This is a genomic window from Halosolutus amylolyticus (genome assembly GCF_023566055.1).
GTDB lineage: Archaea > Halobacteriota > Halobacteria > Halobacteriales > Natrialbaceae > Halosolutus > Halosolutus amylolyticus.
Map to the genome: position 1 here is coordinate 953908 of NZ_JALIQP010000002.1, position 219270 is coordinate 1173177.

The following is a 219270-nucleotide window of genomic DNA, read 5'->3' on the forward strand; positions in this document are numbered from 1 at the left end:
ATCCGGTGTCATATCCCATACAATTTCCGGGTCGTCGGCACCGTCTCGCCACCGCGCTCGCCGGCGACGAACGGGTCGACTCACGATGACAGGGAACACGGTGTGTCAAAGGATACTTACACGCAGCACTGTTTTGTACGGCCAATGAGCCAGGAGGGCGAGCAGGAGCAATCCGACCGGAAAAAATACGAGTTCCGGAAGGTTATCGAGGATCTCAAGGACTACGACGGTTCCGGTACGCAGCTCGTGACGATCTACGTTCCCGACGACAGACAGATCAGCGACGTCGTCACCCACGTCACTCAGGAACACAGCGAAGCGGCCAACATCAAATCCAAGCAGACCCGAACGGCCGTCCAGGACGCGTTGACGAGCATCAAGGATCGGCTCCGGTACTACGACACCTACCCGCCGGAGAACGGACTGGTGCTGTTTTCGGGTGCCGTCGACACCAGCGGCGGCCGCACCGAGATGGTCACCAGAGTCCTCGAGAGTCCGCCCCAGCCCGTCGAATCGTTCCGCTATCACTGCGACTCGGACTTCCTGACCGAGCCCTTAGAGGAGATGCTCGCCGACAAGGGGCTGTACGGCCTGATCGTCCTCGATCGGCGCGAGGCCAACGTCGGCTGGCTGAAAGGGAAACGCATCGAGCCCGTCAAGTCCGCGTCCTCGCTCGTCCCCGGCAAGCAGCGCAAAGGTGGCCAGTCCGCACAGCGGTTCGCCCGCCTGCGCCTCGAGGCGATCGACAACTTCTACCAGGAGGTCGCGGGGATGGCGAACGACCTGTTCGTCCCCAAGCGTCACGAACTCGACGGCATCCTCGTCGGCGGACCCTCGCCCACCAAGGACGAGTTCCTCGACGGCGACTACCTCCACCACGAGATCCAGGACAACGTCATCGGGAAGTTCGACGTCGCCTACACCGACGAGTCCGGCCTGAAAGACCTCGTCGACAACGCCGAGGACGCGTTGGCCGACGCCGAGGTGATGAAGGACAAACAGCAGATGGAGGAGTTCTTCAAGGAACTCAACGCCGGCGACCTCGCGACCTACGGGTTCGAACAGACCCGCAAGAACCTGATGATGGGTGCGGTCGACCGTCTGCTGATCAGCGAGGACCTCCGGAAGGACGTCGTCACCTACGAGTGTCCCGACTGCGGCAACACCGATCGCGAGGTGTTCGATCGCCGGAAGTCGACGCCCACTCACGAGTGTACCGAGTGTGGCACCGAGGTCGAGGCGACCGAGGACGATCGGGAGGACGCGATCGACCACCTCATCACGATCGCCGAACAGCGCGGCACCGAGACCAAGTTCATCTCGACCGACTTCGAGAAGGGCGAACAGCTCTACAACGCGTTCGGCGGGTTCGCAGGCATTCTGCGGTACAGTACCGGCGTCTAGACGGTCCCGTAGGAGAGAGACGGGTGCCAACGGGCGACGGTGGGACCATCCACGCCAGCGCGATCGGACCGCGACGGCGACGGCGGATCGGGCGAGACGCCGCCCTCGCGTCCCGGGTTCAGGAGGTAGTACGAACCGGTGATATGTTCCGCCGATCGGCCGCTGATCGTCGCGAGCGGTCGGCTGGCCGCCGAACTTTTATTCGAGCAGGGATAGTGTAGGGAAGTAGTTTCGATGCGTTCCCCGAGTCCCAGCCTGGACGTGCTCGAAACCGTCACGCGCCGACAGGACCTCCTCTCGTCGCTCGCGGACGGGCCGCGTGGCAAGCGAGAACTCGTCGACCACCTCGAGTGTTCGCGGTCGACGATCGATCGGGCGGTCCGCGAACTCGAGTGGCTCGAGTTCATCCGGCGGGACGACGGCGTCTATCGACTGACGGCAGCGGGTCGACTGGCACTCTCGGAGCATCGCCGCAGCGTCAGCGTCTTCGAATCGATCGGCGAGGTCAGTCCCCTCCTGCGGGAGATTCCCCGGGACGCGCCGATGTCGACGTCGTTCCTCGAAGACGCCGACGTGACGGAGCCGCCCCAACACGCGCCCAACGAGCCGCTCCAGCAACTCGCCTGGTACCTCGACCGGGCCGATCGGATACGTGTCAGTACCACCGCGGAACGCCTCCCGCAGCTTCGACAGCGACTGTACGAGCGGACGATCGACGGCACCCTCGACGCGGAGTTGCTGGTGACCGGCGACCTCGCGGAGTTCATCTGTACGGAGTATCCCGGCCAGGTACGCGACGTGGTCCTCGACGGGGGCGTCGATTTCTACGTGGTCGACTCGCTTCCCTACGAACTCACGATCGTCGACCTCCCGACCGAGTCGCGAGTCTTCCTGTTCGTGCTCCAGGAGTCCGAGATCAAGGCGGTCATCGAGAACGACACCCGGGACGCGATCGAGTGGGCCGACGAGGTCTATCGCCGATTCCGTGCGCGGGCCACCGATCTGTCGCCGCCCGGGTGATCCCCGATTCGACGGCCACAATGGCTTTACGGCCGGAATCGGCGGCCACAATGGCTTTACGGCCGGAATCGGCGGCCATAACCATCAAGAGGCGACCGCGACATGTGAGACGTGGCGACGACGGCCACGATCGGTCGGGGTGGACGGTTCGGGCGAAGGATGGTGTAAGAGGGGGCAATCAGCGTTGCCCGTCTCCCACGCGGGTGACGCCGACGGACGCGTGAGTCGAGACAGCGAGGGCACCGCACGCTCGAACTCACTGTCGCATCCGTTCCAACGCTTTTCCCACGACGAGTCGAGGAGTTCACAACGAGTCGACGACTCCGCCATCCCGGACCCGTTCACGGAGATCTCCGAACCGCTCAGAGCGTTCCCCTGAGGTATATTTCGTCGTCGGTGATCTCCTGAATGCTCCCTTCGTCGAGCGGATGCGCGTCGTCACCGGCCTCCCCCCACCCGAGTTTGGCCCTGATCGTGTCCACGATCGTCGGGTCGGGATCGACGTACCCCCGTCCCTCCTCGACCGCGACGATGCGACCGATCTCGGTCCCGTCCGTGTTCAGGACGCGTTTTCCTTCGTCCGCTTTCGTGAGGCGCTCTCGTGTCATGCTGTTCCCGGTCGATCGTAGGGCCCCGCGGGGGCTCTGCACCCACGTCGGGCGGCGCCGGATCGGCCGACCGCCGATCGAGGGGCGTGACCGGTCTGGCGGGAACAGGGATTTCGAGCCAATAAACGGCCAAAATCGTTTCCGTGGGACAGGGTCTCGTTTCCGCCGACGCGGCCAGTAACATGTGATTAGCGCACGCGCCCTCGTCAGGTCACGGGTCAACGCGATCCTGTCCCAGCACAACAGAAGGGTTATGCCGCTAGTCGCGTATTACTATTCGATCAATGGGCGAGTCCCAGTCCATCCCCGCTTCGATCGACGATCCGCGGGTCACCCCGCAGTTCTATCGACGGGTCCCCGGATCGACCGACCTCCACCTCGTCGGCGTCGTCCACGACCACCCCGCGAGCATCGCCCGGGTCGAACGCGTCCTCGAGACGGTCGATCCCGACCTCCTCGCGCTCGAGTTGCCACCCGCGGCGCTCCCGCTGTACCGCGCCTACGCCCGCGACGGCGACGGCGGCGATCCGCCCCGCTTCGGCGGCGAGATGAGCGCAGCGATCCGTGCGACCGACGCCGAAGTGGTCGGCATCGACGCGCCCAACTGGTCGTTCCTGCGACGACTCGTCGCGCGCCTCGTCGCCGATCGCGTCCCGGCGTCGACGGCCCGACGGGTCATCTCGAGCGTCGGCGGGGCGACCCGATCGGCGCTGACCTGCCGGATCGCGGCGTCGTTGACCCACGCGACCTCGATGACCATCGCCTGCGACGACCCGATCGAGTACGAGTGTGCGCACACCGATCCGCCGGCCGAGCAGGCGGCCCACGAGCGATCGCACGTCGCCGGCATCCAGGCACTGCTCGGGAGCGTCGACACCGACGGCAGCGCACTCGCCTACCGGGACGAGACGCGCGAACGCTGTATGATCGATCGGCTCGCGGACGTCCGTTCGACCGGCGAGGTCGTCGCGGTCGTCGGCGTCGACCACCTCGAGACGCTCGAGGCGGCGCTCGACGGCACGAACGCGTAGACGGCAAAACCGAAGTATCTACTCAACGAGGCGCGTATCGGTCCGTTTCCGGCGGTTCGATCAGGATTTCTCCCTCGCTCGTGACCGTGACGTAGTGGTCGTCGACGACGAACGAGAGTCGGCCGCCGGTTCGTTGCCGGCCGTCGTGGCGCGGCCGGAAGAGCGCGTCGAGCGCGTCGGGATCGACGGCGTCGTACAGCGAGAACCGGCAGTCGGTGACGTCGACGCCCATGCAGTCGGCCAGTGCGTGAATCACGGTCGTGCTGAGCGCGGCGGAGCCGTCGGGGTCGTGAACGGCGCGATACACCGATGGAGAGCGAGAGTGGGGTGCGGGGGGTCTATGTCCGGACATACCTGGTCGTCTTCGCCACCCAGTCGTTCCTCGAGAGGTAAAAGCGTAATCGTCGATTACCTGCCAGAACGACGGCCCTACTCCCGTATTTAGGATAGTTTTCGAGACGGTCACCGCTTTCGATCGGTCCCGACAGCGCACTGTCTGGCGTTGCGGACCGATCACTGGCGAAGCGCCGAGATGCAGTTCCAGCAGTACGTGAAGGTCTGGTCGGCCGCGTTCCGTGCGCCGCAGTGTGGACACCGGATCGTCTCGCCATCGAACTCGTGGGTCCGCGCCGCATCGTCCGGATCGCTGGTGTCCTCCGGCGCACGTGGGTACCGATCGGCCCCGGGCGAAGAGCGCGAACTCGCCCGATTGGGGTCGGCGAACGACGGCGACCCGGCGTTCTCACCGTCCGCACGGCGGACGTACACGTAGTACAGTAACAGGTGAAGCAGGGCGAACAGCACCACGTAACCGACGAGCCAGCCCCAGAGCTCCATCGGCGTGATATACGTTCTCAACCCACTTGGGTATTCCCCGCCTCATCGGGCGATGACAGTCGATCGAAGGAGAACGACAGTCGTTCCGGACGGTCCGTCGACACCCGTTCGAACCCGGGCGTCCCGGTCCAGGCGAGCGCTATCGGGGCGGTTCCAGGTCGCGCTGGAACTCGTCGAACACGTCGAGGCCGTTCGGCAGGTCGTACTCGAGATGTCGTTGTTCCTGCCGGTTGATGCCGGCGTCTTCGACGGGCGTCGCGACCGACTCCCAGCCGGGCTTGATCTTGACGCTCTTGGCGGGCATCCCGACCGCGATGTGGTGGGCTGGGATGTCGTGCTGAACGACGCCGCGTGCGCCGACGATGGCGTTCTCGCCGACCCTGTTGCCCGCGCGCACCATCGAGTCGTAGGTGAGGCGCACGTCGTCCTCGACGATCGTGTGGTAGTTGCGCACCTCGGTCTGGTCGACGACGTCGTGGTCGTGGCTGTAGACGTGGACGCCGTCGGAGATCGACACCCGGTCGCCGATCGTCAGCTTCCCGCGGTCGTCGAGGTGGACGTCGTCGTGGACGACCGCGTTGTCGCCGATCGTGATGTTGTGGCCGTAGGTGAAGGTGATTCCCTTGAAGAAGCGGCAGTCGTCGCCACACTCCTCGAAGAGGTGATCCGCGAGCATCCGCCGAAATCGGAGCGCGAACTCGACGTTGTCCGCGATCGGCAGACTGTCGAACTGCCGCCAGAGCCACTGGAGGTGCTTGGAGCGGCGGAACCGTTCTTCGTCCTTCTCGGCGTAGTACTCGCTCTCGAGGGTCGTGTTACACGGGTCGTAGCTCTGCAGTCGGACGCGCTCTGCCGTCGAGACGTCCTCGCCTGCCTGCCAGCGCTCGTAAGCCTCCCGATCGCCCGAGAGGTCGATCAGCACGTCCTCGACGACGGCGCAGGTGTCCTCGTCGCTCGACAGTCGCTCGTCGACCTCGTCGATGAACTCGCGCATGCCCGCCTCCGCCTCGTCGGGCAGCGAGACGTACCGCTTTGTCATATCCCGAGGTATTGCTCGCGGCACTCATAGGGGTTCGGTTGTGCGTTCGCCTTGCCGATCCCGGTCGGTGGCGCACGGGTATCGCGAGCGGAAGTAGCGATCGGTTAGAGAACGTCATTTTCGTCAATATTTTGTGCATTAGAATCAAGTAGGGTAGAGTAGTCATATTGAGTGCCAGCTTATGGCCAACAACGATCGCGATTACATCCCCGTGTTTGACGAGGAAACCGGCGTCGACATCGCCTACCGTGACGAGATGGGTACGCTTCGGCGGATCTCGTACGAACCGACGGACAACGGACACAAGCGCGTCGAACAGCGGTGGACTGGCGCAGCTTGGGACGTCGTCGACCGGGAACCGGTGAACGACCTCGTCGTCGAACGGCCGGTCGGAACGGACTGACCCCCCTCGACGGAGACGGTTGACCACTCGTATTACCACACGAACAGGGTAGGGGAGACGGGCGACCTATTCTTCGGGAGGCGGTGAAGACCGGATCAGAACCGACCGCTAGCAGGTCCCACACAGGAGAGGGTGCCGACAGATCGGCCAGAGAGGATTGCCGCCACGAACGTGATCACCGAGCCGAGAACGATTCGATCGAATCTTCGGTGGAGAGCGGCTTCCATCACCGGTCGGTATCGAACGGCGACTCGAAAACCGACGATCACGGGCCTTCGGGATCGCAACGTACAGGACGGGTGCTGTGATCAGCGGCGTTCCGCACGCCATAAGTTCTCTCGCTCTAAAGGACCGTGTATGCAGTACCAGGAACTCGGTGACTCCGGCGTCGAGGTCAGCGAAGTCGGCTTCGGCGCGTGGGTCGTCGGCACCGACTGGTGGGGCGATCGGTCCGAGGACGACGCGATCGAGATGGTCCAGTACGCCGTCGACCAGGGGATCACGTACTTCGACACGGGCGACGTCTACGGCCACGGCCGGAGTGAGGAGTTGATCGGCCAGGCCCTCGCCGACGTCCGCGACGAGGTCACGATCGCGACCAAGGTCGGCTACGACTTCTACAACAACCCGCAGGCCGGCCACGGCGAACTCCCCAAGGAGATGGCCCCCGAGTACCTGCGCGAGGCCGTCGAGAAGAGCCTCGATCGGCTCGCAATGGACTCGATCGACGTCCTCCAGTTGCACAACGCGAACGTCGACGAGATCACCCCCGACGTGCTCGAACTGTTCGACGAACTCGAGGAGGAGGGCGTAATCGAGGCGACGGGACTCGCGCTCGGCCCCTCGATCGGCTGGCTCGCCGAGGGCGACCTCGCGATCGAGGAGGAGTTCGACTCCGTCCAGCTGGTCTGGAACGTGCTCGAACAGGAGGTCGGCAACCACTTCCTCGAGACGATCGAGGAGACGGGGTCCTCGACCAGCCTCATCCCCCGCGTTCCCCACTCCTCGGGGATCCTCAACGAGCAGGTCACACCCGAAACGGAACTCGGGGAGGGCGACCACCGCGGCTTCCGGCCCGACGAGTGGTACGAGACGGGCTGGGAGAAACTCGAGAAGCTGCGCTTCTTGGAGCGCGACGGCGAACGGACGATGGGCCAGGCCTCGATCGCGTGGCTCCTCTCGCACGACCCGGTCGCGTCCGTGACGCCGACGTTCCGCACCAAAGCGGACGTCGACGAGTGGGCGGCGGCCAGCGACGTCCCCAAACTCTCCGACGAGGAACTGGCCCGCGTCGACGACCTCTACGAGAACGACTTCGGGATCGATCGCGACGACGGCATGGACGCGCTGCGATCGTCCGTCGACGGCGAGGACATCCAGTCGGCCGGGCTGGACAAGCTCGCGGCCGACTGAGTCAGCCTGTCGCGACGGACGCCGACCGATACCCCTTCACGTCGGCATCCGGAGCGCGTACAGGATCGCGACCAGTCCCGTCAGCTGACTGAGTTGCGAGAGCAACGCGACGATCGTCTCCGTGAGAAACGGCACCGCGAGGAACAGCACTAGAAGCAGGAACGGGACGGCGAGGACGAGGACGAACCCGATCGAGATGAACAGCATCGGCCGACTGTCGTTGCGCCGATAGCCGCGGTACGCGTGGTAGGCGATGAACAGCCCGAGAAGGACGCTCAGGACTTCTGACGCCTGAATCACCGTAATAGCCCACTCCGGTGGCATCTCCGTCCCCCAGACCTGTACCGGCTGGAACCAGTCCTGGGGCAGGGTCCAGTCCACGTCACATCCCCTCGATTAACCGGGTGAATCGATCGGCTATGTCCTCGCGGCGATCGATGCGGACCTGGAGCGTGCCGTCTTCCAGCTCGACCGTGATCCGCTCCAGGTTCGTCGAGTAGATCGATCGGTGGTGGCCGCCGTCGGGATCCAGCTGTGTCCGCTCGACGAGCAGGCCACACTCGCGGAGGTCCTCCAGCCGGCGGTAGACGGTCGGTTGCGATGCGTCACAGCGGTCACTCAGGGTGGTCGCTGACATGGGTTCCTGACTCGTCTCGGTGAGGATCGTTCGGACCGTGGAATCTTCCAGCAGGGTCCCGATCCGTTCGACGTCCGGCTCCTCACTCACAGTACCGGAGTGTACCGAGAACACACATAAATGGATTTTCACGACTGCGGGCGCTGAAGTCGTGCGCACCCATCCTTCGTGACGGGACTCGTTCGATCGCACACGATGGCTTCGACTCGACCGAGCGGTAGTCGACCCGCACAGGAACCGATTCCCCACCGCGTCGCGAACTGGCTGTGGACGCGCCTTTCGCGCCCGGGCCCGCTCCGTCCCACGGCGGGCGGCGGACTGCTGACCGTCCTCGCGAGCGTCGCGGTGAGCATCGCCGCCGTCGGGCCACTCGGCTCCGAGATACGGATCCGGTGGTCCGTCGGCACCTCCTACGGGCCGGAGCACGCGCCGACGCTCCTCGTCCTCGCAACGTTTCCGGCCCTCGTCGCGATCGCACTCGTCGGATTCCGTGGACTGTCACTCCTCCTCGAACGGACCGACGAGTTCGACGCTGCGCGTGGCTACTACGAACTGGCGGCGCTGCTGGTCCTCCTGGCACTCGTCCTGACGCAGGTGGCGACCGTCACGGCGAACCTCCTGTGATCGACGGCGAGGGTCGAACGGGACGGTGTGAGAGGCGATCGGCGTCACCGGGACCGCACCGACTCGACTTCGCTGTCGGCCAGCCACTCTGCCCACGTCCGCGTCCCGACGGTGCGTTCCGGACACAGCGCCGCTCCCGATCGAAACCCGTCTGCGATCGAGCCGGGAATCGGCAGGCGGACGATCGGCCGACGGAGGTCCCTCGCCTCGCGGTAGGTGCGGGCGAGCTCGCGGACGGTTCGCACCTCGGGGCCGCCGACGGCCGGGACGCGGCCGGACGGATCGGCCGTCGCGTACTCGACGATCGCGTCCGCGGCCTCGCCCGCGTCGATCGGCTGGAGTCGAAATTCGGTCGGGAGCGGCCACACCGGCAGGCGCGAGACGGCGTCGAGCAGGTCACGAACGAACGGGTGGAACTGCGTCGCGCGGACGATCGTCGACGGGACAGTGCTTGCCTCGACGGCCCGCTCCGCGGCGAGTTTGTGTTCGTAGTACGAGAGCAGGATCTCGTCCACGCCGACGATCGAGACGTACAGGACGTTGTCGACGCCGGCGTCGGCCGCCGCCGCGAGCAGCCGTTCGGTGCCGCGAACGTCGACCGCCTCGCTGTCGCCCCGCGGTGCGGTAGCCGCGTGGACGACGACGTCCGCGTCCTCGACGGCCGATCGGAGCCCCGTTCCGTCGACGAGATCCAGTTCGACCCACTCGAGATTGCCACCGTCGCTCTCCGGTGGTGGCGATCGACTGGCCGCACGAACCGCGTGGCCCGCTTCGCGCAATCGAGGTCGCAGGGCCCGTCCGAGCGTCCTGGTGGCACCCGTGAGGAGCGTTCGGTTCGTCATCTCGATCGTTCGTTCGCGCGCCAGTGTCAAATTACCAAGGACTCGATCGACGTCACGGACTACCGTCGGTCTGTCCCGGTACAACCGCAGGCCGATCGCGGTTGCACCGGGACAGCGGCACAGCAGACCGTACGAATCGATCGCGGGCGTGACGCCGGAGAAGCGATCGACAAAATGTCAGGTAGAAGTAGAGGTGATGTTCGCCAGTAAAGTCAGTATTACGTGATGTCCACCGACGAGTGACCGTGTATACCGTAGCTAAGTGATAGCGAATGAGTATATCAACGAAACTAGAACGGATCGGACAGGTTACGAGCAAGTACTTCGTCGTCTGGGTGCTGGTCGTCTCGGGAGTCGCGCTCTACACGCCCGACGCGTTCACCCCGATCGCGGACTACATCACGCCGCTTCTGGGGATCATCATGCTCGGGATGGGGTTGACGCTGACGCCAGCGGACTTTCGACGGATCATTGAACGACCTCGAGACGTCCTGATCGGTGCGATGGCCCAGTGGCTCGTCATGCCGTTGCTTGCCTACGTGCTCGTCGCCGCGCTCGGGCTCCCCTGGGAAATCGGCGTCGGACTCATCCTCGTCGGCGCGGCGCCGGGCGGTACCGCGTCGAACGTGATGACCTACCTCGGTCGGGGCGACGTCGCCCTGTCGGTGACGATCACGTCGCTGACGACGGTCGCCGCGCCGCTCGTGATGCCCGCCTGGGTCGTCCTGCTGGCGGGCGAATCGATCACCGTCACGTTCGCGGAGATGGCCGGTTCGATCGTCCAGATCGTGCTGGTGCCCGTCGTCGCAGGTCTGGTCCTTCGCTACGTGCTCGACAGGAAGGCCCCGTCGGTCGCCGAACTCGGGCTATCGATCTTCCCGGCGATCAGCGTGATCGCCATCGTCGCCATCGTCGCGGCGGTCGTGGGGCTCAACGTCGAGAACATCCGCACCGCGAGCGCAATCGTCTTCCTCGCCGTCGTCCTGCACAACGGACTCGGACTGGGCGCGGGCTACGGCATCGGACAGCTCGCGGGAATGCGCGAAGACCGGGCCCGGGCCTGCGCGTTCGAGGTCGGACTCCAGAACAGCGGGCTGGCCGTGGCGCTCGCGGTGTCGTTCTTCGAGCCGGCCGCCGCGTTGATTCCGGCGCTGTTCAGCGTCTGGCACAACGTGTCCGGACCGGCGCTCGCGACGCTTTTCACCCGGATCGACGGCGAACCCGTCACCGAGTACGAACCGGCCATCGCCTCGGACTGACGGTCTCGCCTCCCGGAGATCGTCGCAACTCGTTTCGCGTCCCGGAGACCATCGCGGCGCTCCGTCGTCCCCTGTAGCTCCTTAGTTTCCTCTAGGCCACCCGCAGATACGCTTTTGTACCGCGATAGTGTGCTACGAGTTATCATGACTGACGTAACGTACGTCCAGAAAGCCTGCGCGTACATCACCCGCGCCCCGGGCGAACTCCTGGTGTTCGAGGGGCCGGGTCACGACGGGCTACAGATCCCAAAAGGGACCCTCGAATCCGGCGAGTCGCCGCGGGAGGCCCTGTTTCGGGAAGTGATGGAGGAGAGCGGCCTCGGAACCCTGAGCGGAACGCGGCACCTCGCGACGGACGTCTGGACCCGCCGTCGATCGCCACCCAGGCGGTACGTCCGCCACTTCTTCCACGCGCGAGTTCACGAACCCCGCGATCGGTGGACCCACACCGTCACGGACGGCGGTGGGGAACACGGGGCCGAGTTCGACCTGTACTGGGTGGACCCGACGACCGCCCGCGAGTTCGCGCTCGATCTGGACGACTACGTCTCTCTCCTCCCGAGCGCCGATCGAGCGGGCGAGACGCCGCAGGCCGCGGACTGATACGGATTGCTGTAACTATTTACCGCCGATCGTCGATCCCGTCCTGGTGATCGGCGGTAATTGACTACAGCAGTCCGTATGACGCCGTCAGGTTTCGCCGACGGCGTACCGAAGTTCGACGATACCGTTCTCGTGAGCGATCGACTCGATGAGTGCCAGTTCCCGATCGACCCCGGAGCCGTCGGACGAGGACCCGTCGAACAGAGCGATGCCGTCCCCGAGCAGGACCGGGATCACGGACAGCCAGAGTTCGTCGATCCCGCCCGATCGGAGGAAGGCCTGCACTACCTGCGCGCCGCCGACGAGCCACGCGCGATCGTGTCCGTCGACAGCGCCGGATTCACTTCGACAGCGCCCGCTCGACTGCCGTCGCGACGGTCGTTGCCTTCTCGGCCAGGTCCTCGGATACCAGTCCGTCGGCGACTGCCGATTCGAGTTCGTCCTCGTCGACGATCGCGACCGACCCGTCGGGTTTGCGGATCACGTCGACGTAGAGGTCGACGTACCGGGCGCAGTCGGGGAACAACTCGACCGGCGTGCAGATGTTGACGTAGGTTCCCTTCGCAGTGCCCTCGGCGTCCCGATAGGTCGTCGGATACCACCACCGGCCCTCGCGGAACTTCGTCACGGCGACGTCGCCGCTCTCCTTCGGCACGCCGAGCGCGTCGTAGGTCCCGCCGCCGCGCATCGATCGCTCGACGGTCACCGAGCCGTCGCCCGCCCAGTCGGTCACCTCGCCGCGGCCGAGCGAGATGCGTCGGCCGTCGGGCTTGCCGTGGCCGATCTCGATCCGATCGCCCGTCGTCGGGCCGAACTGGCCGGTGACGGCGGCGAACGGGAATCCGTCGGAGTCGTCGCCGTCGCCGTCGTCTTCGGTTCCTGACCTCGCAGAGCCACAGACGGCCTCCGCGAAGTCCACCGCCGCGCTCGCGGCCCGATCGGCCGCCTTCGTCCGGTGGTGGCCGGCCATCGTCGCGGTCACCGCCCGGCGCGCGTCGTCGAGCGCGAACCGCGACTCGCGGCCGAACCAGAACCAGACGGTTCGTTGCGGTGCGGCCAGCCGTCCCGGATCGCCGGGGTCGTCCGGGGCGTCGGCGAGCGCGTCTTCGAGCGCCGCGGCGCGATCGACGGCCCGATCGAGCGCGGTCCCCATCGCATCGAGGTCCGCGTCGGCCGCGCTCGGCTGCCAGCGCAGTCCCCACCCCTCGGGGATGTCGGTCGAGAGGAGGTCGGTCATCCCGACGAGTTCGTCCGCCCGCTCGCCGCGGAGGGCCGCCGAGACGCCGTGACGATCGCGCGAGAGAGTACAGAGGCCACCCTGGACCTCGAGCGAGGGGGCGACCCGCGGCCGATCGTCGTCCCAGGGGGGCGCTGGCTCGCGGACCTGCAGGCGGTAACGGTTCCCGGTGTCGACGTAGCCGTCGACGTCGTCGTAGTCGAGGTAGCCGCGACGGCCGTCGCCGAGGTCGACGACGGCACCGCCACCGCCGTCCGCCTCGATCACGTCGCCGTCGAAGACCGCGCCGCGAGGGGCCGCGGCGTCCCAGTGAAACGTATCGATCGCGAGGTCGTCGAACTGGTCGACGACCGCCGCGACGGCGTCGGGAGCCCCCGAAACAGCGAGCCCCTGCCTGTCGCGGCTCGTCTCGATCGACACGTCCGCGGGGACGGCCTCGAACGACGAGTCGAACCGCTCCTCGATCGGGTCGGAAGCCTGGACGACCTCGAACCCGTTCTCGTCCAGCAGGTGGGTCACCGCGGTGGTGTAGATGCCGCGGACGCGAACGGTAGTCACGCTCGTCCCTCCGCCCGCGGTCGACTGGCTCCCTGCACGGGGATCACCGGAGCGTCTCCCGATCGGCCGCGAACCGGACCCGATCGTGGATCGTCGGCCCGAGCGTCAGTTCGACGGAGCCGTCGTCCAGGAGCCGTCCGTCCTCGACGTACACGCCCCACGTGTCGAACCGGAGCCAGCCGCGCATCTCGTCGGCGTGAGTCGTGAGATCCAGGGACTCGACGGCGTGTTCGGGAAACTCGGCCCGCGAGTGGGCCATGTCCATGTCCGAGTAGACCGTCCCGTGCTCGTCGAAAAACGCCTCGAGCGCCGCCGCGTCCTCGGCGACGGCCTCGACGATCGCCTCGGAGGCGGCCTGCAGGTCGTCGGTCTCCAGGCCGACGTCCCGAAGCGCCCGCTGTGTACGCTGATCGAAGTGCATACCGGCGGCTTCGCACGGGAGGCCTTTGTGGATTCCGAGTCCGGATCGCGACCGAACCCGTCGGCCCCAAACCGACCCGTCGACCGTCGATCAGTCGTCGGCGGGCGAACGCTCGGTCGTCTCCGTCGGGGTCGCGGCGTGGGTCCCCGCTTCAGCCGGGGTCTCCGCTTCAGCCGTCGATTCGGCGTCGGTCCCGTCGTCTGTCTCGTCGGTCGGTGCCGGCGGTGCGGTGTAGAGAATCCCACGGCTGCCACTGTACATGATTGTCGGTCATCACGAGCGACGGAGCATAAGCGTCGTCCTTATACGCATCACGAGAGTCAATATCATACTAGGGTCGGGACGATCGCCGTTCGGAGGACCCGATCGTCTCGAACGGGGCTCGATGAGGGACCCGCTCGCCTCGACCGGCGGTCGATCGGGGGTGATCACGCCGAACGCTTACCGGATCCGCCGCCGTAGGGGCCACCATGCAGCGCAGGCGCGACCCGGTCGAACGAGCGAGCGACGGATCGACAGACCTCTACGACGTCTCGACGTGGGAGCCGCGATCGGCGGTCGACGGTCTCGCGTACTCGATCTACGGCGCGATCAGCTACGGCTTGCGGGCGATCGTTCTCGGTGTAGCGATCGCGATCACGCTCGCACTGCTCGTCCAGCCGGTCAGGCTCGCGATCGAGGACCCGTGGCTCGGTGCGTTCTTCGGCCTCTCGATCGTCCCGGCGGCGTTGCTCGCCGGCTTCATCTGGTACACCGACATCACGACGAGCGAACCGCTCGGCTTGCTGGTCGCGACGTTCCTCCTGGCCGTGCTCTTCGCGACGTTCGCCGCCGTCGTGAACTCGGTGATGGCCCCGATCCTGCAGCCGATCGCGTACGTCGGCCCGATTCTCTTTTTCTACCTGATCGTCGGCCCCGTCGAGGAGGCGGTGAAACTGCTCGCGGTCCGCGTGTTCGCCTACCGGAGCGACTCCTTCAGGGCGGTCGTCGACGGCGCGGTCTACGGCGCGGTCGCCGGCCTCGGCTTCGCCGCCATCGAGAACGCGATCTACATCGCGGGCACGGTGGAGGCGGCACAGGTCGGGACGGTCACCGCCGCGACCGGCATCGCGACCGTCCGCGCGCTGGTCGGTCCCGGCCACGTGATCTACTCCGCGATCGCGGGCTACTACCTCGGGCTGGCGAAGTTCAACCCCCGGTACGCCGGCCCCCTCGTCGTCAAGGGGCTTCTCATCGCCGCGTTCGTCCACGCCACCTACAACGTCACCGTCGGCATCGTACCCGGAGCGATCGCCGCGACCTACCCGATCGGCGACGGCCTCGCGTTCGTCGGCTACGTGATCGTCTACGACGCCGTGATCGGCTACTACCTCTACCGGAAACTCGCCCGCTACCGTCGCACGTACCGCGAGACCCGGGACGACACCGGCGAACCGCCGTCGTCGGAACTCACCGAGTTCGAACCCTCACAGCGGTGACAACGGTCGTATCGAGCGTGATCGGATCGTCGGATACTTCTAGCCGGACGGGAAATACGGGCCAATGGTTCCGGTTGTCGGTTCGCTCGTCGCGTTCCTCGTCGCGTTGCTCGTCGGTGGGGCAGCGATACACATCAGCGCGACCGTCGTCGCCGACGTCGACGATTACTCGCACGCGATCGTCACGGCGCTCGTCGGTGCGATCGCGTGGGCGCTGACGTCCTGGATCCCGCTCGTCGGGCCGATCATCGCGCTGGTGGCCTGGATCTGGGTCATCAACTGGCGATATCCGGGAGGCTGGGCGAACGCTGCGGCCATCGGGTTCGTCGCCTGGCTCTCCGCGCTCGCGATCCTGTTCGTTCTCAACTCGGTACTGCGGTTCGGGGTCGGTGCGTTCGGGATTCCAGGTGCCTGACGGTTACGCGTCGAACCGGGCCTCGAGGAGCCGCTCGACGTACTTCGCGAGCACGTCGACCTCGAGGTGGACGGGATCGCCGACGGTCTTCTCGGACAGCGTCGTCAGGTCGTAGGTCGTCGGAACGATCGCCACGGTTACGCGGGCGTTCGCGTCGGCGGTGTCGCCGCCCTCCGCTCGGTTCGTCGACGACGAATCCCCGTCGTCCAAATCGGCGACGGTGAGGCTGATTCCGTCGAGGGTGATCGACCCCTTCTCGACGACGTAGCGATCGTACCCCGCGGGCAGTTCGAACTCGAAGTACCAGTCCTCCTCGACCGATTCGATCGCTGAGACCGTGGCGACCGCGTCGACGTGCCCCTGCACGACGTGGCCGTCGAACCGACCCTCGGCGGGCATGGCCCGCTCGAGATTCACCGCGTCACCCTCGTCGAGGTCACCGAGGTAGGTCCGCTCGACCGTCTCGGTCGCGAGGAAAACCTCGAACCACTCTCCCTCTTCGTACCGCTCGACGGTGAGACAGACACCGCTGACGCTGATGCTCTGGCCGTGTTCGAGGCCCGTCGCGACCTCGTCGGCCCCGATCCGAAGGCGCAGGCCGTCCGCGGTTCGATCGCGGGCGACGACCTCGCCGGTCTCCTCGACGATTCCCGTAAACATACTCGGAGGTGAGAGCCGACGAATAAAGACGTTCCGGATTCGGAACGCGTAACGATTCCGTGACGTGATGCGCCCGGTCGATCGGTCGTCGATCAGTCGCCGCGCTTTTGACCGGACTCCCCGTATCGGGTGCCAATGGGAGGCATCATCGACACGATCAAACTCGCGGGCGTTCTCGTGCTGGCGCTCCCCGCGGCGCTGGCCGGCCTCGATCTCCTGTTGCTCCAGGGCGAGACGCTGGTCGGCGGCGCGCTGATCGCGCTCGCGATCCTGCTCGTTCTCGTCGAGCAACGGCTCACGACGCCGGGTGACGTTCCGGGGCTCGTCGCGAAGCGGCTCTTCGGGTCAGTGGTGAAAGAGCCGGAATCGGACCCCGAGTCCGACGAGTGATACGGTTTACTGTACGTCAGTTCCGGCGCAACCGCGATCCGGGCGGCGGTTGCGCCGGGAAATCGGTACAGCAATCCGTATGAGGAATCCCCGATCCCTACGATGGGGCGGCCACCGGCGTGGAAGGGATCACGTACCGCGAGGACGTACTGGAAGCTATGGAAGAGCGAATCCCGGTACGGGTCATCGACGGCGACGAAGAAACGATCGTCGAGGTCGAACGCGGCGCGAACCTCCGGGAGGCCCTGCTCGACCGCGGATTTCCGGTCTACGGGACGCTGTCGCGGTACGCCAACTGCGGCGGCCGGGGACTGTGTTCGACCTGCACCGTCGAGGTCGATCCCGCACCGGAACCGACCCACTGGCACGACGCCGCGGCCGTCCGGTTCGGCTACCCGCGCCTCTCCTGTTGCATCGCGGTCGAGGAACCGATGACGGTGGGGCTCCTCGACAAGCACGTCTGGGGACAGGTCCTTCCGCGACAGCTATCCCCTGACTGACGACGCACTGCGGCTACTCGAGCACCGCCGTCGGTTCGATCGATCGCGAGGGTGCGTCGAGCCACGCGACCTCGCGCTCGCGAACGGCGAGTACGTCGGCGAGTCGAATCCACCGATCGGGGTCGAACTCGACGGCGGCCTCGATGCGGACCAGCGAGCCAGGGCCGACCTCGTCGCCGCCGCCACGGGGGCGTTCGGCGGGTTCGAGGCCGACGCCGGCTACCCGCGTCTCGACCGGTTCGTCAGGAAAGCCGAACCCGCGTATTTCGGCCTCGAGATCCGCCTCGACCGCGGTCACGGACTCGGTAGCGGCGGTGAGCATCGACTGAACGGACCGGAACGCCTGCGTCACGGCGACGTGTGCCCGCCGCTCCGTTCCGCCCTCGCTATCGACGACGAGCGTGCGAACGAGGCCGCCATGATAGCCCGATCGTCCTCGCGGCGCGGTCGCGACGACGATCGGCGAACCCGGTTCGAGCGCCGCGTCGCCCTCCGGAGCCGCGATCGACGTGTTCGCACCGGGAACGCCGCCCGCCGCGACGATCGCCTCGTCGACCGCGCGCCGGAGTCGACCGGGCGTCACTGCCGCGTCGTCGGCCACGAGGCGGCCGTCCGCGATCGTCGCGTCGGCGAGCACCGCTGCGGCGCGACGGATTCCCGCGCCCGCGGCCGTCTGCGAATCGGCGACGGCCTCGCGCTCGGTGTCCATCTTCGTCGCCCGCGTTCGCTCGACCACGTCGGTCGACGTAAGCGAGAACCCAGCCTGTTCGAGGTAGAGCGCCGCGTCGTGCGGGATCCGGGCCGGAGTATGGACGGTTCCCGGACCGAGCCGATCGGCCAGTCTGGACGCGAGGGTCGCAGCGGCCCGGCCGGCCGATCGATCGCTCCACTCTACGACCCAGTCGGTTCCGTCGAACGCGAGGGCGACGCTCCCGACCGATCGCAACTGATCGCCGAGAGCCGACGGCTCGGCAGACGACAGGCAGTACCGGATCGCGGGGTCCCGGACGGAGCCGGCGTGGACGAACGCGACTGTCTCGCGGGAGTCGAGTGCCGTCGCCAGCGCCGCCTCGAGCGTGTCGTCGCCGCCAGTCACGGCGCTTCGGCTTCGACCTCGTCGCCCTCGGGATCGGCCGGCTGCTGGGCCTCCTCGACCAGTTCCTCGAGGGTCATGTCGGACAGGCGGTTCTTCAGCAGGACGTCGATCGGGAGCGTCGGCGCGCCGTCGACGAGGTTCTCGAGGAGCACGAGGCGTTCCCGGGCGCGAGACATGCCGACGTAGAAGACGCGCCGTTCGTTGTCCGTCAGCACGGGAACGGGCGAGGTGGTCTTGGTGAACTCCTCGCAGCCGGGGACGGCCTCGGGATCGTCCACCGTCGCGACCATCTGCTCGACGACCTTCTCGGTGAGATCGGTGCCGACGAAGACGTGGTCGGCCTCGCGACCCTTCGCGGAGTGGATGGTACCGACGCGGACGCGATCGGTGTCCATGTTCCGGTACTCGCCGATCGCGAAGTACGAGCGGACGCTCTTCTTCTGGAAGTTGGTCACCTTGCGGACCATGTCGGCCGCCGAGGCGGGACCCGGCATGAACGGGGCGTGGTCCTGAACGACGTCTGCGGGGATCGTGAGGTCCTCGAGGTCCTCGACGTCAGCCTCCTCCTGGAGGTCGTCGATCGTATCGAAGAACTCGTCGCGTTCGTTGGTGCCGAACGCGGAGTCCTGGAGCATGTCCGCGAGACGGCGAGCCTGCAGGCCGGTGACGTCCTCGCCTTCGTCGAGCGCCTCGACGGCCCGGACGTACTGGGTGAGTCGATCGGTCCACATGCGCTGGTCGGTCAGCGACGTGAACGGCACCCCTTCGGTGATGAACTCGTCGATGAACTGGAACATCTGGTAGCGCGCGCGGAACAGCACCATGATCGTCCCGTCGCCCTCAACGAGGGTTCGCCGGACGTTGCGGACGACGTCGAGCATCGACGCGTTCGCGCGGGCCTCGACGGCCCCGCCCTCCTTGCGGGGTTTGAGGTCCTTGTCCTGTCGCTGCTCGATGTGGCGGATTTCCTTGTTGACCGCGTTGAGCACGTTCGAGGGGAGTCGATAGGAGTTCGGCAGAATGATATCCTCGTCGACCTCCTCGTCGAGCAACAGCGCGGGGTCGGCACCCTGCCAGGAGTAGACGACCTGGTCGTCGTCGCCGGCGATCAACACCTGGTCCATGTGGGGTTTCCACTCCTCGTAGACGTCGTACTGGAGGGTGGTGATGTCCTGGAACTCGTCGATCACGAGGTAGTCGACGCTCGGGAGCAGGGAGCGCTGTTTGACGCGCTCTAACATGTCCGCGAAGCCGATCTTTCCCTGTTCGCCCTTGTAGGCGCGCCAGCCGCGGATCGCTTCGGGGACGTCGATCCGATCGTCGTCGCTGGGCCAGGTCGGCGTGTACTTGTTGCCCTCCTGGGCGTGGGGGTCGATCTCCGGCGGGAGGCGAACTTCCTCTTCGTCCCACTGGAAGGGGACGTCGTACCAGTCGGAGACGTCCCGACTGGTCCGCTGGAGCCACTGGCTGGTGGCGATGATCTTGTTCCCGATCGTGGTCGAGCGGGCGGTGCGGCGACCGGCACCGCTGTACTCGTCCTCGAACTCGAGTCCGAAGTCCTCACAGAACTCCTCCTTGTCGGATTCGCCGATCACGTCGCTACGAGAGAGATCGAGGAGTTCGTAGGCCTTCGCGTGCATCGTACAGACGTTCCCCTGCAGGGCGCGGGGACTCTCGTCGAGCCGTTCGGCCAGTCGTTCGCGAACCTCCTGTGCAGCCGCTCGCGTGTACGAGACGACGAGGATGTCCCGAAAGGTAACGCCGTCCTCCTCGAGGATCTCTTCGACGTGGTCGAGCAGGGCGGTCGTCTTCCCGCTGCCCGGACCTCCGAACAGCCGGGTCACCTTCGTCTCCGTGGTAGCCATTATCCCTGTTCAGGGTCGCAACACCCATAAGTCACGTGGGTTGACGACGATAGAAACGTACGGCGCGTCGTTCGACGCGTGGTGGTCGACCGGGAACGGTGCGTCGTACGGACTGCTGGACGCCAGTTCCGGCACACCTACGACCCGTCCGATTGGGCCGGGACCTCGGTACAGCAGTCCGTATCAGGGATTCCGGGATGAACGGGCGGTTCGGACGTCGGCACCGTCACGGATCTTGTCCTGACAGTCCGGACAGACGCGGGGATCGTCGACGCCTCGCGGCGTGAAGACGCGCGCGTAGGCCTCGGTCACGAACGCACCACAGTTCTGGCATTCCGGCATTGTCCTGTACGTAACATATAGTAACCAAACAAGTTTTGAGCTACCCACGGCTAAAGCCGTGGGATTCAGCGTGGACTCCCGCTCTGGCCGATTCCTCGGCAGGAGAATAGCCTCCGTTCGCGTTCAACGTCCCGCTGTTCAAGCGCACGCTCAAGGGTGCGCCTCCGTCGCCGCTAGTTTGGTTGCGACGGAGATACCGCAAGCCGATGTTCTTCGCGGCGTTGTAGTCCGCGTGATTCTCGTAGCCGCATTTGAGGCACTCGAAGTCTTTGTCCTCGCGGTTGTCTGGGTGTGTGAATCCGCAGTGCGAGCAACGCCGACTCGTGTTCGCAGGGTCAACCTGCTCAACCGTGATGCCGTGTTCTTCGGCTTTGTACTCAACGTAGTCGTACAAGCGGTCGAACGCCCACTTGTGCCCCCACGACGCGCCAGTTCGCTCGCGAATGCCGGTCAAGTCCTCGAATGCGATGACCGAACACTCGTTCTCACGGGCTTCCGTGACGAGTTCGTTGCTGATGCGGTGGAGCATCTGCTTGAACCGTCCGTCTTCTTTCCGTGCGACGGATTGGATGTTCTCGTGTGCCCAGCGTGTACCACATTGCTGGAGGTCACCACGGCGTTTCTCGTATTCTCTGCGCCAGTGGTCGAACTCGTCGCCCGTCCAGAACGTACCCGTTGAGGTGACGGCGAGGGTGTTTACGCCGAGGTCAACCCCGAGAACCGTTCCGTTCTCGGTGGTTGCCTGTTCCGACGTGTCAGACTTCACGTCCGCCTTGCAATGGATGTGAAGCACCCAGTTACTATCCCGATAGTGCAGTTCCGCACCCGTTGTTTCGTACTTGTCTGAAAATAGGTATTCCGAGTGCGGGGTGCCTCTATCCTCGTCGGGGAGGACGTAGTCGGCTTCGATACGACCGTCAGTGGTGGCGAGGGATACGTAGTCGTCGTGGAACGTCGCGGTTCGCTTGTCGTAGACGACGTGTGGGCTGGTGAACACGGGTTTCGAGGCTTTCTTGCCTTGCTTCCAGCGGGCGACGACGCTCTTGCAGGCTTCAGCGGCCTTGTTCCGAGCGGCTTGCACAAGGCCACCGTTGAAGCCGTCTGTTTTCTCGCGCACGTCGTCGTAAGTTTCGTCGTCCAGTGTGGTTTTGCTGGTGGTGACGTACTCGCCTTTGAAGGCGTGGTCTACGACGTATTGTGCCGACCAGAGGAAGGTGTCTACGGTGTCTTCGAGGAGTGCGGCGTCGTCACTATCCACGTCGAGTGCAACGGGGACGGTACGCCGCACGTCCATATCTTATATGTAGGCGTGTGGTTACTTATTGATTGGGAGTCGGCCTGCCATAGTCGGTGGATTGCGGCACGGGGCTTACGGATTCATCCCACGGCTAAAGCCGTGGGTTTTCTCCTGCATTCCGTATAATTGTGTCGCCTGCTGGTAGCTGAAAATAGTCGAGGGTCGACCGGCATTCGGACGACCGACACGCTATCCGGGACGACATCGGGTTGGGTCGAAACCGGCGCCGACACCGGCAGACCCTGGCGAAAACGGAGTCGATCGGTTCGCGCGGTTACCGGGTCGGCTCCCACCCACAGACGGTACAGGTGGACGCGGACGGGTCGTGGAGCCCGCCACACTCGGGACACTGTTTCTTGTTATACTCTTGCTCCCACCCGATTCGTTCTACCGTGTGACCGCGATCCGAGAGGAATTGATCGAGGACATCGTCACCGGCATCGTTGGGTGAGGTTGCCATAGGTGTGTCAAAGCACACCACGCTATTAAATGATTGGGAAGGCCGAGAAACCTTCCTCATGGTTCCGGACAGGTCACCCAGTCGATCAATCGATCGCCGCGACCGAGCGGCCGACGAGCCGTGACGGATCGGGGAGTGACCCGCGGGTTTTTGCCCGACTCGGCCCAACGGAGACGCATGAGCGACCTGCGCCTCGATGCGACCCAACTCGATCGCTACTCGAGACACGTGATCATGGACGAGATCGGTCCCGAGGGCCAGCAACGGCTCCTCGAGGGGAGCGTCCTCGTCGTGGGAGCGGGGGGACTTGGCTCGCCAGCGATCCAGTACCTCGCCGCGGCCGGGGTCGGCCAGCTGGGGATCGTCGACGACGACGCCGTCGAGCGATCGAACCTCCAGCGACAGATCGTCCACGGCGACGCCGACGTCGGCAGACCCAAGGTGGAGAGCGCGGCGGACTACGTGGCCGCGCTCAACCCGGACGTGGACGTCGAGACCTACGACACTCGTCTCACCGCCGAGAACGTGGCCGACCTGGTCCGCGACTACGACGTCGTCCTCGACGCCAGCGACAACTTCGCAACCCGGTACCTGCTCAACGATCACTGCGTGCTCACCGAGACACCGCTGGCCCACGGTGCGATCTACCGGTTCGAGGGGCAGGTGACCACGTTCACGAACGATCGCGGCGGGGACGACGATCCGCCCTGCTACCGCTGTATCTTCCCCGAGGCCCCCGAACCCGGCACCGTCCCCGACTGCGCCACGACGGGCGTGCTCGGCGTCCTCCCCGGGACCGTCGGCTGCATCCAGGCCACCGAGGTGGTGAAGTACCTGCTCGAGAAGGGCGATCTCCTCGAGGGCCGCCTCCTCATGTACGACGCGATGGCCATGACGTTCGAGACGGTCCCGGTGCAGCCGAACCCGGCCTGTCCGGTCTGTGGCGACGACCCCGAGATCGAATCGATCGAGGACGTGGCCTACGAGGGGACCTGCGAGATTTCGGCCGACTGAGCGCGTTCGAGGCCGCGTCGATCGGGCCAGCATCTTCGCGCACACGACACTCCAGGTGGTGGGGGTCGGCCTCGTCTGTGGCGGGGTCTCGTTTCTCCGGCCCTGGCTCGCCGCCGTGGATCCGTTCGACTAGCTCCGCAACAGGCCGCCGTCGATCGGCAGTTCGACACCGGTGACGAAACTGGCGCGTGGGCTCGAGAGGACGGCGACGATCTCGCCGAGTTCGCGTGGCTCGCCGATGCGGCCCATCGGAATGTCGCTCGCCATGTCGGCGAGACCTTCCTCGTAGTCGTCGTAGGTGCCGCGCTCGACGCGGGCCTCGATCAGTTCCTCGATGCGTGGCGTCTCGATCGTCCCCGGAAGCACTGCATTGGCCCGGATTTCGGGCGCGAACTCCCGTGAGATCGTCTTGACGAGGCCGATCACGCCCCGGCGTACCGAGTTCGAGAGGAGCAGGCCGTCCGCGACCTCCTGCACCGTCCGCGAGGTGATACAGGTGATCGTCCCGTGCGCCGAGTCGAGCAGGTGCGGGTGGGCCTCCTCGATCGTCCAGACGACGCTCATCACCAGCAGGTCGTAGGCCTGATACCAGTCCTGTTCGTCGGTCTCGAGGAAGGTCGTGCTCGGCGGGCCGCCCGAGGACGTGACGAGGTGATCGATCCCGCCGAAGGCGTCGACCGTCTCGCTCACGAGGTGGGAGACGTCGTCGGGGTCGGTGAGGTCGGTCTGGACGGCGAGCACGTCGCCTTCCGCCGTTTCTTCGAGTTCGTCGCGCGCCGCCTCGAGTCGATCGGCGTCGCGACCGCAGATCGTCACGTTCGCACCCTCTTCGGCGATCGCCTGCGCGCTCGCGAAGCCGAGGCCGCTCGACGACGCCGTCACCAGTGCCGCGTTCCCGTCCAGTTCGAGATCCATGTCGGGATCCACAGCGGCGGCGTACTAATCTCTCCGGGACCTGGCAATCGACATCGAAGCCGAGAAACCGACACTGTGGTACCGTCTCGTCGATCTACCCCTATAAATATCCGATAGTACTTCGAACCGGCCGGTATGGCTGGCTACCAGCTGTACACGCTCGTCCCGTCCGACTCGAACGGGGTCGCCGGGCCGAGGGCGATCATCGAGGCCTGGCCCGTCCCAGCGGGCGAGCCCGATAGCTACGGACGGAAGGCGGGTGAGATCCGGTGCTGTGGCGTCGAGGGTAACGCGGCCGGCGTCGTCGTGAATCCCCTACCCGATCCCCGATCGGAAGCTGTTCTTCGCCGACTTTTCGACGGGTACACGATCGATCGTCTCGTCGTCGCCGTCTGTAACGATACGACTGATACCGGCATCGCGTATTTGTACGACGACACGGACCAGGTTCGCGACCGGTACGACGAGTACGAGAACGACGAGCACTGCGGCCGCGGCATTCGCGAGCACTTCGCTACCGAGTGGGGACTCCAGCCGTGGACGATCTGGGATTTCTGGAACGAACGAGGAACCCAGTACACCGTCCGTGGATAGCGAAAATCAGATTTCCGGTCCGATCCGTCCCATCGGTACCGCTCGTGTGACGATCGGTGCGGCTACTCTTGATGACGAACCCGAACCATCCCCTCCGACGTCACGCCGACGATCAGCGGCGTCGATATCTTCCGGCCGGAGACGGCGTTGCCGGCGGCGTCGCTGACGACCTTCATCAGGTCCGGCGCGGTGTGATCGACCTTGACGCCGGCCTCGTCGCAGGCGTCGTAGACCATCTGCGGCACGTTGTAGAGGTCGGTCCCGGCGGGGACGCGGACGCGAACCGGCGCGCGGAGCGCCTCCGCGAAGGCGACGGTCTCCCTGGCCTTCGCCAGGTTCTCGCGGGCGCTGGCCTCGATCGAGGAGACGTTCGCCCGCGACGTGCCGAGTTCGTCGGCGATGTCGGCCTGCGAGACGTCGCGCTCGCGGAGCGCGAGGACCTGGGCCTGCCGGTGGGTCAACACGCTCGTCTCGGGGTCGAAGCCGATGTCCTCGAGCAACGCCTCGACGTCGTCCATCACGGCGACCGCCTCCGGGGAACTCCCACGCTCATACGTCAGGCTAGACGACGGCGAGACCAAAGTTTCCACGGTCCCCCGTCCCCGAAATCGATCCGACGGGTCCCGGGAACCAGGCACCGAAACCGACCCGTTCGGGCGTGCCGCGAGTCCCGGAAGCGTCGGCGATCCGCTCGCGATCGTCGAGTGTTGAGTAGCGTCGAGGTCCCCGGACTGGACGACCGGGAGAGGTCAGTACTGGAGCGGCCAGCGTTCGTCGTCGATCGCCGCGAGTTCCTCCGCGACGCCCTCGGCGAGTCGGTACTCGTCGCCCTCGCGAACGACCGTTCCGGCCCGTTCGAGGTGCTCGAGGTGGGCGTAGGACTCGCCGGGGCCGTGGAGGATATGAATGTCCTCCAGGTCGCCGAACAGGTCGGCACTGACGGTCCAGGTGTCACACGGGCCCAGCCGATCGAGCGCGTCGAGCACCCGGTAGGACCGCTCCTCGTGGTGGTCGATGATGTAGGCGGCCCGATCGGCCGGCTCGTCGATCGGGTCGCGGTGGCCGGGCCAGGCGCGATCGTAGTCGGCGTCGACGATCCCCTGCAGGGCGCGAAGGTACTTCGGGAGCGGGTTCTCCACGCGGACGTCCGCGCCGCCGACGTTTGGCGTGTAGACGGGGAGCAGGGCGTCGCCAGTGAAGGCCTCGCGCCGGCCGTCGAGTTCCGTCTCGAAGAGACACAGCCCCGCCGCGTGGCCCGACGTGTGGACGACGCGGAGTTCGTGACCGTTGACCGAGAACGTCTCGCCGTCTTCGATCGGCGTCACGGTCGGGTTCTCGGTCGACACCTCCGGACCGGCCATCAGGTCCCGGAGCGTCTCGCGGCCGGCCTCGGGCATCCCCCACTGCTCGAAGTAGGCCTCCTGCTGGTCGAACATCTCCTCCCAGGCGTCCGCCTCGCCCGCGACGAGGGGCGCGTCACGCTCGTGGACGTAGACCTCGGCGCCGCTCTCGGCCTGGATCTCGCCCGCCAGGCCGACGTGATCGTGGTGCCAGTGGGTGAGAAAGATCCGATCGACGTCGGCGAACTCGAGGCCGCGGTCCGCGAAGGCGGCCTCGAGTTGTTCCCGGGTCGTCGCCATCCAGTCGCCGGTGTCGATCAGTACCGTCTCGTCGCCGTCCGCGAAGAGGTACGCGTTGTTGTCGCCCTCGAACGCGGAGTTCGACAGCGGAATCCGATCCATGCCTCCCTGTGGCGTAGGGACCGAGAAAATCCTTGCGAGTGCCCCGTCGGCTCCCCGCGGAGGGTCGATCGAACTGTCGTTCGGTACGGACACTGACGGTAACTGAGACGGACGAGATACTGCAAAAACGGCGCGTCACGGCCCTGTCCAGTGACTGTCCACCTGGACGAGTTACGAGCCCCAGAAGTTCTCGCGACTGCCGAGCCGTTCGCGACGGGTTGCCGGGTCGGACTCGTCCTCGTCGGCCTCCGCCTCGGATTCGTCGACCTCGTCCGACGCTTCGTCGTCTTCGGCGTCCGCGAGGTCGTCGGAATCGTCCGACTCCTCCTCGTCCATCGGCAGGAGTTCGAGTTCCTCCGCGCGGGCGTGATTGCTGTGGACGCGGGTGATCTGGACGCGAGCGCGCGCTTCCGGGAGGACGCCGTCGACCATCACGATGAACCCGTCCTCGGTTCGCCCGACGCCGGCACCGCTCTCGTGCATGTCGACGACGTCGACGACGACCTCTTCGCCCGGTTTGACCGGCTGCGTCTTCAGGTCCTCGATCGGCTGGCTGTAGTGATTACACCACTCCTTGCCACCCCGATCGCCGTAGTGTTGACAGCCCATTCCGGAGATCCGTTCGGAAAAGCTCGGACAGTCGTCGGCAAGTGGACAGTCTGCCATGCCCAGTACTACCGGTGGCGACGTTAAACCGTTTCCGTCTTGAGAACGGCAGGCAGTCTCTGCAGCGACTGGTGTGGACGCCGACGAAGCGACGCCGGAAATCCGACATCGAGCGACCAGTGTCGTGTTCTGTCAAGTGAACGCCGAATGCGGAACGGGGCGTTTCGAAAACGTTTACGGGGGGGAAGACAGAGTGATAGATGATGAAAATCCTCGTTACGGTCAAAGAGGTTGCGACCGTCGAAGACGAGTTCGAGATCGAGGGAACCGAAATCGCCGACCAGTACCTCGGTGCCGATCTCAACGAGTGGGACGACTACGCCATCGAAGAGGCCGTCCAGCTCCAGGAAGACGGCATCGCTGACGAGGTGGTCACGGTGACGATCGGTCCCGAAGACTGCGAACAGACCATTCGCCAGGCGCTCGCGAAGGGTGCCGATCGCGCCGTTCGCGTCTGGGACGACGCCCTCGAGGACGTCGACCTGCTCGACGTCGGCGCGAAGACCGAGATCCTCCGCGCCGTCGTCGAGGAGGAGGACCCCGATCTCGTGCTGACGGGCGTCCAGGCCGGCGACGACAGCTTCGCCGCGACCGGCGTCTCGCTGGCCGAGGACCTCGACTTCGAGTGGGGTGCGGTCGTCAACCACCTGGAACACGATTTCGACGACGACACCGCTTCGGTCCGCCGCGAACTCGAAGGCGGCGTCGAGGAACTCACCGAGATCGAACTCCCCGCCGTGCTGACGATCCAGACGGGGATCAACGAGCCGCGCTACGCCAGCCTGCGCGGCATCCGTCAGGCACAGCGCAAGGAACTCGACGTCCAGAGCCTCGCCGATCTCGGCGTCGACGAGAGCGCGATCGAGTCCGAACTCGAACTGACGGACATGTACGAACCCGAGAGCGAGAGCGACGTCACCGTCTGGGAAGGCAGCGCGGAGGACACGGCGTCGGAGCTCGGTGAACTGCTCCGCGAGAAGGGGGTGGCACCATGACGGACGTCCTCGCAATCACCGACCACCGCCGTGGCGACCTGCGCGACGTCAGCTACGAGATCATCACCGCGGGCCGCCAGCTCGCCGACGAAACGGGCGGCGACCTCCACCTCGCCGTCATCAGCGGCACCGTCGACGAGTTCGCCGACAAACTCGATCGCGAGGGTGTCGACGTCATCCACACCGTCGACGTGGGCGAGGAGTTCAACCACAACGTCTACACGCAGGTCGTCACCCAGCTGTACGACGAACTCGCCCCGCAGTACGTCCTCACGCCCAACAGCGTCAACGGCCTCGACTACGCGCCGGCCGTCGCCAACCGCCTCGGCCTGCCGATCGTCACCGACACCGTCGACCTCGATACCGACGGCGAGACGCTGATCGCGACCCGCGAGATGTACGGCGGCAAGGTCGAGACGACGTCCGAACTCGCCGACAACGCCGTCGTCACCATCCGCAGTGCCGAGTGGCCCGTCGCGGAGGGCACCGGTGACGCCGCGATCGAGGCCTTCGACGCCGACATCGACGAGAGTCAGCAGGGCTCGACCGTCACCGGCTTCGAGGAAGTCGGCGGCGGCGACGTCGACATCAGCGAGGCCGACGTGCTCGTCTCCGTCGGCCGCGGGATCGAAGAGGAGGACAACATCCCGATCATCGAGGACCTCGCCGACGCGCTCGACGCGACGGTCTCCTCGTCGCGCCCGATCGTCGACAACGGCTGGCTCCCCAAGAACCGCCAGGTCGGCCAGTCCGGGAAGGTCGTCACGCCCGACGTCTACATCGCGATCGGCATTTCGGGTGCGGTCCAGCACGTCGCTGGCATGAAGGGCTCCGACACGATCGTCGCGATCAACACGGACCCCAACGCGCCGATCATGGACATCGCCGACTACGCGATCCACGACGACCTCTTCGACGTCGTCCCCGCGCTCACCGAAGAATTCCAGTAACACGACTCCACGCATCGTGCGGGTCTCGAGAGCGCGAACGGAGTGAGCGGCCTTTTTTGATCGAGTGTTGTGCGAGGAGCGAGCGCGGTTCGGAGCGAGCGCGGTTCGGAGGCCGAAGGCCGAGAACCGCGACGTAGCGAACGGGGAACGGACGTGACCCGTGAGCCCCGACGGCCGAGAACCGCGACGTAGCGAACGGGGAACGGACGTGACCCGTGAGCCCCGACGGCCGAGAACCGCGGCGTGGCGACTCGGCCCACGGTTTAGACGTAGAATCGTCATCGGCGATTTTCTATTCTAGTTCCGATCGGTAATCCGGTGCGGGAGTAAACGAGCGGACGAGACTGTGCGATAGCCGATATGGCAACTGGAATATGAATATTGCAGCGAGTGCCCAGAACAAATATATACCCGTGATTGGATATCGCACCTATGTCGTTCCGATCGAGTCGGCGGGAGTTAGTGACGGCGATCGGGGTTGCCGGATGCGGCGGCCTCGCTGGCTGTCTCAGTTCGATTCCCGGTCCGAACGTCGATGACGGAGACGGTAGTGGTACCGATCGTACGCTCAAACTAGGGGTGATGCAGCCGATCAGTGGGGATCTGGGTTCTGTGGGGGAACCGATTCGAGACGCCGCGTTGCTGCCGATCGAACAGGTCGACGGCGAGATCGATCTCGAGATCGATTACGAGGTCGTGGACACGGAGACGTCCCCGACGGCCGGCGTCCAGAAGGCGGCGCAACTCGTCGACGCCGGCTATCCGATGGTCAACGGGCCGGCGGCCTCCGACGTGACGCTACAGGCGACCCAGCAGGTGCTCATTCCGTACCGTGCGGTGAGCTGTTCGCCAGGAGCGACGTCGCCGACGATCACGGCACTGAACGACGCCGGACTCGTCTTTCGAACGGCGCTGTCGGACTCGTTGCAGGCGGTCGTCCTCGCCGAGCAGGCGGCGACCGATCTCGGCCACGAGACGGCGGCGACACTGTACATGAACAGCGACTACGGCTGGCAGTTGAGCCAGTCGTTTACCCAGGCCTTCCGGACGGCTCACGACGGGACGGTGTCAGCGCAGGTCCCCCTGAACGAGGGCAAAGATTCCTACGCTGCGGAGATCGAGGAAGCCATGGCGGACGATCCGGGGCTGTTGATCGTGGTCGGCTACCCCGACACGGGTGCCCAGTTGTTCACCGATCTCGGCGACGACCTCGACGACGTCGACGTCCTCGTCACTGACGGCCTCCGGGACGGGAACCTTCACGAAGACGTCGAACGCCCGATCGACGGGATTCGCGGGACCGCGCCGCTCGTCGGCGGACCCGGCGAGGAGTTCTTCACCGAACTGTACGGAGACACGTACGACGCCGAACCGGGGATCTTCACCGCCCACGCCTACGATTCGACGGCCGTTCTCTTGCTCGCCAACGCCTACGCCGGGCAGAACGACGGGACGGCGATCAGGAACGCCATGCAGACGGTCACGAACGAACCCGGCGAGGTGATCGAACCGGACTCGCTCGCCGACGGGCTCGAACTGGCGGCAGCGGGAGAGAACGTCGAGTACCGGGGTGCGTCGAGTCAGCTGTCGTTCGACGAGAACGGGGACGTGATGGACGCGACCTTCGAGTACTGGGAGTTCGATCGGGACGCGGACGGCGGAATTGCCGAACTCGACAGGGTGAGTACGTAATGTCGGTACTCGCAAAGCTAGTGCCGTCGTTCATCAGACGGCGATACCTCGCGAAGTTCGTGATCTCGATTCTGGCGGTCGTCGTGGTTATCGGTGCGGTCGGTGCCGTCAGTTACGCCGAGATCGACGAGACGGTCAGGGCCGACTCGAACGAGCAACTCGAAGCGACCGCCGAGTTGCAGGCGGACGGCATCGGTGACTGGGTCGAATCGATGCGGGTCCAGACGCGGACGGCATCGGCCTCGCCGGTGTTACAGGAGGGCGATCCACAGGAAGTCCAGGGTGAGATCGTCGAGGCGCAGGCGCGGATGTCCGTCGACGTCCGAGCGATCCACTACGTCGACACCGGGAGCGGCGAGGTCGTCACGAGCACTGACGCGAGACTCCGCGGCGAATCGCTCGACAACGTCGAGGATCCGTGGACGGCGACCGATTTCGGCAGCGAACTCGCGTTCGACGACGCGGTCTGGAACTCGGAGGCGGCCTACGAGTCGCCGTCGCTCGGCGACCAGGTGATGGCCTTCGCCAGTCCGGTCACCGAACGCGACGATCGCGTCGTCGTCGTCATCGGGACGCTCGAGTACCGCGTCCAGCAGCTGCAACAGGAAGGGGCGTCGTCGTCGACCGCGATCGTCGACGCGGACGGCTCACCGGTCCTGCAGGCGTCGGACGCGTCGCTGGACGAAACGTCGATCGACGAGACGGCACTCGAGGCCGCCCTCGGCGGTCGGTTGACGCGCGTCGAGGACGAGGACTTCGTCCGGGCGTACACGCCGGTCGGGGACACGCAGTGGGTCGCCGTCACGAGCGTGCCGACCGAACAGGCCTACGGGGTCGCGACCGACGTTGGTACCAACGTCGCGGTGATGCTGCTCGTCAGTCTGCTCGCGCTCGGACTCGTGGGAGTCGTCCTGGGTCGACAGACCGTCGTTCCGCTGACCACGTTGCGCGATCGGACCGAAGCGATGGAGGCCGGGAACCTCGACGTCGACCTCGAGACGTCCCGGACCGACGAGATCGGCCGACTGTTCGACGGCTTCGACAGCATGCGCACGTCGCTTCGCGAACAGATCGAAGAAGCCGAAGCCGCGCGGGAGGACGCCGAACGGGCGCGCGCCGAGACCGAGGCGATCAACCGGCATCTCGAGGCGAAAGCCGACGAGTACCGCGACGTGATGGCGGAGTGTGCCGCCGGCGACCTGACCCAGCGACTCGATCCCGAAAGCGAGAGCGAGGCGATGACCGACATCGCGCGCTCGTTCAACTCGATGGTCGACGAGCTCGAGGAGACGACCGCACACGTCAAGACGTTCGCCACCGAGGTCGCGACGGCGAGCGAGGAAGTGACGACGAGCGCGGAAGAGGTCCGATCGGCCTCCGAGCAGGTGACCGAGTCGATCCAGGAGATCTCCGACGGGTCGGATCAACAGAACCAGCACCTGCAGGCGGTCTCGAACGAGATGAGTGGGTTATCGACGACGACCGAGCAGATCGCGGCGTCCTCGAACGAGGTCGCGGATCTGTCCGAACGGACCGCCGAGACCGGCCGGTACGGCCGGGAAGCGGCCCAGGAGGCGATCGACGGGATGCACGAGATCGAGTCGGAGTCGGCCGAGACCGTCGAGGCAATCGAGGCGCTCGAGCGGGAGATGGAGCAGATCGACGAACTGGTCGAGTTCATCTCGGAGGTCGCCCAGCAGACGAACATGCTCGCGCTGAACGCCAACATCGAGGCCTCGCGCGGTAACGCCGGTGATGCGGGCGAGAACGGGTTCTCCGTCGTCGCGTCCCAGGTCAAAGAACTCGCGAAGGACACGAAAGAGACGGCCGAAGACATCGAGAAGCGACTCGAGCGGATCAACGAGCGGACCGAACACACGGCGACCGAGGTCCAGAAGACCGCCGATCGCATCTCGACGCACGTCGACTCCGTCGAGAACGCGGCGGCGGCGCTCGACGAAATCGCGGACTACGCGAGCCAGACCAACGACGGCGTCCAGGAGATCTCTGCGGCGACCGAAGAGCAGGCCGCCTCGACCCAGGAAGTCGTCGCGATGACCTCGGCAGCGACCGACATCTCCGAGACGACGGCACAGGAGGCCCAGCACGTCGCGGCCGCGGCGGAAGAGCAGACGTCGTCGCTCGCCGAAGTGTCGGACAGCGCGAACTCGCTCGCCGGACAGGCGGCCCGCCTGAGCGAGGCGCTCGATCGGTTCGAGACCGATCGGCGGCCCCAGTCCCCGTCGACGGAGGGCGGTACCGAACTGGCCTTCGAGGAGGGGACGGCGGTCGACGCCGACGACGCGAATTCCACGACGGCCGATACGGACGACGCGGGCGACGATCCGGGCGACGCGGACCCCACGACGGGGTCCGAAACCGACGCGTCGGGATCCGCACCGACCGACGACCCGTTCTCGTTCGACCAGGTGGACGAGTCGTAGGTTCGTCGGAACCGTCACGTACTTTGTAACCCCGTCCTAAGCGCTGGCAATGGAACTTCTGGAGCGCCGTCGGGCGCTGATCGAGGAGCGTCTCGTCGACGTCGTCGACGCCGTCGATCCCGAGACGCTCGGCGAAGAAGTTCGGCACGTCACGCTCTCCGGCGGAAAGCGCGTTCGACCGATGGTCACCATCCTCGCCTGTGAGACGGTCGGCGGGACGGCCGAGGACGCCGTCGACTTCGGCGTCGGAATCGAACTCGTCCACAACGCTTCGCTGGTCGTCGACGATATCATCGATCGCTCCGAGTTACGACGCGGGACGACCAGTGCGTGGGCCGAGTTCGGTCACGGACCGGCGATCATCGCCAGCGACGGACTGCTCGGCGAGGCGTTCGCGCTGTTTTCCGCGGATCCGAACGCGACACAGGTGGTCGCCGAGGCGATGGTGGAACTCGGGATCGGCGAGGCGACCGAACTGTCGGCCAAGCCGGCGAACGAGGAGGAGTACATGACCCTCGCGAGACGCAAGACCGGCGCACTGTTCCGTGCGGCGGCCGAACTCGGCGCGATCGCCGCCGATTCGGATCCGTTTACGGTGGAGGCAGTCGGCGAGTACGCCGAGCGCGTCGGGGTCGCCTTCCAGATCAGGGACGACGTGCTCGACGCGGTCGCCGACGCGGACGACCTCGGCAAACCGACCGGCCACGACGCCGCGCTCGAGCGGCCCTCGGTCGTCCAGGTGACCGACCTCACTCCCGAGGAGGCGAACGAGCGGGCACAGACGGAGGCCGATCGCGCCATCGACGCGCTCGACCGGGTGGACGTCGTCGATCGAGAGGCGCGGGGCTACCTGCAGGAACTGGCGGAGTACGTGGTCGAGCGGGAGCGCTGAGCGGCGCTCATCGCGACGCGCGGTCGGGCTGTCGACCGCCCTCGGAGAACCGGGATTCGGCGACGGCGAAGGCGAGCGTGCTCACGATACCCAGCAGCGTGCCGGCCGTCAACGCCGCCGCGAGGTACGTGATCCCAACCACGTCGAGGAAGAACGCGCTCACCGCGTGGAGCACGATCGCCATCGCGAGGACGTAAAACGGCGCGTTGAGGTAGCGCCACTCGAGCGAGCCCGCGATGTACTCGTCGGTGATCTGGCCGAGGCTCGTGGTGATCCCGGCGGCGGCGAACCACTGGATCGACCCGAACACGAACGCCGCGAGCTGGACGAAGACGTCCGTCTCGCCGGTCGTCGCCGCCTGTTCGGCCTCGAGGGCGTCCAGCCCACTGACGCTGCCGATGACCAGCAAGGTGGCCGCGACGACGTACGCGAGGAGCGTGGTCCGGCCGGCATAGAGCGATCGCCGGGCCCGTTCGACGGTCGCGTCGAGTCGGTCCCCCAGTCCGAGCCCTCGCGATATGAGATAGAGCCCGAGCAGTGCCGAGGTCGTCCCGAGAAAGAAGCCGGGCATGTCGAGCAGGGTGCCGATCAGGGCAAGCGGATAGATGAGCAGGAGGATTCCCAGCGGAATCAGTACCGTCCCCCGCGTTTCGGGGTCGTTCAGCACCTGTTTGATCGTGTAGTACATCGATTCCAGGTTCTGGGCCTGCCTGACGACGACCCGGCGCACGCCGTCGATCGGAACCCGCGAGCGGATGATCGGGATGACGGATTCGTCCTGTGCGCCGTCGGTGACCACGAGCGCGGTGACGTCCTCGGCGGTCGAGAGGCTCGCGAGGACGGTGTCGACTTCCTCGCCGACCTCACGGTTGGCCTGGACGTCACCGTCGTCGTTGCCGGTGACGACGGCGACCTCGACGCTCTCGTCGCGCGCGTCCAGATCGTCGTAGATGTGCAACCCCTGGAAGATGACGTTGGCGTCGGAGTCCTCGGGGTCCGCTGTCGCGAGTGCGACGGCTGCCTCCTCGACCGGGTCGCGGCCGATAACCGGCGTCGAGAAGCCAGTCTTTCGGCCGAGGTCGTCGTCGAGGTCGACACACAGGACCAGCAGCATCTGGTCGTGGTTGAACGCCGCAGTATTTCTCTCTTCTGGGAGGACGGAATCGATCGCGGCCGACGTGGCCGGAACACGGACGTTCGGCGGTCGTCACGCGTCCGGCGATTCGATCACCATCTCGGTCTCGTCGGTCCTGACGCCCTCGATCTCGAACCGCGCACCGCCCGCCCGCGCGTCACGCGCCGCGATCGACCAGCCGTGCGCCGTGACGATCTCCTCGACGATCGCCAGGCCAAGCCCGGTGCCGTCCGCGGCCGTCGTGTGCCCGAACTCGAAGATCGACTCCCGATCGGGCGGGAGCCCGGCCCCGGTGTCCGCGACGTAGAATCCGGCGTCCGTGGCCGGGGCGTCGGATCCCGAATCGACCTCGCCTCGATCGTCTCGCGGCCCCGGCAACGGTCCCACGGAGACGATCATGTGATCGGCGTCAGCGGCGTCGGGGTGGCCCCCGTCCTGACTGCCCGTCGAGCCGTGCTCGATCGCGTTCCGAAAGAGGTTCTCGAACAGTTCCCGGAGACAGGACTCGTCGGCGTAGAGGTCGCGATCGGTCTCGATTTCGAGCCGCGCGTCGCCCGTCTCGACCGTCGCCCACGCGTCGGCGGCGACGTCGGCGAGGGACACCCACTCCTGCTCGCTGACGGCGGTTCCGTGCCTGGCGAGTCCCAGCAGGTCGTCGACGAGTTCCGCCATCCGCGACAGCGACCACCGGAGGTCCTCGAGGTGTGAGCCGTCGGCCCCCTCTTCGAGCAACGCGAGCGATCCCTGGGCGACGTTGAGCGGATTTCTGAGATCGTGGCTGACGAAACCGGCGAACTCCTCGAGGCGCTCGTTCTGGCGCTCGAGTTCGCGCTGGTAGCGCCGGCGCCGGGTGATGTCCCGCATCGCGTGGATCGTCCCCGCGAACTCGCCGTCCTCGAACGGCAGGAGTTTCGTGTGGACGTCGTACACCCGCTCGTCGCCGTCCGCCGTCCGGAACTGGACGTCGTACTTGGCCCGATCGAGATCGACCTCCGAGGAGAGGAGTTTCCGGACCTCCTCGACGTACTGTGTCGTCACCTGCTCGTCGAAGTAGCCGCGATCGATCAGCGTCGGGAATCGCGTTCCGAGCAGATCTGTCCTCGACTCCTCGAACCCGGCCGCGAACTTCGCGTTCATCCAGACGATCCTCGCGTCCGCGTCGAGTACGAACAGTTTGGTGGGAGCCGTCTCGACGATCGTCTCGTACTCGGAGAGGTCCCGCTCTCGCTCCCGGTGGCGGGTGATATCCCGCACGACGCCCACGGAGCCGACGTACGTCCCGTCGTCCGAGCGCAGGGGCGACAGGTTCGCCTCACCCGTCCGACGATCGCCATCGCGCGTTTCGAACGTGAACTCGAATCGGGCGCGATCCCGATCGTCGGATTCGAGCAACCCGTACAGCGTCTTGCGGCCGCGCTCGACCATCTCCTCGTCGAACACCGCCGAGATGTGCCTGCCCAGCAGCCAGTCGCGCTCGTAGCCGAGCAACGCGACCATCGCGTCGTTGACCATCGTGATCGTCCCCCCGTCGTCGAGCATGTACATCGGATCGGCGACCGTCTGGACGAGCGTCCGGTACCGATCGAGCTCCCGCTCGGACCGCGTGCGAATCGCGGACCGCTCCTCGCACTCCGGGACGGCACTGGTGATCCGGGTCGCCAGTTCGTCCGGCCGGTCTCGCCCCTCCTGTTTCGGGACGTAGTCGGTCACTCCCGCACCGATCGCGTCGCTGGCGATCGTCTCGGATCCCGATCCGGGACACAGGATGAACGCCACCCCGGGGTGGCGCTCGCGGACGGTCTCGAAGAAATCGAGGCCGTTCGTTTCGGGCAGGTCGTACCCGCTGACGACGCAGTCGACGTCGTCGGCCCGCTCGTCCAACTGGGAGCGTGCGTCGGAAACGGTAGCCGCGACGGTCACGGTGACGTCGTCGCTGGCCCGCTCGAGGGCCGGTGCCGCGGCGTCACGAACCGCTGGATCGTCGTCGACCCAGAGGACGTTAGTCCCAGTTGCCATTGGATACGCACTGGTATAATATCCTGATATATGAAGATGTGGTCTCGTTGACGTTCGGACCGATCGGGAATGGAGCCGCGATCGAGTGTCCTTTCGGTCTCCCCGGTGTCGCGTCGCGACCATCGGACCCTCATCCGGTGTCGCGTCGCGGACGTCGATCGCCGCGAAACCGGATTCGACGGTTTCGACGGAGGGAGACGTTCTGGCGCGACCCGTTTCGCACGGCTTTTGAGTCTCGGCCCAGTAGCTAGCGTCGAATGATCTCGAAGGGCTGTGAGCAGTGCGCGAAAGGCGGCAAGATGGTGCTGTTCGTCTACGGCTACTGCGACCAGCGCGACTGCTTTTACTGCCCGCTCGGCGAGAACCGCAAGAACGTCACGGACGTCTACGCCAACGAGCGACTCGTCGAGAGCGACGCGGACGTCCTCACGGAGGCAAAACGGATGGACGCCCTCGGTACCTCGATCACCGGCGGCGAACCGCAGGAGGCCCTCGACCGGACCTGTCACTACCTCGAACTACTGAAAGACGAGTTCGGCGAGGACCACCACACCCACCTCTACACCGGCATCACGGGCGGCCGCGAGAACATGCGCCGCCTCTCGGAGGCCGGCCTCGACGAGATCCGCTTTCACCCGCCGTACGAACAGTGGGGCGACCTCCACGGCACGGAGTGGGAAGACATCCTCTATATCGCCCGTGAGGAGGGACTCACCCCCGCGTTCGAGATTCCCGGTATCCGCGCCGAGGAGGAGTTCCTCGACTTTCTGGACGAGGGGGCCGCGGACTTTTGCAACGTCAACGAGTTCGAGATGAGCGACGGCAACTACCGCCGGATGCAGGAACAGGGGTTCGAACTCAAGGAGGACCACATGAGCGCGGTGGACGGCGATCGGGAGGAGATCCTCGACGTGATGGGCGATCACGAGAAGGTCTACTTCTGTACGTCGGTGTTCAAGGACGCCGCCCAGCACCGCCGTCGCCTGAAGCGGATGGCCCGCAACATCCGCCGCGAGTTCGACGACATCACGGACGACGGCACGCTCGTCTACGGGAAGACGACGGCCGCGCCGGAGCGATTCGAGGACCTCGGCGTTCCCGAGGAGTTCTACACGGTCAAGACGAACCACGTCGAGGTCGCGTGGTGGCTCTTGGAGGAGATGATCGACGAAGGCGATCTCGAGGACGGCGAGATCGTCGAGCAGTACCCGACCTACGACGGGCAGGTCGTCGAGCGGACGCCGCTGGCGTAACGACCGCGAGAGCGCGAAGCGATCGAGCGGCTTTTTCATCGAAGTTTTTGCGTGAGTGGTGCGCCCTGGCGCACCCGAACGGAAAAAGTTCGCGACGCGGTACCCGACCGACGACGGGCAGGTCGTCGAGCGGACGCCGCTGGCGTAACGACCGCGAGAGCGCGAAGCGATCGAGCGGGCTGGTGTCGGTTTCGCGAATGAAACGATCGACGACCAGCCAGCGCCGCGTTCGCATCGCATGGTTTGGAAAGAGGCGTGAAACAGCGTGAACTGACGCGTATCGTCTTGGGCACTCCATAGGCGTCTTCCGTCTCGTTCAACGGCGAGCAAACGGACGTGTAGGTACCTATACGACCAATTCATCGTCGAATCGGGGGCGATCGCTTATCGAGCGTGTAATAATGGGGATCGTTCCGGAACGGGTGTCTACAATGCAATTCCGAACCGTCGCCACCGTCGCGGTGGCACTGCTCGTGGCGCTCTCGGGGTGTAGCGCCCTCGGAGGATCGTTCGCGGACGGACCGTCGAACGAGACCGAAACCGAATCAAACGTGAGCGAGGACCTGAACGACAGCGCGTCGGTGGACGGCGAGGACGAAGACGACGACGCGAACGAGACCGACGAAGGGACGGAATCAGACGAGGACGATACGGCTGATAAAGAGTGGTACCCGCCAGCGGAACCGAACCGGCCGCTGGAGGACAAACGCGAGGATCGGATCGAGAGCGTCGAGTTCGTCGACACGGAACCGGCGGCGGACGGCGAGGGCTACTCGAACTTCAACCTCGAAGTCGTCGCCAACACCAGCATGGAGAACGTCGACCCGCCGGAACACGGTGACGTGGTCGGCGAGCCGTACTTCTTCGTCAAGATCAACGAGGACACGCAGAAAATCGTCGAGCGCACGCGGGAAGTCCGGATGGACGAAAACGGCACGTTCCACATCGACGTCCGGCCGGCCGGGATCGAAGAGTTCGGCGAGGGCCCGCTGACGGTCGAAGTCTTCCTGATGGACGAGGACAAGGACTGGGACGACATCTACGCCTCGGTGGGCAAAGAGATCTACTTCAACCCGGATACTGACGATGCAGACGAGGACACCGACGACACGGACGAGAGCACCGACGACACGGATGCTGACTCCGGGACGGACGACTCGAACGCGGACGAAGACACCGACGGCACAGGGGACGACACTGACGAAGAGACCGACACCGAGGATTCGGATTCAGAAGCCGGTGATTCGGGAGGCGACGAGAGCTGAGTGGAACGACGAGAGCTGAGTGGAACGACGAGAACCGAGTGGCAACTCGAACCAACGATCGGCCGATCAATCGATCTCGGTCGGATCGACCTCCGGAAGCGTGATCAGGTTCTCGCGGCCGATCCGGAGTTTCTCGATCTCGCCGTCGTCGTCCATCTGTGAGAGCAGTTGGGAGACCTTGGCGTTCGACCAGCCGGTTTCAGTCACGATCGAGCCCTGTTTCATCCGGCCACCGTTTCGCTTTAACAGCCGGTGAACGCGTTCCTCGTCGCTCAGCAGTTCCGGATCGACGTCGTCTGGTTCCTCGAACGACAACTGCTCTCCACCGTCCGATTCGGCGGCTGCGGGACCGACGTCCGGCGTCCGGCGATCGCCTCCGGGCCCGGCGCCGGGGTCCGTGGCTGGCGCGTCGGGGTCGCGAGAGCCGATCACGGGCAGGCGATCGCGGATCGCCGGCGGGACGTCGATTTCGACGTTCGATCGGCGCCGTACGATGAAGTAGGCGGCCGCCGCGGCGACGACGATCACGAGGAGTGCGACACCGGGGTAGAGCCACGAGTTCTGCGGGCTACCGGCGACGCGAACGAAGACGATATCGAGGTCGCCGTTTTCGAACTGCTGTGGGCCGTTCCAGATGAACGCTCCGTCGTTCGTCGTGGTCGGCGGCGTGTTGAACTCCTCGAAGCTGTAGCCGGGTGGCGACTGGATGACGAGCCGTTGCTCGGACCCGAGATTCGCGAGCCAGGGTCCCTGTGACGTCTCGAACGCGTCCCCGAAGTAAACGTGATCCCCGTCGGTGGTCGCGAAGTTGGTCCAGGTAAACGAGTACGAGATGACGCCGACGCGGTAGTCCTCGTCGGCCGCGTCGGGATCGTCGATCGATTCGACCCGCGGGTCGTCCCAGCCCATCCCTTCGATCGACATGGTACGGCCTGTCGACTGCTCGGCGGTGGCGAGCTGGTTTTCGAACAGCTGTCGATCGTAGTCGACGTCCCGGTTGCCGGCGGTGACTTCTCCGGCGTACGACTCGAACGTCTCGACGTCCTCGTCGTCGGTCAGGAGAAACCGGCTCTCGATCGACCATTCCGCGTCACCGGTTTCGGTCACGTTGATCCGGATCACCTGCGCCGGGTCGGCAGCCTGGAGGGATAACTGCTGATCGTCCTGGATCGACGACGAGGAGGCCGAACCGGAGACAGATATCACTTGTGACTGCTGCACCGCAGGGTCGTGGAGGGACGCCTCGGACGGGGACCGATCGGCTACCGTCGGCGTCCGCGCCGACGGTGCGGCGGCCACCGCCCCCAGCATTGACGTGGCGAGGAGGACTGTGAGGGCGAGTGTAACGGCGGTGGATAACCGCATGCGTATCAACCGGTGGTCCCCCATAGGAAAAAACACTTTCCATCGAAAAAATCCGCCATTACGTTCGTCCCCGGATCGGATCCGCAACCGGGAACGGCAGGAACAGGCACATTACCGGTGCGACCAGCTTTTATATCAGGAGCCCATACAGTGGCTCGATGAAGAGCGCGACGCCCGCCCTCCTCGCGTTTCTCCTCGTCTGTTCGCTCCCCGCGATGACGGTCGTCGCAGTGGGGCCGGCGGCCGAGGGGATTGGCGACGCGAACGACAACCAGCCCCTTCGTTTGCTTCCCCACCAGCAAGGGGATTTACTCCACGCCGAAGGCACGACGAACCGGCTCACGCTGAGCCACGAGGCCACCGACGTTACCAGTAGCCACGCTGAGTACCAGCACGATCTCGGAACGGAGCTCGCGATTACTGATGACGAGCTCAGAATCGACCAGAGCAAGTACGCAATCCTCGATCGAGAGTTCGACGACGCGACCGACGAAGAGCGATCGGAGAAGGCCGAGGCGACGTATAGTCATCTCAAAGACCGGATGGACGCGATAGAAGCCCGCGAAAAACGAGCCGTCCGCGAACACGCTAGCGGCGACATATCTGACGCCGAGTTGCTCCAGACGCTGGTACGAAATTACAGGGAAGCGCTCGTAATTCACGATACGCTCTCCGAACTAGACGACCGGACGGACAGAATTTCGGGTTATTCGGTACCGCGAGAGCAACTCCGAGCAGATCGTACGATCCTCGACTTTCATCAAACGCAGATTCGATCCTCCCTGGAAGCATCGTCGAGAACGCAACAAAAAGTTCTGCTCGAAACCTCACAAAACGGATACAGTCTCGCGATGATACGCGGCGGGACGTACATCGTCGAAACGACACGGTTCGATAACCGGGATACGAACTCCCCAAATCAGTTCGAAGAGTTCGAAGGAATGATAGAACGGACGAGCGAACTGTACCCGTGGGCGGGAAGTGACGAATACGGCTCGCCCCACTACCAGGACAATAGCTACGAGAACCTCTACTGGATAGATATTCTTCACCAGCAGGGCTCCCTCGAGGTGTATCTCGACGCTGGGTCCGGTGACGTGCATCGCGAAGTGCAGGAACTATCGATGGCGAAACTGCCCCAGTCTGAAACCGAGACCTGGTCCAACGACGGCCTCGAACTCACGCTCAACCGGACGCCGGCGAACGGTCCGGCACAGGTGAAGGTGGTCGACGCAGTCTCGGGCGAACCCCAGGCGGCGACGATCACGATCGACGGCTACGAATTCGGCGAGACCGACGGCGACGACGGGACGCTCTGGATCCTCCCGCCATCCGGGGAGTACGAACTGGGTGCCGAGACGGAAACCGGGAGCATCAACACGACCGTCTCGGGCTAACGAATTGCGTTCGATCGCGTCCGGCAGGGCCTCGCCCGTCGGATGCCGGCGTTTATAACTGAAGGAGAGGCCATGCTGGCTCGTGATCGGACGGTCGGAGAGTTGGGCCGACGAGCCCCCGCATCGGGAGCGTGGCGTCAGCCCGATCGTCGGCCTGCTGGCACTCCTCGCGGTTACCGTCGCGCTCGCGACGATCGTCGCCGTCGGAGCCAGCACGGTGTCGATCGGGTCGACCGGGCCGACGGCCGCGTTCGACCTCGCCGTCGACGGATCGACGATCACGATCGACCACCTGGCCGGTGACGCGATCGACGTGGCGGCGCTCTCGGTGACGATTGCAGTGGACGGAACCGAACTGGACAGTCAGCCGCCGGTCCCGTTCGTCGGGGCCGAAGGGTTCGACGGCGCGCCGTCGGGGCCGTTCAACGCGAAATCGGATCGGACGTGGCGATCGGGGACGACTGCCGGGGTCACCGTCGCCGACACGAACGCGCCCGAGATAGAGCGCGGCGATTCGGTGGCGGTCACGCTGGTCGTCGACGGGGAGGCGGTCGCGACGCTCGAGACGACGAGTCGGTGAGATCCGCACGAAAAACGGGCAGGGCGGCGGCGTCGTGGAGACCAGCGTTCGAGTTCTGAGATCCGTTACTCGGGTGCCCGGCCGATCGTCGTGATCGCGACGTCGGGATCGTACGACGGCCCCTGGAACAGGTGTTGCACGTCCTCGAAGCCGGCGGTCTTGAACATCCGATCGGCCTCGTACTCGTCGTAAAAGAGCATTATCGAGTCGGCGAGTCGCTGTGCGAGGAAATTGTCGGGATAGTTGGGGCCGACGACGAGCACCTGCCCGCCGGGTTTCAGCACGCGGCGGAACTCACGGAGCGCGAGGATCGGGGTGGGCCAGTACTCGATCGAGCCGGAGGACCAGACGACGTCAAACGTGTCCGTCGCGAACGGGAGCCGTTCGGCGTCCCCACGGTGGAAGTGTACCGGTGGGGCGCGTTTCCCGAACTTCGCGTAGGCCTGTTCGAGTTGGTGTCGACTCTGGTCGAGCGCGTACACTTCGTCGACGTGCTCGAGGAGACCCTCGGTCGCGAACCCGGTGCCACAGCCGACGTCGAGAACCGTCATGTCGTCCTCGAGGTCGAGCAACGAGAGGGCCTCGGCTCGCATGTCCTCGGTCCAGACGAACGGGTTGACCTGGTCGTACACCTTCGAGAGGTACTTGTAGAACAGTCGAGCACGGGCCTTGTTCTCGAGAACTCCCATTGTGCGGGAGTTTCGGTCCGAGGAAAATATGTCTGCCGTTCCCGGTGGAACGGTGGCCTGGTAATCCTGAACTACTCCCCGACGAACGCCGAGCGCGGCGAGGTGCTTTCGCAACTACCATATACGCGCTCTGGCAAACATCCGTTTGCTTAGAGTATGCCGAGGCCAGAGGTTCTCGAACGAATTAAGTCGGCGGAAGAAGAGGCCGACGAGATCGTCGCATTGGCAGACAACGACCGCGACGAGCGAATAGCCGAGGCCCGGGAACGTGCCGAGGAGATTCGCACGGAAGCGGAACAGGAGGCGCAGGAGTTGAAAGAGCGCCGCCTGGAGGAGGCTCGCGAAGAGATCGACGCGGAGTGCGAGCGCGTCCTCGAAGACGGCGAACAGGAGCGCGAGGAACTCGCCGAGCGCGCCCGGACCCGGGTCGACGAAGTGACCGACCACGTCGTCGAACTGTTCCAGGAGGACGTCCATGCTCAGACCTGAGCAAATGAGCAAGGTCTCGGTGACCGGCTCCAAGGGCATCATGCCCACGGTCATCGAGACGATCCACGGACTGAACCTGGTGCACCTCTCGGACTACGACGGCTCCTGGGAGGGGTTCGACAACGGCAACCCGATCGAGGGTGCCGACGACGCCTCCGAGAAGCTGGTAACCGTCCGCGCCCTCGAGAGCACGCTCGGACTGTCCGACGCGGACGTCGCGCCGGGCACGATCGAGGACGACTGGGAGGAGCGACTCGAGGAGATCCGCACGCGGGTCAACGACCTCGACGATCGGCGAACGGAGGTCCGCGAGCAACTGCGCCGGGTCAAAGAGCGGATCGACCGCGTCGCCCCGTTCGCGGAACTCGGGATCGACCTCGATCTGCTGTCGGGGTACGACTCCGTCGAAGTGCTCGTCGGGGAAGGCCCACAGGAGGCGATCGAGGGAGCGCTCGACGCGTCGGACGATATCCGGGCGTTCGAGACGTTCACCGGTGGCGACGTCGTGGCGATCGTCGCCGCGCCCACCGACGACGCAGAACCGGGCGTCATCGACGACGCCCTCGTCGGCGTGGAGTTCGCCCGCCACGAGGTGCCCGACACCGAGAAGAGTCCCGAAGCGTACGTCGACGAACTCGAGTCGCGCAGAGCCGACCTCGAGTCGAAACTCGAGGACGTCGACGCTGATCTCGAACAGATCCGCGGGACGGAGGGGTCGTTCCTCCTGCGCGTCGAGGAGGAGCTCACGATCGAGGTCCAGCGCGCGGAAGCGCCGCTGCAGTTCGCGACGAGCAAGCACGCGTTCATCGCCGAGGGCTGGATCCCGACCGACGAGTACGACACCCTCGTCGCGGCGCTGAACGACGCCGTCGGTGACAGCATCGAGATCGAAGAGCTAGAGCGCGCGGACTACGATCGCCACGGCGCGCATACCCACACCGAAGACGTCCAGAAAGGGGCGCCGGCAGCGGCCGACGACGACGAAAGCGCCGCCGAAGCGGACGACGAGCCGCAGAAGGCCGTCACGGACGGCGGCTCTGCGGTCACGATGGGCGACGAACCGCCGACGGTACAGGACAATCCGGGACCCGCCAAACCGTTCGAGGTCCTGGTACAGGCGGTCAACCGACCGAAGTACAGCGAGCTCGACCCGACGATCTTCCTGTTCCTGACGTTCCCGGCGTTCTTCGGGTTCATGATCGGCGACGTCGGGTACGGGATCCTGTACGTGGCGATCGGCGCGTACATGGCGACCCAGTTCGACAGCAAAGGCATCACCAGTCTCGGCGGCGTCGCCATCTGGGCCGGCATCTTTACGATCCTCTTCGGGATCGTCTACGGCGAAATCTTCGGGCTGCACGTGCTTGGAGAGGTCATCTGGCACGACACGCTGAACGTCGAACTGCTCCCACTCAACAAGGGACTCGAGCCGGCAGCCGCGGACTTCGCGCTCGGCTGGATGGTCATCAGCGTGCTCGCCGGAATCGTCCACCTCAACATCGGGTACATCGTGGACTTCTACGAGAACCTGAGCCACGGCGTCAAGGACGCGCTCCTCCACAGCGGGTCGTGGATCCTGATGCTCAACGGCATCTGGATCTGGATCTTCTCGACGCACGGAGAAGGTTCGAAGCCGGACTTCCTGTTCACGACGTTCGCCAGTGACGGACCGTTCCCGATCGGGTTCGCCGGGTTCCCGGAGTGGGGACTCGTGACGATCCCGCTAGGATTCACCGAGTTCCTGCTGACGGCTCCGTTGCTCGTCTTCCTCGTCGGGCTCGCCATGCTCGCGATCAGCGAACCCGTCGAGATCGTCGAGTCGCTCGACGTCGTCGTCAACGTCTTCTCGTACACCCGGATGGGAGCCGTGTTGCTCGCGAAGGCCGGCATGGCCTTCGTGGTCAACCTCCTGTTCTTCGGCGGGTACGAGGACCCAGACGGCGCGTTCCACTTCCTGGGCTCGGCCGGACACGAACCGGCCTACGTCGCCGAACACTACGGCGGCGAAGCCACCCTCATCTTCGACGGCCTCATGCACATGGGAGGCATCGCCGGACTGCTCGGCGGGCTCGTCATCCTCGTCCTCGGGCACGTCGTCGTGCTAGTGCTTGGCGTGACAAGCGCCGGCTTACAGGGTGTGCGCCTCGAGTACGTCGAATTCTTTAACAAGTTTTATGAGGGCGGTGGGGCGAACTACGAACCGTTCGGACACGATCGAAATCACAGTGCGGAGTAACTGATAACTGATACCAATGGCACTTGAACTTGGACCTGAACTGGCGGATGTTGTACTGCAAGCAGAAGGCGGCCCGACGCTCAACGACGCGGGCGCCGCGGCAATCGCTGTCGGCCTCGCCGCGCTCGCGGCGGGCTACGCCGAGCGCGGTATCGGCGCCGCAGCCGTCGGCGCGATCGCCGAAGACGACGACATGTTCGTTCCCGGCCTGATCATGACCGTCCTTCCGGAGACGCTCGTGATCCTGGCCCTGGTCGTCGTCTTCATCGTCGGATAACCACGCCCCCCTTCTCTCACCAATGAGTTTGGACACAGTCGTAGAAGACATTCGAGAAGAGGCCCACGCGCGTGCGGAGGACATCCGCAGTGAGGGCGAAACGCGCGCCGAAGAGATCGAATCGGCCGCCGAGGAGGACGCCGAGGAGATCGTCGCGACTGCAGAGCGGGAAGTCGAACGCGAGATCGAGCAGCTTCGCGAACAGCGTCTCTCCAGTGCCAAGCTGGAGGCGAAACAGAAACGCCTGGAGGCACGCCGTGACGTCCTCGGCGAGGTTCGCGAGCAGGTCGAAGACGAACTTGCCGCGCTCGAGGGAGAGACCCGCGAAGAACTCACTCGAGATCTGCTCGAGGCCGCGAGCGACGAGTTCGACGCCGACGACGACGTCAGCGTCTACGGCCGTCCCGACGACCAGGAGCTGATCGAGTCGATCCTCGCGGACTACGACGGCTACGAGTACGCCGGCGAGTACGACTGTCTCGGCGGGGTCGTCGTCGAGAGCGAGCAGTCCCGTGTTCGAGTCAACAACACGTTCGACTCGGTGCTCGAGGACGTCTGGGAGGACAACCTCCGGGAGATCAGCAACCGACTCTTCGAGCAATGACTACGAGAGGGTCAAATCCGGAGTCCGGAACGCTCGGTGCCTCGAACCCCGAGTACGTGATCGGGCGCGTTCGATCGCGCCGCGCGTCGCTGTTCGCGGACGAGGATTATCGGAAACTGGTCCGGATGGGGCCGAGCGAGATCGCACGGTTCATGGAAGAATCGGAGTACGAACGCGAGATCAACGAACTCGGCGCGCGCTTCTCGGGCGTCGACCTGATCGAGTACGCGCTGAACCGGAACCTCGCGAAGCACTTCCAGGACCTGCTGGACTGGTCCGAAGGTCGGCTGTACGACCTCATCTCCCGGTACCTCCGAAAGTTCGACGTCTGGAACATCAAGACGATCATCCGCGGGATCTACACCGACACCGATCCCGAGGAGATCCGGACCGACCTCATCCGCGCCGGCGAACTGGACGATCGGACCGTCGATCGCCTGCTCGAGGTCGACGAGATCGAGGACGCGATCGAGGTGCTCGATCGGACGGTCTACTACGAGCCCCTCACCGAGGCCTTCGAGGAGTTCGAGGAGACGGGTGCGCTCGTCCCGCTCGAGAACGCCCTCGACCGGGAGTTCTACGAGCACCTGCTCGAGGACGTCTCCCGCGGACCGGGCGCCGAGCCCCAGGAGGGACCGAAAGCGAAGTACGTCGAGTTCCTGCAGGCCGAGATCGACTTCCGGAACGCCCGGAACGCGTTGCGCCTCTCGCGAAGCGGTGCCGACCTCGATCCGGCGTCCTACTACATCGAGGGCGGCGTCCTGTTCGACCAGTCGGAACTGAGCCGCCTCGTCGGCGACTACGACGCGCTCGTCGATCACATCGCCGAGAACAAGCGGTACGGCGATCGGCTCTCGGGAGCCCTCGATCGGCTCCGCGGGGCTGACAGCCTTATTCAGTTCGAGCACGCACTAGACGCTGCGTTGCTCGAGTACTCGGATACGCTCTCGAGTATCTATCCGGTCTCCGTCTCGGCCGTGCTGGCGTACATCCTCGCGAAGGAGCGCGAGGTCGAGAACATCCGCGCGATCGCGCGGGGTCGGGAGGTCGGCCTCTCGGAGAACGAAATCGAAGACGAGCTGGTGATCCTATGAGCCAGGAAATCGCAGTCGTCGGCAGTCCGGAGTTCACGACCGGCTTCCGCCTCGCTGGCGTGCGCCGGTTCGAAAACGTGCCGGACGACGACAAGGACGCGGCACTCGACGCCGCCGTCACGGACGTCCTCGAGGACGAGGGCGTCGGCATCGTCGTCATGCACGACGACGATCTCGACTACCTGTCGCGGAACGTACGCCAGACCGTCGAGACGAGCGTCGAGCCAGTCGTCGTCACCATCGGTAGCGGCACCGGTGGCGGCGGCCTGCGCGAACAGATCAAACGTGCGATCGGTATCGACCTGATGGACGAGGACGAGAGTTAAACTATGAGCCAGGCAGAAGACATCGAAACCGTCGACGAAGACGGTGTAATCGAAAGCGTGAGCGGTCCAGTCGTGACCGCCGCGGACCTCGACGCCCGGATGAACGACGTCGTCTACGTCGGCGACGAAGGGCTGATGGGCGAGGTCATCGAGATCGAAGGGAACCTGACCACGATTCAGGTGTACGAGGAGACCTCCGGGGTCGGCCCGGGCGAACCCGTCGAGAACACGGGCGAACCCCTGAGCGTCGACCTCGGCCCGGGCATGATGGACTCCATCTACGACGGCGTCCAGCGCCCGCTCGACGTCCTCGAGGACAAGATGGGGACCGCGTTTCTCGACCGCGGGGTCGACGCCCCGGGGATCGACCTCGAGAAAAAGTGGGAGTTCGAACCCACGGTCGAGGAAGGCGACACGGTCGAACCCGGCGACGTCGTCGGGGTCGTCGAGGAGACCGTCACCATCGATCACAAGGTGATGGTCCCACCGGACTACGAGGGCGGCGAGGTCACGTCGGTCGAGAGCGGCGAGTTCACGGTCGAGGAGACCGTCGTCGAACTCGACAACGGCGAAGAGATCCAGATGCACCAGGAGTGGCCGGTCCGTGAGGCCCGGCCCGCCGGTGACAAGGAGACGCCGACCGAACCCCTCGTCACTGGACAGCGCGTCCAGGACGGGCTGTTCCCGCTCGCGAAGGGTGGGACGGCGGCGATTCCCGGCCCCTTCGGCTCCGGGAAGACCGTCACCCAGCAGCAACTCGCAAAGTGGTCCGACGCGGACATCGTCGTCTACATCGGCTGTGGCGAGCGCGGCAACGAGATGACCGAGGTCATCGAGGACTTCCCGGAACTGCCGGACCCGCAGACCGGGAACCCGCTGATGGCCCGAACCTGCCTCATCGCCAACACGTCGAACATGCCCGTCGCGGCCCGCGAATCCTGTATCTACACCGGGATCACGATCGCGGAGTACTACCGCGACATGGGGTACGACGTCGCGCTGATGGCCGACTCCACCTCGCGGTGGGCAGAGGCCATGCGGGAAATTTCGAGTCGACTCGAGGAGATGCCCGGCGAGGAGGGGTATCCCGCGTATCTCGCGGCCGCGCTCTCGGAGTTCTACGAGCGCGCCGGCAAATTCCAGCTGATCAATGGTGGCGAAGGCTCGATCTCGGTCGTCGGCGCGGTCTCGCCGCCCGGCGGGGACTTCTCCGAGCCGGTCACCCAGAACACGCTGCGTATCGTCAAGACGTTCTGGGCACTGGACGCCGACCTCGCGGAGCGTCGGCACTTCCCCTCGATCAACTGGGACGAGTCCTACTCGCTGTACAAGGACCAGCTCGACCCGTGGTGGGAGGGCAACGTCGCGGACGACTGGGCGGAGACCCGCCAGTGGGCCGTCGACGTCTTAGACGAGGAGGGCGAACTCCAGGAAATCGTCCAGCTCGTCGGCAAGGACGCGCTGCCGGAGGACCAGCGGCTCACGCTCGAGGTCGCACGCTACCTGCGCGAGGCGTGGCTCCAGCAGAACGCGCTCCACGACGTCGACACCTACTGTGAGCCCGAGAAGACCTACCGGATGCTCGGGGCGATCAAGACGTTCAACGACGAGGCCTTCGACGCGCTCGAGGCTGGCGTCCCGGTCGAAGAGATCACGGACGTCGACGCGACCCCGCGGCTCAACCGTATGGGGACCGCCGAGGAGTGGAACGAGTTCATCGACGAGATCGAATCGGACCTCAAAGACCAGATCAGAGCGCTGTACTAACAATGAAAGAGTACCAGACAATCACCGAAATCAGCGGTCCGCTGGTGTTCGCCGAGGTCGACGAACCCGTCGGGTACGACGAGATCGTCGAGATCGAAACCGAAGACGGGCGAACGCTCCGTGGACAGGTACTGGAATCGAGCGAGGGCGTCGTCGCGATCCAGGTGTTCGAAGGCACCGGCGGGATCGACCGCAACGCCTCCGTTCGCTTCATCGGCGAAACGATGAAGATGCCCGTCACCGAGGACCTCCTCGGCCGGGTGCTGGACGGATCGGGGAACCCGATCGACGGCGGCCCCGAGATCGTCCCGGACGAACGACAGGATATCGTCGGTGAGGCGATCAACCCCTTCTCGCGGGAGTATCCCGAGGAGTTCATCCAGACCGGCGTGTCGGCGATCGACGGCATGAACACCCTCGTTCGTGGGCAGAAACTGCCGATCTTCTCCGGATCGGGACTGCCCCACAACGAACTCGCCCTGCAGATCGCCCGGCAGGCGACCGTGCCGGAAGAGGAAGGCGGCGAGGACGACGAGGGCACCGAGTTCGCAGTCATCTTCGGTGCCATGGGGATCACCCAGGAGGAGGCAAACGAGTTCATGCAGGACTTCGAGCGCACCGGCGCGCTCGAGCGATCGGTCGTCTTCATGAACCTCGCGGACGACCCCGCAGTCGAGCGGACGGTCACGCCGCGACTCGCCCTGACCACCGCGGAGTACCTCGCCTTCGAGAAGGGGTACCACGTGCTGGTCATCCTGACCGACATCACCAACTACTGCGAGGCGCTTCGCGAGATCGGTGCCGCACGCGAGGAGGTCCCGGGTCGCCGTGGCTACCCCGGGTACATGTACACCGACCTGGCGACGCTGTACGAGCGCGCCGGCCGTATCGAGGGCCGCGAGGGCTCGGTCACGCAGCTGCCGATCCTGACGATGCCCGGCGACGACGACACCCACCCGATCCCCGACCTCACCGGTTACATCACGGAGGGCCAGATCGTGATGGACCGGGACCTGAACAGCCAGGGGATCGAACCGCCGATCAACGTCCTGCCCAGCCTCTCGCGGCTGATGGACGACGGGATCGGCGAGGGCCTCACCCGCGAAGACCACGGCGACGTCTCCGACCAGATGTACGCCGCGTACGCGGAGGGTGAGGACCTGCGCGACCTCGTGAACATCGTCGGTCGCGAGGCGCTCTCCGAGCGGGACAACAAGTTCCTCGACTTCGCCGATCGCTTCGAGGAGGAGTTCGTCCAGCAGGGGTACGACACCAACCGTTCGATCGACGAGACGCTCGAACTCGGCTGGGACCTGCTCTCGATGCTCCCGAAGGAGGCGCTCAACCGCATCGACGAGGACCTCATCGCGGAGCACTACCGCGAGGACGAGTCCGAAGTTGCGGAAGCGACGGCCGACGACTGAGCAGGGAGCGCGGTTTATCGCCGACCCGCAGTCTCGGCCGTCCGGGCCGACGACTGAGCAGGGAGCGCGGTCCACTGGACCGCGGAAAAGCGAGCGGGGAGGAAGACCCGCGAGCAGGGAGCGCGGTTTCTTTTTCCGATACCCACGAGAGCCGTCAGTTCGTCGATCGAGGCCCGACGAATCCCGAACACGAAGCGATCGACAGCCGCGAGTCGATCGGGTTCGGTCGAGAATCGAGCGGCCACGGGCCGCTAGGGTCGATCGTCGCTGTCGTCCCGGTCGGTCCGGTGTCCCCACCCCGACTCCGCGTGTCGATCGCCGCCCCGGTCGTCGCGACCGGTCCGGTCGGTGGCGGACGCATCCGGACCGCCGCCCGATTGGGAGGGGGACCGGCCCCCGCGCTCTTTCGCGATCCGTTCCGCTTCCGATCGATCGACGACGGCGGGATCCGACGTCTCGTTCTCGATCGCCAGCCAGAGCAAGAGCGGGATCGCGAGGGCGAACAGGAGGAAGACGAAGACGAACGCGGCGGACATCGGTAGGCGACGACTCGCGTTCCGAGCACAAAGAATTTATCGTATGACACGAAGGAGCAGGTATGAAAGACGACGATCGCGGCTGTCCGAAGTGCGACCACACGGAGACGGAGGTCGACGAGATTTCGACGACCGGAACGGGACTGTCGAAGTTCTTCGACATCCAGAACCGGCGATTCATGGTGATCAGTTGCACCAACTGCGGCTACTCGGAACTCTACCGCGGCCAGTCGTCCGGGGCAATGGCCGACCTCTTCCTGGGGTGAGACGGATCGCTGTACCGTTGCACCGGGCCACCGCGGACAGGTCGCGGTTGCACCGGAACTGACGTACAGCAGTCCGGAGAGTCCATCCGCGTCTCGCCGCCGATCGGTCCTTGGCCGAGTCCGGCCGGGAAGCCGGCCGGACGGCCGGCAAAACTGTAAACAGTTATCCGACTGGGAGCGCAAGCCCTCCACAAGATGGCCAAGGACGTCAAACCCACCCGCAAGAACCTGATGGAGATCGAGGATCGGATCGAACTCTCCGAGCGCGGGCACGGGACCCTGGAAAAGAAGCGGGACGGGCTGATCATGGAGTTCATGGACATCCTGGACAAGGCCCAGGACGTCCGCGGTGACCTCGCCGACGACTACGAGCAGGCCCAGAAGAAGATCAACATGGCCCGGGCCATGGAGGGCGACGTCGCGGTTCGCGGCGCCGCCGCGGCCCTGCAGGAACACCCCGAGATCACGACCGAGTCGAAGAACATCATGGGCGTCGTCGTCCCCCAGATCGAGTCCTCGCGGGTCTCCAAGAGTCTCGACCAGCGCGGCTACGGGATCATGGGCACCTCCGCCCGCATCGACGAGGCCGCCGAGGCCTACGAGGATCTCCTCGAGAGCATCATCCTCGCCGCGGAGGTCGAGACGGCGATGAAGAAGATGCTCCGCGAGATCGAGACGACCAAGCGCCGCGTCAACGCGCTCGAGTTCAAACTCCTGCCCGACCTCTACGAGAGCCAGGAGTACATCGAGCAGAAACTCGAGGAACAGGAGCGCGAGGAGACGTTCCGGCTGAAGAAGATCAAGGACAAGAAAGAACAGGAGGAAAAAGAAGAGCGAGCGGCCGATGCGGCCGCCGAAGCGGAAGCGGAAGCCGAAGACGACGCGGAACGGGAGGACCTCGAGGACACCCAGCCGAGTACCGCCGCTCGATCGCCGACGGCCGACCAGTAAGCTCTGGACCCGAACGCTCCGAACCGGCGCGATCGACCACGGGACCACGTCGACGACGTCCCGGTGGCAACTGACACCCGATGGCCTGTTCACACTGCGGCACCGAATCGACGATCGCCACGGCCGTCCCCGACGACTACCGGGAATACGCGCCCGACTCCGCGGCCGCGGTGACGATCTGTCCCACCTGTCTCACCGTCGACCCTGCGCCGTCAGCCGCCGCCAACGACGACGGTGACGGAGAGGACCCCGACTTCTCACGCCTCAGCGACGCGTTTCCGAGGCGGCCCGACCGAGCGGTCCCGCTCGCGCTGGCGATCGAGCGATGTGACTCGCTGGCGACCAACCGCGAGGCGATCGAAACCCTGCTCCGGGCCGTCGAGCGCGCGGGAACGGACCCGTTGCTGGTCGTCGATCGACTCGTCGCCGATCCGTCGATCGAACCGGCAATCGACCTCGATCGTCGTCGACACCAGCTCGAGCAGTTGCTGTACTGAGTCGGGACCGAAGTCGACGAAAACGCGGCGAGTGAACTTACTTCCCGGTCGGCGTCACGTTGTCGCTGACGGCCTGTTTCACCTGCAACGCGGCGCTGGCGGCGAGACCACGGGCAACTTCGTCTCGCTCGTCGGCCGTGATGACCTCCTCCGGAGCGTCCTCGAGTTCGGGTGTGAAGCCGGCGCTGACGGCGTGGCCGATCGGCGGCCGGACGGCGACGGTCACCTCGGGGCCGGAGATACCACGGGAAACCTCGGCGTCGACGACGTACTCGCTGGGGAGGAACTCGCGAGTTCGGGCGGCGATCCGTGAGACGTCACGGTTGAGCACTCGCTTCTGGGCGCTCGAGAGATCCGGAACGTCCGCCGCTGCACGCTGACCAGCACCCGTTTCCCCCGGCAGCCCTGCGTACGGCGTGTTTCCGTTCATGAGAAGTGTGTAGCGCTACCAAAGGTCCGGGAGCTAAAAAGGGTTCGCCTTCGGGAAGGTTACAGGAGTGGAGTGCTCTCGCCGTAGACCGCGAGCACGAGCGCTGTCGTGTGGGTGCCCGACTCGGCCGGCGCGCTCTCGACGGCGATGCGGGGATCGCCGAACTGCCAGTCCCGGAGGTCCTGTCCCGCGGCCAGCCCCTCGCGAACGCGCCGTTCGACGTCGTCGCTGTCCATCTCACCGGCCGTCTCGTAGAACAGCCCCGGCCCGTGGTCGATCGACTGGGCCCACGCCAGCGCCGCGCTGACCCGTCCCGGTTCTGCGGTCGTGGCCCGGGCTTCGACCACCGTCAGGCGCTCGCCCGCGGGGCCGAGATCGGGTGCGGTGCCGACGGCCTCGACCTCTACACCTGCAGGAATAACCGAGGAGACGGAGACGAGATTGTAGTTCTCGACGCCGGCCTCGGCGAGGGCGGCGTCGTAGGAGGCCATCGCCGTGGGTCCCGAGGCAGAACCCCAGACGACTCGGATCATACTCATGTCTACGGATCGGGGACGGACGGCGTAAGGACTTGCGATCCGCGATCGACGACGATCCGAAACGCTACCAGTGGCCGCGAGCGACGCCCGACGAACTGAGGGCATCGCGAGCCGGGGGAAGGCAGGAAGCAGTTGTGGGGTTACTCACCGCGAGCGAGCCGTGAGGCGAGTGAGCGGGCCGACGACCGATGTGAAGGGGCGCGAAGCGTCCCGAAACGGAGGGAGGAGTGCTTTTGATCAACCTGTTACCGAGCGAACGAGCGAAGCGAGTGAGCGCAGTGTAAAAGGTTGTTATTGGTAGAAGTAGCCGGGCGAGGAGATCACGTCGCTCGAATCGTCCTGCTCCATCTTCTCGTGGGCGTCTACGAAGTCCTGGTGGTGGACCTCGTCCCGATCGTTCCGGATCGCGAACATGCCGGCCTCGGTCGCGAGGCTCTCGATGTCGGCCCCGGAGTAGCCCTCGGTCTCGTCGGCCAGCACGTCGAAGTCGACGTCGGCATCGACGTTCATGCCGCGGGTGTGGATCTCGAGGATCTGCTCGCGGCCGTCCCGATCGGGTTCGGGAACTTCGATGAGGCGATCGAAGCGGCCGGGGCGGAGGATGGCCCGATCGAGCATGTCGAAGCGGTTGGTGGCGGCGATGATACGGATCTCGCCGCGGGCCTCGAAGCCGTCCATCTCGGAGAGCAACTGCATCATCGTCCGCTGGACCTCGGCATCGCCCGACGTCTTCGACTCCGTGCGGGTGGTCGCGATCGCGTCGATCTCGTCGATGAAGATGATGGCGGGTTCGCGCTCGCGGGCCATCTCGAACAGGTCGCGGACGAGCCGCGAGCCCTCGCCGATGAACTTGCGGACGAGTTCGGAGCCGGCCATCTTGATGAAGGTGGCGTCGGTCTCGTTGGCAACGGCCTTCGCGAGCATCGTCTTGCCCGTCCCTGGCGGCCCGTAGAGGAGGACGCCGCTTGGCGGATCGATGCCGACCTCCTGGAACATCTCGGGCTGGGTGAGCGGCTGTTCGACGGCCTCGCGGACCTCGCGGACCTGTTCGTCGATGCCGCCGATGTCCGCGTAGCTGACGGCGGGCCGCTCGGTGATCTCCATCGACTGGGCGCGCGCGTCGGTTTCGGCCGAGAGCACCGTCTGGATCGCAAAGGAGTCGTTGACGGCGACGCGATCGCCGGCCTCGACGCGGTCGACGATCCGGGGCGAGACGTCGGTGAGCACTTCCTGGTTGTTGCCGTGCTGTTTGACGATGACCTCGTCGTCGTCCATCACGTCCTCGACGGTCGCGATGTACAGCGACGAACTCTTGAGCGTCTCGTTCTCGCGTTCGACGCGGTCGACTTTCTCGCGGAGGCGCTGGCGGCGGTCATCGGCGTCGTCGAGCTGGTCGGACAGCTGTTCGTTGACCTCGACGAGATCCTCGTAGTGGCCGCGAAGCGCCTCGAGCCGTTCGTCGTCCGGCAAATCGGGATCGATATCGCGGTGGGGTCGATCGGGGATAGACGGGCTTCGAGACATCCTAACGTACGTCGGTAAGTCCCCGGCGATAAATGTGCCTTTGGGTCCCGGTTGGATTTCCGACGCCGATCGGTCAGGGAATGGCTACCGACGGTAGCCAGTCGCTACGCGACCGCGGGTAGGAGCATCTGAACGGCCGTCTACGCCGCCGTACTGCGACGGCGAGACGGCGAAATTGCGATCGAGGCCCGCGCGCCGAACCGGCCGGAGTGCTACGACAGGAGCGTCTCCATCTCGTCGAGTCGATCGCCGTAGGTCGCGAGCGCGCGATCGATCGGGTCGGACGTGCTCATGTCGACGCCGGCGATCCGCAGGAGGTCGAGCGGGTACTCCCGGGAGCCGCGGCGAAGGAATTCGAGGTAGTCCTCCGCGGCGGCCTGGCCCTCCTCGAGGACGGTGTCGACGATCGCGAGCGCTGCCGAGATGCCGGTGGCGTACTGGTAGACGTAGAACGCGCGGTAGAAGTGCGGGATGCGCATCCACTCGCGGGCGATCCGGTCGTCGATCGCGGCCGGCTCGTAGTAGTCGGCCTTGAGGTCGCGGTAGAGGTCGTCCAGCCGATCGGCGGTCAGCGGTTCGCCGGCCTCCTCGAGTCGATGCGCCTCGTGTTCGAACTCGGCGAACAGCGTCTGGCGATAGAGTGTCGATCGGACGCGCTCTAAGAACTCGTTGAGGACGTGCTTGCGGAACTCGGGATCCTCGACGGTCTCGAGCAGGTGGTTCGTCAGCAGGGCCTCGTTGACCGTACTGGCAACCTCGGCCACGAAGATCTCGTACCCCGAGTAGACGTAGGGCTGTTCCTCTTTCGTGAGTTGGGAGTGCATCGAGTGGCCCAGTTCGTGGGCCAGCGTGTACATCGAGGAGATGTCGTCCTGGTAGTTCATCAGGATGAACGGCTGGGTGTCGTAGGTGCCCCCCGAGTAGGCACCGGACTGTTTCCCCTCGTTCTCGTAGACGTCGACCCACTGCGAGTCGAGGCCGTCGGCGACCCGGGACTGGTACTCCTCGCCGAGCGGTTCGAGCGCGGCGACGACGTGGTCTGTGGCCTCGTCGTACTCGACGTCAGGTCCCTCGTCACCGGTCAGGGGCATGTAGACGTCCCACATCCGGAGTTCGTCGACGTCGAGCGCGTCCCGCTTGAGTTCGGCGTGGCGGTGAAGTTTGTCGAGATTGTCGTGGACCGATTCGACGAGCGTATCGTAGACGTCGACGGGAACGTTGGGACCGTCGAGCGCCGCCTCGCGAGCGGTGTCGTAGTTGCGCGCCTGGGCCGTCTTGACGTCGGCCTTGACGCTGTTCTTGTAGGACGCGGCTACCGTGTTCCGGACCGACGCCCACTCGTCGAAGTAGTTCTCGTAGACCCGCTTGCGGAAGTCACGATCGGGCCGCTTGAGCAGGTTGACGAAGTTGCTCTGTGAGATTTCGACGGCATCGCCGTCCGGGTCTTCCACGGTCGGGAACGTCATGTCCGCGTTCGAGAGCATGTTGTACACCTCGCCGGTCGCCCCCGTGACCTCGCTCAGGTCCGCGAGCAGGGCCTCCACCTCGGCCGATCGCGTGTGGGGCTTCATGCGGAGCACGTCGTCGACGTAGTGGTCGTAGGTCTCGAGATCGGGTTCGGCCGCGACCATCTCGTCGAACTCCTCGCGGGTCAGGTCCTGGAGTTCCGGTTCGATGAACGACGCGGCGGACTGGGCGTCGGCCGCCAGCGACTGTGCGCGGGCGGTCAGCCCCTGGTAGTGCTGGTTCGTCGTGTCCTCGTCGCGGCGCATCCGGGCGTAGGCGGCCACCGTCGACACCTCGCGCATGATCTCGTCGCGCAACCCGAGGACGGCGAGCAGCGTCTCGGCGTCGTCGACGGTCTGGCCCTCGTAGGCGGCGAGGTCGTCGATCCGATCGGCGACCGACTCGTAGGCCGCCTCCCAGTCGTCGTCGGTGGTGTAGATGCTCTCGAGATCCCAGGTATAGGCCTCGTCGATCTCGGAGCGCTCCGGAACTGAACTCATAGCGGGAGGTTTGCAACGGCAGTGGTAAAGCGTGTCGGACTATTGCGATCGGTGATCGTGCCGACGGCTTTTGTCGGTGGCCGAGCAAAAACGGGGTATGACGGATCGTGAACCAGTTCCCGCCGACGTCGAGCGTGCACTCGGGCGCACGTGGACCGACGATCGGCCATGGGATCTGTTGACGCGACTGACCGAACTGCCGGACCGGATGGGTGGCTCCCCGGGTGAACGGCGCGCAGCCGAACTCGTCCGGACGGCGTTTACCGACGCCGGCCTCGCGGACGTCCGGATCGACGAGTTCCCGATGCAGTACTGGGAGCGCGGAGAGACCGAGTTCGCCGTCGTCGGCGACGAGACGACGCGCGGAAGCGAGCGCCTGGGGACCGGCCCGATCGATCGGTCCTTCGGGGCGATCGCGCTGCCCTACTCCCCGCCGGGCGACGTCGAGGGGCCGCTGGTCGACGTCGGCTACGGCACGCCCGAGGAGTTCGAGGCGGCGGGATCGGCCGTTCAGGACGGCATCGTCGTCGCGAGCACGACGACGCCACCCGATCGGCGGTTCGTCCACCGGATGGAGAAGTTCGGACACGCGGTCGCCGCCGGAGCGTCCGCGTTCGTCTTCGTCAACCACGTCCCCGGGCAGTTACCGCCGACCGGGGCACTGCGATTCGACGCCGAGGCCGCCGTCCCCGGCGTCGGCGTCAGTGCCGAGACGGGCGACTGGCTACGCGAGTACGCCGATCAGGGCGCGAGCGCGCGGATCCGCGTCGATGCGACGACGCGACGGGGATCGAGCCAGAACGTCCACGGGGTTCTCGGCGATTCGAGTGTCCCGGGGGAAACCGCGGACGATGGCGAGGACACCCCGGACGAGGCGGTGCTCGTTCTCGCCCACTACGACGCCCACGACGTCGGCGAGGGTGCGCTCGACAACGGCTGCGGGATCGCCACCGTCGTCGGTGCCGCGAGGATCCTCGCGACGATCGAGGACGACCTCGCCTGCCCGGTACAGATTGCCGGCGTCGGTTGCGAGGAGATCGGTCTGCTCGGTGCCGAAGCGCTGGCGGACGACCTCGATCTCGACGCGATCCGGGCGGTCGTCAACGTCGACGGCGCAGGCCGGTTCCGGAACCTGCGGGCGCTCACGCACGGGTCGGAGACGATGGCAGCGGTCGCCGAGCGCGTCGCCGACGAGGCCGGCCAGCCGATCGGCCGGGAGCCAGATCCGCACCCGTTCAGCGACCACTGGCCGTTCCTGCGGGCGGGCGTCCCGGCGTTGCAACTGCACAGCGAACCGCCCGAGGGGAGCGAGCGCGGTCGTGGCTGGGGCCACACGGCGGCGGACACGCGGGACAAGGTCGATCCGCGGACCCTGCGTGAACACGCGATGCTGACGGCGCTGCTGGTGCGGGAACTCACCCGAGTCGACGTCCCGCGAATCGACGAGGCCGACCTCCGCGATCGGCTCCGCGATCAGGAGTACGAACCGGGGATGCGTGCGGCCGACGTCTGGCCGGCCGCGTGGGAATCGGCCGAGTGACGGCTAGAACGGGACGTCTTCCGGCACGTCGCGCGGAGTCCCCTCGCCGGCCATCCCGTCGAAGCCGAGGGTGACGGAGACGCGATCGATCGCGTCGATCTCGCCGGGGAGCCGTTGCTGGATCGCCTGCGTCGTCATCGGGCTGACGCCACAGCCGTCGCAGGCGCCGCTGAGCGTGATCGAGACGTGGCGCTCCTCGCGATCGACGCCGGTGATCGCGAAGTCGCCGCCGTGGGCCTCGATCTGCGGGAAGTTCCGCCTGAGGAACAGCGAGACGGCGTCTCTGATCTCGTCCTCCGACTGGGCCGACGGGGAATCACTCATACGAACCCGTAGGGGACCGAAGAGAGATAATCCTGTCCACGATGGGGTTCGGCCGACGGCCGGGTTCGGTTCCCAATCGTCTCCAGTCTCCGAACGGCTTCGGTCCACGACCGGCTTCCGTCCCCGGACTACCCGCGCATCTCGGCGTCGACTGCGGTCCGGACGACCCGGGCGACCCCGAGCATCGCGACGAACGTCCCCGCGGCGACCAGCGCGGCGAACAGGAAGACCCCGAGCGCGATCGCGCCGGCGTTTCCGTACGCCAACAGCCCCGCGACGAGAAACCGGTAGCTGAGGAAGACGACGAGGATGCCGGCCGCGACCCGGATCGACGCCCGCCAGTATGCTCCGTACTCCTCCGGCGACAGCTCCATGCTCCGGCGTGTGTGTTCGGCCATCAAAAGTGTACCCGAGTGCGGTCCAGCGCGGGATCGATCGCTCCCGTCGTGGGCCGATCGACGAAGGCTCAGACGGTTTACTGTAAGTCAGTTCCGGCGCAACCGCCGCCCGGATCGCGGTTGCGCCGGTAAATCGGTACAGCAATCCGTATCAGTCGATCCCGTCGACGACCTGGCCGGCCACCCGCGCCCCCGTCCGCCGATCGATCCGCCGGCGATCGAACACGGCCCGCGCGCTCTCGACCGCCCGCTCGTCGACCGTGAACGCGACGTCGGGGTACGTGACGCCGGTCAGGATCAGCGGATCGGGCGGCGCTGGCGCGATTCCCTCGTGACCCGGAAGCGGGCCGTCTCCGAGAACCCGATCGATCGTCTCGAGACTCGCCTCGCCGGTCCCGACGGCGTGTGCGAGCGAGACCAGCCGCCGGACGAGTTCGCGGGCGAACCCGCCCGCGGCGACGGTGAGCACGAGGAAGTCAGCGTCCCGCGTCGCCTCGATCGTCGGCGCTCGCTCGGTGTTGCGATCGTCCGGCGTGAGATTGTGGAAGTCGTGCCGGCCCGAGAGTGCCTCGCAGGCCGCGCGGAACCGATCGTCGTCGACGGGGGAGCCGAGACCGTCCTGGACCGGGTCGTCGGACGAGGGATCGTCGCTCCGGTCGCCGTCGGCGGGCGGCGCGTACAGGTGGTACGTGTACGTCCGTTGGGTGGCGTCGTGCGTGGCGTGGAACGTGGGGGACACGTCGGCGGCCGCCCACGCCCGGACGTCGGCCGGGAGGTCGGCGTTGAACGCCCGCGGCGTGAGCCAGTCCGGAACCTCGAGCGCGATCGTCTGGGCGAGCGCCGTCACCCCGGCGTCGGTTCGGCCGGCGGCGGCGTAGCCGGCCGGCCGATCGGGTCCCTCGCGATCGGCGTTGGGGTCGTACGCGTCGAGCGATCGGAGCGCGCGAAAGATGGCGTCCTCGACCGTCGAAACGTCGGGCTGGCGCTGGAACCCGTGGTAGCCGGTGCCGTCGTAGGCGATCCGGAACGCTCGCTTGGGCATCGGTTCGATCGAGGGGTGCCAGCGTGTTAGGCGCGTCGACCGCCGACCGTGCCGAACCGCGCCACGAGAGCGCGGCGAATCGCGGGAATCGGCGCACGTCGCGGACCCCGCGACGAGGGCGCGTCTTAAACGACCCTGATATCGAGGCTACCAAGCCACCCCGCCGGCCGGCGTCTAGTCGGGTAGAGGAGGAACGTCTATGGCGAGATACGAATTTACCTGTCCGGACTGCACGGCGCAACTCGAGTTCGACGACCGACAGCGATCGGTGGCGATACGGAGCGGGTGTCCGCTCTGTGGCCGCCCGATCGCCGACACCGACTTCGCGACGAGGGAAGGAGGATCCGCCTGATCGACCCCCGAGAGCGACCGGCGAGGGGCACGGGCGAGTATCCGCGAGCGCGGTACCCACCGTGCGAATAGCGAAACGAGCGGCGTTCGGACGCGTCCCGATATCGTGAATCGCCTGCATACTCCGGGCGGGTGACCTTCCCCACGAGTGGCGGAGACACCACCACACATGGGCGAGTCCAACGAGCGTGACCCGGAGTCACACACTACTGTGCGGAACGTCGTTCTCGTGATCCTCGATACGGCACGATCGAAGAGCGTCGGTTCGTTTCCCGGCGACCCGGGCCGGGCTGGGCCTGGCGACGACGACGGTGACGCGTCTCGGATCGGAGAGCGATCGAGCGATCGCGGATGCGACGGGCCGCAACCCACCCCAGCGCTATCGCGTCTCGCGGCCGAGGGGACCGCGTTCGAGAACGCCTTCGCGACCGCACCGTGGACGCTTCCCTCCCACGCGTCGCTGTTTACGGGTCTGTACCCCTCCGAACACGGCACGCACGGCGGTCACACCTACCTCGACGACGACCTGCGGACGCTGCCCGAGGCCTTTTCCGACGCGGGTTACCAGTCGATCGGCGTCTCGAACAATACCTGGATCACCGAGGAGTTCGGCTTCGATCGGGGCTTCGAGGACCTCCGCAAGGGCTGGCAGTACGTCCAGTCCGACGCGGACATGGGCGCGGTGGTCCGCGGCGAGGACCTGAACGAGAAGCTCCAGGCGACCCGGAACCGCCTCTTCGACGGCAATCCGCTCGTCAACGCCGCCAACATCCTCTACAGCGAACTGCTCCAGCCCGCCGGCGACGACGGCGCAAGCCGATCGGTCGACTGGATCGAGAACTGGCTCGCCGGCCGCACCGACGAGCGGCCGTTCTTCCTGTTCTGTAACTTCATCGAACCACACGTCGAGTACGATCCGCCCCGAGAGTACGCCGAGGAGTTCCTCCCGGCCGGCGCGACGTACGAGGAGGCGACCGCGATCAGGCAGGATCCCCGGGCCTACGACTGTGACGATTACGACCTGTCCGATCGGGACTTCGCCCTCCTCCGGGGACTCTACCGGGCCGAACTCGCCTACGTCGACGACCAGCTCGCCCGGCTCCGGACGGCCCTCGAAGACGCCGGCGAGTGGGACGACACCCTGTTCGTCGTCTGCGGCGACCACGGCGAACACATCGGCGAACACGGCTTCTTCGGTCACCAGTATAACCTGTACGACACGCTGCTGAACGTCCCGCTGGCGATCCACGGCGGCCCGTTCACCGGCGGCGGCCGACGGTCCGACCTCGTCCAGTTGCTCGATCTGCCCGCGACCCTGCTGGAGACGGCCGGGGTCGACGACCCCGCCCTGCTCGGCCAGGGCTCGAGCCGGTCGATCCACCCGACGTCGGACGCCGAGCCGCGGGACGCGGTCTTCGCCGAGTACGTCGCCCCACAGCCCTCGATCGATCGGCTCGTGGCGCGCTTCGGCGAGATTCCCGATCGGGTTCACGCGTTCGATCGCCGCCTGCGGGCCGTCCGGACGACCGAGTACAAGTACGTCCGCGGCGACGACGGGTTCGAACGGCTCCACTACGTCCCGACCGATCCGGCCGAGCACGACGACGTCGCACCCAGCGAGCCAGCACGGGTACGGGCGCTCCGGGACCGACTCGAGGATCGGTTCGACCCGATCGCGGACGTCGACGATTCCGCGGCCGTCGAGATGCGAGCGGGAACGAAAGAGCGACTGGCGGACCTGGGCTACCTCTGAAACGGGCTCTGGATCGGGCCGTCGTCGAACCGGCCGCGTCGGCCCCGCCGACATGAAGCGGCCACGTGTACACGCTGACTCGTTTCCGTTACCCGTCGGTACGTGGCTCCGTGTCACCCGCTACGTCCGCCGACACGCACCCACACCCCGCCCGCGGCCTGTACGATCGATCCGCCCGGCAGTTGACGATCGTCGTCGACGCAGCCCCTGCCGACGTCGACGACGTCACGGTCGAAGCGAGTCCGACCCGCGTTCGGATCACGGTCTCCCGCGCGGAGCGCGACGAAGTCTGGACCGTCGCGCCGCCGACCCGAGGACACGACTTTACCGGGGAGCGCGAGGCTCGCTACAACAACGGCGTCCTCACCGTCTCGATCGGGACGGAACCCCGGTGGCGGCACTGAGATCGGTCACGTAGTCGACTTCTGAGATCGGTCACGTGGTCGATCGGCGATCCCCGTCGGTGATCCGCGGATCGCTATCGAACACTCGAGATGCTCACGAGACCGTCGTCGTCTTCCTCGTCGGTCTCGTTGTCGTCGGTTGCGTCGTCGCCGGATCCGTCATCGTCCCCCTCCTCGTCGTTGTCGCCGTCGTCCGCTCCGCCGGTGCTGGCGGATTCGTCCGCATCCTCGACGACGCCGGCCGCGAGATCCTTCACGTTCGACTCCTCTACGGTCCGGACTCGTTGCGGGTAGACCCCGATCGCGACCAGCAGGTCCGACTCGGTCTCGACGGCCTCGGTGGCGTGCAGGCTGACGTCGACGGGGTGACCCTCGAACTCGGCGCTGGCAGTGAACCGGGACATCGTCGTCTCCTGGTCGAGGATCGTGACCGTCTCGTCCTCCTCGTGAGAGATGTCGTCGATCCCATCGTAGTTGTCCTCGACCAGTTCGACGAGTTCCGTGGTCGTCATCTCCTCGACCGGGTTGAACTCCCGGCCGGCGATCGAGACCTGCGGGGTCGTCAGGAGCATGAAGACGGCTCCCCGAGCGTCGCCGATCGGGCCCATGTCGACCGCCTTCTCGTGTTCGGTCAGGTAGTTCGTCACCGTGATCGTCTCCGAGTAGGGACCCACCTCGAACGATTCCGTGATCTCGATCGGTTCGATCCCGGTCTGCTCGTACCCGGTGTCCTCTCGAACGCCAGCTTCGACGCCTGCAGGCGCGGATTCGTGCGTATCGAGGCCAGCCAGGCCGAGACAGCCAGCGAGACTCGCGAGTCCGATGCTACCGGCACCGGCCAGGACCGTTCTGCGGTTCATCTTGCCGGCTCTTTCGGTTCGGGGACCATGAATATAGTGGGTTTAGAACCGTTCCGATGGTTGAAACGCGTCGATCGACTCCGAGAGCAGGACCGTCCCCGGGGCCGATCATCAGCCGAGAGTCCCGCGTTCCGATCGGCCATCGATTTACTCGAGATTCAGTTCGGCGCCGCAGTCCGGACAGACGAACTCCGACTCGCCGTCCGAGATTCGCACGCTGTCGCGTCCGCAGTCGGGACACTGGACCTCCCGATCGTCGAGCACGGGAATCCGATCGATCCGGACGTCCTCGGTCTCCCTGGGCGCGCCGATCGCGAGCGCGACCAGGGCCGCCTCACCGTCGTTGAACCCCGACTGAAACTCCCCCGGGGCGAACCGGATCGCCTCGTCTTCCTCGACCGTGATCTCGCCGTCTCTCGTCTCGAACGACGCCGTCCCCTCGAGGACGACGAACACTTCCTCCTGGTCCGCGTGGGCATGCACCGACCCGCTGAACCGCTCGCCCGGTTCGAGGGCGTAGCGCGTGATCGCGACGGACGTCGCGTTCAGCGGGTCCGAAAGCGGCCGTCGATCGGACTGCCAGGCGTCCTCGTACGGGTCGGGATCGATCTCGTCGATCGAAACGTGCTCCATGGACGGCCTTCGTGTCACTGGCCCAAAATTACAGTGGTTCGATCGGCGCGACCAGGGGAGCGAGCGCGGCGGTCGATCGATAGGGGCGAGTGCCGGAACAGGCCCCGCGAAGGTTTATCCGGTCACCGATGGTCCGTCACGAGCGTGACTCCAGCCGCCCCACCACGATCGAACGACCTTCGCGAGACCCTCGAGAGCGACGCGGTCGCACTCGGCGTCCTCGAGAGCGCATACAGTCCGGATCTCGTCGAGTTCTACGGCGACCTCGGCCTGGACTTCGTCTGGATCGACCTCGAACACGCCGGTCCGAGCCCCTGGGACGGCGAGCGAATGGCCGATCTCCTGCGGGCGGCGGACGTCTCCGGCACCGAACTTCTCGTCCGACTGCCGGAACCCGATCCCGGGATGGTCCGGAAGGCGCTGGACGCCGGCGTCCGGAACCTCTTCGTCTCGCGGATCGAGACCGCGGACGACGTTCGACGGGCCGTCGAAGCCGCCCGGTTCCGGTACGACGGCGAGCCAGGGAAACGCGGCTTCGCCAATCCCCGCGCGAGTCGGTGGGGGACCGCCGACGACTACGTCGACACCGAGGACGAGGAAATCGTCGTCGGCGTCACGATCGAGTCCCCCGCGGCGATCGACAATCTCGACGAAATCCTGGCCGTCCCGGACCTCGGGTTCGTGTTCGCCGGCCCGCTCGATCTGGCCGTCTCCCTCGGCCACCCCGGCGAGCCGACCCACGACGAGGTCCAGGCCGCGGTCGAAGAAATTCGGGAGCAGGCGATCGACGCCGACGTCCCCCTCGGCGGACTGGGGTTCGGAATGGACGACGTCAACGAGAAAGCCGACGCGGGGTACCAGCTCCTGAACCTCGGGAGCACGACCGGCGCGCTCGGGAGTACGGTGCGATCGTGGCTCGAGGAGTACGAGGGATAACGAAAGAAGGGAACCGATCGAAGCCGGCGGGCACAGCCGATCGAACCCGACGACCACGGTCGATCGGGCTCAGCGCTCGTCCCGCGAACGCCGCGCCGGCGGGGTCCGGGAGAGGACCTTGCCGAACAGGTCGCGGTTGTCCGCGACGAACCGGTAGGCCCCCTCGCGGAAGCGCCTGTAGTCCTCGAAGTGTCGGAGGAAGTCGACGGCGTCGTCGACGGGGCCACCCCTGTCGACGCGGCGGAGCGCCTCCTCGATCGAGGCCCCGCAGGAGTACACCCGGTCGTCGGTCACGAGGTGGGCACACTCCTCGTAGTACTCCGGCAGTCGATCGCGCAGGTCGGGCGTCAGGTCGCTGAAGCCGACGACGCGGAGGTCCGATAGCTCGTCGACGTACTCGGCCCACCACGTACAGAACCCGCAGTCGTCGTCGTAGACGAGGGTCGGCTCGGGCATACTAGCGACGTCGTGCCGGAGGCACTAACCTCTGGCTCCGCTCCGCGATCGAGCGCGGGGCAGAACATTATTGACGGTTCTGGTCAATCGAAGGGCATGAGCAGTGCGGCCCGATCGCTCTCGGAACCGCAGGTTCTGGCCCACGCGAAGCGGCGGCTCTTTCCGACCAACGAGAAGCGCCGATCGTACGCCGTCGCCGACACGCAGTTCGCACGGGACGAGTGGCTCCCCGGCCGGCCCATCCGGCCCGACGTGCGCGATCGGCTGGCCCCGTTCAACCACGTCCAGATCGGCGGCGGCTATCCCGACCTCGTGGGCGTGGGCCGCCTCGAGTCCGACCTGCTGGCCGTCGATCGGCTGGGCGAGGAGCCGCCGCTGATCGCCATCGAGGCGAAAGGCGAGACCAGCAACGGCGTCGACACCCACCTCGGGATCGCCCAGGCCCACGATCGACTCCACGAGGCGAACGTGGCGTACGTCGCCGCGCCGGCGGCCGCGATTTCCGCGACCGATCGGACGCTCGCCAGAGAACTCAACGTCGGCGTCCTCGGCGTCGATTCGACGGGCGACGTGGCGGTGCTCGAGCGCCCGCGGGTCGTCGGCAACCGGACCTCGACGGAGGCGACCGCGTTGCGCTTCCAGGCCAGCGCACAGGGCGTCGCGGACGCCTCGTTCGGACTGAACCACCCGAAGAACTACCTCGGCTATCCGCTCGCACACTACGCCGACGGCGATACCGCGTCCCTGCTGTCCGAGTACGACGTCGTCGGCGCGGTTCGGGACGCGAAACGCGGGGCGCGGTTCCTCGGACTGATCGACGACGGACCGAACGGCCCGGAACTGACCTCGCTCGGTCAGGAGGTCGTCCGGTTCGCGCTGGCCCGCAACGGCACCGTCGAGGCCGCCCTCGCGGAGTTCCAGGACTGGTACCGATCGCGTAAACGGTTCGTCGACCTCGCGCCCGCGTGGGGCCGGCTCGCACGGCGGGTCGTCTTCGACTACGAGGCCACGGAGCTGCTCGTCACGGAACTGCAGTGCATGCACGACGACGGGATCACGGACCCGTCGCTCGTGGACCTGGTCGAGTACCTGCACGAACTCCACCCCTCGTTCACGATCGAGCTGTTCGTTCGCGGCGACGAGGCCGTCCGGAGCCGGGTCCTGACCGACGACGGGGCGTTGCGATCGGCCCCGCTCGAGGACGGCACCGTCTACCACTCGCCGACCGTCTTCCAGCTGAAGGCGATGCTGTATCACACCGGCATCCTGGCCGAACGGGGCGCGGAGCCCCACCGGCTGGAGCCGATCGAGGATCGCTGGGCGCTTCGGGAGGCCGTCTAAGACCGTCCCGGCTAGCGCTCGAAGACCAGCCCGTAGTGGTACGGCGGCAGGTCGATCCGCCGACCCCGATCGAAGTCGCCGGCGTCGGTGACGAGAGACCGGGTTTCTGCAGGCGAGAGCCGGAGTTCGGTCGGGGGACCTCGCGGATCGCCTGCGATCGTCGTCTCCGCTCTCGGGAGCGGGAGCCAGTTGACGACGACGAACGTTCCGTCCGGGTCGAGTGCCGCACCGACTTGCTCGACGAACGCCGTCGGGTCCTCGATCCCGTGAAACGCGTTCGCGCACAGGCAGACGTCGACGGGCTCCGGCAGGTGGGAGGTGAGCGATCGGGCGTCGCCGCGGACGGGGACGACGTTCTCGACGCCCTGTTGGTCAGCGATCGTCTCGAGTTCTCCGAGCAACGTCTCGTCGAGGTCGAGGGCGTAGACCGGGGCCGGATCGGTGATCCGGGCGGCCGGAAGCGCGAAGTAGCCGTTTCCACACCCGATCTCGACGAGGGAGTCGCCGGCCGCGACCCCGAGCCGCCGGAGCGTCTCTCCGGGCGTCGGCCAGAGTCGTCCCCACCAGTCCCAGTCCGGCTGTCCGGTGTTCCGGAAGCGGTCCATGGCGGAACGTTCGAATTCCGATCGTATAATCGATCGGCCACTGCTAACGGGCCGGGAATTTCCGCGGTCGCGATCGAGCGCGGTCCCTCACGAGTTCGATCCGGGGCGATGCGCCACGCGAGGCTTCGATTCGAAACGGCTTTTTCACCGTCTTCGAAATGAGCGGTGTGAACGACGATCGACTCCAGTTCTGGGCGCTCTATCTCGCCCGCTTCGCGGAAGGGTTCGGGTTCATCACGTTGATCACGCTCCTGCCGTACTACATCAACGCGCTCGATCCCTCCGGCACGACGATCCTCGGCGTGACGATCGGGGCCGGCCTCGTCGTCGGGCTGTACACGACCGGCTTTACCCTCGCCCAGACCGTCGCCGTCGTTCCGGTCGCGTGGGCCGGCGATCGCTTCGACAAGCGAACCGTCCTGCTCGTCGTCCTCGGGATCGGGATCGGCGTCTACGGGCTGTTCCCGATCGTCGACTCGAGCGCGTCGTTCATCGCGATCCGGGCGCTACAGGGGGTCGCCGTCACCGGTGCCGGGCTGATGTCGCTGTCACTGGTCGGCCAGCTCGCCGGGGGTGACACGCGAGCGAACTACATCGGGAAAGCGAACGCGGCGAGCTTCGCCGCGTCGATCGCCGGAAGTCTCGGTGCGGGGACGCTCTACGAGGCGTTCGGCTTCGGCCCGATCTTCGCGATCATCGTCGCGCTCATGCTCGTCGCGTGGCTCGGCACGGTCCGGTTCCTCGAGGGCGACGAGACGCGCATCCACGGCTTTCCGTTCGCCGACCTGGCGCTCAACCGACGCATTCTCACCCTCTCGAGCTTTCGGTTCCAGTACGCGTTTTCGGTCACGCTGGTTCGAACGTGGGTGCCGATCTTCGCGGGCGTCGCCGCCGCCCAGGGCGGACTGGCCTACGGCGGTCTCGCCGTCGCGCTCACGGTCGTCGCCGAGAAGTTCACCAACATGTGCTGTCAGCCGTTCACGGGCCGGCTCTCGGACGGCTACGGGCGAGCACTGTTCGTCTTCGCGGGCGGCGGCGCGTACGGCCTCATCGCGCTGTTCGTCCCCCTGTCGCCGGCGATCGGCACTGCGATCGGCGCACCGTCCGAACTCGTCGTGGCGATCCCGACGGTGCTCGCCGGCGCCGCGCTGCCGATCGGAACGGTCCCGACGCAGGTCACGCTGTTCGGCGAGGTTTCGCCGGCGTTCCTGCCGCTCGTCGCACTCTCGGGACTGCTGGGCGTCGCGGACAGTTTCCGCGAACCGGCGAGCATGGCCCTGTTCGCCGACGAGGGGACCGCCGACGGAGGTGTCGCCTCGAGTTTCGGCATCCGCGAACTCGTCTGGCGACCGGGAAGCGTGATCGCACCATTGCTCGGCGGGTGGCTCATGTACGAGGTGAGCATGGCGTCGGTCTTCTACGTCGGCGGCGCGTTCGCGCTGACCGGCGTCGGTTCGTTCCTCCTCATTCTGGTGTGGGTCCACGGGGCGAACGCCCTCACCGAGTGGTAGCGGGCGGCAGGGGCTCGGCCCGATCGACGACACCGAACAGAACCTGACCGCCAGAATACGGGCGCGACGGGATTTGAACCACGCGAACGGCTCGTTTCACTCGCCGTTCTCTACTTCGAATCCCTCTACCGTCGCTGCCGCTCACGTCGTTGTTCGCGGCAGAACGACGGGCGCGGAGGGATTTGAACCCCCGACATCTTGGTCCGGAACCAAGAACTCTGTCCACTGAGCTACGCGCCCTCGAAAAAACCTAGTGCGATCGACGACATAACGGTTCCCCTTCCGATCGCCCGTCGACGACTTATACGGATTGCTGTAACGATGTACCGGCGCAACCGCCGCCCAGATCGTGGTTGCGCCGGAAATGACGTACAGTAAACCGTATTACAGCGACGAGGTGTCCGCCGCCCCGCACCCGGACGGGTCCCCGACCGGGGACGGGCCTCGATCGATCGTGATCTCGAGTTCGCCGTCGGTCGCCGCGACGGTGACGGCGTGGTCACCGTAGGTGAACTCGATCGAGTCGAACCCGGATCCCGACTGGCAGAGGGCATCGAGTGCGTCGGGATCGATCGCGGAGTAGAGAGGCTCGAGGTCGAGCGGGTCCACCCCTTCGACGCGAGCCAGCAGATCGATGACGGCCGTACTGGGTCGTCGATCGTCCGCCGGGCCAACTCTCGTAGACGTGCTCGAGGTGTTCATCACTACTGGTGAGGTGATCGGAGGTAAAGAGAATGACTCAATATTCCGCTCGCGTTCGGGAAGATAGAAAAATCGTTCGGGCGGCGATGAGCGAATATCCCGCGGACGGCGTCGATCCGTGATCGCGTTTCGGGAACGGAGACGGAGATTCCGGTACCGGACGACGGTTCGACGGTCGGTCACTCGACGATAGCCGAAACGCCGTCGAGATTCGTCGGACGGGGAGCCCGTTCGATTCCGCACCACCCGTCGGGGAGCACCATTCAAAAATATTCGTCGGTGGTCGGAACACGGCGGTACCCCACAGCACCACGGGAGCGACACGGCGGTGCTACCGACTCACTCCCGTCGTGGGACCTCGTGCCGGCCGAACCCGTACCGGAGTCGGTTCGCCAGCCGACGCGAGAACCGGCCGTCGTCGGCCCGCGAGCCGAACCGTTCGGCGAGCGAGGTGTAGATCAGCGGCAGCGGCACCTCCTGTTCGAGGGCCTCCTGGACCGTCCACGTCCCGGTCGATCCGCCCTCGACCCGATCGGCGACGTCGCCGAGGTCGGTCCCCTCCTCGCGGAACGCCTCCTCACAGAGTTCGAGCAGCCACGAGCGGATGACCGCGCCGTTGTTCCAGACCGACGCCACGGATTCGAGATCGAGGTCGTACCGGCCCTCGTGGAGGAGTTCGAACCCCTCGCCGTAGGCCTGCATCAGCGCGTACTCGACGCCGTTGTGGACCATCTTGACGTAGTGACCCGATCCCGCGGACCCCATCCGCTCGTGGCCGTCGGGGCCGGTCGCGACGGCGTCGAAGACGGGCGTCAGTTCGTCGTATGCCCACTCGGGACCGCCGACCATCAGGGAGAAGCCGAGTTCCGCCCCGGCGGGGCCGCCGGAGGTGCCACAGTCCAGGTACGCCGCGGGGCAAGACTCCGCGCGGCGGACGGAGTCCTCGAAGTAGGAGTTGCCGCCGTCGACCACCACGTCGTCGCCGTCGAGGTGGGGTTCGAGTTCCTCGAGCGTGACGTCGACCGCCTCGCCCGCCGGGACCATCAGCCAGATGCGCTTGTCCGCCCCGAGCCGATCGACGAGGTCGTCGATCGAGTCCGCCGGTTCCGCACCCGCGTCGGCGGCCGTCGCGATGGCCTCGGCGTCGAGGTCGAAGGCGACGATGTCGTGGCCCGCCGCCAGCGTGCGATCGACGACGGTCTGTCCCATGCGTCCGAGTCCGATTACGCCCAGTTGCATGGTCGATGCTGGGCGATGCTACGAGGTAGTGGTTGTGATTCGGCGGCCGCTCGCTCGACCGGGCGGGCCACCGAACGTGCCGGGGGAGGGTTCTGGAGGCGACGACGCGTCGCAGGCGAGAAGAGCGCGGCGTAGACGGTGCGGCGGCGATCGATAGCCGGGGCTCCCGGTTCGTGACCCTGGACCGGTCGAGCGGCGTCAGTAGACCGGGTCCTCCAGGCGGGCCCAGCCGATCGCATCGAGGACGACGATCCGGTCCTCGTAGCGAACGTAGACGCCGTTGTACTCGCAGCCGGCGGCGTCGTAGTACGGGAGCGAACTCCGGACGGCGTCGACGACCGACCACGCGCCGTCGCGGTCGAGGGTGACGTGTTCCCACTCCTCGCGCGCGTCGTTGCGGACCGCCCGATCGATCGCGCGTCGCGCGCCGGGGATGCGATCCAGCTGGTTGGACGTCGCGTCGACGACGGTCGCGCCGGTCGGCACGTCCTCGACGATTCGCGCGCCGAGATCCGCCTTCGATCGTGCCGACGACGTGCGCGAACGGCCCGATCGAAGCACGTAGCCGGCAGCAGCGGCCGTTCCGACCGCGAGAAGTGAGAGCCCGATCTCTTTGCCCCTGATCATTATGCGAGTACGTAACAGTAACCGATTAAGTATCTTTCGGCGGAATGTCTGACGTCGATGATTGCCATCGAGTCGCAGTCGACGCGCCGCCCCTAGAGGGCCGCCGACAGGTTCGTCGTGATCGCGCCGGCTACGACGAGCAGGGCGAGGCCGACGACCGCCGCCGCCCGGTAGAACGGCAACGCGTCGGCGGCGGGTTCGCGGAGTTTCTTCCCGTTGAGACCGGCTTCGAACCGCTTGGAGCCGACCTCGACGAGGCCGGCGAACGCGAGCCAGAGCACGACCATGGCGATCACCAGCTGGCCGTTCGTGGACCCAACGAGCCTGTCGGCAGTGTATCGGGTCCCCGCGAGGTGGCCGCCGGTGAGTAACAGGACCAGCGCGCTCACCCGCGAAATCGTCGTAAGTCGACCCGCGATCCGTTCGAGCGGCTTCGTCGTGTTGAACGCTCCATCTCGAGCGAGCGGAACCACGACGAACGCGACGTAGAAGACGCTGCCGGCCCAGATCGCGGCAAAGAGCAGGTGCGTCGTCTGGGCGAGAAACGTATCGATCATACAGGGTGACTCGAAGCACGATGGTATCAGCGTTCCGACTCGCGGACGGGATCGGCCGCGAGCGCCCGCTCACTCGAGCCACTCGGGCGTCCACGCGACCAACCGTCGCCGGACGCCGGCGTAGACGAGCGAGACTGCGATCCCGCCGAGGACGACCGCAGGGAACCAGCCGTCGAAGACGAACAGGGCAGGCACCGCGAGCGCGACGGCGACCGCGGCGTCTTCGGGTGCGCCGTCGTACCGAATCCATCGGCGCGGGCGCAGCCACCGACCGCGAACGTGATCGTAGACCGCCCGATCGCTCGGGTTCGTCCAGGGATCCATCTCCGGCCCGCCGCCGAGGGCGTCGCTCGCCGCGTGAAGCCACGCGGCCACCGCGACCGCCGCGAGAGCGACGGTGAGCGCGGTCGGAACGAGCGCGGCGAGCGTCGCCGCGAGCACCGCCGGCACGACGCCGGCGACGGGAAAGTGGAAGCTCCGCCGGTGCTCGAGGACGAGATCGAGGTCGGGCGCGAGGCCGCCGAGGATCGCGCCGACGGCGAGCGGACCGGCGAACTCCGGCGCGGCGTAGGCGACGGGGGCGACGGCTGCGAGCCCCGCGAACGCGTGCGTCGTCGCCATCATGGCTCGGCGTAGGCGGCCGATCGCCAAAACGCTACGCGAAACGGCAGGGGAAACGGCGCCGATCGGGTCCTCGCCCCTCGAGTGCGATCCCGGAGCGGAACGATCGCCGGGAGAGAGCGATCGCGTCGAGCCCGCTTCGACCGTGCGAGTGCTTGCGTCCGGCTTATCGGCGCGGCAGTGGAATCACGATCATGGATCAGTCCGAGCGATCGCGAGAAGTCGAGACGCGAACGCGCCGACGTTTCATCGGGACGGCGACGGCGGCCGCGACGACCGCCCTCCTAGCGGGCTGTGGCGGCCCCGGCGAAGAGGGAGGCGGAGAAGAGGACGACGGCGAACCGGAGGCCGAAGAGGGGACGGGCAACGGTCAGGAGCGGGACGAGGACGAGGACATGGGGAACGAGTCGGACAACGAGTCGGACGACGCCGAGAACGAGACTGACAACGAAACTGACGACGGAGGGTAGGCGGGCGGAGCCCGATCGAATCGCGTCACTCGATATGTTCGCCCTGGTAGCTGCCGTCGTAGACGTCCTCGTGGTTCGCCTCGGCGAACACCAGCTGGGCGATCCGGGCCCCGCGTTCGATCTCGACGTCGTGGTGGACCTGCAACAGACCCTCGCCGCGGCCCTCGTAGCCGGCGTCCCAGACCGCCGTGTTGAGCATACAGGAGTTGCGCATGAGCGACGATCGCGGGTAGACGAAGCCGACGTGACCCTCCGGGATCGCGATCCGCTCGCCGTAGCGGGCGACGTAGGCTCCCTCGGGGAGGTAGTAGGTGTCGGGATCCTTCTGCTCGAGTTCCTCGAGCGGGCGGGCGATCCGATCGCCGATCTGCTTGTCGTCCCGGCCGATCCGACCGGGTTCCAGTTGCTCGAAGACGACGTCGACGGTGAGATCGACGCCGTTGGGCTGGACCTGCTCCTCGTCGATCGGCGAGACGTGGTCGGCGACGAACGCACCTGAACGGAACATATCCACGCAACGCCCCGGAAGTGAGATAAGCCGTTCGTTCGCCGACGGTCCTCGCGAACCGCCGACGGACAGCGGCCAGCCGACAGGGGGATCCGATCGGCGACGCCGGCGAACGACGAATCTCGGTCGGCGACGACGGCGGACGGAGGTTTCGATCGATCGCGTCCCGTTCGACGGGCGTCCAGTGAGCTGGCAAAAATTACTCGAAAACTGCTATACTGGCGGGGAATTCACACGGTCGATCCCTACAGAAACACGCTGGTTTTATCAGGACGGACAGCCGAGATTCGGGTGCTATGGGACAGACTCTTACCGAAAAGGTTCTCGACGACCACCTCGTCGAGGGCGAACTCGAGACCGGCGAGGAGATCGGGATCGAGATCGACCAGGTACTCACCCAGGACACGACAGGCACGATGGTCTGGCTCCAGTTCGAGGCGATGGGGCTGGACGAGGTCCAGACCGAAATCGCCGCCCAGTACTGCGACCACCAGACCTACCAGTTCGACTTCAAGAACACCGACGACCACCGTTTCCTGCGTTCTGCGGCCGGCAAATACGGCGCTCACTTCTCTCGCCCCGGTAACGGTATCTGTCACAACGTCCACCGCGAGAACTTCGCGGCCCCCGGCAAGACGCTGCTGGGTTCGGACTCTCACACCCCGACCCCCGGCGGCCTCGGCCAGCTCGCGATCGGTGCCGGCGGGATCGACGTCACCGTCGCGATGGGTGGCGCACCCTACTACATCGAGATGCCCGAGATCGTCAACGTCCGACTCGAGGGCGAACTCCCCGAGTGGGCCACCGCGAAGGACATCATCCTCGAGATGCTGCGACGTCTCTCCGTGAAGGGCGGCGTCGGCAAGATCCTCGAGTACACCGGGCCCGGCGTCGAGACGCTCACCGCGCCCGAGCGGATGACCATTACCAACATGGGCACGGAACTCGGCGCGACCACGTCGATCTTCCCGACCGACGAGCAGACCCAGGACTACCTGGAACGCGTCGGCCGCGGCGACGAGTACGTCGAACTCCAGCCCGACGAGGACGCCGAGTACGACGACGAGATCGTCGTCGACCTCTCGGATCTCGAACCGCTGATCGCCCAGCCGTCGATGCCGGACAACGTCGTCCCCGTCAGCGAGGCGGCCGGCCAGTCCGTCGAGCAGGTCATCGTCGGCTCCTGTACCAACGGCGGCTACGAGGACATCCTCCCCGTCGCGAAGATGCTCGAGGGCCGCGAAGTCTCGATGGAGACCGAGACGATCGTCGCCCCCGGATCCAAACAGGCCTCCGAGATGCTCGCCCGCGAGGGGTGGGTCGCGGAGATGATGGCCGCCGGCGTCAACTTCTCCGAGGCCACCTGCGGTGCGTGTATCGGGATCGGTCACGTGCCGTCCTCCGACTCCGTCTCGCTGCGGACCTTCAACCGCAACTTCGAGGGTCGCTCCGGCATCGAGGACGACAACGTCTACCTCTGTTCGCCGGAGGTCGCGGCCGCCGCCGCGATCAAGGGCGAAATCGTCGATCCGCGGGACCTGGCGGACGAACTCGGCGACCTCGAGGCCCCCGGCGTCGAACTCCCCGACGAGTACACCGGCTCCAAGACCGACCTCATCAGCCCCGACGAGGCCGTCGACGACGAACTCATCAAGGGCCCGAACATCGGTGACGTCCCGCTGAAGGATCAGTTGGGCTCCGACATCGAAGGCGAGGCGCTGCTCAAGATGGAGGACAACATCACGACCGACCACATCATCCCTGCGACCCAGGACATCCTGATGTACCGGTCGAACGTCCCCAAACTGAGCGAGTTCACGCTCTCGCGCGTCGACGACACCTTCGCCGAGCGCGCGCTCGAGGCCGACGGCGGCTTCCTCGTCGCCGGCGAGAACTACGGGCAGGGCTCCTCGCGCGAACACGCCGCCCTCTGTCCGATGTACCTCGGCATCGAGGGCGTCCTCGCACAGAGCTTCGCGCGCATCCACCGCGCGAACCTCTTCAACTTCGGCATCGTCCCGCTGACGATCGACGAGGAGACCTACGAGTCGATCGACCAGGGCGACGAGATCGAGATCGTCGACGACGTCTACGACGCCGTCACCTCCGGCCAGGAGGAGTTCACGGTCCGCGTCGGCGACGAGGAGTTCACCGCGACGCTCGACGCCTCCGAGCGCGAACGCGACATCCTCGCCGCCGGTGGCAAACTCGCCTGGACGAAAGAACAGGCCGAGGGAAGCGGCGCCGCACCCGCCGACGACTGATCGCGCCACGACGCTTCGATTCTCCCTTTTTTGACGGCGCCGACGGACAGTCGCTACTGGGCCCGAAAAGAACGGCTGGACGTTCGGTGAGCTATTCAACAGCGGGTCCGTACGATCCGGATATGGACTCGACATCGCAGGACGTTCTCGTCGAACTGCTCGAGACGCCCTCGCCATCGGGCTTCGAAACCCGCGGACAGCGCGTCTGGATGGACTACGTCGAACAGTTCGCGGACGACGTCCGGACGGACGCCTACGGGAACGCCATCGCCGTCCACGAGGGCGACCCCGACGCACCGGAAGTAGTTCTCACCGGCCACGCCGACGAGATCGGCTTCATCGTCAGATCGATCGACGAGGACGGGTTCGTCAGGCCGGGTCGAATCGGCGGCAGCGATCCGTCGGTTTCCCAGGGCCAGCACGTGACGATTCACGCCGCGGACGGTCCCGTCGAGGGTGTCGTCGGGCAGACGGCGATCCACCTTCGCGAGGAGGACGACGACACCGAAATCTCGGACCTCTGGATCGACATCGGGGCCGAGAGCGAGGACGAAGCGACCGAGCGCCTCGATATCGGCGACCCGATCACGTTCTCGTCGACGGTTTCCTGGCTTTCGGAGACGCGTCTCGCCGCCCGCGGGCTCGACAATCGCGTCGGGACGTGGGCCGCCGCCGAGGGCTTCCGGCAGGCCGTCAATGCCGGCACCGAAGCAACCGTCTACGCCGTCTCCACCGTCCAGGAGGAAGTCGGCGTCAAGGGGGCGCAGATGGTCGGGTTCGACCTCGAGCCGGACGCCGTCGTCGCCGTCGACGTCGGCCACGCCGTCGACTACCCCTCCGCGCCGAGCGAGAAGACGAGCCGGATGGAACTCGGCGAGGGGCCGGCGCTGGGACGGGGGAGTACGAATCATCCGGTGCTGTTCGAGGCCCTGCGATCGATCGCCGACGACCGCGACGTCGAGGTGCAAGTCGAGGCACTCGGCCTCGGAACGGGGACGGACGCCGACGGCTTCTTCACCGCGGCCGGCGGGATTCCCTCACAAGTCGTCAGCGTCCCCAACCGGTACATGCACACTCCCGTCGAGGTGATCGATACCGACGATCTCGAGGCCGTGGCGACGCTTCTCGGGGCGTTCGCGAGCAACGCACACGAGTTCGCTCCGTTCGCCGTCGACATCTGAGCACCAGGGCTCGAGAATCGGACCCGGTGTCGGAACCGGTACCGACATCCGATCGGAGCCGATAGCTCGACCGAATGCCGACCCGCGGACACGAAAACGAGGGGTATCGACGGCTGTTCGACGACGACGGACTCACCTTCGGCACCGGCTTCCCCCTCACGGGGACGAGCCGATCGACGCCCCCGATCGACGAGGAACTGCGCCTCGCTGCCCACGCGGAAGCCGTCGGCTTCGGCGGCCTCTGGGCACGCGACGTTCCGACCTACTGGCCGAAGTTCGGCGACGCGGGCCAGACCGTCGATACGTGGCCGTGGCTCTCGCAGGTCGCCGCCCACACCGACGAGGTCGCGCTCGGCACCGCGAGCATCGTCCTCACGTTGCGCCACCCACTGCACGTCGCGAAGGCGGCCGCGACCGTCGATCGACTCTCGGACGGCCGGCTCGTCCTGGGCGTCGCGAGCGGCGATCGCGATCCCGAGTTTCCCGCGTTCGACGTCGACCCCGACGACCGCGGCGATCGGTTCCGGGAGGCCGTCGAGGTCCTCCGGACGGTCTGGCGGGAGGAGTATCCCGAACTCGAGGGCGACTGGGGCGCGCTCGAGGGAGACCTCGACGTCGTCCCGAAGCCGACGTCCGAGACGCTCCCCCTGTTGCCCACGGGCCACGCCCGCCAGTCCCGCGAGTGGATCGCCGCGCACGGCGACGGCTGGCTGTTCTACCACCTCCCGGAGGAAACGCTCGCGAGCTATCTCACCGACTGGCGCGCCGACGCGGGCGCAAAGCCGTTCACGATGGTCGTCTGCGTCGAATTCGCGGACGATCCGACGGCGGACCCCGAACCGCTGCACCAGGGATACCGCGCCGGCGTCGAGTGGTTCCGGGACTACTTCCGGCGGCTCGACAACCTGGGCGTCGATCACGCGATCGTTTCGATCGAGAACGAGGATTCCGAGCAGGGGCTCACGCAGTTTGGAGAGGAGATCATCGACGAACTGTAGTCACTGCAGTTTCGGAAGCGGATCAGGGTCCGAATCCCTCGAGAGAGCGGATCAACTCGAGATATACCCGATCTCTGAACCGTCTGTCGCCTGTTGACCGGCATACTGCAGACCGGTAACGTGGTCAACGAGAATAATACAATACGCCCATCGTGGGTACGTTCTCGTGTGTTCCTCACCACGGGAACACATCACCGGTTGGGGGATGTCTCCACGCCCTTGGGGGGGTACGACATTCCCGTTTTTCAACGATCGCCACCGATCGACCGGTAGCTGAGCTAGCACTGCTCCCGTTTTCTGGACACATCACTGCCGCTCGACGAGAGGATCGCGGTCGACGAGAGCGACGCGACAAAAAGAAGTCGTAGTTCATCGAGCCGACACTATCGGCGTTCGTATCCGTCCAGTTCCGGATTCAGCTCTTGCACTCGACGGATACCTTACGAGGGGAGGTCGTGTCGACATCCACACTGTCTCCGTCCGCCTCGACCTCGAACGTGAGCGACTCCGTTCCAGAATCCAGTTCGACGTCCGCATCGGCACTGGAAGCGTTGCACGCGGCCTCGATCGAGACGGTTTCGTTGCTTCCGACCGATTGGTACTGGACGGTTTCATCGGCGTTCCCGCTTTCATCGTATTCACCCACGTAAATCGACACCTCGAGCGGATCGAGTTCGTTCTCGAAGTTGTTGGTGACGTTGAATACTCCCTTCGTCTCGCCCGACTCGAACGTGACGGTCGAACTATTCTCGTAGTCGAACGCCAGGTACGCATCGTCGTCTCCGACCACCGAAACCGCCGACGAACGATCGGCTTCCGTAGAGCTAAACGCGCCGCTGCCTCCGAGCAGGAGGAGAAGGACGGCGACGATCAGCAACGCCGTGCTGGCGAGTTTGAGTCGGTTCATGGATCAGTGTCGATCGGAAACGTGTTCGACTTCGGGTGGTTCGCTGTCGATTCCGAGCCGGTTTCGCCTCGAGTAGAACCGGTGTGCGAGCGCCGAGACGGCGAACGCGACGACCACGAAGACCCCCCACGTGAACTGATCGATCACCGAGAACGGGAATATCTCGAGCGTTGAAACCGCGAAGGAGGCCGCCGCGACGGCCGTCAATCCGAGGTAGTAATCGCTCCACGGGATCTCCCGCCCGCGAACGACGTCCATGTAAATCTCGACGTCCTCGAGCGCCTCGGTCGGCTCGACGACGCCGTGGTTGTGGTCGTACTCGAGGACGCCAGCCTTGTCCATCTTCGGGAGGTGGGTCTGCTGGAGCGCCGTGTAGACGCGCTTGCGATCGGTACTCGAGACCTTCTCGATCGGCGTCCCGTCCTCCCAGGCCGCGATCTCCTGGGAGATCTGCCCGACGTCGACCGGGCCGTCCTCGCGCATGAGCGCGTGGAGGATGTGTCGTCGTCGCTGGTTCGAGAGGAGCGTAAAGAGCTCGTCCTCCGAAATCGATCCACTATCGTCCGTCGTCTGTTCCCCCCCAAGGGAACTCGCCCCCGCTGTCGCCATCGACTGAAGCTAATTATGTCGACCTATTAATCCTATTGGTAATTCAGACATTAATCGAGAGAAACAGTTCTGGTGGGGTCGAGAACCCGACAGTGGACCTGGTGGCGACGCGGTCATTTCGAAGACGATGCGTTTCGGTTCCGGGTCGATCGAAAACTGACGATAGCGGACCGGCACCGGGAGGTCAACGACCCCAATCCGCCGGTTCGGGGTGCCGAAAGCACCCGTTGACCGGTGTTCAACACCGTCGATACGGGTCACCCGGACGAGTCGATACGGCGTTGACCGACGGTCAACAGGGAGTGGTGATCGGTCAACTCGCGTACTACAATGGGCCTTCCACCGGGAGTATGGAGCGAGTCCCTTCGAGGGACTGGCGACAGAACCATGCAACGACGCAAGTTCGTAATCGGAATGGGGGCATTGGCATCAGGTACTGCGGCTGCGGTCGGCTCAGGCGCGTTCACGACTTCGAAGGCAGACCGTTCACTCGAAGTGTCCGTTGCGGCCGATGACAGCCAAGCCTTCCTCGCAATGGATCCACAAGACGAGGATAGAGTTAGAACCAACGGCGACGGTGCGATCGAAATTGACCTAGCTCAGGACAACACTGGAAACAGTGAAACTGCTGACACGGGGGTGAATCCGAACGGGTTTACTGATTTCCTGAATCTCTTCACAATCACGAACCAGAGTACGAACGATCTCGTCGTGATGATCGACGGTGCAACGGACGTTCAATCATACGAGGGGATTTCGATTTTCAGCGCTTACGACACGAGTCGGGAACACGAACCTGGAATTTCCGATAACGCCGGCAGCCCGCCGCCGCTCGAATACGACGAGACGGAAGGCGGTGCTAATTATAAGATCCCCAGCAACTTCGATCCGACTGACTACTTCGGTGAAGGAAACGACTACCCAGTTCTCAGTCCAGGTGAAACACTCGATGTCGGGTTCTACTTCGTGACGGAAAGTGCACCCAGTACGCGTCTATACAAGGATACCAGCCTGACGGTCGCTGCCGTTGCAGTCGACAGTGAGCGGGACAAGAGGTCGTAACACCACCTCTACGCCCCGAGTCATCCACTACAATGAAACGACGACGATTCGTCATTGGAACGGGCGTATTCGCCGCTTCCACGAGTATCGTGCTCGGCTCGGGAGCATTCACGACGACGACAGCCGACCGGTCTGTCTCGATCAGCGTGGCAGATGAAGACCCGAATGCGTTTCTCGCGATAACCGCTGAATCGGAAATTGCCGAAGTCGGTGAGGATGGAACGATCGAGATAACGATCGACGAGCAGCTCGGAACCAACGACGGCAAAGGCGTCGGTGTAGACTCGTCATACACGTTCTGGAACGTCTTCTCGGTGCAGAACTATGGCACAAATCCAGTGAACGTGTATGGAGAGCCAGGTCATCTAGAAGATCACGAAGGTGGTGCTGGAACACCAGAGATAGTCGAACCGACTGATAACGAGATAACAGTTACTCTGCTTGACGGGAACGGTAACGAACTCGATATTCAAGAACTCCAACCCGGTGATCCAAAAGAAACCGTATCTGTGAAAATAGATACCACGGATGTCGAGCCGGGTGCTGAACCTCATCAGGCAGAGTACGTGCTCGTCGCCGAAGCAGTAGAGTAACGAACAGCCAGAGGGTACGAGCGCCCCTCACTGACGAAATCCAATCGATGAAAACGTCTCACGCCACACTGGTGTTCGCTCTCGTTCTCGTAGTGGCAATACCGACTGCTGCAGTAACTGTATTCGACACCAACTCCCAGGATCGGATCACCGACGACATCGTCGCCGAGCCATCTGACGGCCCGAACGGCGCGTACGCGTTCGTCGACAACGACACCGACGAGCTGGTGGTCGATCTGACCGCGAGTAACGACGAGGTCGAGGGTGACGGCGTCTCACCGGACGCGCTCACCGGAGTTTCGGACGTCTTCACCCTCACGTACGAGGGCGACGAGTACGCCGAAGTCTGGCTCGAGGACGACACTGACGACGTCACCTTCTACGACGGTGCAGGGAATTCGATCGAAGGCCAGGCCAATAACGTCACGCTCCACCAGAACCAGACGGTTCACGTCGGCTTCTCGGTCGATACCCGCGATCTCGAGACGATCGATCCGATTATCGACTCGATCGAGATCAACGCGCGAGTGCCCGACGACGACGGCGATGGCGGTGGCGGAGGCGGTGGCGGCGGCGCCCCGTCGCCGGGACAGCCCGCGCCGCCCGACCCGGCACCGCCGGATCCGACCGTCATCGTCCAGACGCCGGCGGACGACGTCCGCAACGTGCAGGTCCTGAACGCGCAGGGCGGCACCGCGGTGACGGTCGACCTCGAGGAACTGCGGATCGGCCCGCACGTGACGCTCGATCGGACCGACGTCACGATGGTCGACGATCGCAACGCGATCTACAGCATCGACGCGTCCCAGAAGGGGCCGAAGTTCGAGCCCCTCGACACCCTGCCCGCACAGGCGGGCGCGGAACCGATCGGGAGTTACAAGATCGAGGATCCGCCGGCGGCCGACGCCGTGAAGTCGGTCGAGTACGGCTTCAGCGTCGATCGAAACTACCTCGAGAACGAGGAGATCGAACCCGACGAGGTGACGCTCTACCGGTACGACGACGACAAAGGCACGTGGACCACGCTCGAGACGAAGGTCCTCGAGACGAGCGACGACCGGGTCGCGTACACCGCGACAATCGATCGATTCTCGCTGTACGCCGTCGGCGTCGACACCGCGGCGATCACGGTCACCGACGCGACCGTCGAACCCGATACCGTCTCGATCGACGAGAACGTGACCGTCACCGGGATGATCGCCAACGACGGGCAGGACGAAGGTGAGTACGACGCGGTGCTCACGGTCGACGGCGAGGTCGTCGATCGGCAGACCGTCACCGTCCCCGCAGGCAAGTCCGTCGAGGTGTCGTTCGAGCGCTCGTTCGACGAGGCCGGCGAATACGACCTCGGGATCGGTACCGTCCCCGCGGGCACGGTCACCGTCGAGGCCGCGGAGGAACCGAAGGAACCGATCGAAGAACCCGGCGGGTTCGGAGTCACGGAAACGGGACTCGTCCTCGTCCTGCTCGCGCTCGCGCTGACCGCGCTGTGGTTTGTCCGTCGGCGACTCGACGACGAGAGCCCGTTCGATCGACGGTAGCCGACCCCACTTCGATCGGTTCGGACATCCACGGCCGAACTGGGGAGCCTATTTCTTCGCAATCGCTCCGCAAGAGCCGTCCCTGTCTCGTATCGAGTCGTGAGTCGAGCGTCGAAACGCGTGTTGAAACGGTGCCGAGGTTAAGGTGCGTTCAAGCCTACTCCGTTACACGTCGCCTGCTCTCGACCGAGTGTGGCGCGGCGGCGAGGACTCCCCCAAGGGACGACCCCGACACACTTCCCCCCAAGGAATCGCCGCGAACCGACCCGGACGTGAGTGCGGCGAGAGGCATTGCTGGCGCTGCCAGCAACTGCACTCGTTTCACGAACGCTATGCTGGACCAGAACCGGCGATCGGACCACGACACAGCACCGATAGCCGATCGAGTCGAGAACGCCGCCACCGCGACCGATGGATCTGTGTCGACCGTTCGACGGGACCTCGTTCTTCTCGGATGCGTTCCGTTCCTGCTAGTGATCGGGTTTTTGCTCCCGGCAGAACTGCAGCGACGACTCGCGTTCCGGTACACCGATCCGTCAGTTCTCACCGCGTACACGGCACCTTCGTGCACATCGAACCGGCGCACCTCGTCGCGAATCTGATCGGATACGGACTGCTCGCGGGGACGTGTTACCTGCTCGCGGTCGAATCCGACCATCGTTCGTTCTTCGTGATCGCGTTTTCCGGAATCGTGCTGTCGTTTCCACTGACGCTGTCCGCGCTGAACCTGGCGACGCCGAGAAATGGGATCCTGTACGGGTTTTCGGGCGTAAATATGGCACTTCTCGGTCTGTTGCCGCTGTGCCTCGTCGAGTTCGCCCGTGTTCGGTTCTGGATCGGGTTCGAACGCCGTGACGGCGGGATGCTCTTCTTCCTCTCGCTGGCAGCGATCGCGATGCTGGCCGTACCGCTCTCGCTGATGACGAGTGCACTCTCGCTCAGCGCAGTCGTGATTTCCGGATGGTACGTCCACGATCTCACCGATCGAGGCTTTCGATTGGCTGGATTTCTACGGCTGGTACTCGAACGGAGGCACGACGGCAATCAGTTCGTTCTCGGAAGCGTTCTCTTCGTGTCGTACCTGTTCGTCGGATTTCCGACCGACATCGTCACCGACGGTTCCGTCCTGAACCTCTACGTGCATTTCCTCGGGTATAGTATGGGCTTCGTCGGATCGTACGTTCTGCTCGAAGCGCAGGTCTTCGGTCCACCCGCCCCGGCTGAGGCGAGGGATTCCCAACTCGAAACACGGTCTCGATGACTGGGCGAACTCGGGTGGAGTCAAGATCGGCCCGTACCCGAAACACTGGACAAAAGACCACTGAATCACACGGGTATCGAGGCCGTGAACCGCCCCGATTGCAATCAGTTCGAGAGAGCGACTCTCACGAGTCATCACGGCGGATCTTCCGTCTTCCGAGCGACCCCGAGGCATCCGGCCTGCTCCGCCTGTAGATTACCGCCCCAAACATCTCGCAGAAAACATGTATCTGAACCAGAAATATAATGTAAGTAGCCAATAATTCACGATAGTGAATGAGTCGGGTATGGATCGGGAGACTGATACAGGGAGTGATACTCCTCACCATTATTTCACTGGTGATAGGTCAACTACTTGGACAACCGGTCCTACTTGGCTTCGTCAAAACGGGCAGTATGGAACCGACGATCGAGACCGGTGACGGATTTATTGCGATTCCGAGCGCGCTTGCCGGGGATCCTGAGACAGGGGACGTCGTCGTCTTCGAAGCCGAAGAGATCGACGGCGGCGGGCTAACGACACACCGTATCGTCGACGAGACGGACCAGGGCTACGTGACTCGCGGTGACGCCAACCCCTTCACCGATCAGGACGGGGGTGAACCACCGGTACAGGACGCACAGGTCGTGGCGACGACGGTACAGGTCGGGGACTCGGTCGTCACGATTCCACATCTCGGAACGCTCGTGATGGGACTCGACGACGGGCGCGAGTCCGTTCAGACCTGGCTCGCGGCCACCGTCGGCGTTCGATCGCTGCTCGGGACGACGGGTCTCGCCTACCTGTTACTCGGCCTCTCGGCCGTCGCGTACACGCTCGAAACAGTCCGTGAACGTCGTGACCAGGATCGTGAGTCGCGTCTCGGACGCGACCGGAAACGGGTCCTCGATCCGCGGGTAGTCTGCGGGACGTTCGCGGTACTGGTCGTCGTCGCGGCGACTGCCGCAATGATCGTCCCTGCGGGAAGCCACTCTTACGATGTCGTCAGTTCGGAGTCGCCCTCGGAACGCCCGCTCGTGATCGAGCACGGAACGACCACGGACCTGCCATACACCGTCGCCAACACCGGCGCGGTTCCCGTCGTCTCGTATTTCGAATCCGACAGTGATCGCGTCGCCGTCGATCGTGAGCGCGTGACGGTCGGGAGCCGAGCGGAAACCGACGTCACCGTTTCCCTCACTGCACCGGCAGATACGGGATACTACCAGCTGTACGTCACCGAACGCCGGTATCTGCACGTGCTCCCGCTACCGGTGCTCGATTTCCTCTACGGCGTTCATCCCTGGATTCCGATCGCCGTTATCGACGCCCTGTTCGGTGGGACGACCTACGCGGTCGGACGAACGACGATCGACACGGGCCGGTATCGAGGACAGTATCGAAGTCTCCGAAGCGATCGTCCGAGAACAAGCCGTCGAGAACGTTACCGTGACCGATAACTATGGGTAAGCATCCAGTTCGAACGGAGACGTGGTCGAACCGATGACCGAGACGCAACTACGACTGCGAGCGACATTCGCCGAGTACCGACCGATTATCGTCGTCGCACTCGTCGTGCTGCTGGCAGTCGGTGGATGGGTGACGTACGGGACGTACGTCGATCCGGGCGAAGAGACCGAACGACAGCGCGTCGATTCGTGGATAGTCACCGGCGACGTCTCACACGGCGCAGAAATCACACGGGAGAACGCTGTCTTCGAGAACGGATCCGAGTTCAACGACGAACCGGTCTACTACACCGAACTCTCGCCGACGGCCACTGGCGAATTCAGCGTCAGGTATCATGCGACGTCGGGAGAGAACGTCACGATCACGATCGTTCCGGAACTCGTCTATCGATCCGCGGACGAGGACGTAGTGTACTGGGAGCAATCCAGCGAACTGTCGTCGGTCACCGAATCGAACGTCGCTCCCGACGAAGCGGTAACTGCGAGTTTCGACGTCAATACGACCGCCGTCGAAGACGAGGTTGGAGAAATCGAGGACGACCTGGGAGCCAGTCCCGGGGAGACTGCAGTGTTTGTCCGCGCCACCATCGCCGTTGACGGCCAGATCAACGGTCAACAGCGGTCGGTGAGTCAAACGGAGCGCGTCACACTCTCGATCGATGGCGGGACCTACCGTTTCGAGAACGACGACGCGTTCGAGGAGTCGTTCGACGAGTACGAAACCGTATCTGTCACGCAGTCGCACGGGCCGATTCGAACCATCGGCGGACCGCTCTTGCTAGTACTCGGGGGAGCCGGACTGATCGCGAGTGTGATCGCCGATCGGCGCGTTCTCGACCTTACGGACGGCGAGCGACGCTGGCTCGAATACGCCGCCGATCGATCCGAGTTCGAAGACCTCGTCACGACCGCAGCGCTTCCAGCCGACGTTCTCGATCGGCCCCGCGCCGAAGTCGCGTCGTTCGAAGACCTCGCTCAACTCGCGATCGACCTCGAAACTCCACTGATCGACGAGCGAACGGAAGAGTGCTACGTCGTTCCCGGTGAGGACGTCTGCTACGTCTACGACCCACCAGAACCACCGTCTGCGAATCACGCTCCCAAATCGACGCCGGGAGACGGATCGAACTCGATCCTCGAATTCGCATCAGTCGACGACGAAGAAACTGACAACGAGGACAGCGTCGTTGAAGCGGAAACGATCCCTGACGAAGCGACTGACGAGACCGCAAAATAGTGATCGGTTCGAATGGACGGAACCGCCCCGACCACGCGCGACGAGCGGACCGTCGCGGGGTATCCAACTGGAGGGAAGGGGGGTCGTTGCAGTCAGTTGACGTCTGAAACCGAGCCAATCGCACCCTCAGAACCGATCGAGCGAGAACATCCCGATCGGGTGGTCGGTCTCGCCCTCGAGCGCGAGGTCGGCCATGATCTCGCCGATCACGCTGGCGAATTTGAAGCCGTGGCCGGAGAAACCGGCGGCGACGGCGACCTGCGGGTGGTCGGGAAGCGTGTCGAGGACGAAGTGGTCATCGGGCGTGTTCGTAAAGAGACAGGTCTTCAGGCGCATCGTCGGCCCCGCGCCGTCGGGGAAGTACGTCTCCGCGAACTCCCGCAGCAATCGCTCGTCCGCCTGCGTCGGTTCGCGCTCGAATGCGTCGGGGTCGACCGTCTCCTCGCGGTGGTGATAGCGGCCGAACTTGAATCCCGGGACGCCGTGAACCGGGAACCCGTAGAAGCGCCCCTCCGGAACCTGCAGGTTCCAGACCGGGAACCGATCGGGCGCGAACCGATCGGGCTCGCGGGGCTGGAGCCAGGCGAGCACCTGTCGCTCGGGAACGGCGATCCCGTCGAGCGCGTCGACGAACCGCGCCGCCCACGCCCCCGCGGTGATCACGAGCCTGTCGGCCTCGTACTCGTCGTGATCCGTCTCGACGCGAACGCCGTCGGCGGTCGGCCGCCAGTCGACGACGCGCTCGCGAGCCCGGATCGTCGCCCCGGCGCGGTGGGCGCGCTCGACGTGGGCGACGATACACTGCTCGGGGACGAGAAAGCCCCCATCGGGCTGGTAGATCGCCTCGTAGTCCTCAGGTAGCCCGTACCCGGGATAGCGATCCGAGAGTTCGGCACTCGAGAGGTGCTCGTACTCCAGGTCGTGTTCCTCACAGGACCGCTTCGAACCCTCGACGAGCGGGTCGCCGGCCGGCCCGGCGTCGATCGACCCGGTCCGGTACAGCAACTGGCGATCGTGGTCGGCCTCGAGATCCGTCCACAGGTCGTCCGCCCGCCGGAGCAGGGGCACGTAGTCGGCTCCCTCGTAGTAGGCGAGCCGAATGATCCGGGTGATGCCGTGCGAGGACCCGTAGCCGTGGGGCACGTCGTAGCGTTCGAGGCCGAGGACGTCCGCGCCGCGATCGGCGAGGTGGGCGACCGTCGCGCTCCCCATCCCGCCGACGCCGACGACGATGGCGTCGTACCGATCGGTCATGGGAAGCGGTGCAACGGCGAGGACGAAAACAGTTAACACTCGCACGGACTACTGGAAGCCAGTTCCGGAACAACCGCGGTCGCCCTTGCGGTTGCATCGGCAACTCGGTACAGCAACCGTATCAGTCGTCGACGTCGTCGCTGCGTTCGCGAAGGTGCCGTTTCTGCCGGCGCTCGGTCACGTGATCGACGCCGTCGGCCAGTTCGTCCCTGACGTCGGTCTCGAAGGCGTCGACCTGTTCGAGGAACTCCGTCGAGAACTCCTCGACGAGTTCGAACGTCCACTGGTCGCTGATCGCACCTGACGGGAGGTGATCGTCGCGAAGCTCGTCGGCCCACTCGTCGTGGCCGGCCTCGCGAAGGTGCTCCTCGGCGTCGCTCATCCGGTCCATCGCGTGGCCGAGCTGGTGGTGGAACTCGAGCAGGCTCCCGTAGGCGCGGTAGACGTACTCCAGGCCGAGTTGCATGTCGTGGAGCGCGTCCCGTTCGGCGTCGGTCAGCTCGAGGTCGTCGGGATCTGTGGTCATCCGACCCCATCGACCACGAAGCTCTCAAAAGAGGTTTCAGGCCCGGCAACGGGTTCCGCTTCTCGAGAGCGATCGGTCACGCCGTCACTCGAGACCCGACGGCCGCCTCTGTGTCCTCCTCGTGGCGTTCCGCGCGCCGTTTGAGTTCGCGAAGCATCCGTTGCTCCATGACGAAGTGAGCCGGTTCCCAGCCGAGGTACTCGATCGCGGCCTCGAGTCGCGACGACGATTCTGGCGATCGCATCCGGACCACGAGCCGCGTCGTCCCCTCGTCGGTCTCCCGGAGCACGAAAGCCCAGGTCCACGTCGGCCCGTCGACGGGCGGCCGGAGGACGATCGCTCGTTCCGCCTCGAGGTGGACGACCTCGGGTGCGGATTCGGGCGTTTGGACCCGGTAGTCCTCGGGTGCCAGCCGGACGGTGTCGCCCTCGGCTAGCTGCTGGTACTCGGGGACGATTCGATCGACGGTGTGGATGTCCGCGCCGACCAGGTTCTCGAGCACGTCGTAGCTGTAGAACCCGCCCCGGTTCTGGCCGATCTGGACGAGCCACTGCCAGACCGCGTCGGGCGACGCGTCGATCTCGATCGCGTGTGTCACCTGATCCGCGGGCTCGGAGCAGAATTCGTCGCCGGGGAGCGCGCCGACTGCCTCCCGCGGGGTCGTCCCCCACGTGCGATGCCACGGTCGAACGCGCGTGTGGTACGCGGCGGCGACGGCGATCGAGAGGGCGGCGAAGAGCCACGATCGTCGGCGGCGCGGCCGGGCGCTCGACTGCCGATCGGACGTGCCGGGCGTCCCGTCCATCCTGTCGGTCGCGGCCGGCTGTTCCATCGCGTCCCGATCGCGGGCACGTTCCTCGGCGTCGATTCGCATCCGCTCCAGCGCCCGGCTCATCAGGTAGCCGGCGAACGGGCCAATCAGTCGCCAGTACCGCCGGAATTTCCGTCGTGACGCCGCGTCGGTCGTCGCCGTCCGTGCCTCGTAGGTGAGAAGCGTTCGCTCCGCTCCGTAGGGTCGAACCGACAGACTCACTGCGAGTTTCGCGTACCCCGACTCGTCGAACGCCGCGAACGCGTCGGGGTCGACCTCGCGCCACTCGATCGACGGTCGCCAGAACGTCCCGACGGAGCCGAAGACGAGTTCCTCGCCCGGACGCTCGCCGATCAGGAGCCACTCGTCGGACTCGCCGAGGCGAGCGATCGTCAACTCGCCGGGAAACTGTGCGGGTTCCGTCCCCCGAATCCGGTGGGCGAGTCGGGCGGGCAGATCCCGGAGGCGACCCAGCGCGCGAACGGCCGGGCCGGTGTCCATCATATCGGCTTCGAGCATCGCCGCGTAGGTCGTCTCCGGATCGGCGTCGACGACGGCGTGGCGGTGCTGGGTGACGTCGTACGCCGGAAGGTGGCGATCGATCAGGAGTGGCGGGTCGGCAGACGACGCGGCGGCATCGAATCGGGCTCCGTCGTCGGATCGAGGTCGGGTCAGCGTGTGTCCGAGCGGTCCAGGCATACCGACCGTACTACACTGGCAGGGGTCATAGAGTCGCCGTCGCCGGCCGAGCGGTCCGGTTCAGAGTAGCGTCCCGAACTCGGCCGCGAACGTCTCGACCGCGTCCCAGTCGGTGTACTCGTGATCCCGCGAGGTATCGGTATCACCGCCCGACTTGCGGGCGATGCGGCGCATCACGAATCGCTTGAGCAGGCCGTACTCGCTGTACTTCAGCGCTCCCGCGACCGCCAGCGTGCTGTCCGGATCCCAGCCCGTGTCTTCGAGAAACTCCTCGACGAGATCATCGGCCGCCGATCGGGCCTCGGGATCGTCCGACGCACTCGAGAGGCTGACGGAGAAGAACGCCGACGGCAGCCGGTTCAGCGTCGATCGCTGCTCCCGGACGAAGTCGGTGACGTACGCCTGGTGTGATCCCACGTGGATCGATCCGCCGACGATCACGCCGCCGTACGCCCCCGGATCGAGTCCGGTGGGCGGATGGTTCAGGTTGACGAGCGTCGCGTCGTGACCCTCGTCCCCGAGCACGTCGCCGATCCGGTCGGCGATCGTCGCCGTCTGCCCCTCGCTGGATCCGTAGGCGACGAGGACTCGGGTCACTGGCGGCCACCTCGTCCCGGGCCGCCGAATGCGAAGGTGACCGCTGGACGCGGGAGCGAACCGGATCGATCGTGTCTCATACCCACACGTTCGGGCTGGAAGACGATCAACGCACCTCCACGAAACGACGACCACGAGAAAATACGTGGGTGTTCGGGACGATCGGTTCGGATCGCCGACACAGCGGGACGCGACGGACGTGGCATCGAGGGAAGACACCGCCCGATCGAATCAGTCACGGCGACCGGGGTGGATCGGAACGCGCTCAGTCGATCCCGGTCGTCACCGTCGCGCCGAGGTCCGGCGCGCTCGCGTCGAAGCCGTCGTCACGCAGTTCCGCGGCGAATCCCTCGCACCGATCGCCGTGATCGACGAGCACCGCGGTGTCCCGGTAGGACTCGAGAAACGACAGGAGTCCCGATCGATCGGCGTGGGCGGAGAAGTCGTACTGTTCGACCTGCGCGCTGACGGGCATCACGCGGCCGTCGATTTCGGCGGTCCCGGTCTCGACGAGGTCGCGTCCGGGGGTCCCCTCGACCTGGTAGCCAGTCATGGTGATCTTGTTCATCGGATTCGCCCGAATTTCGGGAATATAGGTCATGGCGGGGCCACCAGACAGCATTCCGCTAGTGGTGATGATCGCTGCCTTCTGTTCAGTAATCCGCTTTCGCTGACCGTTACGTCCGGTGACGAACCGGGCGTGGGATTTCGCTCGCCGGAACGCATCCGCGTCGCGGAGGAACTCGGGATCCTGCTGAAGCATCTCGGTTACTCGCTTCCCCATCCCGTCGACGTAACAGGGGATGTCGTAGGCGTCACAGATGAGCATCATCTCCTGCGTTCGTCCGATCGCGAACGCGGGGACGACGACCGTGCCGCCCTCCCAGAGCGTCGTCTCGACGCTCTCGGCGAATCGTCCCTCCACCACGGATCGGTCCTCGTGCTCGACGTCGGAGTAGGTGCTCTCGCAAATGACGACGTCAGCCTCGGGTCGCGCAGTCGTCCCTGAAACCAGACGCTGGTCGTCAGTGTGGAAGTCTCCCGTGTAGAGCAGCCGCGTATCCCCGTCGTCGACGAGCACGTGGGCGCTTCCCGGAATGTGTCCCGCGTTGTAGAACGTCACCTCGTGGCCGGCCGCCGCGAACGTCTCGCGGTAGCCGTGGGTTTCGGAGACCTGCGTGACGCGCCTGAGGTCGGTCTCGGTGAACGGGCAGTTGTACGTGCCGCCGTGCAGTTTGAGCGTGTCCCGTGCGAGCGTCAGGGTCAACTCGTACGTGGGCGGCGTCCAGTGAATCGGCGGGCGTGAGTCGCCGGAGAGCAACGCAGGGACCGTTCCGACGTGATCCAGGTGGCCGTGCGAGATGACGACCGCATCGGGATCCGGCGTCTCGATCGGGAACTGCGGGGGATTGTCCGTCAGCATCCCGAAATCGAGGAGGAGAGCGTCGTTCACCAGAACGGCGCTCCGCCCGATCTCGCGAGCGCCGCCGAGAAACTGAACGTCCATTGTCGGCGATAGCTCCCGGACCCGTTTTTCTTCGTCGGTTTGCGTCGATGGATGCCGACGCGCCGATCGACCCTCGAAACGGCGACGATCGGGAGCGTCCGGCCAGCCGAATCGCCGCTTCGAAACTACCGCCCTCTGACTGGGGACCACCTCCCCCTGACGGGGGCTTCGTCGTCGACGTTCCGTAAGCAAGCCACACACCCTTCGTCCGTCGTCGCGTAGTCGTCCCGACGAGGAGAGTTCATGGACGAACACGGGGACGGGAATTCGCCCGACCGGCACGCGAGTCACGACGGGCACGACGACCCCGCGGGCGATCGGGGATCGACCCCCGACGAGGGGGACGAACCGCGCGTCGAACAGTCGATGCTGGAGGAAGAGGCCGACGTCGCCGACGAGGGCGAACGCGAGGTCGGCGAGCAGTACGGCCACGAGCATCACGGTGGTGGAGACCACGACGGACGCGGCGAGGGTCACGAAGATCACGGTGGTGGCCACGACGGACACGGCCGGATGCACGAGGGCCACGAACAGCTGTTCCGCCGGCGATTTTTCGTCTCGACCCTGCTCTCGATCCCCGTCCTGCTGTACAGCGAGACGCTCCAGGCGTGGCTCGGCTTCTCGGTCCCGCCGTTCCCGGGTAGCGAGTGGATCAACCCGGTCTTCGCGGTGATCGTCTTCGCCTACGGTGGCGTCCCGTTCCTTCGCATGGCCGTTCCCGAACTGCGCGATCGGTCACCGGGGATGATGACGCTCATCTCGATGGCGATCACCGTCGCGTTCGTCTACAGCCTGGCGAGCGTCGTCTTGCCGACCGAATCGGCGTTCTTCTGGGAACTCGTGACGCTGATCGACGTCATGTTGCTGGGCCACTGGATCGAGATGCGATCGGTCCGCAGAGCCTCCAGCGCGCTCGACGAACTCGCGGAACTCCTCCCGGACACCGCAGAGCGCATCACCGACGACGGTGACACCGAGGAAGTTCCCGTGAGCGACCTGAACGAGGGCGATCGCGTGCTCGTCCGGCCCGGGGCGAGCGTTCCCGCCGACGGCGTCGTCGAGGAGGGGGACTCCGACGTCAACGAGTCGATGATCACCGGCGAGTCGAAACCGGTATCGAAGGAGCCGGGCGACGAGGTGATCGGCGGGACCATCAACAGCGACGGGAGCCTCCGCGTACGGATCAGCGCGACGGGGGAGGAAACGACGCTGGCGGGAATCATGCGCCTCGTCGAGGAGGCACAGGAGAGCAAGTCCCAGACCCAGATGCTCGCCGATAGAGCGGCTGGATGGCTCTTCTACGTCGCGCTCGCTGCGGCGATCGTGACCGCGATCGCGTGGACCGTCGCCGTCTCGTTCGACGCCACGGTCATCGAACGGGTCGTGACCGTGCTGGTGATCGCCTGTCCGCACGCGCTCGGCCTCGCCATCCCGCTGGTCGTCGCGATCAATACGTCGCTCGCGGCGCGAAACGGGATGCTGATCCGCGATCGGATCGCGATGGAAGAGGCCCGCGACCTCGATACGATCGTGTTCGACAAGACGGGGACGCTCACGAAGGGCGAACAGGGCGTCGTCGACGTCGAAACGGTCGGCAACGTCGACGCGGAGGAGGCGCTCGCGCTCGCTGCGACCGTCGAGGGCGATTCGGAACACATGATCGCACAGGCAGTTCGCGACGCCGCCGCCGAGCGGGGCGTCACGACGAGAACGGCGACGAACTTCGAGGCGCTCAAGGGCCGGGGCGTGCGTGCGACCGTCGACGGCGACACAGTGTACGTCGGCGGTCCGAACCTCCTGTCGCACCTGGACGCCGACGTCCCGTCCGCGTTGGCGTCGTTCGCAGAGCGGGCCGGTGAAAACGCGCAGACGGTCGTGTATCTCGTTCGCGAGCCCTCGAATGGGCGAGCGGGAGCGACGCGACACGCGAGCCGCGAGGGCGAACTCGTCGCCGCGTTCGCGCTCGCCGACGTCGTCCGCGAGGAGAGTTACCAGGTCGTCGACGCGCTCCACGAACTCGGAATCGAGGTGGCCATGCTGACCGGCGACTCCGAAGACGTGGCCCACGCCGTCGCCGACGATCTCGGGATCGACACGGTCTTCGCGGAGGTACTGCCCGAGGACAAGGACGAGAAGGTATCCGAACTCCAGGAGGAGGGCAAGTCCGTCGCGATGGTCGGCGACGGCGTAAACGACGCGCCCGCACTGACCCGCGCCGACATCGGCATCGCGATCGGGTCCGGAACCGACGTCGCCGTCCAGTCGGCGGACATCATCCTCGTCCAGAACAACCCGCTGGACGTCGTTCGCCTGGTGAAACTGAGCAGGGCCAGTTATCGGAAGATGCAGGAGAATCTCGTCTGGGCCGCCGGCTACAACGTGTTCGCGCTACCGCTCGCGGCGGGGATCCTCGCGCCGATCGGCATCCTGCTCTCGCCCGCCGTCGGCGCCCTGCTGATGTCGCTCAGCACGGTGATCGTCGCGATCAACGCCCAGTTCCTCCGCCGGGTCGATCTCGACCTCCCGAGTCTGTCGGGGGTATCCGCACCGCAGAAACCACAGCCAGCGGACTAACGAAGTTACGTCGGGAATTGAGACGCGCTCCCGACCCGGTTCGTTCGGGCGGGGTTCCACCTCGGTCGCGACCGAAAGCGGACGAACCATTGGATCGAAAGCAGGCAGATGATTGGCGCCGAGGACGAGTACATCGCCGTGAACCGGTCGCGGAACGCGAACGCGGGTGGCGAACGCAGACCACGGCGGACGAACGATACCGCAGAAACGCCCGGACGGTACTGACCCGATACGCAGTATGAACGTCTGGTATCTCCTTCTCGGCGTCGTTCTGCTCGGCGGTGTTACCGTCGACCTCCTCTGGACGACGCTCTGGATCTCGGAAGGTGCCGGCCCACTGACGTCCCTGCTGATGGCGTGGACGTGGCGGGCGCTACGGACGGTCGGGCCTGAGAATAATCGACTTCTCAGTCTCTCGGGACCGCTAATTCTCGCGCTCGGCCTCTCGACGTGGATCGTCCTCCTCTGGAGCGGCTGGACGCTCGTCTTTGCCAGTGCCGAGCACGTCCTCGTGGATACGCTTCGCCGGGGGCCGATCACGTGGACCGATCGGGTCTACTTCACGGGGTACGCGATATTCACGCTGGGAAACGGCGATTTCGCTCCGCGAGAGGGGTCGTGGCAGGTACTGACCGTCCTCGCGTCCGCGAGCGGGCTGCTCTTCATCACGTTGAGTATCACGTACATGCTGTCGCTCCTCGACGCCGTCACGCAGAAGCGTTCGTTCGCCAGTACCGTGCGCACACTGGGCCCGTCGAGCGAGGAGATCCTTCGAACGAGCTGGGACGAGGACGGATTTCGCGGACTCGATCTGCCACTGAACGCGATCACGACGCAGCTCAACACCCTCACGACGAACCACAAGGCGTACCCGATCCTCCACTATTTCTACAGCCAACAACCGAACGAGGCGGCGGTACTCGGGATCGTGATTCTGGACGAACTGCTGACGCTCCTCCGGTGTGGCGTCCCGGAAGCGGTCCGCCCCGACGCGATTCTCGTTCGGAGCGCTCGGACGAGCGTACAGAACTATCTCCGAACGCTCCAGCACACGTTCGTCGAACCCGCAGATCGGACGCCACCGCCGCCCGACCTCGGGCGTCTCCGTGAGGGAAACGTTCCGACGGTCTCCGACGACGAGTTCGCCTCGTCCCTCGACGAACTGAGCGATCGGCGACGAGTACTGCTCGGCCTCGTCGACTCCGACGAGCGTGACTGGCCCTCTCCAGACGAGTCGGATGACACCATTGCGTGAGGAGTGCGGTAACTCCCGGCGGCGAGTTCGACGCGGGACCGCATCGGCGTCGCCCTCGAGCGCGCAGTTACACCGTGTCGTCGGGATCACGTTCGGCCGCCATTCGTGCGGCTTCGTCGGCGTACCGGTTCTGCACGGCCGTCTCGTCGACGGGTTCGAGGTCGTCTTCGGAGACGTCTTTCGCGGCAGTCACCGTGTCCATGTCGACGACCTGCGATGCGAGTTCCTTCCGAAAGAATCGATCGCCCTCCGGGGTCGCGTACTTGAGAACGATGAGGTTGCGATTGTTGTACCCGCGCTCGACGAGCCACACACGGACGTCGTCAGACTCCGGTGACATGGCTGAACGAACGAGATCCGCGAGTGTATTCGTTGGCCTTGACGCCGATTGATAATGAAAGCCGAAATACTCGCGGGTGCAGCGACGGTCACGGTACCGCGAGCAGATCGAAGCCGTGATCCTCGCTTCCCGGGCCGGGCGGGTACCGTCAGTGATCGTCCTCGTGATCGCCGTGGCCGCTTTCGCCACCGTTCCGAACCTGTTCGTTCAGTCCACGGATCTTCTCGTGGGAACCGTCAGGCAGTTCGGACTGCGGCGCAGCCATGCCGGGCTGGTCATCGAGGTGAGGATCGCCGACGACGACGCTCCCGAGCATTCCCCCGTTCTCGTGTGGGCTACAGAAGTAGTCGTAGACCCCCGCAGTTTCGAACGTGTGTTCGAAGGTCGCGCCCGCTTCGGTGAGCGTTCCGCTGTCCCACGCGTCTGCGTCGTCGGGAATCCGCCGGGGCCTGTCGTTCGTCGGCGCGTAGGCGGTCGTCGTGTGAGAACCCCTCTCTAGGACCCACGAGACCGTCTCGCCTGGCTCGATTCGGACGACGTGCGGTTCGAAGTGAGTCCCGGAGTCGTTGGTCACCATCGTCACCTCGGACCCGCTCGCGGATGTGCTTTCGTGGTCGCTCTCCTCCCCCGACTGGGTGTCCTCCTCACCGCTCCGGTCGTCGGATTCGTCGCTGGAGCCATCGGTGCTCCCGTCCTGACTGGTGTCGGTCTCTGGACCGTCGTTATCGGTCAGACAACCGGCAAGACCGCCCACGATCGTTCCGCTAGCTACACCGAGTACGCGCCGTCGGGATGACTGATCACTCATCGTGGTCGCCAGACTGTCGAAACGCCCGCTACGAGTTCCTTATTTGGAGTATAATGTCAGCAGACGTGTTCGTACTCTCGGCGGACCGTCCAACCGAGTGCCCTGCCGTGAGAGGACGTCAGATTCCACTCTCGGAAGCGTATTCCCACGAGTCCGTATAGGAGTCGTAGAGCCGCCGGATCATTCCGCCGTCGGAGAGGAGTCTGGCCGCGATCGTCGGCCGTCTCACGACGCGCCGAATCACCGTTGCAGGTCGCCGTGTAATGTCGTCGATCGTCAGCCCGTCGAGGGCCTCTGCGACGGCTGCCAGCAACTCGGGATTTTCGTGTTCGACCCACGCACCACGCATCAGGTGGGCGAGCCGGTACTCCGACTGCATCAGTTCGTGCAGTGCTCGTGGATACGCCGACTCGTTCCCAGCCCTGATCAGGTCGGTGAGGAGAGACGCCGATCTGATCCCCTGGCAGATTCCCTCCCCCTGATACCGATTGGCGATTCCGGCCGCATCACCGACGAGAAACACGTTCTCCTCGGGATAGTACGCGCTGGCAGGGTCGAGGCTCGGACCTTTCGGGATCGTGTAGATGTTGACGCGGTCCCGGTCCGGTATCGGGAAGCCGTTCCGCTCGGCAGCAGCCTCGAGCGCGGCGACATAATCGTCCGGACGCTGGTCACCCGCCCACCCGATTCCGACGTTCGCGTGACGCTCGGACTTCGGGAACGCCCAGGCGTAGCCGACGTAGCCCTCGAAAAAGATGCGCGGCCGGTTCACGTACGCCGAGAAGTCGCCCTCGACCGTCGCATTGAGAGCGACCATATCACCCGTGTAGTCTCGCGTTTTCCCCTTCGATTTGAGCGTCAGGGAGGGCTGGCCCGACGCGTCGACGACGTAGTCGTACGTCTCCACGATGTCCGCGTACTCGTCCGGCGAGACCGATCGTCCGGTGCGGAATTCGACGCCCCGGGAGGCGAGGCGATCCGCCCACTGTCGTTCGACCACGTCTCGCTCACAGATGTAGCCGGGGTCACAGCGCAGGTTCGACGTCGCCAGCGGGGGCGCTTCTGGCGGGCGATCGGTGCCGGTATAGATCCGGAGCTGGAACCCGTCGACGTCGTTGACGAATCCGTTCTCGGGCGTCTTTTCGAGTGGTACCAGCGTTGCATCGTTTATCGCCTCGCCACAATCGACCCGCTTCTCGTCGTACTCCTGGCGTTCGTAGACGGTCACGCTAGCGATCGCTGGTAACTGGTTCAGGCCCGTCGCCGCGGCGAGCCCGGACACGGAGCCGCCGATAACTGCTGCTGTGGACTGACTCTCGTTCATCGCTGTTTGCGTCCTCGATCGAACCATCTCCGTGCAGAGTAATGAGAATGGTCGACAGCCTGTCGGGATCGATGCGCATCTACGCGGCCCCGGCCACCGGTCGTCCGGAGTCAGGCAGCGGCTACCGGTCCCGGAGTCGCGTCCGATCGGACTCGTGGCCGTTCGAGGAATCGCGGTCCAGCCGTGGCGCCGACTCCTCCGTCTCGAGCAACAGGTCGAGTTGCCGTTCGAACTCGTCGTCGTCGATCTCGCCCGCGACGTACCGCTCCCGGAGTCGTGCTTCGGGGTCTCGATCGGCCGTCTCGGTTCCCGTGTGAGGGGCCGCGATCGTCGACTCGGCTCGCTCGTCTCCGTCGTCGCGGACGAGCGACCACAGGCCGACGAGTGCCAGCAGGACGACCCCGAGAACGACGAGAGTCACGACGAGCGAGACGACGGTCGCCACGACGCTCATGGCGAGGCCGACGATCGTCGCGATCGCGGACAGGACGAGGATCGCGAGCACGAGCACGCCGACCCCCTTGAGGACGGTGGTCGTGAACCGGCTCATACGCTGGTGTAGCACGGTCAGGTTCAAAAACCACACCCCAGGGAGGCGATCGGACCCGGCCCCGGATCGGGATCAGGAGGTCCCGTCCGATCGGACCGGCGTGCCGTTCGAACGCTCGGAGCGGAACTCGGCGAGTCCGATGAGATAGACGTCGAGCAGGCAGACGACCAGGACGGCAAGCGGGAAGGCGACGTCGGTGTAGCTCACGGCATCGAACTGCAACGCCGAAATGACGAACGGAGCGCCCGGTTCGAGCGCACTCGAGAGTGTCCGCGCACTGAGGAACGCGAGCGCAAGGACGTAGCTGCCGAACCAGGCACCCCCTCGCTTCCACTGGCCGAGATAACAGTGCCCGAGGCCGGCGACGAGTACCGTCAGCAGGTACGCCGGCCAGAGCGGACGGATCGAGTCACTCATCGACTCCACGTTCGTCGTCCAGCACAATCCCTGTTACTCTCGAGAGCGCCACCGGACGCTGTCGAACCGGGGTCGTCCCCACCCGCTACGGACGGTACCGCCGGATCCCGAACCGGCCGTAGCCACCGTACGCGAGCTCCAGCGAGCCGATCCACCAGTTCCAGCGCTCCGGCGGGCCCCCGTCCGGGGCGTCGGCCAGTTCGTCGACGACGACGTCGTTCGTGAGAGCGACGCCCACGTCCTCGCGGTACTGCCCGGAGTCCGCGAGGTCGACGGCCTGCCGAACGACGACGCGGGACTGGCCCATCGTCCCGCCGAACTCGTCGCGCAGACGAAGCTCCAGTCGCCCCGGATCGAGGGTCATACCTCCAGGAAGGGGTCGTGCGGCCTAAATCCCACTGCCCGGCTCGTCGCCGGTCCGCCCGTGGCCGTCGGATGGAGCGATCGAGTCGGATCCTGGACTATCGATCGGTCCGACGACACCGCGACGAGAGCGATCGACGGGCCCCGAACGCGGACCGACGGCCGCGTCGGGACCTGGCGTGGCCCGTGTTTCGATGTGTTTTTGGGTACCGACCGTTTTCTCCCGTGCATGGCAAGTTTCACTGTCGTCGTCGGCGACCCCGATTCCGGGTCGTCCTACCAACTCGAGGCGGAGGAACAGGACGCGAACCGGTTCATCGGCAAGTCGATCGGCGAGGAAGTCGACGGCGGAGCGGTCGGACTCGACGGCTACACGCTCGAGATCACGGGCGGCTCTGACGAGGCCGGCCGACCACTCACTCCCGAGGTCGCCGGAGCGAACCTGAAGGAAGTCATGATGAAAGAGCGCAAGACGGGCTACCACCCCAACCGTGACGGCGAGCGCCGCCGGATCACGGTTCGCGGTCGCGAGATCTCCGACGCCGTCGCACAGATCAACGCCTCGATCGTCGATCGCGGGAGCACCGAGGTCGACGAGTTGCTGGGCGGCGACGACGAGTAACGTCCAACCGGGTTCTCTTTCACCACACATGGCAGACCGCGTTTCGAGCGACCATCCGTCAGTGCGAACGATTCGAGCGACGTGTGCGGAGACGCCCTCCGGCCGCCGTCTGGAGATCCCGTCGGACGAGCGCGACGCGTTCCCGACCGACGAGGTCGTCCGCATCGTCCTCGACGGCGACGAACTGTTCGCTCGCGTCGAGCGGGCGCTCACGGGAGACGACCTGTCGATCCCCGGCGTCTACGAGACGCCGGACGGGGCACGCGATCCCGGCGGCGGTTCCGATCGGCTGTCGGCGTGGATCGACGACCACGACGTCACGGCGGGTGGCTCGATCCTCGTCGACATCGTCGAACCAGAGTTCCTCTACGGCCTCCGTGGACCGGGCGAGTCGGTCTACTACGACGCACGCGAACCGCCGAGCGATAGCCTGTCGTCGATCGCAAAGGACATCGAGGAGTAGCGAGACGGCGATCGGGTCAGCCACGCTTGACACCCGTGAGCGCCGGCTGGTCTGCTCCGTCGATCCGCTGGAGACGGCGGGTGCTCGTCGGGATCGAACGCGACGAAACCCGTTCTTCGACCGGATCAGAGCCGGGGCAAGAACGCGTACAGCAAGAGACCGAAGGCCAGGTGCTGGACCATCGTTCGCTCGACGGTCGTCCGGACGTTCGCCTCGTCCGCTATCGAGTACTCCTTGGTTCGCACTTTGGCGTGCATCGACAGGACGTCCTCTTCCTCGAGCCTGTGGAGGCTCGGGTAGACGGTTCCCGGACTGAGCTGGGCACCGAAGAGGTGGGTCAGGTCCGAGAGCAGCTCCTTGCCGTGGGTCTCCTCGTGCAGTGTGATCAGCATCAGGAGGATCTCGTCCAGGTTCTCCTTGATGATGGCCTCGTCGAACTGGACCTCGTCGGTCGGGAGCGCACTGTTGACCTGCTCCATCAGTTCGTCGAGTTCGCGTTCGACGTCTCTGGTCGTCTCCTCGGTCGTTCCGAGGGAAATATCGTACGATTCCGACTGTGTGTCCGCAGTCGCCGCCCTCGACAGTTCGTCGAGCACGGACTCGGTATCGGATGTGTCCTCACGCATTGACGATCACCGGTTGGGGGGTTCGCGACTGACACCGCCTCACGCAGCCGTCGATCACGCACAGTCGACGACCAGTTGCCACGCGGTCCCACTCACGACTACTGATTCACTGGAACTGATACATATTAAACGACAGGGAACCGACCGAAATACAGCGTAATAAATCAACTATCGTTACTTACACAAAAATTGTCCTGTTCCGGCGTTACGTGAGAGCTGACAGTAAATAAATATTGGGGTTGAATAACGACACCATATGCCGGCATTATACGACTATATTCATTATTCTATCCACATCAAGTGTCCTTTGAAAAGTATTGTGGCCACGTGCCAGATATTTGGTCAGTGCGGCGACGGCCCGTCCCGAATGATGCTCACCATCTCGTCCGTCCCGTCCGATTCGTCTTCCTCGTCGATCTGTCGTTCGACTCGGCGTTCGGCCATCCTGGCGATCATGACGTGTTCCTCCAGGTCGTCGCCCCTGATCCGGGCGATGTACTCGAGGCTCTGTGCGTGTGCGCTAAAGAGCGTCCCGCTCAAGGACTCGAGCGGATAGTCGAGCGTCGTGGGTTCGTCGTACCGTTTGTTGTGGATCTCGCCGAGGGAGAGTCCGCGCAGGTACGAGGTCATCTGTTCGCGAACGAGCGGACTGATCCAGTCGAGGTCCTCGTAGTAGCGAAGACAGTTCAGCGCACCCGTCGTCCCGAACGTCTCGCCGAGAAAGCGAGCCCACTGGATCGTCGCGTCGGTTCGTCCGGCCGTCTGTTCGAGCGTGTCGAGATAGGGCTTCGTGTCTGGCATGAGTGGACGCCGGCTGGTCCGGTCTAGTACCTGTCACTGCTCCGGCCACCAAGAAGGCTCGCGTCATTACGAACCGTGAGTCGTCTTCTCCGGGCCGCGGAACGACCCGAAGCCGGCGTCACTAGACGCTGATGACGAAGTCGACGACGTACTGTGTGACCACGGCGACGGTAGCCCCGAGCCAGGTCAGGAACACGAAGTGAACCAGGCTACTGATCATGTGCCCGCGATCGGTGAGCCGGATCATAATCGAGGAGAGCATCGCGTTGATGAGAATCGTGATGATCAGCAGGTACTCGATCGCCTGGAGGTTGTACTGTTCGGTGCTCAGGAACTGGCTTCCCATTCCCGCGTTGGCCTGATCGAAGTCCATCTCTGCCGTCACGGTCATCATGACGTCGACGATCTCGAGACCGATGAAGAACGCGAAGACCGAGGACGCCGTGATGCCGTAGAGGACACCGATCAGCGTCGTCGTCGCCTGCTGGCGTTTCTCGCGGACCTTGAGCACCTCGTTCTGGTTCTTGCTGATGACCTGCCCGAGCACTTTCGGATCGCCGCCCATCTGCCGGCCGACGACGTACATGTCGCCGAACTTCTGGATGAGGTACGATCCCGTCTCGGCGGCGAACAGGCGCCACGATCGGACGTTGTCGATCCGCATGTTGAGCCGTCTGTAGAGGAAGTCGACGTTCTCGGTCAGGGCCCCGAAGTCCTTCCGGCGCAGGCTCTCGAGAACGCTTCCCGTCGACGTCTGTTTGACGCTCTCGACGGAGCCGAGTGCGCGGATAAAACTCGGAAACTCGCTGTCGCGAACCTTGACCCGCTTCTCTTCCTGGCGCATCCGCCAGCCCGGGAGCAACAGCGGAGTGACCGGAATCGCAGCGAGGACCGGCAGCGGAACGCGATCGGGCGCGATCGGCAGGAAGCCGAGCAGGACGAGCAAGACGGCGACCCCGAGCACGAGGCTCGTCCCACAGCCGATCGCCAGCGCTCGCGGGATCCGCGAGAGCGGCCCGGGGCCCGCGGTCTCTTCGATGTACCAGAGCGGATCGTACGGCGAGACGACGTGGATCGCGTAGACGAACCCCGCCTGGGCGATCGCGAACAGGACGATCGTCCCGCCGATCAACAGCGTCGGACTGGTCCCGATCAGGATCGGCAGGACGATCGCGAACACGAGCACGAACGCCACCGACAGCATCATCGACATGTACAGTTCCTTCATCACGTCGAGTTTCGCCAGGTCGGACTCGTAACGGGTGACGAACTGCTGGATGATCGTGTCCTGTTCGTCCATCAGGAACTCGTCGATCTGCTGGCCGCCGCCGACGGTGTACGCGAGGCGCTCGAGGAAGTCCGACAGGAGCGGACTCGTCGACTGTCTGGCCCGCATTCGGCAGGCGTCGTCCAGGCTCTGGTTCCAGGTGTCGACCATCGCCACGAGGTGCCCCATCTCCTCGGCCAGCGCGTCGTACTCGTCTTCTTCCGCCAGCGTCCGAAAGATCTCGACCCGGTTGATGTTCGTCATCGAGAGCACCGTGATGTGGGTCAGAAAGAGGTGGAATCGCTGGCGGACCTGCTTTCGCTTGCGATCCTGCGCGAGTTTCGGGTAGATGACGGCGATGACGATCGCCAGGAGCCCCAGCAGCACGGCCGGGCCGACGACCATCAACGGGAGTCCCAGCGCGATCGGAATCGCGATCGCCGCGAAGAAGAACCCGATCGACGGGGCGATCACGAGCAAGAGATAGCGCCCGACGGGCATCTCCATGTTCGCGTACGCCCTGGCGAGCGCTTTCAGTACCGATCGGGCGCTCGTGTCGGGCGCGGACTGGGACTGTGTCGACATGGTCAGGCGAACTGGTCGAGACCGCGGATCTGGATCGGGAGACCCTGCAGCCCGTCGCGCTGGAAGTCGGCGATCGCCCTGTTGACCTCGTGGTACCCCAGCACGTCGGCGTCGATGAGCTGGCGGATGATCTCCGCCCGGCGATCGAGTTCGTCGTAGATCTCCCGGGTGTCCTGGTAGCCGAGCAGGGTCGCGATCTGCTCTTCGAGGACGTAGGAGTTGTTCCGGCCGGTGAAGACGACCTCGTCGTCTCGCGGGTCCCACTTGAACGCCTGCCGGGTGACGACGCCGCCCTCGTAGTCGGAGTAGCCCTCGATCTCCTGGACCGAGGTCACCCGACGGAGGACGTCGTCACCCTGCTTGACCCGGTTCTGGAACAGCGCAACGTCGCAGTTGTCCATGAACGTCTCCGGAACGTTGATCGGGTTCCCCGTAAAGCGCTGGATCATCGAGACGATGTCGCTGGCGTGGAACGTCAACATCACGGGGTGGCCCGTCTGGGCCGCCTGGAACGCCATCTGTCCCTCTTCCCCGCGAACCTCGCCCACGATGATGTAGTCCGGGCGCGATCGGAGCGCCGCCGCGACCAGGTCGAACATGTCGACGTCGGCGCTCTCGTCGCCCGAGCCCTCGCGCGTCAGGAGTTGTTGCCAGGTGTCGTGCGGCGGCACGACCTCCGCGGTGTCCTCCGCGGTGTAGATCTTCGCGTCCCGCGGGATGAACGACAGCGCGGCGTTCAGCGTTGTCGTCTTCCCCGAGGCCGTCTCTCCGACGACGAACACCGTCTGCTCGTTCTCGAGACACAGCCAGAGGTAGGCCGCGAGTTCGGGGCTCAGGGTCCCCCACTTCGTGATCTGGAACACCGACAGCGGGATCTCCTCGCCCTGACGGATCGTCAGCGACGGCCCCTGCACGGAGACGTCGTCGGAGTAGATGATGTTGATACGCGAGCCGTCGGGTAACGTCGCGTCGATCACCGGGTCCGAGTCGCTCACCGGGTGGTTCATCCGCTCGCCCATGTTGCGCAGCCACTGTTCGAACTCCTCCGGCGTCCCGAAGTCGACCGTCGCCGCGATCATCCCGTAGGTGCCGTGATCGAGGTAACACTGCTTGGGACCGATTACGTGGATGTCCTCGTTGGCCGTATCGGTCATCACGGGTTCCAGCGGTCCCAGCCCGACGATGTCCCGCTGCAGCTGGTAGCGGAGCCGATCGAACTGGTCCCGGGACAGCGAAATTCTGGACGTGCCGAACGACTTCAGGCGACCGATCGACTGCCCCGTAATGCCAGAGGTGACCTCGACGACCTCGTCCAGCAGTTCGTCGAGGTGCTCCTCGAACTCCTCGCTGTTGCCGGGCGCGGGCCGGGTGACGCTCTTGTCCAGGATGCGCTGGCGGATCCTGTTGTACAGTTGTTTGTCCTGATCTTCGAGCGTCGGTTCGACGCAGTAGTAGGTGGTGCTGATCCCGAGATCACCGTGCACGTGACAGAAGATGGGCGATTCGGCCTCGTAGATGACGTTCGGCCGATCGGATTCCCACTCGCTCGAGGGTTCGTCGATGAGCTTCGGGTACTCGTTGTGCTCCTCGTAGAACCACTCGAGGTGTTCGTCGAGGTGTGGGTGCTCGTCCGCCAGTGCCGCGAGATCGTTCTCGAGGGAGGAAGTGCCGAAGTCAGACATTCAGGCCACCGTCCTGCTCACGATCGAGACGCCGCGTCCCTGCTGGACGCTGAACCCGATCGAGTCGTCGACCGGGGTCTTCATGTTCTGGAAGCGCCGCACGAGGATGTTCCGCCTGATTTCCTGGCCGACCTGGCTCGTTTCGAGCTGGAAGTAGACGTCGGCGACGTTGCGAAGCGGGCGCAACGCGTCGTCGCGGACGCTCGTTGGGTCGACCGTCAGGACGACCGTCTTGTCCTGCATCGTTACCTGCCGCAGGAAGGTGACGAGCCGCTGGATGACGTGATCCCCGTCCTCGTCGGAGACGGCCTCGTAGTTGGGGTCGTTCCGCAGGAGTGCAGAGAGCGTGTCGACGAAGACCGCGTCCGCGTTCCAGAGGGTCTCGGCCCCCGCAAAGCGTGCCAGCAGCTGGCGTTTGGCCCCCTCGTTGTGCGTGTCGACGTCCGCGTGCAGGAACAGCAGCTGTTCCCCCAGGAGCAGGTCGACCACGTCGTAGGACAGCGAGTGCATCTGCTGGACGAACTCCCACGACTCCAGTTCCGTGGAGATGTAGGCGACGTACGCGTCCTCGGTGGCCATCCCGTAGGAGAACCGCTGGCTGAGGGCGCTCTTGCCCGCGCCGTCCTCGCCCTCGATGAGGACGATACTCCCCTCGGGAAGGCCGCCGCCGATAGCGTTGTTCACGCGATCCCGTCCGCTCAGTCCGATTGATAGGTACTCCGTCATGGGACGTAGAATTCGAACACCTCCCTGTCGCCGTTCGCGTCGATGACGATCCGGTGTGCGCCGATTTCCAGCGCTCGATCGATCTCGAGTTCGGCGACCACGCCGCGTCGCCACGGGTCGTTGCCGCCGCCGACCGGGACCGTCGTCGTCAGTACGTCGGTCGCGACGTACTCGCCGTCGAGCAGGATATCGAGGTCGGATCCGTCACCGGCAAGTGTCTTCTGGCCGGTGTTTTTCACCAGGAGCGTGACGTTCTCGTCGCCGCTCGCGTTGTACACCGCGTCGCTCCCCGGATCGCTGATGATCTCGACGTCGGTGTCGATCTTGTCGGCGACGTCACCGCTGTAGGCGTCGATCGAGTTGCTGATGTCGTTGACGTTCGTCACCAGCACGCCCGCGACGCTGGCGGCCACGAGCATCGCCGCGATGAACAGGATCAGACTCGAGATGGATTCACTCGCCACGCGTCACACCTCCTCGATTTCGGTCACCGTCGCCGCGATCCCGTGCTCGGTAACGAGTTTGACCCGCGCGGGTTCGTCCGCGACGCTCTCGACCTCGATCGTCAGCCGTTCGCCGGGTTGCCACAGGTCGCGGTCCGCGGTCCCGTCGATCGTGGCGGTCCAGTCGTCGGTCGATCGGTAGACGCCGTCGATCAACAGGTCCGTCTCCGAGACCGACAGCGTCGTCGAACCGGTGTTTGTCACGTTCACGGTCAGTTCGTCCGCGGTTCCGTCGTAGGTCACGTTGCCGGCGTCGATCGCGGTGTTCCTGATCTCGAGCGCGCGATCGTCCCGGTCGTCGATCGACGCCGATCGCTCCTCGTGTGCCGTCTGGACCGCCGGGTAGGCGATCCCGACGGCGACGAGCATGCCGACGAAGACGATCGCGACCGCGCCGCTCGTGCTGAATCCCACGATCGATCACCGTCAGGGGTCGACTTCCTGTCTGGTCTCGTGGATCTCGTTCAGTTTCATGATGTACGTGTAACTGTCGGCGTGATCTTCGGCGGTCAGCTCGTCGGGTACCTGTCCCGGATCGACGTGGATATCCAGGTCCGGACCGCTGAGCACGGCCTCGAGCTGTGCTCTGACCTCCTCGTCGATCCAGCCGATCTCGGCGTAGTACGAGATCGCACGCAACGTGGCCGCGGGCCCGGCCGTCCGGACCAGGTCGGTGAGCCACTCGAAGACGATGATGTCGGTCGCGTACGTGTCCGCGAGCGTCGTGAGCGTCACGTCGCCGTCGTCGCTGGCTCCGTCGCTCTCGCCAGCCCCGTCGTCGACCGGCTCCTCGGCGTCGACGTCAGCCTCGGGACCGGGATCATCGACGCTCTCGGTCGCCTGAACCTCGACGCGGGTGTCGTCGTCCGCCTCGTCTTCGAACGCGATCGGTTCCCCGCCGTCCTGGCGGGCCGCCTGCGCTTCGGCCGCGTCTTCGATCACGCCCTTCAGGTCGTCGAACGAGACCGTCTCGTCACGTCCCGTGTCCGGCCCGTCGGATTCGAGGCCGAAGCCGGTCTCGGCGGGTTCGGTCCGGTCCTCGCCGAAGACGCCGAACCCGCCCTCCGCTTCGCCCTCGCCGGTGAATGGGTTGACGTCGTCGGTCAGCTGGTCGTAGACGCCCAGCAACTGCCGCACCGTGTCGTTCATCTCCTCGACCTGGCTCGAGACCTGCTCCTGGGAGTCCCGGAGCGCACCGAGTTCCGACTGCTTGTCCTCGAGTTCCTCCTCGAGCTCGTCGATCCGGTACTGGAGGTCTTCGCCGTCGTCGGTCCCCGATCCCCTGCCGAACAGGCCGCCGGAGCCGCCGTCGGACTCGGTCGACTCGTCCGGTTGTGCCTCCTCGTCGCCGCTTTCTGCGGCCGCCTCGGCCGCGGACACGTCCTGGGTCTGGGCGTCGGCCGTGGGCTCGGCCCCATCGTCGGCCTCCTCCCGGCGCTGTTCGCGCCGTCGGCCGCGGCGGCCGCCGCTGTTCCCGAGGAAGTCTTCGAGGAGTTCGCGGAGGTTGTCGAGTCCGAGATCCATATGCGCCTACGCAGGTACCTCCGCCTGGCACGTCAGTTCGCGTACGCCGATCGCCGCGGGCGGCGTCTCCCCGGACACACGTCGCACACTCATTGCGAATCTACTCCCCAGTAATCACACCACTCCTAAAGGTCTACTTGCCAGTTCGTCCCGCGTTTCGAGTCGTGAGTCGAGTCTCGATACGCCGGGTGAACTGATACGGACGTTGATAGTCCGACTAGGGAATATGTCGACCGGGGTGCATCCCCAGATCTGTGATGCCAACGCACTCGCCTCACTCCGGCCCTCGACGGGACGCTGCGATCGTCCCGTCGCCACGCCCACCGCGGGAGCGACGGGCCCAGCCCGTCGACCCGGAGTGTGCCGTCCATGTGGGCGGCAGTCGCTGTGGTCGGGGACCGATCCTCGATCGCGATCGAGCTGGCGGGGAGGGCACGCAGGGTGTACGCATATGATAGGGATACATACACGAGACGACGGCGATGCCGATCGCGGTCAGGTCGGGATCGGGACACTCATCGTGTTCATCGCGATGGTGCTGGTGGCTGCTATTGCAGCCGGGGTCCTGATCAATACGGCTGGCTCGTTGCAGAGTCAGGCCTCCGATACAGGTACAGAGACGCAACAGGCGGTGGCGAACCAGATCGAAGTGGTTCATGCTTACGGTGTGACGAACTACGAAGCGGGCACAACCGATGCAAGCCAGGTTGACGAAATCAATCTCGTCGTTAAGAAGTCCGCTGGCTCTGACGTCATCGACATGACGTCGTTGACTGTCCAGTACACGAGCGAAGGGACATCCGATACGCTCGAGTATGTCGATTCCAGTACCGGTGCTGGTGCAGACCAATTCGAAACCACCGGACTAGCAGAGACACCAGATGCTGGTGAATCCCTCACCGATACTAGCGACCGGATCGAATTGAATATCGTACTCGCAAACACCGGTGATACTGCGCTCCAGCCCGGTGACAGCGCGACGGTCGAACTCGTTGACCAGTCCGGTGCCAAGTTCAGCTACGGCGTGACTGTCCCAGCCACATTCAGCGACGACTCCGCAGTGGTGGAGGTCTAACAATGTTCGAACACATTCACTCCGCTGAGGATCGTGGTCAAGTTGGGATCGGGACGCTCATCGTCTTCATTGCGATGGTCCTAGTTGCGGCGATTGCGGCTGGGGTCCTGATCAACACGGCCGGTTCACTCCAGAGTCAAGCCTCTGATACCGGAACAGAAACCCAGCAAGCAGTAGCCAACCAGATTGAAGTTGTCCACGCCTATGGAGACATTGCCGAAACAGAAACTGCCGATTCATATAATGTAGTCAGTCAGATCAATCTCGTTGTTAAGAAATCTGCTGGCTCGGACGTTATCGACATGACGTCGCTAACGGTTCAGTATACTAGCAAGTCGGTCTCTGAAACGGTCGAATACGATGGCGGTGCAGGCGACGGAAGTGGATTTGCTACAGAGGGATTAGCAGATACCAATGTTGACGGAACGTCACTGACCGACACAAGTGACCGGATCGAGCTAAGTGTCGATCTCACTAGTAGTGGACCGATCACCGATACCGCTGGTCAGGCCGAGCTCGAACCGGGCAATAGTGCGACAGTTAAACTCATTGACCAGTCTGGTGCGAAGTTCAGCTACGGTGTGACCGTCCCATCGACATTCAGTGACAGTGCAAATGTCGTGGAGGTCTAACAATGTTCGAACACATTCACTCCGCTGAGGATCGCGGTCAAGTCGGGATTGGGACGCTCATCGTGTTCATCGCGATGGTGCTGGTTGCGGCGATTGCGGCCGGCGTTCTGATCAACACGGCCGGTTCGCTGCAGAGCCAAGCATCAGACACGGGTACCGAAACACAGCAAGCAGTAGCGAATCAAATCGAGGTCGTACACGCTGTTGCAGAAACCCAATCAGATGGAGATGAAGCACCTGGTACTTCTGGGACGACGAACACGACCTCGTATGACACTTCCGAGTTCGACGAACTTCAGTTGGTCGTTAAAAAGTCAGCCGGATCTGAAGTAATAGACATGACATCGCTGACTGTCCAATATACGACTGAGAGCGGTTCAACGACGCTTGCACATGATTCCGTGTATGTAGATGATGAAGTTGAAACCGAACCTCACTTCACTACGACTGCAGCAACCACGGACTCAGATCCAAACTCTCTGACAGATACCAGTGATCGAATTAACCTCATTATTCCACTGCTTGATGGAGACGGACAACCGGCCGACCTCAATCCAGGCGACAGTGCAACGGTGGAACTCATTGATCAGTCCGGTGCGAAGTTCAGCTATGGAGTGACGATGCCCGAGACGACGGCCGACGGTCAGACCGTCGTCGAAGTCTAACCACCACCCACCATCACGTGACATGACTCCCCAACGATCGACGCACGACAACGACGGCGTTCTCACCCCCGACGAACTGCAGTTAGACGACGATCGGGTCGCCGAACTCAGTGAGAACCGCTATCTCGTCCGATCGGACGGGCCGACCGCCGCGGACGAGGGCTCGGCGGCGGGGACCGCCGAACCCGCGGACGCGATCGACGCGGGCGGCCTCACACAGCCCGGGTCGGCGTCCGCGCACGCACAGGAGGCACCGCACGCACGCGATGTGCAGGGCCTCGCCGCGGCGACCGAGCCCCACGGGGTCGACATCACGCTGAAGACCGACGGGGAGGTCGCACACCACCGCGCGACGTCGAACGACGTCCGCGAGGTGTTCGTCGACCTCCTAACGTGGTACGCCGGCCAGTTAGACGACGACATGTCGCCCGGCGACGCGTTGCGGGTGATGCTGGCCGCGTCCGACATCGAGGTCTGACGGGGCAGTCGTATCGCGACCCACGCCGGCGGTGGCGTGGCGAACAGGGAATGCGGCGTGATCGAAATTTTTGGACGAGTCCACGATCGGCGGAGTAGCGACGCGATCGAGTCCGGGACCGCGATCGAGCCGTCCCGACCGACCGATGACGCGCCCTTTTTCCCCATCGAGCGAGGATCACGACGCATGACCGACTCACGGACGGCCTTCCTCGCAGGGGAGCGCCCGGACGACGTGGCGTTGTTTCTCGCCGACTCGTTCGTCGACGACGATCGACTCACGGAGTTCGGCGATCGGGTCGACGGCGGCGTCCTGATCGTCGTCGACGGCGATCGGGGCCGGAGCGCCTTCCAGGCCGCGACGGGCACCGGCGCGATGGAGTTCGCGAAGACCGCGATGCAGGAGGAGAGTCCGATCGACGACGAGCTGACGGACGGGACCTGCCCCGACGCGGACGAGGAGGGGCCCCACCAGCCGCAGTTCATCTTCGCGTTCGCCGAGGAGCAAAACGAGGACGTCGGCGGCATCTACGCCGACGGCGACGTCATCCACGCCTACGCGCGGTGTGCGTGCGGGACGGCGTACTCCGATCGGTGGAACGCGACGGACGCCTGAGACGGATCCCTGTACCGAGTTCCCGGCGCACCCGCAAACGGGTCGCGGATGCGCCGGAACTGACGGGCAGGAGCCCGTCCGAATCCGGCCCGCGTTCGTCGCGGTCACGACCGCCCGCTGCAGGGCGAGGGACCACCCTTTTGCGATCGGACGGGGTACTGTCGGGGTATGAGCTCCTTCGAAACCCCGCACGAGACCGGACGCGGGTTCGGCCTCTCGAGCCGAGACGTACGGGTAATCGGCGGCGCGAGCATCCTGATGGCGATCAACGTCGCCCTCATGTACGTGATCGTCACGACGCCGCTCCAGCAGGTCAACGCCTACCTGTTCTCGATCCCGATCGTGGGCGTGCTGGTCTACGGTGCGGCGATCATGGCCGGCGAATTCGTCGCCGAACGCGGCGTCACGAACGGTGACATGGGAATTGCGTTCGTCGGGATGGTCATCCTGCAACTCGCCTTCGGGATCTTCGGGGCCGGCGTGTTGCGCTTCGCGCCGCGAGAGGCTCACCTGACGATCTTGGGCGTGACGGCGATCGTCACCGCCCTGCTGACCGCCGTCATCGCCGGCTACGTCTACGCCCGATCGAAGACGTTCGAAAGCTGGGGCCGCTACGCGAATTTCTCGTTCATCGGTGGCATCGTCGCGGTCCTCGTCGGGACGTTCGTCCAGCCGGTCCTGCTGGTCGGCTTCGTCCTGATCTTCCTCGGATTCCTGCTCCGACTGGGCTACGAGATCTGGCAGGTCCGGGATCGGCGCGACGCCTCGATCGGCCTCCAGACGATCGGCGTCTACATCGCCGTGGCCGGGGTGTTCGTCCACGTCCTGCAGCTCGTGCTTCGGTACATGGCCTCGCGGCAGTAAGGAATCGGCTACCTACTCCTCGGCGGCCGTCGAATCGTCCGATTCCTCGTCGACGACCGCCCGGAATGCGTCGAGGATGACCTGTTTTGCGACCGACCCGCGGGTCGTCCAGTGGTTCGCGTAGTCGAGCATGTCGTCGTAGATGTCGGGCTTGCAGCCCGCGGCCTTCGGGTGGCCGCCGCCGTTTACTTTCCCCGCGACCTCGTGACACCGATCGAATTCGTCGGTGCCCCGGATCGACGCGGAGCCGGCGGGTTTGACGATTACGGAGGCGTCGGCACCCTCCTCGCGCATCGCCTCGGCGACCTCGTTCTGCGAACAGCGGCCGTAGGTGACGCCGACCGTGTAGCCGCCGATTTCGCGGAACTCGGCGCGGCCGACGGCCCGATCGATGAGCGCCTGTTTCTCGACGCGACGCTCCTCGATGAACTCCTGGGCCCATTCGGGCAGGTCGACGCCGTACTCGCGGACGACCTCGACGTACTCGGCGGGATCGGTCCAGTAGGCGTAATCCGCGAGGTCGTCGCTCCGGGGGTCCTCCCGGAGCCAGAGGTCGTGATCACGCGTCACGGCGGCCAGTTCCTCGTACACCGGGGAGAAGTCGTAGTCGAGCGATCGGTAGACCACGTCTGCGCTGCACTCCTCGTCCGAGTCGCCGACGACGAGGTCGACGCCGGCCTCGCGGACCGATTCGGCGACCGCGTCGTCCCACTGGTGGTGGTCGTACCACGCGACCCCGGAGGCGGTCTCGACGGCCGCCTCGAGTTCCTCCGCGACGTACTCGTACCGGTCCGGTGCGAGATCACAGACGTAGATATCGATTCCCTCGTCGCCGAACTCGGCGACGCGAGCCAGCGCGTCCTCGACGTCGTGGGGACTCGCCGGAACGAGCGCGACCTCGTGGGGGGTCGGCTCGGGGGCCTCGAGCGGATCGTCGGCGTCGGCGGCGAGGATCGCGGGTTCCTCGGCGTCGTCGATCGCGTCGGCCGCGTCGGCCGTGCTCGTCGACTCCGCGCTGGCGTCGTCGCCGGCCGCCTCGTCGTCCGGTTCCGGGACGTTCGTGACGTCGTCGTAGGCCTCCCGGAGCAGGGCGACACAGGCCAGTCCGTCGGCGTCGGGGTCGGCGATGACGGCGACCTCGGCCCCCTCGAGTGCGGCTTCGGTCTGCTCGTCTTCGATGTCCTCCTCGAGCGCGTCCGGCAGGAAGAAGCCGGTGCCCGGCAGCACGGACTTGCGGGCGATCGGCAAGTCGCCGCTGTCGATGAGTTCCTCGTCCATGGAACGTCCTGTGGTCCGGGCGGGGAAGTAACCGCCGGTCTTCGCCGTCGGGCCGTCCGCGACCGTCGGCGCCGTCCTGTAGTAGCCACCGAAACGATTTACACACTGATCGCTACGCTATCGTGCGACCAGGTGTGCAATGACTTTCAGGAGCTACGATAGTTCAGGCGTCGGCGGCCGCCCCGTCGGCAGCGTCCTCGTCCGCGGGTTCGAGTTGCCGGACCGTCAGGACGGGGACTGGCGAGGTCCGGACGATCCGTTCGGCGACGCTCCCGAGCAGGAGGCGGTTCTCACCGTGGCGACCGCGGGTTCCGGTCACGATCAGGTCGGCGTCGATCTCCCGCGCGTACTCACAGATCTCGGCCGCGGGTCGGCCCTCCCGGACGGCGGTCGTCACCTCCCGATCGGCTCGCTCCTCGACCGTCGCGAGCGCGGCGTCGGCGGTGGTCTCGAGCGCGGTCCGCAGTTCCTCGCGCAGTTGCTGGGGCGAGGCGTCGACCTCGCTCGCGTCGACGACCGAGAGGGCGTGGACCTCGGCCTCGAAGCGGCCCGCGAGATCGAACGCGACGTCGACGGCCCGTTTTACGCTCTCGGAGCCGTCCGTTGCGACGACGACCGTATCGAACATGGGCGGGAATTGCGCCCGTGACCGCTTAAACACCCCTGATCGATCCCGATCGGCGAACGTACCGCCGTCGCCACACGGGGATCGGTGGCATCGACCCGGCGCGAGCCGCGATCGATTCGCGAGATCGGCGGGACCCGATCGCCGGACGAACCGGGAACGGTGGGGAGCCTTTTTGAGAGCGGAACACGCACAGGCGCGTATGGACGCCAGCGAGCCGTTCACCGTCGACACCGTTCTCGCACCGGTCGACGGGAGCGACGAGTCAGCTACCGCCGTCGAGTACGCCGTCGCCGTCGCCGATCGCTACGACGCCACCGTCCACGTGCTGTACGTGCTCGGTCGCGGCGTCGTCCAGGGGATGGACGCCGGGACGGTCGACGAGACGGACGTAGCCGATACCACCCAGGACTTCTTCGACGAGATCAGTGCCGTCGCGGACGATCGCGGCGTCCCGCTGTCGACCGCCGTCGACGACGGCTTCTCCCAGACGCGAAAGACGCGCCACCCCGGCAACGTCGTCCTGGACACCGCCGACGCGATCGACGCCGACTTCATCGTCCTCCCGCGCGAACCGGTAACCGGGACCTCCGCGGAGGTCCTCGAGAAGGCCGCCGAGTACGTCCTCTCGTACGCGAGCCAGCCAGTACTCTCCGTTTGAGTCTGTTCGTCGTCGCGTTCTCTCCGCTTTCGCCGGCCGCGTAACGTAACTCGAAATCGGTGTGGATCCCTCGAAAGCCCCTGAGGAGAGACCAGCGATTTCGAACCGCGTGCGAGTCGATTCCCCGGATGAGAACGGTTCAGTCGAGCAGGATCGCCATCTCCTGCTCGAAGCTCTCGGTGCCGGTCGCCTCGAAGCCGACGCGCCGGTAGAGCGCGATCGCCGGGTTGTTCCAGCGTTCGACGGTGAGCCAGACGCGATCGATGCCGCGGTCGCTGGCGTGGCCGAGCAGGTTCTCGAGGAGGACGGTGCCGATCCCGGCCCGCTGGTACTCCTGGAGGACGAAGATCGCGAGTTCCCACTCGACGTCGTCGTTCTCCTCGATCAGGGACGGATCGTCGGCGTCGGGGACGAGCATCGCGTGGCCGATCACGTCGCCGTCGTGGCGCGCGACGACGGTGACGCTATCCTCGCCGATCGCCTCGAGCCAGTTTCGGATGCGCTGTTCGCCGGTCGGCGGAATCCCCTGTGCGCGGTCGGCCGGATCGAACTGGACGTACATGTCGACGACGTCGTCGAGGCCCTCCTCGACCTCGAGGGCGCGGACCTCGATCGATCGGCCGTCGCCGTCCTCGAACGTCGTCGGCGGCGAGGGGAACGGACCCGACGGGTCGTCGGGGTACTGACGCGAACCAGGCATGGTTATCGGACCAGTTTGACCGTGATCGGCGAGTTCAGCAGGACGAACTCGGTGACCGGGCCGAGCTGGATTTTCCCCATCGGTGACAGCGTCCCGCCGCCGATGACGAGTTGATCGAACTCGCCCTGTTCGGCGTAATCGACGAGGGCACTGCCTGGGTCGCCGTCGAGGCGTTCGATCGAAGCCTCGACCCCGGCCGACGAGAGGAGTTCGTCGGCCTGGCGATACATCTCGTCCTGCGAGCGGTCCGCCTCGGGTTTCTGGACGACGGCAACGGACAGGTCGTCGTCGGCCTCGGTCGTGCGCTCGATCGTCCGACGGAGCGCCGTGACCGACTCGTCGCTTCCCGCGAGCCCCAGCAACACGTTCATGTATACGCGTGTGAGCCAAGGGACAAAAACCGTTGTGCCGTTCGTCCCCGGGTCAGGAGGCCGATCGATCGGCGATCGAGCCGCCCGCGTCGAGTCGCCACGGGGACCACGACAGCCGATCGTATGCCGTGCTGGCGCACGCGTTGCGCGTGACGACGGCGTTAAGGGTATGTGGTGAATACGTTGACCGAATGAGTGATGCGGCGCTCGATGTCGTCGAGTTCCTGCTCACGACGAGCGTGTATTCGGACGACAGACGACTGGACGAGAACGACCTTCCGCCGTCGTACCGCCGGGTGTACTGGACCGGCGGTGTCGACGACGACGAGAGCGAGAGCGGCGGTGAGCGCCACCGACCCGCCGGGATCAGTCGTCCGCTCTCGGTGACCAACAGTACCGCGCGCGAGGCGACCGACGTCGATCAGCCGTGGGCGGCCGTCTCCGAGCTGATGTTCACCGAACGCGACGAGTTCTCGGGAACGATCACGCTCGCCGACCAGGACCTCGCGGAACAGTGGTTCGTCGAGCGCGTCGACGAGGAGCGACTGCTCGAGAACCCGACGCTCGCGAAACACTTCGCCGAGCACGACGAGTACGACGTCGACCACCAGACGGCGCGCGATCGGAACCGGCCGATCCAGGCCGATCGGGTCTGGATCGACGGCCTGCTCAACCAGTACTTCGACGAGGAAGAGGACGAAGAGATGCTCGACCTCGTGGAGGTTCGCGCCCCCGAGGAGGTCGAGATGTCGCTGGACGACCTCGTCCTGACCGACGACCAGGAGAACGAACTCGACAAGATCTCGAAGGCGATCGAACACCGCGACTACCTCAAGGACATCGGCCTGCGCGAGATCGGGAAGCTGCTGTTCGTCGGCCCGCCGGGGACCGGCAAGACGTCGACGGCGCAGGCGCTGGCCCAGGACATGGACCTGCCGTTCGTCGAGGTCAAACTGTCGATGATCACCTCGCAGTACCTGGGCGAGACGGCGAAAAACGTCGACAAGACGTTCGAGGTCGCGAAGCGACTCTCGCCGTGCATTCTGTTCATCGACGAGTTCGACTTCGTCGCCAAGACCCGGAGCAGCGACGAACACGCCGCCCTCAAGCGCGCGGTCAACACCCTCCTGAAGAGCATCGACAACATCTCGCTGATCGAGGACGACGTCCTGCTCATCGGCGCGACCAACCACCCCGACCAGCTAGACGACGCGGCCTGGCGGCGCTTCGACGAGATCATCAACTTCCCCAAGCCCGACTACGGCATGCGGGCCGACATCCTCCGGGTCATCACCCGGACCATGGACATCGACGAGTTCGATCCGGAACTCGTGGCCGACGCGACAGAGGGACTGACCGGCAGCGACCTCCGGATGGTCCTGCGCGAGGCCGTCCTGGAGGCCCTGACCGAGGACCGGACGCAACTGACCCAGGACGACCTGCTCGAGGCCGTCGAGGAGTTCGAGGAGCGCGACACCCTGAAGAACATGGACATGATGGGCGGCGATCACGACGCGCTGGTCGCCGGCGGCGATCTCGGCAAGGCGAGCGATGGTGGCGAGCCACACGATCACGACCACTCGCACGACCACGATCACTGATTTTCGCGGCCGCGATCGATCGCCGTCCGCATCCGATCGAAACCCGGTTGCGATCGCCGACGGGTTCCGATCGGGCGCGACGTCGTTATCGATCACCGCGCCGATCGCGAGTAGGTGGGGCGGACCGACTCGCGAGTCGCGAAGGGACTACTCGGTCTCGTCGGCCGCGTCGCTCCCGTCGGCGTCGCTCTCGTCGGCGTCGCCGAGCGCGTTCGACGCGGCGTAGGCGGCCCCGCCCGCGACGCCGGCCGCGCCAGCGGCGACGCCGAATCCGGGGATGGCGGACGATCCCTCGTCCGTCTCGTCCGCGGTCTCCTCGTCCGGGTCGGTCGCGACGTCGTCCCCGATCGGGGCGAACGGAATCGTCGCGACCTCGTCCACGGAGTGGGCGAGCGCCTCGGACTGGTCGATGTTGCCGGGCGTCACCATGTCGATGACGTTCGGCGCGTCGGACCCGTTCGCCCCGCCGAACGACCAGTCGCCGCCGTCGGTGCCGACCTGGCGGATGCGGCCCTCGCCGTAGCCGTCCATGCTGAACACGAGCGCCATCCCCTCGCCCTCGGGCAGGTAGTCGAGGCCGTCGTCGGGGACGGTCATCCTGATCGTCCGCGGATCCTGGGTGCGATCGTAGTGGAGTTCGACGTCGCTGACGTGGGTGCCCTCGGCGTCCTCGACGCGGGGCTGGAACTCGTCGACGAACCCGTCGGCGACGACGCGGTGGTGGTAGGCGGCCTCGAACTCGGCGTTGACGCCGGTTCGGGCCTCGGTCGTCCCCGCCTCGCCGTCCGGGTTCCGGAAGTAGACCTGCATCATCGGGTGCGAAAAGCCCAGGGGGCCGTTCCAGGGATCGCTGAGTTCGTTCTGGAACTCGTAGGCGATGCGGTAGTGGCCGTCGCCCTCCTCGATCGTCACGGACGCGAGATCGAACTCGCCCTCGGGGATCTCGTCGGTCTCGGGGTAGGTGTAGCTCCCGGGGCCGTGGTCGGTGCCTTCCTCGGAGGGCCACTCGACGAGCGCGTCGCTCGAGAGCACGAATTCCTCGGGTTCGTCGGCTTCCAGCACCACGGCCGTCCCGACGGTCACCGCGGCGGTCCCGGTCTCCTCGTCGTACTCGATGTTCGCCGGCGAATCGGAGAGCAGGTTCTCCTCGTGGACGTAGTCGCCGACGGTGATCGTCTGTGGACCGGTCTCGAAGTTGAGGAAGACGACTGCACGCCTGTCGGTGTCGGGGTCGTACCGGGCGTACGCGAGCGCCCCGTCCTCCTCGCTCTCGTAGTCGATCCGTTCGAGTCGGCCCCGTGCGCCGAAGGCCGGGTGATCGTGGTAGAGATCGACGAGGCGATCGTAGAAGTCGAGCACGTACTCGTCGAACTCGCCCCAGTTCATCGCCTCCCGCCAGTCGTAGAGGCCGGTCTCCTGCCCGTAGTAGAGCATCGGCACGCCCGGGAGCGTGAACGTCGCCGCGGCGGCGGCGCGCTGGGACTCGGCGTCGTGGCTCGCGAGGAAACGATCGGTGTCGTGGTTCTCGATGTACTGGAGGAACAGCGCGTGGTCGGGTGCGCCCTCCTGGCGGCGGCGCTCGACGGCGTCGAGGATCGACTCGGGGTTCCCGTCGGCGGCGTCGCCGAGCGCCGCGTGGAGGTGGTTGTCGTAGTGGACGTCGAACAGGCCGCCGGCGTACTCGACGTCGTAGGGCATCGTCTCGTCGAGCAGGAGGAACTCCGGATCGTGGCGCTTGATCCGATCGTACATCTCCTGCCAGAAGCCCTTGGGGACGCCCCAGCCGACGTCCGCCCGGATGCCGTCGACCTTCTCGACCCAGTAGTCGATCACCTCGAGACAGAACTGGCGCACCTCGGGGTTGTCGTAGTTGAGGTTCGGAATGCCGCCCCAGCCGAAGTAGAACTCCGCCTCGAGGGCGTCCCGATCCGTCCAGCGGTACCAGTCGACGTACTTCTCGTGGTCGGGGTTGTCGGGATCGGTCGCGGCCTCGAAGAACGGGTGACTGTCGGCCGTATGGTTGATCACGAGGTCGAAGATGACCTTGATGTCGTGTTCGTGGCACTCCTCGACGAGCGCCTCGAAGTCTTCCATCGTCCCGAGGTCGGGATCGGTCGAGAAGTAGTCGACCGTGTGGTAGCCGTGGGGGCCGCCTTCCTCCGGCGGCGTGCCGAAGCCCCGATCGGTCTCGACGAACGGCGTCATCCAGACGGCGTCGACGCCGAGGTCCGCCATGTGGGCGACGCGATCGGCGATCGTGTCGAACGTGGGGTCGTCCTGGTCGGGGAATCGGCGGGTGAAGATCTCGTAGACGACGGCGTCCTCGGCCCAGTCGGGCACGTCGTAGGGGTGCTCGACGGTGATCGAGTCGCCGTCGGGGACGAGGTCGATCGCGTCGGGAACGGAGTGGCGGGTGCCGACGGCGACCGCGTGGACGCGGACGCGATCGTCGATGTCGGCGGCCGAGATCGGGCCGTCGAGTCCGCCGAGTCGATCGCGGTGGCGATCGTCGACGACGAACTCCACGTCGAGGTCGCTCCCGATGACGTCCTCCCGTTCCGGTTCGCTCGCCGTAGCGTTCAACAGCACCTGCCCGCCCACGACCTCGGCGTCGAGGTCGACGCGCGGACGCGGATCGTCCTCGGTATCGTCCGGGTAGACCCGAACCGTGAGTTCGTGGGTGCCGTCGGGAGCCTCGAGTTCGAGGCGGTACTCACCGGGTTCGTCGGGATCGAACGCGACGACGTCGTCGCCCGAGAGGTCGGGGTCCGCCCCGTCCGGTGCGTCGACGATCGACCACGAGTAGGTCGCGTCCCCGTCCGGATTCCAGGGCGCGAGGCTGTCCCGCGTCTCCGTCTCGTGACCGAGCGGGTCGGCGATCGCCTCGTTCGCGTGCAGAAAGCGGGGCGGGCCCGGGTGGTGGGAGCCGTCGCCGCTCTCGAGATCGATCGACGCCGCGTCTGTCCGGTGATCGGCACTCGCCGGCGTTCCGAAGGCCGAAGCCGTCGTCGCGGCGGCGAGCGTCGTGATGAACGTTCGTCGGTTCACGGTGTGTCACGTGTTCGAGCGCCGCACTTTAATATTTGTGACGAAAAAACACATCATAGTTATTGTTCCTGAGGCGACGCCACCCTTTTCGTCCCACCGCCCGATACGGCGGATATGACCACCGATCGGAACGTGTTCGGGACCGAACTCGACCAGGAGGAGTCGGCGGAGTGACCGCCGCACCGATGCGCGTTACGCTGCTGGGAACCGGCGACACGACCGGCACGCCCACCGTCGGCTGCGACTGCGACACCTGCGAGGCGGCGCGAGAGCGCGGCGTCGAACGGACCCGGTTCTCGGTCCACGTCGAGAACGGTCGGATCGGCGAGTCGCTCCTGATCGACTTCAGCCCGGACTTCCGGTACCAGTTCCTCCGGGACGAGGTCCCCCTGCCCGACGCCGCCGTCATCACGCACGTCCACTTCGACCACCTCGACGGCCTCGGCAACGCCTTCCGCGTCTTCGACTCGCTTTCCGTCTACGCCGCCGACGAGACCGACCCCGAGACCGGGACGAGCGTCGCGGAGACCGTCCGCTCTGACTACCACTACCTCGATCCGATCGACGTCCACCCGACGACGCCGTTCGAACCGGTTCGCGTCTGCGGATTCGACGTGACGCTCGTCCCCGTCGACCACCCGCCGCTGGTCTGTTACGGCGTCGTCGTCGAGGACCCCGTAACGGGGGCCAAACTGTCGCTCACGGGAGATACGAGCTACGACGTTCCCGATCGATCGCGCGAGACGCTCGCCGATCCGGACCTCCTGCTGGCCGACGCCATCGTGCCCGCCGACCTCTGCGAGTACCACCCGATCGGAGGTCGCCACGAGGGGCCCGACGGCGTCCCGCGAACGTTCGGCACGAAACACATGACCCGCGAAGGCGCGCTCGCGCTGGCCGACGAACTCGGGGCCGATCGGACGCGACTGGTCCACCTCGCCCACTACTACCCCGCCGAGGAGGCGTTCGCGGAGCCGCTGGCGATCGACGGCGAGCAGTACGTCCTCGACTGATACGGATTGCTGTACCGATGTACCGGCGCAACCGCGATCCGGGAGGCGGTTGCGCCGGAACTGACGCACAGTAAACCGTATGAAGCGGGTACGAGGCCGACCGGAGAGCCGAGGGCCGGCCCAGCGATCGACCCACGTGGCGCAACCACGGCGCTCAAGAGCGTCGACCTCCCTGTTCGAGGTATGAACTGGCGCAGACGCCGGGTCCTCGGCGCGACGATCGCGGCCGCCACGTTCGCCGGCTGTCTCGGCGACGACGGCGACTCGACCGACGAACGCGATCCGGACGGCGAGACGGACGACGCCGCCCACGGGGACGATCGGGACGCAGAGACCGTCATCGCGGAGTACGACCTCGCGGACCGGACCGGCGAGGACCCCGTCGCGATCAGCGTCGATGCCGCGGGTGACGGCTTCGACCCCGCGGGGTTCGAGATCGACCCCTCGACGACCGTCGAGTGGACCTGGGAGGGCGGCGAGGCGGTCGACGCCATCTATCCGATCGACGTCCCCGCCGAGTGCATGTGGGACGAAAGCGAGCCGACGGTTCCCGAGGGCGATAGCTGGGACCGACTCTTCTGGGCGCCCGGCGACTACCTCTACGGCAGTCGCGACGCGGACGGCGAGGAGTTCACGGGCGTCTTTCGCGTTCGCGCGAGCGTCGACGGGGACGACGTCGGGTCCGGAGACGGCGACGGGAACCACACGAACGGGACCGAAGACGGCACGAGCGCGGAGGACCACGCGGACGACGAAACGTAACGCTGGGACGAGCCAGCACCCCGATCGCTCACCCGAATCGATCGAGGCCGGACTGTCGGCGACGTCTCCCGTCCGGATCGCGCACCCATCGGGTTCGTCGCGATCGTTCGTCGTCGAGGTCGACCGCCGGCGGAGAGTCGGCCTCGTACCCCGGACACGACGGCCCGCACTCGGACCCGGCGTCGACGACGCGCCCGTTCCACGCGCAGTAGGGCACGGTCGCACCGGCGTCGGTCGTCGGCTGGCAGGACTCACAGGCCGGGAACGCGTACGTTCGCCACCCTTTCCCGTAGGCGCGTTCGGTGATCCGGCGGCGCGCTCGCGCCTTCTCGGCGGGGGAGACGACCGCCACGTCCGTCCGGCCAGGGTGGAACTCGATCGGTTCGATCCCCGGTTCGTCGACGGGCAACGGCCTCGGTTCGCGGACGACCTCGATCTCGACGACGGGATCGCCGCCAGCGGGAACGCCGTCGCCCGCCTCGGCCGTCGTACCACGATCGTCGCGGTGGACTCGCCAGACGCCGACCGCGGCCGGAATGCGGTTCAGGTGGGCGCGCGTGACGTAGCTCTCGGTCGCGAGGATCACCGCGTCGACCAGCGCGAGGCTGACGTCGGTCCGGAGTTGCGCTTCGAGGTCGCCGGGTCGACCGAGGTCCGGTTTGTTCTCGATCCCGACGAGGCGATCGTACCAGTCGGGATAGCGGGCGACCTGGCGGACGTAGTCGCGACCGCGCCGGCGTTCGCGTTCGAAGAAGCCGATCTCGAGGGCTCGCTCGGTGGCTCGCCGGGCCTGTGCCGGGTGGCAGTCGAAGGCGTCTTTCCAGTAGCGCGCCCGGCCGGGGCCGACGGCGGACTCGATCGCGGCGTCGGGGATCGTCTCGCCCGTGAGGGCGACCCGATCGGCGAACGCGGGACCGGGATCGACGCAGACGACGTCGAGAATCCGACCCCCGGGCTCTGCGACGCTCCCGCCGAGTTGCCGGGCGACGATCCCCTCCCGTCGCTCCTCGAGCGCGGCACACAGCGCGAGTTCGAACGCGAACTCGGACACGGTGATGGGGAGGCGCGCGATCGACAAAAGTCGTGGGATCGGCGGGGTCTACCTCCCGCGTCGTGGGCCGATTCTGGACGCCGAATCGTCGGGGGTTCGGTCGGTGTGCCGGGTCGTCGTCGGACCGTTCAACGCGCGGTTATCGGGCGCGAACGGCGGCCGCCGAGCGCCGCCGTCGATCGAACCGCCGGCCGAGCCAGCGGCCTACCAGTCGCGCGCCGGCGAGGCCGGCACCGATCGTGCCGAGTCCGACGAGCAGCGCGACTGCGATCGTCACGAGTGATACGTCACGCACGACTGCCGTCGCCACGAGCGCGAGGGTCGTCGCCGCGACCAACAGAATCGTCGTTCCGAGCGCGACGACGGCGATGTCGAGGAGACTCCGTCCGTCGATCGAGTCGACCGTCCGCGGTGGTCTGGTCGTAGTCATTGTATCTAGGACGACGCGCGGAACGGGGATAAGTGTAATCTGAACGATATTTTTGTAACGCGGCATACTGAAATCCGTTTGAGTACCGGCCGCGGCGCTGGTCGCCGTCTGGCATCGCAAAAGCGGGACCGACGGTCGCGGACGACCGGCGTCATACGGTTTACTGTAAGTCATTTCCGGCGCAACCGCGATCCGGGCGGCGGTTGCGCCGGTAAATCGTTACAGCAATCCGTATCAGGCCTCGTCGACTCGCGTCTCGAGAACGGTGAGGTCCTCGTCCATCGTCACCTGCAGTTCGTCGCCCGCCAGCGGAATCTGCACCTCGAGTCGGAGCGGGTCGCGATCGGAGACGCGCGTGTACTCGTCCGAGACGCACCACGGGAGCGTCCAGTAGGGACGCTCGTCGAGGGAAACCCCGCGTTCACGGTGGAAACTGACGACGTCGGAGTGGTCGAGCAGGCGCAGGCCAACGGCCGAACAGAGCGTATGTTCACACTGTGCGCACTCGTGGTCGACGCGAAGGCCGACGCCGAGACAGCACGAACCGTCCTCGACGATCCGGGTCTCCATCCGGCCGTTGCACTCCGGACAGACGCCGTCGGCCGCCAGGCAGTGCAGGTGTCGAACCCGCTGGTCGAAGGCGTCGGCGAGTTCCTCGCGCGTCCGATCGTTCAGTCCGCCGGGCGGGAACCCGTACTCGCCATGGCGCTGGCCACACGCCTGGCACCGGATCGTGAACTGTTCGTCCTCGTAGCTCGCCTCGAGGGGGCCGTCACAGGCGTAACAGCTCCCCTCGACCGGGAACGGCTCGATCGAGGGATCCTCGGTGAACGAACCCGCGATCACCGAGCGGACGACCTTCTCGCCGGCGTGTTTGAACGTGTATCCGTCGTCCGTCTGCGTGACGAAGTGTCCGGTCAGCTTCTGGAGGTGGTAGTTGAACTGCGCCGAATCCCGCATCCCCACCTCGCGTCGCAGGTCCGAGAAGGAGACACACTCCGCGTCTGCCGCCCACAGCGCCTCGAGGATCGACAACCGCGTCTCGTTGCCGACGAGCGCGAACGCGTCGGCGGGATCGAGACAGTCCGTACACTCGAGCGGGCTCTCGCCCTCGGTCGCGACGTCCGATCGACTCATAGGGGCCCGTACAGGAGCAACTGTCAAAACAGTTTGCTGAACCTCGTTTCTGTTACCTGGTTTTCATTTCGTGGGCCGATCGGCGCTCACCGGTGTCCCGGCCGCGGGGCCGCCTTCTGCAACGCGGTCTCGGCGACGTTGCCGCCGTAGTCGGCGCTCCGGGAGAGCGAGTCGAGGATCAGGCCGAGCGACTGGGCCCGGACGGGATCGAGGTCGCGAAGCATGTCGTCGATCTGGCGGGTGTGTTCGTCGATCTCGAGGACGGACTCGAGAGCCTCGTGGCCGAGGTCGGACGCCTCGTCGCCGTCCTCGGCGAACAGCGCGTCCATCGACTGCTCGAGGATCTCGGCGGCGTCCGCGTGGAGGTCGAGTAGCGCCTCCGCCACGTCTTCGGGGATCTCTTCGAGCTTCAGCGCGAGCTGGCTGATCTTGACGGCGTGGTCGGCGACGCGTTCGAGTTGCCGCGCGCTCGAGTGGAAGTCGAAACAGTCCTCGCGAGAGACACCGAGCCCTTCGGCGGCCCGGGGCGATCGCAGGGTGGCCCGGAAGATACGCGAGACGACGAGGAAGAGCCGATCGACGTCGTCGTCGCGCTCGACGACGTCGTGGGCGATGTCGTCGTCGTTCTCGACGAGCGCCGTCACTGCGTCCTCGAGCATCGAGGTCGCGATCAGGCGCATCCGCGTGACGGCGTTGACGATCGACAGCTCCGAGGAATCGAGCAGGTCCTGGACGACCACGGAGTCGGAACTTTCGTCGACGATTTCGACGCCGATGAGCCCCTGGATCGCGCTTCGAATCGACCGACGCTGGTCCGTCGTGATCCGGTTCGCCTCGAGACGGATGACGTCGAACCCGCTGACGTACATCGTCAGCACGGCGCGAGTCAGTTGCTCCCCGTCGAGCGACGCGACGTCGAGCGTCCCCTCCTGGTGGCTCGACTCGCGCTGCGGCGTGACGATCAGCGTGTCGTCTTGCGTGTAGATTTCGACGGTCGATCCGCTGGCGACGTCGTTGGCCGTGGCCCACGTCTTCGGGAGCGAGACGGTGTACGTCGATCCGCCGGTCACCTGGACCTTGCGCGTCTCCATAGGGGGACCGTCTGCATCCCTGGAATATAAATTAACCTAATTCTATAGAGATCCCCTCGTTACGGCAAGTAAGCAGGTGTTTTGGCAGATTCTCGGTGGGTACTGGTACTGATCCATACGTGATCCTCACGTCGAGAGTGTTTCCCAATGTACTACTATATAGAATTCGAGAGCCTGTAGTGCCAAATCCTCGCTTCCCGACGTGTCGGCCGGAATCGACCGGCCGATCGAACTGGAAGACCCGTTCGCGTGCGGTCGCGTCGTGAAATAGATAGCAGGCAGACCGCGGTACCGGAACCGAGTGAGTGTCTCGAGTTGGAATCCGATTTCGCCGCGTGGGTCAGTACGTACCGGTACGTATCCCTCTACAGACGCACGTTCCGAGATATAGATATCTGGTAGTAGATATATAGGAATTAGCACCGTATTTATATGGGCTGTACAATCGTCTACCCGATGACGGACAACCAGTCTGGGCGGTTGGTGGACACAGTCTCACGACGGAAATTCCTCGCCTCCAGTGGGGCGATGGGTGCAGTCGCAGTTGCAGGCTGTTCGGAAACCGATTCAGACGACACTGGCAACGGCGGCAGCGAGGACCTCTCCGGCGAGGTCCGTATCACGGGTTCGAGTACCGTGTTCCCGGTCTCGGACGCGATGGCTGAGCGGTTCATGGACGAGTACCCCCACGTGAACGTGACGACCGACTCGACCGGTAGCGGCGGCGGGTTCGAGAACCACTTCTGTCCCGGCGACTCCGACATCAACGGTGCGTCCCGACCGGTCAAGGACGAGGAGCTGAGCCAGTGTGACGAGAACGGCGTCACCCCGATCGAGATGCAGGTCGCCGGCGACGCGCTCACGATGGCGGTCAGTCCCGAGAACGACTGGGTCGACTGCATGAGCTACGACGAGATGGCCCAGATCTGGGGCGAGAACGGCGCCGAAATGTGGTCGGACGTCAACTCCGACTGGCCCGACGAACCGTTCGATCTCTACGGACCCGACACGACCTCGGGGACGTACGACTGGTTCAGCGAGAACGTCAACGGCGGCGGCCACACGGACCAGCACGAAGGCACCGAGGACGACAACATCATCCTCGAAGCGCTCCAGCAGAACCCGTACGCGATGGGCTACTTCGGCTTCGCCTACTACGCAGAGAACGAGGACCGGGTGAAGGCCGTCGAAGTCAAAGAGAACGAAGGCGACGATTGCGTCGCGCCGAGCCTCGATGCCGCGAGCGAAGGCGACTACCCGATGGCCCGACCGCTGTTCATCTACCCCTCGGAAGAAGCCCTCGAGCGCGAGGAAGTCCGCACGTTCGTCGAGTTCTACATCGAGAACACCTCTGCCGACTGGATCGGCAGCGACGTCGGCTACGTCCCGGCGAACGACGACCTCGTCCAGGAGAATCTCGACAAGATCTAATCGGGGCAAATCGACCGCTCGAATCGGTTTTGATCGTTTTTCGAGTATTTCGAATTGAGTACCACTACGAACCAGATGTTCCTGAAATGAGTACCGAATCATCATCCCCCGATCTGACGCGATCGAGGCACGGCACCGCGACGTTAGAACGACTGTACAAGTGGGCGCTGTTCGGCTGTGCGGCGTTGACGGTGTTCGTGACGGTGGCGATCGTCGTCACCCTGGCCGTCGACGCCGTCAAGTTCTTCGGGGACGTCGGTGTCGTCGAGTTTCTGACCGGCACGAGCTGGAAACCCTCGAGTCGCGAAGAGTACGGCGTCTTGCCGCTGGTGACCGCGACGCTCACCGTGACGGTCATCTCGGCGATGGTTGCCATCCCGATCGGGACGGCCGCGGCGGTCTACCTGAGCGAGTACGCGAGCGATCGAATGCGCTCGGTGCTCAAACCGGCCCTCGAAATCCTCGCGGGGATTCCGACGGTCGTCTACGGCTACCTGGCGCTGGTCTACCTCACGCCGTGGCTTCGAGCAGTCGGTGCGCCGATAAACCTGTTCAACCTGCTCAGCGCCTCGATCATGGTCGGCATCCTGATCATCCCGATGGTCTCGTCGCTGTCGGAAGACGCGATGAGCGCCGTCCCCGACGAACTCCGGCAGGCGGGGTACGGCCTCGGAGCGACCAAGTACGAGGTGTCGACCGGAATCGTCGTCCCGGCCGCCGTCTCCGGGATCTTCTCCTCGTACATCCTCGCGCTCTCGCGTGCGATCGGCGAGACGATGGTCGTCGTGATGGCGGGCGGAATGAGCGCGCGAATGCTCGATACGTCGAACCCGTTCGCCCACATCTTCGAATCGGGAGAGACGATGACCGCCGCGATGGTCCACGCCGTCACGAGCGACGCGGTCGGGGGAACGCCGGAGTTCTACGCGATGTTCGCGATCGGGCTGACGCTATTCGTCATCACGTTCGCGATGAATCTGATCAGCAATCGAATCGCCGCACGCTACAAAGAGGAATACCAATGAGAGACAGTCGAAGGATCACGGCAGAATCGAACACGACGGGAACGATGACGGAGGTGTCACGCTGATGGCGACCGCAGATGACCAAGCCCAACAGTGGTTCGGGGCCGACGGACAGGTCAGCCAACTTCGGGGAGCGATATTTAGATACTCCTGTCTTGGAGCCACGCTGCTCGCACTCACGCTCGTCTTCGTCTTCCTGCTCTACGTCGCCAACGACGCCTTCCAGCCGGCGACGGCCTCGACGGGCTGGCTACTCACGGTCGCCGCGACGGTCGTCCTTCCGGCGGTGGTCCTCGCCGCGTACTTTTACTTCCGCGACACGCGAGCGGGGGAAGTCGCTTACATCTCGTTCGGGCTGCCGATCGCGTCGACGCTGCTCGCGGGCGGCGCGCTCATCGTGTTCAACGAGATCGTCACTCCGCACGGGTGGTTCGCCCTGGTCGCCGCGATCGGCGCTGCGTACGTCGTCATCGAACTCTACGTCCGAAAACGACGTGCCGTCGCTTCGGCCCTGGAGCAGTTCGCCGTCAGGGTCGGCGTCCCGATCCTCGCGATCGTCGGAATCCCCGGATTCGGCGTCGATCGGACGATTTCGACGCCGCTGCTCGGACAGGAGCTGTTCCACCTGTCGGTCTCGGTTCCGACGCTCGTTCCGAGCCTTCGGGGCCTCATCCTCTCACTCCCGGTGCTCCCGATGGACTCGGTCGCACTGCTGTTGTCGTTCACGCTCCCGCTCGCCGGGGTGGCCGCGATCCGGATCCGTCGCGTCCGGGAGACCGATCGCGACGCACTCGTTGCCGCCGGTGCGGTCGTCGCGGCGGCGGGTCTCGGACTCGTCGCGGCACCGTTCGTCGGCGTCTCTGCGATGACGTGGGTCGTCGTCTCGACCGTCCTCGTCGTTCCGATCGGATTGTACGTCGAGTCGGTCTTCCGTAACGGAGAGGGAATTGCCGGCCTCGCGTTCCCCGTGGTCGTCGGCACCGGCGCGTTGCTCGCGTTCGTCGTCGTCGAGACGCTCGGCTTCACCGGCCCCGACCTCTGGCTCGACTGGAACTTCCTGACGGAAAGCCACAGTCGGACGCCACGAGACGCGGGGATCTACCCCGCTCTCGTCGGCTCGATCATGATTCTGATCGTCGTCGCGATCATGGCGTTCCCGGTCGGCCTCGGCGCCGCGATCTACCTCGAGGAGTACGCACCGAATCAGGGACTGGCCGGAAAACTGGTCGAACTCATCGAGATCAACATCGCGAACCTCGCGGGCGTCCCCTCCGTGGTCTACGGCGTTCTCGGTCTCGCGCTGTTCGTCCGCGGGATCGGGTTACGACCTGGGATCGTCATCGTCGGCGGGTTGACTATCGGATTGCTGATCCTTCCCATCGTCATCGTCTCCGCACAGGAAGCGATCCGCGCCGTTCCCGACTCGCTGCGGCAGGCGTCCTACGGGATGGGCGCGACCCGATGGCAGACCGTCCGCAACGTCGTTCTGCCGCGAGCGGCACCGGGAATCTTTACCGGGACGATTCTCGCGTTCGGCCGAGCGATCGGCGAGACGGCGCCGCTGCTGATGATCGGGATCGCGGCCGTCGTTCGCGTCTCGCCGAACTCCTTTTTCGGACTGACCGGCGCGATGCCGCGCCAGATCTTCACGTGGTCGCGGCTCATCGCCACCGACTTCCGGTACGGAGTCCTCGCGGCGGGGGTCGTCACCCTGCTCGTCGTGATGTTGATGATGAACGGGACGGCGATCGTGCTACGGAACAAGTACCAGCGACAGGACTGAACGACTCATGAGCTACGACACGACATCCGAAACCGACAGCAACACCGAATCGCGACCAGCCAGCGAGACGAAAGACGAGAGCCTGATCAGTACGTCGATCGACGTCGACGGTCGCGAACGAGCCCCGAGCGCCGGGGACCCGATCGTCGAAACCCACGATCTCGACGTCTACTACGGGGACGAACAGGCCATTCGGAGCGTCGAGATGGCCATTCCCGAGAACCAGGTGACGGCGCTGATCGGCCCCTCCGGCTGCGGCAAGTCGACGGTCCTGCGATCGATTAACCGGATGAACGACCTGATCGACGTCGCCCGCGTCGACGGCGCGATCGAGTTCGACGGCAAGAACGTCTACGACGACGATGTCGATCCGGTCGCCCTGCGCCGCAAGATCGGGATGGTGTTTCAGCAACCCAATCCCTTCCCCAAGTCGATCTACGAGAACGTCGCGTACGGCCTGAGAATCCAGGGAATCGACGACGACGTCGACGAGCGCGTCGAACGGGCGCTCGAACGGGCCGCCCTGCTCGAAGAGGTCGAGGGTCGACTCGACGAATCCGGGCTTGACCTCTCGGGCGGCCAGCAACAGCGGCTCTGTATCGCCCGCGCGATCGCGCCCGATCCGGAGGTCATCCTGATGGACGAACCGGCCTCGGCGCTCGACCCGATCGCGACTTCGAAGATCGAGGACCTGATCGCCGACCTCGCCGAGGAGTACACGGTCGTCATCGTCACCCACAACATGCAACAGGCCGCGCGCATCTCCGACAAGACGGCCGTCTTCCTCACCGGCGGCGAACTCGTCGAGTTCGACGACACCGCGAAAATCTTCGAGAATCCCGAGCACGACCGCGTCGAGGACTACATCACCGGAAAGTTCGGCTAATCATGTCACGGAACGAATACCAGCACCAGCTCGACGCACTGCGCGAGGACGTCCTCGAGATGAGCGACCTCGTCTGCAGCCGACTCCGACGGGCGCTCGAGGCCTACGAGTCGAAAGACGGCGACCTCGCGGACCGGGTCATCGCCGGCGATCACGAGATCAACCGGCTGTACCTCGATCTCGAGCAGGACTGTATCGATCTGCTGGCGCTCCAGCAACCCGTCGCGGGCGACCTGCGCTTTGTCGCCGCCTCGTTCAAGATCATCACCGACCTGGAACGGATCGGCGACCTCGCCGTCAACCTGGCCGAGTACGCCCAGCAGGCCGAGCGGAACCGCTACCCCGACGTCGACATCGCCCACGTCGGCACGGAGACGATCGCGATGGTCGAGGACGCCATGCAAGCGTACGCCGCGGACGACGCCACCGCGACCCACGACGTCGCCGCGATGGACGACGAGATCGACGATCGGTGCGAGCGGGCGAGTCGGATTGTCGTGCAGGACCTCGTCGAGACCGGGCGCGACGAGGACGACCTGCTCGAGGACGTCTCCCGGATGCTCCTGACGATCCGTGATATCGAGCGGGTCGGCGACCACGCGGTCAACATCGCGGCACGAACGCTGTACATGGTCGACAACGACGACGAACTGATCTACTGATGAGTCGAAACCAGCTGTCGAACGGACCGTTCGACCCGTTCGACCCGGTCGAACGCACAGTACAGCTCGCCGGGACCTCGACGTTCGTCGTCTCGCTCCCCAAGGCGTGGGCGACCGAGCAGGGGCTCGAGTCCGGCGAATCGATGTACCTCTACCCCCACGCGGATCGGCTGGTCGCCGCGACCGAGACGCTGTCGTCCCGGGACCGGACCGCGACCGTCGACGCCAGCACCGCGACCGACGAGACGGCCGAGCGACGCGTCAGGAGCGCGTACGCGATCGGCTGTGACCGGATCACCGTCACCGGACTCGACGACGCCGATCCGGGGGTCCGCCGGACGATCGAACGGACGGTCAGTCGACTCGTCGGGATCACGATCGAGTCGGACGCCGGCGATCGGCTGCTCGTCGCGGACCTGCTCGACAGCAGCGAGGTGTCGCTCCCGCAGACGATCGCGCAGGCTCAACACGTCGCGCTGGAACTGCACGCGGACGCGATCGAGGCCCTCCTGGCCGACGATGCCGACCGCGCCCGGCGCGTGATCGATCGAACCGACGACGTCGATCGGCTGGTCGCGTTCGTCAGTCGCGGGTTCCACCGCGGGCTGGAGGACGTCCACGAGATCAGCCGGCTCGGAACCGATCGGCTGGCCGCCGTTCGCGAATACCGGATCGCCCGACAGCTCGAACGGATCGCCGATCACGCCGCGGAGATCGCGAGGGTGACGACCCGACAGTCCGGACCACCGGCGGACCCGATCGCCGACCGTCTCGAGTCGCTCGGCACCGACGCGCGGACCGTCGTCGAACTGGCCCTGGGCGGCGAGACCGAGCGGGCCGACGAGACGATGGCCGCCGTTCGCGAGGCGAGTCGCCGGCTCGATCGTGACCTGGCCGAGCGAGCGGGCCGGGACGCGTACCTGCACGGAACGGCGGGACAGCGGATCCGCCGCACCGCCGAACACGGGATCGAGATCGCCGACGCGAGAGCCGAATCCGCGATCGAGGACTGAGTCCGATTTTTCGCCCGCCTCCATAGTCCGGATCCGATTCCAGCGTCGAGGACGGCTCCGTCTGCCGATCGAGAGGGGGTCAGCGGACGGCTATCGAAATCGGAGGCAGGCCGGATAGCGAGAGCAGGCGTCCACGAGCGGTCGCGAAAAAACGGCTCCGTGTGCTGTGTCTCCCACGAACGCCTGTTCGGCCGACTGACCCCGTCTCGCAGTTCGACGGGACGGTTAGCGATGCTCACCAAGGTCGACGAAGACGTCGATGTCCGCCGACAGCCAGGTGGTGAGCCGGCTCGATTCCGTACAGTCGCGGGGCACGATCGTACACCGATCGGGTCGGTCCTCGTAACGGACGACGACGGATTCGAGGTCGATCGGTCGCCCGTCGTGACTGTACGCCGTCGGCCCTCGCTGCCCGGGACCGTCAGGGTCGGACTCCCGTGATGCGCTCGTCATGGATTCCAAACGGGTGTGACTGGATACTCTCGGAGTGCGTACAAAGCCACTGCTAGTTGTGATATTGTCGAGTATGGAGGGGTGTCGACGGGTCCGTATCGACCGGGCGGTTGGCCGTGACCCCCGCGCGTAGTGTGTGATTCGAACCACCGCAGTATCTGGCGACCCGATCGGACTACAGCGAACTACGGACACCTATTGTTTCGTTTATAGGAGAATGGAAAGGAATTAGATGGCTTTACGATGGGCGGCCCCACAGCCGAAGGTGACGTGCCCACTGGCAGACCGACGGCCGACCTCGAGACGGCGGTGCGAGCGCTCGATCGAGAGCACCGGCTACTGAGCGACGAGCGACGCGCGTTCGAACGGTTCGCGAAACGGCTCTCGTCGCTCGAAACGGTCTCTCCCCAGCTCGCCGGACCGGGGATCCGGACGCACGAGACGGACTCGATCGATCTCTCCCCGGTCCGGGACGCCTACACCGAGACGGTGATGAGCGCCCCCCACTACGCGGACGCGTACGACGAGACCTGGATCGAGAGCATCGCTGCGGAGTTCAGCCACGAACTGGCGGCGGCGCTCGAACAGCGCACGCAGTTTCACCCGCCGCTGAAACGATCGCTGATCGAGGCGGCGACGCAGGCGGTGGAGAACCGGACCCAGTTCATCGAGCGGATCGAGGCCGAGCGAGAAGTCGTCAAACGCGCCGAACGGGAACTATCGACCATCCGGTCGGACGTGCAATCGATGCTAGAGCAACCCCTGGACCGACTCGAGTTCAACGCGCTTTGGCTCACCAGGCAGCGACTGACGACGTGTCGAGAGCAGTGTGACGAACTCGCGAGCGAACGGCAGACCCAGCTTCGTCGCCGACGCCGGGATCTCTCGCTGATCGACGTCGGGACGCTCACGGACTACCTCTACGAGGAGTGTGAGAACGCGTATCCGGTTCTCGCCGCGATCGCGGACCTCGGGCGGCGGATCGAACGGGCCCTCGAGCGCGTCGATCGGTTACTCGCCCGGGCACCGTAAGCCCCAGGCCGCGGGCCCGGGAGAGGGACCGACTGAACGGCTACTTGACTGGACGGCTACTCGTCGAGGTACTCGTCGAAGAGGGCGGAGACGCGGCGCTCGACGTCGTCGCGGATCGCCCGCACCTCGTCCGCGGATTTCCCGTGCGGATCGTCCAGCGCCCAGTCCCGGACGGTCACGTCGGCGTCGAGATCGAGCGTCGAACAGCCCATCGTCGCCACGACCGTGCAGTCGTTCAGTTCGTCGGTCGAGACTTCCCGGGGCGTCCGATCGGAGACATCGATATCGAGTTCCCCCATGACCTCGACGACCTCGGGATGGACCTCGTCCGCGGGGTGCGTTCCCCCGGTCAGTATCTCGACCTCGTCCTCGAGTCCGCGACGCGTTCGTTCCCGCTCCGCGAACGCGGTGGCCATCTGACTCCGGCCGGCGTTTTGCACACAGACGAACCCGAATTTCAGCGTGTCGTCGCCCATGCGAGAGGGATGCGCATCGACGTGCATAACCGTTCCTAAGAGTGCTATTGTCGGCTACATACGCCACCGTTCGCGGGCCGATCCGTCGTCCGATCGGCCGGGACCGCCCGAACGTTCGCAGACGTGACGGTCTCCGGAACGGGAGCGAATGCCGGGACTGCGCCGGTCCCAGAACAGTAGCTTTATCAAGCGCACGGGGATAGCTACTGCTAAGATTACTCCCGTCTTATGGTAGGAAATGGACAACCGGAGGTGAACATCGGGCTCGTCGGTCACGTCGATCACGGCAAGACGACGCTGGTGCAAGCCCTCAGCGGCTCGTGGACGGACCAGCACAGCGAGGAGATGAAACGCGGTATCTCCATCAGACTCGGCTACGCCGACGCGACGTTCCGCCACTGCGAGGGCGTCGAGGAACCCGAGTGTTACACCGTCGAGGAGGAGTGTCCGGACGGCTCGGAGAGCGAGCCGCTGCGGACCGTCTCGTTCGTCGACGCCCCGGGGCACGAGACCCTGATGGCGACGATGCTCTCTGGGGCCTCGCTGATGGACGGGGCCGTGCTGGTCGTCAGCGCGAACGAACCCGTCCCGCAGCCCCAGACCGAGGAGCACCTGATGGCGCTCGACATCATCGGGATCGACAACATCGTCATCGCCCAGAACAAGGTCGACCTCGTCAGCACCGATCAGGCGCGACAGAACTACGAGGAGATCCAGGAGTTCGTCGAGGGGACCGTCGCCGAAGACGCCCCCGTCGTCCCGGTCTCGGCCGGTCAGGAGGTGAACCTCGACCTGCTGATCGCGGCGATCGAGGAGGAGATTCCCACGCCCGATCGGGATCCCGACGCGGATCCGCGGATGCACGTCGCCCGCAGTTTCGACATCAACAAGCCCGGGACGACCGCCGGCGACCTCGCCGGCGGCGTGCTGGGCGGCAGTCTCGTCCAGGGCGAACTCGAGGTCGACGACGAGATCGAGATCCGCCCCGGCCGCGAGGTCGAGGAGGGCGGCCAGACCGAGTACGTCCCGATCGAGACGACGGTCCGATCGCTCCAGGCGGGCGGGAAGGACGCCGACACCGTCACGCCGGGCGGCCTGCTGGGCGTCGGAACCGGCCTCGATCCCGCCCTGACGAAAGGCGACGCGCTGGCCGGGCGCCTCGCCGGCCCGCCGGACTCGCTCCCGCCGACGTGGGACGGGTTCACCATGAACGTCGACCTGCTCGATCGCGTCGTCGGGACCGACGGCGGCGAGATCGACGAGATCAGCACCGGCGAACCGCTGATGATGACCGTCGGGACGTCGACGACCGTCGGCGCCGTGACCAGCGCTCGCGAGGGCGAGTGCGAGGTCAACCTCAAGCGGCCAGTCTGTGCCGAACCGGGTGCGAAGATCGCGATCAACCGCCGCATCGGCGCTCGCTGGCGGCTGATCGGCCTGGGGACGCTGCAGGGATAGCGGTTTACGAGGCGAGAACGAACGAGTATGCGTACGCGGGTCGCCCTCGATACGAGCGCGCTGATGATGCCGGTCGAACTCGACGTGCGGCTGTTCGACGAACTCGATCGGCTGCTGGACGACTACGAACCGACGATTCCGCAGGCGGTCGTCGAAGAACTCCGCCGCCTCTCGGAAAAGGGCGGAACGGAGGGGACGGCCGCGACCGTCGGGCACGATCTGGCGACCGAACGCTGTCTCGTGGTCGACACGGAAGCATCGTACGCCGACGACGCGCTGGTCGAACTCGCCCGCGAGGGCGCCGTCGACTACGTCGTCACGAACGATCGCCCGCTGCGCGACCGGGTGCTCGAAGCGAGTATACCGGTAATTGCATTACGCGGGAGAAACAAGTTGGCGATCACTCAACCATAGATGTACAAACGGGTCAGACTGAAGGACACGGTAGAAGTACCGCCGGAGGAACTCGGCGACGTCTCGCCGGATCTCGTGAAGCGACTGCTGCAGGACAAACTGGAAGGACGCATGGACGAGGAGGTGGGAAGCGTCGTCTCCGTCACCGAGGTTCACGACATCGGTGAGGGAACGGTGCTCCCGAACCGGCCGGGCGTCTACTACGAGGCCGAGTTCGACGCCGTCACGTTCGATCCGCAGATGCAGGAGGTCGTCGACGGCACGGTCGTCGAGGTCGTCGAGTTCGGCGCCTTCGTCGGGATCGGCCCGGTGGACGGATTGCTCCACGTCTCCCAGATCAGCGACGAGTACCTCGCGTTCGACGGCGAGAACCAGCAACTCGCCTCGAACGAATCCAACCGCACGCTGGGCGTCGACGACGCCGTCCGGGCGCGCATCGTCACCAAGAGCATCGACGAGCGCAACCCCCGGGACTCCAAGATCGGGCTCACAGCGAAACAGCCCGGCCTCGGCAAGCACGGCTGGCTCGAGGACGAATACGAAAAGCGCGAAGCGACCGCGGGTGAATAACCATGGCATCCGATCGTCTCGTCTGTCGGGAGTGTCACCGGGTCAACAACGCGGACGCCGACTCCTGTGAGAGCTGTGGCTCCTCCTCGCTGACCGAGGACTGGGCGGGGTACGTCGTCATCGCCCACCCCGAGGACAGCGAGATCGCATCCGAGATGCAGGTCGACGAACCGGGAGCGTACGCGCTGAAGGTCCGGTAGACGTGACTCGCGACGACTCCGGCGCGGCGTCCGATGCGGACGACCAGCTACTGGTGTTGCCCGACGACCTCCGACACGAACTCAAGGAGCCGCTGGGCCCGATCGAGACCGACGCCGAGGTCCTGCTGGAGGCGGTCGACGGTCCGCTGATCGCCGTCGGAGACGTCGTCACCTACCACTTCCTCGAGGCCGGGCGGCCGCCGGACGTGGCGCTCGTCGACGAGCGGACGAAGCGAGACGCCGTCGACGAGGAGATCCGCGAGACCGTCACCGAGTCGACCCACATCGAGGCCGTGAACCCGCCGACCGAGATCACCGCGGACGTCGTCCGGGCCCTCCGCGACGGTCTCGAACGCGAGGAACCGACCACGATCCTCGTCGAGGGCGAGGAAGACCTCGTCGTCCTCCCCGCGATCATCGCCGCCCCGGAGGGCGCGAGCGTCGTCTACGGCCAGCCCGACGAGGGAATGGTCCACGTGAAAGTCACCGACGACCACCGCGCCGAGATGCGCGCGCTGCTCGATCGGTTCGAGGGTGACGCCGATCGGCTCTGGGACCTGCTCGACCGAGAGTAACTCCCCTCGGCCACCGTCGTCTCACGCACCTCGTTTTCCGAGCGCCGTTTCGAAGACCCGCTGGGCCCGTTCGTACGCCGCGTCTCGATCGACGATCGGGGCCGGATAGTCGGGCGCGAGATCGGTTCGAGTCGCGGCCGGAAGCGTGGGCCACTCGACGATTCGTTCGGCCGGAATCGACGGGTCGGCGAGTTCGGGGACGTACTCCCGCACGAACGCCGCCTCCGGATCGTACCTCGCGAGCTGGGCCACCGGATCGAAGATCCGCACGTCGACCGAGTCCGTCCCCGTCGAGGCGATCCACTGCCAGCTGCCGGCGTTCGTGGCCGGATCGTGATCGACGAGTCGATCGCGAAAGTGTGCCGCACCGCGTCGCCAGTCGATCAGGAGATGTTTGGTCAGGAAGCTCGCGACGACCTGCCGGGGCCGGTTGTGGACGTACCCCTCGGCTTCGAGCTGGCGCATTCCGGCGTCGACGAGCGGATACCCCGTCTCGCCGCGGGTCCAGGCCGCGAACTCGTCGTCGTCGTTTCGCCAGGCGATTTCGTTGGGGATCTCTTTGTAGTTCTCGGTCGCGAGGTCGGGGTTGTGGTACAGCAGGTGATAGTTCGCCTCCCGCCAGGAGAGTTCGAAGGCGTACTTTTCGGCGTTCGATCGATCGGTCCCCTCGGCCGTCTCCAGAACGTCCGTGACGGCGTCCCATACCTCCCGGATGCCGAGCGCGCCGACGGCGAGATACGGCGAGAGTCGAGAGACGGCGCCGGTCGGGGCTTCGACGGCGAGTTCGAGATCGTCACGGGTGTCGTTGTGGCTGACTAGTCCGGACTCGCAGAACGCGTCGAGTCGTTCGCGGGCGGCGCCGTGGCCCGGTTCCGGAAGGTCGATGTCGGTGTCGGCGATCGGATTCGACCCCGTATCGGTGACGTCGGCGAGGTCGGTGGCCGCGGGCGCGTCAGCGGGTTCCGGTTTGGGTCGCGTCTGCCAGTCGTCGTAGAACTGACTGTGGGTTGGGTAGGAGGGCGCGAGCGTCCCGGGATCGACGAGCACCGTATCGACGTGCGATTCCAGCGGCACGTCGATCGTGGCCGCGACTGTCGCCGACTGGTCCCGTCGGGTCGGGTCGTAACACGTGGTCGTGACGACGCGATCGACATCGTACTCGGCACGGAGGGCGAGCAGTACCTCGGCCGCGGGACCCGATCGGACGACGAGGTCGCTCTCGAGGTCGCGGTAGCGCTCGCGCAGCGCCCGGACGGTCCGATCGACGAACGCGCGCTTGCGATCCCCGAGCGCAGCGGTCACGGTCGGATCGAAGACGTAGACGGGAAGAACGGGGGTGTCCGCGGCGTCGATCGCGGCGGCCAGGCCGCGGTTGTCGATCGTGCGTCGATCGCGCCGGTGCCAGTACAGGATCATGCCCTCCCTAGCGACGCGACGGAGTAAGCCCCTCGGACACCGGAAGCGCTGGCCCGTATCCGTCCGCAGTCGGAGCCGCCCTCACTCGACGACCGTGTGCTCGAGCGTGCCGATCCCCTCGACCGCGAGTTCGATCGTGTTGCCGTCCTCGAGCCACTGCCCCAGTTCCAGCCCGCAGCCCTCGCCGACGGTGCCGCTGCCGATCACGTCGCCCGGGTACAGCGTCTCCGACCGGGAGACGTGTTCGACGATTTCGGCGAAGGAGTGGTACATCTCGTCGACGGTGCCCTCGGACCAGACCTCGCCGTCGACGCGGGCAGTCATGGGGGCCTCGAGCACGTCGATATCGTCTGCGGGAACGAAGTAGGGGCCCAGCCCGTTCGCGAAGTCCTTCCCCTTCGCGGGGCCGAGCCGCCCCTCCATCTCCCGGCCCTGAATGTCGCGGGCGCTGAAGTCGTTGAACACGGTGTAGCCGGCGATGTATTCGTCGGCGTCCGCGGCCGCGATATCGCGCCCGCGCTTGCCGATCACGGCCGCGATCTCGAGTTCGTAGTCCATCAGCGAGGAGTAGTCGGGCCACCGGATCGTCTCGCCGGGCGCGACGACGCTGTCGGGGTTCCCCTTGTAACAGACCGGCAACTCGTACCAGACGTCGGGAATCTCCCCGCCCATGCTGTTCTCGACGTGTTCTTCGATGGCCATGAAATCGCGCAGCGAGTTAGGACGGGGAAGGGGCGCGAGCAGATCGTACTCCCCGGGTTCGTACCGGAGCTTCGCGCCCCCGGGACCGCGTTCGGCGTCCGTTTCGGCGGCGTACTCCAGGGCCTCCCGTGCATCTTCGATCGCCCGATCGCCGCGCTCGAGGAACGCGATCATCTCCGGCGGGACGTGCGCCCGGGCCAGATCCGCGGGCGCGGGTTCGCCCTCGGCCTCGAGTACAGCCCCGTAGGCTGCGGTGAGATCAACGAGCGTCGCCTCTCCGGCCGGCGTGCGTTCGTCCTCGGTGGCTTCGGCGACGCCACCGATCCGCTCGACCGCCCCCACGGGGGTCTCGACTTCGAAGGTGGCGAGTTTCATGCGGTCTCACCCCCCTCACCCGCTTCGTGGTCGAAAGCGTCGATCGACGGCGGCATCGGCTCGCTGGGTGGGCCGTCCGCGAGGCCGATGCTCAGGTCGATCAGCGTCGCGTCGTCGGACGTTACCAATCCGCTCATAGTAGCCACGACCGGGGGAATCCATTTGAAAGTGACTGCAAATCGCGCCGCGGTCCGTCGCTACAGCCCCCAGACGAGGACGATGCCGGCCGTCGTGACGACCGCCAGGAGCAACTGGAGCGGGCCGCCGACCCGCAAGAAGTCCGTGAATTCGTAGCCGCCGGGGCCGTACACCATCAGGTTCGTCTGGTAGCCCACCGGCGTCATAAACGAGGTCGCGGAGGCGAACATCACCGCGAGCAGGAACGCGAACCGCGACGCGCCGAGGCTCGTCGCGGCGTCGACCGCGACGGGGATCATCAACACGACCGTCGCAACCGGTGTGATGACGTTCGCGAGCAGCCCCGTGACGATCGTACACAGCAACAGGACCGCCACGAGCGGGAGGACGTTCGCCGTCGCGACCAGCCCTCCCGCGATGACCTGTGACCCGCCGGTCGACTCGAGGGCGATCCCGAGCGGGATCACGCCCGCCAGCAGGAAGACGACGTTCCAGGAGACGGCGTCGTAGGCGTCCCCGATCGAGAGACAGCCGGTGACGACCATCAGGAACACGCCGGCGAACGCGGTGATCACGATCGGGGCGACGTTCAACGCGGCCGCACCGACGACGCCGGCCATAATCGCGATCGTGAGCGGCGTTTTCGGCGAGAGTGGCGCGAGTTCCTCGAGATCGGTGTCGGCCAGTCGATCGAAGGCGTCCTCCTCGACGAACAGCAGGTCCGTTGACCTGGTGAAGTGCTCGATCGCGTCGCGATCGGTCTGGAGCAAGAGCACGTCGCCCGCGGCGAGTTCCACGTCGCCGAGATCGGTCCGGAGGAGGTCGCCCTCGCGACGGATCGCCAGCACGGTCGTTCCGTAGAACGTTCGGAGGTTCGTCTCGGCGAGGCGCTCGCCGAGGAATCTCGAGTCGCCGGGGAGAACTGCTTTGGCGAGGGTGTCTTCGCTCGGCGCGTCGTCGAACGTCTCCTCGGTCACGCGTTTGCGAGCGAGTTGGCGCAGGCCCTGATTCTCGACGAACCGGTTGACCGCCTGTAGAGTGCCGTGGACCGTGAGCACGTCGCCCTCGCGGATACGCTGATCCGAGCCGACGGCGACGTACGACTCGCTCACGGGGTCGACCGGCTCCCCGACTGCGGCGCTAACCTCCGACTCGCCCGTAACAGTGGTCGTCGCCTCGCCCGCCACGTCGACCGCCTCCCGACCTGTTTCGTCGATACTCGCGTCGAGTTCGGAAGCGCTGCCCTCCGCATCGTCGTACTCGAGGACCTGCGGTTCCCGCCGGGACGTGCCGTTCCGACGGAGCTGGAGGACGCGGACGTTCGCGTCCGTCCGCGACTCGAGTTCGTCGACTGTGAGCCCGACCGGTGCCGAGTCGGCCCGAACGCGGACCGCGGTGAGGTGGTCCTCGAGGTCGAACTCCTCGACCAGATCGGCGTCGACCGGGATCCGTGCGGGCGTCAGCCACCGGCCGACGGTCGCGAGGTACGTGAGCCCGACCAGGAGAACGACGATCCCGAGCAGCGAGAACTCGAACATCCCCAGCGGCTGGCGTCCGAGGAGTTCGACGGCGAACTCGCTTGCGAGCAGGTTCGTCGAGGTCCCGATGAGCGTGAGCGTACCGCCGAGGATCGCCGCGTACGACAGCGGGAGGAGGAGTTTCGACGGCGAAATACCGGTCTTCTCCGCGAGTTCCGAGATCATCGGGATGAAGATGGCCACGACGGGCGTGTTGTTGATAACGCCCGCGAGCGGCCCGGTCGTACAGATCGTCGCCGCGAGCGCCCGCTTCTCGCTCCCCTTCGTGAATCGGGCAAGATAGACGCCGAGTCGCTGAACGACGCCAGTGTCCTGGATCGCCGAACTGAGCATGTACATGGCGACGATCGTGATCGTCGCGGTGCTCGCAAAGCCCGAAATCGCCGCCTGATGGCCGACGCCCGTTACGGGTTCGAGTGCCGCCAGCGAGACGATGATCCCGATCGCCGTCACGTCGTTGGGAATCGCTTCCGTGACGAACAAGGTGAGGGCGATGGCGATGAGTCCGAAGACGACCAGCGCACCCGTCGAAACGCCGTCGATCATCGGCGGCTCTGCCGGCGGAACTCACGGGCGACTGACAGTCGAGCGGACCAGTCTGTGGCCTCGAACGCCACTGTGTTCGCGTGCACACTAATTCGAGTACAGACAACTCACAAAACACTACCCCTTCACAGGGACACTGGCCCTGGTCGAAAACGGCGGGTCCCGTCTCCCGCGGATGGGCCTTCGCCGTGGCTCCCGGAGAATCTCGAGAAACTATTTACTCTCGCCCGAGAACGTGACGGACATGTACGATTACGTCGTTGTCGGCGTGGGACCGCCGGGAGCGCGCTTCGCCCGCCGGGCCGCCGAGAACGGGTACGACGTACTCGCCCTCGAGAAGGGATCGATCGGCACGCCGCTTGCCTGTTCGGGCCACGTCAGTACCGACGTCTGGGAGTTCACGGGCGAGGGAGCCCAGGCGGAACTGTTCCAGAACGAGATCTACGGCGCGCGGTTCCACGTCGGCGGCCCCCACAGCGACGCCTACCCGTTCTACAAGCGCGAGGTCGCCTCGAACGTCATCGATCGGGTCGGGCTGGACCGCCACCTCGCCGACCTCGCACGCGAGGCGGGCGCGGACGTCCGCGAGGAACACACCGTCACCTCGGTGACGGAGCACCGCGATCGGGTCGAAGTCGTCGCCAGCGGCCCGGACGGCACCGAGACGTTCGAGGCGAAGATGGTCGCCGGCTGTGACGGCCCCCGATCGCGGGTCCGGGACGCGCTCGGCCTCCCCGAACCCGGCGAACTGCTCCACGGCGTCCTCGCCTTTTCGGACGAGGAAGACGACCAGGACTTCGTCGACGTCCACCTCACCGCGCCGACCTTCTTCGCGTGGCGCATCCCCCGCGGCGACGCGGGCGTCGAGTACGGGCTGGCCGCACCGCCCGGCGTCGCGGTGACCAAACACTTCGAGGAACTGATCGACGGCTACGAGATCGACGTCTCCCACCGGTGTTCGGGAGCGATTCCGATCGGTCCGCCCGAACGAGTGACCACGCGTCGAGGCTTCCTCATCGGCGACGCGGCCGCCCAGACCAAGCCGTTCACCGGCGGCGGCATCCTCTACGGGATGACCAGCGCCGATCACGCCGCCCGGGAGATCGACCCCGATCGGCCGACGACCCTCGCGGCCTACGAACACGCCTGGCGCGACGATCTGGAGCGCGAGATGGAACTGGGCCACTGGCTCCGTCGGGCATACTCCCTCCCGGAACCGGTCCAGCGCGTCGGACTCGGGACCCTCTCGGGCGAAATCGGCGTCCACATGGACCGGCCGACCTCGCTGTTCTCGACGGAGCACCTGAAAGCGCTACTCTCGCGGATGTGACGTTCCGCTTCGGAGACCGACTCCTCGATCGGCGCAGAACCCGCCGAAACCGGCAATCTGGGCGAACGGGTGCGAACCGACCGCTCGGGCCCCATGGCGGACGGGAACGGCTGTGACCGATCCCGACCACCAACAGAGACTTATCGGTGAGCGCAGTAGAACAGGCATCGACCATGTGTGAACTCTCCCCAGACTGTTCGAGCGACGAGCACTGCCAGCTCGTCCTCAGGAACCTCGAAACCGGCAACAGAACGGTCGAGTACTACTGCAAGGCTCACCTCGTCCTGCGAGTCTGGGAGGTCGAACAGAGCGACGGGCTCGCCGCGGTCGAGGCGACCCAGCTCTAATCGGTCGCGGGCACCGATCGAGCATTCTTTCTGCCGTTTCGAGTGTGTGGAATCGAACCGATAGGCGACCGGCCGCCGACGAACGGGTGTTCGACGGCCAGCGGATCGCGGCACGAGTGTGCCGGTCACACAGTGGGTCCGCCGGGCCGTGTCAACTCGATTATCCGATCAGTAGTCTCGCCGGAGTACAGTTTCGATCGATCCTCGCGCCCTACATTCGAGTGCATCCTCGGGGCCAGACATACAGTATTAATTATGTTCTACTATATCCCCCCGGGAGACCTATGGCCACCGAGGAACAATGGCAGTTACTACCACACCCGTAGACGACGGTGCAGTACGCGGATTCGGCGAGGGGCTTCACGGCGACCTGCTCCAGCCAGGGGATCCGAACTACGACGAGGCGCGATCGATCTGGAACGGCATGATCGATCGATCGCCGGCACTCATCGTTCGCGCGATGGGGGTGTCGGACGTGATCGGAGCGGTGAATTTCGCGCGCGACCACGACCAGCTCCTCGCGATTTGCGGCGGCGGCCACAACATCGCCGGGAACGCGGTCTGTGACGACGGGCTGATGCTCGATCTCTCCGCGATGCGATCGATTCGCGTCGATCCGGAGACGAAGACGGCCCGCGTCGAATCGGGAGCGACGCTCGCCGATTTCGATCACGAGACGCAGTCGTTCGGCCTGGCGACCCCGCTCGGAATCAACTCCACGACCGGCGTGGCAGGGCTCACGCTCGGCGGCGGGTTCGGCTGGCTCACTCGCAGGTACGGGATGACCGTGGACAACCTGCGTTCGGTCGACGTCGTGACTGCGGACGGCAAACTTCGCCACGCGAGCGAGGACGAGAACCCGGACCTCTTCTGGGGGATCCGCGGCGGCGGCGGGAACTTCGGCGTCGTCACCAACTTCGAGTTCGACCTCCACGAGGTCGGGCCGGAAGTGCTCGCCGGGATGGTCGTCTACCACGGCGCCGACGCGCCGGACGTCCTCCGTCACGTGCGGGACTTCAACGAATCGGCACCGGACGAATCGACCGTCTGGATGGTTCTCCGCAAGGCACCGCCGCTCCCGTTCCTCCCGGAGGACGTCCACGGCGAGAATATCCTCGTCGTGGTCCCGTTCTACGCCGGGGACATGGCGGAGGGTGAGGAAGTGCTCGCCCCGATCCGGGAGTACGGCGACCCGATCGCCGACGTCGTCGGGCCACACGACTACGCGGCGTTCCAGCAGGCCTTCGATCCGCTGCTCGAGGAAGGAGCCCGTAACTACTGGAAGTCACACAACTTCAGTACGGTCTCGGACGACGCGATCGATACCGTGGTAGAGTACGCACGAGACCTCCCGTCACCGCAGTCCGAAATCTTCTTCGGACAGCTCGGCGGCGCGATGGGGCGGGTCCCGGCGGACGCGACGGCGTTTCCCCACCGCGACGCGGAGTACGGGATGAACGTCCACACGCGCTGGGAGGATCCCGCGGACGACGATCGGTGTATCGCCTGGTCCCGGGAGTTCTTCGACGCCATGGCCCCGTACGCGACCGGCGGTGTCTACGTGAACTTCATTAGCGAGCGCGAGGGCGAAGAGAACCTCGCCTACGGCGAGAACCAGGATCGACTGGCCGACCTGAAGACGAAGTACGATCCGGAGAACCTGTTCCGGATGAACCAGAACGTCGAACCGGCCACGTGACGAACGTGGCCGTCAGTAGCTATTGAGTTCTAGACGTCCCCTATCGGCGGAACCAGCACCGACGGGATCGAATCACGGGCGGCTCGATACGACGTAGGATCGCTAGCGGCTCGAACCGATCCATCCCCATCAGCCTCGTGGCCGCGTCGTTCGGAGACGACGTACTGGACCTCGACGACCAGCGGGTCGTCGCTGTGGGGACTGATCGCCTCGTGGAGGCGACCGGCGAGCCCCGGATCCGTCCCGGGATCCTGTCCGGTGACCGTAACGACGATCCGCTCGACCGACTGGATCGGGTACTCCCCGTCGAGTTCGACTTCGACGTCGTCGAGTTCGCGATCGGCGTACTCGGGTTCCGCGAGCACCGTCTCGGCCTCGTCCTCGGCCGCCGACTCGAGTTCGGTCGTGTGGAAATCCAGCAGGGTGACGCTGGCGAGCGGCGCGGTGAGCACCAGCAGCCCGATCCCGAAGATCGCCGCGTAGGTGTACGTCGGCGTCCGGGTCGGCGACACCTCGAACAGCCCCTGGGGCCGGTAGCCGGCGATCCAGAGCGTGGCCAGTGCGGCGAGGTTGATCGACAGGACGTTCACGATAACGAGTACCCCCGCACCGATCGCCGCGCCGTACATCCCCCAGGCGACCGTGATCCCGACCGCGGCCGACGGCGGAATGAGTGCGGCGGCGATCATGACGCCGACGATCGCCTCCGAAAACCCCCGCGTGAGGCTCAGGATCCCGGCGATCCCGGCGCCGAGCGCCACCGCGAGCGAGAACAGGTTGGGCGCGACCCGTTCCTGGAGTTCGGTGGCGACGACGATGTCGACCCCCGCGGGTTCGAGCCCCGCGAGGCGGGCGAGCGCGGCGAGTCCGATCGAGGCGAGGACGACTATCGTCACCCCGACGGCCTGGTAGGAAAAGCCGGTCGCCTTGAGCCGGTCGTCGCCGGTGACGATGCCAACGTTGGCGGCGAGCGCGGGACCGAGAAGCGGCGCGATGACCATCGCGCCGATCACGACCGCGGGCGAATCGGCCAGCAGTCCCGACGTCGCGACGACGGCGCTGATAAGCAGCATGACCGCGTAGATCGCGAAGGGCGGCGTGAGTTCGTCGGCCTTCGTGCGAAGCACCTGTCTGGACGTGCGCGCACCCACCTGACTGCCGTGGGCATACTGGTCCCGGAGCGTCGCGAACTGTTCGGAGATGACCGTCTCGGCGTCGATCACGACGACGCTGGCCTCGTCCCCGATGCCGACCCGTTTCAGCCGATCGAGCAGCGGTTCGACGGCCTGCGTCGGGACCGGAAATCGGACGACGGCGGCGTACCCCCTGCCACTGGTCTCGTCGCTGACGACGTAGTCGATCCCCTCGTCCTCGAGGATTTCGAGTACGGCCGGTCGCTTCCCCTTCGGGACCGTGATCTCCAGATAGCGCATACTGGAGCCACTATAGACCCACAGATAGTATCGGGGGTGGCAGCGGACAGCACCCTCAGTCGCCGGTGGCGACGATCCCGCAGGCGATCGCGTCAGGGTCGACGAGCTCCTCGCCGTCGATCGCGTCCGGATCGAGCACCAGGATCGTGTCGTCGGGCATCCCCTCCTCGACCTGTACCGTCCGGCCCAGGGCGCTCTCGATGTCGTCGACGTCGTCGATTTCGGACTCGCGTTCGGCGAGTCGGTCGGCGTTGGCCCGCGAGAGGACGAAGACGAAGTCGGCCGGGGCGGTGCTGTCGGTTTCGGCCGCCTCCAGCAACTCGGACAGCGAGTCGGTGCGCACCGCCTCGAGCGAGCGGATCGTCACGCGCTCGGTGTCGGAGCCGGGGGCGTTCGCCGACTGCGTGCGCAGCTGTGCGGACAGTTCCTCGAAATCGGTCGTGGCGTCGATCGGCGCATCCGTACTCGAGCCCATACCGCCGCTCCGGCGTCGTCGTCCGTGACGGTGTGGCTGGCACATTCCGGCGGGCGTCAACCCGCGCAGGACGGCACGTACCGGTCCCCCGGCGCCTACTGGTAGTCGGGCAGTCGATCGGAGCGATCGGAGCCCTCGACGAACGGTAACTCGGTCACCGTCGCGGGGACCTCCTCGCCGCCGACGCGGACCGTCAGGTCGTCGCGCTCGAGTCCGTACTCGACGATCGCGAGCGCGACGACCGCCTCGAGAAGGGGACTGACGTCGGCACGGGTTACCTCGCCGATCGAGGCGTCGCCGTCGAAGACGGCCGCGCCGGCGTCGGGGACTGGCGCTTCATCGCTCTCGGCCCCAGTCTCGCCCTCGATCGTCAGCCCGATCAGCCGTCGGCTCGGCTGGCCCCGGTTCTCGACGCGGGAGACGACCTCCTGGCCGACGTAACAGCCTTTCTCGAAGTCCAGGGCGTTGCGGAGGCCGAGCACGTTCGGGATCGTTCCCTCGAGTTCGGTGTGGAACAACGGCGATCCGGCCTCGAGACAGAGCGTGTCCCACGTCCGGTAGCCGAACGGCGCGGCGTTGAGCCCGTGGTTCAGCAGGGTGTCGTAGACGGCCTCGGCGTCGTCGGCCGCACAGATCACCTCGTAGCTCTCCTCGCCAGTGAGCGCGTCGGTTCGAATGACGGTGACGCCCTCGTCGCCCATCGTTCCGCGAACGAACGAGTAGCGCCGATCGGGCGAGCCAGCTTTGTTGAGGACGCTCGCGATCTTCTCAGTGGCCTTCGGGCCGTGGATCCCGAAGATGGCGTAGTCCTCGGTGGCGACCCGGATGTCGACGTCCTGAATGAACACCTTCTCGGACCACTCCTCGGCGAGGTCCTCGGCCTCGGACGGCGGCGTAAAGAGCAGGAGTCGCTCACCGGCGTTGTAGACGTAGAGTTCGACCTCGATCCCGCCCTGTGGATCGAGTACGAGCGCGTAACAGCCCTGACCGTCCTCGTCGGGGACCCGGTTCGAGACGACGTTGTCGACGTACTCGACCCGATCGTCGCCCTCGACGACGATCACGCCGTAGGCCGCCTCGAGCAGTCCGGCGCCGTTGCGAACGGCGCGGTGCGTTCGCTCCGGCCGCCCGTAGTGGTCGACGATCGTTCGGCCGTCGCGCTCGCCGAAGGTCCCCCCGAGATCGGTGTGGATAGACTCGATGACGCTCATACCTCCACAGAGGTGCCTGGCCCCCACAGGCGTTTCGATTCAAAAAGGAATGCGTTCGCGAAGCCACTCGCCGATCGACTGTTCGGGTTCCTCCTCGGCGGGCGCGTCGGGGACGACCCGCTCGTCCGGTTTGATCACCGTCTCGTCGGGATTGGACTCGACGACGATCAGGTCGTCCGCCTTCAGCGTGCCGAGGGCTTCCTCGAGTTCGTCGATGTCGACCTCGACGGCCGCCCGGAGTTCGAAGACGCCCATCCCCTCCTCGGACCGATCGACGAGTGCATCGAGTACCGCGACCTCCGTCTGTGCGCGGTTCCGGTACTCCCGCTTTGCTTTCATCCAGGTATACATTCGACGACCCGGGATTTGACGTTTGCCGTTCGGGTGATCGCCGGCGACGGCCGTACTGGTGACGCTCCCGATCGCGTCGAGTCACTGGAAGAGACAGTCCACGTGGCCGAAATAAGTATGCAGTACGTTTTTTATGCCATGACTGGGTACGGTGTGACAATGGTCCTGCGATGTTCGCTGCTCGGACACGACTACGGCGAGCCCGAGGTCGAACGCGAGCGCGAAGAACGGGGCAGTGAGGTCGTCGTGACCGTCCAGGAGTACGAGGAGTGTGCCCGCTGTGGCGACAGACACGTCATCAGCGAGAACACCGAGGTGACGAGCCTCAGTACCGGGACGGACGCCGACCCACGACCCGACGAACCCGACGCCGACGCGGAGGACGCCCAGTTCATCGACGCCGAGGCGGACGCCGACCCCACCGCCTCCGACGCCGACGACGACGACCTCGACGTCCCCACGGACGAGAACGGAGAGCCGGTCACGGACGACGGCGAAATACTCGAGGACGACACCGACGACGCCCGTGACGACCGCGACCGCGGGCACGGCGAGTGGCCCGATTCCGACGACGTCGGGCCGCCGATCGGTGCCGAGAACGAACCCGAGGAGTGGCCCGACTCCGAGGAGTCCGAACCGATCGACGACGCCGTCGTGCTCGAGTCGGACGCGACGACGGACCCCGGGGACGAGTCCGACCCCGTCGGCGTCGACGCGGAACCGCCGGACGCCGAGACGATCGAGGCCGAGCACGGTGGCGAGGTCGCAGCCGGGGCCGCCGAGTCGGGGACCGGTATCGAGCGCGCCACCGCCGCACCCGCGCCGACCGAGAGTCGGGAGGGGCCCGACGAGGACGCCCCGACCGAACTCTACTGTCCGGGCTGTGGGTACGTCGCGGGGACCGATCGCAGTTCGCTCCGAACCGGCGACATCTGTCCGGAGTGTCGGAAGGGGTATCTCAGCGAACGAGAGCAGTAGCCGGCACGCGGGGCGGCCGCCACCCAGAATCGCCGTTTTCGGGTCTACAGGACCCCGGAATCGCCAGCATCCGAAAGCGCCGACCCGATCGCGACGGCCGGCCGATCGAACGGCGTCGCACCCCCGATGTCGACCTGTCATACCGCCGTACCGTCGACTATGAAAAGAGGTAAACACTCCGCCGTGTATTCCCTAATCCATGAAGGAGTACAAGATGCGCCGCGGTGAATATCTCGAAGAGCGAATCCCCGATATGGAAGCGACCATCGAGGACTACTTCGGTCCGATCACCGGCACCGAGGAGTACAAGGGGACTGAGCTGTACGTCATCGGGGAACCCGACAACCCCGTTTTCGAGAAAGTCGTCGTCGGGGCCGTCGAGTACTCCGGGAAGAAGGACAAACTCGGTGTCGAGTTCTACGAACGCGATCCGACGGAACTCGGCCCCGACGAACTCGAGGCCGCCGGCGAGGCCGTCGACGCCAAAAACGACTTCCTGCTCGAAGCGACGGGTCGTGACGCCAAGTCCCGTCGCGACTCGATGAAGCGGAAAGTCGAGGACGATCCGGACCACGAGTTCTAACCACCGACCTTTTGCTCTGCGTTCGTTTCGCACCGGCGGTAGCGTTGCTACCGCACGGTGCGTGGTCACTCGGCAAAAGGTCGATCAAAAGCACTCCTCCACTCCGTTCCGAGCGCGGTGCGCTCTCCACATCGGTCGTCGGCCCGCTCGCGCCGCATCCGCGGCGCTCGCGGCGAGTACCGTCGGACCAGCCTGCCCTTCCCCGGATCAGAACGACCACCGTGGTTCCGGTGGTCGTTCTTCCCGGCCGGTACCCGGTGTCGATCGAACGCTGTAACTCGCTTCGAAACGGCTATCCGCGCCCCGTCGAATCTCTCGAGTGATGGAGTTGACCGCGTTCCTCTTCGCGACCCTCCTCGCACACGTCGGGTTCGCGATCTTCGTGACCGCCCACGCCGCCTGGACCGATCGCGACGCCGGCAAGTGGCCGTTCGTCACGCTGGCGTTCGGACTGGCCGGTATCGCGGCGTACTTCTTCTACGACGAGACCGAGTCCGGACGGATCTGAGAGCGGCCTCGGGTCGCGGAAAATCGAGACTCGACTCATACGGACTGCTGTAGTCAATTACCGCCGATCGCCGACCCCGTCCTGGTGATCGGCGGTAAATAGTTACAGCAATCCGTATCAGGCCAGGAAGACGTGACGCGGCCGATCGGCGAGGATGTCGCGACCGTAGTCGACCGTCTCGGAGAACTCGTCGCTGCGGAAGAACGCCATCGCGTCTTCGCGGGAGTCCCAGCGACTGGCGATGAACATGTCGTTCTCGTCCTCGCGGTTCGCGAGCAGGTCGGTCTTGCGGTGGCCGTCCATGTCGGCGAGGACGCCGGCGACGTCGCTGAAGGTGTCGACGAAGTCCTCGCGGTGGTCGGGTTCGACGGTGTAGAACATGCCCATCGTCCCCCAGGAATCGTCGCTCGCGGAATCGTCGCCCGCCTGCCGGACGACGTCGGGAAGATCGGCGAGGAACCCGGCGGCCGTGTTCGCGGCGCGATCGGTCTCCCAGAGGCTGACGACGGCGGTTTCCGCATCCTCGTCGCTGCCCTCGCTCGGCTCGTAGACGGCCGTCTTCACGTGCGTGTCGTAGTGGTCGAAGTTCGTCCGCAGCCCCTCGACCTCCTCGAAGAGGTCGTCGGGGTCCGCCGCGGAGTAGAGCACGACGGCGTGGACGTCCTCGCCGTGTGGCTGGCCGGCGTAGACGCCCATCTCCTCGAGTTCCGATCGGACGTCGTCGTCGCTGGCGTCGCCGTGGTCGTGGTGGCCGCCGCCCTCGGACCCACCGTGGGGGTGGCCGCCCGACTCGCCGTGTGGATGCCCGCCGGAATCGCCGTGTGGGTGACCACTGGACGACCCGTGCGGGTGGCCCTGCTCGCTCTCGTCCTGCGGGACCCGATCGCCCGCGAGGTACGCGTCGAGTTGCTCGGGCGGGAACCGCCGTGCGGAGAGGAACCGACCGAACTCCGCGAAGCGGGAACTCGAAGGATCGAACCGCATCTCGTAGAGCAGTTCCTTCACGTCCGTCGGATCGTCGCCGAACAGGGTGATCCCCCACTCGAAGTCGTCGAGGCCGATGCTGCCGGAGATGATCTGGGTGACCCGGCCGGCGTAGTCCTTGCCGATCTCGCCGTGGTTCGAGAGGTAGTCCGCGCGCTCGTCGAAGGGGAGTTCGTACCAGTTGTGGTCGGGTCCGCGACGCTTGCTCATCGGGTAGAAACTCAGGAAGTCGGCGTCGGGAAGCTCGGGTTTGAGCCGGGACTCGATGTACTGGGCGATCCCGGTGTCGGCGGTTTCGCCCTCCTCGAAGTAGTCCTGAGACATGTAGCCCGAGACCTCCGTCACGGAGAGATACGAGTCCGCGCGCTCGGTAAAGTCCGCGAGCGCCGTCCGCTCGAACTGGCGCTCTAGCGCGTCGATGTCGCCGAGCGTCGGTCGCAGGTGCAAGAACAGCAGGTCTGCCTTGTGTCCGAGCACCGAGAACGTCGCCGACTCGCCCTCCGCGGCGTCCACGACGGCCTCACGGGCGGAGAGATAGTCGATCCCCTCCTCGATCGCCCGCGTCCGTTCTCGCTCCGGGGCCGCCCGCCAGGCGTCCCAGTCGATCGACCGGAAGTCGTGCAAGACGTACCAGCCCTCTTCGGTCTGTGGCGGTTGCCGTCGGTCCATAGACGGCGGTTGGAGCGGCGAGGTCAAGAAGGACCGGGTTTCGCCCCGACGGCACGTGAGGCGGGACCCCGCGAGATTCGAGTGCGACAGAAACCATTTACGTCCGACGAGGCAAGGACCTGATTATATGCGGAAAAGTGGGCCGCCGAAAGGAGTCATCGCCTATCTCGTCCTCGAGTTGCTCGAGGAGAAACCACGGTACGGGTACGAGATTCTCAAAGAGATCCGCGATATCAGCGGCGGTCACTGGGAACCATCCTACGGCTCCGTCTACCCGATCCTCTACAAATTCGAGGAGAAAGGATGGGCCGAACGGATCGAACGCGAGGACGAACCCGATCGGAAGTACTTCGAACTCACCGACGCCGGGTACGAGGAACTCGAGGAGCGCCGGGAGAGCGGGGCCGAGAAGGCCCGCGACTTCGCCGACGTCATTCTCGGATTCTTCCACGTCTACGCCGCGTTCTCGACGGACGATCGGTTCGAGATTCCCGACCTCGACGGCGAGTGGCGGTTCGACGAGACGTTCAGCCGGTGGGTCGTCGAACAGGTCGTTCGGCACCACGAACACTACTTCGACGCGGAGTTCGAGCGGATCGAAGACACGCCCGAGGAGTTCTACGAGCGCCACGGGATCGATCCCGACGAGTGACCTAGCCCGCGAGCAGTCCCGGCGCGAACAGCATCGCGAGGAAACTGACGAGCATCGTGAGTCCGACCGAAGTCGTTACGACGCGGACCATCCCGCGGGTCGGCGAGATGGCCGGGAGCCGCGAGACGATCGCCTCCGTGCTGGTCCGGAGGATGTGGCCGCCGTCCAGCGGGAAGGCGGGAATGCAGTTGAAGAAGCCGAGCTGGACGTTGATCCAGCCGGTCCAGAACAGCAGGTTCGCGAGGACGAAGACGGTGCCGTCCCCGAACGCGGCGAGTGCTCCCTGGGCCTCGTAGAAGTTCTCGATCCCGCCCGTGAAGCCGGCGAAGTTGAACGGGAGCCCGCCCGCGATGCCGATGATCGGGAGGAGTAGCGAGAGGCCGATCTTCCCGAGGAAGCTGTCGGTGATCGCGCCGAATCGGCTCTCGCCGTCGCCGCCGAGCATGGCGAGGTACTCGCCGGCGGGGTAGAGCTGGACGCCGAGGTCGCTCACCGTCAGCCCGGAGACGCCGGGGTTCGGGGAGATGCCGAGGAAGCCGTTGTCCGACTGGCCGTGCTCGCCGAGGGTGACGGTCGCCTCCTCGCGCTCGCCGTCGTGGTAGCCGACGACGGTGACGTCCTGGCCGGGATTCGTCTCGTCGAGCGCCGACTGGAGGTCGGCGTAGTTGTGGATCCGCTCGCCGTCGAAGGTCGTGATGACGAACGAGCCCTCCATCGGGCCGATCACCCCCGCGAGCGGTTCGTCCTCGATCACCGTGACCGCGGCCCCGATCGGGACTTCGCGGTCGACCTGTTCGCCGGAGTCGCCCCGCTCGATCGTGAGCGAGACGGTCTCGTCGTCGCCGACGGCGGCGTAGAAGCCGCGTTCGGTCGCGACCGCCTGACCGTCGACGGCGAGGATCGCATCCCCGACGTCGAGTCCCGTCGGACCGCCGTCCATCGCCGCGGTGACGAGCAGCGATCGATCGACGGAGACCGTCTCCTCGCCGTTGAGTTCGACCGAGAGCTGGTCGCCCTCGGCGGCCTCGATCCGGTCCGCGAGGTCGGCGTTCGACTCGACCGGCTGGCCGTCGATCGCCGTGATCCGGTCGTTCGGCTCGATCCCCGCGTCGGCGGCGGGGGAGTCGGGTGCGACGCCGCCGACTGCGGCACCGGGTGCGACGGCGATCGACCCGGCGATCGGACCGAACAGCAGTGCGAACGCGACGAGCGTGATCGCGAAGTTGTTCGTGACGCCGGCGGCGAACATCCGCGTCTGGCCGCCGCGGGAGGCCGACTTGCTGCTCTCCTCGTCGGGTTCGACGAACGCGCCGACCGGGAGGATCGCGAGCATCGCGACACCCATCGACTCGATGTCGATGTCCTCGACGCGACAGAGCAGGCCGTGGCCGCCCTCGTGAACCACCAGGCCGACGAGCAGGCCGACGACGATGCCGGGGGTCGCAGACAGCGGCAGGAAGTCGTTGACCCCGGGGATGACGAGGACGTTCCGGGGTTGCTGGACGGTCGAGGAGACCTGTGGCGAGGTGAGCGCGGTCACCGCGGCCGAGAGGAGGAAGACGAACATGGCCACCATCACCACGAGCGCGATGCCGATGCCAAGGTTCGCCCACGCGCGCCAGAACCGCTTCGGCCGCGCGAGCCTGGTGAGAAACGCCCGGCCGCGTTTCGTGTGGATCGTCAGGATCGGGCCCTGCGTCGCGACGAATCCGGGCAGGAGATCCATCTGCCGGAGCAAAACGATGCCGAACCAGTAGATGGCGAGCCCGATGGCGGCCCACGCGAGGAGTTCCGAACCGAAGAGTTCGGGTGGCGAAACGAAGAGGGGGACGGCGTGTTCCATCGACTGTAATTCCGGGAGGCGTTCTCAAATGGCTTTTGTCTAGCCGTCCAGCGCGAGTCCGCCGCGTGGCCGGTCGGGCGCGCCGCCGGCCTACCGCTCGCGTCGGAGCCGATCGACGACGAACTCCCGATCGACCTTCGCGAGGAAGGGACCGAGTTTCGGGCCCTGGTCCTCGTCGAAGAAGAGCCGGTAGCCGGCCGCAAAGAAGTCACCGACCGGGACATCGTGGCGTTTCGCGGTCTCGTAGATTTCGCCCTGGAGGGCGTCCGGGTCCACGTCCTCGCCCGCCGCGACGAAGTCGGCGAGTTCGTCGAGCGCGTCCGCCGTGGCGGCGTCGAAGTCGTGGTCGGGGATCTCGGTGCGCTTGAGTTCGTAGTCGAACTCGTTTTCGGTCCGCCGCGCCCAGTTACGGGCCTTCTCGACCCGCGCCAGGGCGTCCTCGACTGCCCACTCGGGGTCGTCCTCGGAAATGTGCCCCTCCCGGCGGGCGATCTCCTCGCGCAGGTCGGGGTCGTCGGTCATTCCCAGCACCGCGGCGAAGGTGTAGGGAAGCCGAACCCGGTCCTCGCGGGGATCTTCGACGACGAACGGGTAGACCCGATCGGCGAAGGCCCGTTCGTCCTCGTCGGCCTCGACCTCGCCGAAGTAGACGGCCTCGAGCCGATCGAACTCGTCGACCAGCTGGTCGAGGCGTTCGATGCTGAAGTCCCGCGCCTTCGCGGGGTCCTTCGCGAAGAAGTAGCGCAGGACCTCGGGTTCGAGCAGTTCGAGCACGTCCGAGACGAGGATGACGTTCCCCGCAGAGGAGGAGAATGGTTCGCCGTCGAGGGTGAACCACTCGTAGACCATCGGCACGGGCGGTTCGATCCCGAGGACGTTGCGCGCGACGTCCTGGCCGCTCGGCCAGGAGCCTTCGGCGTGGTCCTTTCCGAACGGTTCGAAGTCGACGCCGAGCACCTGCCACTGGGCGGGCCACTCGAAGCGCCAGGGGAGTTTGCCCTCGCGCAGCGTGGCCGTGCCCTCGTGGCCACAGCCCTCGATCGTGCGATCGCCGGCGTCCATGTCCGTACAGCGGTAGTCGACGGTGCCAGCGTCACCCGCATCTACATCGACGCTCGTCACCGTCTCGGTAATCTTCCCGCACTCCTCGCAGATCGGGTTGAACGGGACGTAGTCCGCGTCGACCTTGTCCTGGTACTCGGCGAGCACCTCGCGGGCGCGATCCCGGTGCTCGAGGACGTAGCGGGTGACGTCCTCGAGTTCGCCGCGCTCGTACAGGTCCGTGTCCGAGAGCAGGTCGATCGGAACGTCGAGCGCGTCGGCGCTGTCCTGGATAATAGTCGAGAAGTGGTCGCCGTAGGAGTCACAGCAGCCGAACGGGTCCGGAACGTCCGTGTAGGGCACGCCGAGGTTGCGCCCGAGCGCGCCCGCGTCGACCTCCCCCAGATCGACGAGGTTCCCGTCGAGGTCACAGAGCGTGCGCGGAAGCTTGCGGAGCGGATCGCGATCGTCGGCGGTGAACACCTGCCGGACCTCGTGGCCGCGTTCGCGAAGGACCTCGGCGACGTAGTAGCCGCGCATGATCTCGTTGACGTTGCCGAGGTGGGGCACGCCGGAGGGCGAGATGCCGCCCTTGATGACGATCGGTTCCTCCGGGTCCCGACTCGTGGGTCGTTCCTCCCCGCTCGTCCCGTCCGTGGCCTCCCGCTGGTCGGCCACGCGCGCTTCCACGCGATCCGCGACCGCATCGGCCCAGAAGGCGTGGCGCACGTCGTCGCCGTCCTCGCGCTGGAGGGTGTACGGACTCTCCGCGTCCGGGGTCGGCTCGGGTTCCGTGGCGGTGTCGTCCTGGTCGCTACTCATGGTCGTCCTGGGCCCAGTAGGTCGGCTCCTCGCCCCCACCGTCCGGAATGACGTCCGTTCCCTCGTGGTCGCCGTGGCGGACGGCACGCGCGATCCGATCGGGATCGGTGCCGTCGAGGACGATCGTCCGCATTCCCGATCGTTCGATGATCTTGGCCGCGAGCAGGTCGACCGGGGCGGAGGCCCCGGCGTTCATCTCGAGGCCGGCGATCACGTCGACGAGGTCCGCGGCGGAGAGTTCGTCGTACTTCGTCGCGTCCGCGTCTTCGTTCGGGTCCGCGCTGTAGACGCCGGGTACGCTGGTCGCGTAGACGAGGAGGTCGGCGTCGACGTATTCGGCGAGCGCGGCACCGACGGCGTCGGTCGTCTGGGCAGGCGCCACCCCGCCCATGACCGACACGTGCCCCTGTCGGAGCGCGTCGCCCGCGTCCTCGTAGTCCCGTGCTGGCGCGCTGACGACGTCCTCGCCGAGCGCGGCAATGAGCAGGCGCGCGTTGAGCCGGGTGACGTCGATCCCCAGCTGATCGAGTTCGATCTCGTTTGCCCCCAGGTCGCGGGCGGCGCTGATGTACTCGCGGGCGACGCCGCCGCCCCCCACGACGGCACCGACGCGACAGCCGTCCGCGACGAGGTCTTCGACGACGGCGGCGTGTTCGGCGACCCGATCCGCTCCGGGTTCGGGCACGAGCACGCTTCCGCCGATAGAGACGACCACTTTCATGCTACAGCGGTGTAGCGGGGAGCCAATCTTAAGGGTTGCCAACTGCAGAGACACCGGGACCCGATCGCTCGGCAGTGAGTGACAGCCACGAGGGGCGAGGCGGTCGCCGCCCCGTCACTGCGTTATCCCTCGAGTGGGAGGACGAGCGCCTCGCCGTCCCGATCGAACGTCGTCCCGAACTCGGCGGAGCGATCGCGCATCACCTCGCGGGACCACGCAGCCGCCTCGGAACTCGCCTCGTGGACCGCACAGCCCTCGATCTCGGTCGGGTGAAGCCGCAGTTCCGTCGGCGTGCCCGCCTCTGTCACCGCGAGTTCGAACAGGAACCCGCGATCGTTGCGCAACTCGGCGTCGACCGCGTAATCGTCGACGAAGTCGCCCGCGTCGTAGACGATCGGTGCGCCCTCGTGGACCTCGATCCCCTGGAAGACGTGGGCGCTGTGGCCGTGGATCAGGTCGACGCCCTCCTCGACCAGCCAGCGACCGAACTCGCCAAAGGTGTCGGGCGGTTCCGTCACCATGTTCGGACCCCAGTGGAGAGAGGCGACCAGCAGGTCCGTGTCCGACTCGCGGGACCGATCGAGCGCCTCCCGGACCCGGCGGCGCGTCTTCCCGTCGTCGACGGTCACGTCGATCCAGGCGGTCCCCGGCGACTCCTCGTCGGCCGCGTACTCCGGGGTGTTGTCGGTGAACGAGACCACGGCGACGTCGAGGTCGGCGATCGAGACGGCCGCCGGGTCGAGCGCCTCGTCGATCGTCTCCCCCGCGCCGGCGTGGGCGATGCCCGCCTCGTCGAGGTGGTCGATCGTGTCCCGGAGCGCCGCCTCCTCGTAGTCGAGCACGTGGTTGTTCGCGAGCGCACAGACGTCGACGCCGGCGCGTTCGAGCGCCGGGACGGCCCAGTCGGGGTCCGCGCGGAAGTGAAACGGCCGGTGGGTACGTCGCCACTGCTGGCCGCGGGTCGAGAGCACGCACTCGAGGTTGATCACCAGCCCGTCGAGCGCGCGTAGCCGATCGAGGACGTCTCCCCACACCGCGTCGACGGCGCGCCGGCGCTGGCGATCGTCGACGAGCCGGCCGAGCATCACGTCGCCGGTGAAGCCGATCCGGGGTGTCATACGGGCACGTACGTGAGCCGGGGAAAAAGATGTGACAGGGGGGAGCCGGTGGCTCGATCGGACTCCGGACGGTCGAACCCGTCAGGGGGTTTCGCGGTGTTCCCGTCCGCATACGACGTGGATCCGTGCCCGATCACGTGGCGACGCGGCCAGGAACGAGCGACGGAGCGGGCGATCCGAGCACGCGCCGACAGCTACAAAGTGTGACAACGCCGTCTAGTCGTACATGCACGTACTCGGCTGTCTGAACCGGGGGGCCGGCGAGGAGCGACGGGAGCAGGTCGTCGATCGGGTCGTCGATCGGCTCGCCCGCGAGGGGCGGGTCGGTGTCGTCCGGTACGACGCGACGATCGCCGATGGCGCACACGAGGCGCTCACGGTCGGTGGCGACGTCACCTACGGACTCGGCGCCGACGGCGACTGGACCGCCTCGGGAACGGGGATGACCGTCGGCGACGCCATCGACGCGCTGGCACCGGACTGCGACTACGCCGTCGTCACGGGCGTCCCGGACCTCCAGTACCCCGTGATCGCCGTCGGCGGCGACGCAGACGATCGGGACGACGTGCTCGCGACGGTCGATCGGGCCGGCGAACTCGACGAGGACGCGCTCGTGACCGCGCTCGAGGAGCGAGACCCCCACGAGACGCTCGATTCGCTCGTCGCCCGCGTCAAACGCGCCCCGGAGGCCGAACTATCGGGCGCGATCGCGACCTTCACCGGCCGGGTGCGCGCGAAAGACGACCCGGACGACGCGCGCACGGAGTTTCTCGAGTTCGAGAAGTACGACGGTGTCGCCGACGGGCGAATGGCCACGATCGAGGCGGAACTCGAAGCCCGCGACGGAGTACTCGCGGTCGAACTCCACCACCGGACCGGCGTCGTCAGGGACGGCGAGGACATCGTCTTCGTCGTCGTCCTCGCGGGACACCGCGACGAGGCGTTCCGGGCCGTCGAGGACGGGATCAACCGGCTGAAAGACGAGGTACCCCTGTTCAAGAAGGAGGTTACGGTCGACGACGAGTACTGGGTTCACGAGCGTTCGTGATCGTTTCGCGGGTCGACCACAAGGGCTTTCTATCCGGCGAACGGTTCTAGAAACAAGTCGGGGACGTGATGTAGCGACGGACGTTCCACCGCGATCGGGACCAGGGAGATAACAGGTTAGAAGTGGTTTTAAAATTTCTAACCGGTTCTCAGGCGATCGTAAAACCCATCGTAAATCGGACTAAAAGGTCGCTTACCCACAGGATATCTGAACGCAATCGAAACGCCGCTAACCATCCGTCCTTTATAACATGTCTCTCCCACAACGGATGGATGTCGATGAGCACGACAGCCCAACCCTCCACGGAAAGCAAAGAACACCGCCTGAAGCGCTACCTGCGCGAACGCGCAGAAGACGGAGAGCTGTACTTCAAAGGGAAGTTCATCGCAGACGACGTCGGCATGTCCCCGAAAGAGATCGGCGCGCTGATGGTCAAGCTCTCGGAGTCCGCGACCGACCTCGAGATCGAGAAGTGGTCGTACACGAGCGCGACCACGTGGCGCGTCGAACCCGCCTGATCGCCCATCGGCACATCCAACGCGTACGTCCTGACCCCACACGCACCCACGAACCGCAACACGCCACGCACCTCACGCACCCACCCTCTCACGCACGCAGGCGATCATCCCACGCTCCGCTCACCAGCCGCCTGCGATCACCCACCTGTTACGCCGGCGCGTCGGCCGCCGACGCCATCCGGCATCCGATCGGCCATCGCGCGTCGGTCCCGTCGGCCGACGTGCTGGTCCCCGTCAGCACGTCTCCGTTCGTTCACGCACGTCCTGAACGGAGACGCGCCAGCGACCCGGAACAGCGACGCCCTCACGCAGTTCCCGTCGAAAACGGGGACGCCTGCCGACGACAGGCGATTTATACGAGCCGGCGAGTAAACACGGGTAATGGAGGACGTCGATTCGTCCAGATTCAATCCGTCAGCGCGAGGCGGATCGACACTCGATGCGGGCCCGCCGATCGATCGCATCGAGTCCGTGTTTGCCGTCTACGAGACGCGAACCGAGGGCGACCGACTGGTCTACTACGGCGACCCGCTTCGCCCGCCCGAACAGGTGATCCGCGAGCTGTGGCCGGCGTTTCGGGAAACGGGGTACGAACCCCAGCTGACGATCCGCCACGGCGAGTACGTCCTCGTCGCCGAACCGACGGAGATCGGTATCGACGGGATCCCGTGGACGAACCTGGTGCTGTTCCTGGCGACGATCGTCTCGACGCTGTTTGCCGGCGCACAGTGGTACTACTTCGATCCGTTCTCGAACCCGGCGGAACTGCTCCGCGCGTGGCCGTTTACCGCCGCGGTCCTGGGCGTCTGGAGCGTCCACGAGATGGGCCACTACGTCATGAGCCGCTACCACCGCGTCGACGCCTCGCTGCCGTACTTCATCCCCGTCCCGTCGCTCATCGGGACGATGGGCGCGGTCATCAAGATGAAGGGGCGCATGCCCGATCGGAAGGCGCTGTTCGACATCGGCGTCGCCGGGCCGCTCGCTGGGCTGATTGCGACGGTCGTCGTCACGATAATCGGGCTGCATCTGCCGCCCGTCACCGCACCCCCGGGGCTGGTCAACGATCCCGACGCGTTCCAGATCAACCTCGGCTATCCGCTGTTGCTGGAGTGGCTCGCGGCGCTGTTCGATCAGCCGCTGTACCGCGACGATCCGGCGACCGCGGTAAACCCGGTCGTCATCGGCGGCTGGGTCGGCATGTTCGTCACGTTCCTCAACCTGATCCCGGTCGGCCAGCTAGACGGCGGCCACATCCTCCGGGCGATGACCGGCGAGTTCCAGGAGACGATCGCGGCTCTCGTCCCCGGCGTGCTCTTCGCGCTCGCCGCCTACCTCTACTACATCGCGGACTACGGCCGGTACGCCGTGTTCATCTGGGTATTCTGGGGCTTCCTGACCGCCGTGATTGCGGCCGTCGGTCCCGCCCAGCCGGTCGACGACGACGGACTGGACCGCGGCCGGTTCCTGCTCGGGGTCGTCACCTTCGCCCTCGGCGCGCTCTGTTTCATGGCGGTGCCGATCGAGATGATTCCCTAGCCGTGCGTGTAGCCCCGATCGGCGAGTGAGTCCCCGTCGAGGGAGACTCCGTCCGCGAGGACGGACCCGATCGGCGTCAGCGCAACCGGTGTGTCCGCGCGAGCCGCGGCCACGTCGTCTTCGGGGATCGTACAGACGAGTTCGAAGTCCTCGCCGAACGTCGTCGCCCGATCGAGCGCCTCGCGCTCGCTGTCGGTCGTCTCGAAGACGGCGTCATCGATCGGGATGGAGTCCGACTCGATGGCGAACCCGCAGTCGCTCGCCTCGGCGAGCTGGTGGAGCGATCGGGCGAGACCGTCGCTCGAGTCCATCATGGCCGTCGCGTGGGGGGCGAGCGCCCGGCCGGCCGCGACGCGGGGCTCGAACTGGAACAGGTCGTTCCCGCGCTCGTGATCGCCTCGCTCGAACTGAGCGATCGCCGCCGCGGTGCGTCCCAGCGTGCCGGTGACGCAGACGACGTCACCGGGGCGCGCCCCGCCCCGACGGACCGGGTCGGTCGTTCGGCCGATAGCGGTCGTCGAGACGGTGAACTCGTCGTGCCCGTCGAGGTCGCCGCCGACGTACTCGGCGCCGACGGACTCGCAGACGTCGCTCGCGCCGCGAACGAACCCGAGCAGTTCCTCGCGATCGAATTCGGGAGCGGCGTAGGCGGCGACCGCGGCGATCGCCTCGGCCCCCATGGCCGCGACGTCCGACAGCGACGCCCCGACCGATCGCCAGCCGGCCGTATACCGGGTCGTCCCCGCGGGAAAGTCCGTCCGCTCGTGGAGCATGTCCGTCGTCACGACCAGCCCGTCGACGATCGCGGCGTCGTCGCCGACGGGATCGAGTTCGTCCGCCAGTAGTGTCAGGGCGGCCCGTTCGTCCATACCGCCCGTTTCGCGTCCAGCGCGAAAAACGACCCGGACCTGCCGGGTGACCGAATCGAGCGGGCGATCGTCTCGAAGCGAGACCGACGGCGGGAGACGGCCGGCCGTTGCTCGGCGTCCGCGCCGACGACCGGGCATGGAGCGCGATCGGGCGGGCTGGCCCGGATGAGCGAGCGTCGGCAACGCACGGTATCGGCTGTCAACGCCGCCAGAGAACAACGATGGCCTTAAATGCCGCCGACGGGAACCACACGCCAATGGCTACGATGTACGACGTTCCGGCGGACGACCTCATCGAGGCGCTCGCCGAGGACCTCGAGGACCGACTCGACGAACCCGACTGGAGCGAGTTCGTGAAGACTGGCGTCGACCGCGAACTCCCGCCCGAACAGGAGGACTTCTGGGCGACCCGCGCCGCCAGCCTCCTGCGCAAGGTGGCCGATCGCGGCCCCGTCGGCGTCGAACGACTCTCGACCGAGTACGGCGGCTCGAAGGGCGGCTCGACCCGCTACCGCGTCGCCCCCGACAAGCGCGCCGACGGCTCGAAGAACCTGATCCGCACCATCCTCCAGCAGCTCGAAGACGAGGGGCTCGTCGACATCGCGGAGGGTGAGGGCCGCCGCGTCACCCCCGAAGGACAGAGCCTGCTCGACGACACCGCCGGCGAGGTCCTCGAAGAACTCGATCGCCCGGAACTCGAGCGCTACGCGTAAACGATCGCAAACTGTGTCGTTTTCGGGACGCCGATCACGTCGAGAGGCCTCACTTTCCGCGGTCCGTAATCATTTTCCCGCCTGCAGGACAAGAGTGTGATATAGCTATGAGCGGATCACCCGACGAGGAGAAACTCGAGGAACTCCGACAGAAGAAGATGGAGCAGCTCCAGGAGCAGGCCGAGGGCCAGCAGGGGAGCGAAGCCCAGGAGGCCGCCCAGCAACAGGCCGAGGCCCAGAAGAAGGCCCTCCTGCGCCAGCACCTGACCGACGACGCCCGCAAACGGCTCAACACCGTCAAGATGAGCAAGCCCCAGTTCGGCGAACAGGTCGAACGGCAGGTCGTCACCCTCGCCCGATCGGGACGCATCCAGGGCAAGATCGACGACGGGAAGATGAAACAGCTCCTCCAGGAGCTCAAGCCCGACTCGAAGAGCTTCGACATCAAGCGCCGGTGATGGAGCTCGGACTGCTCTACAGCGGCGGGAAGGACTCGACGCTCGCAGCGCTTCTCCTCGACGAGTTCTACGACGTCACGCTGGTGACCGGTCACTTCGGCGTCACCGACGACTGGAAACACGCCCGGAACACCGCCGAGTCGGTCGACTTCGCGTTCGAACGGCTCGATCTCGACCCCGACGTCGCCCGCGAGGCCGTCGATCGGATCCGCGAGGACGGCTTCCCGCGCAACGGCATCCAGCGGGTTCACCGGCACGCCCTCGAACGGCTGGCCGAACAGGGGTTCGACGCGATCGCCGACGGAACCCGACGCGACGATCGGGTGCCGACGGTCTCGCGCGCACAGGCCCAGAGCCTGGAGGATCGCCACGGCGTCGACTACATCGCCCCGCTATCGGGGTTCGGTCGGACCGCAGTCGATCGGCTGGTCGACGCCCACCTCAAGGTGACGGTCGGGCCGAGCGAGGCGATCGACCGGGCCGACTACGAGGCCGAGTTGCGGGCGCTCATCGCCGAGGCGGACGGTCCCGGGCGGGTGGCCGATCTCTTCCCCGCGCACGACCAGACGTACGTCACCGACGTGCGCTAAAGTCCCGTCTCCGGCACCGACCGTCGTCGGACCGTCGCGACCGATCCCGGCGACGGCGCGGACGTTAACGAGCGCGTTACTGTCTTTTCCTCGCGATAGTAGGGCCATAACCAAACCCGAGTTCGTGGGAGCCGATCCCACGCATGAGCGAACGCACGCAAGTACGCGAGGTCTTCGCGGACGTCGAGCCCGACCCGGACGCGATCCTCGAGGCGACCGGTGCCGACTCCCCGGCGGAGCTAATCGCTGGCGGCGGGAGACACGACCCGATCGCGGACGAGGCGGCCGACGAGACGGCCGTCGCGGACCTGCTCGGGAACCTGAAGGACGCGGCGGACGAAACGGGCGAGCCAGCGGCCGATCGAGAGATCGACGACCCCGCATCGGGTCGAGATCCCGGGTCGGCGGATGAGTCGACGGACGACAGCGGGTCCGACGGGTCGATCGAGATGGAAATCACGTTCGGCGAACCGTCCGTGACGGTCCGCCGGGGTGACGGCGCCGCCATCGACGACCTGCTCGGCGGCGATCCGACACCGGACCGGCCGCGGGTAGCCGGCGTCGAGTCTGCCGGGATGGAACTGGTCGGTTCGCCGACGGTCACTCGCGTCTCGAGCGACGCGTTCGGGAGTCCCTGAGCAGACGCACGCGCCGATCGTACCGCAGTCACGTTGCCGGCGGACTAGGTGAACTCGAACCGGGCACCGCCGGCCTCGCTCTCGGTGATCGTCACGTCCCAGCCGTGGGCGTCGGCGATCGCCCGGACGATCGCCAGTCCGAGTCCGGAGCCGTCTTCGGCGGTCGAGTACCCGCGTTCGAGCACGTTCTCGCGTTCGTCCTCGGGGATGCCGGGTCCGTCATCCGCGACGAAGAAGCCGCCCGGGCAGGGTCCGACCCGGATGTGGACGTCCTCGCCGCCGTGGTCGATCGCGTCGTCAGCGCGGGAATCGCGCTGACTGCTTGTCGAACCGTGTTCGACACTGTTCCGGAAGCAGTTCTCGAACAGCTGCTTCGCGCGTTGTGGATCGACCTCCAGCGTGTGGTTCCCCTCCGTTTCGAGGGTCGCGTCGTGCGTTTCGGTCGCCGTCCACGCCTCGCCCGCGAGTTCGACCAGCGGCACGTCGTAGGGGTCCTCGACCTGCGTGCCGTTGCGGGCGACCGAGAGCGACTCCTCGATCAGTTCGTCCATCCGGTCGAGCGCGCCGTCGACCGCTTTGAGGTGTTCGGCCTCGCCCGTCTCGAAGGCGGCGTCGAGTCGGCCGCGGGCTACCCCGAGCGGGTTCCGGAGGTCGTGGCTGACGACGCTCGCGAACTCCTCTAACCGTTCGCTCTGGCGGCGCGCCTCCCGGACCGCGGCCCGCTGGCGGATCTCGTAGATGCCGGCGATCGTTCCCGCCGCGACGCCGACCGTGCCGCCCATCAACATGAGATACAGCGGTTTGAGCGCGCCGGTGCCGTCGAGATACAGCACGTAGAGGTGGAGCGACGTCACGAACGTCCCCGCGAGAAAGCCCCCGGCACCGTAGGCGAAGACGGTAAGTCGATCCCGGAGCGAGACGTCCCCCGCCACCAGTGTCCGATCGGCGAAGACGACGGCCGAGGCGGCCAGCAGGGGGACGACACTCTCGAGAAGGGCCTGGGTGCTGAAGGCCTCGCCGGCGATGCGGGCACCGATGACGGCCGCGAGAAAGAGCCCGAGTGCCGACAGCGGCGACACGGGCACCTGTTCGCCGACATCGGTGACCCAGTCCTCGTCTCCCAGGGGTTGCACAGTGAACGTCAGCAGCCACGTTCCTATCAAGGTACGGGAGAATATCGATCGGGGGACCATCGAACCAACGTGCGCGACCGACGAATCAAACGGCGGTGACGGATCGGGTGGAATCGGACCGGCGGAAGGAAGGATAGAAGTTCGCCGTCGGCGAACGCCCTGTCATGTACGACCGGATCAAGGGCTTTCGAGACTTCTATCCCGGCGAGATGGGCGCGCGGCGGGCGACCATCGATACGCTGGAGGAGACCGCCAGCAGGTACGGCTTCCGCGAGATCGGGACCCCGGCGCTCGAACGGGCCGAGATGTGGACCGACAAGAGCGGCGAGGACATCGTCGACGAACTGTACGCGTTCGAGGACCAGGGCGGCCGCCACGTGACGCTGACGCCGGAACTCACGCCGACGGTGGCGCGGATGGTCGTCGCAAAACAGCAGGAACTGTCGAAGCCGATCAAGTGGTTCTCGACGCGGCCGTTCTGGCGCTACGAGCAGGTCCAGCAGGGTCGCCAGCGCGAGTTCTACCAGACGAACGTCGACATCTTCGGCTCGTCCGAACCCGAGGCCGACGCCGAAATCCTCGCGTGGGCGGCCGACGCCCTGACCAACCTCGGTCTCACCGAGGAGCACTTCGAGTTCCGCATCTCCCACCGGGACATCCTCGGGGGCGTCCTCGAGACGTACGACGCCGACGTGGACGTCACGGAGGCGATTCGGGCCGTCGACAAGTCCGAGAAGATCTCGCAGGCCGAGTACCACGACCTGCTCGTCGAGGCCGGCCTCACGTACGATCAGGCCGCCGAGTTCGACGACCTCATCGCGAGCGGCGACCTCGACGCGGTCGAGGAATTCGCCGACACCGATCGCGTCACTGCCGCCGTCGAGAACCTCCAGAACGTCCTCGCGGCCGCCGAGGACTTCGGCGCGCGCGAGCACTGCACTATCTCGCTCGAGACGGCCCGCGGACTGGACTACTACACCGGCGTCGTCTTCGAGTGTTTCGATTCGACTGGCGAGGTCTCCCGGTCGATCTTCGGCGGCGGCCGCTACGACGACCTCATCGAGGGGTTCGGCGGCCAGCCGACGCCCGCCGTCGGCGTCGCACCGGGGCTCGCACCGCTGTCACTGCTCCTGCAGCGGGCGGGCGTCTGGCCCGACGAGGAACTGGTGACCGAGTACTACGTCCTCCAGGTCGGCGACACCCGATCGGAGGCCGCCCGGATCACCCGGGACCTGCGGGATCGCGGCCACGTCGTCGAGACCGACGTCGCGGGCCGATCGTTCGGCGCACAGCTGGACTACGCCGACTCGATCAACGCCGGGACGGTCGTCATCGTCGGCGAGCAGGACCTCGCGAACGACGAGGTGACGATCAAGGACATGGAGTCGGGCGACCAGTTCCAGGTCCCAATCGACGAGTTCCCCGGCGATCGGGATCGGCCGACCTACGAGGACTTCGCCTGATCGCCGTCCACACCTCCCGTCTCGCCGCCTCGCGACCGCGCCTGACCCGTCGGTATTAAAGACCCTTTATCGCGTGGGAGAAACGGGCCTGTTCCTGCCGAATGGGAGCAATATACCGGTATTAACCCCCGAGAGAGTCAACTCTCATCTGTGAGGTGACGACCAATGGCAACCAATCAAGCAACCGTACAGTGGCTCGGGAGGCAGCAGGAGTTCGAATACGCCGACTCGGTCGCCGGCTACGTGATGGTCGGTATCCGACTGATCGTCGGGTACTGGTTCCTCCACGCAGGGTGGACGAAGTTCGCGTTCGTCGCAGGTGAGCCGTTCGACGCGGCCGGCTACCTGATGCACGCGGAGACGCCGATCGCCGGCCTGTTCGAGATCGTCGCGACGACGCCCTGGCTGCTCGAGTTCACCAACGTGATGATCCCCCTCGGCGAGTTCCTAATCGGCCTGGGGCTCATCCTGGGGGCGCTCGTGCGCCTCGCCGCCTTCTTCGGCGGCGTCCTGATGACGTTGTTCTACCTGGGCAACGCCGACTGGGCGCACGGCTACGTCAACGGGGACCTGCTGGGTCTCATGTTGTTCGTGATCATCGGCGTCTTCGCCGCGGGCCGCATCCTCGGCGTCGACGCCTACCTCGAACAACTCGAGTTCGTGCAACGGCGGCCGTGGCTCCGGTACCTCCTCGGCTGATGCCGCGGGGGCAACGCCCGGCCGACCACTCGAACCGCCACCAGTGACGCTCTCCCGGCTGTCCGAGATTCGACCACTGTGCCCGGCGATCGGAACCCGTCCGCTCGCCGTTCGATAGCAACCGACCGTTTCTCTCGGGTGCGAACCCGATCGATTCTCGCATCTCCGTTACCGGCAGGACCGATCGACGGCCCCAGACCTCGAATCGAGTCGATCGCCGGTCGTGACGCGGTCGATCACGTCACGCCGCTCGATCGGCCCGTGGCCGGTCTCGACGTGGTGGTCGATCATCGCCCGTCCGAGGGCGGTGATCTCGTCCTCGCTCGCTTCTCGCTGCCAGTCACACTCGGTGCAGTACGCGGTCGGCACGACCGAAACGTCGGGATCGGTCGGACTGAATGCCCCGGTTCACATGTCGCGCGTATTTATTCAGCGGCCCCGACGGCCCCAGCGTTGTCCGGGCCTCGACGGCCCCAGCATTAACTAGGAGGCCGGTGTACGACGGCCGATGGTCGACACGCCGAACGTCCTGCTCGTCCTCACCGACCAGGAGCGCTACGACTGCAGTGCCCCCGACGGGCCGCCGGTCGAGACCCCGACGATCGATCGACTCGCGAGCGAGGGGATGCGATTCGAACGCGCGTGCACGCCGATCAGCATCTGTACGAGCGCCCGTGCATCGTTGCTGACCGGCCAGTTCCCGCACGGGCACGGGATGCTCAACAACAGCCACGAGGCGGACGCGATCCGGGCAAATCTGCCCGACGGCGTCCCGACCTTTTCGGAGGCGCTCGCGACGGGCGACAGCGGCTACGAACTCACGTACACGGGCAAGTGGCACGTCGGCCACGATCAGACCCCCGAGGACTTCGGCTTTGCCTACCTCGGCGGGAGCGACGTCCACCACGACGACATCGACGACGCGTTTCGCGAGTACCGCGAGGAGCGCGGGACCCCGATGGACGAGGTGGAGTTCGAGGAGGCGGTCTACACCGGTGGCGGCGAGGGCACCTTCGTCGCCGCGAAGGCGCCGATCGACGTCGCGGACACCCGGGCGTACTTCCTCGCCGAGCGGACGATCGACACGATCGAGGCCCACGCGACCGGCGATCGAGACGGGCCGTTCTTCCACCGGGCGGACTTCTACGGCCCGCATCATCCCTACGTGATCCCCGAGCCCTACGCCTCGATGTACGATCCCGGCGAGATCGACCCCCCGGACAGCTATCTCGAAACGTTCGACGGGAAGCCACAGGTCCACGAGAACTTCGTCGACTACCGCGGCGTCAGGGGGTTCGACTGGGACACCTGGGCCGAGGTGCTCGCGAAGTACTGGGGGTTCGTGACGCTGATCGACGAGCAACTCGAGCGGATCCTCGACGCGCTCGAAGCGTACGGACTGGCCGACGACACAGCGGTGATCCACACCTCGGATCACGGCGACTTCGTCGGGGGCCACCGCCAGTTCAACAAGGGGCCGCTGATGTACGACGACACCTACCGTATCCCGCTGCAGGTGCGCTGGCCGGGAGTCACCGAGCCGGGATCGGTCTGCGAGTTCCCCGTCCACCTGCACGACCTCGCGCCGACGATCCTCGAGATGGCCGGCGTCTCGATTCCGGATTCGTTCCACGCCCGGAGCCTCGTCCCGTTTCTCGAGGGCGACGATCCGGACGACTGGCCCGACTCGACGTTCGCCCAGTACCACGGCGAGGAGTTCGGTCTCTACACCCAGCGGATGGTCCGCACCGATCGATACAAGTACGTCTACAACGGCCCGGATATCGACGAACTGTACGACCTCGATCGCGACCCCGCCGAACTGCAGAACCTGATCGACCACCCCGAGTACGCCGACGCGCGATCGGCGATGCGAAAGCGACTGGTCGAGTGGATGTACGAGACGGACGATCCGAATCGGGAGTGGGTTCCGGACGTTCTCGCGGACGCGCCGGAGGGGACCTGATCTCGGTCGTCGGCATCCGCTGTACGAGGAGCGCGGGTCTCGAGCCGATTGATGTGAGCCCCCTTCGGATTGATATGTTAACAGTTGATGTAATCTACTGACGTGAGGTATCAAGTGTCGTGAGAGAGAATGACTGCCGATAACGGCGACGGCGTATCCGGGACGAACGTGAATCGACGGACGGTCCTCGGGGCGGCCGGCAAAGCGACCGTCGGCGCAGCGGCCCTCGGCGCCACCACCGGATCCGCGGCCGCCGACGGCTCCTACACGCGACACGAACACGGCGGCCTCGAGTACACCAAGTACGTTCCCGGCGCCGTGGACGGAAGCGACGCCGTCCCGCTGGTCGTGATGCTACACGGCTGTACCCAGGACGCCGACGACTTCGCGGCCGGGACCGGGATGAACGAGGTTGCCGACGAGAACGAGTTCGTCGTACTCTACCCCGAACAGTCGTCGGGCCGCCACTACAACGACTGCTGGCAGTGGTTCAACGACCGGAACACGACCTGGGGACGGGGCGAAGCCGCGATCATCGCGGGAATGGTCGACGAGGTGAAGTCGGAGCACAATATCGACGACGGCGAGGTCTACGCCGCCGGACTGTCGGCAGGCGGAGCGATGGTTCCCAATCTGGTGGTCGAGTACGCCGACGTGTTCTCGGCCGCCGGCGTTCACTCGGGACTCGAGTACGACGCCGTCGAAGACGAGAACAGCGGCCTGCTGGCGATGACCCAGTGCACCGCCAAAGATCCCCAGGAGGCGGGTACCCGGGCGTACGACAGAATGGAGGAGTTCGGGATCACGGACGCGGTCCCGACGATCGTCTTTCACGGCACCGACGACACCACGGTCTATCCGTGCAACGGCGAGCAGGCAGCCGAACAGGCGACGCAGACCAACGATCTCGCGTACAACGACGCGGACGACGATGCGATCGACTACGACCCCGACGAGACGTACACCGACTGTTCGGCGCCGAAGTGCGCCGCGGTCTCCGAGTTCCACGATCCGGATGGCCGGAGTCTCGTCGAGTACTGGGAGGTCGACGGCCTGGGACACGCCTGGGCCGGCGGGGACTCCGCTGGCTCGTACACCGACCCCGACGGACCGGACGCCTCGCGCGAGATGTGGGCGTTCTTTTCGAACGGGGCCACGGACCCCGGCGACGACGACCCGGTTGCAGAGGCGTCGGCCGACCCGAATCCGGCTGCCCCGGGCGAATCGATCACCTTCGACGCCTCGAACTCGAGCCATCCCGACGGTGCGATCGAGAGCTACGAGTGGGACTTCGACGACGGAACGGCGGCCACCGGTGAGACCGTCACTCACAGCTACGATTCGACGGGAACGCGAACCGTCGAGTTGCGTATTACCGGCACCGATGGCGCGACCGCCACCGATACCGTCACGCTCGACGTGATCGAGGACGGGTTCGACGGCTACTGCGGGACGGACGACAACTACTCGCACGTCGACGCTGGCCGGGCCTGGACCGACGGCTCGTACGCCTACGCGGAGGGCTCCGACGAGAACATGGGCCTCTACAACGTCTTCGAAACGTCTCGACTGAAGGAGACCTCGCCCGGCTACTTCGAACTGGTCGAGTCCTGCGACGGATAGTCCCGTCGACGCCGGGCGCGGAAGCGTACGTTTACGGTTCCGAAACGGCTACCACCGGGTATGATCGTCGACGTGCGCGAAACGGAGGGGTATCGATGACGGGAGCGACGGACGACGAGGCGGATCCCGACGACCTTCGGGAACGGGCGCGCGAAGACGAGGCGATCGCCGACGCGCTCGAGGAGCTCGTCGTGGAACTGCGGGACGACCCGGTCAGGGAGTCGCGACTCGAGAGGCTGTTCGACGAGGCGAGTACGAGCAACCCGAATATCTGGAACACCGTGACGGCGTTCATCGACGTCGAGGACGGCGAGGCGATCGTCACGGAGGAGTCGAAACTGGCACAGGGAAGCTGGGCACCCGAGATCGTCGAGGACTGCGACGCGATGCTCACGCTCGACATCGAGTACGGGATGATGCCCGACGACTTCAAATACCGCGCCGGGAAGGAACTGAGCCGGACGATCGAGGCGTTCCGCGAGGAGGCGGCCGACGCGCGAGAGACGGCCGCCGAACTCGAGAACGGAACGGACGGGGCCTGAGATCGGCCGCTCCTACGGACTGCTGTCCGTCAGTTCCGGCGCAACCGCAGACGGGTCGCGGTTGCGCTGGTATATCGGTACAGCAATCCGTATCACTCGGTGACGACTCGTTCGCGCTCGAACCGATCGTCGTCCCGGTCGGTCCGATCGTCGCTCCGATCCGCTCGCCAGCGCCACGACCCGATCTCGAACGGCTCCAGCGAGACGATCACGTACGATCGATCGGGCCACGTCGCCCGCGCTTCGTCGGTCGCGCTCGGCCGCGGCGGGCCGCGAGGGTGGGAGTGGTAGAAGCCGACGATTTCCTCGCCCCGATCCTCCAGGCGCTCGAAGATCACGAGTTGTTCTTCGGGGTCGATCCGGTAGCGCGTCCGCGGTTGCTCGGCGACGTTTTCGGCGGGGTACTGCGATCGAACGCGGCTCCGGCCGTCGGGATCGTACTCGCCGCCGAGAACCCCACAGATTTCCGCCGGGTGGCCCTCGCGTGCGCGCTCGACGATCGCGTCGCGAACCGACGACGGGAGGACGAGCACGGGATCAGTCGACCTCCGCTCGCGAGTCGCCGGCGGTGTCGGCGTCGCCCGTCTCGATCGACGCGAGGTCGTCGAACGGGACCGCGACGTTCCGGTCCGGGGCGTCGAACCGATCGGGATGGACGATCCCCGCGATCGCCTCGAGCGTGTCCACGAGCCGCGGGCCGGGCCGGTTGAGGTAGTGGTGGCCGTCGAGCGCCCAGACCCGATCGGTCTGCACAGCAGCGAGATCGTCCCAGCCCTCGCGATCGGTGAGATCGGTCCAGTTCGCGGCGATCTGGTCCAGCCCGAACCCGCAGGGTGCGACGATCACGAGTTCTGGATCGTACTCGCGGATCTCCGTCCACTCCCGCGGGCGGGAGCGCTCGCCCGCGTCGGCGAGGCCGTACTCGCCGCCGGCCCAGTCGACGAGTTCGGCCGTCCAGTGGCCCGCGATCATGACGGGGTCGGTCCAGTCGAAGATCGCCACCCGCGGGCGATCGTCGTCGTCGAGATCGGCCGTCCGCTCCCGGACGGTGTCGATCCGGGCCTCGAGGTCCAGTCTGGCCTCCCGGGCGTGCGCTTCGCGGCCGGTCACCCGGCCGAGCCGATCGAGGTCGTCGAGGACGTCCGCGACGCTGTGCGGGTCGGTCGTGAGGACCTCTGGATCGGCGTCGAGTTCCGCTACCGCGTCGGCGACGACAGCCTCGTCGACCGCACAGACGTCGCACATGCCCTGCGTGACGATCAGGTCCGGATCGAGGTCCTCGAGCGTCTCGACGTCGACGTCGTAGATGCCGCCCTCGGTTTCGGCGGTGTCGAGCACCTGCCGATCGATCTCGCCGCTCGAGGCGCGTCGCGCCTCGCTGATCCGCGATCGGGTAACCGAGGGGAGCGATTCGACGCCCGGCGGGTAATCACACTCGTGAGAGACGCCGACGGGTTCGATACCGAGCGCGGCAACGAGTTCGGTCGCAGAGGGGAGCGTCGTGACGATTCGCATATCGGTAGTAGGGACGGCGAGATCAAAAAGAGCGGCTTCGCGGGCGATCCACGGGGCAGGCGTCAGAAGTCGTCCGCCGGGCCGGAGTCGTCCTCGTCGCTCCCCTCGGCGTCCGGTTCGTCGTCGATTGCGAACTCGTCGGCGTCCGACTCCGCATCGGGCGCTCCGTCCGCGATGTCGATCTCGGTCACCGATCGTGAGCCGACACCGGCGTCGGAGCCCGGTCCGGACGCGGATTCGCCGACGTCGAACGCGTCGGTCCCGAGTTCCTCGCCGTCGGCCGTGACGCGGCCCTCGTCGATCTCGATGACGACGCCGTCGCGGTCCGGGTCGCGGCCGACCAGTTGATTCGTCGCCGACTCGACCTCCTGGTTGACCGCCCAGACGAACCGCAGGACGGACTCGAGTTCAGATCCGGCCTGGCGGACGGTCCGATCGGCCGACAGTTCGCCGAGACTCCGGGCCCCTTCGGGGTGGAGGTACTGGACCGGATGGTCGGTCGGTACCTCCCGCAGGTCGAGGTCGAACGACCAGAGGTACGGGAGCAACTGGACCGCGTAGCCCTGCGGTTTCGGCGCACGCCGTCCCGCAGCGGTTAGGGCGATGTTCACGGCGGGCGATTCCGCGTCGGTGTCGAAGTACAGGCCGTCGAAACCCGGTATGGAGAGTCGCATACGCGACCAGTCGCACTCCCCGCGGGTGAGTCCACAGTCGGCATGTTCAGCCTCGTTTTATACGGGCGTCGTCGGACACCGACAGGATCGAAGACGCACCGAGGGAACCGATCGGGTTCCCTCAGAACGTGTCGACGAACTTGTCGCGCCGGTAGAGGTCGAGTTCGCTCACGCTCGCCCCCTCTCGCGAGGCGGCGAAGACGATCGCGTCGGCGATTTCCTCGGGTTCGGTCGCCTCGTCGGGGTCGAAGACCTCTGCGAACGTCGTCCCGTCCGTCGTCTCGAACTCCGTCCGAACCTCGGACGGATTGACGACCGTGACGCCGACGCCGTCGTCGCCGACCTGCGCGGCGACGCTCTTGGCGAAGCCCCGGACCCACCACTTCGAGGCGGCGTAGACGGGATTGAACGATCGCGGGTACTGACCGGCGAAACTCCCGACGAAGAGCAGGTGACCCCCGCGTTCGCGAACGTGAGGGATGGCCGCCCGCGTCGCGTAGAAGACGCCGTCGACGTTGGTCTCCTGCATCGTCTCGTACTCCTCGGTCGTCAGATCGGCGACGTCGCTCCCGCGGGAGAGGCCGGCGTTGTTCACCAGCACGTCGATCCCGCCGAACGTCGCGACGGTCTCGTCGATCAGGTCGTCGACGTCGTCCTCGTCGCGGACGTTCGTCGGGACGACCAGCGTCTCCACGCCGTGGGTCGTCTCGATCTCGTCCGCGAGGTCCGCGAGTCGGTCCTCGCTGCGGGACGCGAGGACGACGCTCGCCCCCTCGGCCGCGAGCGCGCGACACGTCGCCGCACCGATACCAGCGCTCGCACCCGTGACGATCGCTACCCGGTCGTCGAGTTGGCCTTCGGCTGTCATGGTCACTCCACTGTGTGTGGCCCAGGAACGTCGGTGTTTCGTCGCCTCGCCGGCAGTCGCGTCGGCGAACCCGCCGCGAACCCGACACTGAAGTAGCCGCCGTCCCTCGCTGTGATTTATATGCGAAATTTTCACCTGACGACGATCTGGGGAATTCCGATCCGGATCAACGTCTCGCTGCTGGTGTTCCTGCCGGTACTCGTCTGGCTGATCGCCGCGAGTGGCCAAATCGGGATCTACGCCTCGATCATCGACGGGTTCTCGCCGGCGACCCTCGATCCGGCGCCGCTGGAGGAAGGCGCGACCCCGTGGCTGATCGGCGTCACGGGCGCGGTCGGGCTGTTCGTCAGCGTCGCGGCCCACGAACTCGGCCACGCCTACGCGGCCCGCCGGTACGACATCGGGACGGAGTCGATCACACTCTGGATCTTCGGCGGCCTGGCCGCCCTCGAGTCGATCCCCAGGGAGTGGAACCGCGAGTTCTGGATCGCCGTCGCGGGGCCGATCACGAGCGTCCTGGTCGGCGTCGGCTTCGCCGGCCTCCTGCAGGTCGTCCCGGGTGGGCTGCCGATCGTCGTCTTCGTCGTCGGCTGGCTGGCGGTGATCAACGTCATCCTCGCGATCTTCAACATGGTCCCGGCGTTCCCGATGGACGGCGGCCGCGTCCTGCGGGCGCTGCTCTCCCGGCCCCGGAACCGATCGTACGCCCGGGCGACCCAGATCGCCGCCCGCATCGGGACGATCTTCGCGCTGCTGTTCGCCGTCGTCGGCATCCTCGGCTGGAACCCCGTCCTCGTGCTCGTCGCGCTGTTCATCTACGGCGCGGCGACCACCGAGTCCCGGACGGTCGTGCTCGACGAACTCCTCGCGGACGTGACCGCGACTGACGTGATGGACGCGCCGGTCCGATCGATTCCCGCGGATGCGACGGTCGACGAGTTCGCGAGCACGATGTTCCAGGAGCGACGCAGCGAGTACGTCGTCGTCGACGACGGCGACGTCGTCGGCTTCGTGACGCTGTCGGACGTGGGCCGGGTCGACCGCGCGGCGTTCGGGACGACGACGGTCCGCGAGATCGCGACCGCTGACGTGACGACCGTCGAGCCTGACACGCCCGCCTTCGACGTCCTGGTGTCGATGGGCCGGGCGCCCCTGGTCGTGGTCGTCGAGGAAGACGAACCGATCGGCACCGTCTCGCGCCGCGACCTCGGCGACGTTATGCAGCTCCGTCGAGAACTCGGTGCGCCCGGGCCGTTCGAGCGGGTACCGATGTGACGAATTAGAGGTCGTACAGCTCGCCGTACTTTTCGTCGACGTACTCGAGGAAGTGATCGGCGGTGAATTCCTCGCCGGTCGCCCGCTCGATCAGGTCGGGCGTGGTGTACTGCTTGCCGTGCTGGTGGACGTTCTCGCGGAGCCAGCCGTTGAGGTCGTCGAACTCGCCCTCGCGGATGTCGTCGTCGAGGTCACCCAGTTCGTCTTCGGCCGCGGCGTACAGTTGTGCCGCGAGCACGGAGCCAAGCGAGTACGTCGGGAAGTACCCGAACGAGCCGTGGGACCAGTGAATGTCCTGCAGACAGCCTTCGGCGTCGGTGTCGGGGCGGACGCCGAGGTACTCCTCGTACTTGTCGTTCCAGACCTTCGGCACGTCCTCGACGTCGAGGTCGCCCGAGATGAGCGCGCGCTCGATCTCGAACCGGATCACGATGTGGAGGTGATAGGTGAGTTCGTCCGCCTCGACGCGGATGAGGTTGTCGTCGTAGACCTGGTTCGCGGCCTCGTAGGCCTCCTCGGGGGAGACGTCCTCGAGTGAGGGGAAGCGCTCGCGCGCGATCGGCAGGAAGTGCTCCCAGAAGGGGCGCGATCGGCCGACGTGGTTCTCCCAGAGTCGCGACTGGGATTCGTGGACCGAGAGGTCGCGGGCCTCGCCGAGCGGGGTGCCGTAGCCCTCGTCGGGGAGGCCGAGCGTGTAGTTGGCGTGGCCGAACTCGTGGATCGTGGAGGTGATCGACCCGAGCAGGTCGTCCTCCTCGAAGCGGGTCGTCACGCGGGCGTCGAACTGGGTGCCCGAGGAGAACGGGTGCGGCGCGGTGTCGAGGCGGCCGCGATCCCAGTCGTAGCCGAGCGAGTCGAGCACGTCGCGCGCGAGGGCTTCCTGATCGTCGTCCTCGAACGCACCGGCGAAGGCGTCGGTCGCCAGGGCCGCGTCGCTGTCGTCGATCGAGTCGATCAGCGGGACGAGTTCGTCCCGAAGGCGCTCGAGCACCCGTTCGGCCGTCTCGAGGTCGAGGTACGGCTCGTACTCGGCGAAGAGCACGGCGTAGGGGTCGGCGTCGGGATCGATGTGCTCGGCGTACTCGCGCTTGAGTTCGACCAGTTTCTCGAGGGTCGGCGCGAACGCCTCGAAGTCGTCGTTCTCCTTGGCCGCCTTCCACTTGGGGTGGGCGTTCGCGGTCGTCTCGGAGATCTCCGCGACGAGTTCGCCGGGGACGCTCGTCTCGCGATCGTACTGTCGGCGGACCTCGCGGACGACCGCGGTCTGCTCCTCGGAGAGGTCGCTCCCCTCCAGTTCGTCGAGCAGGTCCCCCGTCTCCTCGGCGGTCAGGAGGTCGTGGCTGAGCGAGGACAGCGTCGAGAGTTGCTGTGCCCGGGCGGGCGTCCCCTCGTCGGGCATCACGACCTCCTGGTCCCACTGCAGGATGCCGGCGGCGTTGCCGACGTTCGAGATGCGAGTGACTCGCTCTTCGAACTGTTCGTACGTGCCATCCGTCTCCTGTGGGGACTGATCTGTCGCCATCGAGACGTACTTGCCGCGGCAGCGATTTTAACGTCGTGGTCTCTCTCCCACGCTGCCGTGACGGCACAGATCGATCGTCGAGCAGGTATCCTGTGGACCTCCTGACCGGTGGATCGAGCGATCGTGAAATGCGCATAGAACGTGCAAGCCGTGAACTGTTCGCTCGCACTGACGAGTTCCCGTACATGGTAGTTGCATCGATCGTCGTCTTCTTCGTCAGCCTGCTCATCGGCGCGCTCGGCATCTACATCGGCGCGCGAGTGATCGTCGGCGCCGGCGACTACGATCACGCCATCGTCACCGCCCTGATCGGGGCGATCGTCTGGGCGGTCGTCGGCTTCGTCGTCGGCTGGATCCCGCTACTGGGGCCGTTGCTCGCCCTGCTCGCGTACGTCGCCGTGATCAATTTCCGGTATCCGGGCGAGTGGACCGCCGCCGCGATGATCGGCCTCGTCGCGTGGGTCACCGTCCTGATCGTCCTCTACGCCCTCGCCGCGATCGGCGTCACCGGGTTCGAAGCGGTCGGGGTCCCCGGCGTCTGACCGGCTTCACCGCGATTTCCGACACGCACCGTTAACCGTCTCGACGGACAAGTCACCGGATATGGGATTCTTCGAGGACCTCGGGCGGAAGGTCGGCCAGTTCACCGAAGAAGCGAAACGGGCCGCAGCCGAGGACGCGCCGTACGCCTGCAGAGACTGCGGGGAGCGGTTCTACACGGAACAGGCGGAGTGCCCGCAGTGTGGAAGCGAGAACGTGGCGCAACGCGAATCGAGCACACGCGAGACCGGGGACAGCGAAGCTAGCGGCGACACCATCGACGACGGTGGCACAGCGCCGGACGACGCGAGTGAGGCCGACGGATCGGGCTCCGGCTGAGAACGATTACCGGAGCCAGCCCTCGGCCGCCCGCCGGTAGATCTCGGTACAGCGCTCGAGGACGTCGATCGAGACGCTCTCGTCGTCGGTGTGGGCCTCGCCGGGTTCCGACGGCCCGCAGACGACGGGCTGGGTCCCGGCCTGGGCGAGCCAGCCGGCGTCCGTCGCGTGCGGTTTCGTCACGAGTTCCGGTGTACCGGACTGGGCCGCGTCGGCCGCGTCGCGAACCGTCTCGGCGAACGCCTCGTCCTCGCACCGCATCGGCGGCAGGTCCTGGTCGACGGTCCATTCGACGCCCGGAATCGCTTCGACCCGGTCGATCGGCGCTCGCTCGCCCGGTACCGTACGTTCGTCGACCGTGATCGCACAGCGATCGGGGACGACGTTCCAGCCGGATCCGCCTTCGATTTCGGTGACGACGACGCTTCCCGCGAGCGTCTCGCCGGCGACCTCGATCGACGGGGGTTCGAGTTCGCGAACCAGGTCCACGGCGTCCGTCGCGCGATAGATCGCGTTCTCGCCGGCCTCGGCCTCGCTCGCGTGGGCCGACTCGCCGCTCGCCGTGATCGTGCTTCCCCGACGGCCCTTGTGTGCGACCGCGACGTCGGTCACGCCCGGTGCGGAGTAGCCCGTCGACCCTTCGCCGACGATCGCGTAGTCGGGCGCGAACCCCCGTTCGATCGCGTGGCGCGCGCCGACGCCGCCGACCTCCTCGCCGACGAAACTCGCGAAGACGAGTTCGCCGGCTGGGTCGGCCGCCTCGAAGGCGATCATCGCAGCCGCAACGGCCCCCTTCATGTCCGCCGCGCCGCGGCCGTAGAGCCTGTCGTCGCGTTCCTCGACGACGTACGCGGGGTCGGTACTCTCGCCGCCGTTATCCGTCACCTGCGAGTCCCCCGGCGCGACGACGTCGTGGTGGCCGACCAGCGCCAGCGTCTCTTCGCCGCGTCCCGTGCGAGCGATCACGTTGCCGACCTCGTCGCGCCGGACCTCGGCGTCGGTTTCGCGGCGGAGCCAGTCCTCGATGTGATCGCCAGCGGCCGTCTCGTCCTCGTGGCTCGGGATCGCGACGAGGTCGCGCGTCAGATCGACGATCGTCATGCCGGCGTCTTCGGCGGCCAGGGAGTTGAGGGCACCGGCGCCACCGGGACACGCGGCCGGCGGGCGCTTCCGGCGGACGGACACCACCGGAGCACTGTCGCACGCCCGGCCGACGATCGGCTCACTGTACCTGCTCGTACATCGGCGTTCGATCGGGCTCGCCGTCGCTCGTCAGCCGATCGACGCTCTCGCCGACGTCCCGCAGGCTGGCGGTCTGTTCCTGGCTGGCCGCGGCGACCGACTCGGCCGCCTCGGCGACCCGATCGGCGGCCTCCGAGAGGTCGTCGATCGAGTCGGCGATCGACTCGATACTGTGTGCCTGCTGGTCCGTCGCCGCCGCCACGTCGTCCATGCCGGCCGCGGTCGACCGGGCCGACTCGTGAATCGCCTCGAGCGAGTCGACCGTGTCGCGAATCCGCTCCGTGCCGGCGTCGACCCGCTCGACCGTCTCGTCTGTCGTCTCGATCGTTGCCGCGGCGTCGGCCCTGACGGATTCGACGGCCGATTCGATCGCCTTGAGGTCGGACTGGGTCTGCTCGGCGAACGAGCCGACCTCGTTCGCGATGACCTCGAGCGCGCCGGTCGCCTCGGACCCGCCCGAGCCACGGGACGCCTCGATCATCGCGTTTTTCGCCAGGAGCGTCGTTCGCCTGGCGAGGTCGTCCAGCCGATCGACGACCTCGTCGATCTCGTCGGTGCGCTCCTCGAGCGACGACACCGCCGTCGAGACGTCGTCGACGGCCGTTTCGATCGCCTCGAGTTCCGCGAGCGCCTCGTCGGCCGCGTCGACCCCGTCGGCGGCGAGGGATTCGGTACGCTGGCTCTCGTCGTGGACCTCGTCGGCGACGCTCGCGACCTCCTCGACGGCCGCGCTCACCTCGCCGACGTCGGTCGCCGCCCGATCGATCGAGTCGGCCTGACTCGCCGCGTGCGTGCTGATCGCCTCGGCGCGCCGTGCGACGACCGCGCTCGCCTCGTGCAGTTCGTCGATCGGCTTCTGGACGTCGGCCTCGACCTCGCGGGCCAGCCGTTCGCGACGCTCGATCGCGTCCTCGAGTCGCTGGGCGTAGGAGTCGACGTACGTATCGGTCGCGACCTGCAGGTCGAGGTTGATGATCCGCAACAGCGAGAGGACGTCCATCATCCCGTCGTCGATCGCCGACCGGACCGTCTCCTCGAAGGAGTCGTCGAGGCCGTCGTCCTCGCCGTCGTCGCCGCCGAGACCGAGCGCGCCGGCGAGGCGGCCGAACCCGCCGTCGTCTCGCTCGGCGTCGCGTTCCTCGGCCCACTCCTCGATGGCGTCGACGACCTGGTCCTGGACGCGCTCGTTGAGCCGCGACATGATGAGGTCGTAGTAGACGCCGTACTGCCCGACGTAGTGTTTCAGCGGCATATCGAGCAGTTCGTGGAGTTTGCCGATCCGGGCCCGATTTTTGAAGTACGCCCGGTCGTAGTCACCGGTCGCGAGCGAGACGAGGTAGGCCTGCTGCGTCCGTTTCAGGGCCTCGACTCCCTTCGGCGATCGATCGATGACCTCGCGGGTCCCCTCGTACGCCAGGAGGTTGTCGTAGAAGTCGTCGGCGATCTGCTCCCGGTTCGCTCGCAACAGCGGTTCGAGGTCCGACAGCCGCCGCTCGTCGGCACCGTCGAAACCGATAAAGTCCTTTCGCCAGGCGATCTCGTCCTCGTCGAGCCCGATGTCGTCGACGAGATCGTCGACGTCGAGATACGGGTTCAGTCCACCGCGACCGAACGACTCCGCAGGGTTCATGCGAGAACGTGTTCGGCCCGGACTTTAAGGGCCAGCGTGACTTCCCGCGACGCTGGAACGTCACGAAAATCGATACCGGTCGAGTCGATCGTCGATCGATCGCGCGCTGTGCCGGTGGAACACCCTTATGGGCGTACGTGCCCGAGTTCGAGTATGCACGTCGTGCCGGACACGAGCGTGGTCATCGACGGCCGCGTCTCGGCGACGATCGAAGACGGGCAGTTCGAGGGAGCGACGATTTCGGTGCCGGAAGCCGTCGTCGCGGAACTCGAAGCGCAGGCAAACGACGGGATCGAGACCGGCTGGGACGGCCTCGAAGAGCTCCAGCGGCTCGCCGACCTGGCCGACGATGGCGTCGTCGACATCGAGTACGTCGGCGAGCGACCCAGCGCGATCGAGCGCGGCCACGCCTCCGAGGGCGAGATCGACGCGCTCATCCGCGATATCGCCGAGGATCTCGAGGCCACGTTCATCACCAGCGACGTCGTCCAGGCCGAGGTCGCCCGGGCGAAGGGCCTCGACGTCGAGCACGTCTCGCCCGAGACCCGGAAAGTGGGGACGATCGCCGTCGAAGAGTTCTTCGACGACCAGACGATGAGCGTCCACCTCAAGACGGACACCGTCCCGATGGCCAAGCGGGGCGAACTCGGCGAGATGCGGTACGAGAAAATCGCCGACGAGCCGACCGACGAGGATCAGATGGACGAGTGGGCCCGCGAGGTCGTCGACAGCGCCAAGGAAGCTGCCGGCGGCTTCATCGAACTCTCCGAACCCGGAATGAAGATCGTCCAGTTCCGGGACTACCGGATCGCGATCGGCCGCCCGCCCTTTTCAGACGGCATCGAGATCACCGCGGTGCGGCCGATCGCCCAGACCGACCTCGAGGACTACGAGCACGCCGACGAACTCAAGGAGCGACTCCTCGAGCGCCAGCGCGGCGTCCTCATCTCCGGGTCGCCCGGCGCCGGGAAGTCGACGCTCGCCCAGGCGGTGGCGCGCTACCTCAACGACCACGAGTACGCGGTCAAGACGATGGAGAAACCGCGCGACCTGCAGGTCGGCCCCGAGATCACCCAGTACACCGAACTGGGCGGCGAGATGGAGAAGACGGCCGACGCCCTGCTGATGGTCCGGCCCGACTACACGATCTACGACGAGGTCCGCAAGACCAACGACTTCGAGGTCTTCGCGGACATGCGTCTGGCGGGCGTGGGTATGATCGGCGTCGTCCACGCGACCCGGCCGATCGACGCCCTCCAGCGCCTCATCGGCCGCGTGGAACTGGGGATGATCCCCCAGATCGTCGACACCGTCGTCTACGTCGAGACCGGCGAGATCGCGAAGGTGTACGACGTCAAGACCGAGGTCAAGGTCCCCGCGGGGCTCACCGAGGAGGACCTCGCCCGGCCCGTCATCCTCGTCACGGACTTCCAGACCGGCGAACCCGAGTACGAGATCTACACGTTCAACCGCCAGGTCGTCACCGTCCCGCTCACGGACGAGGAAGGCGGCCCCGGCACGGAGTCCGGCGTCGACCGCATCGCCAAACAGGAGATCGAACGCGAGATCCGATCGGTCGCGCGGGGCTACGTCGACGTCCAGCTCACAAGCCAGGACACGGCCGTCGTCTACGTCGAGGAGGACGACATCTCGAGCGTGATCGGCAAGGGCGGCGGTCGGATCACCGACATCGAGAACCGGCTGGGGATCGACATCGACGTCCGCACCCACGACGAGAACCCGAACTACGGCGCGGGCGCCGGCGGTGCTGGCGGCGGCGCGAGCGGCGGACGTGGTGGCGGTGGGGGCCAGGCCGGCCAGATGGTCCAGCCCGAAATCACCTCCCGCCACATCGTCATCCCCGTCGACGGCAACCACGGCGAGACCGTCGAGGTCCAGGCCGGCGGCGACTACCTCTTCACCGCGACGGTGAGCCGCGGCGGCGAAATTCAGGTCTCGAGAGGGAGCGCGATCGCGGACGAACTGGAGCAGGCGATCGATCGGACGGAGCCGATCACGGTCGTGCCCTCCTGAGAACGGTACCGCGAGCGAGTGAGCCGATCGAGCGGCTTTTTGGTGCAGATTTTTCGAGGAGCGAGCGGTTTTTGACGTAGGCTACGGCGACCAGACTCGCTGTTCGCGATCGAGTACCGTGACGACGACGACGTGTGGGAGCGTCAGCACGGCGATCGTCACCAGATAGAGCGCGATGACGTCGGGGACGGTTGCGGGTGTTCGCGGGACGGCGAGCCCGATACCGACGAGCACGAGCAACCCGCCCGCGGTCAGTGGCGCCGCATCGCGGGCGAAGCGACGAGAGGCGGCGCCGATCGCCCCCCGATCGAGCGCCGTAGCGGCGACGGGGTCGACGAGCATCGTTCGAAGGATGTGCCGCAGTGAGTGCCAGAAACAGAAGTAGAGGCCGATCGCGAGGATCGGCGGCACGATCGCGAAGTACGCGACGAGGCCGAGGGTCTCGGTCAGGTCGACCAGCCACGGCCCGCGGCCGTCCGGTCCCGACCGGACGAAGCCGAGGAGCAACGCGAGCGCGACCAGCGCACCGAAGCCGATCGCGACGGCCGCCCGCGCCGGCGGGGAGAAGACCGGTTCGAGCGCGGCCGCCGCATCCGGATCGAACAGTCCGACGAGCGTCTCGGCGACGAAGGCGTACTGGGCCGGGAACGCGATCAGCGGGACGAGCATCGGAAGTCCGCCCCGGACGACGAGGGCGAGCAGTCGGCTGGCCCGCGTCCCGAGATGGTCGACGCGGACGAGCGCGAGCAGAGCGTAGGCGTCGCCCTGGCCCCAGTGGACGAGCGTGACGAGGATGAACAGGACGAAGGCGGCGACGGGGGCGAGAAACCAGACGACGGCGTAGGCGGTGCCGACCAGCAGGTAGAGAAGGCCGACGAACGCGAGCGAACGGAGGGTGACGGGGTCACCTCGAGCCCGCGGCAACACGAGGTGGTCGACGGCCCCGTGAGGAAGCCCGAGGACGACGACGCTGAGCGCCAGCGGAACGTACTGGTAGGCAAGCGGCGGCGAGCCGGCGAGAGCCGTGATCGAGATGGCGACGACGACCGAAAGCAGACCGAAGCCGAGGCTCAGGCGAGCCGCCCGTCGGCGGCCGGCGGCACCCGCTCGCAGACCACCGCTGTGAGGGACCGTATCACCGCTCATCGGAAGACGCGGCCAGTCGGTTCGTCACCCCGTCGAGGGACGGGAGTTCGTGCATCCGATCGAGCAGCCACACGTACATGACGAGTCCCTGAACGATGAACGCGTTGGTCACGAGAAAGAACAGCGCCTCCTCGATCGGAAGTCCCAGCGGCGCGTACCCGATCGTGTGCGCGTCGGAGATGACCCAGACGCCGAGTCCGATCGCGATGCGATCGACGATCCAGAGGTAGATCGTCGGGATGGCGATGGCGACCGCTAGCGGACGGCGGACGGTCCAGAGGTACGTGAGGCCGAACCCCCACTGGACGGCGAGGATCGGACCGGCCCAGAGCATCAGCCACCCGAGGTAGTACGTCGAGGTGTCACCGGTCAACAGCCAACCGACGCCGGCGATCGAGAGGCCGCCCGCGATGCCGACCAGCCGATGTGCGAGGGGGATCGCCAGCGACCGATCGGCGGTCGCCGGCACCTGAAACAGCCAGAACGCGGTCAGTATCGGCTGGAGGACGAAGAAGAGGTACTCCTCGATCGGCGTGTGCCAGACGGTCGCGACGACGGCACCGTCGCCGTACCACCAGACGCCCTCGGGGATCAGGAGATTCGTCAACGGCGTCGTGTAGACGACGGCGAGACCAATCATGATTCCGAGTCCGGAGAGCGGTCGAGCGCCCCACCAGGCACGGTCGCGACGGCGCGCGAGCCAGCCCAGAACCAGAAGCGGCGGAAGGACGAACACCAGGTGAACACCGAAGTACGTGAGTGAAACGGTCATGAGCGTGTCGGCGTGTGACGCCGGTTCTCCGCAGGAGCGGACCTCCGTGATCTGACTAGAGCCCGCACCGGCAAAACCCCGAATCCGAACTGGTTAGGCCTGATCGGGGCGCGAGGCGACGCGTCGGTGCCGACGCGAGCGCCGGGCCGAAGCGGTCCCGGTTCGGTCAGTCGTCCGATGGCTCGACCCGGGGAAGGGAGGCACTGTAGTCCGCGCCGCCGGTGATCGACTCCGGTTCGTCGATGACGTAGAACATGGCGAGGAACGTCACGATGTACTTCGTGATGATGTCGAGGACGCTGTAGCCCCACGAGGTGGTCGCGACGTCCAGGATCGCGATCCCTTCGACGCCGAGCGCCCAGAGGATCGGGTAACCGAACCAGCCGACGACGGTGAGGAGTTTGAGCGTCCGGAACAGGTCCGTCGTTCCCGTCCGCTCGGCTTCGGCAGTCCAGTCGACGAGGATGACGTACACGATCACCAGGAAGAAGGTCGACGACAGCACGAACCACCACCAGCGAAGCACCAGCGAAGACGTCGTCAGGGCGGCCGCCAGGCCGGTGACGCACATCGCGATCGTAAACGCACAGGTCGTGAGGATCTTCGTCCAGTTCGACCCGGCGATCATCCCGAGTACGATCAGAATGAACGGCGTGGAGAAGGTCCACGTGAGGTACCGGCCCCACATCACCAGGACGCCGTCCTGGCCGGCCGTCGTCGCACCCGCCGCCGGGTGGCCCGCCGGCATCTCGACGACGCCCAGCGTCAGCCCCGACGTGAGCCCGGTGTAACTCGAGATCGAGACGACCGAGATCAGCATCAGCGCGGTCGCGATCGCCTTCGGTCGCGGATCGGAGAGGTTTCGTCCGAGATAGGCGATCCCGAGGATCGTGAGTCCGGCGAGGGCGATGTTGACGACGAACGACAGCGCGAGCAGGGTGTTGTCGCCTCCGAAGACGTACTCGAACAGTTCCTGATCCGTCACACCGGTTTGCAGGACGGCGCTGCAGGCGCGAAAACCGAGGTCGATCGGTGGCTGCATGGACGGGGATCTCTTCACTTTCGCGACACATAAACGAGTGTCCGTGGTGATCCGGATACTCACGAACGGTGACCGAAACGGCGTCCGGTGCGGACTGTTGCGCCGGTCGCGGGCGCTACCCGTCGGTCACTCGCGTTCGACTCGCCGGACGAAATCGATCGCGGGTCGGCTCGGAACCGAGCGGCGCGACCCGGTCGTTCCGTATCAGGCCGGCGCAGCCGTCGGTGTGACGGCCCGCTCCAGGACGGAGCGGCTCCGGAGCAGGACCACCCCGAAGCCGACCTTCGCCGAGAGGTCGAGCACCATGAACGCGGCCGTCTCCCAGTACAGCGGGAGGATGCCGAACGTCCCTTCGGTGCCGAGGATCCAGACCACTGGGTACAGCAGCCACAGCACGATGACCAGGTTGCGAAGGGTACCGAACAGCGACGCGACCTCCGGAGACTGGTCGCGCGCGTTCTTCGAGAGGGTCCCGACGAGGACGTACAGCAGGGCGAGCAGGGCGCCGGTGCTGATAGCCCACCACGCGATCCGGGTACCGGGGGTCGCCGAGAACGTCGCGATCGCGCCGGTCCCGATCATGAAGACGTCGAGGCCGATCAGCGTCGCGATCGTGTTGCGGTTCGCACCGGCGAGCAGCGCCAGGTCGAGCAACAGCAGCGGCGTCGTGAAGAGCCAGTCGGCGTACCGCGCCCAGTAGATCGTGAGCGCCTCGTCGCCGACCATGACTTCGGTGACGCCAAAGCCCGTCGCCATCGCGAAGTACATCGCCGCGGCGATCGTCGTGATGAAGATCGTGATGATGTAGAACTCCTGCATCTTCGGGTCGCGAACGCCGCGCCCACGACCGAGGAAGTACAGGGTTCCGAGGGTCATTCCGATCGTCCCGATCCACAGCCACAGGGATTCTGGACCGACTGTTGCGGTCATACCCGATCGTAGCGGCCCGCAAAATATACCGATAAAGCCTAACGGAGATAACACCCAGACGGCCGTGTATGTCCGGAATTCTGACGCTGAGCCCGAAACCGGAGTGTATATTTCCACGCCGCGTGTTCGGCCACCTGAACCGACGGCCGATCACGCTCTCGAACCGATGAACTCGACTGACCCGGACGATCCGATCGCGGACGCGCTCCTCGGCGAGTCGACGTACGAACGACTTCGAGTGGAGCGGTACGCGCTGATCAAGCGCCGGATTCCCCAGAAACTCGTCTACCAGAGCGTCCTGCTCCTCTCACTCGCACTCGTCGTCCCGATCACGGCCACCTATCCGTCCGCGGTCCGGGCCGCCTTCCCGGGCGGCGATCCCCTGTGGGCGTCGCCGCTCGTCCTCTGGGTCGGCGTGTACGCCGGCGGAATCGAGCTCGGAACTGCGGCGTGTCTCGTCGCGGTAGCGATCGTGCGTCGGAGGCGTGAACCGCAGTTATCCGAGGCAGAGGCACACACGTTACTGAACGTCGAGGACGTCGCGTCGATGTTCGGACTGGCGACCGGCGGGTTCGCCATCGTGCTCACGGTCGGATTCTTCTTGCTCGGCCACACGGGAGGCGAGACGTTTCAGGCGGTTATCGACTCCGCTCCGCGAAATCCGTACGGACAGGCTGGCGTCTCGGTCCCCGTGATCGCAGTCGGCACGGCAGCGGCGGTCAGTTCCGGCGTCGTCTACCTGTTCAGCCGGTATCTCGCGCCGGAGACGGCCTGAAAGCGCGGACCGGATCGGGCGAGGTCGGTCGAGCACCCGCCATCTCGCGACTCTGGAGTCTAGGCATCGATCGGCGATCGTTTCACCAGAACCAATACGGCCTATAGTTGTTTAAGGAGAACGCACTTATACGAAACGTATGTTTCGATAGAGCGTGAAATGGTTGTGATAGCGGACCTATGATGGCCGACGTAGTTTCGAACGATCGCCGACGTGTCGTCGCCGGAGAGCACGCCCGACCCGGGTCCTTCATCACGAGTACGGCCGGACTGGAGGGAGTTCGCCGGTCGATCCGCTCGGCCATCCGTGAGACCGTTTCGGACGCGAACGCGACGGGTGTCGTCGTGCCGATGAGCGGGGGCATCGACTCAACGGTCACGACGGTCCTCGCCGTCGAAGCGCTCGGTAGCGATCGGGTGCTCGGACTCGGACTCCCCTGTCACAAGGCCGACGGGACCGGCGTGAGCGACGCCCGGACGATCGCCGACGGGCTCGGGATCGAGTTCGAACTGATCCAGTTACGGCCGCTGCTCGAGTCGTTCGAGGAGATAGCCGCGAGCCACCTCGAACCGGCGGCATCGGCTGACGACGGATCGCGCGATCGGCCCAACGAGCGCAACTACGCGATCGGGAACCTCGTCGCGCGACTGCGGATGTGCTGTGCGTACTACGCGGCGAACCGTCAGTCCCGCCTGGTGCTCGGCACCGCGAACCGATCGGAGTTGTTGCTGGGCTACTTCACCAAGTACGGCGACGGCGCTGCCGACGCCTACCCGATCGGCGACCTGTACAAGACGGAGGTCCGTGCGCTCGCGAAGCGGCTCGGCGTGCCGCGACGGATCGTCAGCAAGGAACCGTCCGCCGGCTTCTGGGCCGACCAGACCGACGCGTCGGAACTCGGGGCGAGCTACGACGTCATCGACCCCCTGTTGCGACGGCTCGTCGACGAGGGGACGTCGATCGACGAGGCCGCGGATGCGGTCGGGATCGATCGCGAAACCGCCCGCGACGTCGTGGCGCTGTCCGCCGCGACCGAACACAAGCGGGCGGTGCCGCCGACGCCTGGGATTACCAACCGAGACGACGGCTCGATCGAGTAGGCGCTTACCATCCCGATCGCGTACGAGCGACGGGTCCGGATCTGATCGATGCCGAGCCGAGCGACGGAGTCGGGCGCTACCGATCGGCTTCCGTCCGATAGACCTCCGGGTTGCGCCACCAGAACAGCCCCCACGAGAGCAAGAACCCGGCCGCCATCCCGATGATGTCCTGTACGAAACGCCCGACTCCGAGGTCGACGATCACGACGAGAGCGATAGCCGACCCGATCGCCGCACCGCTGACCACGAAGAGCACGTCGCCAGCGATGTGTTCCCGCGAGTTCTCCCAGTAGTGGCTGCGGTCCTCGTCGTACCAGACGCCGACGTAGATCAGGACCGGCGACATGGCGGCGATGATCGTGATCGTCTGGTAGTCCTCCGGAAGTGAGAGCACGAACACGTTGATCAACTGGGCGACCATCGACGCGGCGAACAGCCCGAGTAACAGCCATCCCCACTGTGGGACCGACTCCTTGTCCATGCAGGGGGACGGTAACCGCGGGAAAATAATCCTGCCGTTTGGGCGATGTTATTCGGCGCAGCAGGCGTCTTTCTTCGGGGACTCCTCGACGCCGTTGCCGTCGGCCGCGACCTGTTCCTCGATCCGGTAGAGGCTCTGGCGGGCGTCCGCAAAGTAGATATCCTCGTCGACGATTCCGATCTCCTCCAGGCGCTCGAGGGCGTATCGGACCGTCCGTGCCGAGAGCATCGATTCTTGAACGATCTGTTTCTGCGTCAGCGGCCCGTCGTACTCGAGAACCTTGAAGACCAGTTTCGCGCTCGGTGGCAAGTCTTCGATCTCCTCCCCGTCGGTCTCTGCCATATTACGATTCGAAAGCACCCAGCAGTATAAAAGTTGAGCCTTACAGGGTGGGTGATCGGAAATAGAATTCTGCATAAATAACTTCGAAAAATGTGCTTTCAGAGCCTTGTACACCAGTCTCCGACATAGTTGACTACTCAGTCAGTCCGGGCAGGAGACGTGATACGGATTGCTGTGCCGAGCTACCGGCGCACCCGCAGTCGGGTCGCGGGCGTGCCGGCACTAACGGACAGTAGCCCGTATGAATCCACCTCGGCGGAGCCGGTCACCCCTCGCCGATCATCCGGTCCTCGTCGGCCCACTCCTGCTGGCGCAGTTCGTACTTCTGAGTCTTGCCGGTCGCCGTCTTCGGCAGTTCCTCGACGTACTCGATCCGGCGGACGACCTTGTAGCTCGCGAGTCGATCGCGCGTGAACGCCGTCAGTTCGTCGGCCGACACCGGCGGATCGTCGGGATCGCCGTTCGACGGCACGACGAACGCCTTCGGCGTCTCGCCCCACTCCTCGCTCGGGGCCGGGATCACCGCCGCGTCCGCGACCGCGTCGTGGTCGAACAGCGTGTCCTCGAGTTCGATGCTCGAGATGTTCTCCCCGCCGGAGATGATGATGTCCTTCTTGCGATCGCGCAGCGCGATCATCCCGTTCTCGTCGACGGTCGCGAGGTCGCCCATGTGGTAGTAGCCCTCGAGCCGATCGGAGAACGCTTCCTCGGTCTCCTCGGGCTTGTTCCAGTAGCGGTCCATCACCTGGTTGCCGCGGACGACGACCTCGCCGAGGGTCTGGTCGTCCTGCGGGACGTCGTTGCCGTCCTCGTCGACGACGCGGACGTCGGTCCCGAGCACGCCCATCCCCTGGCGCTTCTTGATCTCGAAGCGGTTCTCGTCGTCGATGAGCCGTTTCGCGTCCGAGATGGTGATGAGCGGTCCGGTTTCGGTCGCCCCGTAGAGGTGCTTGAGGTACCAGCCGAACTCGTCCTCGACGGCCCGGATGGTCGCCTCCGGCGGCGCGCTCCCCGCGGTCGTCGCCCGAACCTGGTTGTCGCCGCTCATCGCGGGTTCGCCCTCGTTCTCGTAGTAGTCGATCAACTGGTTGAGCACCGCCGGTGCGGCACAGAGGAAGGAGACGTCCTCCTCGCGGATCGTCGAGACCACGTCGTCGGCGTTGACCCCGCGCGTACAGACGTGGGTCGCACCCATCCCGGTCACCGCGTAGATGTGCCCCCACCCGTTGACGTGGAACATCGGCAGCGTCCACAGGTAGACGTCGTCGTCGGTGATCTCGTGGTAGATCGACATCAGGTAGGCGTGGAGCGTCTCCGTCCGGTGGGTGCGACAGACCCCCTTCGGATCGCCCGTCGTCCCCGAGGTGTAGTTGATCGTGATGATCTCGTCCTCGGCCATCTCGGGCCGATCGAATTCGGTCCCAGCGTCCGCGAGCACGTCGTCGAACGCCTCCCACTCGCCGTCCACGGCGTCGGCGTCGTTCGTGACGAACGTCTCCGTCGGTGCGTCGTCGCGGATCGCCTCGATCTTCTCGGCGTACTCGTAATCGGCGTAGATCGCGTCCACGCCGGCGTCCGCGAGGATGTACTCGTAGTCGTCGGGCGTGAGCCGGTAGTTCAGCGGCGTGAAGATCGCTCCGATCTGCATCGCGCCGTAGGCCGCCTCGAGGTGGTAGTGCGTGTTCGGATCGAGCACCGCGACCCGATCACCCTTCTCGATCCCGCGCTCCTGGAGAGCCGCGGCGAACCGATCAGCTCGTTCGGCGAACTCGGCGTAGGTGAACCGGTCGCCGCCGGCGCCGACGATCGCGGTCTCGTCGGCGTAGTGGGTCCGTGCCTGGTCGAGGAAGTCGGTAACTACGAGTGGCGTTTCCATACGAATCCTTCAGAAACTACAATGATACACATTTCGGTTTCTCGCTCTCGTCACGCGGTTTCGGATTCAGCACCGGCTGCCAGGATCGATCGTGCGGAATCGAGGCAAGAAGGACCCGCTAGCGAAGAGCCTGGGAAGAACCGTAGCGAAGGAACTAGATCCGTTCCCACGCGTCGTCGTCGTCCGGGTCCGGCAGATCGTCGTCGGGCGGCCCGATCGGATCCGATCCCCCGTCGATAGACGGCGGGACGGGAGTGGCCCCGGAATCGCCGGTGACCGGCGACGACTGGTCGCCGAACTCCATCTTCGGCCAGGCGGTTCCCTCCCACTGGCCGCGATCGGAGTAATAGTAGACCACGTTCCCGTTGACGACCGCGAACAGATCGCGTTGCCGATCGTTGACGACGCGTTCGTTCGTATCGATCGCGACGTCGACGACGTCCTCGAGCGTGTCGAGTTCGACGTGGTAGTCACCGACCCACATCGGGATCGATCCCCGCGAGATCCACTCCGCGTAGCGCTGTTCGTAGACGGCGCGTCGGGCGGCGTCGACGTCGATCGGACCGCGAGTGTAGACGAACGCGGCGCCGCCGAACGAGAGGACCGCGACCAGCAACAGGACGCCGATCGCCGGCGCGTTCGGCGACTCCTGGACCTCGATCGTGGCCGTTTCGGAGTGGTCGGTCGAGTCCTCCAGGGGCTCCTCGAGCCAGTAGGCGTCCTCGGTCATTCGGACCGGACTCGACAGGACCTGTTCGTCGGCGTACGTTCCCGTATCGTACTCGACGACGACCTCGATGGAGGTCGTGATCGATCCGACGTCGACGAGGTCGTCCTCGAGAGCCGCGCGCTGATCGCGGACGTCGTCGACTGTGATCGTCGTCTCGGAGGTCGCGACGCCGTCGACGACGGACGCCTCGGTCCGGGACTGGGGGACGGTCTCTTCCCAGAAGACCGATCCGTCACGTGCCGCCTCGTGTCTGATCCGCACCTCGTGGATCACCGACGCCTCGCTGGACGCGACTGCGGTCCGTGGCGTAATCGTCAGGTTCGGCGTCGCGGCGAACGTGTAGACCGAACTGTCCACGAGCCTCGTCCCCGACTCCCAGAGGCCGTCTTCGACGACGACGGCGCTCGTGGTCGTCTCCGTCGAAACGGTCTCCTGGTTCACCTGCTGGGTCGTCGTCGACGTCGAGGGTGTCGCGACGACCCAGCCTGTCGCGACGACCGCGAGCACGCCCACGACGGCGAGCGCGATCGCGAGCGATCGTCCGTACGTCGCGATCAGCAGGTTCAGCCGCGGGTTCCCGATCACGGCGGTACCCCCCCACGGAGCGGCCCCCACCGCTCTCTCGTTCCCCGGACTCGAACCGTGCCCGAACCGATCGGTCGGACGACGGAACAGTTCATATCTACGACCAAGGAATCGATCGTCATAACGATAGTGGCCCGAAGCCTCCACACGGGCGACTGCGAGTCAGTTCCGGGACGACCGCGGGACGGGTGCGGTGGGACCGGAAACGACTTACAGTAAACCGTATCAGTCGTCGCGGCGCAACCGCCGGAGCTTTCGCTGGAGTCGGGTCCAGAGCGGAACGTGCCCGCCGGGCCGGCGGATCCGGAAGTCGCCGCTGCCGAACAGGACGAGCACCGCCACGACGGTGACGCCGACGATCACCGCGTTGACGGCGGTGATCGCAGCCAGCGGGTGGACCCCGTGGAGCCACACGAGCACCGACGGCGGGAGGACGGCGAGGTACCGGTGTTCCCCCACGTGGCGCGCGTACTCGCCGGTCGTCTCGGGAGCCGTCAGCGAGATGGTCGTCTCGCCGGAATCCCGTGGACCGACGACCTGCCGATCGGGTTCCGCGTCGACGCCGCTGCTCTCGGCCTCGTGGACGACGACGATCGGAACGTAGCCCGCGTTGTCCACGGTGCGGGGCAGGTCGGTCGACGCACCCGGGGCGAGAACCTGTGGATCGTCGGTGGGATCGTCCGTACTCACGAGTCCGTACTCGTAGGTGCCGGACGGGATCACCATCGCGGCCGTCGCGAGCGTCACGAGGACGAGCAACACGAGTCCGATCGTGGTCCAGAACGCGTAGACGTTCTCCCGGGCGGTCGATCGCGTCGTGTCGCGTCGATGCGGACCGACGCGCTCCACGAGGAGCCCGAAGCCGAGCATCGCGATGCCGAGCGCGATCATGATCGCCCCGGCGTTCTCGGCTTCGAACGCCGTCGTCACGCCGAGCGGAGCGGTGAGGAGATCGTACCCCGACTCCATCACACCCTGGACGCCCATGATTGCCGTCCCGAGGTGGGGGATCGACACGACCTCGCCGTTTACTTGCCAGGCGACGGCGACGATCTGGCCCTCGGTGACCGGCGGTTCACCGCCGTCCTGGTCGGTGAAGGGGTTCGAATCCCCTTTCGTGACGTACCCTTCGTCCGTCTCGTCGACGATCCGGTGGGTCGTCAGCCCGCCGTCGTGTAGCTCGCGGGCGTTGAACACCACGACATCGCCCTCGCTCGGCGAGCCGGCGACGGCGCTGGGAATCGCGACGAAGCCGTCGCCGGCGTCCATCGTCGGTTCCATGCTCCCGGTCGCGACGTAGCCGAGCAGGATCGGCTGGCCCAGGAGTTGGCCCAGAACGAGCAGGAGGACGACGAACGCGACGGCTACGGTCAGCGCTCGTTTGACCAGCGAACCCGTCGTCATCCGTGCTCACGAGAGACGATCATGGTCGAGTGACTGTTCGATCGGCCTCTGGGATCGGACGCGTCATAAATTCACTCGTCGACGGACGCCGGTCGCGGCGAACAGGAACCCGAGCACCCCCGCCGGCACGACGGCCGCCGCCGATGAGGAGGTGAACTCGCGGTTCAGCACCACGATCAGCTCCCGCTCGGTGACGGTGAGGGTTCCCGCGTCGACGCCGCTGACCGCGATCGCGTACTCGCCCGGGTCGTCGAACTGGCGCTCGAACGTCACCGTCGTCACCTCGCCGGGGTCGAGTTCGACGAGTTGCGTGTCGACGACGGCGCCGCCGACGGCGAGTTCGATGGTCGTTTCTCCGGTCACGTTCCCGGTATTTTCGATCGTGGCCGTGACCGCGGCCGACTCGCCACGGGGTATGGTGTCGGCCTCGAGTGTGGCTTCGATCACGGCGAAATCCGGCGCCGGTTCGCCGGGCGGCCAGACCGTGATCGATCTGGGTTTCCGATCGTCGACGCCAACCTCGAACGTGCCGGACCGATCCATCGATCGCTCGAACGCGACCGTCTCGGTCTCGCCCGCCCCGACGTGGACGACCTGCCGATCGACCACGATCCCGTCGACGACGAGTGTGGCGATCGTCGAGCCGCGATCGTCGCCGTAATTTCGGTAGGTCGCGTTCACCGTGAGCGTCTCGCCGGCCCCGAGTTCGGCGTCCGAGTAGGCGACGTCGACGAGTTCGATATCGGCGTTCTCGTCGTCTTCGTCTGCGTACTCTACGTGAACGGTGAACGATTTGGTCCCGGACGCTGCGACGTGGGTATCGATCGCGACGCCGACGCTGGTCGTGTCACCGGCCGCCGGAACGATCGGGTTCGACTCGTCGAGTTCGTCGTTGCGATCGCCATCCCGGTAGAAGGTTACGCCGTCGACCTCGTGAGAGAGCCAGATCCGCTCGATCGAGTCGTCGGCGACGCTGATCGAGAAGACGTCGTCGAACTCGGACCGCGATCGATCGTTCAGCGCCGCGAAGTCGAGCGTGAGTTCGCCGTCGTCGATCGTGGCGTAGGGAGAGGTAGATTCGAGGGCGACGTCGTCGGCTGCCCCATCCTCACCGATCGTGATCGCCGCAGTTGGGACTGCGATCGCGACGAGAAAGCAGATCGCGGCGGCGGTGAACAGGATTTTGCTGGATGGCATCCGAGGAACTCGTTGTAATATTCGGTTCAAATCAGGCGTGCAAACACGTTCTCACGCAGCGAGTCGTCTCTAAATAAGGAGTTAGATTCCTCACCCGTGATTTCTATCGTACCAGTCGTTCAAATATACAGTCAATCTTATTTAGATATATTCGATCGTCTCAAGAGTGACTACTCTACGTCGTAGTCCTGTTCATCAGCAACGATCTGGATCACATTCGCATCCGCTGGAGCGCCAGTATCACTGTCAATACTCATGTTTACTGTCACACTTTCGCTAGGATCATTCGACGCCAAGTTACCATCTTCACCTGTTCCTGGAGCACTAGTCAGATCGTGCCCATTTGCTGCTGATGTGAAACTAAATGCACCAACTACAGAATCGCCATCATCTGTATTTATTGCTTGAACCTTCACACCGACATCCTGTCCCCCGTTATTTGTGATTGTAAACGCCGGTTCAACTTTTGTCGTCGCATTGTCATTGAGGTTATCAAGATTGAATTTGAGGTCGCTTCCACTACCTCCATCATTGGTTACCAAATCGGAACTACCGTCCGCATCAAGAGCAAGAAGTGCACTATCGTTGTCATCTGCAATACTAATATTGACAGTTCGATCGGCTTCCACACTACTAAACGCACCCGTTCCGAGTGCGGCTCCGCCGCCCGCGACGATCGTACCCAATCCAGCTAACACATTACGTCGATTCAGTCTCATTGTTGGATTCTCCGTTATGATCCGCGCCGCGATCGTAGGCGTCGATTACGATCGGCGGCCGGTTCTTACTCACACCCTGTAACCCCACCCCCTTTGTATTGAGTCGCCAGAACGGCTGAACGGTGACCGATACCCGGCTTCAAGCCGACCGTGAACGAATCGACTGCCGGATAGCAGTGCCTGAAATCGCGATCGTGAGAGAGTTTCCCAGCCACGTTGGCAATAAGGGTTATGTATCGGAGATCCGTAAACTCGGACATCCCTAACAGTCGCATGGCGACGACACAACACAGTAGCGATGGGTCTACCGATGGCGTCGCGGCCGACGCCCAGAGCGACGCTACCGGCATCGATCGCGGCGAAGTCTTCACCCTTCTCAGCAACCAGCGCCGCCGGTACGCGATCCACTACTGCAAGCGCGAGGACGAACCCGTCGAACTCGGGGACCTCGCGGAACACGTCGCCGCCTGGGAACTCGACAAAGAGGTCGACGGGCTGACGTCGGCCGAACGAAAGCGGGTCTACACGTCCCTCCAGCAGACGCACCTGCCGACGCTCGATCGCGCGGATATGGTGGAGTTCAATGATCGGACGATCGAACTCACCGAGAACGTCTCCGACCTGGAGATCTACCTCGACGTGGTCCCCGAGGATTCGATCCCGTGGAGCACGTACTACCTCGGGCTCGCGGCCGTCGCGACGGTCGTGATGACCGGGTTGTGGCTCGAGTGGATCCCCACGGAGACGGTGCCGGAACTCGGCTGGGCGACGATCGTGATTGCGTTGTTTGCTGTTTCGGCGATCGTGCACGTGGTACAGAACCGTCGAATGCGACTCGGGGAAACGGAGAGGCCACCGTAACGGATGACACGCTCACTCACGGTCGTTGCGATCGGGTTGATCGTCCTCGGAGCGGTGGCTATGGCCGGACCGACGTTCGGATTTAGTACGATCGCGGGTGACCGCGTGACCTCCATCGAGACGGCGGAGGGTTCAAGTGCGTTAGTCGGGCTGGAAGCCGCCGAAGAGCCGTCGATCGACGGTCGGCAAGACGAGGAGACCGTCGGCTGGGTCACGAACAATATGGCGAACGAGGCAGCCATCACTGCCGATATCGTCCTTCCGGAAGGCGTGGCCATTAGCGATGGGTCCGATGTCGGTCCCAGCTTCGTTCTCGGCCCGGACGAGGAACCGGCAGCCCTCGTATTCGAATGTGACGGCGGCGGTTCAAGTGGGACAGATGCGACCGTCACTGTCACAATCGAAGAAGCAGACACTGGTTCCGTTCGCGTGGAGGGAGCGTCGTTTTCGACACAACTAGACTACACGTGTACTGGATCGGGAGGCTCTGAACCAGTATCCGGTGAGTTGGAACAGACGTCGGACCCGCAAGTCGACAACGAAAATGTGACGTTCGACGTCGAAAACAACGGCACAGACAGATTCCGTGTTACACAGTTTGCGGTCGACCACGGTGCATCCACCGAAATCACCGAAATCACGATCGACGGTGATACTGAAACGCCGGATGGCGGCCAGTGGCTAACTGATGGAACGGATATCGACGTCAGTTCTGGACAGAGTGGGCTAACGAGTATCGATCCGGGCGAGACGGTAACAGTGGCGCTCAAATTCGACGTGGAGATGAACGGGGAAACGTTTGAGATCACCTTTACGGATACCCAATCGAACCCGGACAAGACGGCTACGATATCTGTTACCGCCTGACAACTATGGCGTAGGGTTCGTACCGGTTTCGCCTATCCACAATAGTATCGTCGACGGCCTTGGAGAGAGAGGTGACGTATCGTTAGCCACGACGCTTTCAGAATCCAGTTTTACGCTGCCAGGTAACGATCGACACGCCTTGTGGTATTGTTCTCGTCGAGTCTAAGCATTGAAAGACCGAACGCTGGTAAGACCTGACCCGAACAGGTCAACGACCCACGCGAACACGTCACTCGATCGGCGTAACGGCATCCGCCGTACTGATTGATATCGATAGGAGCCTCGTCCGGTCATAAATTCGGTGACCGAAACTCAAATGCTGCTTGAAGCCACCACTGTGGCTACAATTATTCCCATAACCATTGTATTTTTATGATATTAGCACAGTATCACGAGGAAGGATGTGGCAGAACTGGCGGGGAAGCGGTGACGACACCGATCGGGGTGTGAGCCCGATCGTCGGTATCACCTTGCTGTTCGGGATGGTGTTCGTCGGAGCAATTCTCGTGTTTGTCATGGGGTCGGCGATGTTCGACACGGTCGGGTCGGAAGTCGATCGCGAGAAAGTCCATTTGTGTATGGGCGAAGCGGACCACCGGCTCGGCACCGTTGTGGCGACGCGAACCGAGCAACCGATGGCGTTCGACGATCCGGACTGTCAACCCGAGGTGGTCGAGGAGGGAGCACTCGAGATCACGTGGTTCAACAGTTCAGATGAGGACCCGGACTGGGACAACGAGAGCCGAACCGTCTCCGAAGACCTCGGCGCACTCAAGTTCGAACTCGACGATCGAACGATCGCCCACCAGGGCGGCGGCATCTGGGAACGTACCGACTCTGGAGCCAGGGTCGTGAAAGCCCCGAATGTTGGGTTCGACGGCAACGAGACGCTGCAGTTGGATTTCATGCAACTCGATTCGGTGGAGGCCGCTGGATCGCAGTCGAAAGCCCAACACGACTACGAGAGCGGCTCAAGCGCGGTCGAAAACCTCACGTCTGCTGTCGAAACGAGTGACGGGGAGGATTTCGCACTGCGGATCGAAAGCAGGTATGCCGAGGCGTGGGAACGACACTTAGAACGTGAAGCCGAGGGTGTCGACAAGTGGAACGTCAGCGTGACCCGCAAAGACGACGAAGTCGTGATGAAGGTCGAGGACATCGGTGACGTCCCGGCCGATCCGCACTTCCTGATTGACCGGGATTACGGACTAACCACTCATGACGAAGGGTACCCACACGCGATCGAAAACAATCGCGTCGAACAGGGAGACAGGTTCCGTATCAACGCGTCGCTGACGAATTACGGAGATACGGAGAGTGACGTCGAGGCGACGATCTCGATCTGGAACGAGTCCGAACTCGTCGAAGAGCGAACGATCGAGTCCAAAAACGAGTACGATACCGGTGAGAGCGTATTCACCGGCGAACACGAAAAGTGGGACAATAATCACTTCTTCCACGTGGGATCCGAGGGAGAACACGGCATCGATCTCACGCCGGGAGAGGAGTACACGTACGACGTTGAAACCGGCCCCGGCGGCGACTCGCTCGTCGAGCGAGGGACGTTTCTCGTCGTCGACGAACCCCCCGAGTTTGCGATCCAAAACGTCGACATCGACGGACCAGTCACGCCGAGAGAGTCGCTAACGGTCGACGCCAGGATCAAAAACCAAGGTGAACAACACAAGCAGTTCGTCTGGCTAGAAGGATTCGACGGCAACGTCGTCGACATCGGCGAACTCGAACTCGATCGGAACGAGCAGAAGACGGTAACACTCGAGTGGGGAAGCGTCGACGTCCCTGCAGAGCCCGACGAAGCCGAGATCACGGTCGGAACGGAAACCGACAGCGAGACCGTAGACGTGGACATCGATCCGCTGCTGGAAGTGAGCGACATCGAGGTGCTCGACGATCCGGTCGAAGAAGGCGACCCGGTGACGGTTCGGGCCGACATCGAGGCGATCGGCGGTGAGACAGAGCAGGACGTCGTTCTGGAAGGATTCGACGGAACCGAAGTCGATCGACGGAGCGTGACCGTGTCGGGAAGCGAAACCGTGACGCTCCAGTACGACGACGTCGGAGAGCCGACCGGCCGGGTCACGGTCAGGACGGACGATGACGAGATGGAGGAAGTGGTCGTCGTCGATCGAGACGGTCCCGTCTGTGGCGCAGTCAGTTACGACGGGAGCGGAACGGGATCCGATCCGTATCAGGTGAGCACCGTCGACGAACTCCAGTGTATCGACGACCAGGGACTCGACGCTCATTACGAACTCGTCGACGACATCGACGCCCACGGGACGGAATACTGGAACGACGGGGCCGGGTTCGAGCCGATCGGCGATCAGTGGTTCTGGGGCAACGAGTTCGCCGGTGATTTCGACGGCAATGGACACGCGATCAAGGGGCTCCACATCCACCGCCCCGACGAAAATTTCGTCGGGTTGTTCGCCATCAACGAGTACTTCGACGACAGCGGCCCGGGCGTGGGTGAGGGATCGAAGATCCACGACCTTCGACTCGAGAACGTCTCGGTCCACGGGCAGCAGGTTACCGGCGGGCTGATCGGCGCAGCCGGTGGCGTCATCGAGAACGTTCGCGTGAGCGGTGAGGTCACGGCCGAATATCAAGAAGTCGGTGGGATCGCCGGCTCCGCCCACAACGCCGACCTCGACAATCGGTTGGTTTCTGAGGCGACGGTCAAGGGAGGCGTTCCGGCCGCGGCGACTCACGAGGTGTACCATCCGTGGGGAGCCGACAACATGGGTATCGGCGGGATCGTCGGCTCGACCGGCTACAACACGGAAGTGTCGACCGCGTACTCGCTGGCGGACGTCGAGGGACCGTTCGCGGTCGGTGGGATCGTCGGCTGGACCTCCGACTTCGCCAGCGACAACGAGCAAATGTACTGGGCCGAAGGCGACATCGAGTTGACGGCGGATCCGTGGGAAATCGAAGACTACCTGAATTGGATGGGGAGACCCGTGCATTCAGCCGACAACACGGGCGGCGCGATCTTCGGGCGCGGTGACGACGCGAACGATGGATTCGATGACAGCGTCTACTACAACGTCGACGATCACGAGTCGGCGTTCGGCGAGCACGTCATCGGAGAGCAGATCGATGTAACCGGACGGCACACCCACGAGATGCAGGGGCTCAACGCGACGGACCCCGGAAAACTCGGCAACCTCCATTATGAGGAGGACGGCGGCCCCTGGGTCGCGATTCCGGATACCTATCCACGGTTTGCGTGGGAACTCGAGGCCGAAGGCGTCTTCGAGGTCGAAATTGACGACATCGAAGAAGACGTGACCGCCGGCGAAACCGCTACGATCGATGTTACGGTCACGAGTCGATATCAAGACCGGGACGAAGAGAGCGTCACGCAGACGATCACGCTCACAAATCCCGACGGCCAGATCGTCGACACGGAGCAGGTGACGTTAGAAAGTAGTCTCGACGAAGACGATGAGAAAGAGATTTCACTCGTCTGGCAGACCGATTTCGGAGACGACGGCGTCGGCAACGTCACCGTCCGAAGCGACGATCGGGAAGATTCCGCACAGATCGAAATCGACAGTATCGACGATAGAACCGGCGAGTCAGACAGTTCTGTGGACGACATCGTCGGAGGCGATTCCGAGATTGACATCGATGTCGACGCGGTTGAGGTTAGCTGATCCACGGTCTGCAGTCGTGCGGTTTGCTTTCGGGATCGGTCAAACCATGCATCGAAACGAACGACCCTTCACCACCAACCCGAACCCCTTTTCACCCCCGAAAACAGAGTCTCTCCCATGTCGACCGAATCGATCAGCGACCGACGCGAGCACATTCGCTCGATCAGCGTGACGGCACTCGCCGCGCTGATCGGCGTCGGCGCAGCCCTCGTCTCCGCGACCTGGATCGGGGTCTCCAGCGACGCGGCGACGGACACGCGGGCGCTACTGCTCGTCGCGGGTGCGATCCTGGCACAGTTCCCGCTGCTCAACGCGTCGGGGATCTACGACGAAGACGAAGTCGGGCCGAAACACTACCTCTTCGTCACGTTCATGACGTTCTCCATGTGGTTCGTGACGTGGGGCATTCTGCTTAGCGCGGAGGCCGGGGGCTGACATGGCCGACGACAGCATCGCCGTCGTCGACCTCGATCGGTGCCAGCCCGATCGGTGTAGCTACGAGTGCAAGAACTACTGCCCACCGAACCGGACGGGCAAGGAGTGTATCACGCTCCGGGGCGAGGAGGCCGCCCAGGGCCAGCCAGACCAGGTCCACATCTCCGAAGAGATCTGTCTGGGCGAGAGCTGTGGCATCTGCGTCGAGAAGTGTCCCTTCGACGCGATCGAGATCATCAACCTGCCCCAGGAACTGCAGGACGACCCCGCCCACCGCTACGGCGAGAACGCGTTCTCGCTGTACGGCCTCCCCGCACCCCAGGAAGGACAGGTCACGGGGATCCTCGGGCCGAACGGGATCGGGAAGACGACCGCCGTCCGCATCCTCGCGGGCGAACTCGAGCCCAACCTCGGTCGCCACGAGGAGTCGCCCGGGTGGGACGAGGTGCTGGAAGCCTACCGCGGCACCGAGCTCCAGGACTACATCGCGGACGTCCGGGACGGCGAGGTTACCGTCGCCCGGAAACCCCAGTACGTCGACCAGATCCCCGAGCAGTTCGACGGCAACACCCGCGAGTTGCTCGAGCGGACCAACGAGCGCGACGCGCTGGACGACCTGGTCGAACGGCTCTCGATCGGTCCCGTCATGGAGCAGTCGATCGACGACCTCTCCGGCGGGGAACTCCAGCGCGTCGCGCTGGCGGCGACGCTCGCGCGGGACACGGACTTCTACTTCCTCGACGAGATTACGCCCTACCTCGACATCGGCCAGCGGGTCACCGCGGCGCGGCTGATCCGCGAACTCGCCGAGGAGGAGAACCGATCGATGCTCGTCGTCGAGCACGACCTCGCGATCCTCGACCTGCTCGCGGACACGCTCCACGTCGCCTACGGTGAACCCGGCGCGTACGGTGTCATCACGGCCCCCAAGTCGGTCCGCAACGGGATCAACGAGTACCTCTCGGGCTACCTCGAGAACGAGAACATGCGGATCCGGCCGGACCCGATCGAGTTCGAGGAACACGCGCCCCGGACCGCGACCCACGGCGACGTTCTCGTCGAATACCCCGACCTCAGGAAGAGCTACGGCGACGGCGAGTTTACCCTCGACGTCGAGGGCGGCGAGATCCGCGAGAACGAAGTGCTCGGCATCGTCGGCCCGAACGGGATCGGGAAGTCGACGTTCGCGAAACTGCTGACCGGCGATCTGGAGCCGACGACGGGTGACGCCGATCTCGACCTCGAGATTTCCTACAAGCCCCAGTACGTCACCATCGACCAGCACATGCGGGTCGACGCCTTTCTCTCCTCGATCACCGACCAGTTCGGCTCCTCGTACTGGAACACGGAGATCGCCCAGCCCCTCCAGCTCGAGCGGATCATGGAGCAGAACCTCTCGGATCTCTCCGGCGGGGAGCGCCAGCGGGTCGCGATCGCGGCCTGTCTCTCCGATTCGGCGGACCTCTACCTGCTCGACGAACCCTCCGCGCACCTCGACGTCGAACAGCGGGTCCAGGCGACCAGCGCGATCCGCCGGTACGCCGAACAGCAGGACGCGACCGTCATGGTCATCGACCACGACATCTACACGATCGACCTGCTGGCCGATCGGCTGATGGTCTTCGACGGCGAACCCGCCGTCAACGGCCGCGCCAGCGCCCCACAGCCGATGCGCGACGGCATGAACGAGTTCCTCGCGAACCTCGAGGTCACGTTCCGCCGGGACGAGCGCACCTCCCGGCCGCGGATCAACAAGCCCGAGTCACAGCTCGATCGGGAGCAAAAACGCGAAGGCGAGTACTACTACGCGCCCTGACCGGGTTCGGACGAGACGGGCAGGACGTCTCGCCGGTCGATCCCGAGCGACCGGCCGATTCCGATCGATCACCGACGCGGAGTGACAACTCGCGATCGATCGAGAACGGCAGTGCAGAACCGTCGAGAGCCGGCCGGCGTCAGCTGATCAGCCGCTGACAGCTGCCACACAGCGACTGTTCTTTGATGTCGACCTCGCGGACGGTCGGGGAGAAGTTCATCACGCAGCGGTTGTTGTCGCAGTGTTCGAGGCCGTAGGTGTGGCCGATCTCGTGGACGATCTCCTTCTGGACCCGATCCTCGAAGATGTCGCTCGCGCTCTTGTTCGAGAACCCGCCGTCGCTGGAGGTCTGGAGGCGGTAGGTCGAGACGACGCTGCCGCTGCCGTCGAGGTAGGCGAGGCCGAAGACGTAGTTGCGCCGCCGGTAGAAGAGGTCGTGGGGCGTGATCGCGATGTTCTTCTCGCCGCGGCCGACGCGCTCGGCGAGCTGGATGAACGTCTCCGCACAGTACTGGTTCCGGCCGGAGTCGTACGCACCGTTTGGGACCGACTGCGACTCGTTGATCGTCACGTCGCAGTCGTAGACCGATCGCAGCGCCGAGGAGGCGACCCGCTTGACTCGCGCGGGGACGCTGCCGACCGGCACGATATCGACGAGCATAGCAAGGGCTTAGGCCGCGGACAGCATAAACGTCCCGCCGTGTCCCACTCTCGCCGCAATCTCCGGCCAATGCGCGATTACCTGTGCGACTACGAGCGGGTCGTCGAAGTCGGGATCGGCCGCCGGACCGACCTCGCGGCGGCGCTCGCCCAACAGGGGATTGCCGTCACCGCAACGGACGTCTACGATCGCGACACCCCCGACGGCGTGCGGTTCGTCCGCGACAACGTGGTCGACCCCGATCGATCGGTCTACGCCGACGCGGACGCCATTTACGCGCGGAACCTGCCGCCGGAACTCCACCGGCCCGCGCTCGCGGTCGCCCGCGCGGTCGACGCCGACTTCCTGTTCACGACGCTGGGCGGCGACCAGCCCGCCGTCCCGGTCGAGCGAAAGACGATTCGAGAGGGGACGCTGTACGTCGCGCGAGCGATCGACGACGGGTATAGCAGCCACTGACCGTCAGTGCTCACCCGATCACGTCCTCGAATCGTCCGCGGAGAAACACTTTTCAACTATCGGACGAGTCAGGGCGCATGCTCGCACTCGCGTTCATCGGATTCTTCGTCCAGTTGCTCACGTTCCCCGGCGTCGTCGTCCACGAGTTCGCCCACAAGAAGGCGTGTGACTACGTCGGCGTTCCCGTCCTCGACGTGGCGTACTTTCGGCTGGGGTCGCCGGCGGGCTACGTCCAGCACCTCGAACCCGAGCGGTACCGGGAGACGTTCGCGATCAGCGTCGCTCCGTTTCTCGTCAACACGCTCGTCGCGTTCGCCCTGTTTCTCGGGCTGGCGACGGCGATCGCCGCGAACGGTGGCGACGGAGTCGAGCCGTCGGCGGCCGGGACGACAGGGCTCGTGCTGTTCTGGCTGGGAATCAGCGTCGGAATGCACTCGTTCCCGAGTACGGGCGACGCGAACACTCTCTGGAGCCGATCGCGGGCGGAGTGGCGCGGGTCGCCGGTCGTCCTGCTCGGGATTCCGGTCGTCGTCGTGATCTACGTCGTGAACCTGCTCTCGCGGCTGTGGGCCGATCTCATCTACGCAGTGGGACTGCTGTTGCTGGCCTCGTGGGTCGTCGGGATCGGCGCGTTCTGACGCGCCGGTGCGTCTCACACGTATTCGAATACCCGGGCCATCCCCCGTTCCAGGTGGTAGACGTTGTGACAGTGGAACAGCCAGTCGCCGGGGTTGTCCGCCAGGAAGTCGAACGTTACCTGATCGCCGTGTGGCGCGACGAGAACGGTGTCCTTGACCGCGTCGCCCACCTGGAAGAAGTGGCCGTGGAGATGCATCGGGTGGATCGCTGGGCTTCGATTTATCATCCGGACTCGAACGTGCTCGCCCTCGCTGATCTCGAGCGGATCGGCGTCCGGATACGTCTCGCCGTCGATGGTCCACGCGTCGGAGTCAGCGCCCCCCATCATCCTGCCCGATAGCGTGAGGTCGAACGTCCGATCCGGATCCCCGTCGAGATCCAGCGACTCGAGCGCCTGGAGGTCGCCGTACTCGAGTTCCGGGCCGTCGAACTGCGGCCGTTCGGCGGCCCCGTCCTCGGACGCACCCTCGTACCGAAGTCTCGCCTCCGCGGGGTCCTCGGTTCCGACGACGGGGTCCGCGACGATCGCCCACTCGCCCGGGGCGTCGGCCTCGACGATCGCGTCGTAGCGTTCGCCCATACTCATGACGAACGAGTTCACCTCGACGGGTTCGACCGGTCGCCCGTCGGCGTGCGTGACGGTCAGCGGGTGGCCGCCGATGCCGACGCGATAGGTCGTCGCGCTGCTGGGGTTGATAAACCGGAGACGAACGCGATCGCCCTCCTCAACGTCGAACACCGGCGGATCAGAGGGGAGACGTCCGTTGACGAGCAGTCCCTCGTACGGCGGGCGCTGGCTCTGCATCTGACTACCGGGCCCCATGCCGTCGCCGGGCCCCATGCCGTCGCCGGGCCCCATGCCATCGCCGTTACCGCCAGGGTCCATACCGTCGCTGTTACCGCCAGGGCCCATTCCATCGCCGTTACCGCCAGGGCCCATTCCATCGCCGTTACCGCCAGGGCCCATACCGTCGCCATTACCGCCAGGGCCACCGTTTCCGCCGGGGCCCATACCATCACCGTCTCCGCCCGGTCCGCCGTCGGGACCCATCCCGTCACCACCGCCCGGTGGCGCTTCGATCGAGTCGAGCGCCGGCTCCTCCGGGAGGTAATCGTCGATCTGCAGGGTGTACTCGCGATCGTACTCGACGTGTGGCGATTCTGCTTCGATAATCAGCGGTCCGTAGAGGCCCCTGTCGAGTTGCAACCCGACGTGGCTGTGGTAGACGTACGTACCCGCCGGCGACGCCTCGTACTCGTACTCGAACGTCTCGTCCGACGAGACGGGCTCTTGCGTGACGTCCGGAACGCCGTCCATCGGATTCGGGACGGGAACGCCGTGCCAGTGAATCGTCGTCTCCTCGGGCAACCCATTCTCGAGCGAGACGCGGAGCGTCTCCCCCTCGCTCACGCGGAGTTCCGGACCGGGGATCTGCTCGTCGTACAGCCACGTCTCGAGGCTGTCGTCAGATCCGACGTCGACCTGCCCGCTCGACGCGACCAGCGTTTCGGCTCGTGGCCCCTCGTCGTCTTCCTGTGCGGCCCGCTTACGATTCGCCGATCCGATTCCGTTCGCGAGTCCAGCGATTCCGACCAGCGTCGCGCCGCCGACGCGCAACACCCGCCGTCGCGGGACGGTTCGATCAGTATCGTCCATCACAGAATCGCCCACGACTGCCGACAAAAATGAGGGGCATGCCAGGGCACGTGCTCCTCGAATCACGTCCGAGGACCGCGACCACGAGGTCGGAGAACCCATCGTGAATGCGATGCGTCGAGTAATCGGTTTCCGATCGGCCGAGACGGTTCAGCCGATGACCGTGGTTCGGCGTCCCGGCCCTCGCGAACCGAATCCGACCGCCTTTATCTTCGGCGAGCCGTTGGGACGGGTATGAACGCAGACGCCGTCGTGCTAGACGTCGACGGCGTGCTCGTCGACGTCGCCGACTCCTACCGGCAGGCGATCGTCGACTCGATCGAGCACGTCTACGATCGGACGATCCGCAAGCCCGACATCCAGCAGTTCAAGGACGCGGGCGGATTCAACAACGACTGGGAACTCACCTACGCCGCCGCACTGTACGTTCTCGCGACGAACGAGGGGTACCGCGACTCGATCGACGACTTCACCGATCGGATCGCCGCGGAGGGCGGCGGCCTCGAGGCGGCCGAGACTGTTATCCGGGACGCGATCGGTGCGCGGGCCACCCAGCGCGTCACGGAGCGCTGGGACACTGATCGGCTCCGCGACGTCTTCCAGCAACTCTACCTCGGGGCGGACCTGTACCGCGGAATCGAGGGCGGCGACCCCGACCTCGAAACGCGCGGGTTCATCCACGACGAACCGGTCCTCCTCGAGGATGAGGCGCGCGAAACCCTGCTCGCGAACTACGACGTCGGGATCCTGACCGGCCGCCCCGAACCCGAGGCAGAGATCGCCCTCGATCGGGTCGGCCTGGACGACGAGATTCCCGTCGAGCACCGCTTTACGATGGACGACTGGGAGGAAGGCAAACCACACCCGCGGGCTCTGGTCACCCTCGCGGAGCGGTTCGAGGCCGACAGCGTGGCGTTCGTCGGGGACACCCTGGACGACGTTCGGACCGCCGTGAACGCGAACGAGGCGGACGCCGATCGAGAGTACCACGGGATCGGCGTCCTCACCGGCGGGCTGACCGGCGAGGAGGGTCGCCGGAAGTACGAGGCCGAAGGTGCGGCGGCGGTGCTCGACTCCGTCAACGAGGTCCCCGACCTGCTCGAGGAGTGAGCGACGGGGCGGGAGCGACGCGCCTACTGCGGTGGTGACGAGAGACGGCGGAGTGATCGACACGCACCGGTCCGGAGGATTCGTCACCCGATCGAAATCTACACGACGAAGCCGACCGTCACTCCGCGTATGACACGAACCGTCGACGACCTCCGGAACGAGATTCGGCAGGCCGTGGGGCGATACGAACGCCGGGAATCGACGGCGTTCACCAAAGAAGCCCTCGCCGCGATCTGTGAGGCCGTGCACGCCGACGTCGAGACCGATCCGATACCGCCCAAATCGCGGATGCGATCGGGGATTCGCCGGTCGATCGGCATGCCGGACGCGGACGACCCGGACCGAGCCGATCGGCCGTTCCGGAAGGACGAACTCGAATCGATCGCGGCGGCGCTGGACGGCGAGTAGCGATCGACACCAGGGTCGCCCGCACTCGTCGGCCACTCGAGGGGCGGGCGGTCGCGACGGACTGGACGAGCACCCATCAGTAGCCGCCCCTCGTTTTTTCGCCGTCGGCGGTGTAGCGGGGTGGACCGATGCACGAGGAGTTCTCCCGCCGCGACGACCTGCCAGGCGAACCGATCTCGGTCTGGCTCGCGACCACGCGCGACGACGACCCACCGGCCGAACCGCTCGCGGACGATCGGACCGTCGACGTCTGCGTGATCGGGGCCGGGATCGCCGGCCTCTCGACAGCGATCGAACTGCGCGATCGCGGCCAGTCGGTCGCCGTCGTCGAGCGCGATCGGGTCGCGACGGGCGTGACGGGCAAGTCGACGGCGAAACTGACGAGCCAGCACGGGCTGATCTACGACCACCTGCGCCGGGAGTTCGGCCGCCGGCAGACCAGCCGGTACGCGACCGCCCAGGAGGAGTCGATCGACGCGGTCGAGCGCCGGATCGACGACCTCGGGATCGACTGCGGGTTCGAGCGTCAGCCATCGTATCTCTACAGCAACAGTCCCGACGAGATCGAACGCGAGGCCGACGCCGCCCGCGGTGCGGGGATCGACGCCAGTTACGTCACCTCGGTGCCGCCGTTCGAGCGCGCGGCCGCGGCCGTCAGGTTCGACGACCAGGCGTGGTTCGACCCCCGGAGCTACCTGCTCGCGATCGCGGACGACCTCCGATCGGACGACGACGCGGACGTGTTTGAGGAGACCGAGGTCACGGACGTCGAGCCAGGCACCCCCTGTCGCGTCCGGACGGCGGGCGGGACGGTGACGGCGCGGCGGGTCGTCGTCGCGACCGGGTTCCCGATCCTCGATCGGGCGGGCTACTTCGCGCGGATGTACCCGAAGCGCTCCTACGTGCTCGGCGTCCGCCTCGACGGGGAGCCACCAGAGGGGATGTACTACCGGCCCGGCGACCCCTACCGGTCGGTCCGGACCCACCGGGGCGACGAGACACTCCTGCTCGTCGGCGGCGAGAACCACAAGACCGGACAGGGCGGGTCGACCGCCGATCGGTACCGCAGACTCGCCCGCTGGGCACGCGACCGGTTCCCGGTCGACGAGATCGCCTACCGGTGGTCGACCCAGGACTACCGGCCGGCGGACAAGGTGCCATTCGTCGGTCGCGCCGGCGCGGGCACCGAGAACGTCTTCGTCGCGACCGGCTTTCGCGGCTGGGGGATGACCAACGGCGTCACCGCCGGTCGACTGCTCGCCGCCGAAATCGCGGGGGAGAGCCCGCCGGCGCTGGACCTGTTCGATCCGCTCCGGTTCACGCCGAAGCCCTCGTTCGGCGAGACCGTCACCGAGAACGCCGACGCCGCGAGCGAGTTCCTCACCGACTGGGCGCAGGCGCTACTGACCCCCGATCGATCGACGCTCGACCCCGGCGAGGGCCGCGTGTTTCGCGAGAGCGGGACGCCGATCGCCTGTGCACGCGACGACGACGGCGACCTGCACGCCGTCTCGGCCGTCTGTCCCCACCTGTACTGTCTGGTCGAGTGGAACGACGGCGAGTGTAGCTGGGACTGTCCCTGCCACGGCTCCCGGTTCGCGCCCGACGGCGAGGTGCTGGAGGGGCCGGCGAACGAAGATCTGGCCCGGAAGCCATCGCGAGCGGACCTGCCGCCCCATCACGGGCGAGAGGACTGAGACCGCCGACCGCGAGGTGACAGAACGCTAATATCACTCCCCGGTGTACGGCTCGTTCATGGACGAATCGACAGACGAGGACAAACCGGTTCTCGTCCGGCTGGGGGAACTCGCGGTCTCGATCGTCGTCCTGACCGGCGTCACGGTAGTGGTCGGTTACGGCGGCTGGGCGCTCCTGACACTGAGTGCCAGACTCGGCGGCCCCGACCCGAGAACCGAAGACGGCGACCTGCTCCGGGAGCGACTATTCGTCTGGCCCGACCGAAATCGGGAGTTCATGCGAAACGACGGGCGGGGCGAACTCCCGCTGAGACCGTAGCACCCGGAGGGACGATCGAGCACCGCACCCGGCGTCAGCGGCCGCGATCGGTCGATCGATCGCCCAGGCCCGGGTAGTCGACGACGATCCCGTCGACCCCGGCCCGCGCGAGCTGGTCGAACTGCGTCCAGGTCTCGATCGTCCAGACGTTGACGGCGCGACCCTCGTCGTGGGCGCGCTCGATCACATCGATATCGCGGTCGCCAGCGTCGAACCCCGCGTACCCGGTCGACGTGAGCCCCGTTCCGGCGATCGCGTTCCGCGGCGGGTGGATCGCCTCGCAGTCGTAGCGGTCGGCGATCTCGAACCCGGCCTCGAGGTCGTCCCAGACGAGCGGCGCGGCGGCGTAGTCGGGCCCGACCTCGCGGAGGGCGGCGATCGCACCCTCATAGAACGACGAGAAGAGGATCTCCCCGGCGAAGTCGTCGCAGATCTCGACGACTCGATCGACGAACGGCGCCCAGACCGCGCGGCGATCGTCGCGGTCGTCGGGAGCGAGCGCATCGGCGAACCGGAGGTCGGCCGTGCCGGGATTCTTCAGTTCGACGTTGACCCCGACGGTCTCGGGAACCGCCTCGAGAAGCGCCGCGAGCGTCGGGACCGTCTCGTCCGTGCCGAGCACCCGCGCCGCCCGGACGGTCTCGAGGTCGGTCTCCCACACGCGTCCCGCGGCGTCGGTGAGCGGCCGGCCGTCGCGAGTCCCCTCGAGGCGCTCGTCGTGGATCACGACCGGGGTGTCGCAGGCCGCGGGCTGGACGTCGATCTCGAGCATGGCGGTCTCGGCCCGATCGGCCGCGCGGACGGCCGCCCCGATCGTGTTCTCCGGAGCAATACCCGCGTAGCCGCGGTGGGCGATGACGGCAGGACTGGCCATACCCCGACGACGGCGGTCAGGATAATGGGTGCTGTGTCTCTCGGCGGTGCGACCCCTGGAGGGGTCCGGCGCGCGCCGCTCGGCGCGAGGTCGACGAGCGAGCGTTCCGTGTCGGTGTTGGGGACTCGAAACGTGGGGGTGATGCGCGTTCGATCTGCCGCCGGACCCGACGAGTGACGGGCCAGGGTTCACGCCGATCGGTCCCGAAGCCGCGTCCGTGACCAGGACCACGCTCGAGGACGTCGAACGGAGCCTCGATCGCGCGACCGATCTCGAAACGACGGAGGCGGTGTCGGTGTTGCGGACCGCTCGCGAGGACCTGCAGGCCCTCGGGAACGATCCCGACGTCGACGAGGAGCGCCGGCAGGCCTTAGAAGAGCGACTCGACCAGCGCATCCGCGAGGTCGAGAATCGCGACGCCTACGACGGCGGACTGGGCGCGGCGATGAATCCGGAGGACGACGACGCCCCCTGAGACGGTCTGCTGTGACGATGTACCGGTGCAACCGCAGGCGGTCGCAGTTGCACCGGAAACGACGTACGGTAATCCGTACGAGACCACCCCTGGTCCGATCACCCGCGAGCGCGAGCACCGGGTTCGACCGGCGGGAACCGCGGGTGACAGTTCCGTTCGATCGGCGGGGGCGGCGAGAGCGGTCAGTTCCACGCAGTGAAACCGTCCCAGGGAGCACCTACTGGACGCATCCAGGAAACACCTACTGACGCACACGAATACGGGGACGAGAGCCCGATCGAAACGGCGGCTTTCGGCCGCAACGGTAGCGCGCATTTATATCATCGACGCGGGGTAGATGGCCGCGATGAGCGGACCAACGCGACGCCGGATGCTGACCGGCGTATCGACCGGCGCTGTATTTCTCTCGACAGGAACCGGCATCCGCGCAACTGCCGAACGGGACGACGACACCAGGACCGACGCGGGAACCGGCGAGGACGTCGCACTCGAGGTGACCATCGTCGAGACGAACGCACCCGTCGGCGCGGGGGATCTCCTCGAGGTGACTGCCGCCGTCGAGAACGTCGGGGCGAGCGACGTCCGGACCGACGTCGACCTGCTCGTCGGGGACGATTTCGAACGCGTCGGTCGAGTGCGGACGACGATCGACGCCGGCGAGACGACGACACTCACACAGGAGTTCTACACGTATCCGGTCCCGATGGATACCGAGGTCCCGGTTCGAGTCGACGTCGCGGGTGACGGGGCCGAACGCACCGTGAACGTGATCGGCGCGACGCCGCTCTCCGACGGGCGACCCGATCGCGACCTCGCCGTCCAGCCGGGGACCGAGGTGCTGTTCGAGGCCCGTCTCGACCAGGTGGACGCCGCGCGGACGACCGTCTGGTGGGTCGACGGCGACCGCGTGGGAAGCCCGATCGGCGGCCCCTGGCAGACGGCCTACGACGCCGAGACCGGGTTCCACTACTGGCGGGAGGCGTTCGAGTCGCCCGGCACGCACGACGTGGCCGCGGCCGTCGTCCCCGAGGACGGCGAGGAGACGTACGCGGCCCACTGGACGGTCGAGGTAGCCGACGACGGGAACGCGTCCCCGACGATCGACGCGTACAGCCCGGAACCGGGGGAGCGATCGTACGCGAGCGGCGAGACCGCCACGTTCGAACTCGAGGTGACCGATCCCGACGGGGAACTCGATCGGGTCGTCTGGTGGCTGACCCAGGCCGACGTGCTCCTCGACGTGACCGACCTCGCGGGCGCGTCGGACACCGCGCGACTCTCCGTCCCCGCCGATCGGCTCTGCCAGACCTGTCGCGTCGTCCCGTGGGTGATCTGTGCGGACGGGACCGTCGCTTCGCCGGACGAGACCTGGCGGATCGGGACGGTCGCCGACGACGCGGGCGACGAGAGGAGCGACTGACCGGGCCGATCGCGAACCCGCCACGTGCGACCCGCGATTCCGGCGAGATCGACCGAACCCCCACCATTTTATTCGGATGCCGTGCCCAGAGAGGGGTATGCGAATCGCACTACTCGGCGGAACCGGCGACATCGGCGAAGGACTCGCGCTACGCTTTGCGCGCGATACGGACCACGAGATCCTCATCGGGTCGCGCGATCCCGAGAAGGCTCGCGACGCGGTCGCGTCCTACGAGGACGAACTCGCGGAGCGGGGTGCCGACGCGTCCGTCAAGGGCTTTGCGAACGAGATGGCCGCGGATCGAGCAGACGTCGTCGTCCTCTCGGTGCCGCCGTATTACGCCGGCGACACGGTCGAGGCGGTCGCGGATAGCCTCGACGAGGACACGATCCTCGTCACGCCCGCGGTCGGGATGCAGGGCGACGAGGACGGCCTCCACTACCACCCGCCCGGGGCCGGGAGCGTCACCGAACTCGTCGCCCAGCGCGCGCCCGACGCGGTGCCGGTCGTCGGAGCCTTCCACAACCTCGCGGCCGACGCGCTGTCGGATCTCGACAACGACCTCGACCTGGACACGCTCGTCGTCGCCGACGACGGCGACGCGAAAAAGCGCGTGCTCGACCTCGCGAACGAGATCGAGGGGCTGCGCGCCCTTGACGTCGGCCCGCTGGCCAACGCCGCCGAGGTCGAGAGCGTCACCCCGCTGGTCATCAACATCGCGAAGTACAACGAGGACATGCACGACGTCGGCGTGAAGTGGGTGTAGCGATCGATCGCTGACGCGCCGGCAATCGACGCGCCGCGCCACTCGCTACTGGCTACCACTGCCGACCTGTCAGTCGAATCCGCCGGGACCCACACCCGGGACGATCGATCGAGTCGAACCCGGAGCGATGGAAGCGGGTCGGTCCGGACCGGAGCAAAACGAACCGCGATCGAGAGTCCCCGAACCCGCGGGAGAGCCGTGGCGTTATCGCCACTCGTC

Annotated in this window: 228 protein-coding genes, 1 tRNA gene and 1 pseudogene (1 of these 230 only partly in view); 116 read left to right on the plus strand and 114 right to left on the minus strand. The window is 65.8% G+C overall.

Annotated elements, in window-relative coordinates:
• Positions 1-144 precede the first annotated feature (144 nt).
• The gene (gene prf1 / locus MUN73_RS11090) at positions 145-1404 is read left to right on the plus strand and encodes a peptide chain release factor aRF-1 (protein ID WP_250140530.1); all 1260 of its coding nucleotides are present in this window, start codon (positions 145-147) and stop codon (positions 1402-1404) included.
• 234 nt (positions 1405-1638) lie between these two features.
• Complete coding sequence (locus MUN73_RS11095) at positions 1639-2424, plus strand: helix-turn-helix transcriptional regulator (RefSeq protein ID WP_250140531.1); 786 nt, start codon at positions 1639-1641, stop codon at positions 2422-2424.
• Positions 2425-2786: 362 nt separating this feature from the next.
• Here MUN73_RS11095 and MUN73_RS11100 read toward each other — a convergent pair whose 3' ends face one another.
• A complete protein-coding gene (locus tag MUN73_RS11100) occupies positions 2787-3032 on the minus strand; it encodes a PRC-barrel domain containing protein (protein ID WP_250140532.1) in 246 nt (81 codons plus the stop codon).
• A 284-nt stretch (positions 3033-3316) separates the two neighbouring features.
• Here MUN73_RS11100 and MUN73_RS11105 point away from each other — a divergent pair, with 284 nt between their 5' ends.
• The gene (locus MUN73_RS11105; RefSeq protein WP_250140533.1) at positions 3317-4063 is read left to right on the plus strand and encodes a TraB/GumN family protein; all 747 of its coding nucleotides are present in this window, start codon (positions 3317-3319) and stop codon (positions 4061-4063) included.
• A 22-nt stretch (positions 4064-4085) separates the two neighbouring features.
• Here MUN73_RS11105 and MUN73_RS11110 read toward each other — a convergent pair whose 3' ends face one another.
• The 3 genes from MUN73_RS11110 to MUN73_RS11120 form a co-directional block, all read right to left on the minus strand.
• Positions 4086-4415 carry a HalOD1 output domain-containing protein gene (locus MUN73_RS11110; protein ID WP_250140534.1) on the minus strand — a complete coding sequence of 110 codons (330 nt, stop codon included), beginning with the start codon at positions 4413-4415 and terminating at the stop codon, positions 4086-4088.
• Positions 4416-4576: 161 nt separating this feature from the next.
• Positions 4577-4900, minus strand: coding sequence for a DUF7577 domain-containing protein (locus MUN73_RS11115; protein ID WP_250140535.1), 324 nt, complete (start codon positions 4898-4900; stop codon positions 4577-4579).
• A 139-nt stretch (positions 4901-5039) separates the two neighbouring features.
• Positions 5040-5939 carry an acyltransferase gene (locus MUN73_RS11120; protein ID WP_250140536.1) on the minus strand — a complete coding sequence of 300 codons (900 nt, stop codon included), beginning with the start codon at positions 5937-5939 and terminating at the stop codon, positions 5040-5042.
• A gap of 181 nt (positions 5940-6120) precedes the next feature.
• Between MUN73_RS11120 and MUN73_RS11125 the strand changes: the two genes are divergently transcribed.
• Together MUN73_RS11125 and MUN73_RS11130 are read left to right on the plus strand one after the other, a co-directional pair.
• Positions 6121-6342, plus strand: coding sequence for a hypothetical protein (locus MUN73_RS11125; protein ID WP_250140537.1), 222 nt, complete (start codon positions 6121-6123; stop codon positions 6340-6342).
• Between the two features lie 357 nt (positions 6343-6699).
• Entirely contained in the window at positions 6700-7755 is a 1056-nt protein-coding gene (locus MUN73_RS11130; RefSeq protein WP_250140538.1) for an aldo/keto reductase, read from the plus strand.
• Between the two features lie 36 nt (positions 7756-7791).
• Here MUN73_RS11130 and MUN73_RS11135 read toward each other — a convergent pair whose 3' ends face one another.
• Both MUN73_RS11135 and MUN73_RS11140 read right to left on the minus strand, forming a co-directional pair.
• On the minus strand, positions 7792-8079 hold the full coding sequence (locus MUN73_RS11135; protein WP_265339217.1) for a DUF7521 family protein: 288 nt from the start codon (positions 8077-8079) through the stop codon (positions 7792-7794).
• Positions 8080-8137: 58 nt separating this feature from the next.
• A complete protein-coding gene (locus tag MUN73_RS11140; RefSeq protein WP_250140540.1) occupies positions 8138-8482 on the minus strand; it encodes a helix-turn-helix domain-containing protein in 345 nt (114 codons plus the stop codon).
• Positions 8483-8587: 105 nt separating this feature from the next.
• On the opposite strand from MUN73_RS11140, the gene MUN73_RS11145 reads away from it, so the two are divergent.
• The gene (locus tag MUN73_RS11145; RefSeq protein WP_250140541.1) at positions 8588-9016 is read left to right on the plus strand and encodes a hypothetical protein; all 429 of its coding nucleotides are present in this window, start codon (positions 8588-8590) and stop codon (positions 9014-9016) included.
• A gap of 44 nt (positions 9017-9060) precedes the next feature.
• On the opposite strand, the gene MUN73_RS11150 is transcribed toward MUN73_RS11145, so the two are convergent.
• On the minus strand, positions 9061-9858 hold the full coding sequence (locus tag MUN73_RS11150; RefSeq protein WP_250140542.1) for an SDR family oxidoreductase: 798 nt from the start codon (positions 9856-9858) through the stop codon (positions 9061-9063).
• Between the two features lie 272 nt (positions 9859-10130).
• Between MUN73_RS11150 and MUN73_RS11155 the strand changes: the two genes are divergently transcribed.
• Both MUN73_RS11155 and MUN73_RS11160 read left to right on the plus strand, forming a co-directional pair.
• Positions 10131-11117 carry a bile acid:sodium symporter family protein gene (locus MUN73_RS11155; protein ID WP_250140543.1) on the plus strand — a complete coding sequence of 329 codons (987 nt, stop codon included), beginning with the start codon at positions 10131-10133 and terminating at the stop codon, positions 11115-11117.
• 144 nt (positions 11118-11261) lie between these two features.
• A complete protein-coding gene (locus MUN73_RS11160) occupies positions 11262-11720 on the plus strand; it encodes an NUDIX hydrolase (RefSeq protein WP_250140544.1) in 459 nt (152 codons plus the stop codon).
• Between the two features lie 87 nt (positions 11721-11807).
• Here MUN73_RS11160 and MUN73_RS11165 read toward each other — a convergent pair.
• The 4 genes and pseudogenes from MUN73_RS11165 to MUN73_RS11180 form a co-directional block, all read right to left on the minus strand.
• Positions 11808-12026 (minus strand): annotated as a pseudogene (locus tag MUN73_RS11165) (dihydrofolate reductase family protein); the annotation flags it as partial.
• A 34-nt stretch (positions 12027-12060) separates the two neighbouring features.
• Entirely contained in the window at positions 12061-13515 is a 1455-nt protein-coding gene (locus MUN73_RS11170) for a ribonuclease FAU-1 family protein (protein ID WP_250140546.1), read from the minus strand.
• A gap of 43 nt (positions 13516-13558) precedes the next feature.
• The gene (locus MUN73_RS11175) at positions 13559-13936 is read right to left on the minus strand and encodes a DUF7532 family protein (protein WP_250140547.1); all 378 of its coding nucleotides are present in this window, start codon (positions 13934-13936) and stop codon (positions 13559-13561) included.
• Between the two features lie 90 nt (positions 13937-14026).
• Positions 14027-14197 (minus strand): hypothetical protein, encoded by a 171-nt coding sequence (locus tag MUN73_RS11180; protein WP_250140548.1) that lies wholly within the window; start codon positions 14195-14197, stop codon positions 14027-14029.
• Positions 14198-14406: 209 nt separating this feature from the next.
• Here MUN73_RS11180 and MUN73_RS11185 point away from each other — a divergent pair, with 209 nt between their 5' ends.
• Both MUN73_RS11185 and MUN73_RS11190 read left to right on the plus strand, forming a co-directional pair.
• Positions 14407-15414 (plus strand): PrsW family intramembrane metalloprotease, encoded by a 1008-nt coding sequence (locus tag MUN73_RS11185; RefSeq protein ID WP_250140549.1) that lies wholly within the window; start codon positions 14407-14409, stop codon positions 15412-15414.
• 64 nt (positions 15415-15478) lie between these two features.
• A complete protein-coding gene (locus tag MUN73_RS11190) occupies positions 15479-15829 on the plus strand; it encodes a hypothetical protein (RefSeq protein WP_250140550.1) in 351 nt (116 codons plus the stop codon).
• 3 nt (positions 15830-15832) lie between these two features.
• Here the strand turns inward: MUN73_RS11190 and MUN73_RS11195 are convergent, their stop codons facing one another.
• The gene (locus tag MUN73_RS11195; RefSeq protein WP_250140551.1) at positions 15833-16489 is read right to left on the minus strand and encodes a riboflavin synthase; all 657 of its coding nucleotides are present in this window, start codon (positions 16487-16489) and stop codon (positions 15833-15835) included.
• Between the two features lie 135 nt (positions 16490-16624).
• Here MUN73_RS11195 and MUN73_RS11200 point away from each other — a divergent pair, with 135 nt between their 5' ends.
• Both MUN73_RS11200 and MUN73_RS11205 read left to right on the plus strand, forming a co-directional pair.
• A complete protein-coding gene (locus MUN73_RS11200; RefSeq protein WP_250140552.1) occupies positions 16625-16879 on the plus strand; it encodes a DUF7533 family protein in 255 nt (84 codons plus the stop codon).
• Positions 16880-17037: 158 nt separating this feature from the next.
• On the plus strand, positions 17038-17379 hold the full coding sequence (locus MUN73_RS11205) for a 2Fe-2S iron-sulfur cluster-binding protein (RefSeq protein WP_250140553.1): 342 nt from the start codon (positions 17038-17040) through the stop codon (positions 17377-17379).
• A 13-nt stretch (positions 17380-17392) separates the two neighbouring features.
• On the opposite strand, the gene MUN73_RS11210 is transcribed toward MUN73_RS11205, so the two are convergent.
• The 5 genes from MUN73_RS11210 to MUN73_RS11230 form a co-directional block, all read right to left on the minus strand.
• Entirely contained in the window at positions 17393-18475 is a 1083-nt protein-coding gene (locus tag MUN73_RS11210) for a M24 family metallopeptidase (protein ID WP_250140554.1), read from the minus strand.
• On the minus strand, positions 18472-20340 hold the full coding sequence (locus MUN73_RS11215) for a UvrD-helicase domain-containing protein (protein ID WP_250140555.1): 1869 nt from the start codon (positions 20338-20340) through the stop codon (positions 18472-18474). The genes MUN73_RS11210 and MUN73_RS11215 overlap by 4 nt, the downstream gene beginning before the upstream one ends.
• Before the next feature lie 183 nt (positions 20341-20523).
• Positions 20524-20682 (minus strand): DUF7563 family protein, encoded by a 159-nt coding sequence (locus tag MUN73_RS11220; protein WP_250140556.1) that lies wholly within the window; start codon positions 20680-20682, stop codon positions 20524-20526.
• A gap of 40 nt (positions 20683-20722) precedes the next feature.
• Positions 20723-21976, minus strand: a complete 1254-nt coding sequence (locus MUN73_RS11225) for an RNA-guided endonuclease InsQ/TnpB family protein (protein ID WP_250140557.1) — start codon at positions 21974-21976, stop codon at positions 20723-20725.
• A gap of 277 nt (positions 21977-22253) precedes the next feature.
• Positions 22254-22439 (minus strand): HVO_0416 family zinc finger protein, encoded by a 186-nt coding sequence (locus MUN73_RS11230; RefSeq protein ID WP_250140558.1) that lies wholly within the window; start codon positions 22437-22439, stop codon positions 22254-22256.
• A gap of 177 nt (positions 22440-22616) precedes the next feature.
• Between MUN73_RS11230 and ubaA the strand changes: the two genes are divergently transcribed.
• Complete coding sequence (gene ubaA, locus MUN73_RS11235; protein WP_250140559.1) at positions 22617-23453, plus strand: SAMP-activating enzyme E1; 837 nt, start codon at positions 22617-22619, stop codon at positions 23451-23453.
• Positions 23454-23582: 129 nt separating this feature from the next.
• Here ubaA and MUN73_RS11240 read toward each other — a convergent pair whose 3' ends face one another.
• Positions 23583-24368 carry an SDR family oxidoreductase gene (locus MUN73_RS11240; RefSeq protein ID WP_250140560.1) on the minus strand — a complete coding sequence of 262 codons (786 nt, stop codon included), beginning with the start codon at positions 24366-24368 and terminating at the stop codon, positions 23583-23585.
• Between the two features lie 135 nt (positions 24369-24503).
• On the opposite strand from MUN73_RS11240, the gene MUN73_RS11245 reads away from it, so the two are divergent.
• On the plus strand, positions 24504-24962 hold the full coding sequence (locus MUN73_RS11245) for a hypothetical protein (protein ID WP_250140561.1): 459 nt from the start codon (positions 24504-24506) through the stop codon (positions 24960-24962).
• A 62-nt stretch (positions 24963-25024) separates the two neighbouring features.
• Here the strand turns inward: MUN73_RS11245 and MUN73_RS11250 are convergent, their stop codons facing one another.
• From MUN73_RS11250 to MUN73_RS11260, 3 genes are all read right to left on the minus strand, one after another.
• Positions 25025-25483 carry a Tfx family DNA-binding protein gene (locus MUN73_RS11250; RefSeq protein WP_250140562.1) on the minus strand — a complete coding sequence of 153 codons (459 nt, stop codon included), beginning with the start codon at positions 25481-25483 and terminating at the stop codon, positions 25025-25027.
• A 228-nt stretch (positions 25484-25711) separates the two neighbouring features.
• Positions 25712-26704, minus strand: a complete 993-nt coding sequence (locus MUN73_RS11255; RefSeq protein WP_250140563.1) for an MBL fold metallo-hydrolase — start codon at positions 26702-26704, stop codon at positions 25712-25714.
• 171 nt (positions 26705-26875) lie between these two features.
• Complete coding sequence (locus MUN73_RS11260) at positions 26876-27370, minus strand: TRAM domain-containing protein (protein WP_250140564.1); 495 nt, start codon at positions 27368-27370, stop codon at positions 26876-26878.
• Between the two features lie 203 nt (positions 27371-27573).
• Between MUN73_RS11260 and MUN73_RS11265 the strand changes: the two genes are divergently transcribed.
• The 5 genes from MUN73_RS11265 (at position 27574) to MUN73_RS11285 (ending at position 34343) form a co-directional block, all read left to right on the plus strand.
• Entirely contained in the window at positions 27574-28365 is a 792-nt protein-coding gene (locus MUN73_RS11265) for an electron transfer flavoprotein subunit beta/FixA family protein (RefSeq protein ID WP_250140565.1), read from the plus strand.
• Positions 28362-29315, plus strand: a complete 954-nt coding sequence (locus MUN73_RS11270) for an electron transfer flavoprotein subunit alpha/FixB family protein (protein ID WP_250140566.1) — start codon at positions 28362-28364, stop codon at positions 29313-29315. Before MUN73_RS11265 ends, MUN73_RS11270 begins: the two co-directional genes overlap by 4 nt.
• 432 nt (positions 29316-29747) lie before the next feature.
• Positions 29748-31007: an ABC transporter substrate-binding protein gene (locus MUN73_RS11275; protein ID WP_250140567.1), complete on the plus strand. Its 1260-nt coding sequence runs from the start codon at positions 29748-29750 to the stop codon at positions 31005-31007.
• A complete protein-coding gene (locus MUN73_RS11280; protein WP_250140568.1) occupies positions 31007-33451 on the plus strand; it encodes a methyl-accepting chemotaxis protein in 2445 nt (814 codons plus the stop codon). The genes MUN73_RS11275 and MUN73_RS11280 overlap by 1 nt, the downstream gene beginning before the upstream one ends.
• A 49-nt stretch (positions 33452-33500) precedes the next feature.
• On the plus strand, positions 33501-34343 hold the full coding sequence (locus MUN73_RS11285) for a polyprenyl synthetase family protein (protein WP_250140569.1): 843 nt from the start codon (positions 33501-33503) through the stop codon (positions 34341-34343).
• Between the two features lie 7 nt (positions 34344-34350).
• Here the strand turns inward: MUN73_RS11285 and MUN73_RS11290 are convergent, their stop codons facing one another.
• Both MUN73_RS11290 and MUN73_RS11295 read right to left on the minus strand, forming a co-directional pair.
• Entirely contained in the window at positions 34351-35457 is a 1107-nt protein-coding gene (locus MUN73_RS11290; RefSeq protein ID WP_250140570.1) for a DUF373 family protein, read from the minus strand.
• Positions 35458-35550: 93 nt separating this feature from the next.
• On the minus strand, positions 35551-37494 hold the full coding sequence (locus tag MUN73_RS11295; RefSeq protein WP_250140571.1) for a PAS domain S-box protein: 1944 nt from the start codon (positions 37492-37494) through the stop codon (positions 35551-35553).
• Between the two features lie 257 nt (positions 37495-37751).
• Here MUN73_RS11295 and MUN73_RS11300 point away from each other — a divergent pair, with 257 nt between their 5' ends.
• The gene (locus MUN73_RS11300) at positions 37752-38747 is read left to right on the plus strand and encodes a radical SAM protein (RefSeq protein ID WP_250140572.1); all 996 of its coding nucleotides are present in this window, start codon (positions 37752-37754) and stop codon (positions 38745-38747) included.
• A gap of 431 nt (positions 38748-39178) precedes the next feature.
• Entirely contained in the window at positions 39179-40012 is an 834-nt protein-coding gene (locus MUN73_RS11305) for a hypothetical protein (RefSeq protein ID WP_250140573.1), read from the plus strand.
• A 66-nt stretch (positions 40013-40078) separates the two neighbouring features.
• On the opposite strand, the gene MUN73_RS11310 is transcribed toward MUN73_RS11305, so the two are convergent.
• Positions 40079-41377, minus strand: coding sequence for a helix-turn-helix transcriptional regulator (locus MUN73_RS11310; protein WP_250140574.1), 1299 nt, complete (start codon positions 41375-41377; stop codon positions 40079-40081).
• Positions 41378-41535: 158 nt separating this feature from the next.
• Between MUN73_RS11310 and MUN73_RS11315 the strand changes: the two genes are divergently transcribed.
• Both MUN73_RS11315 and MUN73_RS11320 read left to right on the plus strand, forming a co-directional pair.
• Positions 41536-42774 carry a DUF7096 domain-containing protein gene (locus MUN73_RS11315; RefSeq protein ID WP_250140575.1) on the plus strand — a complete coding sequence of 413 codons (1239 nt, stop codon included), beginning with the start codon at positions 41536-41538 and terminating at the stop codon, positions 42772-42774.
• Between the two features lie 82 nt (positions 42775-42856).
• A complete protein-coding gene (locus tag MUN73_RS11320) occupies positions 42857-43354 on the plus strand; it encodes a type IV pilin N-terminal domain-containing protein (protein ID WP_250140576.1) in 498 nt (165 codons plus the stop codon).
• Between the two features lie 65 nt (positions 43355-43419).
• Here the strand turns inward: MUN73_RS11320 and MUN73_RS11325 are convergent, their stop codons facing one another.
• The gene (locus tag MUN73_RS11325; RefSeq protein WP_250140577.1) at positions 43420-44043 is read right to left on the minus strand and encodes a methyltransferase domain-containing protein; all 624 of its coding nucleotides are present in this window, start codon (positions 44041-44043) and stop codon (positions 43420-43422) included.
• A 156-nt stretch (positions 44044-44199) separates the two neighbouring features.
• Between MUN73_RS11325 and ahaH the strand changes: the two genes are divergently transcribed.
• The 8 genes from ahaH to MUN73_RS11365 are packed head-to-tail and all read left to right on the plus strand — an operon-like array spanning position 44200 to position 52260.
• A complete protein-coding gene (gene ahaH, locus MUN73_RS11330; RefSeq protein ID WP_250140578.1) occupies positions 44200-44532 on the plus strand; it encodes an ATP synthase archaeal subunit H in 333 nt (110 codons plus the stop codon).
• Positions 44519-46768: a V-type ATP synthase subunit I gene (locus MUN73_RS11335; RefSeq protein ID WP_250140579.1), complete on the plus strand. Its 2250-nt coding sequence runs from the start codon at positions 44519-44521 to the stop codon at positions 46766-46768. The genes ahaH and MUN73_RS11335 overlap by 14 nt, the downstream gene beginning before the upstream one ends.
• A 16-nt stretch (positions 46769-46784) precedes the next feature.
• On the plus strand, positions 46785-47045 hold the full coding sequence (locus MUN73_RS11340; protein WP_250140580.1) for a hypothetical protein: 261 nt from the start codon (positions 46785-46787) through the stop codon (positions 47043-47045).
• A 22-nt stretch (positions 47046-47067) separates the two neighbouring features.
• On the plus strand, positions 47068-47649 hold the full coding sequence (locus MUN73_RS11345) for a V-type ATP synthase subunit E (RefSeq protein WP_250140581.1): 582 nt from the start codon (positions 47068-47070) through the stop codon (positions 47647-47649).
• The gene (locus MUN73_RS11350; protein WP_250140582.1) at positions 47646-48743 is read left to right on the plus strand and encodes a V-type ATP synthase subunit C; all 1098 of its coding nucleotides are present in this window, start codon (positions 47646-47648) and stop codon (positions 48741-48743) included. Before MUN73_RS11345 ends, MUN73_RS11350 begins: the two co-directional genes overlap by 4 nt.
• On the plus strand, positions 48740-49069 hold the full coding sequence (locus MUN73_RS11355) for a V-type ATP synthase subunit F (protein ID WP_250140583.1): 330 nt from the start codon (positions 48740-48742) through the stop codon (positions 49067-49069). The genes MUN73_RS11350 and MUN73_RS11355 overlap by 4 nt, the downstream gene beginning before the upstream one ends.
• Before the next feature lie 3 nt (positions 49070-49072).
• Positions 49073-50836 (plus strand): ATP synthase subunit A, encoded by a 1764-nt coding sequence (locus MUN73_RS11360; RefSeq protein WP_250140584.1) that lies wholly within the window; start codon positions 49073-49075, stop codon positions 50834-50836.
• A gap of 2 nt (positions 50837-50838) precedes the next feature.
• On the plus strand, positions 50839-52260 hold the full coding sequence (locus tag MUN73_RS11365; protein ID WP_250140585.1) for an ATP synthase subunit B: 1422 nt from the start codon (positions 50839-50841) through the stop codon (positions 52258-52260).
• 251 nt (positions 52261-52511) lie between these two features.
• On the opposite strand, the gene MUN73_RS11370 is transcribed toward MUN73_RS11365, so the two are convergent.
• A complete protein-coding gene (locus MUN73_RS11370; RefSeq protein ID WP_250140586.1) occupies positions 52512-52796 on the minus strand; it encodes a DUF8143 family protein in 285 nt (94 codons plus the stop codon).
• A gap of 62 nt (positions 52797-52858) precedes the next feature.
• Between MUN73_RS11370 and MUN73_RS11375 the strand changes: the two genes are divergently transcribed.
• The 3 genes from MUN73_RS11375 to MUN73_RS11385 all read left to right on the plus strand — a co-directional run bounded on the left by MUN73_RS11375 (position 52859) and on the right by MUN73_RS11385 (position 54510).
• Positions 52859-53062 carry a zinc ribbon domain-containing protein gene (locus tag MUN73_RS11375; RefSeq protein ID WP_250140587.1) on the plus strand — a complete coding sequence of 68 codons (204 nt, stop codon included), beginning with the start codon at positions 52859-52861 and terminating at the stop codon, positions 53060-53062.
• Positions 53063-53257: 195 nt separating this feature from the next.
• Positions 53258-54013, plus strand: coding sequence for a V-type ATP synthase subunit D (locus MUN73_RS11380; protein ID WP_250140588.1), 756 nt, complete (start codon positions 53258-53260; stop codon positions 54011-54013).
• 80 nt (positions 54014-54093) lie between these two features.
• Positions 54094-54510 carry a DUF6276 family protein gene (locus tag MUN73_RS11385; protein WP_250140589.1) on the plus strand — a complete coding sequence of 139 codons (417 nt, stop codon included), beginning with the start codon at positions 54094-54096 and terminating at the stop codon, positions 54508-54510.
• 37 nt (positions 54511-54547) lie between these two features.
• Here MUN73_RS11385 and MUN73_RS11390 read toward each other — a convergent pair whose 3' ends face one another.
• From MUN73_RS11390 to pepF, 4 genes are all read right to left on the minus strand, one after another.
• Entirely contained in the window at positions 54548-54940 is a 393-nt protein-coding gene (locus tag MUN73_RS11390) for a DUF5811 family protein (RefSeq protein WP_250140590.1), read from the minus strand.
• Between the two features lie 59 nt (positions 54941-54999).
• Positions 55000-55479: a pyruvoyl-dependent arginine decarboxylase gene (locus MUN73_RS11395; protein ID WP_250140591.1), complete on the minus strand. Its 480-nt coding sequence runs from the start codon at positions 55477-55479 to the stop codon at positions 55000-55002.
• Positions 55480-55770: 291 nt separating this feature from the next.
• Positions 55771-57003, minus strand: a complete 1233-nt coding sequence (gene pan2, locus MUN73_RS11400) for a proteasome-activating nucleotidase Pan2 (protein ID WP_250140592.1) — start codon at positions 57001-57003, stop codon at positions 55771-55773.
• A gap of 212 nt (positions 57004-57215) precedes the next feature.
• The gene (gene pepF, locus MUN73_RS11405; protein ID WP_250140593.1) at positions 57216-59009 is read right to left on the minus strand and encodes an oligoendopeptidase F; all 1794 of its coding nucleotides are present in this window, start codon (positions 59007-59009) and stop codon (positions 57216-57218) included.
• A 97-nt stretch (positions 59010-59106) separates the two neighbouring features.
• Here pepF and MUN73_RS11410 point away from each other — a divergent pair, with 97 nt between their 5' ends.
• Positions 59107-60549 carry a M28 family metallopeptidase gene (locus MUN73_RS11410; RefSeq protein ID WP_250140594.1) on the plus strand — a complete coding sequence of 481 codons (1443 nt, stop codon included), beginning with the start codon at positions 59107-59109 and terminating at the stop codon, positions 60547-60549.
• 3 nt (positions 60550-60552) lie between these two features.
• Here MUN73_RS11410 and MUN73_RS11415 read toward each other — a convergent pair whose 3' ends face one another.
• The 3 genes from MUN73_RS11415 to truA form a co-directional block, all read right to left on the minus strand.
• Positions 60553-60873 (minus strand): NifU family protein, encoded by a 321-nt coding sequence (locus MUN73_RS11415; protein WP_250140595.1) that lies wholly within the window; start codon positions 60871-60873, stop codon positions 60553-60555.
• 128 nt (positions 60874-61001) lie between these two features.
• On the minus strand, positions 61002-61247 hold the full coding sequence (locus MUN73_RS11420; RefSeq protein WP_250140596.1) for a hypothetical protein: 246 nt from the start codon (positions 61245-61247) through the stop codon (positions 61002-61004).
• A gap of 175 nt (positions 61248-61422) precedes the next feature.
• A complete protein-coding gene (gene truA / locus MUN73_RS11425) occupies positions 61423-62313 on the minus strand; it encodes a tRNA pseudouridine(38-40) synthase TruA (protein WP_250140597.1) in 891 nt (296 codons plus the stop codon).
• A 199-nt stretch (positions 62314-62512) separates the two neighbouring features.
• On the opposite strand from truA, the gene MUN73_RS11430 reads away from it, so the two are divergent.
• From MUN73_RS11430 to MUN73_RS11440, 3 genes are all read left to right on the plus strand, one after another.
• The gene (locus tag MUN73_RS11430) at positions 62513-62665 is read left to right on the plus strand and encodes a DUF7560 family zinc ribbon protein (RefSeq protein ID WP_250140598.1); all 153 of its coding nucleotides are present in this window, start codon (positions 62513-62515) and stop codon (positions 62663-62665) included.
• A gap of 168 nt (positions 62666-62833) precedes the next feature.
• Positions 62834-64417, plus strand: coding sequence for a sulfatase (locus tag MUN73_RS11435; protein WP_250140826.1), 1584 nt, complete (start codon positions 62834-62836; stop codon positions 64415-64417).
• Positions 64418-64527: 110 nt separating this feature from the next.
• A complete protein-coding gene (locus tag MUN73_RS11440; protein ID WP_250140599.1) occupies positions 64528-64821 on the plus strand; it encodes an Hsp20/alpha crystallin family protein in 294 nt (97 codons plus the stop codon).
• A gap of 74 nt (positions 64822-64895) precedes the next feature.
• Here MUN73_RS11440 and MUN73_RS11445 read toward each other — a convergent pair whose 3' ends face one another.
• Positions 64896-65681: a DUF6517 family protein gene (locus tag MUN73_RS11445; RefSeq protein WP_250140600.1), complete on the minus strand. Its 786-nt coding sequence runs from the start codon at positions 65679-65681 to the stop codon at positions 64896-64898.
• 147 nt (positions 65682-65828) lie between these two features.
• Positions 65829-66314, minus strand: coding sequence for a cupin domain-containing protein (locus tag MUN73_RS11450; protein ID WP_250140601.1), 486 nt, complete (start codon positions 66312-66314; stop codon positions 65829-65831).
• 144 nt (positions 66315-66458) lie between these two features.
• Here MUN73_RS11450 and MUN73_RS11455 point away from each other — a divergent pair, with 144 nt between their 5' ends.
• The gene (locus tag MUN73_RS11455) at positions 66459-67250 is read left to right on the plus strand and encodes an HpcH/HpaI aldolase family protein (protein WP_250140602.1); all 792 of its coding nucleotides are present in this window, start codon (positions 66459-66461) and stop codon (positions 67248-67250) included.
• Positions 67251-67319: 69 nt separating this feature from the next.
• Here MUN73_RS11455 and MUN73_RS11460 read toward each other — a convergent pair whose 3' ends face one another.
• On the minus strand, positions 67320-67706 hold the full coding sequence (locus MUN73_RS11460; RefSeq protein ID WP_250140603.1) for a DCC1-like thiol-disulfide oxidoreductase family protein: 387 nt from the start codon (positions 67704-67706) through the stop codon (positions 67320-67322).
• Positions 67707-67802: 96 nt separating this feature from the next.
• Here MUN73_RS11460 and MUN73_RS11465 point away from each other — a divergent pair, with 96 nt between their 5' ends.
• The gene (locus tag MUN73_RS11465; RefSeq protein WP_250140604.1) at positions 67803-69047 is read left to right on the plus strand and encodes a hypothetical protein; all 1245 of its coding nucleotides are present in this window, start codon (positions 67803-67805) and stop codon (positions 69045-69047) included.
• Between the two features lie 11 nt (positions 69048-69058).
• On the opposite strand, the gene MUN73_RS11470 is transcribed toward MUN73_RS11465, so the two are convergent.
• Positions 69059-69652, minus strand: a complete 594-nt coding sequence (locus MUN73_RS11470; RefSeq protein WP_250140605.1) for a class I SAM-dependent methyltransferase — start codon at positions 69650-69652, stop codon at positions 69059-69061.
• Between the two features lie 158 nt (positions 69653-69810).
• Between MUN73_RS11470 and MUN73_RS11475 the strand changes: the two genes are divergently transcribed.
• A complete protein-coding gene (locus tag MUN73_RS11475) occupies positions 69811-71163 on the plus strand; it encodes an MFS transporter (RefSeq protein WP_265339171.1) in 1353 nt (450 codons plus the stop codon).
• A gap of 167 nt (positions 71164-71330) precedes the next feature.
• Here MUN73_RS11475 and MUN73_RS11480 read toward each other — a convergent pair.
• The 6 genes from MUN73_RS11480 to MUN73_RS11505 all read right to left on the minus strand — a co-directional run bounded on the left by MUN73_RS11480 (position 71331) and on the right by MUN73_RS11505 (position 74912).
• Positions 71331-71403 (minus strand) — tRNA-Arg (locus MUN73_RS11480).
• Positions 71404-71547: 144 nt separating this feature from the next.
• Positions 71548-71865 (minus strand): HalOD1 output domain-containing protein, encoded by a 318-nt coding sequence (locus tag MUN73_RS11485; protein WP_250140607.1) that lies wholly within the window; start codon positions 71863-71865, stop codon positions 71548-71550.
• A 339-nt stretch (positions 71866-72204) separates the two neighbouring features.
• Positions 72205-73104 (minus strand): phosphogluconate dehydrogenase (NAD(+)-dependent, decarboxylating), encoded by a 900-nt coding sequence (gene gnd / locus MUN73_RS11490; RefSeq protein ID WP_250140608.1) that lies wholly within the window; start codon positions 73102-73104, stop codon positions 72205-72207.
• Positions 73105-73302: 198 nt separating this feature from the next.
• Positions 73303-73731, minus strand: a complete 429-nt coding sequence (locus MUN73_RS11495) for a hypothetical protein (RefSeq protein WP_250140609.1) — start codon at positions 73729-73731, stop codon at positions 73303-73305.
• Between the two features lie 92 nt (positions 73732-73823).
• Positions 73824-74288 (minus strand): copper resistance protein CopD, encoded by a 465-nt coding sequence (locus tag MUN73_RS11500; RefSeq protein WP_250140610.1) that lies wholly within the window; start codon positions 74286-74288, stop codon positions 73824-73826.
• Between the two features lie 69 nt (positions 74289-74357).
• Entirely contained in the window at positions 74358-74912 is a 555-nt protein-coding gene (locus MUN73_RS11505) for a metal-dependent hydrolase (RefSeq protein WP_250140611.1), read from the minus strand.
• A 191-nt stretch (positions 74913-75103) separates the two neighbouring features.
• Between MUN73_RS11505 and MUN73_RS11510 the strand changes: the two genes are divergently transcribed.
• On the plus strand, positions 75104-75379 hold the full coding sequence (locus MUN73_RS11510) for a hypothetical protein (RefSeq protein ID WP_250140612.1): 276 nt from the start codon (positions 75104-75106) through the stop codon (positions 75377-75379).
• A gap of 25 nt (positions 75380-75404) precedes the next feature.
• Here the strand turns inward: MUN73_RS11510 and MUN73_RS11515 are convergent, their stop codons facing one another.
• Positions 75405-75887, minus strand: coding sequence for a deoxyuridine 5'-triphosphate nucleotidohydrolase (locus MUN73_RS11515; protein WP_250140613.1), 483 nt, complete (start codon positions 75885-75887; stop codon positions 75405-75407).
• A gap of 296 nt (positions 75888-76183) precedes the next feature.
• Between MUN73_RS11515 and MUN73_RS11520 the strand changes: the two genes are divergently transcribed.
• The 3 genes from MUN73_RS11520 (at position 76184) to MUN73_RS11530 (ending at position 80330) form a co-directional block, all read left to right on the plus strand.
• The gene (locus tag MUN73_RS11520) at positions 76184-78151 is read left to right on the plus strand and encodes an aconitate hydratase (RefSeq protein ID WP_250140614.1); all 1968 of its coding nucleotides are present in this window, start codon (positions 76184-76186) and stop codon (positions 78149-78151) included.
• Between the two features lie 122 nt (positions 78152-78273).
• Entirely contained in the window at positions 78274-79332 is a 1059-nt protein-coding gene (locus MUN73_RS11525; RefSeq protein ID WP_250140615.1) for a zinc-binding metallopeptidase family protein, read from the plus strand.
• A gap of 74 nt (positions 79333-79406) precedes the next feature.
• On the plus strand, positions 79407-80330 hold the full coding sequence (locus MUN73_RS11530) for a TIGR03571 family LLM class oxidoreductase (RefSeq protein ID WP_250140616.1): 924 nt from the start codon (positions 79407-79409) through the stop codon (positions 80328-80330).
• A gap of 415 nt (positions 80331-80745) precedes the next feature.
• Here the strand turns inward: MUN73_RS11530 and MUN73_RS11535 are convergent, their stop codons facing one another.
• Both MUN73_RS11535 and MUN73_RS11540 read right to left on the minus strand, forming a co-directional pair.
• Complete coding sequence (locus MUN73_RS11535; RefSeq protein ID WP_250140617.1) at positions 80746-81237, minus strand: hypothetical protein; 492 nt, start codon at positions 81235-81237, stop codon at positions 80746-80748.
• Between the two features lie 3 nt (positions 81238-81240).
• Positions 81241-81846, minus strand: coding sequence for a DUF7344 domain-containing protein (locus tag MUN73_RS11540; RefSeq protein ID WP_250140618.1), 606 nt, complete (start codon positions 81844-81846; stop codon positions 81241-81243).
• A 387-nt stretch (positions 81847-82233) separates the two neighbouring features.
• Between MUN73_RS11540 and MUN73_RS11545 the strand changes: the two genes are divergently transcribed.
• The 6 genes from MUN73_RS11545 (at position 82234) to MUN73_RS11570 (ending at position 88988) form a co-directional block, all read left to right on the plus strand.
• Complete coding sequence (locus tag MUN73_RS11545; RefSeq protein WP_250140619.1) at positions 82234-82908, plus strand: hypothetical protein; 675 nt, start codon at positions 82234-82236, stop codon at positions 82906-82908.
• Positions 82909-82940: 32 nt separating this feature from the next.
• Complete coding sequence (locus MUN73_RS11550; protein WP_250140620.1) at positions 82941-83501, plus strand: hypothetical protein; 561 nt, start codon at positions 82941-82943, stop codon at positions 83499-83501.
• Between the two features lie 92 nt (positions 83502-83593).
• A complete protein-coding gene (locus MUN73_RS22700) occupies positions 83594-85042 on the plus strand; it encodes a PGF-pre-PGF domain-containing protein (protein ID WP_250140621.1) in 1449 nt (482 codons plus the stop codon).
• A 565-nt stretch (positions 85043-85607) separates the two neighbouring features.
• Positions 85608-86303 (plus strand): hypothetical protein, encoded by a 696-nt coding sequence (locus tag MUN73_RS11560; protein ID WP_250140622.1) that lies wholly within the window; start codon positions 85608-85610, stop codon positions 86301-86303.
• Between the two features lie 275 nt (positions 86304-86578).
• Entirely contained in the window at positions 86579-87742 is a 1164-nt protein-coding gene (locus tag MUN73_RS11565; RefSeq protein ID WP_250140623.1) for a signal peptidase I, read from the plus strand.
• A 43-nt stretch (positions 87743-87785) separates the two neighbouring features.
• Complete coding sequence (locus tag MUN73_RS11570; protein ID WP_250140624.1) at positions 87786-88988, plus strand: DUF5305 domain-containing protein; 1203 nt, start codon at positions 87786-87788, stop codon at positions 88986-88988.
• A 126-nt stretch (positions 88989-89114) separates the two neighbouring features.
• Here MUN73_RS11570 and solA read toward each other — a convergent pair whose 3' ends face one another.
• The 5 genes from solA to MUN73_RS11595 form a co-directional block, all read right to left on the minus strand.
• The gene (gene solA / locus MUN73_RS11575; protein ID WP_250140625.1) at positions 89115-90242 is read right to left on the minus strand and encodes an N-methyl-L-tryptophan oxidase; all 1128 of its coding nucleotides are present in this window, start codon (positions 90240-90242) and stop codon (positions 89115-89117) included.
• A gap of 121 nt (positions 90243-90363) precedes the next feature.
• The gene (locus tag MUN73_RS11580) at positions 90364-90768 is read right to left on the minus strand and encodes a hypothetical protein (protein ID WP_250140626.1); all 405 of its coding nucleotides are present in this window, start codon (positions 90766-90768) and stop codon (positions 90364-90366) included.
• Positions 90769-90844: 76 nt separating this feature from the next.
• On the minus strand, positions 90845-92278 hold the full coding sequence (locus MUN73_RS11585) for an SRPBCC family protein (RefSeq protein WP_250140627.1): 1434 nt from the start codon (positions 92276-92278) through the stop codon (positions 90845-90847).
• Positions 92279-92338: 60 nt separating this feature from the next.
• Positions 92339-92875 carry a flavodoxin domain-containing protein gene (locus tag MUN73_RS11590; protein ID WP_250140628.1) on the minus strand — a complete coding sequence of 179 codons (537 nt, stop codon included), beginning with the start codon at positions 92873-92875 and terminating at the stop codon, positions 92339-92341.
• A 265-nt stretch (positions 92876-93140) separates the two neighbouring features.
• Positions 93141-94382 carry an MBL fold metallo-hydrolase gene (locus MUN73_RS11595; RefSeq protein ID WP_250140629.1) on the minus strand — a complete coding sequence of 414 codons (1242 nt, stop codon included), beginning with the start codon at positions 94380-94382 and terminating at the stop codon, positions 93141-93143.
• 243 nt (positions 94383-94625) lie between these two features.
• Here MUN73_RS11595 and MUN73_RS11600 point away from each other — a divergent pair, with 243 nt between their 5' ends.
• Both MUN73_RS11600 and MUN73_RS11605 read left to right on the plus strand, forming a co-directional pair.
• On the plus strand, positions 94626-96956 hold the full coding sequence (locus MUN73_RS11600) for a heavy metal translocating P-type ATPase (protein WP_382182123.1): 2331 nt from the start codon (positions 94626-94628) through the stop codon (positions 96954-96956).
• Positions 96957-97194: 238 nt separating this feature from the next.
• A complete protein-coding gene (locus tag MUN73_RS11605; protein ID WP_250140630.1) occupies positions 97195-98211 on the plus strand; it encodes a potassium channel family protein in 1017 nt (338 codons plus the stop codon).
• 67 nt (positions 98212-98278) lie between these two features.
• Here the strand turns inward: MUN73_RS11605 and MUN73_RS11610 are convergent, their stop codons facing one another.
• From MUN73_RS11610 to MUN73_RS11635, 6 genes are all read right to left on the minus strand, one after another.
• Positions 98279-98551, minus strand: coding sequence for a DUF7967 family protein (locus MUN73_RS11610; RefSeq protein WP_250140631.1), 273 nt, complete (start codon positions 98549-98551; stop codon positions 98279-98281).
• A gap of 148 nt (positions 98552-98699) precedes the next feature.
• Positions 98700-99359 carry a plastocyanin/azurin family copper-binding protein gene (locus MUN73_RS11615; RefSeq protein ID WP_250140632.1) on the minus strand — a complete coding sequence of 220 codons (660 nt, stop codon included), beginning with the start codon at positions 99357-99359 and terminating at the stop codon, positions 98700-98702.
• A gap of 118 nt (positions 99360-99477) precedes the next feature.
• A complete protein-coding gene (locus MUN73_RS11620) occupies positions 99478-100683 on the minus strand; it encodes an NAD(P)/FAD-dependent oxidoreductase (RefSeq protein WP_250140633.1) in 1206 nt (401 codons plus the stop codon).
• A 121-nt stretch (positions 100684-100804) separates the two neighbouring features.
• On the minus strand, positions 100805-101233 hold the full coding sequence (locus MUN73_RS11625; RefSeq protein ID WP_250140634.1) for an SHOCT domain-containing protein: 429 nt from the start codon (positions 101231-101233) through the stop codon (positions 100805-100807).
• 72 nt (positions 101234-101305) lie between these two features.
• A complete protein-coding gene (locus tag MUN73_RS11630; protein ID WP_250140635.1) occupies positions 101306-101650 on the minus strand; it encodes a hypothetical protein in 345 nt (114 codons plus the stop codon).
• Positions 101651-101735: 85 nt separating this feature from the next.
• Positions 101736-102014: a WNWW family protein gene (locus tag MUN73_RS11635; RefSeq protein WP_250140636.1), complete on the minus strand. Its 279-nt coding sequence runs from the start codon at positions 102012-102014 to the stop codon at positions 101736-101738.
• Between the two features lie 228 nt (positions 102015-102242).
• On the opposite strand from MUN73_RS11635, the gene MUN73_RS11640 reads away from it, so the two are divergent.
• Both MUN73_RS11640 and MUN73_RS11645 read left to right on the plus strand, forming a co-directional pair.
• Entirely contained in the window at positions 102243-102635 is a 393-nt protein-coding gene (locus MUN73_RS11640; protein ID WP_250140637.1) for a 30S ribosomal protein S6e, read from the plus strand.
• Between the two features lie 28 nt (positions 102636-102663).
• Complete coding sequence (locus MUN73_RS11645; protein ID WP_250140638.1) at positions 102664-103098, plus strand: DUF7112 family protein; 435 nt, start codon at positions 102664-102666, stop codon at positions 103096-103098.
• Between the two features lie 125 nt (positions 103099-103223).
• On the opposite strand, the gene MUN73_RS11650 is transcribed toward MUN73_RS11645, so the two are convergent.
• The 8 genes from MUN73_RS11650 to MUN73_RS11685 form a co-directional block, all read right to left on the minus strand.
• The gene (locus tag MUN73_RS11650) at positions 103224-103724 is read right to left on the minus strand and encodes a helix-turn-helix transcriptional regulator (RefSeq protein WP_250140639.1); all 501 of its coding nucleotides are present in this window, start codon (positions 103722-103724) and stop codon (positions 103224-103226) included.
• A gap of 342 nt (positions 103725-104066) precedes the next feature.
• Positions 104067-104525 carry a FlaD/FlaE family flagellar protein gene (locus MUN73_RS11655; RefSeq protein ID WP_250140640.1) on the minus strand — a complete coding sequence of 153 codons (459 nt, stop codon included), beginning with the start codon at positions 104523-104525 and terminating at the stop codon, positions 104067-104069.
• Between the two features lie 121 nt (positions 104526-104646).
• Complete coding sequence (gene flaJ, locus MUN73_RS11660) at positions 104647-106377, minus strand: archaellar assembly protein FlaJ (protein WP_250140641.1); 1731 nt, start codon at positions 106375-106377, stop codon at positions 104647-104649.
• 2 nt (positions 106378-106379) lie between these two features.
• The gene (locus tag MUN73_RS11665) at positions 106380-108059 is read right to left on the minus strand and encodes a type II/IV secretion system ATPase subunit (RefSeq protein ID WP_250140642.1); all 1680 of its coding nucleotides are present in this window, start codon (positions 108057-108059) and stop codon (positions 106380-106382) included.
• The gene (gene arlH, locus MUN73_RS11670) at positions 108060-108785 is read right to left on the minus strand and encodes an archaellum protein ArlH (protein ID WP_250140643.1); all 726 of its coding nucleotides are present in this window, start codon (positions 108783-108785) and stop codon (positions 108060-108062) included. It lies immediately after the preceding gene.
• A complete protein-coding gene (gene arlG, locus MUN73_RS11675; RefSeq protein ID WP_250140644.1) occupies positions 108782-109249 on the minus strand; it encodes an archaellum stator protein ArlG in 468 nt (155 codons plus the stop codon). The genes arlH and arlG overlap by 4 nt, the downstream gene beginning before the upstream one ends.
• A 3-nt stretch (positions 109250-109252) precedes the next feature.
• Positions 109253-109702: an archaellum stator protein ArlF gene (gene arlF, locus MUN73_RS11680; RefSeq protein ID WP_250140645.1), complete on the minus strand. Its 450-nt coding sequence runs from the start codon at positions 109700-109702 to the stop codon at positions 109253-109255.
• Positions 109703-109714: 12 nt separating this feature from the next.
• Positions 109715-110812 carry a FlaD/FlaE family flagellar protein gene (locus tag MUN73_RS11685; RefSeq protein WP_250140646.1) on the minus strand — a complete coding sequence of 366 codons (1098 nt, stop codon included), beginning with the start codon at positions 110810-110812 and terminating at the stop codon, positions 109715-109717.
• A gap of 451 nt (positions 110813-111263) precedes the next feature.
• Here MUN73_RS11685 and MUN73_RS11690 point away from each other — a divergent pair, with 451 nt between their 5' ends.
• The 6 genes from MUN73_RS11690 (at position 111264) to MUN73_RS11715 (ending at position 115141) form a co-directional block, all read left to right on the plus strand.
• Positions 111264-111887 (plus strand): archaellin/type IV pilin N-terminal domain-containing protein, encoded by a 624-nt coding sequence (locus MUN73_RS11690; protein ID WP_250140647.1) that lies wholly within the window; start codon positions 111264-111266, stop codon positions 111885-111887.
• Between the two features lie 2 nt (positions 111888-111889).
• The gene (locus tag MUN73_RS11695) at positions 111890-112519 is read left to right on the plus strand and encodes an archaellin/type IV pilin N-terminal domain-containing protein (RefSeq protein WP_250140648.1); all 630 of its coding nucleotides are present in this window, start codon (positions 111890-111892) and stop codon (positions 112517-112519) included.
• Between the two features lie 2 nt (positions 112520-112521).
• Positions 112522-113184 carry an archaellin/type IV pilin N-terminal domain-containing protein gene (locus MUN73_RS11700; protein ID WP_250140649.1) on the plus strand — a complete coding sequence of 221 codons (663 nt, stop codon included), beginning with the start codon at positions 112522-112524 and terminating at the stop codon, positions 113182-113184.
• A gap of 22 nt (positions 113185-113206) precedes the next feature.
• On the plus strand, positions 113207-113662 hold the full coding sequence (locus MUN73_RS11705; protein WP_250140650.1) for a DUF7500 family protein: 456 nt from the start codon (positions 113207-113209) through the stop codon (positions 113660-113662).
• A gap of 186 nt (positions 113663-113848) precedes the next feature.
• Positions 113849-114277 (plus strand): DUF5807 family protein, encoded by a 429-nt coding sequence (locus MUN73_RS11710; protein WP_250140651.1) that lies wholly within the window; start codon positions 113849-113851, stop codon positions 114275-114277.
• A 168-nt stretch (positions 114278-114445) separates the two neighbouring features.
• Positions 114446-115141, plus strand: coding sequence for a hypothetical protein (locus MUN73_RS11715; RefSeq protein ID WP_250140652.1), 696 nt, complete (start codon positions 114446-114448; stop codon positions 115139-115141).
• A 12-nt stretch (positions 115142-115153) separates the two neighbouring features.
• Here MUN73_RS11715 and MUN73_RS11720 read toward each other — a convergent pair whose 3' ends face one another.
• Together MUN73_RS11720 and MUN73_RS11725 are read right to left on the minus strand one after the other, a co-directional pair.
• Positions 115154-116419, minus strand: coding sequence for a DHH family phosphoesterase (locus MUN73_RS11720; RefSeq protein ID WP_250140653.1), 1266 nt, complete (start codon positions 116417-116419; stop codon positions 115154-115156).
• A gap of 163 nt (positions 116420-116582) precedes the next feature.
• The gene (locus MUN73_RS11725; protein ID WP_250140654.1) at positions 116583-117047 is read right to left on the minus strand and encodes a universal stress protein; all 465 of its coding nucleotides are present in this window, start codon (positions 117045-117047) and stop codon (positions 116583-116585) included.
• A 199-nt stretch (positions 117048-117246) separates the two neighbouring features.
• Between MUN73_RS11725 and MUN73_RS11730 the strand changes: the two genes are divergently transcribed.
• Positions 117247-117705 (plus strand): universal stress protein, encoded by a 459-nt coding sequence (locus MUN73_RS11730; protein WP_250140655.1) that lies wholly within the window; start codon positions 117247-117249, stop codon positions 117703-117705.
• Positions 117706-117844: 139 nt separating this feature from the next.
• Here the strand turns inward: MUN73_RS11730 and MUN73_RS11735 are convergent, their stop codons facing one another.
• Both MUN73_RS11735 and MUN73_RS11740 read right to left on the minus strand, forming a co-directional pair.
• The gene (locus MUN73_RS11735) at positions 117845-118405 is read right to left on the minus strand and encodes a GNAT family N-acetyltransferase (protein ID WP_250140656.1); all 561 of its coding nucleotides are present in this window, start codon (positions 118403-118405) and stop codon (positions 117845-117847) included.
• A gap of 2 nt (positions 118406-118407) precedes the next feature.
• Positions 118408-118776 (minus strand): universal stress protein, encoded by a 369-nt coding sequence (locus MUN73_RS11740; RefSeq protein ID WP_250140657.1) that lies wholly within the window; start codon positions 118774-118776, stop codon positions 118408-118410.
• 191 nt (positions 118777-118967) lie between these two features.
• On the opposite strand from MUN73_RS11740, the gene MUN73_RS11745 reads away from it, so the two are divergent.
• Positions 118968-120377, plus strand: coding sequence for an ATP-binding protein (locus MUN73_RS11745; RefSeq protein WP_250140658.1), 1410 nt, complete (start codon positions 118968-118970; stop codon positions 120375-120377).
• Positions 120378-120524: 147 nt separating this feature from the next.
• Here the strand turns inward: MUN73_RS11745 and MUN73_RS11750 are convergent, their stop codons facing one another.
• On the minus strand, positions 120525-123425 hold the full coding sequence (locus tag MUN73_RS11750; protein WP_250140659.1) for an alpha-amylase family glycosyl hydrolase: 2901 nt from the start codon (positions 123423-123425) through the stop codon (positions 120525-120527).
• A gap of 185 nt (positions 123426-123610) precedes the next feature.
• Between MUN73_RS11750 and MUN73_RS11755 the strand changes: the two genes are divergently transcribed.
• Complete coding sequence (locus tag MUN73_RS11755; RefSeq protein ID WP_250140828.1) at positions 123611-124438, plus strand: MBL fold metallo-hydrolase; 828 nt, start codon at positions 123611-123613, stop codon at positions 124436-124438.
• A 183-nt stretch (positions 124439-124621) separates the two neighbouring features.
• Positions 124622-125200 (plus strand): cupredoxin domain-containing protein, encoded by a 579-nt coding sequence (locus MUN73_RS11760; RefSeq protein ID WP_250140660.1) that lies wholly within the window; start codon positions 124622-124624, stop codon positions 125198-125200.
• A 28-nt stretch (positions 125201-125228) separates the two neighbouring features.
• Here MUN73_RS11760 and MUN73_RS11765 read toward each other — a convergent pair whose 3' ends face one another.
• The 4 genes from MUN73_RS11765 to MUN73_RS11780 form a co-directional block, all read right to left on the minus strand.
• Positions 125229-126251 carry a DUF5787 family protein gene (locus tag MUN73_RS11765; protein ID WP_250140661.1) on the minus strand — a complete coding sequence of 341 codons (1023 nt, stop codon included), beginning with the start codon at positions 126249-126251 and terminating at the stop codon, positions 125229-125231.
• Positions 126252-126390: 139 nt separating this feature from the next.
• The gene (locus tag MUN73_RS11770) at positions 126391-126681 is read right to left on the minus strand and encodes a hypothetical protein (protein ID WP_250140662.1); all 291 of its coding nucleotides are present in this window, start codon (positions 126679-126681) and stop codon (positions 126391-126393) included.
• 234 nt (positions 126682-126915) lie between these two features.
• Entirely contained in the window at positions 126916-127818 is a 903-nt protein-coding gene (locus MUN73_RS11775; RefSeq protein ID WP_250140663.1) for a winged helix-turn-helix domain-containing protein, read from the minus strand.
• A gap of 86 nt (positions 127819-127904) precedes the next feature.
• Complete coding sequence (locus MUN73_RS11780) at positions 127905-128909, minus strand: phosphate uptake regulator PhoU (protein WP_250140664.1); 1005 nt, start codon at positions 128907-128909, stop codon at positions 127905-127907.
• A 456-nt stretch (positions 128910-129365) separates the two neighbouring features.
• Here MUN73_RS11780 and MUN73_RS11785 point away from each other — a divergent pair, with 456 nt between their 5' ends.
• The 6 genes from MUN73_RS11785 (at position 129366) to MUN73_RS11810 (ending at position 135709) form a co-directional block, all read left to right on the plus strand.
• The gene (locus tag MUN73_RS11785) at positions 129366-130340 is read left to right on the plus strand and encodes a PstS family phosphate ABC transporter substrate-binding protein (protein ID WP_250140665.1); all 975 of its coding nucleotides are present in this window, start codon (positions 129366-129368) and stop codon (positions 130338-130340) included.
• Positions 130341-130426: 86 nt separating this feature from the next.
• Positions 130427-131365, plus strand: coding sequence for a phosphate ABC transporter permease subunit PstC (pstC, locus tag MUN73_RS11790; protein WP_250140666.1), 939 nt, complete (start codon positions 130427-130429; stop codon positions 131363-131365).
• A gap of 64 nt (positions 131366-131429) precedes the next feature.
• Positions 131430-133148 carry a phosphate ABC transporter permease PstA gene (pstA, locus tag MUN73_RS11795; protein ID WP_250140667.1) on the plus strand — a complete coding sequence of 573 codons (1719 nt, stop codon included), beginning with the start codon at positions 131430-131432 and terminating at the stop codon, positions 133146-133148.
• A gap of 7 nt (positions 133149-133155) precedes the next feature.
• The gene (pstB, locus tag MUN73_RS11800; protein ID WP_250140668.1) at positions 133156-134034 is read left to right on the plus strand and encodes a phosphate ABC transporter ATP-binding protein PstB; all 879 of its coding nucleotides are present in this window, start codon (positions 133156-133158) and stop codon (positions 134032-134034) included.
• A gap of 2 nt (positions 134035-134036) precedes the next feature.
• Positions 134037-134696, plus strand: coding sequence for a phosphate signaling complex protein PhoU (gene phoU / locus MUN73_RS11805; RefSeq protein WP_250140669.1), 660 nt, complete (start codon positions 134037-134039; stop codon positions 134694-134696).
• Positions 134696-135709, plus strand: coding sequence for a phosphate signaling complex PhoU family protein (locus tag MUN73_RS11810; protein WP_250140670.1), 1014 nt, complete (start codon positions 134696-134698; stop codon positions 135707-135709). Before phoU ends, MUN73_RS11810 begins: the two co-directional genes overlap by 1 nt.
• Positions 135710-135934: 225 nt before the next feature.
• Here the strand turns inward: MUN73_RS11810 and MUN73_RS11815 are convergent, their stop codons facing one another.
• Positions 135935-136162 (minus strand): DUF7511 domain-containing protein, encoded by a 228-nt coding sequence (locus tag MUN73_RS11815; RefSeq protein WP_250140671.1) that lies wholly within the window; start codon positions 136160-136162, stop codon positions 135935-135937.
• A gap of 270 nt (positions 136163-136432) precedes the next feature.
• Between MUN73_RS11815 and MUN73_RS11820 the strand changes: the two genes are divergently transcribed.
• Positions 136433-137194 (plus strand): DUF7260 family protein, encoded by a 762-nt coding sequence (locus MUN73_RS11820; RefSeq protein ID WP_250140672.1) that lies wholly within the window; start codon positions 136433-136435, stop codon positions 137192-137194.
• A gap of 56 nt (positions 137195-137250) precedes the next feature.
• On the opposite strand, the gene MUN73_RS11825 is transcribed toward MUN73_RS11820, so the two are convergent.
• The gene (locus MUN73_RS11825) at positions 137251-137670 is read right to left on the minus strand and encodes a low molecular weight phosphatase family protein (RefSeq protein WP_250140673.1); all 420 of its coding nucleotides are present in this window, start codon (positions 137668-137670) and stop codon (positions 137251-137253) included.
• A 228-nt stretch (positions 137671-137898) separates the two neighbouring features.
• Here MUN73_RS11825 and MUN73_RS11830 point away from each other — a divergent pair, with 228 nt between their 5' ends.
• Genes MUN73_RS11830 through MUN73_RS11850 form a run of 5 tightly spaced genes read left to right on the plus strand, consistent with a single transcriptional unit; the run spans position 137899 to position 140887 of the window.
• Entirely contained in the window at positions 137899-139128 is a 1230-nt protein-coding gene (locus MUN73_RS11830; protein WP_250140674.1) for a translation initiation factor IF-2 subunit gamma, read from the plus strand.
• A 27-nt stretch (positions 139129-139155) separates the two neighbouring features.
• A complete protein-coding gene (locus MUN73_RS11835; RefSeq protein ID WP_250140675.1) occupies positions 139156-139542 on the plus strand; it encodes a type II toxin-antitoxin system VapC family toxin in 387 nt (128 codons plus the stop codon).
• Complete coding sequence (locus MUN73_RS11840; protein ID WP_250140676.1) at positions 139543-140112, plus strand: DNA-directed RNA polymerase; 570 nt, start codon at positions 139543-139545, stop codon at positions 140110-140112.
• Between the two features lie 2 nt (positions 140113-140114).
• Positions 140115-140312, plus strand: a complete 198-nt coding sequence (gene spt4 / locus MUN73_RS11845) for a transcription elongation factor subunit Spt4 (RefSeq protein ID WP_250140677.1) — start codon at positions 140115-140117, stop codon at positions 140310-140312.
• Between the two features lie 2 nt (positions 140313-140314).
• On the plus strand, positions 140315-140887 hold the full coding sequence (locus MUN73_RS11850) for a GTP-dependent dephospho-CoA kinase family protein (RefSeq protein WP_250140678.1): 573 nt from the start codon (positions 140315-140317) through the stop codon (positions 140885-140887).
• Positions 140888-140908: 21 nt separating this feature from the next.
• On the opposite strand, the gene MUN73_RS11855 is transcribed toward MUN73_RS11850, so the two are convergent.
• From MUN73_RS11855 to MUN73_RS11870, 4 genes are all read right to left on the minus strand, one after another.
• The gene (locus MUN73_RS11855) at positions 140909-142303 is read right to left on the minus strand and encodes a cryptochrome/photolyase family protein (RefSeq protein ID WP_250140679.1); all 1395 of its coding nucleotides are present in this window, start codon (positions 142301-142303) and stop codon (positions 140909-140911) included.
• Between the two features lie 81 nt (positions 142304-142384).
• A complete protein-coding gene (locus MUN73_RS11860) occupies positions 142385-143380 on the minus strand; it encodes a fumarylacetoacetate hydrolase family protein (RefSeq protein ID WP_250140680.1) in 996 nt (331 codons plus the stop codon).
• On the minus strand, positions 143377-143517 hold the full coding sequence (locus MUN73_RS11865) for a hypothetical protein (protein ID WP_382182106.1): 141 nt from the start codon (positions 143515-143517) through the stop codon (positions 143377-143379). Before MUN73_RS11865 ends, MUN73_RS11860 begins: the two co-directional genes overlap by 4 nt.
• A 60-nt stretch (positions 143518-143577) precedes the next feature.
• Positions 143578-145602 carry an SLC13 family permease gene (locus MUN73_RS11870; protein ID WP_250140681.1) on the minus strand — a complete coding sequence of 675 codons (2025 nt, stop codon included), beginning with the start codon at positions 145600-145602 and terminating at the stop codon, positions 143578-143580.
• Between the two features lie 244 nt (positions 145603-145846).
• Here MUN73_RS11870 and MUN73_RS11875 point away from each other — a divergent pair, with 244 nt between their 5' ends.
• The 3 genes from MUN73_RS11875 (at position 145847) to MUN73_RS11885 (ending at position 148978) form a co-directional block, all read left to right on the plus strand.
• Positions 145847-146932: a geranylgeranyl reductase family protein gene (locus tag MUN73_RS11875; protein ID WP_250140682.1), complete on the plus strand. Its 1086-nt coding sequence runs from the start codon at positions 145847-145849 to the stop codon at positions 146930-146932.
• A gap of 146 nt (positions 146933-147078) precedes the next feature.
• Entirely contained in the window at positions 147079-147279 is a 201-nt protein-coding gene (locus tag MUN73_RS11880) for a hypothetical protein (protein ID WP_250140831.1), read from the plus strand.
• A 301-nt stretch (positions 147280-147580) separates the two neighbouring features.
• The gene (locus MUN73_RS11885; protein WP_250140683.1) at positions 147581-148978 is read left to right on the plus strand and encodes an FAD-binding oxidoreductase; all 1398 of its coding nucleotides are present in this window, start codon (positions 147581-147583) and stop codon (positions 148976-148978) included.
• Positions 148979-149007: 29 nt separating this feature from the next.
• Here MUN73_RS11885 and MUN73_RS11890 read toward each other — a convergent pair whose 3' ends face one another.
• The 4 genes from MUN73_RS11890 to MUN73_RS11905 all read right to left on the minus strand — a co-directional run bounded on the left by MUN73_RS11890 (position 149008) and on the right by MUN73_RS11905 (position 152436).
• Positions 149008-150411 (minus strand): TIGR00341 family protein, encoded by a 1404-nt coding sequence (locus MUN73_RS11890; protein ID WP_250140684.1) that lies wholly within the window; start codon positions 150409-150411, stop codon positions 149008-149010.
• Positions 150412-150466: 55 nt separating this feature from the next.
• The gene (locus tag MUN73_RS11895) at positions 150467-150886 is read right to left on the minus strand and encodes a hypothetical protein (protein WP_250140685.1); all 420 of its coding nucleotides are present in this window, start codon (positions 150884-150886) and stop codon (positions 150467-150469) included.
• A gap of 95 nt (positions 150887-150981) precedes the next feature.
• A complete protein-coding gene (gene ygfZ, locus MUN73_RS11900) occupies positions 150982-152097 on the minus strand; it encodes a CAF17-like 4Fe-4S cluster assembly/insertion protein YgfZ (protein WP_250140686.1) in 1116 nt (371 codons plus the stop codon).
• 39 nt (positions 152098-152136) lie between these two features.
• On the minus strand, positions 152137-152436 hold the full coding sequence (locus MUN73_RS11905; RefSeq protein ID WP_250140687.1) for a DUF6432 family protein: 300 nt from the start codon (positions 152434-152436) through the stop codon (positions 152137-152139).
• A 171-nt stretch (positions 152437-152607) separates the two neighbouring features.
• On the opposite strand from MUN73_RS11905, the gene MUN73_RS11910 reads away from it, so the two are divergent.
• The 3 genes from MUN73_RS11910 to MUN73_RS11920 all read left to right on the plus strand — a co-directional run bounded on the left by MUN73_RS11910 (position 152608) and on the right by MUN73_RS11920 (position 154517).
• Complete coding sequence (locus MUN73_RS11910) at positions 152608-153426, plus strand: DUF7093 family protein (protein WP_250140688.1); 819 nt, start codon at positions 152608-152610, stop codon at positions 153424-153426.
• Positions 153427-153625: 199 nt separating this feature from the next.
• Positions 153626-154009, plus strand: coding sequence for a DUF5611 family protein (locus MUN73_RS11915; protein WP_250140689.1), 384 nt, complete (start codon positions 153626-153628; stop codon positions 154007-154009).
• Between the two features lie 322 nt (positions 154010-154331).
• Entirely contained in the window at positions 154332-154517 is a 186-nt protein-coding gene (locus MUN73_RS11920) for a hypothetical protein (protein ID WP_250140690.1), read from the plus strand.
• A gap of 117 nt (positions 154518-154634) precedes the next feature.
• Here the strand turns inward: MUN73_RS11920 and MUN73_RS11925 are convergent, their stop codons facing one another.
• On the minus strand, positions 154635-156170 hold the full coding sequence (locus MUN73_RS11925; RefSeq protein WP_250140691.1) for a heme-binding protein: 1536 nt from the start codon (positions 156168-156170) through the stop codon (positions 154635-154637).
• 127 nt (positions 156171-156297) lie between these two features.
• Here MUN73_RS11925 and MUN73_RS11930 point away from each other — a divergent pair, with 127 nt between their 5' ends.
• The gene (locus MUN73_RS11930; RefSeq protein WP_250140692.1) at positions 156298-156822 is read left to right on the plus strand and encodes a PadR family transcriptional regulator; all 525 of its coding nucleotides are present in this window, start codon (positions 156298-156300) and stop codon (positions 156820-156822) included.
• Position 156823: 1 nt separating this feature from the next.
• On the opposite strand, the gene MUN73_RS11935 is transcribed toward MUN73_RS11930, so the two are convergent.
• The 4 genes from MUN73_RS11935 to MUN73_RS11950 form a co-directional block, all read right to left on the minus strand.
• Entirely contained in the window at positions 156824-158665 is a 1842-nt protein-coding gene (locus MUN73_RS11935; protein WP_250140693.1) for a PDZ domain-containing protein, read from the minus strand.
• A gap of 90 nt (positions 158666-158755) precedes the next feature.
• Positions 158756-160528: a lysine--tRNA ligase gene (gene lysS, locus MUN73_RS11940; protein ID WP_250140694.1), complete on the minus strand. Its 1773-nt coding sequence runs from the start codon at positions 160526-160528 to the stop codon at positions 158756-158758.
• The gene (pyrH, locus tag MUN73_RS11945; RefSeq protein ID WP_250140695.1) at positions 160521-161249 is read right to left on the minus strand and encodes a UMP kinase; all 729 of its coding nucleotides are present in this window, start codon (positions 161247-161249) and stop codon (positions 160521-160523) included. Before pyrH ends, lysS begins: the two co-directional genes overlap by 8 nt.
• A gap of 122 nt (positions 161250-161371) precedes the next feature.
• Complete coding sequence (locus MUN73_RS11950; RefSeq protein WP_250140696.1) at positions 161372-162367, minus strand: CapA family protein; 996 nt, start codon at positions 162365-162367, stop codon at positions 161372-161374.
• A gap of 226 nt (positions 162368-162593) precedes the next feature.
• Between MUN73_RS11950 and MUN73_RS11955 the strand changes: the two genes are divergently transcribed.
• From MUN73_RS11955 to MUN73_RS11965, 3 genes are all read left to right on the plus strand, one after another.
• Positions 162594-163415, plus strand: coding sequence for a molybdopterin synthase (locus tag MUN73_RS11955; RefSeq protein ID WP_250140697.1), 822 nt, complete (start codon positions 162594-162596; stop codon positions 163413-163415).
• 272 nt (positions 163416-163687) lie between these two features.
• Entirely contained in the window at positions 163688-163933 is a 246-nt protein-coding gene (locus MUN73_RS11960) for a DUF7123 family protein (RefSeq protein WP_160063167.1), read from the plus strand.
• Positions 163934-164314: 381 nt separating this feature from the next.
• Complete coding sequence (locus tag MUN73_RS11965) at positions 164315-165472, plus strand: site-2 protease family protein (protein WP_250140698.1); 1158 nt, start codon at positions 164315-164317, stop codon at positions 165470-165472.
• On the opposite strand, the gene thiL is transcribed toward MUN73_RS11965, so the two are convergent.
• A complete protein-coding gene (gene thiL, locus MUN73_RS11970; RefSeq protein WP_250140699.1) occupies positions 165469-166341 on the minus strand; it encodes a thiamine-phosphate kinase in 873 nt (290 codons plus the stop codon). The two genes, MUN73_RS11965 and thiL, sit on opposite strands and share 4 nt — an antisense overlap.
• A 257-nt stretch (positions 166342-166598) precedes the next feature.
• Here thiL and MUN73_RS11975 point away from each other — a divergent pair, with 257 nt between their 5' ends.
• From MUN73_RS11975 to MUN73_RS11990, 4 genes are all read left to right on the plus strand, one after another.
• The gene (locus tag MUN73_RS11975; RefSeq protein ID WP_250140700.1) at positions 166599-167054 is read left to right on the plus strand and encodes a 30S ribosomal protein S19e; all 456 of its coding nucleotides are present in this window, start codon (positions 166599-166601) and stop codon (positions 167052-167054) included.
• Between the two features lie 107 nt (positions 167055-167161).
• Complete coding sequence (locus MUN73_RS11980; protein WP_250140701.1) at positions 167162-167512, plus strand: DNA-binding protein; 351 nt, start codon at positions 167162-167164, stop codon at positions 167510-167512.
• Positions 167512-168102, plus strand: a complete 591-nt coding sequence (locus MUN73_RS11985; RefSeq protein ID WP_250140702.1) for a DUF7411 family protein — start codon at positions 167512-167514, stop codon at positions 168100-168102. The genes MUN73_RS11980 and MUN73_RS11985 overlap by 1 nt, the downstream gene beginning before the upstream one ends.
• A gap of 143 nt (positions 168103-168245) precedes the next feature.
• Positions 168246-168740 (plus strand): hypothetical protein, encoded by a 495-nt coding sequence (locus tag MUN73_RS11990; RefSeq protein WP_250140703.1) that lies wholly within the window; start codon positions 168246-168248, stop codon positions 168738-168740.
• 44 nt (positions 168741-168784) lie between these two features.
• Here MUN73_RS11990 and MUN73_RS11995 read toward each other — a convergent pair whose 3' ends face one another.
• A complete protein-coding gene (locus MUN73_RS11995; RefSeq protein WP_250140704.1) occupies positions 168785-169873 on the minus strand; it encodes a sensor histidine kinase in 1089 nt (362 codons plus the stop codon).
• Positions 169874-170037: 164 nt separating this feature from the next.
• Here MUN73_RS11995 and hisS point away from each other — a divergent pair, with 164 nt between their 5' ends.
• Complete coding sequence (hisS, locus tag MUN73_RS12000; RefSeq protein ID WP_250140705.1) at positions 170038-171336, plus strand: histidine--tRNA ligase; 1299 nt, start codon at positions 170038-170040, stop codon at positions 171334-171336.
• 165 nt (positions 171337-171501) lie between these two features.
• Entirely contained in the window at positions 171502-172035 is a 534-nt protein-coding gene (locus MUN73_RS12005; protein WP_250140706.1) for a TQO small subunit DoxD, read from the plus strand.
• A 168-nt stretch (positions 172036-172203) separates the two neighbouring features.
• Here the strand turns inward: MUN73_RS12005 and MUN73_RS12010 are convergent, their stop codons facing one another.
• Positions 172204-172404, minus strand: a complete 201-nt coding sequence (locus MUN73_RS12010; protein WP_250140707.1) for a hypothetical protein — start codon at positions 172402-172404, stop codon at positions 172204-172206.
• Positions 172405-172543: 139 nt separating this feature from the next.
• Here MUN73_RS12010 and MUN73_RS12015 point away from each other — a divergent pair, with 139 nt between their 5' ends.
• From MUN73_RS12015 to MUN73_RS12025, 3 genes are all read left to right on the plus strand, one after another.
• Positions 172544-174001, plus strand: coding sequence for a sulfatase family protein (locus tag MUN73_RS12015; protein WP_250140708.1), 1458 nt, complete (start codon positions 172544-172546; stop codon positions 173999-174001).
• A gap of 129 nt (positions 174002-174130) precedes the next feature.
• Positions 174131-175624 (plus strand): extracellular catalytic domain type 1 short-chain-length polyhydroxyalkanoate depolymerase, encoded by a 1494-nt coding sequence (locus MUN73_RS12020; RefSeq protein WP_250140709.1) that lies wholly within the window; start codon positions 174131-174133, stop codon positions 175622-175624.
• Between the two features lie 95 nt (positions 175625-175719).
• The gene (locus tag MUN73_RS12025) at positions 175720-176166 is read left to right on the plus strand and encodes a hypothetical protein (RefSeq protein ID WP_250140710.1); all 447 of its coding nucleotides are present in this window, start codon (positions 175720-175722) and stop codon (positions 176164-176166) included.
• A 92-nt stretch (positions 176167-176258) separates the two neighbouring features.
• Here MUN73_RS12025 and MUN73_RS12030 read toward each other — a convergent pair whose 3' ends face one another.
• The 4 genes from MUN73_RS12030 to MUN73_RS12045 form a co-directional block, all read right to left on the minus strand.
• Positions 176259-176699, minus strand: coding sequence for a desampylase (locus tag MUN73_RS12030; protein ID WP_250140711.1), 441 nt, complete (start codon positions 176697-176699; stop codon positions 176259-176261).
• A gap of 4 nt (positions 176700-176703) precedes the next feature.
• The gene (locus MUN73_RS12035; RefSeq protein ID WP_250140712.1) at positions 176704-177681 is read right to left on the minus strand and encodes a cobalamin-binding protein; all 978 of its coding nucleotides are present in this window, start codon (positions 177679-177681) and stop codon (positions 176704-176706) included.
• A gap of 62 nt (positions 177682-177743) precedes the next feature.
• A complete protein-coding gene (locus MUN73_RS12040; protein ID WP_250140713.1) occupies positions 177744-178355 on the minus strand; it encodes a hypothetical protein in 612 nt (203 codons plus the stop codon).
• 121 nt (positions 178356-178476) lie between these two features.
• Complete coding sequence (locus tag MUN73_RS12045; RefSeq protein ID WP_250140714.1) at positions 178477-179223, minus strand: SDR family oxidoreductase; 747 nt, start codon at positions 179221-179223, stop codon at positions 178477-178479.
• Positions 179224-179343: 120 nt separating this feature from the next.
• Here MUN73_RS12045 and MUN73_RS12050 point away from each other — a divergent pair, with 120 nt between their 5' ends.
• Complete coding sequence (locus MUN73_RS12050) at positions 179344-180498, plus strand: site-2 protease family protein (RefSeq protein ID WP_250140715.1); 1155 nt, start codon at positions 179344-179346, stop codon at positions 180496-180498.
• 4 nt (positions 180499-180502) lie between these two features.
• Here the strand turns inward: MUN73_RS12050 and MUN73_RS12055 are convergent, their stop codons facing one another.
• Entirely contained in the window at positions 180503-182020 is a 1518-nt protein-coding gene (locus MUN73_RS12055) for a carboxypeptidase M32 (RefSeq protein ID WP_250140716.1), read from the minus strand.
• Between the two features lie 185 nt (positions 182021-182205).
• Here MUN73_RS12055 and MUN73_RS12060 point away from each other — a divergent pair, with 185 nt between their 5' ends.
• Together MUN73_RS12060 and MUN73_RS12065 are read left to right on the plus strand one after the other, a co-directional pair.
• On the plus strand, positions 182206-182562 hold the full coding sequence (locus MUN73_RS12060; protein ID WP_250140717.1) for a hypothetical protein: 357 nt from the start codon (positions 182206-182208) through the stop codon (positions 182560-182562).
• A gap of 61 nt (positions 182563-182623) precedes the next feature.
• Positions 182624-182899 carry a zinc ribbon domain-containing protein gene (locus tag MUN73_RS12065; RefSeq protein WP_250140718.1) on the plus strand — a complete coding sequence of 92 codons (276 nt, stop codon included), beginning with the start codon at positions 182624-182626 and terminating at the stop codon, positions 182897-182899.
• Between the two features lie 6 nt (positions 182900-182905).
• On the opposite strand, the gene MUN73_RS12070 is transcribed toward MUN73_RS12065, so the two are convergent.
• Entirely contained in the window at positions 182906-184000 is a 1095-nt protein-coding gene (locus tag MUN73_RS12070) for a M20 family metallopeptidase (protein WP_250140719.1), read from the minus strand.
• Between the two features lie 121 nt (positions 184001-184121).
• Positions 184122-185771 carry a globin-coupled sensor protein gene (locus MUN73_RS12075; protein ID WP_250140720.1) on the minus strand — a complete coding sequence of 550 codons (1650 nt, stop codon included), beginning with the start codon at positions 185769-185771 and terminating at the stop codon, positions 184122-184124.
• Between the two features lie 153 nt (positions 185772-185924).
• Between MUN73_RS12075 and MUN73_RS12080 the strand changes: the two genes are divergently transcribed.
• Positions 185925-187805: a PINc/VapC family ATPase gene (locus MUN73_RS12080; RefSeq protein WP_250140721.1), complete on the plus strand. Its 1881-nt coding sequence runs from the start codon at positions 185925-185927 to the stop codon at positions 187803-187805.
• Between the two features lie 81 nt (positions 187806-187886).
• On the opposite strand, the gene MUN73_RS12085 is transcribed toward MUN73_RS12080, so the two are convergent.
• From MUN73_RS12085 to MUN73_RS12100, 4 genes are all read right to left on the minus strand, one after another.
• Positions 187887-188951 carry a Brp/Blh family beta-carotene 15,15'-dioxygenase gene (locus MUN73_RS12085; RefSeq protein WP_250140722.1) on the minus strand — a complete coding sequence of 355 codons (1065 nt, stop codon included), beginning with the start codon at positions 188949-188951 and terminating at the stop codon, positions 187887-187889.
• Entirely contained in the window at positions 188941-189723 is a 783-nt protein-coding gene (locus MUN73_RS12090) for a lycopene cyclase domain-containing protein (RefSeq protein ID WP_250140723.1), read from the minus strand. Before MUN73_RS12090 ends, MUN73_RS12085 begins: the two co-directional genes overlap by 11 nt.
• Before the next feature lie 166 nt (positions 189724-189889).
• Positions 189890-190765: a bacteriorhodopsin gene (locus tag MUN73_RS12095; RefSeq protein WP_250140724.1), complete on the minus strand. Its 876-nt coding sequence runs from the start codon at positions 190763-190765 to the stop codon at positions 189890-189892.
• A 204-nt stretch (positions 190766-190969) separates the two neighbouring features.
• The gene (locus MUN73_RS12100; RefSeq protein ID WP_250140725.1) at positions 190970-191695 is read right to left on the minus strand and encodes a bacteriorhodopsin; all 726 of its coding nucleotides are present in this window, start codon (positions 191693-191695) and stop codon (positions 190970-190972) included.
• Between the two features lie 166 nt (positions 191696-191861).
• Here MUN73_RS12100 and MUN73_RS12105 point away from each other — a divergent pair, with 166 nt between their 5' ends.
• Positions 191862-192470 (plus strand): hypothetical protein, encoded by a 609-nt coding sequence (locus MUN73_RS12105; RefSeq protein WP_250140726.1) that lies wholly within the window; start codon positions 191862-191864, stop codon positions 192468-192470.
• A 182-nt stretch (positions 192471-192652) separates the two neighbouring features.
• On the plus strand, positions 192653-193570 hold the full coding sequence (locus MUN73_RS12110) for an NAD+ synthase (RefSeq protein ID WP_250140829.1): 918 nt from the start codon (positions 192653-192655) through the stop codon (positions 193568-193570).
• A gap of 76 nt (positions 193571-193646) precedes the next feature.
• Here the strand turns inward: MUN73_RS12110 and MUN73_RS12115 are convergent, their stop codons facing one another.
• The 7 genes from MUN73_RS12115 to MUN73_RS12145 all read right to left on the minus strand — a co-directional run bounded on the left by MUN73_RS12115 (position 193647) and on the right by MUN73_RS12145 (position 200904).
• Entirely contained in the window at positions 193647-194051 is a 405-nt protein-coding gene (locus MUN73_RS12115) for a hypothetical protein (RefSeq protein WP_250140727.1), read from the minus strand.
• Positions 194052-194099: 48 nt separating this feature from the next.
• The gene (locus MUN73_RS12120) at positions 194100-194393 is read right to left on the minus strand and encodes a MarR family transcriptional regulator (RefSeq protein ID WP_250140728.1); all 294 of its coding nucleotides are present in this window, start codon (positions 194391-194393) and stop codon (positions 194100-194102) included.
• 265 nt (positions 194394-194658) lie between these two features.
• Positions 194659-196269, minus strand: a complete 1611-nt coding sequence (locus tag MUN73_RS12125) for a long-chain-fatty-acid--CoA ligase (protein WP_250140729.1) — start codon at positions 196267-196269, stop codon at positions 194659-194661.
• 154 nt (positions 196270-196423) lie between these two features.
• Positions 196424-197584 carry a DUF5305 domain-containing protein gene (locus tag MUN73_RS12130; RefSeq protein ID WP_250140730.1) on the minus strand — a complete coding sequence of 387 codons (1161 nt, stop codon included), beginning with the start codon at positions 197582-197584 and terminating at the stop codon, positions 196424-196426.
• 225 nt (positions 197585-197809) lie between these two features.
• A complete protein-coding gene (locus MUN73_RS12135) occupies positions 197810-198988 on the minus strand; it encodes a signal peptidase I (protein ID WP_250140731.1) in 1179 nt (392 codons plus the stop codon).
• A gap of 63 nt (positions 198989-199051) precedes the next feature.
• On the minus strand, positions 199052-200185 hold the full coding sequence (locus MUN73_RS12140; RefSeq protein WP_250140732.1) for a CARDB domain-containing protein: 1134 nt from the start codon (positions 200183-200185) through the stop codon (positions 199052-199054).
• A 170-nt stretch (positions 200186-200355) separates the two neighbouring features.
• On the minus strand, positions 200356-200904 hold the full coding sequence (locus tag MUN73_RS12145) for a hypothetical protein (RefSeq protein ID WP_250140733.1): 549 nt from the start codon (positions 200902-200904) through the stop codon (positions 200356-200358).
• 273 nt (positions 200905-201177) lie between these two features.
• Here MUN73_RS12145 and MUN73_RS12150 point away from each other — a divergent pair, with 273 nt between their 5' ends.
• The 5 genes from MUN73_RS12150 (at position 201178) to MUN73_RS12170 (ending at position 208566) form a co-directional block, all read left to right on the plus strand.
• Positions 201178-201765 carry a DUF7344 domain-containing protein gene (locus tag MUN73_RS12150; protein WP_250140734.1) on the plus strand — a complete coding sequence of 196 codons (588 nt, stop codon included), beginning with the start codon at positions 201178-201180 and terminating at the stop codon, positions 201763-201765.
• A 105-nt stretch (positions 201766-201870) separates the two neighbouring features.
• Complete coding sequence (locus MUN73_RS12155; protein WP_250140735.1) at positions 201871-202632, plus strand: hypothetical protein; 762 nt, start codon at positions 201871-201873, stop codon at positions 202630-202632.
• Positions 202633-203033: 401 nt separating this feature from the next.
• Complete coding sequence (locus MUN73_RS12160) at positions 203034-206315, plus strand: DUF7289 family protein (RefSeq protein ID WP_250140736.1); 3282 nt, start codon at positions 203034-203036, stop codon at positions 206313-206315.
• Between the two features lie 117 nt (positions 206316-206432).
• The gene (locus tag MUN73_RS12165; protein ID WP_250140737.1) at positions 206433-206750 is read left to right on the plus strand and encodes an EMC6-like membrane protein; all 318 of its coding nucleotides are present in this window, start codon (positions 206433-206435) and stop codon (positions 206748-206750) included.
• Position 206751: 1 nt separating this feature from the next.
• The gene (locus tag MUN73_RS12170; RefSeq protein WP_250140738.1) at positions 206752-208566 is read left to right on the plus strand and encodes a ribosome biogenesis/translation initiation ATPase RLI; all 1815 of its coding nucleotides are present in this window, start codon (positions 206752-206754) and stop codon (positions 208564-208566) included.
• 139 nt (positions 208567-208705) lie between these two features.
• Here the strand turns inward: MUN73_RS12170 and MUN73_RS12175 are convergent, their stop codons facing one another.
• Positions 208706-209227, minus strand: coding sequence for an archaemetzincin family Zn-dependent metalloprotease (locus MUN73_RS12175; protein ID WP_250140739.1), 522 nt, complete (start codon positions 209225-209227; stop codon positions 208706-208708).
• 39 nt (positions 209228-209266) lie between these two features.
• Between MUN73_RS12175 and MUN73_RS12180 the strand changes: the two genes are divergently transcribed.
• Together MUN73_RS12180 and MUN73_RS12185 are read left to right on the plus strand one after the other, a co-directional pair.
• Positions 209267-209686 (plus strand): UPF0146 family protein, encoded by a 420-nt coding sequence (locus tag MUN73_RS12180; protein WP_250140740.1) that lies wholly within the window; start codon positions 209267-209269, stop codon positions 209684-209686.
• Between the two features lie 77 nt (positions 209687-209763).
• Positions 209764-210324: a metalloprotease family protein gene (locus tag MUN73_RS12185; RefSeq protein ID WP_250140741.1), complete on the plus strand. Its 561-nt coding sequence runs from the start codon at positions 209764-209766 to the stop codon at positions 210322-210324.
• Between the two features lie 14 nt (positions 210325-210338).
• On the opposite strand, the gene MUN73_RS12190 is transcribed toward MUN73_RS12185, so the two are convergent.
• A complete protein-coding gene (locus MUN73_RS12190) occupies positions 210339-211982 on the minus strand; it encodes a multicopper oxidase family protein (RefSeq protein WP_250140742.1) in 1644 nt (547 codons plus the stop codon).
• Between the two features lie 234 nt (positions 211983-212216).
• On the opposite strand from MUN73_RS12190, the gene MUN73_RS12195 reads away from it, so the two are divergent.
• The 4 genes from MUN73_RS12195 to MUN73_RS12210 all read left to right on the plus strand — a co-directional run bounded on the left by MUN73_RS12195 (position 212217) and on the right by MUN73_RS12210 (position 215516).
• Positions 212217-213092: a TIGR01548 family HAD-type hydrolase gene (locus MUN73_RS12195; protein ID WP_250140743.1), complete on the plus strand. Its 876-nt coding sequence runs from the start codon at positions 212217-212219 to the stop codon at positions 213090-213092.
• A gap of 129 nt (positions 213093-213221) precedes the next feature.
• Entirely contained in the window at positions 213222-213500 is a 279-nt protein-coding gene (locus MUN73_RS12200; RefSeq protein WP_250140744.1) for a hypothetical protein, read from the plus strand.
• 128 nt (positions 213501-213628) lie between these two features.
• A complete protein-coding gene (locus MUN73_RS12205; RefSeq protein WP_250140745.1) occupies positions 213629-215197 on the plus strand; it encodes an FAD-dependent oxidoreductase in 1569 nt (522 codons plus the stop codon).
• Between the two features lie 58 nt (positions 215198-215255).
• Positions 215256-215516 carry a hypothetical protein gene (locus tag MUN73_RS12210; protein ID WP_250140746.1) on the plus strand — a complete coding sequence of 87 codons (261 nt, stop codon included), beginning with the start codon at positions 215256-215258 and terminating at the stop codon, positions 215514-215516.
• Positions 215517-215550: 34 nt separating this feature from the next.
• On the opposite strand, the gene MUN73_RS12215 is transcribed toward MUN73_RS12210, so the two are convergent.
• The gene (locus MUN73_RS12215; protein ID WP_250140747.1) at positions 215551-216390 is read right to left on the minus strand and encodes a glycerophosphodiester phosphodiesterase; all 840 of its coding nucleotides are present in this window, start codon (positions 216388-216390) and stop codon (positions 215551-215553) included.
• A gap of 217 nt (positions 216391-216607) precedes the next feature.
• Here MUN73_RS12215 and MUN73_RS12220 point away from each other — a divergent pair, with 217 nt between their 5' ends.
• From MUN73_RS12220 to npdG, 3 genes are all read left to right on the plus strand, one after another.
• Positions 216608-216865 (plus strand): hypothetical protein, encoded by a 258-nt coding sequence (locus tag MUN73_RS12220; protein WP_250140748.1) that lies wholly within the window; start codon positions 216608-216610, stop codon positions 216863-216865.
• Between the two features lie 346 nt (positions 216866-217211).
• A complete protein-coding gene (locus MUN73_RS12225; RefSeq protein WP_250140749.1) occupies positions 217212-218285 on the plus strand; it encodes a hypothetical protein in 1074 nt (357 codons plus the stop codon).
• Positions 218286-218382: 97 nt separating this feature from the next.
• Positions 218383-219051, plus strand: a complete 669-nt coding sequence (gene npdG, locus MUN73_RS12230) for an NADPH-dependent F420 reductase (protein ID WP_250140750.1) — start codon at positions 218383-218385, stop codon at positions 219049-219051.
• A gap of 204 nt (positions 219052-219255) precedes the next feature.
• Here npdG and MUN73_RS12235 read toward each other — a convergent pair whose 3' ends face one another.
• Positions 219256-219270: the final stretch of a DUF7556 family protein gene (locus tag MUN73_RS12235; protein ID WP_250140751.1), read on the minus strand. The gene runs 153 nt beyond the window's last position; only the last 15 of its 168 coding nucleotides appear in the window; its start codon lies off the right edge, out of view; the stop codon is at positions 219256-219258.

What these genes read in the sequence shown, in the direction of transcription:
- pyrH (WP_250140695.1), bottom strand. Translation starts at nt 161,249, where the DNA reads ATGAAAGTGGTCGTCTCTATCGGCGGAAGCGTGCTCGTGCCCGAACCC.
- MUN73_RS11605 (WP_250140630.1), top strand. Translation starts at nt 97,195, where the DNA reads ATGAACGTCTGGTATCTCCTTCTCGGCGTCGTTCTGCTCGGCGGTGTT.
- MUN73_RS11895 (WP_250140685.1), bottom strand. Translation starts at nt 150,886, where the DNA reads ATGGGCTCGAGTACGGATGCGCCGATCGACGCCACGACCGATTTCGAG.
- MUN73_RS11875 (WP_250140682.1), top strand. Translation starts at nt 145,847, where the DNA reads ATGTACGATTACGTCGTTGTCGGCGTGGGACCGCCGGGAGCGCGCTTC.
- MUN73_RS11975 (WP_250140700.1), top strand. Translation starts at nt 166,599, where the DNA reads ATGGCTACGATGTACGACGTTCCGGCGGACGACCTCATCGAGGCGCTC.
- MUN73_RS11755 (WP_250140828.1), top strand. Translation starts at nt 123,611, where the DNA reads ATGCGCGTTACGCTGCTGGGAACCGGCGACACGACCGGCACGCCCACC.
- MUN73_RS11325 (WP_250140577.1), bottom strand. Translation starts at nt 44,043, where the DNA reads ATGGGAGTTCTCGAGAACAAGGCCCGTGCTCGACTGTTCTACAAGTAC.
- MUN73_RS11505 (WP_250140611.1), bottom strand. Translation starts at nt 74,912, where the DNA reads ATGATGGCGACGACGCACGCGTTCGCGGGGCTCGCAGCCGTCGCCCCC.
- MUN73_RS11785 (WP_250140665.1), top strand. Translation starts at nt 129,366, where the DNA reads ATGACGGACAACCAGTCTGGGCGGTTGGTGGACACAGTCTCACGACGG.
- ygfZ (WP_250140686.1), bottom strand. Translation starts at nt 152,097, where the DNA reads ATGAGCGTCATCGAGTCTATCCACACCGATCTCGGGGGGACCTTCGGC.
- MUN73_RS11220 (WP_250140556.1), bottom strand. Translation starts at nt 20,682, where the DNA reads ATGCCGGAATGCCAGAACTGTGGTGCGTTCGTGACCGAGGCCTACGCG.
- MUN73_RS11485 (WP_250140607.1), bottom strand. Translation starts at nt 71,865, where the DNA reads ATGAACACCTCGAGCACGTCTACGAGAGTTGGCCCGGCGGACGATCGA.
- MUN73_RS11955 (WP_250140697.1), top strand. Translation starts at nt 162,594, where the DNA reads ATGCACGTACTCGGCTGTCTGAACCGGGGGGCCGGCGAGGAGCGACGG.
- MUN73_RS11980 (WP_250140701.1), top strand. Translation starts at nt 167,162, where the DNA reads ATGAGCGGATCACCCGACGAGGAGAAACTCGAGGAACTCCGACAGAAG.
- thiL (WP_250140699.1), bottom strand. Translation starts at nt 166,341, where the DNA reads ATGGACGAACGGGCCGCCCTGACACTACTGGCGGACGAACTCGATCCC.
- MUN73_RS11275 (WP_250140567.1), top strand. Translation starts at nt 29,748, where the DNA reads ATGTCGTTCCGATCGAGTCGGCGGGAGTTAGTGACGGCGATCGGGGTT.
- pstA (WP_250140667.1), top strand. Translation starts at nt 131,430, where the DNA reads ATGGCGACCGCAGATGACCAAGCCCAACAGTGGTTCGGGGCCGACGGA.
- MUN73_RS11545 (WP_250140619.1), top strand. Translation starts at nt 82,234, where the DNA reads ATGCAACGACGCAAGTTCGTAATCGGAATGGGGGCATTGGCATCAGGT.
- MUN73_RS11935 (WP_250140693.1), bottom strand. Translation starts at nt 158,665, where the DNA reads ATGGAACACGCCGTCCCCCTCTTCGTTTCGCCACCCGAACTCTTCGGT.
- MUN73_RS12080 (WP_250140721.1), top strand. Translation starts at nt 185,925, where the DNA reads ATGCACGTCGTGCCGGACACGAGCGTGGTCATCGACGGCCGCGTCTCG.
- MUN73_RS12115 (WP_250140727.1), bottom strand. Translation starts at nt 194,051, where the DNA reads ATGGACAAGGAGTCGGTCCCACAGTGGGGATGGCTGTTACTCGGGCTG.
- MUN73_RS12185 (WP_250140741.1), top strand. Translation starts at nt 209,764, where the DNA reads ATGCTCGCACTCGCGTTCATCGGATTCTTCGTCCAGTTGCTCACGTTC.
- MUN73_RS11410 (WP_250140594.1), top strand. Translation starts at nt 59,107, where the DNA reads ATGACGGATCGTGAACCAGTTCCCGCCGACGTCGAGCGTGCACTCGGG.
- MUN73_RS11835 (WP_250140675.1), top strand. Translation starts at nt 139,156, where the DNA reads ATGCGTACGCGGGTCGCCCTCGATACGAGCGCGCTGATGATGCCGGTC.
- phoU (WP_250140669.1), top strand. Translation starts at nt 134,037, where the DNA reads ATGTCACGGAACGAATACCAGCACCAGCTCGACGCACTGCGCGAGGAC.
- MUN73_RS11715 (WP_250140652.1), top strand. Translation starts at nt 114,446, where the DNA reads ATGAGCTCCTTCGAAACCCCGCACGAGACCGGACGCGGGTTCGGCCTC.
- MUN73_RS11190 (WP_250140550.1), top strand. Translation starts at nt 15,479, where the DNA reads ATGGTTCCGGTTGTCGGTTCGCTCGTCGCGTTCCTCGTCGCGTTGCTC.
- MUN73_RS11280 (WP_250140568.1), top strand. Translation starts at nt 31,007, where the DNA reads ATGTCGGTACTCGCAAAGCTAGTGCCGTCGTTCATCAGACGGCGATAC.
- MUN73_RS11535 (WP_250140617.1), bottom strand. Translation starts at nt 81,237, where the DNA reads ATGAACCGACTCAAACTCGCCAGCACGGCGTTGCTGATCGTCGCCGTC.
- MUN73_RS12045 (WP_250140714.1), bottom strand. Translation starts at nt 179,223, where the DNA reads ATGACAGCCGAAGGCCAACTCGACGACCGGGTAGCGATCGTCACGGGT.
- MUN73_RS11700 (WP_250140649.1), top strand. Translation starts at nt 112,522, where the DNA reads ATGTTCGAACACATTCACTCCGCTGAGGATCGCGGTCAAGTCGGGATT.
- MUN73_RS12100 (WP_250140725.1), bottom strand. Translation starts at nt 191,695, where the DNA reads ATGACCGCAACAGTCGGTCCAGAATCCCTGTGGCTGTGGATCGGGACG.
- MUN73_RS11420 (WP_250140596.1), bottom strand. Translation starts at nt 61,247, where the DNA reads ATGGAGCTGTCGCCGGAGGAGTACGGAGCATACTGGCGGGCGTCGATC.
- MUN73_RS12035 (WP_250140712.1), bottom strand. Translation starts at nt 177,681, where the DNA reads ATGCGAATCGTCACGACGCTCCCCTCTGCGACCGAACTCGTTGCCGCG.
- MUN73_RS11855 (WP_250140679.1), bottom strand. Translation starts at nt 142,303, where the DNA reads ATGATCCTGTACTGGCACCGGCGCGATCGACGCACGATCGACAACCGC.
- MUN73_RS11965 (WP_250140698.1), top strand. Translation starts at nt 164,315, where the DNA reads ATGGAGGACGTCGATTCGTCCAGATTCAATCCGTCAGCGCGAGGCGGA.
- MUN73_RS11265 (WP_250140565.1), top strand. Translation starts at nt 27,574, where the DNA reads ATGAAAATCCTCGTTACGGTCAAAGAGGTTGCGACCGTCGAAGACGAG.
- MUN73_RS12135 (WP_250140731.1), bottom strand. Translation starts at nt 198,988, where the DNA reads ATGACGACGGGTTCGCTGGTCAAACGAGCGCTGACCGTAGCCGTCGCG.
- MUN73_RS11390 (WP_250140590.1), bottom strand. Translation starts at nt 54,940, where the DNA reads ATGAACGGAAACACGCCGTACGCAGGGCTGCCGGGGGAAACGGGTGCT.
- MUN73_RS11815 (WP_250140671.1), bottom strand. Translation starts at nt 136,162, where the DNA reads ATGACGAGCGCATCACGGGAGTCCGACCCTGACGGTCCCGGGCAGCGA.
- MUN73_RS12070 (WP_250140719.1), bottom strand. Translation starts at nt 184,000, where the DNA reads ATGACGATCGTCGATCTGACGCGCGACCTCGTCGCGATCCCGAGCCAC.
- MUN73_RS11255 (WP_250140563.1), bottom strand. Translation starts at nt 26,704, where the DNA reads ATGGATCGGATTCCGCTGTCGAACTCCGCGTTCGAGGGCGACAACAAC.
- MUN73_RS11135 (WP_265339217.1), bottom strand. Translation starts at nt 8,079, where the DNA reads ATGCCACCGGAGTGGGCTATTACGGTGATTCAGGCGTCAGAAGTCCTG.
- gnd (WP_250140608.1), bottom strand. Translation starts at nt 73,104, where the DNA reads ATGCAACTGGGCGTAATCGGACTCGGACGCATGGGACAGACCGTCGTC.
- MUN73_RS12210 (WP_250140746.1), top strand. Translation starts at nt 215,256, where the DNA reads ATGGACGAATCGACAGACGAGGACAAACCGGTTCTCGTCCGGCTGGGG.
- MUN73_RS11525 (WP_250140615.1), top strand. Translation starts at nt 78,274, where the DNA reads ATGGACTCGACATCGCAGGACGTTCTCGTCGAACTGCTCGAGACGCCC.
- MUN73_RS12150 (WP_250140734.1), top strand. Translation starts at nt 201,178, where the DNA reads ATGGCGACGACACAACACAGTAGCGATGGGTCTACCGATGGCGTCGCG.
- MUN73_RS11840 (WP_250140676.1), top strand. Translation starts at nt 139,543, where the DNA reads ATGTACAAACGGGTCAGACTGAAGGACACGGTAGAAGTACCGCCGGAG.
- MUN73_RS11155 (WP_250140543.1), top strand. Translation starts at nt 10,131, where the DNA reads ATGAGTATATCAACGAAACTAGAACGGATCGGACAGGTTACGAGCAAG.
- MUN73_RS12195 (WP_250140743.1), top strand. Translation starts at nt 212,217, where the DNA reads ATGAACGCAGACGCCGTCGTGCTAGACGTCGACGGCGTGCTCGTCGAC.
- MUN73_RS11415 (WP_250140595.1), bottom strand. Translation starts at nt 60,873, where the DNA reads ATGAGTGATTCCCCGTCGGCCCAGTCGGAGGACGAGATCAGAGACGCC.
- MUN73_RS11340 (WP_250140580.1), top strand. Translation starts at nt 46,785, where the DNA reads ATGGCACTTGAACTTGGACCTGAACTGGCGGATGTTGTACTGCAAGCA.
- flaJ (WP_250140641.1), bottom strand. Translation starts at nt 106,377, where the DNA reads ATGTCGACACAGTCCCAGTCCGCGCCCGACACGAGCGCCCGATCGGTA.
- MUN73_RS11610 (WP_250140631.1), bottom strand. Translation starts at nt 98,551, where the DNA reads ATGTCACCGGAGTCTGACGACGTCCGTGTGTGGCTCGTCGAGCGCGGG.
- MUN73_RS12090 (WP_250140723.1), bottom strand. Translation starts at nt 189,723, where the DNA reads ATGACCGTTTCACTCACGTACTTCGGTGTTCACCTGGTGTTCGTCCTT.
- npdG (WP_250140750.1), top strand. Translation starts at nt 218,383, where the DNA reads ATGCGAATCGCACTACTCGGCGGAACCGGCGACATCGGCGAAGGACTC.
- MUN73_RS11315 (WP_250140575.1), top strand. Translation starts at nt 41,536, where the DNA reads ATGAAGAGCGCGACGCCCGCCCTCCTCGCGTTTCTCCTCGTCTGTTCG.
- MUN73_RS11370 (WP_250140586.1), bottom strand. Translation starts at nt 52,796, where the DNA reads ATGTCCGCCGCGTTCGTCTTCGTCTTCCTCCTGTTCGCCCTCGCGATC.
- MUN73_RS12040 (WP_250140713.1), bottom strand. Translation starts at nt 178,355, where the DNA reads ATGCGACTCTCCATACCGGGTTTCGACGGCCTGTACTTCGACACCGAC.
- MUN73_RS12215 (WP_250140747.1), bottom strand. Translation starts at nt 216,390, where the DNA reads ATGGCCAGTCCTGCCGTCATCGCCCACCGCGGCTACGCGGGTATTGCT.
- MUN73_RS11960 (WP_160063167.1), top strand. Translation starts at nt 163,688, where the DNA reads ATGTCGATGAGCACGACAGCCCAACCCTCCACGGAAAGCAAAGAACAC.
- MUN73_RS11645 (WP_250140638.1), top strand. Translation starts at nt 102,664, where the DNA reads ATGGCAGACCGCGTTTCGAGCGACCATCCGTCAGTGCGAACGATTCGA.
- MUN73_RS11215 (WP_250140555.1), bottom strand. Translation starts at nt 20,340, where the DNA reads ATGGCTACCACGGAGACGAAGGTGACCCGGCTGTTCGGAGGTCCGGGC.
- pstC (WP_250140666.1), top strand. Translation starts at nt 130,427, where the DNA reads ATGAGTACCGAATCATCATCCCCCGATCTGACGCGATCGAGGCACGGC.
- MUN73_RS11885 (WP_250140683.1), top strand. Translation starts at nt 147,581, where the DNA reads ATGGCAGTTACTACCACACCCGTAGACGACGGTGCAGTACGCGGATTC.
- MUN73_RS11865 (WP_382182106.1), bottom strand. Translation starts at nt 143,517, where the DNA reads ATGAGCGGATTGGTAACGTCCGACGACGCGACGCTGATCGACCTGAGC.
- MUN73_RS11640 (WP_250140637.1), top strand. Translation starts at nt 102,243, where the DNA reads ATGGCAAGTTTCACTGTCGTCGTCGGCGACCCCGATTCCGGGTCGTCC.
- MUN73_RS11745 (WP_250140658.1), top strand. Translation starts at nt 118,968, where the DNA reads ATGAGTGATGCGGCGCTCGATGTCGTCGAGTTCCTGCTCACGACGAGC.
- MUN73_RS11665 (WP_250140642.1), bottom strand. Translation starts at nt 108,059, where the DNA reads ATGTCTGACTTCGGCACTTCCTCCCTCGAGAACGATCTCGCGGCACTG.
- MUN73_RS11860 (WP_250140680.1), bottom strand. Translation starts at nt 143,380, where the DNA reads ATGAAACTCGCCACCTTCGAAGTCGAGACCCCCGTGGGGGCGGTCGAG.
- MUN73_RS11120 (WP_250140536.1), bottom strand. Translation starts at nt 5,939, where the DNA reads ATGACAAAGCGGTACGTCTCGCTGCCCGACGAGGCGGAGGCGGGCATG.
- MUN73_RS11230 (WP_250140558.1), bottom strand. Translation starts at nt 22,439, where the DNA reads ATGGCAACCTCACCCAACGATGCCGGTGACGATGTCCTCGATCAATTC.
- MUN73_RS11930 (WP_250140692.1), top strand. Translation starts at nt 156,298, where the DNA reads ATGCGGAAAAGTGGGCCGCCGAAAGGAGTCATCGCCTATCTCGTCCTC.
- MUN73_RS11450 (WP_250140601.1), bottom strand. Translation starts at nt 66,314, where the DNA reads ATGGAGCACGTTTCGATCGACGAGATCGATCCCGACCCGTACGAGGAC.
- MUN73_RS11160 (WP_250140544.1), top strand. Translation starts at nt 11,262, where the DNA reads ATGACTGACGTAACGTACGTCCAGAAAGCCTGCGCGTACATCACCCGC.
- MUN73_RS11200 (WP_250140552.1), top strand. Translation starts at nt 16,625, where the DNA reads ATGGGAGGCATCATCGACACGATCAAACTCGCGGGCGTTCTCGTGCTG.
- MUN73_RS11205 (WP_250140553.1), top strand. Translation starts at nt 17,038, where the DNA reads ATGGAAGAGCGAATCCCGGTACGGGTCATCGACGGCGACGAAGAAACG.
- MUN73_RS12125 (WP_250140729.1), bottom strand. Translation starts at nt 196,269, where the DNA reads ATGGAAACGCCACTCGTAGTTACCGACTTCCTCGACCAGGCACGGACC.
- MUN73_RS11760 (WP_250140660.1), top strand. Translation starts at nt 124,622, where the DNA reads ATGAACTGGCGCAGACGCCGGGTCCTCGGCGCGACGATCGCGGCCGCC.
- MUN73_RS11950 (WP_250140696.1), bottom strand. Translation starts at nt 162,367, where the DNA reads ATGACACCCCGGATCGGCTTCACCGGCGACGTGATGCTCGGCCGGCTC.
- MUN73_RS11360 (WP_250140584.1), top strand. Translation starts at nt 49,073, where the DNA reads ATGAGCCAGGCAGAAGACATCGAAACCGTCGACGAAGACGGTGTAATC.
- arlH (WP_250140643.1), bottom strand. Translation starts at nt 108,785, where the DNA reads ATGACGGAGTACCTATCAATCGGACTGAGCGGACGGGATCGCGTGAAC.
- MUN73_RS11870 (WP_250140681.1), bottom strand. Translation starts at nt 145,602, where the DNA reads ATGATCGACGGCGTTTCGACGGGTGCGCTGGTCGTCTTCGGACTCATC.
- MUN73_RS11905 (WP_250140687.1), bottom strand. Translation starts at nt 152,436, where the DNA reads ATGAAAGCAAAGCGGGAGTACCGGAACCGCGCACAGACGGAGGTCGCG.
- MUN73_RS11285 (WP_250140569.1), top strand. Translation starts at nt 33,501, where the DNA reads ATGGAACTTCTGGAGCGCCGTCGGGCGCTGATCGAGGAGCGTCTCGTC.
- MUN73_RS11725 (WP_250140654.1), bottom strand. Translation starts at nt 117,047, where the DNA reads ATGTTCGATACGGTCGTCGTCGCAACGGACGGCTCCGAGAGCGTAAAA.
- MUN73_RS12055 (WP_250140716.1), bottom strand. Translation starts at nt 182,020, where the DNA reads ATGGCGACAGATCAGTCCCCACAGGAGACGGATGGCACGTACGAACAG.
- MUN73_RS12205 (WP_250140745.1), top strand. Translation starts at nt 213,629, where the DNA reads ATGCACGAGGAGTTCTCCCGCCGCGACGACCTGCCAGGCGAACCGATC.
- MUN73_RS11685 (WP_250140646.1), bottom strand. Translation starts at nt 110,812, where the DNA reads ATGGATCTCGGACTCGACAACCTCCGCGAACTCCTCGAAGACTTCCTC.
- MUN73_RS11260 (WP_250140564.1), bottom strand. Translation starts at nt 27,370, where the DNA reads ATGGCAGACTGTCCACTTGCCGACGACTGTCCGAGCTTTTCCGAACGG.
- MUN73_RS11290 (WP_250140570.1), bottom strand. Translation starts at nt 35,457, where the DNA reads ATGCTGCTGGTCCTGTGTGTCGACCTCGACGACGACCTCGGCCGAAAG.
- solA (WP_250140625.1), bottom strand. Translation starts at nt 90,242, where the DNA reads ATGACCGATCGGTACGACGCCATCGTCGTCGGCGTCGGCGGGATGGGG.
- MUN73_RS11775 (WP_250140663.1), bottom strand. Translation starts at nt 127,818, where the DNA reads ATGAGTCGATCGGACGTCGCGACCGAGGGCGAGAGCCCGCTCGAGTGT.
- MUN73_RS12025 (WP_250140710.1), top strand. Translation starts at nt 175,720, where the DNA reads ATGACGGGAGCGACGGACGACGAGGCGGATCCCGACGACCTTCGGGAA.
- MUN73_RS11630 (WP_250140635.1), bottom strand. Translation starts at nt 101,650, where the DNA reads ATGAGTGACTCGATCCGTCCGCTCTGGCCGGCGTACCTGCTGACGGTA.
- MUN73_RS12005 (WP_250140706.1), top strand. Translation starts at nt 171,502, where the DNA reads ATGGCAACCAATCAAGCAACCGTACAGTGGCTCGGGAGGCAGCAGGAG.
- MUN73_RS12075 (WP_250140720.1), bottom strand. Translation starts at nt 185,771, where the DNA reads ATGAACCCTGCGGAGTCGTTCGGTCGCGGTGGACTGAACCCGTATCTC.
- MUN73_RS12160 (WP_250140736.1), top strand. Translation starts at nt 203,034, where the DNA reads ATGTGGCAGAACTGGCGGGGAAGCGGTGACGACACCGATCGGGGTGTG.
- MUN73_RS12200 (WP_250140744.1), top strand. Translation starts at nt 213,222, where the DNA reads ATGACACGAACCGTCGACGACCTCCGGAACGAGATTCGGCAGGCCGTG.
- MUN73_RS11115 (WP_250140535.1), bottom strand. Translation starts at nt 4,900, where the DNA reads ATGGAGCTCTGGGGCTGGCTCGTCGGTTACGTGGTGCTGTTCGCCCTG.
- MUN73_RS11385 (WP_250140589.1), top strand. Translation starts at nt 54,094, where the DNA reads ATGGCCTGTTCACACTGCGGCACCGAATCGACGATCGCCACGGCCGTC.
- pepF (WP_250140593.1), bottom strand. Translation starts at nt 59,009, where the DNA reads ATGAGTTCAGTTCCGGAGCGCTCCGAGATCGACGAGGCCTATACCTGG.
- MUN73_RS12190 (WP_250140742.1), bottom strand. Translation starts at nt 211,982, where the DNA reads ATGGACGATACTGATCGAACCGTCCCGCGACGGCGGGTGTTGCGCGTC.
- MUN73_RS11095 (WP_250140531.1), top strand. Translation starts at nt 1,639, where the DNA reads ATGCGTTCCCCGAGTCCCAGCCTGGACGTGCTCGAAACCGTCACGCGC.
- MUN73_RS12050 (WP_250140715.1), top strand. Translation starts at nt 179,344, where the DNA reads ATGCGAAATTTTCACCTGACGACGATCTGGGGAATTCCGATCCGGATC.
- MUN73_RS11650 (WP_250140639.1), bottom strand. Translation starts at nt 103,724, where the DNA reads ATGCGTGAGGACACATCCGATACCGAGTCCGTGCTCGACGAACTGTCG.
- MUN73_RS11635 (WP_250140636.1), bottom strand. Translation starts at nt 102,014, where the DNA reads ATGACCCTCGATCCGGGGCGACTGGAGCTTCGTCTGCGCGACGAGTTC.
- MUN73_RS11720 (WP_250140653.1), bottom strand. Translation starts at nt 116,419, where the DNA reads ATGGACGAGGAACTCATCGACAGCGGCGACTTGCCGATCGCCCGCAAG.
- MUN73_RS12065 (WP_250140718.1), top strand. Translation starts at nt 182,624, where the DNA reads ATGGGATTCTTCGAGGACCTCGGGCGGAAGGTCGGCCAGTTCACCGAA.
- MUN73_RS12020 (WP_250140709.1), top strand. Translation starts at nt 174,131, where the DNA reads ATGACTGCCGATAACGGCGACGGCGTATCCGGGACGAACGTGAATCGA.
- MUN73_RS11985 (WP_250140702.1), top strand. Translation starts at nt 167,512, where the DNA reads ATGGAGCTCGGACTGCTCTACAGCGGCGGGAAGGACTCGACGCTCGCA.
- MUN73_RS11735 (WP_250140656.1), bottom strand. Translation starts at nt 118,405, where the DNA reads ATGCCTGGTTCGCGTCAGTACCCCGACGACCCGTCGGGTCCGTTCCCC.
- MUN73_RS11145 (WP_250140541.1), top strand. Translation starts at nt 8,588, where the DNA reads ATGGCTTCGACTCGACCGAGCGGTAGTCGACCCGCACAGGAACCGATT.
- MUN73_RS11100 (WP_250140532.1), bottom strand. Translation starts at nt 3,032, where the DNA reads ATGACACGAGAGCGCCTCACGAAAGCGGACGAAGGAAAACGCGTCCTG.
- MUN73_RS11380 (WP_250140588.1), top strand. Translation starts at nt 53,258, where the DNA reads ATGGCCAAGGACGTCAAACCCACCCGCAAGAACCTGATGGAGATCGAG.
- MUN73_RS11375 (WP_250140587.1), top strand. Translation starts at nt 52,859, where the DNA reads ATGAAAGACGACGATCGCGGCTGTCCGAAGTGCGACCACACGGAGACG.
- MUN73_RS11350 (WP_250140582.1), top strand. Translation starts at nt 47,646, where the DNA reads ATGACTACGAGAGGGTCAAATCCGGAGTCCGGAACGCTCGGTGCCTCG.
- MUN73_RS11245 (WP_250140561.1), top strand. Translation starts at nt 24,504, where the DNA reads ATGGCTGGCTACCAGCTGTACACGCTCGTCCCGTCCGACTCGAACGGG.
- MUN73_RS11585 (WP_250140627.1), bottom strand. Translation starts at nt 92,278, where the DNA reads ATGCCTGGACCGCTCGGACACACGCTGACCCGACCTCGATCCGACGAC.
- pan2 (WP_250140592.1), bottom strand. Translation starts at nt 57,003, where the DNA reads ATGTCTCGAAGCCCGTCTATCCCCGATCGACCCCACCGCGATATCGAT.
- MUN73_RS11435 (WP_250140826.1), top strand. Translation starts at nt 62,834, where the DNA reads ATGGGCGAGTCCAACGAGCGTGACCCGGAGTCACACACTACTGTGCGG.
- MUN73_RS11920 (WP_250140690.1), top strand. Translation starts at nt 154,332, where the DNA reads ATGGAGTTGACCGCGTTCCTCTTCGCGACCCTCCTCGCACACGTCGGG.
- hisS (WP_250140705.1), top strand. Translation starts at nt 170,038, where the DNA reads ATGTACGACCGGATCAAGGGCTTTCGAGACTTCTATCCCGGCGAGATG.
- MUN73_RS11185 (WP_250140549.1), top strand. Translation starts at nt 14,407, where the DNA reads ATGCAGCGCAGGCGCGACCCGGTCGAACGAGCGAGCGACGGATCGACA.
- MUN73_RS11620 (WP_250140633.1), bottom strand. Translation starts at nt 100,683, where the DNA reads ATGAACGAGAGTCAGTCCACAGCAGCAGTTATCGGCGGCTCCGTGTCC.
- MUN73_RS11510 (WP_250140612.1), top strand. Translation starts at nt 75,104, where the DNA reads ATGGATCAGTCCGAGCGATCGCGAGAAGTCGAGACGCGAACGCGCCGA.
- MUN73_RS11615 (WP_250140632.1), bottom strand. Translation starts at nt 99,359, where the DNA reads ATGAGTGATCAGTCATCCCGACGGCGCGTACTCGGTGTAGCTAGCGGA.
- spt4 (WP_250140677.1), top strand. Translation starts at nt 140,115, where the DNA reads ATGGCATCCGATCGTCTCGTCTGTCGGGAGTGTCACCGGGTCAACAAC.
- MUN73_RS11600 (WP_382182123.1), top strand. Translation starts at nt 94,626, where the DNA reads ATGGACGAACACGGGGACGGGAATTCGCCCGACCGGCACGCGAGTCAC.
- MUN73_RS11890 (WP_250140684.1), bottom strand. Translation starts at nt 150,411, where the DNA reads ATGCGCTATCTGGAGATCACGGTCCCGAAGGGGAAGCGACCGGCCGTA.
- MUN73_RS11710 (WP_250140651.1), top strand. Translation starts at nt 113,849, where the DNA reads ATGACCGACTCACGGACGGCCTTCCTCGCAGGGGAGCGCCCGGACGAC.
- MUN73_RS11365 (WP_250140585.1), top strand. Translation starts at nt 50,839, where the DNA reads ATGAAAGAGTACCAGACAATCACCGAAATCAGCGGTCCGCTGGTGTTC.
- MUN73_RS11240 (WP_250140560.1), bottom strand. Translation starts at nt 24,368, where the DNA reads ATGGATCTCGAACTGGACGGGAACGCGGCACTGGTGACGGCGTCGTCG.
- MUN73_RS11830 (WP_250140674.1), top strand. Translation starts at nt 137,899, where the DNA reads ATGGTAGGAAATGGACAACCGGAGGTGAACATCGGGCTCGTCGGTCAC.
- MUN73_RS11305 (WP_250140573.1), top strand. Translation starts at nt 39,179, where the DNA reads ATGCAATTCCGAACCGTCGCCACCGTCGCGGTGGCACTGCTCGTGGCG.
- MUN73_RS12175 (WP_250140739.1), bottom strand. Translation starts at nt 209,227, where the DNA reads ATGCTCGTCGATATCGTGCCGGTCGGCAGCGTCCCCGCGCGAGTCAAG.
- MUN73_RS11125 (WP_250140537.1), top strand. Translation starts at nt 6,121, where the DNA reads ATGGCCAACAACGATCGCGATTACATCCCCGTGTTTGACGAGGAAACC.
- MUN73_RS12120 (WP_250140728.1), bottom strand. Translation starts at nt 194,393, where the DNA reads ATGGCAGAGACCGACGGGGAGGAGATCGAAGACTTGCCACCGAGCGCG.
- MUN73_RS11495 (WP_250140609.1), bottom strand. Translation starts at nt 73,731, where the DNA reads ATGATCAGGGGCAAAGAGATCGGGCTCTCACTTCTCGCGGTCGGAACG.
- MUN73_RS11690 (WP_250140647.1), top strand. Translation starts at nt 111,264, where the DNA reads ATGATAGGGATACATACACGAGACGACGGCGATGCCGATCGCGGTCAG.
- ahaH (WP_250140578.1), top strand. Translation starts at nt 44,200, where the DNA reads ATGCCGAGGCCAGAGGTTCTCGAACGAATTAAGTCGGCGGAAGAAGAG.
- MUN73_RS11540 (WP_250140618.1), bottom strand. Translation starts at nt 81,846, where the DNA reads ATGGCGACAGCGGGGGCGAGTTCCCTTGGGGGGGAACAGACGACGGAC.
- MUN73_RS11565 (WP_250140623.1), top strand. Translation starts at nt 86,579, where the DNA reads ATGAGTCGGGTATGGATCGGGAGACTGATACAGGGAGTGATACTCCTC.
- lysS (WP_250140694.1), bottom strand. Translation starts at nt 160,528, where the DNA reads ATGAGTAGCGACCAGGACGACACCGCCACGGAACCCGAGCCGACCCCG.
- MUN73_RS11910 (WP_250140688.1), top strand. Translation starts at nt 152,608, where the DNA reads ATGGTCCTGCGATGTTCGCTGCTCGGACACGACTACGGCGAGCCCGAG.
- MUN73_RS11810 (WP_250140670.1), top strand. Translation starts at nt 134,696, where the DNA reads ATGAGTCGAAACCAGCTGTCGAACGGACCGTTCGACCCGTTCGACCCG.
- truA (WP_250140597.1), bottom strand. Translation starts at nt 62,313, where the DNA reads ATGCCCAAGCGAGCGTTCCGGATCGCCTACGACGGCACCGGCTACCAC.
- MUN73_RS12165 (WP_250140737.1), top strand. Translation starts at nt 206,433, where the DNA reads ATGTCGACCGAATCGATCAGCGACCGACGCGAGCACATTCGCTCGATC.
- MUN73_RS11310 (WP_250140574.1), bottom strand. Translation starts at nt 41,377, where the DNA reads ATGCGGTTATCCACCGCCGTTACACTCGCCCTCACAGTCCTCCTCGCC.
- MUN73_RS11295 (WP_250140571.1), bottom strand. Translation starts at nt 37,494, where the DNA reads ATGGCAACTGGGACTAACGTCCTCTGGGTCGACGACGATCCAGCGGTT.
- MUN73_RS12170 (WP_250140738.1), top strand. Translation starts at nt 206,752, where the DNA reads ATGGCCGACGACAGCATCGCCGTCGTCGACCTCGATCGGTGCCAGCCC.
- MUN73_RS12110 (WP_250140829.1), top strand. Translation starts at nt 192,653, where the DNA reads ATGGCCGACGTAGTTTCGAACGATCGCCGACGTGTCGTCGCCGGAGAG.
- MUN73_RS11180 (WP_250140548.1), bottom strand. Translation starts at nt 14,197, where the DNA reads ATGTACAGTGGCAGCCGTGGGATTCTCTACACCGCACCGCCGGCACCG.
- MUN73_RS11395 (WP_250140591.1), bottom strand. Translation starts at nt 55,479, where the DNA reads ATGAGTATGATCCGAGTCGTCTGGGGTTCTGCCTCGGGACCCACGGCG.
- MUN73_RS11515 (WP_250140613.1), bottom strand. Translation starts at nt 75,887, where the DNA reads ATGTTCCGTTCAGGTGCGTTCGTCGCCGACCACGTCTCGCCGATCGAC.
- MUN73_RS12015 (WP_250140708.1), top strand. Translation starts at nt 172,544, where the DNA reads ATGGTCGACACGCCGAACGTCCTGCTCGTCCTCACCGACCAGGAGCGC.
- MUN73_RS11730 (WP_250140655.1), top strand. Translation starts at nt 117,247, where the DNA reads ATGGACGCCAGCGAGCCGTTCACCGTCGACACCGTTCTCGCACCGGTC.
- MUN73_RS11225 (WP_250140557.1), bottom strand. Translation starts at nt 21,976, where the DNA reads ATGGACGTGCGGCGTACCGTCCCCGTTGCACTCGACGTGGATAGTGAC.
- MUN73_RS12060 (WP_250140717.1), top strand. Translation starts at nt 182,206, where the DNA reads ATGGTAGTTGCATCGATCGTCGTCTTCTTCGTCAGCCTGCTCATCGGC.
- MUN73_RS11925 (WP_250140691.1), bottom strand. Translation starts at nt 156,170, where the DNA reads ATGGACCGACGGCAACCGCCACAGACCGAAGAGGGCTGGTACGTCTTG.
- prf1 (WP_250140530.1), top strand. Translation starts at nt 145, where the DNA reads ATGAGCCAGGAGGGCGAGCAGGAGCAATCCGACCGGAAAAAATACGAG.
- MUN73_RS11345 (WP_250140581.1), top strand. Translation starts at nt 47,068, where the DNA reads ATGAGTTTGGACACAGTCGTAGAAGACATTCGAGAAGAGGCCCACGCG.
- MUN73_RS11695 (WP_250140648.1), top strand. Translation starts at nt 111,890, where the DNA reads ATGTTCGAACACATTCACTCCGCTGAGGATCGTGGTCAAGTTGGGATC.
- MUN73_RS11530 (WP_250140616.1), top strand. Translation starts at nt 79,407, where the DNA reads ATGCCGACCCGCGGACACGAAAACGAGGGGTATCGACGGCTGTTCGAC.
- MUN73_RS11520 (WP_250140614.1), top strand. Translation starts at nt 76,184, where the DNA reads ATGGGACAGACTCTTACCGAAAAGGTTCTCGACGACCACCTCGTCGAG.
- MUN73_RS11470 (WP_250140605.1), bottom strand. Translation starts at nt 69,652, where the DNA reads ATGGACCGCTTCCGGAACACCGGACAGCCGGACTGGGACTGGTGGGGA.
- MUN73_RS11570 (WP_250140624.1), top strand. Translation starts at nt 87,786, where the DNA reads ATGACCGAGACGCAACTACGACTGCGAGCGACATTCGCCGAGTACCGA.
- ubaA (WP_250140559.1), top strand. Translation starts at nt 22,617, where the DNA reads ATGAGCGACCTGCGCCTCGATGCGACCCAACTCGATCGCTACTCGAGA.
- MUN73_RS11150 (WP_250140542.1), bottom strand. Translation starts at nt 9,858, where the DNA reads ATGACGAACCGAACGCTCCTCACGGGTGCCACCAGGACGCTCGGACGG.
- MUN73_RS12105 (WP_250140726.1), top strand. Translation starts at nt 191,862, where the DNA reads ATGAACTCGACTGACCCGGACGATCCGATCGCGGACGCGCTCCTCGGC.
- MUN73_RS11580 (WP_250140626.1), bottom strand. Translation starts at nt 90,768, where the DNA reads ATGACCACAGATCCCGACGACCTCGAGCTGACCGACGCCGAACGGGAC.
- MUN73_RS11990 (WP_250140703.1), top strand. Translation starts at nt 168,246, where the DNA reads ATGAGCGAACGCACGCAAGTACGCGAGGTCTTCGCGGACGTCGAGCCC.
- MUN73_RS11465 (WP_250140604.1), top strand. Translation starts at nt 67,803, where the DNA reads ATGAGCAGTGCGGCCCGATCGCTCTCGGAACCGCAGGTTCTGGCCCAC.
- MUN73_RS11175 (WP_250140547.1), bottom strand. Translation starts at nt 13,936, where the DNA reads ATGCACTTCGATCAGCGTACACAGCGGGCGCTTCGGGACGTCGGCCTG.
- MUN73_RS11335 (WP_250140579.1), top strand. Translation starts at nt 44,519, where the DNA reads ATGCTCAGACCTGAGCAAATGAGCAAGGTCTCGGTGACCGGCTCCAAG.
- MUN73_RS11270 (WP_250140566.1), top strand. Translation starts at nt 28,362, where the DNA reads ATGACGGACGTCCTCGCAATCACCGACCACCGCCGTGGCGACCTGCGC.
- MUN73_RS11550 (WP_250140620.1), top strand. Translation starts at nt 82,941, where the DNA reads ATGAAACGACGACGATTCGTCATTGGAACGGGCGTATTCGCCGCTTCC.
- MUN73_RS11500 (WP_250140610.1), bottom strand. Translation starts at nt 74,288, where the DNA reads ATGATCGATACGTTTCTCGCCCAGACGACGCACCTGCTCTTTGCCGCG.
- MUN73_RS12145 (WP_250140733.1), bottom strand. Translation starts at nt 200,904, where the DNA reads ATGAGACTGAATCGACGTAATGTGTTAGCTGGATTGGGTACGATCGTC.
- MUN73_RS12095 (WP_250140724.1), bottom strand. Translation starts at nt 190,765, where the DNA reads ATGCAGCCACCGATCGACCTCGGTTTTCGCGCCTGCAGCGCCGTCCTG.
- MUN73_RS11780 (WP_250140664.1), bottom strand. Translation starts at nt 128,909, where the DNA reads ATGGAGACGCGCAAGGTCCAGGTGACCGGCGGATCGACGTACACCGTC.
- MUN73_RS12225 (WP_250140749.1), top strand. Translation starts at nt 217,212, where the DNA reads ATGAGCGGACCAACGCGACGCCGGATGCTGACCGGCGTATCGACCGGC.
- MUN73_RS11130 (WP_250140538.1), top strand. Translation starts at nt 6,700, where the DNA reads ATGCAGTACCAGGAACTCGGTGACTCCGGCGTCGAGGTCAGCGAAGTC.
- pstB (WP_250140668.1), top strand. Translation starts at nt 133,156, where the DNA reads ATGAGCTACGACACGACATCCGAAACCGACAGCAACACCGAATCGCGA.
- MUN73_RS11195 (WP_250140551.1), bottom strand. Translation starts at nt 16,489, where the DNA reads ATGTTTACGGGAATCGTCGAGGAGACCGGCGAGGTCGTCGCCCGCGAT.
- MUN73_RS11705 (WP_250140650.1), top strand. Translation starts at nt 113,207, where the DNA reads ATGACTCCCCAACGATCGACGCACGACAACGACGGCGTTCTCACCCCC.
- MUN73_RS11300 (WP_250140572.1), top strand. Translation starts at nt 37,752, where the DNA reads ATGATCTCGAAGGGCTGTGAGCAGTGCGCGAAAGGCGGCAAGATGGTG.
- MUN73_RS11460 (WP_250140603.1), bottom strand. Translation starts at nt 67,706, where the DNA reads ATGCCCGAGCCGACCCTCGTCTACGACGACGACTGCGGGTTCTGTACG.
- MUN73_RS12085 (WP_250140722.1), bottom strand. Translation starts at nt 188,951, where the DNA reads ATGAGCGGTGATACGGTCCCTCACAGCGGTGGTCTGCGAGCGGGTGCC.
- MUN73_RS11655 (WP_250140640.1), bottom strand. Translation starts at nt 104,525, where the DNA reads ATGCCAGACACGAAGCCCTATCTCGACACGCTCGAACAGACGGCCGGA.
- MUN73_RS11770 (WP_250140662.1), bottom strand. Translation starts at nt 126,681, where the DNA reads ATGACTACGACCAGACCACCGCGGACGGTCGACTCGATCGACGGACGG.
- MUN73_RS11595 (WP_250140629.1), bottom strand. Translation starts at nt 94,382, where the DNA reads ATGGACGTTCAGTTTCTCGGCGGCGCTCGCGAGATCGGGCGGAGCGCC.
- MUN73_RS11105 (WP_250140533.1), top strand. Translation starts at nt 3,317, where the DNA reads ATGGGCGAGTCCCAGTCCATCCCCGCTTCGATCGACGATCCGCGGGTC.
- MUN73_RS11110 (WP_250140534.1), bottom strand. Translation starts at nt 4,415, where the DNA reads ATGTCCGGACATAGACCCCCCGCACCCCACTCTCGCTCTCCATCGGTG.
- MUN73_RS11475 (WP_265339171.1), top strand. Translation starts at nt 69,811, where the DNA reads ATGAGCGGTGTGAACGACGATCGACTCCAGTTCTGGGCGCTCTATCTC.
- MUN73_RS11355 (WP_250140583.1), top strand. Translation starts at nt 48,740, where the DNA reads ATGAGCCAGGAAATCGCAGTCGTCGGCAGTCCGGAGTTCACGACCGGC.
- MUN73_RS11825 (WP_250140673.1), bottom strand. Translation starts at nt 137,670, where the DNA reads ATGGGCGACGACACGCTGAAATTCGGGTTCGTCTGTGTGCAAAACGCC.
- MUN73_RS11915 (WP_250140689.1), top strand. Translation starts at nt 153,626, where the DNA reads ATGAAGGAGTACAAGATGCGCCGCGGTGAATATCTCGAAGAGCGAATC.
- MUN73_RS11740 (WP_250140657.1), bottom strand. Translation starts at nt 118,776, where the DNA reads ATGAACGTGTTGCTGGGGCTCGCGGGAAGCGACGAGTCGGTCACGGCG.
- MUN73_RS11625 (WP_250140634.1), bottom strand. Translation starts at nt 101,233, where the DNA reads ATGAGCCGGTTCACGACCACCGTCCTCAAGGGGGTCGGCGTGCTCGTG.
- MUN73_RS11445 (WP_250140600.1), bottom strand. Translation starts at nt 65,681, where the DNA reads ATGAACCGCAGAACGGTCCTGGCCGGTGCCGGTAGCATCGGACTCGCG.
- MUN73_RS11430 (WP_250140598.1), top strand. Translation starts at nt 62,513, where the DNA reads ATGGCGAGATACGAATTTACCTGTCCGGACTGCACGGCGCAACTCGAG.
- MUN73_RS12140 (WP_250140732.1), bottom strand. Translation starts at nt 200,185, where the DNA reads ATGCCATCCAGCAAAATCCTGTTCACCGCCGCCGCGATCTGCTTTCTC.